A 217,262-nucleotide genomic window follows, 5' to 3' on the forward strand; every position below is an offset into this window, starting at 1 on the left:
TTTCGAAGAGGCCACGCAACGCAATCCCCAGGGCCCGGCGTTGTTGTGCGGCGACATTTCATTGAGTTATGCACAGGTCAACGAGCAGGCCAATCGCATCGCCCACTACTGGTTGGCGCAGGGCATCGGCAAGGGCGATTGCATTGCGATCTTTCTTGAAAACCGTCCACACCTGCTGATAACGGTACTGGCGGCGGCAAAGGTCGGGGCGGTCAGCGCGATGCTCAATACCTCGCAAACGGGCGATGCGCTGGTCCATAGCCTGGCGCTGGCTGCGCCGGTCGCGGTGGTGGTGGGGGACGAACGGGTCCCGGCTTTCGAGGAGGTACGCGGTCGGACCGCGCTGTCGAGCGCTCGCACCTGGTGGCTGGCGGACGAGCAAAGCGCCGCTGCCCCCAAGGGGTTCGTCGACCTGCTGGGCAACAGCGACGGCTACCCCAGTGAAAACCCGGCCAGCAGCCGACAGGTGTTCTCCAACGACCCGTGTTTTTACCTCTACACCTCGGGCACCACCGGGTTACCCAAGGCCGGGATATTCCGCCACGGGCGCTGGATGCGCACGTCCGCCCTTTTTGGCCTGATTGCCTTGGACATGCGGCCCGACGACGTCCTCTATTGCCCCTTGCCCCTGTATCACGCCACGGGCCTGTGCGTGTGCTGGGGAGCGGCGATCTGTGGCGCATCGGGTTTTGCGATCCGACGCACGTTCAGCGCTGGCCGGTTCTGGAGCGATGTACGCCGTTATCGGGCGACCACGCTGGGTTATGCGGGGGAGTTGTGCCGTTACCTGATCGATCAGCCCGCCAGCCTTGAAGACCGGCGCCATGAGGTGAAGAAGATGATCGGCAATGGCCTGCGGCCGGGCGCCTGGGCTGCGTTCAAGACCCGCTTTGGCGTCGACCACATCTGTGAGTCGTACGCGGCCAGTGACGGCAATGTCGGCTTCACCAACCTGTTGAATTTCGATAATACCGTCGGGTTCTCCCTCGTGGGTTGGGCGCTGGTGCAGTACGACCATGGCAGTGGGATGCCGTTGCGCAACCTGCAAGGGCGAATGCAGAAAGTGCCGAAGGGCCAGCCAGGCCTGCTGCTGACGCGGATCGATGACAAGGCGCCCCTGGATGGCTACACCGAGCCGGCCCGGACCGAAGAGACTATCTACCGGGATGTCTTCACCCCTGGCGATCGTTACTTCAACACCGGTGACCTGCTGCGTGATCTCGGCTTTGGTCATGGGCAATTCGTCGATCGTCTCGGCGACACCTACCGCTGGAAGGGCGAAAACGTTTCCACGACGCAGGTCGAGAATGTCTTGCTGCAGCATCCGCAAGTGGCCGAGGCGGTGGCCTATGGGGTTGAGATCAACGGCAGCGACGGGCGCGCCGGCATGGCGGCGATCACCCCGTCCGAATCGTTGGCAACCCTGGATTTCGGCGAGCTGCTGCAGTTTCTGCAAGCCAGGCTGCCGGCCTGTGCGGTGCCGCTGTTCCTGCGTATCAAGGTAAAAATGGACATCACCGGGACCTTCAAATACCACAAGACTCGGCTCAGGCGCGAAGCCTTCGACCCCTGCGTCATCGGCGACGAGCCGGTCTACGCCTGGTTGCCCGGCAGCGGGACTTACGTGCGGGTCGACCGCCAGTTGGCGACACAGATCCAGGGCGGGCAGTACGGTTATTGATTCTGGCTATAACGGGTACTGAGAAAAAGGGGATGACAGGCTCTGCGCTGCTCGGGAAACTAGCCGCATTCTCGAAGACTCAAGTGGAGTGCCCCATGTCCGATACAAGCCGCCAGATGACCCCGGAAGAGGCTGCGGAATTTGCCGAACAGGTATTCAACGTGGCGCGCCAGGGCGACGCCGCCATGATGGCAGCCTTGCTGAGCAAAGGCTTGCCGCCCAACCTGCGTAACCACAAGGGCGACACTTTGTTGATGCTGGCCGCTTATCACGGGCACGTGGAAACGGTGAAAGTACTGCTGGAACACAAGGCCGATCCGGAAATCCGCAACGACAACGGCCAGAGTCCGATTGCCGGCGCCGCGTTCAAGGGCGACCTGGCGGTGGTCTCGGCCCTGGTGGACGGTGGCGCACAGGTGGAAGGCGCTTCCTTCGACGGCCGCACGGCGCTGATGATGGCGGCGATGTTCAACCGGGTGGCGATCGTCGACTACCTGATCGGCAAAGGCGCGGATCCGAAGGCCAAGGACGCCAACGGCGCCTCGGCCCTGGACGCGGCCCGGACCATGGGCGCGGCGGATACCACGGCGCAGTTGGAGAAGTTGTCGAGCTGATATCAGACGGTATCTACGTGATGAGAATGACTGTGGGAGCAAAGCTTGCTCGCGATTACGGTAAGTCAGTCAGCAATAATGTCGACTGGCCTGCCGCTATCGCGAGCAAGCTTTGCTCCCACGGCAAGCGCCTTCGTCGCGGATGCCTCGGCTGATGTGATGCGCTATCCTGCGCGCCCTCGAAATTCCCAATTGCCACAGGATCCGCCCATGAAAGCCGCACTCGTCGAACTCATCAGCAAAATCAGCTCCGGCTGCCTGGGCGATGCCGACATTGACAGGATCGCCGACGAAGCGGCCCAGGCCTATGCCGATCCGGCGGCTTTCCTGACGGCCAACCCGGACATCAACTACGACGACACCTTTCCGATCCCCCTGGGCGAATGGGTGGTCGTCGGCAGTTTGCCGGACACCGTGCTGTTCCAGGCTGACACCTATGTGCAGTTGTTCGAGCAGATCGTCGCGTCTTTCGGCCCCGGCGTGGCGTTCAACCTCAAGCCCAAGCAACTGGCGAAAACCGAGGCCCTGACGGCGCTCAACCGCATCCAGATCCAGATGAGCAGCCTGAACAAGGAAAACGGCGGCTACGTGCTGATGAACTTCAGCCAGTTGCTCGACGATGAAATGCAGATGGTGCTGGTGTACGGCAACGACGTGCCGCGGGTGCTGGAGTTGTGCGCGCAAGCCGGCATTGCCGCCGCCCCCGCCCTGGAAGCCCTCAAGGTCGCGATCCACGTCTGAAGCAATAAAACGGAACCCTCGTCGGGGCCGACTATCCTAAGTGTGCATGCCATCACTTGGGAGCGACACCATGGGTTCCACCTTCAACGGCCTGGTTGGCCTGATCATCCTGGCGCTCGATATCTGGGCGATCATCAATGTGCTCAAGAGTGGCGCGGAAACCGGGATGAAAATCCTCTGGGTACTGCTGATCCTGCTGTTGCCAGTATTGGGCCTGATCATCTGGGCGATTGCCGGGCCGCGAGGCAACGTGCGGGTTTGACGACGCTTGCGCTGTACCCGGCAGGCTTTGCCCGCCGGGCCTCTATCGATTACGCCGCCGCCAACGCGTGTTTCTGGGACGTGCCGAGAAAGCGCAGCAGGGCCAGCAGCGGGAAGGCGCTGCCGACGATCACCACCCACAACCAACCGCCATGCTCATACACCGCGCTGGCAATCGATGAGCCGAAGGCGCCGCCGACGAAGATGCTGGTCATGTACAGGGCATTGAGACGGCCGCGGCTTTTGGCATCCAGGGCATAGATGGTGCGCTGGCCCAGCACCATGTTCATCTGCACACAAAAGTCCAATACCACGCCCGTGACCGCCAGACCGATGACGCTGTAGAGCGGATGGATGAACGCCGGCAGGAAACTCAGGCTGGCGAACAGCATCGCCAGCAGCGAGGCGATGCGGGTATGACCGGCGTCGGCCAGTCGCCCGGCAATGGGGGCGGCGATGGCGCCGATAGCACCGACCAGGGCGAACAGGGCAATCTCGGTCTGGGACAGCCCATGGTTACGCGCCAGCTCCAGGGGCACGGCGGTCCAGAACAGGCTGAACGTGGCGAACATGCAGGCCTGGTAGAACGCCCGTTGGCGCAATAGCGGTTGTTGCCGCAGCAAGGTGCCGAGGGAGCCCAGCAGTTGCCCGTAGGTGGCACTGTGGTCAGGCTGGCGCTTGGGCACGGTGAACGCCAGGACGAGGCTGATCGCCGCCATCAATGCCGCCGCGATCATGAACATCGCGCGCCAGCCGAAGTGATCGGCCACCACGCTGGACACCGGCCGTGCCAGCAGGATCCCCAGCAGCAGCCCACCCATGATTCCACCGACCACCCGACCCCGGGATGCTTCCGGCGTGAGATGCGCGGCCAGGGGAATCAGGACTTGTACCGACACCGAACTGAACCCCACCAGCAGCGAAACCAGCAGGAACACATTCGGCTGATCGGTGAACGCCGCGCCCAACAGGCTGGCAATCGCCACGAGGGTGGTGAGGATCATCAACCGGCGGTTTTCCAGCAGGTCGCCCAGCGGCACCAGGAAGAACAGGCCCAGGGCGTAACCGATCTGGGTCAGCGAGACGATCAGGCTGGCCATGGTGCTGGACAGGCCGACGTCGGGGGCGATCAGGTCGATGATGGGTTGGGCGTAATAGATATTCGCAACGATGGCGCCGCAGCAGAAGGCGAACAGCAGGACCATGCCTCGGGTCAGGGCGGGGGAGTTGGCGGTCATGGGATTTCCGTCAATGACTGGTAAGGATTGTGGGCAAGGCTAAAGGCTGTGCCGGCTTCGGGGTAGTCGCCTGGATTGATAACAACCATGTCCGGGATTGATGCGACTGTGGGAGCGAGCCTGCTCGCGATAGCGGTGTGTCAGTTGCCAGTGCTTGTCTGACACTCCGCTATCGCGAGCAGGCTCGCTCCCACAGGGTTTTGGTGCGGCCTGAAAGTGGCGGTTTTATTGCCCGCTGTAGATCTGGTCGAAAACCCCACCGTCATTGAAGTGAGTCTTCTGCACGGTGCGCCAGTCACCGAAGGTTTTCTCCACCGACAGGAAATCCACTTTCGGGAAGCGGTCGGTGTATTTGGCCAGGATGGCTGGGTCCCGCGGACGCAGGTAGTTGGCGGCGGCGATTTCCTGGCCTTCGGGCGACCACAGGTACTTGAGGTACGCCTCGGCGGCGTCGCGGGAGCCTTTTTTATCCACAACCTTGTCCACCACGCTGACCGGAGGCTCGGCTTCGGCGGATACGCTCGGATAGACCACTTCGAACTGGTCGCGACCGAACTCGCGGGCGATCATCTCGGCTTCGTTTTCAAAGGTCACCAGCACGTCGCCGATCTGGTTGGTCATGAACGTGGTGGTCGCGGCACGACCGCCGGTGTCCAGCACAGGCGCCTGCTTGAACAGCTTGCCGACGAAATCCTTGGCCTTGGTTTCATCACCGCCGTTCTTCAGCACATAGCCCCAGGCCGACAGGTAGGTGTAGCGGCCGTTACCGGAAGTCTTCGGGTTGGGCACGATCACCTGCACGCCGTCCTTGAGCAGGTCGGGCCAGTCTTTCAGAGCCTTGGGGTTACCCTTGCGCACGATGAACACCGTGGCCGAGGTGAACGGAGCGCTGTGGTTCGGCAGGCGGGTGACCCAATCCTCGGGCACCAGTTTGCCGTTGTCCGCCAGGGCATTGATGTCGGTGGCCATGTTCATGGTGATGACATCGGCCGGCAACCCGTCGATGACCGAGCGTGCCTGCTTGCTCGAGCCGCCGAAGGACATCTGCACGGTGATGTTCTCGTTGTGCTCGGCCTGCCAGTGCTTCTGGAAGGCGGCGTTGTAATCCTTGTAGAAGTCGCGCATCACGTCGTAGGACACGTTGAGCAGCGTCGGGGCGGCGTGGGCCAGGCTGCCAAAGGTCAGCCCGGCGGCGAGAAGGGTGGCGCCAAAAAAGTTCTTCACTGCGAATTCCTTTTTATCGGGAAGGGAGATGCCGGGCAAACTAGCCGCAAGCTCATAGGTCTTCAAGCATTTAAAAGTACTTTGCTTATTCCAATTTCTTAAACAACGCATTGCCACAACGGGAGCAAAAAGCGGCTGCCTGTTCGTGGCTGTTTTTGCTGCATACCAGGCAATCGTGCTTGAGCTGGTCGCCGCGCATGGCGGTGGCCAGTTCCGCAGTGAAGATACCGGTGGGCACGGCGATGATCGAATAACCGGTGATCATCACCAGGGATGAAACCACCTGGCCCAGGGGCGTCTTGGGCACGATATCGCCGAAGCCCACGGTGGTCAGCGTCACGATCGCCCAATAGATGCCCTTGGGGATGCTGGTGAAGCCATGCTCCGGGCCTTCGATGACGTACATCAGCGTGCCGAACACCGTCACCAGGGTGGAGACGCTGACCAGGAACACGATGATTTTCTGCTTGCTGCCCCGCAGCGCCGCCATCAGGTAATTGGCTTGCTTGAGGTAAGGGCTGAGCTTGAGCACCCGGAAGATCCGCAGCATGCGGATGATCCGAATGATCAGCAGGTATTGGGCATCGCTGTAATACAGCGCCAGGATACCCGGCACGATCGCCAGCAGGTCCACCAGGCCATAGAAACTGAACGCATAGCGCAGGGGCTTGGGCGAGCAGTACAGGCGCAGGCCATACTCGACGATGAAAACGAAGGTGAAACCCCATTCGATCCCGGCCAGCACGGCCGCGTAGTTCTTGTGCACGCTGTCGATGCTGTCGAGCATCACGATCACCAGGCTGGCGAGGATGATCAACAGCAGCGCACTGTCGAAGCGTCGACCGGCCACGGTGTCGGTCTGGAAAATCATGATGTAGAGGCGTTCACGCCAGTTGTCGGTGCTGTCCATAACCTTCGCCTGATTCAAGTCAGCGAAGCCTAGGGCGATTGCCCCGCAGAGCGCAAGGCGCGGTGTCGAGTCTGGCCTGTTGCCACGCCCGAACCGTGGCGCGGACCAGCCAGCCGGCGAGGATGAAAGGGGCGGTCAGCGGCGCCAGGCCGAGGGCGGCGAACCCCGGCGTGAGCAGGATTGCCAAGAGGATACCCACGAGCGGCAGCCAGGGTGAGCGTCGCGCCTGGCTGAGCGCCAGCGCCACCAGGGCCGGGTTGTAGCCAGCCAGCCCTGACAGGGCGGCCGCGTTTTCATGATGCAACAAGGCGAAGGCCAGGCCGGCGGCCGAACCGAACAATGCCCAGCTGGCGGCGCGCGGGTTGGCCAGCAGTAGGCCTGTCGCGATCAGCGCTCCGGCCAACGGCTGGTCGAGAAACATCACTTGGCCCAATCCGTCCAACCAGCCGGTCAGCAGGTTGGGCGCTGTCACTTCGACTGCCGGGGTAGACGGCTGCAGCGGGGCGAACCCCAGCAGCAACCAGCCCAACCCCACGAAGGGCGCAGTGTAGGCGGGCAGGCAGCGCGGGCCACGGGTACGCCTGAGCCATTGCTGGGTCAGCATCGCACTGAGACCGCCGCCCGCGATGATCAACGGCGGCAGCAAGACGGACCAGGGCAAGACCAGACCCGCCAGCAACCCCAGCAGGATGCCGTTGTAGCTGAACAGCCCGGCCTGGCGATCCGCCTTGGGGTAATCGCGCCGCTGGGCCGTGAGCAACCCGGCCACGCCACCCAGCAACGCCCACCCGAACAAGGCCGGCGCGCTGAACAGGATTGCCAGCAGGCACAACAGGCCGCACAGCGGATGACGCTGGAGGAAGATCTGGCTGAAGCCGTTGAGCAGGGCGGTGGCCCAGTCGGGGCAGTGGGTGTTGGGCATGGTTGGGTGGCATGTCTGATGGATCGAGTCGAGCTCATCGCGAGCAGGTTCGCTCCCACAGGGATTGCGTCGTACCTTGTGGGAGCGAGCCTGCTCGCGATGGGGCCAGTACAGGCGCTAGATCAGCGTCTCGATGCGCAACGAATTGGTCGACCCCGGCTGCCCGAATGGCACGCCGGCGGTGATCAGCAGCGTATCGCCGCGCTGCGCCATGCCTTGGGCCTGGGCGATTTCCAGGGCGGTGGAACACACTTCGTCCACCTGCCGCAGCCGATCGTTGACCACGGAGTGCACGCCCCAGGCCACGGTCAAGCGGCGGGCGGCCTGAAGGTTCGGCGTGAGGTTGAGAATCGGCACCGTTGGCCGTTCCCGCGCGGCTCGCAGGCTGGAGCTGCCCGATTCGCTGTAGTTCACCAGCACCGCCACCGGCAGGACGTTGCTGATGCGACGGATCGCGCAACTGATGGCGTCCGACACCGTGGCCTCGGCTTTCGGGCGGCTGACGTCCAGTTGGGTTTGGTAATCCGGGCCGTTTTCGACCTGGCGGATGATCTTGCTCATCATCTGCACGGCTTCGAGGGGGTAGTCGCCCGAGGCGGTTTCCGCCGACAGCATCACCGCGTCGGCACCTTCGGCCACGGCGTTGGCGACGTCGGTGACCTCGGCCCGGGTGGGGGCCGGGGAGAAGCGCATCGACTCCAGCATCTGGGTCGCCACCACCACCGGTTTGCCGAGGGCACGGCAGGTGCCGATGATGTTCTTCTGGATCTGCGGCACGCTCTCGGCCGGCACTTCAACGCCCAGATCGCCACGGGCGACCATGATCGCGTCGCTCAACTCGGCGATTTCCCGCAGTTGGGTCACCGCCGACGGTTTCTCGATCTTGGCCATCAGGAACGCCTTGTCGCCAATCAGTGCACGGGCTTCGCGGATGTCTTCGGGACGTTGGACGAACGACAGCGCCACCCAGTCCACGCCCAATTCCAGGCCGAAGCTCAAGTCGCGACGGTCCTTGGCGGTCAGCGGGCTCAGGTCGAGCACGGCCTGGGGCACGTTCACGCCTTTGCGGTCCGACAGTTCGCCACCGTTGAGCACTTCGGTGTCGATGGCGGCGCTGTGCCGGGCGACCACCCGCAGGCGCAGCTTGCCGTCATCCAGCAGCAAGTCCATACCTGGCTCCAGGGCCGCGATGATTTCCGGGTGGGGCAGGTTGACCCGGCGTTGATCGCCGGGTGTCGGGTCCAGGTCCAGGCGCAGGGCCTGGCCGCGTTGCAGCAGGACCTTGCCGTCGGCGAATCGGCCGACCCGCAGTTTCGGGCCTTGCAGGTCCATCAGGATACCCAGCGGGTAGTTGAGTCGCTGTTCCACTTCGCGAATCCACTGGTAGCGCTGGGCATGGTCGGCGTGATCGCCGTGGCTGAAGTTCAGGCGGAAGATGTTCACCCCGGCCCGCACCAGCTCATGGATGTCGTCGATCCCGCGGGTGGCGGGGCCGAGGGTGGCGAGGATCTTGACCTTTTTGTCAGGCGTCATGGGCGGGGTTCTCGAGGATCAGGATGGCGCGGAAGTCGTTGACGTTGGTGCGGGTCGGCTCGGTAACGATCAACCCATCCAGCGCGGCGAAATAGCCGTAACCGTTGTTGTTGTCCAGCTCGTCGCTGGCGCTCAGGCCCAGCTCGGCGGCGCGGCGGTAGCTGCCTGGGGTCATGATGGCGCCGGCGTTGTCTTCGGAACCGTCGATGCCGTCGGTGTCGCCGGCCAGTGCATAAATACCGGGGTGACCCTTGAGATTGTCGGTCAGGCTCAGCAGGAATTCGGCGTTGCGACCGCCTCGGCCGTGGCCGCGCACAGTCACCGTGGTTTCGCCGCCGGAGAGGATCACGCAGGGCGCTGCCAGGGGCTGGCCGTACCGGGCGATTTGTCGGGCGATGCCGGCGTGGACTTTCGCCACTTCCCGGGACTCGCCCTCCAGGTCGCCAAGGATCAGTGGGCTGAAACCGGCCTGGCGGGCTTTCACCGCTGCCGCTTCCAGGGATTGCTGGGGGCGGGCGATCAGTTGGAAATGACTGCGGGCCAGGCTTGGGTCGCCGGGCTTGACGGTTTCCGACTCCGCGCTGTGCAGCCAAGTGTGTACCGACGCCGGGACCTCGATGCTGTAGCGCTTGAGGATCGCCAGGGCTTCGGCCGATGTGCTGGGGTCGGCCACAGTAGGGCCGGACGCGATGACCGTGGCGAGGTCGCCCGGCACATCGGAAATCGCATAGGTGTAGACCGTCGCCGGCCAGCAGGCCTTGCCCAGGCGTCCGCCCTTGATCGCCGAAAGGTGCTTGCGCACGCAGTTCATCTCGCCGATGGTGGCGCCGGATTTGAGCAAGGCTTTGTTGATTGCCTGCTTGTCGGCCAGGGTGATGCCGGCCGCCGGCAGTGCCAGTAACGCCGAGCCACCGCCGGACAACAGAAAGATCACCCGGTCGTCCTCCGTCAGGTTGCTGACTAACGCCAGCACCCGTTCGGCCACCGCCAGGCCGGCCGCGTCGGGTACGGGGTGGGCGGCTTCCACCACCTCGATTTTCTGGCAAGGCGCGCCATGGCCATAGCGGGTCACGACCAGGCCGCTGACCTCGCCCTGCCAGCAACGCTCAACCACCTGCGCCATCGCGGCGGCGGCCTTGCCGGCGCCGATGACAATCACCCGACCACTGCGGTCGGCTGGCAGATACTGTTCAAGGACGTGCTGCGGATGGGCCGCGTCGATGGCTGCGGCAAACAGCTCGCGGAGCAATTGTTGCGGATCGACCGACATGGCGGGCTCCCGATTCTTATTATTGGATTGATGCGATCTCTTGTGGGAGCGAGCCTGCTCGCGATAGCGGTGGTTCAGTCACAGCATTATCGACTGTGAAACAGCCATCGCGAGCAGGCTCGCTCCCACAGGGTTTGGGGCAGGAGTCAGTTATCGCGAATCGAGAAATTCGCCATGTGCTCCAGCCCCTTGATCAGCGCCGAGTGGTCCCAGTTGCTGCCGCCGATGGCCGCGCAGGTGCTGAACACTTGCTGGGCGTTGGCGGTGTTGGGCAGGTTGATGTTCAGTTCCCGTGCACCTTGCAGGGCCAGGTTCAGGTCCTTCTGGTGCAGGCTGATGCGGAAGCCCGGGTCGAAGGTGCCCTTGATCATGCGCTCGCCGTGCACTTCCAGGATTTTCGATGAAGCAAACCCGCCCATCAGCGCTTCGCGGACCTTGGCCGGATCGGCGCCGTTCTTCGAAGCGAACAGCAGGGCTTCGGCCACGGCCTGGATGTTCAGTGCGACGATGATCTGGTTGGCGACCTTGGCGGTCTGGCCGTCGCCGTTGCCGCCCACCAGGGTGATGTTCTTGCCCATGGCCTGGAACAGCGGCAAGGCGCGTTCAAATGCGCTGCTGTCGCCACCGACCATGATGCTCAGGGTCGCGGCCTTGGCGCCGACTTCGCCACCGGACACCGGGGCATCGAGATACTGCGCGCCTTTTTCATTGATCTTCGCCGCGAACGCCTTGGTGGCGGTGGGGGAGATCGAACTCATGTCGATCACCACCTTGTTCGCGCCCACGCCCGCCGCGACGCCATCGGCGCGGAACAGCACGTCATCGACCTGGGGCGTGTCCGGGACCATGACGATGATGAACTCGGCTTCCTGGGCAACTTCCTTCGGGTTGGCCAGGGCCACCGCGCCACCGGCCAGCAGATCGGCGGGAGCCGGGTCGTGATGTTGGGACAGGAACAGGCTGTGCCCGGCCTTTTGCAGGTTCAGTGCCATGGGGTGACCCATGATGCCGGTGCCAATGAATCCGATTTTAGCCATGGGGGAAATCCTCTTGTTTTTGAGCCAATGGAGGCTGCTTTTTTGTGGGAGCGAGCCTGCTCGCGATAGCGGTTTCGCATTCGCCGATGAGGTTGGCTGGACTGCCGCTTCGCGAGCAGGCTCGCTCCCACAGGGGGAGTCGTTTCAGATAGCGTTATGGGTTTTCAGCCAGTTCAGGCCGGCTTCGGTGGTGGTCAACGGCTTGTATTCGCAGCCGACCCAACCGGAGTAGCCGATGCGGTCCAGGTGTTCGAACAGGAAGCGATAGTTGATCTCGCCGGTGCCCGGCTCGTTGCGTCCCGGGTTGTCCGCCAATTGCACATGGTTGATCTCGCCCAGGTGCGCCGACAGGGTCCGGGCCAGGTCACCTTCCATGATCTGCATGTGGTAGATGTCGTACTGCAGGAACAGGTTGGCGCTGCCCACCTGCTCGCGGATCGACAGGGCCTGGGCGGTGTTGTTGAGGTAGAAGCCGGGGATGTCGCGGGTATTGATGGCTTCCATCACCAACTTGATGCCCTTGGCTTGCAACTTCTCGGCGGCGTACTTCAGGTTGGCGACGAAGGTCTTGCGCACCAGGGCTTCGTCGCAATTCTGCGGGCAGATCCCGGCCAGGCAGTTGACCTGGGTGTTGCCCAACACCTGCGCGTAGGCAATCGCCAGGTCGACGCCGGCGCGGAACTCCTCGACCCGGTCCGGCAGGCAGGCAATGCCACGTTCGCCCTTGGCCCAGTCACCGGCCGGCAGGTTGAACAGCACCTGGGTCAGGCCGTTGGCGTCGAGCAGGGCCTTGAGTTCGGCGGAGCTGTAGTCGTAAGGGAACAGGTATTCGACACCCGTGAAACCGGCCTTGGCGGCCGCTTCGAAACGGGCTAGGAAATCCTGTTCGGTGAACAGCATGGACAGGTTGGCGGCGAAACGCGGCATGGCAGTCTCCTATGAATATTCTGAAGCCGTTGTGGGAGTGGGCCTCTGTGGGAGCAAGGCTTGCCCGCGATAACATCGCCTCGGTATCAAGATGAACCGAGGCGCCTACATCGCGGGCAAGCCTTGCTCCCACAAGGGCTCGCTCCCGCAGGGGTCAATCAAGCAACGAAATGGCCGTCGGCGCGTCGTTGCCCACCAGTGCCAGGTCTTCGAATTCGTTGACGGAATTGATCTCGGTGCCCATGGAAATATTGGTCACTCGCTCGAGGATGACCTCGACGATCACCGGCACCTTGAACTCCTCGATCATTTCCTGGGCCTTGCGCAATGCCGGCTGGATGGCGGACGGTTCGAACACCCGCAGCGCCTTGCAACCCAGGCCCTCGGCGACGGCGATGTGGTCTACCCCATAGCCGTTGAGTTCCGGCGCGTTGAGGTTGTCGAAGGACAACTGGACGCAGTAGTCCATGTCGAACCCGCGTTGTGCCTGGCGAATCAGGCCCAGGTAGGAGTTGTTCACCACGACATGGATGTACGGCAGCTTGAACTGCGCGCCCACCGCCAATTCTTCGATCATGAACTGGAAGTCGTAGTCCCCCGACAAGGCCACGACCTTGCGGCTCGGATCGGCCTTGACCACCCCCAGCGCGGCCGGAATGGTCCAGCCCAACGGACCGGCCTGGCCGCAGTTGATCCAGTGGCGTGGCTTGTAGACGTGCAGGAACTGCGCCCCGGCGATCTGCGACAGGCCGATGGTGCTGACGTAGCAGGTGTCCTTGCCGAACACCTGGTTCATTTCTTCGTACACGCGCTGGGGCTTGACCGGCACGTTGTCGAAGTGTGTCTTGCGTTGCAGGCTGGCCTTGCGCTGCTGGCAGTCCTGCAGCCACGCACTGCGGTTCTTCAGTTTGCCGGCGGCCTGCCATTCACGGGCGACTTCGATGAACACCGTCAGTGCCGAGGCGGCGTCGGAGACGATGCCCAGGTCCGGGGTGAACACGCGGCCGATCTGGGTCGGTTCGATGTCGACGTGAATGAACCGACGACCTTCGGTGTAGACATCCACCGAACCGGTGTGGCGGTTGGCCCAGCGGTTGCCGACACCGAGCACCAGGTCCGACTTGAGCAGCGTCGCGTTGCCATAGCGGTGGGACGTCTGCAGGCCGACCATGCCGACCATCAGCGGGTGGTCGTCCGCAATCGTGCCCCAACCCATCAGCGTGGGGATCACCGGGATACCGGTCAGCTCGGCGAACTCCACCAGCAGCTCGCTGGCATCGGCATTGATGATGCCACCACCGGCCACGAGCAAGGGTCGTTCAGCCTGATCGAGCATCGCCAGGGCTTTTTCGACCTGCGCACGGTTGGCCGCAGGCTTGGCCAACGGCAATGGCTGGTAAGTGTCGATGTCGAACTCGATCTCGGCCATCTGCACATCGAAGGGCAGGTCGATCAATACCGGGCCGGGGCGGCCGGAGCGCATCTCAAAGAACGCTTTCTGGAATGCGTAAGGCACCTGGCCCGGTTCCAGGACGGTGGTCGCCCACTTGGTTACCGGTTTGACGATGCTGGTGATGTCCACCGCCTGGAAGTCTTCCTTGTGTAGACGAGCGCGGGGTGCTTGCCCGGTGATGCACAGGATCGGGATCGAATCGGCCGAGGCACTGTAGAGCCCTGTGACCATGTCGGTGCCGGCCGGGCCCGACGTGCCGATGCAGACGCCGATGTTGCCGGCCTTGGCGCGGGTATAGCCCTCAGCCATGTGCGAGGCACCTTCAACGTGGCGTGCGAGGACATGATCGATGCCACCCACCTTCTGCAGGGCGGAGTACAGCGGATTGATCGCGGCACCCGGAATACCGAAGGCGGTGTCCACGCCTTCACGGCGCATCACCAGAACGGCGGCTTCGATTGCTCTCATTTTGCTCATGGTTTTGTGCCTCTTACGTTTTGTAATTGTATACAAGTGGCTTTTCGGCGAGTTTATTCACGGCGAACGTTGCAGGTCAATCCTTTTCCTCAAGTGCCTGCTTCATTCGTCGGAAGGCCGATAACCCTGTGGCTTTTCGTCGCGCGTGGCGATTTTCGAGAATTATTGTATACAAAAATATATTTAATTGTGCTCTATTTGTTGTGTGAGGGTTTGCCGAAGGTGAAACCCAAAAGGCTTTCCAACAACAAAAGAGGGACAGCATCCATGAGCGCTCTAACCTTGAACGTCGCCGTCAACCTGGCGGGGCAAGCCCTTGTCGCGGGTCGTGAAATCAACGCTGCACCCCTGACCGTCGCCGTCCTCGACAGCGGCGGGCACCTGATTGCCCTGCAGCGCGAAGACGGCGCCAGCCTGCTCCGCCCGCAGATCGCCATTGGCAAGGCCTGGGGCGCCGTCGCCCTGGGTAAAGGCTCACGCCTGCTGGCCCAGGACGCCCAACAGCGCCCAGCGTTCATCGCTGCGTTGAACAGCCTGGGGCAGGGCAGCGTCGTGCCGGTTCCGGGTGGGGTGTTGATCAGGGATCAGGCGGGGCAGGTGTTGGGCGCGATTGGCATCAGCGGCGACCTGTCGGATGTCGATGAGCAGGTGGCTGTCAGGGCTGTGGAAGCGGTGGGGTTGCGGGCGGATGCGGGGGTGGTTGTTTGATTCTGTATTGACTGATCTATCGCTATCGCGAGCAGGCTCGCTCCCACAGGTTTCGATGGGTGGACACAAAATGTACGAACACCGCAAATCCCTTGTGGGAGCGAGCCTGCTCGCGATGAAGGCGACTCGATGCTAAGCCTGGCGATCCAACTCACACCCCTTCAACACCAACCGGATAATCGTCTGCGCCGCTGCTTCATAATCGGCTTCATCCAGCTTCGCCTTGCCGGTGATGGCAGTTATCTGCCAGTCGAAATCGGCATAGGTCTGGGTGGCGGCCCAGATGCTGAACATCAGGTGGTTGGGGTCGATGGGGGCGATCTGGCCGCGGTCGATCCAGGTCTGGATACAGTCGATGTTGTGTCGGGCCTGGGCGTTGAGTTGTTCCACCAGATCGGGGCTCAGGTGGGGGGCGCCGTGCATGATCTCGCTGGCGAAGACCTTCGAGGCGAAGGGCAGGTCGCGGGAAATACGGATCTTGGAGCGGATGTAATGGCTCAGCACTTCGCCGGGCACACCGTCGGCGTTGAACGGGGTCGAGGCCTGGAGGATCGGCTCGATGATGCTTTCCAATACCTCGCGGTAGAGGTTTTCCTTGGATTTGAAATAGTAGTAGACGTTGGGTTTGGGCAGGCCCGCCTTGGCCGCGATGTCGCTGGTCTTGGTCGCCGCGAAGCCCTTGTCGGCAAATTCCTCGCTGGCGGCACGCAGGATGAGTTCTTTGTTGCGCTCGCGGATAGTGCTCATAAACCCAGGGGTTCCTTGCCTGTTCTGGCGGTGGCGCATGGTAGCACCGGGCTCGCGCGACGCTCAAGAATGCCCCGTGGTACGGCGGCTCGCGGTATGCTGCGCGGCATTATCATTCAAGGAGCCCCTCCATGGCTGGAAGCAGTTTGCTGGTATTGATCGACGACATCGCCACCGTGCTCGACGATGTTGCGCTCATGACCAAGATGGCCGCGAAGAAAACCGCCGGCGTGCTCGGTGATGATCTGGCGCTCAATGCCCAGCAGGTGTCCGGCGTGCGAGCCGAGCGAGAGCTGCCGGTGGTTTGGGCCGTGGCGAAGGGCTCATTCATCAACAAGCTGATTCTCGTGCCGTCGGCCCTGGCGATCAGTGCCTTTGTGCCCTGGTTGGTGACGCCGCTGTTGATGGTGGGTGGTGCCTACCTGTGTTTCGAGGGGTTCGAAAAACTTGCCCACAAGTTCCTCCACAGCCCGGCCGAAGACCAGGCCGAGCATGCGCAACTGGTCGAGGCCGTGGCCGATCCGGCGGTGGACCTGGTGGCGTTTGAGAAGGACAAGATCAAGGGCGCGGTGCGTACCGATTTCATCCTGTCGGCGGAGATCATCGCCATCACCCTCGGCACCGTCGCCGACGCACCGCTGACCCAACAGGTGATCGTGCTGTCGGGCATCGCTGTTGTCATGACTGTCGGCGTCTATGGCCTGGTGGCCGGGATCGTCAAGCTCGATGACCTGGGGCTGTGGCTGACACAGAAGCCGGGGCAGGTTGCCAGAAGCATCGGTGACGCCATCCTGCGCGCCGCGCCGTACATGATGAAAAGCCTGTCGGTGATCGGCACGGCGGCGATGTTCCTGGTGGGCGGCGGCATCCTCACCCATGGCGTGCCGGTGGTGCATCACTGGATCGAAGCCGCGGCAGCAAGTGCCGGCGGGGCCGGGTTTGTCGTGCCGATGTTGCTCAATGCGGTGGCGGGGATTGTCGCGGGGGCGGTGGTGCTGGCGGGGGTGATGGTGGTGGGCAAGCTCTGGAAGGCGCTGAAAGGCTGAGCCTGACAACCCAAAACAACTGTGGGAGCGAGCCTGCTCGCGATTGCGGCGTGTCATCCAATACAGATGTTGGCTGGTACACCGCAATCGCGAGCAGGCTCGCTCCCACAGGGGTGGCCGACTGTTACTCCGCAATCTGCAACTTGCGCGACTCCGTGTACACGTAGCGCACCTTTTCATACTCGAACGGCGAGTTCAGCTGGCCATAGCGGAAGCTGGTCTGATAGCGCTTGTCCACGCCGCGCAGGAGCAGCAGTTCCGGGTGGTCGGCACTGACTTGCGCGACGTTCAGGAAGTTGATCGCCGACTCGGCCGTGTAGTCCACCAGCAACCCCGAAGTATCCCGCAGGTTGGACGGACCGAAGATCGGCAACACGAAGTAGGCGCCGGCGGGCACGCCGTAGAAGCCCAGGGTCTGGCCGAAGTCTTCGCTCTGGCGCGGCAGGCCCATGGCGGTGGCGGGATCCCACAGGCCGGCGACGCCTACCGTGGTGTTGAGCAACAGCCGCGCCGTGGTTTCCATCGAACGCTTGCCCTTGAATTGCAGCAGGCTGTTCACCAGGTTCGGCACGTCCCCCAGGTTATTGAAGAAGTTGCTGACGCCGGTGCGCACGAAACTCGGGGTGACGTAGCGGTAGCCATCGACCACGGGGAGGAATACCCATTGGTCGAAACGGTAGTTGAAGTGATAGACGCGACGGTTCCAGGACTCGAGCGGGTCATAGACGTTCAAGGCGTTGAGGGTTGAGCGCTCGAATTCGCGCTGGTCCAGGCCCGGGTTGAATTTGAGCTTGGTCAGCGGTTCCTTGAAGCCGTCGGCATCCACCGTGGGCTTGTCATCGGCGTGAACCACGCCCGCACCCATTAACGCAGCGATAAGCAGGAGGTATTTAGCCACGGAAGAACTCCAGCATGGCGTCGCTGTTGACGCGGTAATTGAGGTTGCCGCAGTGGCCGCCCAGTGGATACACCGTCAGGCGGTCGCCAAAGGTCTTGCGCAGGAAGCCCAGGTCGCCGGGGCCGAGGATGACGTCGTCGGCGTTGTGCATCACGGCGATCTTCGAGCTTTCATGCAGGTAATCCTTCAGGGCGTAGAGGCTGACCTGGTCGACCAGTTGCAGCAGGCTGCCGCCGTCGGTCCGCGCCCGCCACATCGGGATTACTTGTTCGGTGAGGTAGCAGTCGAAATCGCACTGCAGCGCACGCTTGAGAAACGGTGTCAGGCTGGTGCTTTCGGTGATCGGGAACTTGGGTGGGGTGATCAGGCCGCGACGGTTGATCAGGTCCGAAGTGAAAGCGATATCGGCTGCCGAGAAACGGAACGAGGTGCCGATCAGCATCGCCATCTGTTCGTTGCTCAGGTGTTGCTTGGACTGCTGGAAGTCATAAAGGAGGGCATCGTTGAGGTCGATGTAGCCTTTTTGCTGGAAGTAACGGGTCAGCTTGTTCAGCACCACTTCATAGAACGTCGTGGTGCTGTTGATGCCCTTGACCTGGGTCTGGACCAGTTTGTCCAGGTTGGTGACCGAGGTGTAGAGGTTCACCGGCGGGTTCAGCAACAGCACTTTCTTGAAGTTGAAGCTGCGCCGGGTTTCGTCCAGGTGTGCGACGAAGGCTGCGTCCAGCGCGCCGAGGCTGTAGCCGGTGAGGTAGTACTCGGTCACCGGCACCTTGGGGTGCTGCGCGCGCACGGCTTGCATGACCCGGTACATGTCTTCGGCATCTTCCTTGGTGATGCCCGGGGTGGCGAAGCGCGAGGCGGAACTCATGAAGTCGAAACTGGTGGGCGATGACAACTGCACCACGTGGTAGCCGGCCTTATAGTAGAGGCGCTTGAGGTATTCGTTGAGGGTGCTGTCGTACCGTGCACCGGTGCCGGCGATCAGGAAGATCAGCGGGGCCGGCTTGTCCTGGGTGGCCATGCGGTAGGTCAGGCTTTTCACCGGCCAGAAGTTGTCCGGCAGGATGAACTCGCGTTCCGGGCGCAGGGTGACGCTGTAGTCCGCCTGGTTGATGTCCTCGATCAAGGGCAGCTCGGGGCGCAGGTCAGGCGGGGTGGTCGCGATGGTCGCCTCGAACGGGTTGGTCAAGGGGTAGCCATAACTGGCGGCGTCGATATCCACCGCCAGCGCGGACGCACTCAGGATAAGGCCGCCGATGAGGGCAGCGAAGCGCAAGGAACGGAGCATGACTGGATCCCTTAGAGGATGGTGCCGAATGAGGTTCGCAGGCTATGACCACTGAAGCGAAACCAAGTGCCATGATCGGCACGAAACAGGTTTTGAGTGGGGGTCGATAGCAACGGGACGATACACGGAGTGGTGGTTGGTGGCTAGTTGCCTACACTTGTCGTGGATGGCGTTCTGATGTCGCTCCTCGCTGTTTCGATGTCGCTAACAGATCAGGTTCCAGATCGGCGCAGGTTGATGATCGTTGCATCAGTACTCCACTGATGTTCGAACTGGTTTGGCAGGCGAGCGTGATGGGGGCGCTGAGCACCATAACAACACGTTGACGTCGCTCGGCATTCGTCGGGCGCAGCACTTTCGGGGAAGTACACGATGAAGATGCGACGACTCATGGGCGCAGGTGCCGCACTGGTACTGGCGATCAGCTCTACACTGGCCAGCGCCGAAACCAAAACCCTGAGCATCGGCTATGTTGACGGCTGGTCCGACAGCGTTGCGACGACTCACGTGGCGGCGGAAGTCATTCAGCAGAAGCTCGGTTATGACGTGAAGCTGCAAGCGGTGGCGACGGGGATCATGTGGCAAGGCGTGGCCACCGGCAAGCTCGATGCCATGCTCTCGGCCTGGTTGCCAGTGACTCACGGCGACTACTGGGCGAAGAACAAGGACCAAGTGGTCGATTACGGCCCCAACTTCAAAGACGCGAAGATTGGCCTGATCGTGCCTGAGTACGTCAAGGCTCAGTCCGTTGCCGATCTCAAGACCGATGAAAGCTTCAAGAACCGCATTGTTGGCATCGACGCCGGCTCAGGCGTGATGCTCAAGACCGAACAGGCAATCAAGGATTACGACCTGACCGGGTATCAACTCAAGGCCAGTTCCGGCGCCGGCATGATTGCCGAGCTGACCCGTGCCGAGAAAAAGAACGAATCCATCGCCGTCACCGGTTGGGTGCCACACTGGATGTTCGCCAAGTGGAAACTGCGCTTCCTGGAAGACCCGAAAGGCGTCTATGGCGCGGCTGAAACCGTGAACAGCATCGGCAGCAAGGAATTGGCGACCAAAGCGCCAGAAGTGGCTGAGTTCCTGAAGAAGTTCCAATGGTCCTCGAAAGACGAAATCGGCGAAGTCATGCTGGCTATCCAGGAAGGCGCCAAGCCTGAAGCCGCTGCCAAGGACTGGGTCGCCAAGCACCCGGACCGCGTGAAGGAGTGGACTGGCAAGTAATCTGCCTGATCTATCAATCCCCAGAAACCGCATGACGTCCTGTCATGCGGTTTTTTTTTGCGATACGCAATACTCGAATCCTGCACACATACCTGTGGGAGCAAGGCTTGCCCGCGATGCCGGCGCCTCGGTTGATCTTGATACCGGAGCGATACTGTCGCGGGCAAGCCTTGCTCCCACAGAGGCTCGCTCCCACAAGAGAGAGGCGGTGGCGGTAGTTTTTGCTGAAAACTGGCAAAACTGTCATGTCGTTCTAATACTAAGGTCGTCTGGAACCTGGCCTTGAGCCGCATAGAGTAGAGTCGTTCCAACTTAAATTGTGCTGCGAGGATAAAAACAATGAACGACAGCATTTACCTCTCGATTCAAAACAGCCCGCGCTTCAAGGAGCTGGTGAGAAAAAGGGAAAGGTTCGCCTGGATTCTTTCGGCGATCATGCTAGGGCTGTACTCCGGATTCATTCTTCTGATCGCCTACGGGCCACACGTTCTCGGGGCCAAGATCACGCCCGAGTCGACGATTACCTGGGGTATTCCCATCGGTGTCGGCCTGATTGTCTCGGCGTTCATCCTGACCGCCATCTACGTGCGACGCGCCAACGGCGAGTTCGATGAGCTGAACAATGCGATTCTCAAGGAGGCTCAACAATGATCCGGCGTCTACTGGCTCTATTGAGCATCGCAGCGTTCGCCCCGGGTGCCTGGGCGGCTGAAGCCCTGACCGGGGCCGTGCAGAAACAACCCCTCAACGTCTCCGCCATCATCATGTTCGTGGCGTTTGTCGGCTTGACCCTGGGCATCACCTACTGGGCGTCCAAGCGTAGCAAGTCGGCCAGTGACTACTATGCGGCTGGCGGGCGGATCACTGGTTTCCAGAACGGCCTGGCCATTGCCGGTGACTACATGTCGGCGGCGTCCTTCCTGGGGATTTCCGCGCTGGTGTTCGCTTCCGGTTATGACGGTCTGATCTACTCCATCGGCTTCCTCGTGGGCTGGCCGATCATTCTGTTCCTGATCGCCGAGCGCCTGCGTAACCTGGGTAAATACACCTTTGCCGACGTGGCGTCCTATCGCCTGGGGCAAAAACAGATCCGTACCTTGTCCGCCAGCGGTTCGCTGGTGGTGGTGGCGTTCTACCTGATCGCGCAGATGGTTGGCGCCGGCAAGCTGATCCAGCTGCTGTTCGGCCTGGATTACCACGTTGCGGTGGTGCTGGTGGGTATCCTGATGTGCCTCTATGTGCTGTTCGGTGGCATGCTGGCAACCACCTGGGTACAGATCATCAAGGCCGTGCTGTTGCTGTCCGGTGCTTCGTTCATGGCGTTGATGGTCATGAAGCACGTCAACTTCGACTTCAACATGCTGTTTGCCGAAGCGGTCAAGGTTCACCCTAAAGGCGAGGCGATCATGAGCCCTGGCGGCTTGGTGAAGGATCCGGTCTCGGCCTTCTCCCTGGGCCTGGCACTGATGTTCGGTACCGCTGGCCTGCCACACATCCTGATGCGCTTCTTCACCGTGAGTGACGCCAAGGAAGCGCGCAAGAGCGTGCTGTATGCCACTGGCTTCATCGGTTACTTCTACATCCTGACCTTCATCATCGGCTTCGGCGCGATCCTGTTGGTCAGCACCAACCCGGCCTTCAAGGACGCGGCAGGTGCCTTGCTGGGCGGTAACAACATGGCGGCGGTGCATCTGGCCAACGCCGTAGGCGGCAGTGTGTTCCTGGGCTTCATCTCGGCTGTGGCGTTCGCCACTATCCTGGCGGTTGTGGCAGGCCTGACCCTGGCCGGTGCCTCGGCGGTGTCCCACGACCTGTATGCCAGTGTGATCAAGAAAGGCAAGGCCAACGAGAAGGACGAGATCCGTGTCTCGAAGATCACCACCATCGCCCTGGCGGTGCTGGCGATCGGCCTGGGCATCCTGTTCGAGAAGCAGAACATCGCGTTCATGGTGGGCCTGGCGTTCTCCATCGCGGCGAGCTGCAACTTCCCGGTGCTGCTGCTTTCGATGTACTGGAAGAAACTGACCACCCGCGGCGCCATGATTGGCGGCTGGCTGGGCCTGGTCAGCGCCGTGGGCCTGATGATCCTGGGCCCAACCATCTGGGTACAGATCATGGGTCACGAGAAGCCGATCTACCCGTATGAGTACCCTGCGCTGTTCTCGATGGCGATTGCCTTCGTCGGCATCTGGTTCTTCTCCATCACCGACAAGTCGGCTGAAGCCGAGAACGAGCGGGCGCTGTTCTTCCCGCAGTTCGTGCGTTCGCAGACTGGTCTGGGGGCGAGTGGGGCGGTTAATCACTGATACCGTGTGAAGCTTGAAGCGTCATGTATACAGAAATACCCCGGTCGAGAGGCTGGGGTGTTTTTTTGTGCCCGGATTAAGGGGGGGGCAGGTCTGGCGCCATCGCGAGCGGGCTCGCTCCCACAGGTGAGCGCATTCCAATGTGGGAGCGAGCCTGCTCGCGAAGGCGCCAGTCCTGTCACTACAGATCAAAGCGGCCACAAACAAAACGGCCCCCGCTCTTATATAAGAAGCGGGGGCCGTTCCGGTGCAACTGGAGGCGTTATGGCAAGGACTTACTTGCGATCTTCCAGCTTGGTGATGTCACGCGACTCGTAGCCGGTGTACAGCTGGCGCGGACGGCCTATCTTGTACGGGCTGGAGAGCATTTCCTTCCAGTGGGAGATCCAGCCGACGGTCCGCGCCAGGGCGAAGATCACGGTGAACATGCTGGTTGGAATACCGATCGCCTTGAGGATGATCCCCGAGTAGAAGTCGACGTTCGGGTACAGCGAGCGTTCGATGAAGTACGGATCGGTCAGGGCGATCTCTTCCAGGCGCATGGCCAGTTCGAGTTGCGGATCGTTCTTGATCCCCAGTTCCTTGAGCACTTCGTCGCAGGTCTGCTTCATGACGGTGGCGCGTGGGTCGCGGTTCTTGTAGACCCGGTGACCGAAGCCCATCAGCTTGAACGGATCGTTCTTGTCCTTGGCCTTGGCGATGAACTTGTCGATGTTCGAGACATCGCCGATTTCATCGAGCATGGTCAGTACCGCTTCGTTGGCACCGCCGTGGGCCGGGCCCCAGAGTGCCGCGATACCGGCGGCGATACAGGCGAACGGGTTGGCACCCGACGAGCCGGCCAGGCGCACGGTGGACGTGGAGGCGTTCTGCTCGTGGTCGGCATGGAGGATGAAGATCCGGTCCATGGCCTTGGCGAGCACCGGGCTGATCGGTTTGATCTCGCACGGGGTGTTGAACATCATGTGCAGGAAGTTTTCCGCATACGACAGGTCGTTGCGCGGGTACATCATGGGTTGGCCCATGGAGTACTTGTAGACCATCGCCGCCAGGGTCGGCATCTTCGCCACCAGGCGGACCGCGGAGATTTCGCGATGCTGGGGGTTATTGATGTCCAGGGAGTCGTGGTAGAAGGCCGAGAGGGCGCCGACAACGCCGCACATGACGGCCATCGGGTGGGCATCGCGACGGAAGCCGTTGAAGAAGGACTTCAACTGCTCGTGAACCATGGTGTGGTTTTTCACGGTGCTGACGAACTGGGCCTTTTGTTCTGCGGTCGGGAGCTCGCCGTTGAGCAGCAGGTAGCAGGTTTCCAGGTAGTCCGATTTTTCAGCCAGTTGCTCGATCGGGTAGCCGCGGTGCAGCAGGATGCCGTTATCGCCGTCGATATAGGTGATCTTCGACTCGCACGAAGCGGTCGACATGAACCCTGGGTCGAAGGTGAAGCGGCCCGTGGCCGTCAGGCCGCGAACGTCGATTACATCGGGACCAACGGTGCCGGTTAAAATGGGCAGCTCGACGGGGGCTGCGCCCTCGATGATCAACTGCGCTTTTTTGTCAGCCATGTGGCCTCCTATTAATGCTTGGAATCATCAGACAGACCCCCCACGCAGGGCCCGCACCACTATAGTGAGATAAATCCGAATGTCAATTTGCCTAAAGTCTTGCTCCAGAAGGCTTTAACCGGACTTTTTCCTCGAAATTGCCTGCCGTTTACGCCTTTTGCCGCTGTTGTGCAATGCGCCATCAGTGGAAGGTGAACGCGTTGTCATTAGTAACCTAACTGTCTATACTCGGCAGCCGACCGCCAGGGGCTTTTGGGCCAGCTTTGCTGGGGGTCGTCACTCCCTGGGTGGTGAGTACCTGACCAGTGCGCGCCGCAACAACTTTGCCCTGATTCTTAGGGGCTCTTCAGTGTGAAAAAAGCCGTGAAAAGCCAACGACCTGTAAACCTAGACCTAAGGACCATCAAACTCCCAGTCACTGCTTACACGTCCATTCTTCACCGTATCTCCGGTGTCATTCTCTTTGTCAGCCTGGCCATCATGCTCTACGCATTGGACAAGTCGCTCGACTCGGAAGAAGGCTTCGGTCAGGTGAAGGCGTGTCTGACCAGTCCGCTAGCCAAGCTAGTGATTTGGGGCATCCTGTCCGCCTTGCTGTATCACCTGGTTGCCGGTGTGCGCCACTTGATCATGGACATGGGCATCGGTGAGACGCTGGAAGGCGGCAAACTGGGCTCGAAAATCGTTATCGCCGTTTCCGTGGTGGTAATCGTTCTGGCAGGAGTCTGGATATGGTAACCAACGTCACGAACCTCTCGCGTTCGGGCCTCTATGACTGGATGGCGCAGCGTGTGTCTGCGGTCGTTCTCGCGGCTTATTTCATTTTCCTGATCGGATATGTCGTCGCCAACCCAGGCCTTGGCTATGCCCAATGGCATGAACTGTTCGCAAGCAACTGGATGCGTATCTTCAGTCTGCTGGCCCTCGTCGCACTGGGCGCTCACGCCTGGGTCGGCATGTGGACCATCGCTACCGACTACCTGACGCCGATGGCGTTCGGCAAGTCGGCGACTGCCGTACGTTTCCTCTTCCAGGCAGTATGCGGCGTTGCGATGTTCGCTTACTTCGTCTGGGGCGTGCAGATTCTCTGGGGTATCTGATCCATGGCTAACATTCCAACGATTTCTTTCGACGCCATCATCATTGGCGGCGGCGGTGCCGGCATGCGCGCAGCGCTGCAACTGGCCCAGGGCGGTCACAAGACTGCCGTGATCACCAAGGTCTTCCCGACCCGTTCGCACACTGTTTCCGCCCAGGGCGGCATCACCTGCGCCATCGCTTCGGCCGACCCGAACGACGACTGGCGCTGGCACATGTACGATACCGTCAAGGGTTCCGACTACATCGGTGACCAGGACGCTATCGAATACATGTGTCAGGAAGGCCCGGCTGCAGTGTTCGAGCTGGACCACATGGGCCTGCCGTTCTCCCGTACCGAAACCGGCCGTATCTACCAGCGTCCATTCGGTGGCCAGTCCAAGGACTACGGCAAGGGCGGTCAGGCTGCACGTACCTGCGCGGCCTCCGACCGTACCGGTCACGCGCTGCTGCACACCCTGTATCAGGGCAACCTGAAGGCGGGTACCACGTTCCTGAACGAGTACTACGCCGTAGACCTGGTGAAGAACCAGGACGGCGCCTTCGTCGGCGTGATCGCGATCTGCATCGAAACCGGCGAAACCACCTACATCCGCTCGAAAGCCACCGTACTGGCGACCGGCGGCGCAGGCCGTATCTATGCATCCACCACCAACGCCCTGATCAACACCGGTGACGGCGTCGGCATGGCCCTGCGTGCTGGCGTGCCGGTACAAGACATCGAAATGTGGCAGTTCCACCCGACCGGCATCGCCGGCGCCGGTGTACTGGTCACCGAAGGTTGCCGTGGTGAAGGCGGTTACCTGATCAACAAGCACGGCGAGCGTTTCATGGAGCGTTATGCTCCGAACGCCAAGGACCTTGCCGGTCGTGACGTCGTGGCGCGTTCGATGGTTAAAGAGATCATCGCCGGCAACGGCTGTGGCCCGAATGGCGACCACGTGATGCTCAAGCTCGACCACCTGGGCGAGGAAGTGCTGCACAGCCGCCTGCCAGGTATCTGCGAACTGTCGAAAACCTTCGCTCACGTCGACCCGGTCGTCGCGCCGGTTCCAGTGGTTCCAACCTGCCACTATATGATGGGCGGCGTTCCGACCAACATCCATGGCCAGGCAATCACCCAGAACGCCGAAGGCGTGGACGAAATCATCCCTGGCCTGTTCGCAGTGGGTGAAGTGGCGTGCGTATCGGTTCACGGTGCCAACCGTCTGGGCGGCAACTCGCTGCTCGACCTGGTGGTCTTCGGTCGCGCTGCCGGCCTGCACCTGGAAAAGGCGCTGACCGACGGTATCGAGTACGACGACGCAACCGAAGCCGACATCAATGCGGCCTTGGCGCGCCTGAACGCCCTGAACAGCCGTACCGATGGCGAAGACGTGGCGACCCTGCGTCGCGAGCTGCAAAGCTGCATGCAGAACTACTTCGGTGTATTCCGTACCGGTGAATACATGCAGAAGGGTATTGCCCAGCTGGCAGAACTGCGTGAACGAATTGCCAATGTGAAGATCAACGATAAGTCACAGGCGTTCAACACTGCTCGTATCGAAGCGCTGGAACTGCAGAACCTGCTGGAAGTGGCCGAAGCCACCGCCATCGCCGCAGAAGTGCGTAAAGAGTCCCGTGGTGCCCACGCCCGCGAAGACTATGAAGACCGTGACGACGAAAACTGGCTGTGCCACACCCTGTACTTCCCGGGTGAGAAACGTGTCGCCAAGCGTGCCGTGAACTTCTCGCCGAAAACTGTTCCGACTTTCGAACCTAAAGTCCGGACTTATTAAGGGTGACCGCCATGTTGCAAGTCAGTGTTTATCGCTACAACCCTGATCAGGACGCCGCGCCGTTCATGCAGGATTTCCAGGTCGATACCGGTGGTAAAGACCTGATGGTGCTGGACGTGCTGGCCCTGATCAAAGAGCAGGACGAAGGTTTTTCCTATCGTCGCTCCTGCCGCGAGGGCGTTTGCGGCTCCGACGGCATGAACATCAACGGCAAGAACGGCCTGGCCTGCATCACGCCACTGTCGGCCGTTGTAAAGGGCAACAAGCTGATCGTTCGTCCGCTGCCAGGTTTGCCGGTTATTCGTGACCTGGTCGTCGATATGAGCATCTTCTACAAGCAATACGAGAAGGTGAAGCCATTCCTGCAGAACGACACGCCGGCTCCGGCCATCGAGCGTCTGCAGTCCCCGGAAGAGCGTGAGAAGCTCGACGGTCTGTACGAGTGCATCCTGTGCGCCTGCTGCTCGACCTCGTGCCCATCCTTCTGGTGGAACCCGGACAAATTCCTGGGCCCGGCCGCCCTGCTGCAAGCGTACCGCTTCCTGGCAGACAGCCGTGACACCAAGACGTCCGAGCGTCTGGCCGCACTGGATGACCCGTTCAGCGTATTCCGCTGCCGCGGGATCATGAACTGCGTCAACGTCTGCCCGAAAGGCCTGAACCCGACTAAGGCCATCGGTCACGTACGTAACATGCTGCTGCAAAACGGCGTGTGATTCAGCTGCTGTACCCGTAGAACCGCTGTACCCGTAGAGGCTAAGGCGCGGGCTTCAACCCGCGTCGTAGCATAACCAGAACAGCCGCTTACAAAGCGGTGGTTCTTATTTTGAAGAAATGAGACAAGCAGGGGCATCCGGGCTGGTACCCGGACTATCAGCGTGATCCTAAGTGGCTTGTTTTAGTCGCTGCACTCGGACTTCTGCAAGTTTGCTCGGTGTTTTCGCCGATGGTGTTCCCCTAATCGAGGGTGACCAAGCATGCAAGAAAGCGTGATGCAGCGCATGTGGAACAGTGCCCACCTCTCCGGTGGTAACGCTGCCTATGTGGAAGAGCTCTACGAGCTCTACCTGCACGACCCTAACGCTGTGCCAGAAGAATGGCGCACCTATTTTCAGAAGTTGCCGGCTGACGGTAACTCTGCCACCGATGTTTCGCACTCGACGATTCGCGATCATTTCGTGCTGCTGGCAAAGAACCAGCGCCGCGCTCAACCGGTCTCCGCCGGCAGCGTGAGCAGCGAACACGAGAAGAAGCAAGTTGAAGTACTGCGACTGATCCAGGCCTACAGGATGCGAGGCCACCAGGCAGCCCAGCTGGACCCGCTGGGGCTGTGGCAGCGTCCTGCACCTGCAGACCTGTCGATCACTCATTACGGCTTGACCAATGCCGATCTTGATACGACCTTCCGTGCCGGCGACCTGTTCATCGGCAAAGAGGAAGCGAGCCTACGCGAAATTCACGAAGCGTTGCAGCAGACATATTGCCGCACCATCGGCGCTGAGTTCACGCACATCACCGATTCCGAGCAACGCCAGTGGTTCCAGCAGCGTCTGGAAAGCGTTCGTGGCCGTCCGACGTACTCCGCCGACATCAAGAGCCACCTGCTCGAGCGCGTCACTGCCGGTGAAGGCCTGGAGAAGTACCTGGGCACCAAATACCCGGGCACCAAGCGTTTCGGCCTGGAAGGCGGCGAAAGCCTGATTCCGATGCTGGACGAGCTGATCCAGCGTTCCGGTTCGTATGGCACCAAGGAAGTGGTCATCGGCATGGCCCACCGTGGCCGTCTCAACGTTCTGGTCAATACCTTCGGCAAGAACCCGCGCGAGCTGTTCGACGAGTTCGAAGGCAAGAAGAAGGTCGAGCTGGGTTCCGGTGACGTGAAATACCACCAGGGCTTCTCGTCCAACGTGATGACCACCGGTGGCGAAGTCCACCTGGCGATGGCGTTCAACCCGTCCCACCTGGAAATCGTTTCCCCGGTGGTCGAAGGTTCGGTTCGCGCCCGTCAGGATCGTCGCAACGACCCGACCGGCGAGAAGGTACTGCCGATCTCCATCCACGGTGACGCGGCGTTCGCCGGTCAGGGCGTGGTCATGGAAACCTTCCAGATGTCCCAGACCCGTGGTTTCAAGACCGGCGGTACGGTGCACATCGTCATCAACAACCAGGTTGGTTTCACCATCAGCAACCCGTTGGACTCGCGCTCCACCGAGTACGCGACCGACGTGGCGAAGATGATCCAGGCGCCGATCCTCCATGTGAATGGCGATGATCCGGAAGCCGTGCTGTTCGTGACCCAGCTGGCCATCGACTACCGCATGCAGTACAAGCGTGACGTGGTGATCGACCTGGTCTGCTACCGTCGTCGCGGCCACAACGAAGCCGACGAGCCAAGCGGCACCCAGCCTCTGATGTACCAGCAGATCGCCAAGCAGCGCACCACCCGTGAGCTGTATGCCGAGCGCCTGACCCAGAGCGGCGTGCTGAACGCCGAGCGCGTCCAGGAAAAAGTCGATGAATATCGCAACGCCCTGGACAACGGCTTGCACGTTGTAAAAAGCCTGGTCAAAGAGCCGAACAAAGAGTTGTTCGTGGACTGGCGTCCGTACCTGGGCCATGCCTGGACCGCTCGTCACGACACGCGTTTCGACCTCAAGACCCTTCAGGAACTGTCCGCCAAGCTGCTGGAAATTCCGGAAGGCTTCGTGGTCCAGCGTCAGGTCGCGAAGATCTACGAAGACCGTCAGAAGATGCAAGCCGGCGGCCTGCCGATCAACTGGGGTTACGCCGAAACCATGGCGTACGCGACCCTGGCGTTCGAAGGTCACCCGATCCGCATCACTGGCCAGGACGTAGGCCGCGGCACTTTCTCGCACCGCCACGCGGCGCTGCACAACCAGAAAGACGCCAGCACCTACATCCCGCTGCAACACCTGTACAAAGGCCAGCCACGTTTCGACCTGTACGATTCGCTGCTGTCCGAGGAAGCCGTCCTGGCGTTCGAATATGGCTACTCCACCACCGAGCCGAATGCGCTGGTGATCTGGGAAGCCCAGTTCGGCGACTTCGCCAACGGTGCCCAGGTGGTGGTCGACCAGTTCATCACCAGCGGCGAGCACAAGTGGGGTCGTCTGTGCGGCCTGACCATGTTGCTGCCACACGGTTATGAAGGGCAGGGGCCGGAGCACTCCTCGGCACGTCTGGAGCGTTACCTGCAGCTGTGCGCCGAGCACAACGTCCAGGTCTGCGTACCGACGACCCCGGCTCAGATCTACCACCTGCTGCGTCGTCAGGTCATCCGTCCGCTGCGCAAGCCGCTGATCGTGTTGACGCCGAAGTCGTTGCTGCGCCACAAGCTGGCGATCTCCACGCTCGAAGACCTGGCCGAAGGCTCGTTCCAGACCGTTATTTCCGAGATCGATACGCTGGACGCGGCCAAGGTGACTCGCCTGATCCTGTGCAGCGGCAAGGTCTACTACGACCTGCTGGAAAAACGTCGTGCCGAAGGCCGCGAAGACATCGCCATCGTGCGTATCGAGCAGCTTTACCCGTTCCCGGAAGAAGACCTGATGGAGGCCATCGCGCCTTACACCAACCTCACCGACGTGGTGTGGTGTCAGGAAGAACCGATGAACCAGGGCGCGTGGTACAGCAGTCAGCATCACCTGCGTCGCAGCATCGGCAACCATAACAAGGCCCTGGGCCTGGAGTACGCCGGTCGTGACGCTTCTGCCGCACCTGCTTGTGGTTACGCATCGATGCACGCCGAGCAGCAGGAACAACTGCTGCAAGATGCCTTTACCGTTTAATGCCTTCGCGCACCTGAAACCGAATTTAAGGAACCACAGATAATGGCTATCGAGATTAAAGCCCCCACTTTCCCGGAATCGGTTGCCGATGGCACCATTGCCACCTGGCACAAAAAACCGGGCGATGCGGTCAAGCGCGACGAGCTGATCGTCGACATCGAAACCGACAAAGTCGTACTGGAAGTACTGGCCGAAGCTGATGGCGTCCTGGGCGCTATCATCAAGGGCGAAGGCGACACCGTGCTGTCGGCCGAAGTGCTGGGCTCCATCGAAGAAGGCGGTGCTGCCGCCGCTGCTCCGGCCGCTGCTGCTGCACCTGCCGCTGCCCAGGCTGCCGCTCCGGCCGCCGATGGCGAAGACGATCCAGTCGCCGCACCTGCCGCGCGCAAGATCGCCGAAGAGAACGGCATCAACATCGCTTCCGTTGCCGGCACCGGCAAGGGTGGTCGTGTGACCAAGGAAGACGTGGTTGCCGCCGTGGCCGCCAAGAAAGCCGCTCCAGCCGCCGCACCTGCCAAGCCGGCCGCGCCTGCCGCTTCGGCGCCGGTGTTCGCTGCCGGTGATCGCGTTGAAAAACGCGTTCCGATGACCCGCCTGCGTGCCAAGGTTGCCGAGCGTCTGGTCGAAGCCCAGTCGAACATGGCAATGCTGACCACGTTCAACGAAGTCGACATGACCGAAGTCATGGCGCTGCGTTCGAAGTACAAGGATCTCTTTGAGAAGAGCCACAACGGCGTACGCCTGGGCTTCATGTCGTTCTTCGTCAAGGCTGCCACCGAAGCGCTGAAACGCTTCCCGGCCGTCAACGCGTCGATCGACGGTTCCGACATCGTCTACCACGGCTACGCCGACATCGGTGTTGCGGTTTCCAGCGACCGTGGCCTGGTGGTTCCGGTCCTGCGTAACGCCGAACTGATGAGCCTGGCCGAAATCGAAGGCGGCATCGCTACCTTCGGCAAGAAGGCCCGTGACGGCAAGCTGTCCATCGAAGAGATGACCGGCGGTACGTTCACCATCACCAACGGTGGTACATTCGGTTCGATGATGTCGACGCCGATCGTCAACCCGCCACAAGCGGCGATCCTGGGCATGCACAACATTCTGCAGCGTCCGATGGCGATCAACGGTCAGGTGGTAATCCGTCCGATGATGTACCTGGCCTTGTCCTACGATCACCGCCTGATCGACGGTAAAGAAGCTGTGACGTTCCTGGTGACCATCAAGAACCTGCTGGAAGATCCGGCTCGTCTGCTGCTGGATATCTGATATCGCCGCGAGGGCCGGTCTGTCGATCGGCCCCTTGCTGAAACAACCGGTTTCGTCCCACGGCGGTCTCCACAAGTGACCGTCCGGTTTGATTCGAGAAGGAATGACTCATGACTCAGAAATTCGACGTGGTAGTGATTGGTGCGGGCCCTGGTGGCTACGTAGCGGCCATCAAGGCTGCGCAACTTGGCCTTTCCACTGCCTGCATCGAGAAATACACCGACGCGGAGGGCAAGCAGGCCCTTGGTGGTACCTGCCTGAACGTCGGTTGCATTCCTTCCAAGGCGCTGCTGGACAGCTCCTGGAAATACAAGGAAGCGAAAGAAAGCTTCAACGTTCACGGTATCTCTACCGGTGAAGTGAAGATGGACGTCGCCGCGATGGTTGGCCGCAAGGCCGGCATCGTCAAGAACCTGACCAGTGGTGTTGCCACCCTGTTCAAGGCCAACGGCGTGACCTCGATCCAGGGCCACGGCAAGCTGCTGCTGGGCAAGAAAGTCGAAGTGACCAAACCAGACGGTTCGGTTGAAGTGATCGAAGCCGAAAACGTCATCCTGGCACCGGGCTCGCGCCCGATCGACATTCCGCCAGCCCCTGTCGACCAGAACGTGATCGTCGATTCCACCGGCGCCCTGGAATTCCAGAGCGTACCAAAACGTCTGGGCGTGATCGGCGCCGGCGTCATCGGCCTGGAGCTGGGTTCGGTATGGTCGCGCCTGGGTGCCCAGGTAACCGTGCTCGAAGCCCTCGACACCTTCCTGATGGCTGCCGACACCGCGGTATCCAAGGAAGCGCTGAAAACCCTGACCAAACAGGGCCTGGACATCAAGCTGGGCGCTCGCGTGACCGGTTCGAAAGTCAACGGCGAAGAAGTCGTGGTCAACTACACCGACGCCAATGGCGAACAGACCATCACCTTCGACAAGTTGATCGTTGCGGTCGGCCGTCGTCCGGTGACCACTGACCTGCTGGCTGCCGATAGCGGCGTGGAGCTCGACGAGCGCGGTTTCATCAAGGTTGACGATTTCTGCGCCACCACCGTACCGGGCGTCTTCGCCATCGGTGACGTGGTCCGCGGCATGATGCTGGCGCACAAGGCGTCCGAAGAAGGCATCGTCGTCGTCGAGCGCATCAAGGGTCACAAGGCCCAGATGAACTACGACCTGATCCCATCGGTTATCTACACCCACCCGGAAATCGCATGGGTCGGTAAAACCGAGCAGGCCTTGAAAGCCGAAGGCGTTGAAGTTAACGTCGGCACCTTCCCGTTCGCCGCCAGTGGCCGCGCCATGGCAGCCAACGATACCGGCGGTTTCGTGAAAGTCATCGCCGATGCCAAGACGGATCGCGTATTGGGCGTTCACGTCATCGGCCCAAGCGCTGCCGAGCTGGTACAGCAAGGCGCGATCGGCATGGAATTCGGCACCAGCGCTGAAGATCTGGGCATGATGGTCTTCTCCCATCCGACCCTGTCCGAAGCCTTGCACGAAGCGGCCCTGGCCGTAAATGGCGGCGCCATCCACGTGGCCAACCGCAAGAAGCGTTAATAAATAATAAGAAACCACGGCGGTTCGGCCCGTCGTGAGCCTTGCGCGCAAGACTCACCGCGGAATGTCCGCTGGACGCAGTCTTGCGTAGCTCGACCGGTTGCCCGGAAGGCTACGCAAGCAGCAGTCACAGGTGGTGCGGCACTGAAAACGGTGCAGCACCGAATGCGCAGTACCTAACGAAGACGGTAATAAGCATGAATCTTCACGAGTATCAGGGTAAGCAGCTGTTCGCTGAGTACGGCCTGCCAGTATCCACAGGCTACGCGGTAGACACCCCGGAAGCAGCAGCAGAAGCTTGCGACAAAATCGGCGGCAGCGAATGGGTTGTCAAAGCCCAGGTTCACGCCGGTGGTCGCGGTAAAGCGGGCGGCGTCAAGCTGGTTCGCAGCAAAGAAGACGCCAAGGCCTTCGCACAGCAGTGGCTGGGCAAGCGTCTGGTAACTTACCAGACTGATGCCAATGGTCAGCCAGTCACCAAGATCCTGGTTGAATCGTGCACTGATATCGCTAAAGAGCTGTACCTGGGCGCTGTCGTTGACCGTTCGAGCCGTCGCATCGTGTTCATGGCCTCCACCGAAGGTGGCGTGGACATCGAGAAAATCGCTCACGATACCCCTGAGAAAATCCTCAAGGCCACGATCGATCCACTGGTTGGCGCTCAGCCATTCCAGGGTCGCGAACTGGCATTCCAGCTGGGTCTGGAAGGCAAGCAGGTCACTCAATTCGCCAAGATCTTCGTAGGTCTGGCCAAGCTGTTCCAGGACCATGACCTGGCGCTGCTGGAAGTGAACCCGCTGGTGATCAAGGCCGACGGCGACCTGCACTGCCTCGATGCCAAGATCAACATCGACGCTAACGCCATGTACCGTCAGCCTAAGCTGAAGACTTTCCACGATCCGTCGCAAGACGATCCGCGCGAAGCGCACGCTGCCAAGTTCGAACTGAACTACGTAGCCCTGGAAGGTAACATCGGCTGCATGGTCAACGGTGCCGGCCTGGCCATGGGTACCATGGACATCGTCAACCTGCACGGCGGCAAGCCAGCCAACTTCCTTGACGTGGGCGGTGGTGCTACCAAGGAACGCGTAACCGAAGCGTTCAAGATCATCCTGTCCGACACCAACGTCGCTGCAGTACTGGTCAACATCTTCGGCGGCATCGTTCGTTGCGATATGATTGCCGAAGGCATCATCGGCGCCGTGAAAGAAGTTGGCGTGAAAATCCCGGTTGTTGTTCGCCTCGAAGGCAACAACGCTGAGCTGGGCGCTAAAGTACTGGCAGAAAGCGGTTTGAACATCATCGCTGCTACCAGCCTGACCGACGCTGCTCAACAAGTCGTTAAAGCTGCGGAGGGCAAATAATGAGCGTCCTGATCAATAAAGACACCAAGGTTATCTGCCAGGGTATTACCGGTTCGCAAGGTAGTTTCCACACCCAGCAAGCCATCGAATACGGCACCAAGATGGTTGGCGGCGTAACACCTGGCAAGGGCGGCACCGAGCACCTGGGCCTGCCCGTCTTCAACACCGTCAAGGACGCTGTTGCAGCCACTGGCGCCACCGCCAGCGTGATCTACGTTCCGGCTCCTTTCTGCAAGGATTCCATCCTTGAAGCGGCGTTCGGCGGCATCAAGCTGATCGTGTGCATCACCGAAGGCATCCCGACCATCGACATGCTGGAAGCCAAGGTCAAGTGCGACGAGCTGGGTATCACCCTGATCGGCCCTAACTGCCCAGGCGTGATCACTCCAGGCGAATGCAAGATCGGCATCATGCCAGGTCACATTCACTTGCCAGGCAAGGTCGGTATCGTTTCCCGTTCCGGCACCCTGACCTACGAAGCTGTGAAGCAGACCACTGACGCCGGTTTCGGTCAGTCGACTTGCGTCGGCATCGGCGGTGACCCGATCCCAGGCTCGAACTTCATCGACATCCTGAAGCTGTTCCAGGAAGACCCGAAGACCGAAGCGATCGTCATGATCGGTGAGATCGGCGGTTCGGCTGAAGAAGAAGCGGCTGCCTACATCAAGGCAAACGTGACCAAGCCGGTTGTTTCCTACATCGCAGGTGTGACTGCTCCTCCGGGCAAGCGCATGGGCCATGCTGGCGCAATCATCTCTGGCGGCAAAGGCACTGCAGACGAGAAATTCGCTGCGCTGCAAGACGCAGGCGTGAAAACCGTGCGTTCGCTGGCAGACATCGGCAAGGCCCTGGCCGAGCTGACTGGCTGGGAAATGAAGAAGTAAGCTTCGGCTGACTGATTCGTTCCAGCAACAAAGGCCACCTTCGGGTGGCCTTTGTCGTTTCTGGCATTTGTGTGGAAGCAAGTGTGGGAGCAAGGCTTGCCCGCGATGCAGGCGCCTCGTTTTCGCAGGCACCGAGCCGTCTTCGTCGCGGGCAAGCCTTGCTCCCACAAATAAATCCCCTCGCCACAGGTCATCCGCTGTCCACAGGGAATCGGCATTGGAAAAATAGATATGTAAACGCGACACTGAAACGTCGTGTATCGGATAGTTTGCCCCGTAACAGTGCGTTTGTGCTCCGAATTGGTTAGGCTAGCAGCCATTTTTGCGACCGCTGCCCACAAGGACGCGACGCGCTAAACGGGTCGATCCCATACGGGTCGGCAGCATTTCCCTCACCCATGGGGAAATCCCTCTCTAAATTCCGATTCAGCAGTGTGGTTTCCTTAATGAAAGTGTTGAAAGGCCAGGACATCCTGGCGCTTGGTTTCATGACATTTGCCCTGTTCGTCGGGGCCGGCAACATCATCTTCCCACCTATCGTCGGTTTGCAGTCCGGGCCCCATGTCTGGATGGCGGCGCTGGGCTTTCTGATCACGGCGGTCGGATTGCCGGTGATCACCGTGGTCGCCCTGGCGAAGGTCGGCGGGGCGATGGATGCCTTGAGCAGCCCCATCGGCAAGATTGCCGGCGGTCTGCTGGCAGCGGTCTGCTACCTGGCCGTCGGCCCGCTGTTCGCCACGCCGCGTACCGCCACCGTCTCATTCGAAGTCGGCCTGGCGCCGCTGACCGGCGAAAGCCCGCTGGCATTGTTCCTCTACAGCGCCGTGTATTTCCTGCTGGTGTTCTTCATCTCGCTCTACCCGGGTCGATTGCTGGACACCGTTGGACGTTTCCTCGCGCCGCTGAAGATCATCGCCCTGGCCGTGCTGGGGATCGCCGCGTTTGCCTTGCCCGCCGGCGGCATTGGCGTGGCCACGCCGGAGTATGTCGCGGCACCGTTCTCCCAAGGGTTCATCAATGGCTACCTGACCATGGATACCCTCGGTGCCCTGGTGTTCGGCATCGTCATCGTCAACGCGATCCGCTCCCGGGGCGTCGAATCGCCGGCCTTGATCACCCGCTACGCAATCATTGCCGGGTTGATCGCCGGGCTCGGCCTCGCGCTGGTCTATATCAGCCTGTTCCGCCTGGGTTCGGGCAGCCACGAAGTGGCACTGGGCGCCACCAACGGCGCTGCCGTGCTGCATGCCTACGTGCAACACACCTTCGGCGGCCTGGGCAGCGGTTTCCTCGCCGTGCTGATCTCCCTGGCCTGCCTGGTGACCGCGGTGGGCCTGACCTGCGCCTGTGCCGAATACTTCAGCCGCGTGCTGCCACTGTCCTACAAGACACTGGTGGTGATCCTGGCGGCGTTCTCGTTGCTGGTGTCCAACCTCGGCCTGACCAAGTTGATTGCTTTCTCGATCCCGGTGCTGACCGCCATCTATCCACCGTGCATCGCCCTGGTGGCCCTGAGCTTCTGCAAGGACTTCTGGCTCGAACAGGGGCGCATCGTCGGCCCGGTGATGCTGGTGTCGTTCCTGTTTGGTCTGGTCGACGCGCTCAAGGGCGCGGGGCTGGCGGACTGGATGCCGGCGCAACTGGCTCATCTGCCGCTGAGCGATCAGGGGCTGGCCTGGCTGGTGCCATCGGTCATGACCCTGGTCGTGGCCGTGGTGTGTGATCGCCTGCTGGGCAAGCGCAGCGAAGCATTGGCTTAAACGGCTACAAACCGTTCCCGCTAAACCGAAATGCCCCGTATCAATCGATACGGGGCATTTTTTTATGCAGCGGTGTCTTTTTCCTTGGGCTAACGTCGAAGCAGTGTCCTGCGCAAATGAAGTTCTCCTGTGGGAGCGAGCCTGCTCGCGATAGCGGTAAGTCAACCAATGAATGGATAGCTGATCCACCGCAATCGCGAGCAGGCTCGCTCCCACAGGAGGCGCAGCAACTGCTCCATGTTCTTTTTACACAAGGAATTGCATGTCATTCATCCAAGCCAATCTGATCCATCTCCTGGCCGCTGTCTGGTTCATCGTCTGCTGGGGCGGCTATACCCGTTATGCCACGTGGAAGGCCCGTGATACGGCCTGCCTGGCCAGCGTGATGCACTTGTATCGTGAAGACTGGATGCGCCGGATGCTGCTGCGCGAGAACCGTATCGCCGACGCCAGCGTGATCGGAAACCTGGAGCGTAACGCGTCATTCTTTGCCTCCAGCACGTTGATCATCCTGGCCGGTATCCTGACGGTACTTGGTGCATCCGACCGCGCGGTGTCTTTGCTGGCGGACCTGCCGCTGGTACAGCAGGCTTCTCAAGGCATGGCCGAGGTCAAGCTGCTGTGCCTGGCGTTGGTGTTCGTGTACGCGTTCTTCACGTTCAGCTGGTGCATGCGCCAATACAACTTCGCGGCGGTCCTGGTGGGCTCGGCGCCGATGATCGGTGAGCGCCATGTCTCGGAGCAGGAACGCAAGGCCTTTGCATTGCGGGCCGCGCGGGTTATCTCGATGGCCGCCAACCAGTTCAACTTCGGCCTGCGTTCTTATTACTTCGGCATGACCATGTTGGCGTGGTTCGTCAGCCCTTGGTTATTCATGTTGATGAGTGCCGGCGTGGTGTTTGTGCTCTATCAACGCGAGTTCCATTCCGATGTGCTGGACGTCATGGTCTATACCCCGACGGAAGTACCGGCATCCGATGTCGTCAAGGACACGGCATGACAACGGTCGGCTGAATCGCAGGCAAAAGAAAACCCGCACTTGGCGGGTTTTCTTTTGCCGCTAAAACCGATCAGTTGGTTTTAGGCGCTGTGGCAGGCGCTTGTTCCTGAGCAGCGGCTTTGTTCGCTTCAGCCTGATCTTTGGCGGCTTCAGCGTTTTCTTTCGCCGCGTCGTTCACTTTATCCTGTGCTTTGTTCATGTCCTGCTGAGCTTGCTCAGCATGTTGGTTGGCATCTTGAGCTTTGTCCTCGGATTTCTTATCGCAGGCAGCGAGACCGAGGGAGGCGGCCAACATCAAGGCAATAGCTAAAGTCTTACGCATGGGGTGTTTCTCCTTATGGATATAACTACTGGCCGTTTGAGCAATCCGCCTCGGGTTAAGTTCCTCTTTTGCGACAGATATATAACTTTGCTATGCAATGGAACTTTATGAATAGCGCCTGTTATCAGGTCCCGTTACAGACAAGAGCATTGAACCCATGGCCGAAGACCCCGTTTTTGAGCGCGCGACGCGTTTTCTCTCCGCGCTGAGACATTGCCAGGTGCTGGGCCTGAAGTTGCACAGTGCCAGTCACGAAGGATTGACCCTGATACTGCCTTTCAGCCCCCGGATCGTGGGCAACCCGCTCACCGGCGTCCTTCATGGCGGGGCGCTGACCTCATTGATGGACACCGCCTGCGGCATGTCGACCCTCTGCGTGCTGCCGGAGTTCGAGGTCTGTCCGACCCTGGACCTGCGCATCGACTACATGCACGCCGCCGAGCCGAACAAGGATGTCTATGGTTTCGCGCAATGCTATCGGGTGACGCCAGACGTGATTTTCACCCGTGGTTTCGCCTATCAGGACGACCCCGATCAACCCATCGCCCACGTGGTGGGTACTTTCATGCGCCTGGGCCAGCACGCCAGGGGGATCACGAAGGCTGGTCCGATGGCTGCCAGGGACACACCATGACCAATATCACCCGGGAACAACTGCGCCAGGCCTGCGAGCAGGGCGATCATGCGCGACTGCTGGCCGCGATCCCCTATGCACAGCTCATCGGCGTCGAATGCGTGCGCCAGGGCGATGACCTGCTCTTTCGCCTGCCGGCCAACAAAGACAACATTGGTAACCCTTTACTGCCGGCGATCCATGGCGGCGTCATTGCCGGCTTCATGGAGCTGGCGGCAGCCGTTCATCTGTTGATCGTCACTCGCGCGCCGGGCGTGCCGAAGATCATTGATTTCTCCCTGGATTACCTGCGCGCCGGGCAATTTCGCGACACCTATGCCAAGTGCCAGGTCTGGCGCCAGGGCCGACGGGTGGCCAACGTTGCCATCACTGCCTGGCAAGACGTGGAAGCCGAGCCGATCGCAACCGCGCGGGCACATTTCAAGATCCAGGAGCCGGCAAAGCCGGACCACCCTTGAAATCCCCATCGTTGCCCCCACCTTGAGGACATCCCGCCGCCATCTCAGCGAGGCGGACACCACCATCCACTTGGAGTTTGATGACCATGAGCGTGGAAACTCAAAAGGAAACCCTGGGCTTCCAGACCGAGGTGAAGCAACTGCTGCACCTGATGATTCACTCGCTGTATTCGAATAAGGAAATTTTCCTTCGCGAGCTGATTTCAAACGCCTCCGATGCTGTCGACAAATTGCGTTTCGAAGCCCTGTCCAAGCCAGAACTGCTGGAAGGCGGCGCTGAACTGAAAATCCGTGTGAGCTTCGACAAGGACGCCAAGACCGTCACCCTCGAAGACAACGGTATCGGCATGAGCCGCGAAGAGGTGATCACGCACCTGGGCACCATCGCCAAGTCCGGCACTGCCGACTTCATGAAAAACCTGTCGGGGGATCAGAAGAAGGATTCCCACCTGATCGGTCAGTTCGGCGTCGGCTTCTATTCCGCGTTCATCGTCGCCGAGCAGGTCGAAGTATTCAGCCGCCGTGCCGGCCTCGCTGCAAGCGAAGGCGTGCACTGGTCGTCCAAGGGCGAAGGCGAGTTCGAAGTCGCCACCATCGACAAGGCTGATCGCGGTACCCGCATCGTGCTGCACCTCAAGTCCGGTGAAGACGAATTCGCCGATGGCTGGCGCCTGCGCAACATCATCAAGAAGTACTCCGACCATATCGCGTTGCCGATCGAGCTGCCGAAGGAAGTCACCGCCGCCGAAGGCGAAGAAAAGCCTGAAGTGGAATGGGAAACCGTCAACCGCGCCAGCGCCCTGTGGACTCGCCCACGCACCGAGGTGAAGGACGAGGAATACCAGGAGTTCTACAAGCACATCGCCCACGATTACGAGAACCCGCTGAGCTGGAGCCATAACAAGGTCGAAGGCAAGCTGGAATACAACTCGTTGTTGTACGTACCGGCCCGCGCTCCGTTCGACCTGTACCAGCGTGAAGCACCACGTGGCCTGAAGCTGTACGTGCAGCGGGTGTTCGTGATGGACCAGGCCGAATCGTTCCTGCCGCTGTACCTGCGTTTCATCAAGGGTGTGGTGGATTCCAACGATCTGTCCCTGAACGTTTCGCGGGAAATCCTGCAGAAAGACCCGATCATCGACTCCATGAAGTCGGCGCTGACCAAGCGTGTCCTGGACATGCTGGAAAAACTGGCGAAGAACGAGCCCGAGCAATACAAGAGCTTCTGGAAGAACTTCGGCCAGGTGATGAAAGAAGGTCCGGCCGAGGACTTCGCCAACAAAGAGAAGATCGCCGGCCTGCTGCGCTTTGCCTCGACCCAGGGTGACGATGGCGAGCAGATCGTCGGTCTGGCCGATTACCTGGCCCGCGCCAAGGAAGGTCAGGACAAGATCTACTACCTGACCGGTGAAACTTATGCACAGGTCAAGAACAGCCCGCACCTGGAAGTCTTCCGCAAGAAAGGCATCGAAGTGCTGCTGCTGACCGACCGTATCGATGAGTGGCTGATGAGCTACCTCAACGAGTTCGACGGCAAGAGCTTCGTCGACGTGGCCCGTGGCGACCTGGACCTCGGCAACCTGGATTCGGAAGAAGACAAGAAAGCCGCCGAAGAAGTCGCCAAGAGCAAGGAAGGCCTGGTGGAGCGGATCAAGACAGCCCTGGGCGATGCCGTCAGTGAAGTGCGTGTCTCGCACCGCCTGACCGACTCCCCGGCGATCCTGGCCATCGGTGAACAGGACCTTGGCCTGCAAATGCGCCAGATCCTTGAAGCCAGCGGTCAGAAAGTCCCGGATTCCAAGCCGATTTTCGAGTTCAACCCGGCTCACCCGCTGGTGGAAAAACTCGACAACGAGCAGAGCGAAGAGCGCTTCGGCGACCTGTCGCACATCCTGTTCGACCAGGCGGCCCTGGCGGCGGGCGACAGCCTGAAGGACCCGGCGGCCTATGTGCGTCGCCTGAACAAGCTGCTGGTTGAACTGTCAGCTTGATGAGGTAAGGAAAACCCCGCTTCGGCGGGGTTTTCATTTCTGGTATCCATTAAAAAGGAGACAGTCATGAGTCAGATTACGGTTCGTTCAGTGGTCTATCAGATCGACGGCCAGACCTACGAAAGCCGCCTGGCCTTCGATGCCGCCCAGCAGGGCCCGCGTCCGGGCTTGCTGATGGCGCCGAACTGGATGGGGGTTGGGGCGGGGGCCGAGGACATCGCCAAGTCGGTGGCGGCCAAAGGGTATGTGGTGTTGATCGCCGACCTGTACGGCCAGACCGTGCGCCCGACCAATGCCGATGAGGCGGGGGCCGCGATGATGCCGCTCAAGCAGGACCGGGCCCTGTTGCGCAAGCGCATGCAGGTGGCATTCGAGCAACTGCAAGGGCAGGGTGAGGCGCAGGTCGACGTTGCGAAACTCGCCACGTTCGGCTTCTGCTTCGGCGGTTGCTGTGCCCTGGAGCTGGCCCGCACGGGCGCGCCGCTGAAGGCCGCCATCTCGTTCCATGGCACCCTGGATACGCCGAACCCGGCGGATGCGCAAAACATCAAGGGCTCCGTGCTGGTGATGCACGGCGCTTCAGACCCGCTGGTACCGAAAGAACAACTGCCGGCCTTCGAAGACGAAATGAACGCCGCCGGGGTCGATTGGCAACTGCTGAGCTACGGTGGCGCGGTGCATTCGTTCACCGACCCCCACGCCAATGTGCCAGGCAAGATGATGTACAACCCCAAGGTGGCCCAGCGGGCGTTCCGGTCGATGCATCATTTGCTGGATGAAGTGTTTGCGAACTGAGATGGGCTTGATCTGATTTTGTTGTTGTCTGGCCTGCCGTCATCGCGAGCAGGCTCGCTCCCACAGGAGGGCGTCGTTCCCCAATCCAATGTGGGAGCGAGCCTGCTCGCGATGGCGGACATCCAGACGCTACTGAACTCAGGGCAACTCGATCCGCTCACTTTCCCCCGGCACGGTCGGCCAGTCTCCGGCCGCCCAGCGTCGACGGGCTTCGTCGATCCGGGCCGGATCGCTGGAGACGAAATTCCAGTTCATCCGGCGCGGTCCGTCCAGCGGTGCGCCGCCGAACAGCACGGCATGGCAGTCGCTGCTGGCAAACAGGGTCATCTTTTCGCCGACCGGCAGTATTACCAGCGAGTGCGGCTCCAGCGGCTCACCGTCCAACAGCGCCTCGCCGCTCAATACGTACAGTGCCCGTTCTGCATGCTCGGTGGGAATCAGCAGCGTCGTCGCGGTTTGCAGGTTGAGTTCGGCATAGAGCGTAGGAGACAGCACCGGTACTGGCGATTCCAGGCAGAAGCCCGACCCGGCGATCATGCGGATAACGACGCCCAGGTTGTCGCTGACCGGCAGGGTACGTGCCGGATGATGGCTGTAGTGCCCCGGCCCTTGTTCGTGGGATTGGGGCGAGGCCAGCCAGACTTGCAAGCCGTGCATGACGAAGTCGCTGCCCAGTTGCGCTGCCGGTGTGCGCTCGACATGGGCAATGGCGCTGCCGGCAGTCATCCAACTGACATCCCCGGCCTCGACCACCTGGTCCGAGCCCAGGCTGTCCTTGTGCTGGATTTTTCCCTCGAACAGGTAGGTGAGGGTGGAGAGCCCGATGTGGGGATGCTGGCGGATATTCATCCCTTTGCCGGCCGGGTAGGTGGTCTGCAGCATGTGGTCGAAAAACACGAAAGGTCCGACGCTGCGGCATTTGGCCGACGGCAACGGGCGAAGAATCGGCTGGCCTTCGACATCTTCTGCGCGAGGGCGAACGGTCAGGGGCGCGGTCATGGTGTCTCCCGGATTGAACAACGGATGCGGCGAGCATAACCCGCCGTCGCGGTTAGCGGCACGGGCGACTTGAACCCGGGCGGGAGGGGAGGGGTCTATCCTGCTCATGGCCTTTGGAGATGACCCGTTGACCCGTCTGATCTTCGCCTGGTTGCTGCTCGTGTCGAGCAGCGCCGCCATGGCCCGCGAATATGCCTACAGCGATGCGCACCTGCATTACGTCGACTTCTTTCAGGAAACCGCCGGCATGCCCAAGCTGCTCCAGGCGATGGCCGACAATCATATCGAGCATGTGATGATCTCAGGCATCCCGGTTGCCAAGAAATGGCACGAGGATGAGCCCAAGCGTCCACGTTATTACGCCGGTGACGATGCGGACGCCTATTGGTACAGCGCCACCGATGTGATTGTCGCGACGGCGGTGGGCAAGCTGACCGCCGAACAACGCCGGCATTTTCATCCTTTCCTCTCGGGTTTCAACCCCAATGACAAGAACTCCGCTGCCCATGTCCAGCGCATGCTCGATCTCTACCCGGGGTTGTGGCAAGGCATCGGTGAAGTCTTCACCCGCCACGATGACCTCACGGCGCTGACCTCGGGCGATACCCCGCGCGCCAACAACGAAGCCATGACGATGATCTATCACCTGGCGGCCGAGCACGACCTGCCGGTGATGCTGCATTCCAACATCACCTCCAAGCGTGAGAAGAATCCGCTTTACCTGGCAGAAATCGAAGAGCCGTTGCGTAGGCATCCGCATACCCGCTTCATCTGGGCCCACGCTGGCACCAGCATGGAGATTCATCGGCATCAGACCCGCTTGGATTTCCTGTTGCCAACCCTGACCCGGCTGCTCGAGTCCTATCCGAATCTGTACATAGACCTGTCCTGGAGCCTGCTCACGCCCTATTTGCTCGACGAAGCGGGCACGCCTCGGCCGGAGTGGGTAAAGCTGGTGGAGCGCTTTCCAGAGCGTTTCATGGTGGGGTCGGATGTGGTCGGACGCTTCGGCAAGCTCGGGAAGGAGCTGCACGGCTTCGATCCGTTTCTGGATGCCTTGCCTGAGGACGTGGCGAGGAAGGTGGCGCGGGATAATTTCCTGGCGGTGTTGTGTGGGAGCAAGGCTTGCCCGCGATGAGGTCAACGCGGTCTTGAGCGCTGAGGTGTCTGGATCGCGAGCAGGCTCGCTCCCACAGGGGAAAAATGACAGGCAAAAAAACGCCCCGAACCAGTCGGGGCGTTTTCGTGTGCGGCCTAGCGGCGGGGCTTACTTGCCCTGCCAGCGCTTCAGTACCAGCGTGGCGTTGGTGCCGCCGAAACCGAAGCTGTTGCTCATCACGGTATTGATGGTGGCGTTTTCGCGGGTCTTGGTCAGAATCGGCAGGTCGGCCACTTCCGGGTCCAGCTCGTCGATGTTGGCCGAGCCGGCGATGAAGTTGCCTTCCATCATCAGCATGCAATAGATCGCTTCGTGAACGCCGGCGGCGCCCAGGGAGTGACCCGACAGGCTCTTGGTGGAGCTGATGGCCGGCGCTTTGTCGCCGAACACTTCACGCACACCCTTCATTTCCGCGACGTCGCCGACCGGAGTCGAAGTGCCGTGGGTGTTCAGGTAATCGATCGGGGTGTCGACGGTGGACATGGCCATCTGCATGCAGCGGATAGCACCTTCGCCGCTTGGGGCAACCATATCGTAGCCGTCGGACGTGGCGCCATAGCCAACGACTTCCGCGTAGATTTTTGCACCGCGGGCCAGGGCATGTTCCAGCTCCTCGACCACCACCATGCCACCACCACCGGCAATGACGAAACCGTCACGGTCGGCATCGTAGGCGCGGGAGGCTTTTTCCGGCGTGTCGTTGCGCTTGCTGGACAGGGCGCCCATGGCGTCGAACAGGAACGACTGGCTCCAGTGTTCTTCTTCACCGCCGCCGGCGAACACGACGTCCTGTTTGCCCATCTGGATCTGTTCCATGGCGGTACCGATGCAGTGGGCACTGGTGGCGCAGGCAGAAGCGATGGAGTAGTTCAGGCCCTTGATCTTGAAAGGCGTGGCCAGGCAGGCGGAAACGGTGCTGCTCATGGTCCGAGTGACGCGATACGGACCGACGCGCTTGACGCCTTTCTCGCGCAGGATGTCCAGCGCTTCCATCTGGTTCAAGGTCGAGGCGCCGCCGGAGCCGGCGATCAGACCGGTGCGCGGGTTGGACACCTGCTCTTCGGTCAGGCCGGAGTCGGCGATGGCGTCCTTCATGGCCAGGTAGGCGTAAGCCGCTGCATGGCCGACAAAACGGTAGATCTTGCGATCGATCAGTTCTTCGAGATTGAGGTCAATGGAGCCGGAAACCTGGCTACGCAGACCCATTTCGGCGTATTCCGGGTTGAACCGGATGCCAGGGCGACTTGCACGCAGGTTAGCGGAGACGGTCTCTTTGTCATTGCCCAGGCAAGAAACGATGCCAAGACCAGTGATAACGACGCGGCGCATGCGGATAACCCTTAGAAGTTGTCAGTGGAGGTGAAAACGCCGACCCGAAGGCCCTCGGCGGTATAGATCTCGCGACCGTCGACAGTCACCGAACCATCGGCAATGGCCATGTTCAGCTTGCCCTTGAGGACGCGTTTGATATGAATGTTATAGGTGATTTTCTTCGCGGTCGGGAGGACCTGACCGAAGAACTTCACTTCGCCCGAACCCAGGGCGCGACCGCGGCCCGGCAGACCCTGCCAGCCGAGGAAAAAGCCGACCAGTTGCCACATGGCGTCGAGGCCCAGGCAGCCCGGCATGACCGGATCGCCTTCGAAATGGCAGGCGAAGAACCACAGGTCCGGATTGATATCCAGCTCGGCGACCAATTCACCTTTGCCGTACTTGCCACCCTCTTCGCTGATATGGGTGATGCGATCCACCATCAGCATGTTCGGGGCGGGCAGTTGCGCGTTACCTGGGCCGAACAGCTCACCGCGACTGCAGCGCAGCAGATCTTCCCGGGTAAAGGCGTTTTGTTTGGTCATGCGAGCTCCTCAATAGTCCCATGCGGCAGGGTTGGGCGAATCTTCCCGACCGACCGAAGCGGTCATGCCTCGAATCGACAGCCTACTCATAGACTATTGCGTTGTAGTGAAAGTCACAGCACACGGAAAATGAATGTACACCTGTGCACTGAAATTTTTATTCAAGCCTCAATCGAGGCTCGTTCGGGTGCCTAAGACTGCCGCACTTTCGTCTTTCACGCCAGCTACACAGGCTACTAATGCACCCAACGCTGCAGAATATGCTGCAGATCAACCCTTTTGAACGGCTTTGCAAGGTAATCGTTCATACCCGCCGCCAGGCAGGCTTCGCGATCGCCCTGCAAGGCGTTGGCGGTCAGGGCGACGATGGGTATCTCGCTGCAGCCCGGCAACTGGCGGATCCGCCGCGTGGCTTCATAGCCGTCGACCACGGGCAAGCGGCAATCCATGAGGATCAATTCAAACATCAGACTCTCAGCGCTACGGATGGCCTGGGCGCCGTCGGCGGCGATGCTGACGGTAAAGCCCAGGCTGCGCAACATGGCTTCGATCACGGTCTGGTTCACCGGGTTGTCCTCCACCAGCAGCACCTTGCGGCCTTCGCCACCCTCGCTGCCGTGGGACAGCCGCGGCACCCTCTCCGCCGGGCCCTGGGTGGACAGGGCCAGCGGAATTTCCAAGGTGAACACCGAGCCCTGGCCTTCCTCGCTCTGGGCTCGCAGGGTGCCGCCCATGCGTTCGGCCAGGGTGCGCGCGATCGGCAGGCCCAGGCCGGTGCCACCGTAGCGGCGGGAAATCGAGCTGTCGGCCTGCTGGAAAGCGTCGAACATGCGTTCCAGGCTTTCGGGCGAAATACCGATGCCACTGTCGCGCACCGTGCAGGTGAACCACAGCAGTTCGTGGTCCAGGGCCTGCCATTGGCACTGCACGGTGACACGTCCCTGCTCAGTGAACTTCAGCGCGTTGCCGATCAGGTTCACCAGGATCTGCCGGATCCGCGTTGGATCGCCTTGCACCTGCAAGGCCTTCATGTCATCCGGAATCAGCAGGTCCAGGCCCAATTTGCGTTGGGCGGCGCTGTGCTGGAACGACTGGGCGCAACTGCCCACCAGCTCGGTCAGGTTGAACGGGATATGTTCCAGCTCCAGGGCCGAGCGTTCGATGCGCGAGAAGTCGAGGATATCGTTGATCACCTTCAGCAGGTGTTCGGTGGATTCCGACGCCAGCGCCGTGTACTCGTGCTGCTCATCGGTCATCCGGGTGGTTTCCAGCAGTTGCAGCATGCCCAGCACACCGTTCATGGGCGTGCGCAACTCGTGGCTCATCATGGCCAGGAATTCCGACTTGGCGCTGTTGGCCTTTTCCGCTTCTTCCCGGGTCTTGATCAGTTGCGCCATGGCCTGATGCTGTTCCCGACTGGCTTGTTCCAGGCCGTCGGCCAGGTTGTTGATGTGGCGCGACAAGGCCCCCAGCTCGGCGTCGTCAACGATAGGCAACGGCTTGCTGTAGTCGCCTTGCTGGATGGCCTTGACGGCATTACCGATGTCGCGGATCGGCCGGGACAGGTCAGAGGCCAGGCGACGCGCCACCAGGAAGGTGAACAGCAGGGCGAACAACGCCAGGATCGCGGCCTTGAACAGGATTTCCTGCTGCCGCTGGCTGAAGGCATCACTGGACATGCCGACGATCACCCGGCCCAGGTAATCTTCGCCCGGTGCCTCGATGGGCGTGCTGTTGCCTTGCAGGAAATCGTTGTTAAGGGTGATGCGCTGCAGGCGAACCGGCGCCTGGAACATTTCGATCTGCTGGGAGTGGACACGATTCTGCTCGGGCTGCTCGACGTGCACCAACACCCGGTGCGTGCTGTCCTGTACTTCCAGAAAACGTACGTGGGGCGTGGCCAGGGTAGCGGTGAGCAGGCTTTCCAGCACATCGTTGTTGCCGGAAATCACGCCGTATTCGGTGGCGGGAGCCAGTTGGTTGGCGATCAGTTGCCCGGTGTGATTGAGTTCCTGGCGCAGGTCCTGGATTCGCACGAAGGTGAAGAAGCTGATCAACAGCACGGTCAGCAACAGCGCCGGGCCAAGGGCGATGAGCTGGGTGCGTGTACTGATATCCCAACGGCGACGCAAGGTCATGGGCGGTGTTCTCCTTCAGCCAACTGCGTAGCGACGGAAGCGGCGTCAATCGGTTCCAGCCCCAGGGAGCGGGCGACTTGTCGGTTGTCCAGGACTTTGAAGCGAGCCGGATACAGCGTGCGTGGCCAGGTGGCGACGGGACGGTCGAGCAGATCGTCGAGAATCGCCAGCCAGTCTTCCTGGTCGCTGTAGGTGCTGGCCAGGCTGCCGGCCTTGACGAACGCCGCGCTCGGCCCGATCAGCGCACGTTGCCGGCCGTAACTGCTGAGCAACAGGTTCTTCACGGTCTTGGGGTTGTACAGGTCGGGGTCGTCGAGGCCCAGCAGTACATCGCTCTGGCCCAGCAGGCTTTGCAGCGGGCGGCTGTCGCTGGTGTCTTCCCAGCGCTCGGTGACGATCTCCAGACCCAGCGGTGCGGCGGCCTGGCGGATCTCCTTGAGCAGGAACTCGCTGTGCCCGTCGAACAGCACGCCGACCCTGCGCGCTTGCGGGAAGATCGTGCGAATCAGGCGCAATTGTCGCGCTACCGGCGGATCGCTCCACAGCAGGCTCAAGTGCGCGGGGATTGCCTCGTCCAGGCGGTCCCGGGCTTGCAGGCGGCTGATCCGCAGCACCAGCGTGGCCGGTCCCTGGGACGCTTGCAGGCGCCAGTCGAGGCTGGGCAGGTCCAGCAGGACCAGGCGGATATTGGCCGGCAACTTGTCCGGTGCCGGCAGACTCGCCAATGGGGTGAAGCGCACATCGTCTTCGGGGCGCAGGGCCTTCAGGGCCTGGGTAAAGGACTGCACGCCGGGGCTGTCCTGGGCACCGGTCAACAGGATTTCAGCGGCGCGGGCCTCGAACGTTGCCAGCAGGCCCGCCAGCAACAGGCACAGTATCGGCGGCAGGCGGCCAGGAAATGGCCTCTTGCGCGGTTGGCTCCGGGCCATCTAGAAGGACAACTCCGCGCTGAAGTACATGACATGGCGGGAGTCGTAGCGGTTGTCGATGAAGGTGGTGGGCTGATTGTCGAGGCGTTGTTGCAGGACACCCGCCAGCTCCAGGCTGGCTTTGCCCAGGGGGATGCGCCGGGCGAGGCGGGTATCGATCCGCTCGAACCGGTAGCCGTTGAGGGCGTCCGCGCCGTAATAGAACACCGAGCTGTTCCAGCCCTGGCCCCAGTCCCGCAGCCAGCCGGCCGAACCACTGTTGCGAGCGGTCAGTTGTTCGTCGAGGGGGGCGCTGGCCAGGGCGTCGACGTAGGCATACGTCACGCGCAGGCGGTCGGCGTTGGTCATGCGCCAGTCGAGTTGGGTTTCCGCGCCGGAAAACTGCGATTCGTTGGCGTTGCTGGCGATGTACTGATTGTTGCGCAGCGGTTCGCTGATCATGCCGGTGATTTCGTCATGGAACAGCCTGACGTCAACCGTCAGGCCCAGGTCCATGAAATAACCGTTGTAGCCCAATTCCCGGGAACGCATGTGCTCCTGCTCGAGGTTCCCCGGGCCACGGGTCTGGACAAAGTAACGCGCGCTGCTTCGGCCAAAGGCGGTGGGTTGCAGGTTCGTGACCTGGTAGCTCCAGTTGACGTTGTTTTCGAACATGTCCGGTGAGCGTACCGCTTCGGAGTACACCGCCCGCAGGCCATGCCGTGGCGTGATCAGGTAGTTGACCGCCACCCGCGGCGTCAGCGAACTGCCGGTCAGGCGGGTGTCTTCGAACATCGCGCCGCCCTGCAGCAGCCAGTGTTCGGTGGCCCGCCATTCGAACTGGCCAAACAGCCGCCAGGTGGTGTCATCCAGGGTGCCATTGAAGTACGTCTCGGAGTCGGCCCGGTCATAGCGATAGTTCGCCCCGGTCACCAGTCGCAGGCTGTCGGACAGGCTCAGGGTGTCCTGGATCTCCAGGTCGTAGCGTGACTCCCGGGCGCTCTGGTCGATATCCCCGCACACGGTTCGCGAGGCGCCGTTGCGCCATTGGTCGAGCACCTGGTTGGCCAACGCCTGTTCCTGCGCCGTACCGGCTGGAGCCCCGGTGCTGGTGAAGCCGGGCATGTTGCGCGCCAGCTTCTCGGCGTAGTTGGGATTGAGCAGCCACAGGTCGGTCAGTTGCGGGCTGAAGGACACCTCGGCATCGCAGGCGCGCCAGGTCTGCTGGCGATCCCAGTGCTGGATCGAGTTCTGCACATACAAGCTGTGGTCGGGATTAAGGTCCAGGTTCCAGCGCACCGAACCGGCATAGTCCTTGGCGATGACGTCCGAGTTATCCCCAGCGGCGGTAATCCCGGCAAATACCGGGCGGTAGGTATAAGGCCGCTGGTTGGTCCCGTCCTTGGCGTTCAACTGCCAGTCGATGCTCTGCTGTTCATTCAGCGTCTGGCTGACCGACAGGTTGATGCGGTTCAAGCGGCGGCTGTCGCGGTAGTCGGCGCCATTGCGGTTGCTGTCAAAGCCATCGTCTTCCTGGCCGGACAAGGAAAGCCGCAGATCGCCACCGTCCCAGCCGGTGCCCTGGCTGGCGTACCAGTCGCTGATGCCGCGCTGGCCCTGGGTGAGTTTCACCCGGGTACCGTGGCTGTTGGCCGGCGCCCGCGTGATGATGTTGACTACCGCCATCAGCGCGTTGGCGCCATAGCTGACAGTGTTGGGACCGCGGAAGACTTCGATTCGCTCGATGTCCTCCATGGCCACTGGGATGTCGCTCCAGTCCACGGTGGCGAGGCCGGCGCGGTACACCGAGCGGCCGTCGATCAGCACCTGCATGCGGCGGGCTTCGCTGGCGTTGGTGCCGTGGTAGTTCACCGTGGGCTGATTGCCGCTGAGGTTGCCGACCATCATGCCGGGGACCAGGCGCAGCAGCTCGCTGATGTCCCGGGCGCCGCTGGCCTTGATCAGTTCGCTGTCCAGCACGGTCATGCTGCCCGGCACCGCCGCTGGCGATTGCTTCAGGCGCGTGGCGGTCAGGACCTGAGGCAGGGGTTGGCTGTCGACAAACAAGTCATCGGCCCACACTGGCGGGCTGACGAGCAGCGCCAATAGCAGTGACGAACCTGAGCGGGAGGGGCCAACGGTCACGGCAGAGCCTTTGATAACAGAACGATGGCAGGCATGTTAACTGAGCTGAGAGACTTTTCCAGTTGCGTTGGCAGCATTTTCCGAGCAATTGATGGTCAGCTTCCTACAGTTGGGGGTAATTAATGGCGGGGCTAGTCGCGATCTGGGCGCTCCGTATAATGCCCGGCATCGCCACTTGGTATGGATGAACGGATTGCATATGACTGAACAGCGCCCGATTGCGGTCCTGGGAGGCGGGAGTTTCGGTACCGCCGTGGCTAACCTGCTGGCCGAGAATGGTCACCCGGTGCGCCAATGGATGCGTGACCCGGAGCAGGCCGAGGCCATCCGGGTCAACCGCGAGAACCCGCGTTACCTCAAGGGCATCAAGATCCGTCCGGAAGTGGAACCGGTGACCGACCTGCAGGCCACGCTCCAGGGCAGTGACCTGTTTTTTGTCGCCTTGCCCTCAAGTGCCTTGCGCTCGGTGCTGGCGCCCCATGCCGACTGCCTGAGCGGCAAGTTTCTGGTCAGCCTGACCAAGGGCATCGAAGCCCAGACCTTCAAGCTGATGAGCGAGATTCTTGAAGAGATCGCGCCAAAAGCGCGGATCGGGGTGATTTCCGGGCCGAACCTGGCGCGGGAAATCGCCGAGCACGCCTTGACCGCCACCGTGGTGGCCAGTGAAGACGAAGAACTGTGCCAGCGGGTCCAGGCCGCACTCCATGGTCGCACCTTCCGGGTCTATGCCAGTGCCGACCGTTTCGGCGTGGAGCTGGGTGGGGCGCTGAAGAACGTCTATGCGATCATCTCCGGCATGGCGGTGGCGCTGGGCATGGGCGAGAACACCAAGAGCATGCTGATCACCCGGGCCCTGGCGGAAATGACCCGCTTTGCCGTCAGCCAGGGTGCCAATCCAATGACCTTTCTCGGGTTGGCCGGGGTGGGCGACCTCATCGTCACCTGCTCTTCGCCCAAGAGTCGCAACTACCAGGTCGGTTTCGCCCTCGGCGAGGGCCTGAGCCTGGATGAGGCCGTGTCGCGCCTGGGCGAAGTGGCGGAAGGCGTGAACACCCTCAAGGTGCTCAAGGCCAAGTCCCAGGAGGCCGGGGTCTATATGCCGCTGGTCGCGGGGTTGCACGCGATACTGTTCGAAGGGCGCACGTTGGAACAGGTGATCGAACTGTTGATGCGTGGCGAGCCGAAGACCGATGTCGATTTCATTTCCACCAGTGGCTTCAATTGAGCCGCTGTCGATGACAAGCAGGAGTGAGCTATGAACGATCCGAAAGGGCAGGCCCAATACGAGTCCATCCTGTTGCGGGTGCTGTGGATGGTGGTTTACCTGCTGGTCTGGCAAGTGGCGCAATTCATCCTCGGCGCCGTGGTGCTGGTGCAATTGATCTATCGGCTGATCTACGGCGCACCCAGCGCCAGCCTGATGAATTTCGGCGACAGCTTGAGCCAGTTCCTGGCCCAGATCGGCCGTTTCGGCACCTTCCACAGCGACCAGAAGCCCTGGCCGTTCGCTGACTGGCCGAGCCCGCGCCCACCGGAAGGCGAAGCGCCCCACGTCGTGGCGCCGGCGCCGCATCCTGTCCAGGATGAGGAGCCCAAGCTATGAAGGTGTGGGTACTGCGCCATGGAGAAGCCGAGCCATACGGTGCCCGCCCCGATCCCGAACGGGCCTTGACGGTGCACGGGCGTGAAGAAGCCCTGCGCAGTGCCGCCGAATTGATCGGCCGGCCGTTGACCGCCATTTATGCCAGCCCTTATCTGCGCGCCCAGCAGACTGCGCAACTGGTGCGCGAGGCGTTGGGTTTCGAACCGGAGTTGATCACGGTCGACTGGCTCAAGCCGGAAAGCCGGCCACAAACCGTCCTGAAACACCTCGAGGACCGGGATGATGTGCTGCTGGTCAGCCATAATCCGCTGGTGGGCAGCCTGTTGGGCTTGGCGCAGCACGGTCACCTGCAACAACCCGAGCAGGTGAAAACGGCCGGCCTGGCTGAACTGGAAGGTGACCTGCCGTTGGCCGGTGCGATGCGACTCAAGGGCCTTCGGCATCCATGAGAAAGACCGGGCCTTGCTGCCAGTCAAACCATATGACTTGTGGGAGCGAGCAGGCTCGCTCCCACAGAAATATCGCTTGATCCTTGATTGGCACTGGGGCTTTGTTCCCACATAAACATAAGGAAGGGCAACGATGAGTCTGTGGCGCACCACACCCAACATTGAACAACTGAACGCTGCCGCTAAAAACACCATCAGCGAAGTGCTGGATATTCGTTTCGAGTCGTTCGACGACGAATCCCTGACCGCCAGCATGGTGGTCGATCACCGCACCCATCAGCCATTCGGCCTGTTGCATGGCGGTGCTTCGGTGGTCCTGGCCGAAACGGTCGGTTCCATGGCCGCCTACCTGTGCGTGGACACCAGCAAGTTCTATTGCGTGGGCCTGGAAATCAATGCCAACCACCTGCGCGGTGTGCGCAGCGGACGGGTGACGGCCACGGCCAGGATGGTTCATCTGGGCCGTACCACTCAGGTCTGGGACATCCGCCTGAGCAACGACGAAGGCAAGGTCAACTGCGTGTCGCGCCTGACCATGGCAGTGGTGCCGCTGGGCGAGCAACCGCCGGCGCGCTGAGTCCACAGATCCTTTGTAGCGAAGGGATTTGTGGGAGCAAGGCTTGCCCGCGATGAAGCCAACGCAGTCCTTCAGAAATGGCGGCGTCTGCGTCGCGAGCAAGCGTTGCTCCCACAAGTGCCGTTGCCACAAAGTTTGAGGCTGGCCGGTCATAACGCCATAGCCCAACCCAGACTGTCATCATTCCTGTCAGTTACGGTCATTGCCGCGCCACTGGCTTGTGCGGACAATCTGTATCAGTTTCCCAATGGATCGGCTGTCATGTCGCAACAGGTGTTTTTCACTCACGCCAATGGTTTTCCCTCGGCCACATACGGCAAGCTGTTTGCCGCGCTGGCGCCGCAGTATCAGGTCGCGCATCTGGAGCTGCATGGCCATGACCCGCGTTTTCCGGTGGACGATAACTGGAACAACCTGGTGGACGAGCTGATTCATCACCTGGAACAACAGCCGGAACCGGTGTGGGGTGTCGGTCATTCCCTGGGCGGTGTGTTGCACCTGCACGCGGCGTTGCGCTGCCCTCGGTTGTACCGTGGCGTGGTCATGCTCGATTCGCCGGTCCTGACCCGCACGGACCGCTGGGTGATCCTGGCGGCCAAGCGCCTGGGCTTCATCGACCGCCTGACCCCGGCGGGCCGGACCCTGGGCCGACGCGAGGAGTTCGCCGACCTGGAGGCGGCCCGGCAATATTTTTCCGGCAAGACCCTGTTTCGCGGTTTCGACCCGGATTGCTTCGACGCTTACCTGCAACATGGTCTGCAACAAGTCGGTGATCACTGGCGACTGCGCTTCGATCCGGCCACGGAAATCAGCATCTACCGCGGCGTGCCGCACACCAGCCCCGGTCGCGCCCGCACGCTCAAGGTGCCCCTGGCGGTGGTGCGCGGTCGGCAAAGTCGCGTGGTGATGCGTCATCACACCCGCTCGGTGGGCAGCATGCCCTTGGGCGAGTCCCTGAGCATGCCTGGCGGTCACATGTTTCCCCTGGAGCATCCCCTGGATACGGCGGACCTGCTCAAGGGGCTGTTCCAGCGTTGGCAAGGACTTGGCGCATGAACGGAGTCGAAGAAGTCCGCCTGAGCCTGCCCCACATCGAACTGGCCGCCCACCTGTTCGGACCGGAAGATGGCCGCCCGGTGATCGCCCTGCATGGCTGGCTGGACAATGCCAACAGTTTCGCCCGCCTGGCTCCCCGGCTGGAGGGCTTGCGGATCATTGCCCTGGACATGGCCGGGCATGGTCATTCGGGGCATCGCCCGCCCGGTGCCGGCTACGCCCTGTGGGACTATGCCCATGATGTATTGCAGGTCGCCGAACAACTGGGCCTGCAACGTTTCGCCCTGTTGGGGCATTCCCTGGGTGCCATCGTGTCGCTGGTATTGGCCGGGTCCCTGCCGGAGCGGGTGACGCACCTGGGGCTGATCGACGGCATCATTCCGCCGACCGCCCAGGGCGACAATGCGGCCGAACGCATGGGCATGGCCTTGCAGGCGCAGCTCGATCTGCAGAAAAAGGCCAAACCGGTCTACAAAACCCTCGACCGGGCCATCGAGGCCCGCATGAAAGGACTGGTGGCGGTCAGCCGCGAGGCTGCCGAGCTGCTTGCCCAGCGAGGCCTGATGCCGGTGCCGGGAGGCTATACCTGGCGCACCGACAACCGCCTGACCTTGCCCTCGCCGCTGCGCCTGACCGACGAACAGGCCATGGCCTTCGTGGCGCGGGTCGGTTGCCCGGCCCATCTGATCGTGGCAGCCGAGGGCATGCTGGCCCGGCACGCCGAACTGCTGGAGCGTCTACCCTTCAGTCATGAACAATTGCCCGGCGGCCATCATTTGCACCTGAACGACGAGGCCGGTGCCGTGCTTGTAGCAGACTGTTTCAATCGGTTCTTCAGCGCTTCTTGACTTGCGTCGGGCAACTGTCGAGGCTGGGCGGGTTGAAAGGGAGACCACCATGACAGAGCTCTGTTTACCCGCCTTGTGGCGCAGGGACGACGCCGGTTTCGTCCACGAGCGCCAGGCCAAGTTCATCCGATGAAATCATTCGTTCATTCACTTACCTTATGGGTGCTGGCCATCAGCCCGGCGTCATTCGCCGCCGATGTGCCCGGCAGCCGGGACCTGGAGCGCGTGCCGCGCCTGCCCGACGCGCAGATTGTCGATTACCGGCAAACCAGCGACGTCGAGCGTATCTACCCCCTGGGCTCGATTCGCAAGATCAGTGGCCAGTTGCGTTTCGACGGGCAGGTCGATGGCCGTGGCGCCGTCACCTCGGTGACCTATGAGCTGCCGCCGGAACATTCCGCCACCCAGGCCTTCACCGACGCTCGCGAAGCCTTGCAGCAGCAGGGCGCCGAGCTGTTGTACTGGTGCCAGGCCCGTGATTGCGGGGAAAGCAGCCTCTGGGCCAACGAAGTGTTCGGCAACGCCAAGCTCTACGGTGCCGACAACGGTCAGGCCTATCTGTTGCTGCGCCTGGCGCCACCGACGGACAACACCTTGATTGCGCTGTACGGCATCACCCGCGGCAATCGCAAGGTCTACCTGCATGTCGAGCAGTTCGAGGCGAGCAATCCCCTGGGGGACTTGCTGCCGACCTCCGCCACGCTGCTGCGCCAGCTCAAGGACACCGGCGTGCTGGATCTGCCACGCCTTGCCGGCGAGCCGGACGAGACCTGGCTGCGCCTGCTGGCCCGGGCGCTGAATCTGGACACGGGCCTGCGGGTCAGCCTCGCCGGTCCCAAGGCCGAGGTCTGGCGCCAGGCGCTGGCGGAGCAGGGGGTTCGCGAGGCGCGGATGGAGGCGGCCGGTGGCGGCAATACGGCGGGCCTTCACCTTGAGTTGCTGCGCTAAGCTGTGCCGGGCGGTGGACGTTGCGCCGCTGCCCCGGTCCTGTTCATTCTTCGAGACTTTTCATGCTCAATAACGATCGGCTGTTGGTGCAGATCCTGCTCCTGGTGTTGTTCGGCGCAAGCCTGTGGGTCATGGCGCCGTTCTGGTCGGCGCTGTTCTGGGGCGCGGTGCTGGCCTTCGCCAGCTGGCCGCTGATGCGTCTGCTGACCCGCTGGGTCAATGGCCGCGAATCCCTCGCGGCGGCCGTGCTGACCGTGGGTTGGATGCTGTTGGTGGCGGTGCCTCTGGTGTGGTTGGGTTTCAACCTTGCCGATCATGTACGCGATGCCACGGCGTTCATCAGGGACGTGCAGGTCGATGGCCTGCCCGATGCCCCGGCCTGGCTGGGCGGCTTGCCGCTGGTGGGTGGGCGGTTGGTCGCTATCTGGAACAGCGTCGACCAGCAGGGGGCGGCGATGATGGTGTCCATCAAGCCGTATCTGGGGCAGGTCGGCAACTGGCTGCTGGCCCGCAGCAAGCAGATTGGCGGGGGCATGCTCGAGCTGACCCTGAGCATCGTGTTCGTGTTCTTTTTCTATCGCGACGGTCCGCGCCTGGCGGCGTTTGTCCACGGCCTGCTCGAGCGCCTGATCGGCGACCGTGCCGGTTATTACATCGAGCTGGTGGCCGGTACGGTGCAACGGGTGGTCAACGGCGTGATCGGTACCGCCGCCGCCCAGGCCTTGCTCGCTCTGATCGGCTTCCTGATCGCTGGAGTACCGGGTGCGCTGGTGCTGGGCATCGCCACCTTCCTGCTCAGCCTGATTCCCATGGGGCCGCCGCTGGTGTGGATCCCCGCAACGGCCTGGCTGGTGTGGAAGGGCGAATATGGTATGGCGATATTCCTCGGCATCTGGGGCACGTTCATCATCAGCGGCGTGGACAACGTGCTCAAACCCTACTTGATCAGCCGTGGTGGAAACCTGCCATTGGTCATTGTGTTGCTAGGGGTGTTCGGTGGCTTGATCGCCTTTGGTTTCATCGGCCTGTTCATTGGCCCGACGCTGCTGGCGGTGGCGTATAGCCTGCTGACGGATTGGAGCAAGAGCCAGGCGCGGTAAGACGAAGGGCAACGCACTGTAGGAGCTGCCGAAGGCTGCGATCTTTTGATCTGAATTTTTGCTCAGGCTGACCAGAATACCGTCGTCGCTTTTCTGCTACAGGGCCGTGCTCAGTTCGTCCTGGTCGACCGAGTCATTGCCGTTACTGTCGAGTTTGCCGAGCCATTCCTTCTGGAACTGTTGGCTGCGGGCACTTTGTGGGAGCGGGCTTGCTCGCGAATACGGTGTATCAGCTGATACAAGGCTGCATGACACTCCGCATTCGCGGGCAAGCCCGCTCCCACTGAGAAAGCAGGGAAGCGCTCAGGCGCGCGGCAGGCGGATGACGGCGGTCAACCCGCCGCCCGGCGTTTCTTCCAGGCTCAATTGCCCGCCCAGGCGCTCCGCGGCTTCCCGGGCGATGGTCATGCCCAGACCGACGCCGCCGGAGTTGCGGTTGCGTGAACCTTCCAGGCGATAGAACGGTTCGAATACCGCCTCGCGTTTGTCTTCGGCGATACCTGGGCCATGGTCGATGACCCGGATGAGCACCTGGGAGTCCTGGTCCTCAAGAGTAATCGAAGCATGCCCGGCGTAGCGCAAGGCATTGTCCATGAGGTTGTTGATGCACGAGCGCAGCGCCATCGGTTGCACCTGCAAGGGCGCGCAGGAACCGCTGGACTGCACGTCGGCGCCCTGGTCCTGGGCATTTTCACTCAGTGACTCCACCAAGGCCTGCACGTCCATCCATTGCAGCGCTTCGCTGGTACGCTGTTCGTGCAGGTAGGTGAGGGTCGCGTCGAGCATGCCGATCATGTCGTCCAGGTCCTGGCGCATCTGGCCCTGCAGCTTGACGTCGTCGATCTGTTCCAGGCGCAGCTTCAGCCGTGACAGCGGGGTGCGCAAGTCGTGGGACACCGCCCCGAGCATGCGTGAGCGTTGCTGAACCTGTTCGCGAATGCGCTTTTGCATCAGGTTGAATGTATGGGCGGCCTGTCGGGCTTCCCGGGGGCCGGTTTCGTCCAGCGGTGGGCTGTCGAGGTCCTCGCTCAGGCGTTCGGCGGCATCGCTCAGGCGCTGGATCGGCCGGGTCAGGAGTTTCGCGCCATACCAGGCCGCGATGATCAGGCATATGAACTGGAACGTCAGCGGCACCACCGGGCCACCGAACCAGGGGCGAGGCCGGGGCTCGGGCAGCGGAGCGTAAGGGGAGGAAGCGAAGGGCGGTGGTCGGTCACCGTGTCGGGAAAACTCTGGGGGCGGGCCGGGAGGTGGCGGCTGGTCGTAGTGGATGAACCAGGCAAAGGCCAACAGATGGGCCAGGATGATCGCCAACAGCAGCACGCCAAACAGGCGGCCGAACAGGGAGTCGAGGCGCAATCGCATCAGCCGATATCCCGCGCGTCGAACAGGTAGCCTTCACCACGCACGGTCTTGATCAGTTGCGGGGCCTTGGGGTCGTCGCCCAGTTTCTGGCGCAGGCGCGAGACCAGCAGGTCGATGCTGCGGTCGAACGCCTCGATGGAGCGTCCACGGGCGGCGTCCAGCAGTTGCTCACGGCTGAGCACTCGACGCGGTCGTTCGATGAAGACCCACAGTAGCCGGAACTCGGCATTGGACAATGGCACGACCAGCCCGTCAGCGGAGATCAACTGGCGCAGCACACTGTTGAGCCGCCAGTTATCGAAGCGGAGGTTGGCGCGCTGCTCGCTGCGGTCGTCGCGCACCCGGCGCAGGATCGTCTGGATCCGTGCCACCAGTTCCCTGGGCTCGAATGGCTTGGCCATGTAATCGTCGGCACCCAATTCCAGGCCGATGATACGGTCGGTGGGTTCGCAGCGGGCGGTGAGCATCAGGATCGGAATATCCGATTCGGCGCGCAACCAGCGACATAACTGCAAGCCGTCTTCGCCCGGCAGCATCAGGTCCAGCACGACCACGTCGAAATGCTCGGCCTGCATGGCCTGGCGCATGCCCGCACCATCGGTTACGCCGCTGGCGCGAATGTTGAAACGAGCCAGGTAATCGATCAGCAGCTCGCGGATCGGCACATCATCATCGACGATCAGCGCGCGAGTGCTCCAGCGCTTGTCATCGTCTGCGGCCAGTTGGCCGCCAGCCTTTGCAACAGGGGTGTTCTGCATGGGTGCATCATCTGCCAGGTAAGCTGCCAACCGCAAAGAAGGCGCGAGGTTGTGGCTCCAGCATAGGCTTCGGGCCGCAGGGCGTGAAGGGCTGGAAGGAGGGGGCTACGGCGGACGATAACTGGCTGGCGTGTTGCCCGGATGTCCTGAATGTATCGACTTGGACACAAAAGGCACTGTTGTCGGGGCGTAGTGATGATTTACCGATCATCGGGTCCCGCACGGGCGCTGGTTCCGCTACAATGCGCGCCGATTTCGACTTGCCTGAGAGCCCGCTCATGTCCGCCTGCCAGACGCCTATCATCGTCGCCCTGGATTTCCCCACCCGTGACGCCGCCCTGAAGCTGGCCGACCAGTTGGACCCCAAGCTCTGCCGGGTCAAAGTCGGCAAGGAACTGTTCACCAGCTGCGCGTCGGAAATCGTCGGCACCCTTCGTGACAAGGGGTTCGAGGTGTTCCTCGACCTGAAATTCCACGATATCCCCAACACCACCGCCATGGCCGTCAAGGCTGCTGCGGAGATGGGCGTATGGATGGTCAATGTGCACTGTTCCGGCGGCCTGCGCATGATGGCGGCTTGCCGTGAAGTGCTGGATCAACGCAGCGGCCCGAAACCGTTGCTGATCGGCGTGACCGTGCTGACCAGCATGGAACGTGAGGACCTGGCGGGGATCGGCCTGGACATCGAGCCTCAGGAGCAGGTGTTGCGCCTGGCGGCACTGGCCGAGAAGGCCGGTATGGACGGCCTGGTCTGCTCGGCCCTGGAAGCCAGTGCCTTGAAAACGGCGCACCCTTCGCTGCAATTGGTCACCCCGGGTATCCGTCCGGCGGGCAGTGCCCAGGACGATCAACGCCGTATCCTGACCCCGCGTCAGGCACTGGATGCCGGTTCCGATTATCTGGTGATCGGCCGTCCCATCAGCCAGGCGGCGGATCCGGCCAAGGCCCTGGCGGCGGTCGTGGCCGAACTGGCCTGATCCCGCACCGAAAACCAATGTGGGAGCGAGCCTGCTCGCGATGAGGCCGTGTCAGTCGACATCTCTGTCAACTGACAGACCGCTATCGCGAGCAGGCTCGCTCCCACAGGTTTTTGGATCGTGACCGGTCAGACCTTGAGGACGAGTTTTCCGAAGTTCTCCCCGCTGAACAATTTGGTCAGCGTCTCGGGAAATGTTTCCAGCCCTTCAACGATGTCTTCCTTGCTCTTGAGCTGCCCCTTGGCCATCCAGCCGGCCATTTCCTGGCCGGCGGCGGCGAACTGGGCGGCGTAGTCCATGACCACGAAGCCTTCCATGCGCGCTCGGTTCACCAGCAGAGACAGGTAGTTGGCGGGGCCTTTCACCGCTTCCTTGTTGTTGTACTGGCTGATGGCGCCACAAATCACCACGCGGGCCTTGAGGTTCAGGCGGCTGAGCACGGCATCCAGGATGTCGCCGCCAACGTTGTCGAAATACACATCGACGCCTTTGGGGCATTCGCGTTTGAGGCCGGCCTGGACGTCTTCGCTCTTGTAATCGATGGCACCGTCGAAGCCCAGCTCATCGATCAGGAACTTGCATTTGTCGGCGCCACCGGCGATGCCCACCACGCGACAGCCTTTGATCTTGGCAATCTGCCCGGCGATGCTGCCCACCGCACCGGCGGCACCCGACAGCACCACGGTCTCACCAGCCTTGGGGGCGCCGACGTCCAGCAGCGCAAAGTAAGCGGTCATGCCCGTCATGCCCAAGGCGGACAAGTAACGGGGCAACGGCGCCAGTTTCGGATCGACCTTGTAGAAACCTCTTGGCTCGCCAACGAAATAATCCTGCACGCCCAGTGCGCCATTGACGTAGTCCCCGATCGCAAAGCCTGGGTTGTTCGAGGCAATCACCTGGCCCACGCCCAACGCACGCATCACTTCACCGATGCCCACCGGCGGGATATAGGACTTGCCCTCGTTCATCCAGCCACGCATGGCCGGGTCCAGGGACAGGTATTCGTTTTTCACCAGGATCTGACCGGCCGCCGGTTCGCCGACCGGTACTTGCTGATAAGTGAAGGTCTCGCGGGTCGCGGCGCCCACCGGGCGTTTGGCGAGCAGGAACTGGCGATTGGTCTGGGCAGTCATGGTGGGTACTCGAGATGAAATGAAGCTTTGTTGATAGCCCTTCGAAGCGCTTGCCGCAAGGTTTGCCGGGGTAGCGAATGCAGGCCGATACAACCCGGTGATAATGCCGCCGGGGCTGTTATCACTGGTGTCCATGCATGCCCAACCGGCATCTGGATAGTGCTGCTGCGCGGTGCTTGGCTGTGGCTACACTGGCGCCACCCTGCATCCTTCAAGGAATTGACCATGAGCATGACGTTTTCCGGACAAGTCGCCGTAGTTACCGGTGCCGCCGCGGGTATCGGTCGCGCCACCGCCCGCGCGTTCGCCACAGAAGGCCTGAAAGTCGTGGTGGCCGACCTGGATGTGGCGGGTGGCGAGGGCACGGTGCAGTTGATTCGCGAAGCAGGCGGCGAGGCGGTATTCGTGCGCTGCGACGTGACATTGGAAAGCGACGTGCAGAACCTGATGAACGAAGTGATCAGCACCTACGGTCGTCTCGATTACGCCTTCAACAACGCCGGGATCGAGATCGAGAAGGGCAAGTTGGCCGATGGTAGCCTCGATGAGTTCGACGCGATCATGGGTGTCAATGTGAAGGGCGTCTGGCTGTGCATGAAATACCAATTACCGCTGCTGCTGGCCCAGGGCGGCGGTGCCATCGTCAATACCGCCTCGGTAGCCGGCCTGGGCGCCGCGCCGAAAATGAGCATCTACGCGGCCTCCAAGCATGCCGTGATCGGCCTGACCAAATCGGCCGCCATCGAATACGCCAAGAAGAAGATCCGCGTCAACGCGGTCTGCCCGGCCGTGATCGACACCGACATGTTCCGCCGTGCCTATGAGGCTGACCCGAAGAAGGGCGAGTTCGCCAACGCCATGCACCCGGTAGGACGTATCGGCAAGGTCGAGGAAATCGCCAGCGCCGTGCTGTACTTGTGCAGCGATGGCGCAGCCTTCACCACTGGCCATTCGCTGGCGGTCGATGGTGGTGTCACGGCCTTCTGAGGGCGGTGGGTTGTAGGAAAAAGCCCGCGCTTGCTGCGGGCTTTTTCTTGGGTGGCTGGAAATTCCCTGGATCGGCCCCGTCAATGTGTTTCAAGGCGTGAGAATCGGCCTTTTTGGCGACGTTGTCGTACATCGTCCGGCGGCACCCTGTGCTTAACTGCCATCGGGAACCGACTGTTTCTGGAAATAAAACAATCGCTTAGGAGCTTGGTTACTCATGGAGTTGAGAATCGACCGGCAGGCCCTGGTGCCTGTCGTGCAGCAAATTGTCGACGCGCTGGCCGGCTGGATTCGACAGGCTGGGGTGCAACCGGGGACTCGTCTGCCCTCCATCCGCCAATTGGCGAGGGAAAATCTGCTCAGCCAGTCCAGCGTCAATGAAGCGTGTGAACGCCTGGTTGCCCAAGGGATATTGGCCTCGCGCCATGGCTCGGGGTTTTTCGTCGCATCGCCTTCTTCGATCAGGCCTGGATCCTACGGCAAGGGCGTGCTGGATGAGGTGCAGTGTCCCCGGGCCGATTCAGCCGACAATGTGCAGTGGGAACTGAGGTTGGGCAGTGGCGGATTGCCCGAACGTTGGCGTGAAAGCGATGACCTGGCCTACGCGATCCGCCAGGTCTCCCGCACCGACATGGCGGGGCTGTTCAACTACAGTACGCCGCTGGGGTTGCCCGCCTTGCGTGAACAACTGTCCAGGCGGCTGAAGCAGCTCAATATCAACGTGGATGAAAACCTCATCCTGACGACGACGGGGGCGACCCATGGCCTGGACCTGATCGTGCGGACACTGCTGCGGCCGGGGTGTTGCGTGGTGGTGGAAAGTCCCGGCTATTCGAATCTGTTCGAGCTGCTCAGGCTCCATGGGATCGACATGATCGAGTTGCCCAGGACACCCCGGGGCCCGGATGTCGATGCGTTGCAAGCGTTGTTGGCGACTCATCGGCCCAGCGCCTTGTTCATCAACAGCGCGTGTCACAACCCGACCGGCAGTTGCCTGGCGCCGGCCGTGGCCCAGCGGTTACTGCAACTGACCCGAAAGCACGCCGTGCTGGTCATCGAAGACGACGTCTATGCCGACTTCCAGAGCACGACGCGGACCCGCTTGGCCGCGTTGGATGCCGACGTTCTTTACGTGGGCAGCTTCTCGAAAACCCTGACCAGCTCCTTGAGAGTCGGGTTCGTGGTGGCCGGGGCTGCAATCATCGAGCGTCTGAGCAAGGTCAAGGAGGTCACCAGCATGGGCGGGTCGCGGTTCTGCGAAACGGTTGTCGCCAGCCTGTTGGCCAACGGCGCCTATCGCAAGCTGGTCCAGCGCCAGCGGCAACGCCTGGCTACCGATATGGCGGCGGTGCTCCAGGTACTGGAAGACGCCGATTGGACCGTCTTCGGCAAGCCGGCCGGCGGGCTGTTTATCTGGGCGCGTCCGCCCATGTGCGACTACGCTGGATTACAGCGCCTGGCCAGGCGGTTCGGCGTGCTGCTGTCTTCGCGTACCGCGTTCAGCCCTTCGGGGGTCGACAGTGACTGGCTACGGATCAACGTGGCCTATGCCCGGGACTCCAGGGCGTTGGCGTTCTTCCGAGCCACGGGTCCGGATCGACCTCAAGCGTTCTGAAAACGACGAAGCCGTAGCTTTTTGCCATTATTCCGACGTCAGCATCTTGTGCGATGGGGCGTCTCGTTGCGAATCTGCGATTACACACACTGGCAGAGGACTGAGCGCAATGATTTCGGCCGTGCAAAGACGTTTTGCCAACCTGGGTATGGCAAAGAAGCTGGGGATCGGTTTTGTCATGGTGCTGCTGCTCACGGCTGTCGTGGCGGCCATCGGCGTCTGGTCCTTGCAAACCATCAGTCAACGCTTCGATGGCTTGAAGCAGATGTCCTCGTTCAGTAGTGAGCTGCTCAAGGTCCGGCTGCTCGAACAGGACTATGCATTGCGCTCCGATCCCAAGACGGTCGATGCCCTGCACCAGGGCGTCGACAGCTTGATCGCCAAGGCAAACGAGCTCAAGGCGCAGTCGGCTGCCAACGTGCCGGTGATGAACGATGTGGAGCAGGCCCTGGTGGCGTATCGCAAGGCGTTCGACGAGTTCGTCGGATTGAGCCAGAGCAAGGACCTGGCCCTGGAGATGGCCAGTTGGTCGGTGTCCAGCGTCGCCAATAACCTCGATGTGCTGCGGGCGGGGTTGGCGGACGATGGCACTTACACGTTGAAGGACACCCAGGGCAAGGAGGGTGCCGAGTTTGTCGAACAGGCCAACCAGGTCAGCGACGTGTCGCGGTTGATGCTGGTGGCCATGAATGAGGCGCGGGTGCGTCTCGACCAGACCCGCAAAGGCAGTGCGGAAGTCGGGCAAGGCCAGATCGAGCAGGCCGAACAGGCCATGAAGCAGGCCGAAATCCTCAAGACCGCGATCAAGGATCCGGGCTACCAGACCGTCATCAACGAAGTGGCCGGGCACATCGCCGGGTTCAGCGAGAAACTCACCGAATATACCGGCCTGCTGGCTCAGGAGAAGGTCATCTCCGGGCAGTTGCACGAACGGGCTGCCCAGGTGGTGGAGCGGGTTGACCAGGCCTATGCGGCCGAAGATCAGGCCATGCAGGCCGAGTTGAAAAAGAATTCGTTGTTGATCATCGGTTCGTCGGCCCTGGCCTTGCTGGTGGGGCTGATTGCGGCCTGGGTCATTACCCGACTGATCGTGGCCCCGTTGCGCAGCGTCATTCGTGTCGCCCAGCAAATTGCCGGAGGGGATTTGAGTGCAACGGTCGAAGTGACGCGCCGGGATGAAATCGGGCAGTTGATGCTGGCCATGCAGCAGATGGGGGCCGGACTGAGCAGTATCGTCAGTGGGTTGCAGTCCGGGATCGAGCAACTGGCCAACTCCGCTCAATCCTTGTCGGCCGTGACCGAACAGACCAACCTGGAAGTCAGCAGCCAGAAAGAGGAAACCGAGCAGGTTGCCACGGCCATGAACCAGATGACCGCTACCGTGCACGATGTGGCGCGCAATGCCGAAGAAGCGGCCCAGGCGGCCCAGACCGCCGACGACAAAGTCGAAAGCGGTCAACAGGTGGTGCGCCAGAGCATGGTGCGTATCGAGCAACTGGCGGACTCGGCCACGTCGGCCAGTTCCAGCATCGAAAGCCTCAGCGCCGAGATCCAGAACATTGGCACGGTATTGAGCGTGATCAAGAGCGTCGCCGAGCAAACCAACCTGCTGGCGCTCAATGCCGCGATCGAGGCGGCTCGCGCCGGTGAGCAGGGCAGGGGGTTTGCGGTGGTGGCCGATGAAGTGCGGGCCCTGGCCAAGCGCACACAGCAATCGACCGAGGAGATCGAGCGGTTGGTGAGCGCCTTGCGTTCAGCCGCCCAGACGTCCGTGCAGCAGATCCAGAGCAGCGGCGAGCTGGTGAAGATGGCGGTCAGCGATGCCCTGCAGACTGAAAGTGCCTTGGGCAGCATTGCGGCAGCCGTATCGTTGATCCAGCAGATGAACCAGCAGATCGCCGCCGCAGCCGAACAGCAGAGCTCGGTCGCCGAAGAAATCAACCGCAGCGTCACCAGCATCCGCGCCAGTGCCGATCAGTCCTCCCTGGCGATGCAAGGCAACGCCGCGTCCAGCATTGAACTAGCGCAGTTGGGCGTCGAGCTGAAGGGGATGGTGGGGCATTTCAGGTTGTGACGTAGGCAGCTTGAGACCAGAACCTGTGGCGAGGGGATAAATCCCCTCGCCACAACAAGGTTCGACTAGGCCTCAGTCGTAAACCTTCTTCTTCTTCCATTCATCGTTTATTTCGTCTTCCTTCAAGCCTTCGGTCAACTGGTTGACTTCACCTTCGGCCGCCTTGGTGCTGGCCAGGACCATGGCATTGACGCGGGCCAGGAGCTTCTCGAGGTAAGCCAGCTGTTCGGCGTAGACCTGTGGTTCCTGCTGTTTACGCAGGTATTGCACGCCACGTTCGAACGCCAGGCGAGCCTGCCCCGGTTGTTCCTGTTGCAAGGCCTGTTGGCCGAGGTTGTTGAAGAACTCGATGTGCAGCAGCACCAGGATGTGCCGTACTTCGCGGATCCAGCGCTTGGCTTCGTTGGGCGGCAGGAAACCGTCCTGGGCGGCACGGGTGATCTGGCCATGGAAGGCTTCGAGCAGGAACCGCACATCCTTGGCCTTGGCTTCGGTCTGGATCGGTGCCGGGGGATTGTTGACCGGGATCGATTCGCCCTGGGCCGCCAGGGCGCTCAGTTCGTCCAGGCGTGCCTTCACCGCTGCATTGGTCTTTTCCATGCCCAGCAAACGCTGGCAGACGTTGATCTCAAGGCGGGTGATCAGCAGCTTCAGGGCCGGGGTCATAAACTGGCCGGGGAAGGTTTCGGTGAGCTCGCCGCAACGACGCAGGCGGTCGTTGAGTTCGACCTTGGTACGGGCCTTTTCCAGCTTGTTGTTTTCTGCCACATGGTTCATATAGCCAATGGCGATCAACAATGCGATCCCGGCTACGACGAGCAGGGTGATCATGAGTGGTGTCACCGGTAAGACCTCTTTAATAGGGTTCGCATAGATCAGTGTAGTGGCTAGCCTTTTAAGCGCATAGGCCCGAACGACGAGATTAGACGGGCGTGCTGCTAACTGGACACACAGTAGCGTAGATGCACATTGCCACTATTTGCCGGGCGCGACTATAGCGTCTTGGCGGGCGACAGAATATAGGCGTCAGAGACTGGACAGGCAAAATCTGCGAATCGCTCCTCAAACCGGTCGAAGTCATTGATTTAAATAAATTTATATCTGGGGGTTGACGACCCCTCAATCCATCCATAGAATGCGCGCCACTTACAGCGTAAAGCACTTAGCCAAGCGCCATAAGCAGTGAATGTTGTACGTGTGTCCCCTTCGTCTAGTGGCCTAGGACACCGCCCTTTCACGGCGGTAACAGGGGTTCGAGTCCCCTAGGGGACGCCAATGCGGGAATAGCTCAGTTGGTAGAGCACGACCTTGCCAAGGTCGGGGTCGCGAGTTCGAGTCTCGTTTCCCGCTCCAATTTTAAACAATCTTGCTTTCGAGCAGGGTTGAGTGAAACCAGAAACGGTACCTTCGGGTTCGGGTCTGGGCACTGGAACACACACCATGTGTTCCGGGCAGCGTGTCCCCTTCGTCTAGTGGCCTAGGACACCGCCCTTTCACGGCGGTAACAGGGGTTCGAGTCCCCTAGGGGACGCCATTTGCGGGAATAGCTCAGTTGGTAGAGCACGACCTTGCCAAGGTCGGGGTCGCGAGTTCGAGTCTCGTTTCCCGCTCCAATTTCAAAAAAACGCCGCTCATTGAGCGGCGTTTTTTTATGCCTGTAAAAAAGTCATTTCATTCGGGTTATACCGGCCCAAGTGCTGTTAACGAACAATTTGCATGTGTTTCAGGGGGTGGGGGCTGATCACCTTAATAATGAAGGGAAGGTGAGTGAACAACATGCAAAATTGCCGTAAAAGCGCTTGTGAAAATTAATAATTAATTTCTAAAAAATTGCCGTTCTCCTAACCTTCCAGTACCCATTCTGGAGGTGCATCTATGTTGATTTTCGTTAAATCAATGGTCATTGGGCTTTGCATTGCGGCCCCTGTGGGGCCCATTGGGCTGTTGTGTATACAAAGGAGTCTCATGCTGGGCTGGAGAGCCGGTTTTGCGACAGGATTGGGGGCGGCCACCGCCGATTCAATCTATGGATTCATAGGGGCGTTGGGAATCACCGCCATCATCGCGACGCTCATCAGCTTCAAACCCTGGTTATGTATTCTGGGAGGGTTGTTCCTCGCCTACATTGGTTATCAGACAATACGATCAAAGGGTAATGCAACCGCCATGGGGGGCGAGCGCGCCAACATGTTCAAGGCGTACTCGACCACGCTGTTCCTGACCTTGTCGAACCCCATGACCATTTTGTCGTTTATCGCGATATTTGCCGCGCTGAGTGATGGCATGGCCGGTGAACAAGGCAGTCAGCACTCAGTGCTGCCCATGGTGACCGGCATATTCCTCGGCTCGGCTGTCTGGTGGCTGGGATTGAGCGGGTTCTCCTCCATTTTCAAGGCCAGGATCGCCCAGTCGAAGATTAAATTGATCAACTACTTTTCCGGGGCAACCATCAGTCTGTTAGGGGCCTACCAAGTGGCAACCGGCGTCATGCTGGCCACGGGAGCCTGAGAAAGTTTCCCCTTCAGAGTCAGAAGGGGATTTACCCATCCTGGACTCAACATAGGCCTTGAAACGGCCTATCGCCTGTGTAGTTTGTGCAGCTGTCACATTACTGAACGATAACCTGACCTGATTGACCGCTTCGTTTGTCAGTGAGAACAAGGACGTGGGGAATACGATGACCCTGAAGTGCCTGGCGCACTCGTTCATTTCAGTCTGTCCGAAGACAAAAGGCAGGTGCACATTGATGAAGAAGCCGCCCGCCGGATGATTCCAGGTGACGGTTCGTTGGGAATCGCCTTCGGATGGGAATGCATGTTCAAGGCATTCAAGCATGTGGTTCCTTTTCTGCGTGTAAGACAACACTCTGGGTTGGTTCAGGCCCTTCAGCGAGTAGTTGTTTTCGATCAGCAAACCGCCGACGACCGCCTGGCACAGGGCTGGGGTGTTGACCGTGATCAAGCTTTTGGCCTTGCACAACCGGGCGCTGAAGGGCGTGATCCCTGCGCCTTCCGGAGCGACTACGTAGCCCATGCGCAAGCCTGGGAAAATCGATTTGGCAAACGAGCCGAGCAGGAACACTCGACGGCTGTCCATCGACCTCATCGACACAATCTCATCGCCCTCGTATCGGAAGTAACGGTAGGCAGTGTCTTCCAGGATGAAAAAATCCAGGTCATTGGCCAGGCGAAGCATTGCCTTCCTGGCGGGATAGGACAGGCTGTCGGCCGTAGGATTGCTAAAGTCTGGAATCGCATACAGCGCGCGTATTTTTTTCCCTCTGGATTCAAGCTCTTCAGCCAATTTGCGCAGGGCGGCTGGGTCGAGAAAGGTCGCCATGGGAACGGGGAGCATCTTTATGCCCAGCAGTTTTGCAATACCTGTGACCCCGGAAAACACAGGATCGGGCACCAGTAAAATCCCGCCTCCCTCAAAGAGCGATAAGAGCGTCAAGGTGCAAGCTTCCTGGAAGCCCATGCACACCACGATATGTTCGGGACTGGAAACTTTTATCGCTTCATCTACGTACAGGTAGTCGGCGATTATTTCATTGATGATTCCCGAGGTTTTTCCATATTGGCAAAGCAGTGTCGCCAGTGAGAGCTCGGTACCGGCGACGTGTTGCCGGTAGCGGGCCAATCCCTTGTCGATGAGCGCGGGGTCGCAGTACTGGTCGTCAGGTCGCCCGGAAGCCAGTGATATAGCCGCTGGGTTTTCCTGGGCAATCGTATTCAGAAGATGGATAACGTTGAGGACAGGGTGTTCGAATAGCGTATTTTCGACGGCGTTGGACACGCTCGCTTCTCCATAAAAAAAGCAACGAACGCTTTGGGCGCCCGTTGCTCATGACTGGCAGCCGCTACGCAGGATTGAGTGAGGTTGCCTGGTCAACCTTGTTTTCCATGGCTTCGAATGCTTGCAGCAGGTCCTCTTTAAGATCCTCGAGGTCCTCCAAGCCAAAGCACAATCGAACCAGACCCTTTTCAATGCCCATGTCGGCTTTTTCCTGTTCCGTCATCGAGGCATGGCTGCCACTGAACGGCTGCGCAACCATCGAGGTCACGCAAGCCATTCCCGTGCCGGTGCCAAACCATTTGAGGGCGCTGGTGAAGGTTTTGTAGAAGGGAACCAGGTCAGGCCGGATATCGACAAACACGATGCCGCCATAACCTGTCAGCTGCTTGCCATCGATGCGCGGATAATAGACGTGCTCGATAAATGGCAGTTCTCGCAGGTAATTGAGCATGCTCAAGGTCGTATGGCTGTGTTTCTCCATGCGCAGGTTGAACGTCTGCATGCTTCGGCGAAGCAACCATGCGCTATTGGGAGTCAATATCGAGCCTGAATAGAAGCGACCTTCGAGCAGGCGGTTATAGATCGCCTGATCGTTGACGAGCACCAGGCCACCCATGACATCGCTATGCCCGGAGAAGTATTTGGTCGCGCTGTACAGCGAGATATCGGCGCCAAAGTTCAGCGGCTTCTGATAGATCGGCGTGGCCCAGGTGTTGTCGACGATCACCAGGGCGCTTGGATTGTTTTGTTTGACTGCTTTGCTGACCGCATGAATATCAATGTCTTTCAGGAACGGATTGGTAGGTGTTTCGAAAATGACCATATCGACGTTTGCTGGCAGCGCTTTCAACCCAGCCTCTGTAGTGAGATCCAGGATCGTCAGCTGCGCGCCGATGCGTGCGGCGTAGCGCTGGAACAGCTTATAGGAGCAGCCGTAGATATATTTGTTGATCACCAGCGACCCACCGGGTTTCAACAGCTCCAGCACCATGTAGATGGCGCTCATCCCGGTGCTATAGGCCAAGGCGTATTCGCTCCCCTCCAGGGACGCGACCACCTGTTCCAACTCCGTCACATTGGGGTTGGCCTTTCTCGAATAGAAGAATGCCGAGTCAGCACTGAAGGCGCTGCATTGATAGATCGGTGTGACCGAGGGGTGAGCCTCTCGATCATCGACTTTGATATGAAGTATTTCGGTGGAGACGTTCATGCCTGGGTCACCATTTTGATGACCTGTTCGTACATGTTCTGCTTGCCCTCATAGCCTATGGTCGGCGTAATGTCGTTTTGCGAGATACCAATCTCTTCGATCGATTCGGTTGGGAAGTGAGCCCTGTCGAATACTTCATGAAGGTTTGAATTCACCCCGTTGGGTAGCCAGACCTCAGGCCCCGACTCATCGATTCGGGCTTTGGCGATAATGAATCGATAGCTTTCATGCGGACGCAATGTCAGTGATTTCCAATCGCTGTTGAGCCCGTCGGTATAGTTACGCCGCAGGTAGACGGTCTGTTCAAAGTCTTCGGTATTCAGCACCTGGGCGTGCAGCGATACGATATCCCCGTGCCATTCGAATTTTCGCTTCTCGTAAGCAGACAGTGCATCCTCTTGCATCCCGACCGGGGTATTGGCTTTGTATTCGCCCAGCAATTTGAAATGCGCATCATGGCCGCACTGAGAGCAGCAGCCTTTGCTGTCCAGTCCGATGATTTCGGCGTTCAGGCCGTAGCGGGTAACGAGTAGGGCGTTACAGTTGTTGCAACTGGTATTGGTGCCTTCGACATCATTCACGTTCCCTAGGTAGACATGCTCGACGCCCATGCTCCGGGCAACATCCCGAGCCTTCAAGAGCCTGTCCACGGGCGTTCGCACGCTATTGCTCATTTTGTAATCGGGGTGGAATCTCACGAAGTGCAGGGGCACGTTCGGCCCCAGTTCATCCAATACCCACTGGCTGATTTTTCTGGCCGTGTCTTCATCGTCGCTGATGTCGGTCACCATCAAGGTGCTGACTTCAACATATTTGCCGGCGTCGTAGACTTTCTTGATACCGGCCAGGACCGGCTCAACCCAGCCCGTGGTGACCTTCCGGTAGTATTCGGGGGAAATCGATTTGAGTGAAATCGAGAAAATATCAATGACCGGCAACAACTCATCAATGGCTTCTTCACTGATGAAAAAAGCTGATTTATACAGGTTGATCAGGCCTGCTTCCTTGGCCAGCTTTGCCGTGTCGAGGATGAATTCATGCCAGACCACCGGGTCGTTGTACGTCCAGGAGAGAACGCGTATTCCATGCTTGAGCGCGGTTTCCACAACCTGCTCCGGAGTGTAGTAATACACATCCTTGTCAGTTACATACTTGGCCTGCGAAGTTTTCCAGTTATGGCAGTAACCGCAGTTGAGCATGCAACCAATGTTGCCCAGGGAAAGGATCCGCTCGCCGGGGGCAAAGTGGAAGACCGCCTCGGTTTCGATCGTCTCTTCAGTGCTGTGAACGCCTTTCCCGTAATTCAATGTAACGAGGCGGCCGCCTCGATTTCCGCGAACCTTGCAAAAACCTAACTTGCCCTCCTGGATGACACAGTTGCGTGGCGAAAGATGACACTTTACGGCTCCCCCAGGGAGTATTTCCTCCAGTTTTGCCGGGGTGCTTTCCAAGGTCCAGTTTTTATTTTTTGTAGTGTCCATCTCTCATTTCCTCATTGCGAAAGTTGCCAACAACATCATCGGTTAAAAAAGTCGAGGCGAAACAATCCAGCCGCCATAAGTGGCAGTCATTTTGTTGTAGTCAGTAGGCGGACGAAGTGCGGATCAATCCGTGGTTCTTGAGTGAGAAACGCCGGGTATTCATGTTCATGAAAGGTTGAATAAGTGGCCCAATCACCAATAAGAAGGCAATTGTTCCCACACCGAAAGGCCCCCCCAGCAGCCAACCACTTGAAAAGATACCGATTTCAATGATCATTTTGGCTTTGGTGAATGACCAGCCCCATTTGGAGACCATGGTCAATACCACCAGGTCCATGATCCTGATACCAATACCGCTCATGATGATCAGCGCAGACGAGTAGGCACACAGGATCAGTCCTATCGCCAACAAGGTGTACTCATTGACTCGGACAATGAGGTACTCGCCCATTCCCAGCACCGACCACAAGTCAATCAGCAGACCTGTCAGTGTGGTGGTAATGAATGGACTGATCGGCGGGTATTTTCTGTTCCAGAGCATCCACCATATTAGAAAGAACAGCGAGACGATAGCCGAACACGCGCCCATGCCAAGGGCAAGTAGCTTATCTATCGAAATGATCAGGACATCTAAAGGATCGGTTCCCAGTTGGCTGATAATGAAGCACTTGGCACCCACCGAAAAGAAGCCGACGCCCATCAGGTACATCAGGATCTGATCTCTCTTGAAGTTACGCAGATCTAGGACTTGCGTTCCAATATACCGAGCGAGCGGATGTGACTTTTTCCCACACTTTATTTTTTCATCTTCCATACGAACACCATCCCTGGAGAGAAATATTTTATTATGCAGTGCGTCATGCTAAAGAGGAGGGCTATTGATTGCCCGGATTCTTTTTAGGCTTTTCAGGCAGGAAATAGGCTAGCACTCTGCTTTATTTTGGTGCATGATTTTTTTAATGAAAAACGCGGGCTTTTCATTAAATTTTACAGTTCTTACTGAGAGAAACGCACATGGATCGTATAGACATAAAAATCCTGGGGAAGGTACAGGATTGTGGCCGCATTTCCATCACGGAACTTTCCAAGCATGCGGGTCTTTCTATTCCTGCCACCACTGACAGGTTACGCAAGCTGGAAGACTCCGGGGTCATCAAGGGCTATAGCGCTCAGTTGGATCCCACCAAGCTGGGGTACGGCATCTCGGCTGTCGTCGGCATCACCACCCTCAAGCCGGCTAAAGCCAAATTGATAGCGACGCTGCAGGACATTCCCGAGGTCGTCGAGTGCCTGCATATCACCGGTAACGATTCCTATCTGATCAGGATCTATGCCAAATCCATGGCTGAAATCGAGGCGATCATTGCCAATATCAACGCGTATGGAGAGACGCGTACCAGCATTGTCTTGTCAGTCCCTATCGAGAGAAGAAAGCTCGCCCCTTGAGTCACCTGAACGCCAGCCACCGCATCAAGATGCCCGTCAGCCCTCCAGGCTGTGCACCAGGCTCTCAAGTGTTGCCGTGGTTGCTTCTTCCTCAGGCATCGATGGTGTGGCAACCGTCGTGCGCATCTGCCGCGCCAGGCGGTATTCGCTGGGCGTGCAGTTGGCGTACTGCTTGAAGGCGCGGGCAAAGTAGGAGGGGTCCTTGAAACCGGCTTCGTAGCCGATGCTGGTGATGGGCATCTCGCTGTTATCGAGCAGTTCCTTGGCAAAACTCATGCGCTTGTTCAGCACGTAGTCGGTAAAGCCCAGCCCGTTGGCCTCCTTGAACAGGCGACTGAAGCGAAACGTGGTCATGCCGCAACGTTTGGCCAGGTCACGCTGATCGATGCTGTCGCGAAAATGCTGGTCGATGTACAACTGGATGTGATTGAGGGCCTGGTGTTTCTGATGGCCGGAGGTCAGGCGGATGCTATCCGGCAGGGTGGGGGAATGGTCGATCAGCGAGGTCTTGCCCCGGCTGCCGGTATGACGCCGCAACTCGCACAGCTGCACCACTGCTGTCAGGTAGCGCTTTCTCTCGGTGGCAGAAAGGGGCAGGACCATGTATTCCCAGACATTGGAGCGCATGGCCCAGACCGCCAGTTCTTCAGAGTGCTGCACGGTGAACATGGTGATGGGAATGGTGGGCACGGTCCGCTTGATTTCCAGCAACCGTCTCAGGCCCGCAGTGTCCGGCCGGTCGAAATGAATGCAGATCATGTCGACCTGCTCCCCGCCCGGCAATGTGGCGTTGGTGCCTAGCGTGCAATGGCAGGCTTGATCGAACTGGAGGGCGAGTTCCTTCGTGGACCGATCATGAGTCAGATCGAACCACAACAACCTTGGCTTTCCAGTCAGATTCGACGTCATGTGCCTGCTCAGTGGTTCTTCCTGCCCTTTAGCCGGAAGTATCGTCAATGTGCTATCACCGCGCCGAATAAATTCTTATCAAAAACCACGCTTTTATCGCCATTCCGTTGCGACGGCTCCCACGGCCCCAGCGGATGACCTCGCGCAAAATAATCCTAGCGATGTGCAAAATCCTCCTAACGGCTAGGCCGGCCTCCTGACTAGGGTTGCATCAGGCAGTTCGCGATGTACTGCCCTTGAAAAACAACCCCGATGAGGTGTGCGAAATGACTCTTCAAACTATCAAGGCTTCGGTACTGAAGTTCGCCAAAGATGAAGATGGCCTGACCATTGTGGAATACGCCGTGGCCGGTGGGTTGATCACGGTGTTGGTGGCCGCCGCCTTCGTTCTTCTGGGCGGCGCCGTGAATACCAAGATCCGTGCCCTGTGCCAGGCCGTCAACGGCAACGTTGCCTGCTGATCGCAACCACTTGCGATAGGGGGACACGGCAACTTTTACGGAATAACGCTTGCGACTCTTTTGCAGTGAGTACAACGAATCCCTCAAATGGACTTGGCGCTGTCCCCAACAACTAAGTTCATTGCCGTATTACTTCTGAATATGAGGTAAATAAAATGACTCTGCACACAATCCGAACTTCGATCCATCAATTCGCCAAAGATGAAGAAGGCCTGACCATCGTGGAATACGCGGTGGCGGGTGGCTTGATCACGGTGCTGGTGGCGGCAGCGTTCGTCCTTTTGGGCGGCGCAGTGGATACCAGGATCCGGGCGCTCTGCCAGGTCGTCAACAGCAACGTTGCCTGCTAACGATAACTGCAACCAGGAGACGCGCCATGTCCATGGAATTGCTGGTGTCGACATTCATTCTGCTGGGACTGCTGGGTGTGGCGGTGGTAAGCGATCTGCTCCGCCACCGCATCCCCAACTCACTGGTCCTTCTGGGGCTCGCCCTGGGGCTGGCCGGTCAGGTCTACACGGGCGGGATCAGCGGCTTGGGCGACAGCCTGCTGGGCCTGCTGATCTGCTTCGCGCTGTTCCTGCCGATGTACGCAGTGGGTGGCATGGCGGCCGGAGACGTCAAATTGATGACCATGGTCGGCAGCTTCCTGCCATTCCATTACGCCTTATGGGCTGCATTGTTCAGCCTGATCGCCGGCGGTGTGTGCGGATTCCTGATTGTTCTGGTCCGCGGCCAGTTGCTGCAAACCCTCGGGCGTTACTGGCTGATCGTTCGGGCCCAGTCCTACCTGGCGCCCACTTCGGACGAAGTGGCCGGCAAGCCCTTTCCTTATTCGATTGCAATCCTGATCGGCACGTTGAACAGCGTCTACTGGCAGCTGGTTGCCGGCGGCTGGGGAGGCTAGTCATGCACGTCATCAACGATAGTGATGCCTACCCCAGCGAACGGGAAGCGGTACAACGCTTGGCACCCCAGCCTTGCACGATTCGCGACACCGGCCTGAGCGACAGTTTTCTCGGCGAACTGGTGTGCAAGCATCTGCATGACGCCGGTGTGCTGGACATGCCGCGGTTGGTCGAGCGCCTGGCGCTGACCGGCGCAGTGCTGGAAGAAGTCCTGGCGTTTTTGCGCAAGGATGGTCGTGTCGAGGTGCTGGGCCAGATCGGCCAGGCGAGTGTGCAGGCGTTGCGTTATGGCCTGACCGAACGCGGCCGCAGCTCTGCCCGGGACGCCTTGGCCCGCAGCGGTTATATCGGCGCGGCACCGTTCCCGGTGAGCACCTATCGCTCGCTGATCAAGATCCAGACCATTCACCACGGTCGTATCACCGCCAACGACATGCAGCAGGCCCTGTCGGGCATGGTGCTGGGCCAGGGCATGCTCGACCAGTTGGGCGTGGCCTTGAACTCCGGGCGGGCGATCATGATTTATGGTCCGGCGGGCACCGGCAAGACCTACGTCAGCAGCCGCTTGATCCGCCTGTTCGCCGAGGCCATCTGGGTGCCCCACGCCATTGTCATCAACGAGTCGGTGATCGAGATCTACGACCCGCAGGTGCATCAGCGCCTGGATGACAACAGCCAACCGAACAATCTGATGCTCAACGAAGGCATCGACCGCCGGCTGCTGTGCTGCAAGCGCCCCATCGTCATCACCGGCGGCGAGTTGAGCATGGAGCAGTTGGATGTCCGCTACGATCCGTTCACCCGTCAATACCAGGCCGCCTTGCAACTCAAGGCCAGCAATGGCCTGTTCATCATCGACGACATGGGCCGCCAGCGCATGGCCCCGGCCGAGTTGCTCAATCGCTGGATCGTGCCCATGGAAGAGAAGCGTGACTTCATCAACCTGGGCGGCGGTCGGCATTGCGAACTGCCGTTCGACCTCGTTCTGGTGTTCTCTACCAACCTCAACCCTTTGGAGCTGGCCGACGAGGCGTTCCTGCGGCGCATTGGCTACAAGGTCCAGTTCGGTTACCTCAAGCCCGACGAATACGAACGCATCTGGCGCCAGGAATGCGAGCGCCTGGGTGTCCCTTACGACCCGCTGTTGGTGCGTTATGTACTGCAGCGGCTGTATGCCGGCGAAGGCATGCCCCTGGTGCCTTGCCATCCGCGCGATCTGTTGAACATGGCGCTCGACCGCCAGCGTTACCTGGGCGGTTCCGGACCCCTGATGCCGCAAGAGCTGGAATGGGCCTGGCACAACTACTTCGTTCAGCTCGACTTCCTTTGATTCGGAGATACCGACATGAGCTCTCGTACGCTTCCGCTGATTGGCGTTTCCCTGGTAATGGGCCTTGGCGCTGCATGGATGGCCGACGCCTGGTTGAGTGCGCGACTCAATGCGACCCCCGATGATCACCTGCGCAGCGTGGTGGTCGCCACCGTGGAAATCCCCTTCGGGCAAATGGTCGAGGCCCAGCAGGTCACCACTGTGCGCATGCCGATGGATACGATCCCGGACGATGCCTTTGACTCCAGTGAAAAGGCCGTGGGCAAGATCGCCACGTTCGACATCCTGCGCGGCGACATCGTGCGCGGTGCGCGTCTGAGCGAGCACCTGGGTGGCAGCACCCTGGCCTCGTTGATCGCGCCCGACAAGCGTGCCATCTCGGTCCGGGTGGACGATGTCGTCGGCGTCGGCGGATTCCTGCTGCCGGGCAACCGGGTCGATGTGCTGGCGACCAAGACCACCAGCGCCGGCAGCAACAGCGCCACGTCCCGGACCATCCTGGAAAACCTGCGGGTGCTGGCGGTGGACCAGACGGCGGGCACCGACAAGACCCAACCGGTGGTGGTGCGGGCTGTGACGCTGGAAATGACAGCGGTCGAAGCGGAGGCGCTGGTCACCGCGCAGACCGAAGGCAAGCTGCAACTGGCCCTGCGCAACCCCCTGAACCTGGAGAAAAAAGCCGTGGCTGTCGCGCCGCCAGCGCCACCGGTCATGGCGGTCGCCGCCGCTCCGGTGCCACGGCCCGTCGTGCAACGCATCGCCAAGGTGCAGGGCAGCGCAGAGGTGACGGTGATCCGGGGCATTGAAAGCAAGGTGATCAACCTTCGCTGAGCGGCGCGAAAACAGCCTGGTTTTCAGGCGATGGCGATCCTCAATGCAGTCAACGAGGGCGTGATGATGAATTCCGATATCGGAGGACGCCAGGGAGGGGCAGTGAGTGTATTGATGGTGATCGCGTTGGTGGCGATCTCCATGATGGCAGCGTTGGCCCTGGACGGCGGCCACATGCTGCTCAACAAGACGCGTTTGCAGAGCGCGGTGGATGCCGCAGCCTTGAGCGGGGCCAAGACCCTGAGCCAGGTCATCGGCGGCCTCAATATGGCCAGCACGACTCGCGCGGCAGCCCTGGACACGCTGAACAAAAACGCCCAGGCATCGGGCAACACCGAACTGGCCACCGCCGTGGCCGGCAACCCGGGGGCGTTTGCTGTGGTAGAGCTGGCCAGCAGCGTCTATGGCCCGTTCTCTTACCCTGGTCCTGCCGATGCCAAGTACGTGCGGGTGTCGGTATCGAGTTATCAACTGAACGGTTTTTTCTGGAGTTTCGTCCAGACCATGGGCACCGCCGGCCTGGGCAGCAAGAGAGTGGCAGCCATTGCCACTGCCGGCCCCAGCCCGACCTCGCCTTGTGATCTGGCGCCCTTGATGGTGTGCGGTGATCCCGGCCAATACAACCCGGCTGCCGGCAATTTCTGGGGGTACCGGTTTGGTGACCTGGAAGTCTTGAAGACAGCGGCGGGCAATTCATCGCCCATCGGGCCTGGCAACTTCCAACTGCTCGATTTCGGCTCCGGCGGCAGTTCAGTCCGGGAAGACCTGGCAGGTGGCGGTTCGGTCTGTCGCAGTGTCGGCGATAACGTCCAGACCGCACCCGGCAACAAGGCCGGCCCGACCTCCCAGGGCTTGAACACCCGCTTCGGCATCTACAACGGCCCGATCAGTTCCTCCGATTACCCACCGGACCTGGTGACCTCATCGAGCACACCGGCGATGACTTACGACAGTGCGCTTGACCAGGCGAAGTACAAGGGCAAGACGGTCACTTCGAGCAACGGCGATCTCTCGGCGGGCGGCGAGGCGATCAAGGACTACAACGACTGGCGCACCCAGGTCGCCGCCTGTGTAGGCGGGAGTGGCAGCGGTTGCCAGAGCAACGGGGTTTTCGAACGTCGGATGCTCAAGATCGTGGTCGGCAACTGCACCGGCAAGCAGGGCGGCTCAACCTCGATTCCGGTGCTGGGGTTCGGCTGTTATTTCGTCGTGCAGCCGGTGGATGGCGGTGGTTCGGACTCCCTGGTCTTCGGCCAGTTCGTCAAGGAATGCGAAGGCGATGGCGTACCGGGCCCCACACCGTCCACCGATGCCGGCCCGCAGATCATCCAGCTCTACAAAACCTACCTCAACGGCAGTGGCAATCCGAGCACTGACTCGTAGGAGGCGTCATGGGACGTGTTCAATTCAAACCCCCGCAGGCCCAGCAGGGCGTGGCGCTGGTGGAGTTCACCCTGGTGCTGCCCCTGGTGCTGATGCTGTTGCTGGCCTTCGGCGAGTTCGGCCGCATGCTCTACCAGTACAACGTGTTGTTGCAGGCCAGCCGTGACGCCGATCGGTTCGTCGCCAGCCAGGCCTGGAATTCCACGTTGGGCGGTATCGCCCTGACCGCCACGCTACAGACCCAGACGAAAAACGTCGCGGTGTATGGCGTGCCCGCCCAGGTCGGTAGCCCGGTCGTGTCCGGGTTGACCACGGCCAACGTGGCGGTCGCCGCAGTGGGCACGGACCATGTGCGCGTCACCATCACCTACACGTTCTGCCCGGTAATTGGCGCGGGCAATTGCGCCGGGTCGCTGCCGGGTTTTTTCGGTGCCGCCATGCCGCTGGGCATTCCGCTGGTCGCAACCACTGTGATGAGGGCGCTGTGATGAAGCCGATGAACCACAAACACATGCGCGGCACCTACATCGTCGAGTTTTCCTTCGTGGGCCTGCTGGTGTTCATCCTGCTGTTCGGCGTGGTGGAGATGGGCCGGCTGTACTTTACCGCCAATGCCCTGGATGAAGCCGCGCGGCGCGGTGCGCGCCTGGCGGCGGTGTGCAACATCAGCGATCCGGTGGTGTTGCGCCGGGCCATCTTCAACGCCGCGACCGACGCCGGCACCAGCCAACTGATCACCAGCCTGGCCACCACGAACCTGGCGCTGACCTACCTGGACGTCAACGGCGCTGTGGTGGCGAACCCCGCCGACACGGTCAGTGCCAACGGCTTCCGGGCCATCCGCTATGTCCAGTTGAGCGTACAGAACTACGTGTTCAACCTGTTCATTCCCGGCTTGGGCGTGTCCATTACCTTGCCCGCCTTCAGGGCAACCTTGCCACGCGAAAGCCTTGGGCGTCATTCCGATTCCGGGGAGATCACACCATGCTGAATACCAGAGAAACGCCGGTTCCGACCGCCACGGGCAAAGCCGGGCTGCGACTGCTGATCAGCAGTCGTGACGCCGCGTCCCTGCGCGACCTGCAATGTGTCTGCCAGCGCATGCCCTGCCTGGAAGTCAGCACGCGATTGGTAAGCAATGGGCATGTCGATCCCCTTTACGGCCTGGAGCGCATGCCCGATCTGTTGCTGTTGCGGGTCAGCCACCTGTGGCGCGAAGAGCTGGCGGCGTTGCTGCAACGTCCACCTCATGAACGTCCACCGATGCTGGTGTGCGGCCTGTTGGGCGATCAGGAGGCCATGCGCCTGGCCATGCAGGCCGGTGCCCGTGACGTGCTGCCCGAGCCTATCGCCGATACCGAATTGGTCGCGGCATTGAATCGCCTGGTGGCCGAGGTTCGCCTGGGCAACGGCGCCGAGGGCAAGCTGGTCGCCGTGATCGGCGCCAAGGGTGGCTCCGGCGGTACCCTGGTGGCCTGCAACTTGGCCCAACAACTGAGCGCCCGGGCGGGGAATACCCTGTTGCTGGATATGGACCTGCAGTTCGGCAGCGTGACCCATTACCTCGACGTCGCGCAGTCCCACAGCCACCTGGAAGTGCTGCAGCAGATCGACGACCTGGACAGCATCGCGCTGCGGGGTTTCTGCAGCCATTTCAGCCCGACCCTGCATGTGCTGGGCGGGCGCGCCGGCGAGTTGTGCCTGCCCCAGGACGCCCAACCGGAACAGCTCGACACCCTCCTGCAACTGGCCCGCGCCAGCTACGACTGGGTGGTGGTGGACCTGCCGCGGCAGATCGACCATCTCACCGGCTCCGTGCTGGAACAGGTGGACCGGGTGTACGTGGTGGTGCAACAGAGCGTCAGCCACCTGCGCGATGCCAGTGCCCTGGTGCGGATCCTGCGCGAAGACCTGGGTGTGCGCGGGGACCAGTTGCAGATCGTGGTCAACCGCTATGACAAGGCGGCCGCAATCAGTCTCAAGGACATCGGCGAGGCCCTGCGCTGCACGAACCTGTCCAGATTACCCAATGACTTCAACCTGGTCAGCCAGAGTCAGAACACTGGTGTGCCGTTGGGGCTGCACGCGCCGAGGGCGGCCATCACCGTCGCCCTGCGCGATTTGACCGAAGACCTGGTCGGTCACCAGATGAGCACAGACAAAGGCCTGTTCAAACGCGCCTTCAACCGTTTTTTCGGGGGATGACCCATGATCAGCGATTTCCGCAACCGCTTGCGCAAACAGTCCGGTAAACCCGGCGCTTCAGTGGCCTCCCTGCAGGGCGATGGCCTGCCGGATTCGACCGAGGAACTGATGGCCTGGGAACAGGCCGTCCCGGACGTGCTCTACGAAACCCGCAGCCAGGTCACGCCGGTGGAAGCCGAGTGGCGGGAAAAGATCTACCAGCAGTTGCTCAAGGTCATGGACCTGTCCTTGCTCGACGCCCTCGAACAGGTGGAGGCCTCGCGGCAGATTCGCGATATCTGTCAGCGCCTGCTCGAAGAACACTCGGCGCCGGTGAGCACCGCCAGTCGTCAGTTGATCATCAAGCAGATCACCGATGAGGTGCTGGGCCTCGGCCCGCTGGAACCGCTGCTGGCCGACCACAGCGTGTCCGACATCCTGGTCAACGGGTTTGCCTCGGTCTACGTCGAGCGTTTCGGCAAGCTGCAACGCACCGACGTGCGCTTCCGTGACGACCAGCACCTGTTGAACATTATCGACCGCATCGTTTCCAGCCTGGGGCGGCGCATCGACGAGTCCTCGCCACTGGTGGACGCCAGGCTCAAGGATGGCTCTCGGGTCAACGCGATCATCCCGCCGCTGGCCATCGACGGCCCGAGCATGTCGATCCGGCGTTTCGCGGTGGACCTGCTCAACACCGACAGCCTGATCCAGGTGGGCACCATGACCCCGGCCATTGCCCTGTTGCTCAAGGCCATCGTGCGCGGGCGCCTGAACGTGCTGATTTCCGGCGGGACCGGCAGCGGCAAGACCACCATGCTCAATGTGCTGTCCAGTTTCATTCCGCACAACGAGCGCATCGTCACCATCGAGGATTCGGCCGAGCTGCAACTGCAGCAACCCCATGTGGTGCGCCTGGAAACCCGACCTTCGAACATTGAGGGGCGCGGCGAAGTGAGCCAGCGGGAACTGGTGCGCAACAGCCTGCGGATGCGTCCGGACCGGATTGTCATTGGCGAGGTGCGCGGTGCCGAGGCATTGGACATGCTCACGGCGATGAACACCGGTCACGACGGTTCCCTGACCACCATCCACGCCAACACCGCACGGGATGCATTGGGGCGAATCGAGAACATGGTGTCGATGACCGGGGCGACTTTTCCGATCAAGGCCATGCGTCAACAAATTGCCTCGGCCATCGATGTGGTGATCCAACTCGAGCGTCAAGAAGATGGCAAGCGCCGGGTGGTGAGCATCCAGGAGATTAACGGCATGGAAGGGGAGGTCATCACCATGACCGAAATCTTCTGCTTTGCACGCCAGGGCATCGGCGAGCACGGCGAGGTGCTCGGTGAGTATCGGCCCAGCGGCATGATCCCGGCCTTTCGCGATGTGTTGGCCAAACGTGGCATCGAGTTGCCGCTGACCCTGTTCCGCCCTGAGTGGATGGAGGCCCGGTCGTCATGAACAATATCCCTGCCGAATTCATCCTGATTTTCCTGGGCATGGTGTTCATCGCCGTTTTCCTCCTGTCCCAGGGCGTGGTGGTCCCGGTGTTCGGCGAGGCCGGCAAGATGCGCAAGCGCATTCGCGGCCGTTTGCATGTACTGGAGAAAGCCAACCATCTGCCCAATATGCAGACCGTATTGCGGCAGAAATACCTGACGCGCCTGTCGCCCCTGGAGGCCCGGCTCGAGCAGTTGCCCTTCATGGCCAACCTGACGCAACTGATCGAGCAGGCCGGCCATGAATACCGCGCCTATCGGGTGATGGTGCTCGGTCTGGTCCTGGGCGTGGCGGCCGCCGTCTTGGTGCTGATGGTTTCGCCGATCTGGTGGATGGCATTGCTGGCGGCCTTTGTGCTGTTCTGGGTGCCGGTGTTGAAAATCATGCGCGACCGCAGCAAGCGTTTCGCGGCGTTCGAGGAAGGTTTACCGGATGCGCTGGACGCCATGTGCCGGGCCCTGCGCGCCGGTCACCCGTTCAACGAAACCCTGCGGTTGGTGGCCGATGAGCACAAGGGGCCCGTGGCCCAGGAGTTCGGGCTGACCTTCGCCGACATCAACTATGGCAACGATGTGCGCCGGGCCATGCTCGGCCTGTTGGAGCGCATGCCCAGCATGACGGTGATGATGCTCGTGACCTCGATCCTCATCCACCGCGAAACCGGCGGCAACCTGACCGAGGTGCTTGAGCGCCTGAGCCGCTTGATCCGCGGGCGCTTCCGCTTCCAGCGCAAGATCAGGACCCTGTCGGCGGAAGGGCGCATGTCGGCCTGGGTGCTGGTGGCGATTCCTTTCGTGCTGGCGATTGCCATCGTGCTCACGAGCCCCAGCTACATGCCTGTGCTGATCAACGATCCCATAGGCCACAAGCTGATCATCGGTGCGTTCTGCGCCATGTTGATCGGGATTTTTTGGATACGGAAGATCATCCGGATCCAGGTTTGAACGCTGTCTTGCCGCGGAGTATCAGTCATGGATTTTTTGCTCGGGTTATTCAGTCGGTTTACCGGGAGCGAGGAGTTGGCGCGCCTGCTGTTCGTCACTGCGATTGGGCTCAGTACGGTGCTGACGATGGCCGCCTTGCTGTTGTTGATGCTGGGGTTGCAGGACCCGGTCCAGCGGCGCCTGGCGCTGATCAAGCGCGGTTATTCGGGCAGCGCGGCGGGGCGTGAGGCGCCCGGTAACCTGCAATTGCTGCTCGAACGGATCGGCCAGCGCTTTGCCTCGGCCGATCCGACCCAGACGTCCGCCACCCAGATCCTGCTGACGCACGCCGGTTACCGCTCCGCATCGGCGGTGCAGATGTACTGGGCCGTGCGCCTGATGCTGCCGCTGTTGATGCTCGGCCTGGCGCTCTTGCTGTTGCCGCTGATCAAGGTGCCGATGATCATCGGCCTGCTGGGGGTGATCCTGATGGTGGGCATCGGCTGGCTGCTGCCGGCGCTCTACGTCGGCAAGCGCAAGCAGGCGCGCCAGGCCCGGCTGCGGGCCGCCTTTCCGGATGCACTGGATTTGATGGTGGTGTGCGTCGAGTCGGGCCTGGCCCTGCCCACGACTATCGAGCGGGTGGCCGAGGAAATGGCGGTCAGCCAGGTTGAACTGGCCGAAGAGCTGGCCCTGGTCAATGCGCAGATCCGCGCAGGCATCACCAGTACCGAGGCACTCCGGCAACTGGCCCTGCGCACTGGCCTGGAGGACATCCAGGGGCTGGTCAGCCTGTTGGCGCAGAGCATTCGCTTCGGTACCAGCGTGGCCGATACCTTGCGTATCTACGCTGATGAGTTCCGTGACCGGCGTACCCAGGCTGCCGAGGAAATGGGGGCGAAGATCGGTACCAAGTTGATCTTTCCGCTGATCTTCTGTTTGTGGCCGAGTTTCTTCCTGGTTGCGATTGGGCCGGCCATGATTGGGGTGTTCAGGGCGTTTGGGAATATGTAGCTGCGTGGGGCCGTTGTGGATCGAGTACATATCCATTTCTGCGGTAACGGCTGCTGGCGGTTCCGCTTTTACAGCGGGTCACTTTTGGAAGAGCGCCAAAAGTAACCAAAAACGCTTTGCCCCACCACTCGGCACCTCGCCTAGGCTCGGTGTGCCCTCACTCCGGCATTGCTCCGTGGGCCCGCCGTGAAGGGCCATCCATGGCCCAGCGCGGCTAACCCGGCATCCATGCCGGGTTGCCCACTACGCAATACCTGCGTTCGGCCATCGTGGTTTAACGGGGCGCCCAAGATCAAAAGCAAAAGCAAAAGCGAGGCGGCCTCACAGCCGACCTATCTCTCTGGCGGAATCCCAATCCAATTGTGGGAGCGAGCCTGCTCGCGATAGCGGAGCGTCTGTCACGCAAGTGGTGAATGTGCCGACGCGATCGCGAGCGGGCTCGCTCCCACAGGGTTTGGTGGTGGATGCAAAGGCTGCGTACACCCCGAATCCAGTGTGGGAGCGGGCTTGCTCGCGAAGGCGGCCTTACAGCCGACCTGTCTCCCCGGCCATACCCCAATCCAATGGTGGGAGCGAGCCTGCTCGCGATAGCGGAGCGTCTGTCACGCAAGTGTTGAATGTGCCGACGCCATCGCGAGCGGGCTCGCTCCCACAGCTACGGTGGCGTAAAAAAATCGTCCGAAAGCAGCAAAGCCTTCGGACGATCTTTTGTTTCCTGGGTGACTCATTTGCTGCTGGTGATTTCTCCCCCCGACTTCTGTTCAAAAAACTCCGGAATCGGATAGTTGAAACTATTGAGCCAGCGCTGCATGGCCATTTCACGCTCGGCGGCGGAGGCGGTCTGCAGGTTGGTGGACGCGACCACACCGCGAATCTGCAACTGCATCCAGCTTTCGGTGCCTTGTTGCGCGGCCGAAGAGGGGCCCGGCTCGATTGCCCAGGCGGAGGTGGACAGGCATGCGATGCAGACGATCAACAGCTGTTTCGTTTTCATCTCTTGAACTCCTCGTAACGCTCTACTTGGCCGCGCTGGATGAGGCATCGACGACCTCATTCGAACGGTCTGCCTGTGTCGTTCCCGTTTTGGTGGCCGAGCCCCTGATCCTCTCAGCGCGGGCTTGAGCATCCGCCACTTGTGCGGGGCTCAGCTTGGCCATGCTCGCGAGTTCGGCGGCTTGCTTCCAGTTGTCCTGGTAGATCAGCAGCGTCACCATGTTGAGGGCAGCCAGGGAGTCCGCTTGCCGGAGTTCCATGGCGGTCATGAACTCGAAGCGCGCTTCAGTGATCCGGCGTTGGTTGAGGTAGACGACACCCAGGTCGTTGCGGATCTTTCCTTCGGTAGGAGCCATCTTCGCCGCGCGTTCAAGGTGCTCGGCGGCGCTGGCATTATCATTCTTGGCGGCGGCCAGTTGGCCGAGGCCATGTTCTCCGTCAGCGGCCAGGCAGGTCCCGAGCAGGCTCTTGTACAACGGCTCTGCCTCGTTGCGGCCCATCAAGCGCAGCACCCGGGCCTTGCGCAGACGGACCTGGACGAGGTCTTCGGGCAGACCTTCGAGGTTCGCCAGGCTGGCGTACAAACGCCCATCGTTGGCCATGTCATCCGCCAGGTTCAGGGCCAGTTCCTGATCGGATCCGGGCCTGGTGCAACTGGACGGACGAGAAGCTACCACGCCGTTACTGGCACACCCGGCGAGTATCAAGGTCGCCGTTATCGCAATCACTGCTTTCATGGAATGTCCTCCGACACCAGGCTGAACCCCCGACCCCTTGCACATCAGGCGCCGGCTCATTGGGAAAGCCCGCTGCGGTTGTCGAACTCGCCGTGTTCGAGGAAGTACATGCGATAGAAGTTCGGGTCATAGTTGCGCAGTTGTTCACCCGGCAGCGTCGGCAGTTGCGCGTCGACGGCCAACGGTTGGACCAGGTGCGGGGTGACAATCATCAGCAGTTCCCGTTCTTCACGGTCGATGGAGTGGTTACGGAAGAACGCGCCGAGAATCGGAATGTCACCCAGGCCGGGAAACTTGTTCACCTGCGAGGCGTTGCGCGTACTGATCAGGCCGCTGATGACGAAGCTTTCGCCGTCGGCCAGGGCAATGCTGGTATCGGTACGACGCACGGTGAGCGCTGGAACCAGCGTGCCGGCGATGTTCACGGCGTTGGTGAAGTCCAGCTCGCTGACTTCCGGCGCGACCTTCAACGCGATGCGGCTTTTGCCGATGACGGTCGGTGTCAGGGTCAGGCGAATGCCGAACTCCTTGTACTCGATGGACACGTTGTCGCTGCCGGCACTGGGCACTGGAATCGGCACTTCGCCGCCGGCCAGGAAGCTTGCGCTCTGCCCACTGAGGGCCACCAGGCTCGGCCGCGCCAGGGTATAGGCGAAGCCGCTGCCTTCCAGCGCGTTGATCATCAGCAAGGTTTGTCCGGTGGCGAAAGACAGGTTGAACATGTCGTTATTGACCGGCAGTGAAGGCCGGACCACACCCCCGATGGTGGGCAGGGTCCTCGGCGAACCGAACTGGAAGTTGCCACGGCTGCCGAAGATCGAGGTCGAGGCTTCTTTGAGTTTGGTCCGGCTGACCTCGACGAAACGGATGTCGGTCTGCACCTGGGCGAGCAGCATCGGATCTTCGGAAGGCACGGTCGCTGCAGTGGTCAGTGCTTCAGTGGCCCTGCCTTTGACGAAGATCATGCTCTGGCGGGGCATCTTCGAACACGCTGTCCAGACCATCAGGCTGGTAGCGCCCGGCGCTACGCCTGTGAGAATGAAGGCGTCGCTGCCACTGGGCTGCACGTCGGCGATTTTCGGGTCGCCTACCGCCAGCTTGGTCACGGGGGCCAGGATGCGTAGCTCGCTCTGGAGTCCCTGGCCGACCTCGAAGGTCGCTGGCAAGTTGTCCAGCTGCGAACAATTGCTGGCTGCGGCGTGCGCCGCATCCAGGCCAAGGCCCATCAGGAACAGGCCATGAATGAAGTGTTTTAACGCGGGCGCGGTACGATAGCTCATAGAATGCTCCTCGACAGACAGGTCGTCCCTAGACTTAACCAGTTGCCTCGGATCATTTATGGGGCCCGGGCTACCCCCCTATCTCAACACCCGGAAATAAACCCAGGTTATCGAGTGGTGACTGGCGCGAACAGCTCGCCTGAGGGGCGATTTGCCGGTCACCTTGCTCGCTTCTGATTGACGGTAGTTCACCCATGGCAAAGCGCCACGCCGAAAGTGAAAAAAACGTCTGAAAAGTGGCGTGGGTGAAAAATGTTATGTGGGGTGCGTCAATAAAACGTCTTTTTCGGTTTTTGTGAGGGCCTCCCTGGACAACATCCTTTGGCTGGAGCACAAAAAAAGCCCGCAGGGTTAACCGTGCGGGCCTTTGCATGACTGATCGCAATCAGTGCTTGCTGTCCTGTTCCGACATCGCCAGCAATTGCTTCTCCTGGTTCCAGTCGAAAGGTTCGTCGTTCTGTTCGGCTTCGAAACGACGTTCCTCGAGAGCCTGGTACAGATCGATTTCCTCGTCGGGCATGTAGTGCAGGCAGTCACCACCGAAGTACCACAGCAGGTCGCGCGGTACCAGGTGGGCGATCTGTGGATAACGGACGATCACCTGGCAGAGGAGGTCCTGGCCCAGGTACTGGCTTTCGATAGGATCGACGGGTAGTTGCGCGCGCAATTCATCGAAGCGCTCCAGGAACAGCGCATGGCTTTCTTCGGGAACCTGTTCGGCCTCACCTACGGCGACCAGGATGCTGCGCAAGTGGTCAAGCAAGACAAGGTGATCGGCAACGACATTGGACACGAGATAAGTCCTCAAGAGCAAAACGGGCGCGGGAGTATAAAGCCCCTGCGCCGGTTTTTACATGGCCGTGGGTCAGTGTGGGGCCAGTCCTGTGTGGCGAGGGGATTTATCCCCTCGTCACACAATCAACGAACCTTGCCCTCGGCCAGCGTCAGCGCCTCCTTGTCGAAATCATCCACGTCGATCACCTTGCGCCGCGCCGTTTCGGCTGCGCGCAGGGCCTCGGCTTCGCCGGCCTGCAGCACACCGGCTTCGAGGGCCGCGTCGATAAGGGGCTCGCCGGGAACCGGCTTGAGCTGACCGTGCTTGAGCGCCGCATGCAATTTTTTCTGCAACGGCTGGGCCGCCGTCAGCAGGTCGGCAGCGTGTTGCAGGGCGCCGACCGGATCGTCGACCGAGTGCGGGCGATAGCAGCCCTGCAGCAATTCTTCGAGGGTCGGGTCGCCCTTGGCCCGCCCGATCACCGCCGCGACTTCTGCGTCCAGCCTGTCGCTCGGCCCTTTGTGACGACGGCCGAAGGGGAACACCACGCAGCGCAGCAGGCCACCCAGCAGCCGATTAGGGAAGTTGGCCAGCAGTTCGTCCAGCGCTCGCTCCGACTGGCCGAGACTTTCCTCCATGGCCCAGGTGAACAGCGGCGTCATGTGGTCCGGTGAATCCAGGTCGTGATAGCGCTTGAGCGCCGCCGAAGCCAGGTAAAGGTTGCTCAATACATCGCCCAGGCGCGCCGACAGGCGTTCGCGACGTTTGAGCTCACCGCCCAGCAGCATCATGCTCAGGTCCGCCAGCAGGGCAAATGCCGCTGCCTGTCGATTGAGCGCGCGGAAATACCCTTGGCTCAGGGTGTTGCCGGGAGCCCGGTCGAAATGCCCCAGGCCCAGGTTCAGCACCAGGGTACTGGCCGCGTTGCTGATGGCGAAGCCGATGTGCTTGAGCAACAAACCGTCGAACTCGATCAGCGCCTGGTCCTTGTCTTCGCGGGTCGCCAAGGCCATCTCCTTGAGCACGAACGGATGGCAGCGGATCGCCCCCTGGCCGAAGATCATCAGGTTGCGCGACAGGATGTTCGCGCCTTCCACGGTGATGAAAATCGGCGCGCCTTGCCAACTGCGCCCCAGGTAGTTGTTCGGGCCCATGATGATGCCTTTGCCGCCATGCACATCCATGGCGTGGCCGATGCACTCGCGGCCGCGTTCAGTCAGGTGGTACTTGAGGATCGCCGACAGCACCGAGGGCTTTTCCCCCAGGTCCACCGCGTTGGCGGTCAGCATGCGGGCGGCATCCATCATCCAGGCATTGCCACCGATACGCGCCATGGCTTCCTGGATGCCTTCGAAGGCTGACAACGGTACGTTGAACTGTTCCCGTACCTGGGCGTACTGGCCGGTCACCAGGCTGGTGAACTTCGCCGCCCCGGTGCCCACGGCCGGCAGGGAAATCGAACGGCCGACCGACAGGCAGTTCATCAGCATCATCCAGCCTTTGCCGAGCATGGGCTGGCCGCCAATGAGGAAGTCCAGCGGGATAAACACGTCCTTGCCCCAGTTCGGCCCGTTCATGAACGCCGCGCCGAGGGGCAGGTGACGCCGGCCTATGTGCACGCCGGGGGTGTCGGTGGGGATCAGGGCAAGGCTGATGCCCAGGTCTTCTTCGTCCCCCAACAGATGGTCGGGGTCGTAGGCCTTGAAGGCCAGGCCGAGGAGGGTGGCCACGGGCCCCAGGGTGATGTACCGCTTTTCCCAGTTCAGGCGCAGGCCCAGGGTTTCCTGGCCTTGCCAGTCACCTTTGCAGATGATGCCGGTGTCGGGCATCGCCCCGGCGTCGGAACCGGCCAGGGGACCGGTCAGGGCGAAGCACGGAATGTCGTCGCCACGGGCCAGTCGCGGCAGGTAATGGTCACGCTGTTCCTCGGTACCGTAGTGCAGCAGCAACTCCGCCGGACCGAGGGAGTTGGGGACCATCACCGTGGAGGCCAGGTCGCCGCTGCGGGTGGCCAGTTTCATCGCTACCTGGGAGTGGGCGTAGGCGGAGAAGCCCTTGCCCCCGTATTCTTTTGGAATGATCAGCGCAAAGAACCCATATTCCTTGATGTGCGCCCAGGCTTCGGGCGGCAGGTCCATGGCCTGGCCGATCTGCCAGTCGCTGACCATGGCACAGAGTGCTTCGGTGGGACCGTCGAGGAACGCCTGCTCCTCCTCGGTCAGTTGCACCTTGGGATAGGCCAGCAGCAGGTTCCAATCCGGCCGGCCACTGAACAGCTCGCCATCCCACCACACCGTACCGGCGTCGATGGCATCGCGCTCGGTCTCCGACATGGGCGGCAGGGTCTTCTGGAACCAGTCGAACATCGGCGCGCTGAAATACTTGCGGCGCAGGTCCGGCAGCAGCAAAGGCGCCGCGATGGCGCCGAGCACGACCCAGAGGATCAGCATCAGCGTGCCTGGCGCGTGGCTGAATATGCCCATCGCCAGCAGGTAGACCGCGACGATCCCCAGCGTGGGCAGCGGGGCGGTGCGCCGATGCGCCAGCCAGGCTATCCCGACGACCAGAACCAGTATCCACAACAACAGCATAGGTAGTCCTCCGTGAACCAGGGCAAAACCGACCCACAGAGCTTAGACGGCATCTGTAAAAGCGGCGGTCAGCGCGATGTGATTGATTTCGTGGGAAACCCCGGATGCATTGCGCCAGTCTGGTTGGCAACAAACGTGGGAAATGGTTCGTTGGAAAAGTGAGAAAGCGCCGTTGTTTGGCTGAAATGCCATTAACTGTGGACAGATACGGGACGCTAAATCATGCAAGTGAATGCAAGACCTGTGGCGAGGGGATTTATCCCCGTTGGGGCGCGCAGCGGCCCTATACAATGACGCCCCGCGAAGACAGATCTTGGGGTTGCTGCGCAACCCAGCGGGGATAAATCCCCTCGCCACAGGGATCAGTTCGGCTCTGGATCGTGGTGACGATTTGAGTCGCGACTGATCCGGCGTATGCTGCTGCGGCACTTATCCACCGAGGGAAACCGTGATGCTGAAGATCTGGGGCCGGAAGAATTCATCGAATGTCCGCAAGGCACTGTGGTGCGCCGAAGAGCTGGGACTGGCCTTCGAGGCCATTGATGCGGGCGGTGCGTTCGGGGTGGTAGACACGCCGGAGTACCGGGCGAAGAACCCCAACGGCCGCGTTCCAATGATCGAAGACGACGGTTTCGTGTTGTGGGAATCCAATACCATCGTGCGTTATCTGCTGGCTCGCCATGCGCCCGGTTCAGCCTGGTACCCGAGCGATCTCCAGGCGCGAGCCTCGGCTGACAAATGGATGGACTGGACCACGTCGTCCTTTGCCGGGCCGTTTCGCACTGTGTTCTGGGGTGTCCTGCGCACGCCAGCCGAGCAGCAGGACTGGCCGGCCATCCATGCGGCGATCAAGGAGTGCGATGGCTTGCTGGCAATGGCAGACCAGGCCTTGAGCGAACAGCCCTACCTCTCGGGTGAGGCGATCGGCATGGGCGACATTCCCCTGGGCAGTTTCATCTATGCCTGGTTCGAAATGCCCATCGAGCGGGCGGCGCAGCCTCATCTCGAAGCCTGGTACCGGCGGTTGCAGCAGCGTCCGGCCTACCGCAAGGCCGTCATGACCGCGTTGACTTAATACTTACTATCGACACGCGTGACTGTACTTGTGCGGCGACGCCAAGCACCATGGCCTTCGTGCGTCGTGGTTGTATTGCTCGCCGCGCGCCCTCATGTATTCCTTTCCTCCCTTCTTGGTGCGTAGATCCGATATGAGTTCCGCTCTGTCCATCCGGCAGCTAACCAAAACCTACGGCAACGGTTTCCAGGCCCTGAGTGGTATCGATCTGGACGTTGCCGAAGGTGATTTTTTCGCCTTGCTCGGCCCCAACGGTGCCGGCAAATCCACCACCATCGGCATTCTTTCCACCCTGGTGAACAAGACCAGTGGCTCGGTGAATGTCTTCGGCCATGACCTGGACCGCGAGCCCGCCGCGCTCAAGCGTTGCATCGGCGTGGTGCCCCAGGAATTCAATTTCAACCAGTTCGAAAAGACCTTCGACATCGTTGTGACCCAGGCGGGTTACTACGGCATCCCACCGAAGATCGCCAACGAGCGCGCCGAGCAGTACCTGACCCAGCTGGGGTTGTGGGACAAGCGTGACGTGCCGTCCCGTTCGTTGTCCGGCGGCATGAAGCGCCGGCTGATGATTGCCCGTGCGCTGGTGCATGAGCCGCGCCTGCTGATCCTCGACGAGCCGACCGCCGGCGTGGACATCGAGTTGCGTCGTTCGATGTGGACCTTCCTGACCGAGTTGAACCAGAAAGGCATCACCATCATTCTCACCACTCATTACCTGGAAGAGGCCGAACAGCTGTGCCGCAACATCGGCATCATCGACCACGGCACCATCGTCGAGAACACCAGCATGCGGCAATTGCTCAGCCAACTGCACGTGGAGACGTTCCTGCTGGATCTGAAGGGCGATCTGAAGGCTGCCCCTCAATTGATCGGCTATCCGGCCCGGCTGATGGACCCTCACACCCTGGAAGTCCAGGTGGATAAAACCGTCGGCATCACCGGGTTGTTCACTCAACTGGCCCTGCAGAACATCGAAGTGCAGAGCCTGCGCAACAAAACCAATCGCCTCGAGGAGCTGTTCGTGTCCCTGGTGGAGAAAAACCTGGCAAAGGTGGCGGTATGAGTTCCGAATTGCGACCCAACCTCATCGCCCTCAATACCATCGTTTACCGCGAAGTCCGGCGTTTCATGCGGATCTGGCCGCAGACCCTGCTGCCGCCGGCCATCACCATGGTTTTGTACTTCGTGATTTTCGGCAACCTGATCGGCCGGCAGATTGGTGACATGGGCGGCTTCACGTACATGGACTACATCGTGCCGGGGCTGATCATGATGTCGGTGATTACCAACTCCTACGGCAACGTGGTGTCGAGCTTCTTCGGCAGCAAGTTCCAGCGCTCGATCGAAGAGTTGATGGTGTCGCCGGTTTCACCCCACACGATCCTGATCGGCTACACCCTGGGCGGTGTGTTGCGCGGCTTGGCGGTGGGTCTGATCGTGACGTTGCTGTCGCTGTTCTTTACCCATTTGCAGGTGCATCATCTGGGCGTGACGGTACTGGTGGTGGTGCTCACAGCGACGATTTTTTCGCTGTTGGGTTTCATCAACGCCGTGTTTGCGCGCAACTTCGATGACATTTCCATCATCCCGACGTTCGTGCTCACGCCGCTGACCTACCTGGGCGGGGTGTTCTACTCCATTTCGCTGTTGCCACCGTTCTGGCAGACCGTATCCCTGGCCAACCCGGTGCTGCACATGGTCAACGCCTTCCGTTTCGGCATCCTCGGGGTTTCGGATATCCGCATCAGCGTGGCGATCACCTTCATGCTGGTGGCGACCGTAGTGCTCTATATCGGTTGTGCCCGGTTGCTGGTCAGTGGCCGTGGGATGCGCACCTGATCACTGTGGGAGCGAGCCTGCTCGCGATGGCGTCGGATCTGACCCACCGCATCGCGAGAGGCTCGCTCCCACACTTGATCTGTTTTAGTCGCAGATACGCCGCAAAAAAAGGCCTCCAACAATGGGGGCCTTCTCGTCTCTCACATCCGGCTTTTCTTGCGCCGGTTCCATTGCCGGGTCACCCACCAGCGCCAATAACTCATGGTGACAAAATAGGCCAGCACGCCCAGCACCAGGCCGGTTACCACCGAGCCCAGCAGAAATGGCTGCCACAAGGTGGACAGTTGTTCGGTGATCCACGCCCAGGTCAGCTCATCCGGCAAGGTTCGGGCGGGCACGTCCATCAGCCAGGCGCCGGTCTGGTAGGTGCAGAAGAATACTGCCGGCATGGTGATGGGGTTGGTCAGCCAGACCAGGCTCACCGCAATCGGAATATTGCCTCGTACCGCGATGGCCAGCGCCGCGGCCAGGAGCATTTGCAAGGGAATAGGCAGAAAAGCGGCAAACAGGCCGACCGCCATCGCCCGGGCCACGGAGTGACGATTGAGGTGCCAGAGGTTGGGATCATGCAAGAGGGTGCCGAGAAAACGTAAGGATTTGTGTTCCCGAATGCTCGCTGGGTCTGGCATGTAACGTTTGAATAGGCGCCGGGGCATAAGGCTTCTCGGTCGGTTCAAAGCAATGAAGCGGCAAGTATGTCCGGATTCTAAGTCCGGCAGATTCAGACTTTGTGACAATTGATAACGTCCACGGTGCCGCAGAACGGCTAAGCCTGGAGAGGGGACTCTCAAGGATGGGTTATGCGCACAGGGTTGGTCGCGCTTGCACTGGGGCTGGTGGCCCCGGTTTTCTTTCCGGCGTTGCCGCCGTTGTGGCTGATCGCAGCAATGCCGATGCTGGCGCTGATGGTGCTGCCGTTTCGAGCATATCCGCTGGGTTTTTTCCTGTTGGGGTTGGCCTGGGCCTGCCTGTCGGCGCAATTCGCGTTGGACGAACGCCTGCCTGCCGCACTGGATGGAGAAACCCGTTGGGTCGAAGGGCGTGTGATCGGTTTGCCGCAATACAGTGAAGGCGTGGTGCGTTTCGACCTGGTCGAGGCCCGATCGCGGCGCACCCGGCTGCCGACGTCACTGCGTCTGGCCTGGTTCGGGGGGCCACCGGTGAGCAGTGGCGAGCGTTGGCGGTTGGCGGTGAAGCTCAAGCGGCCTGCCGGGCTGCTGAACCCGCACGGTTTCGACCATGAAGCCTGGCTGTTGAGTCGGGGCATTGGGGCGACGGGTACGATCAAGGATGGCCGTCGCTTGCAACCGGCCCAGGGGGCTTGGCGCGACGGAGTGCGCCAGGCGCTTGCGCAGGTCGATGCCCAGGGCCGCTCCGGTGCGCTGATGGCATTGGTCCTGGGCGACGGCGGCGGGTTGAGCCGTGAGGACTGGCAGGTGTTGCAAGACACCGGCACTGTTCATCTGCTGGTGATTTCCGGGCAGCACATCGGGCTGCTCGCCGGCCTGGTGTACCTGCTGGTGACTGGCGCGGCGCGTTATGGCCTGTGGCCGGGAAGCCTGCCGTGGTTACCTTGGGCCTGTGGGCTGGCCTTCCTCGCGGCCTTGGGTTATGGCTTGCTTGCCGGGTTCGAGGTGCCGGTGCGGCGGGCCTGCGCGATGATCGGCCTGGTGCTGCTGTGGCGCTTGCGCTTCAAGCATCCCGATCCCTGGTGGGCGTGGTTGCTGGCCTTCGATGGCGTGCTGCTGTTCGATCCTTTGGCCTGCCTGCGGCCGGGGTTCTGGCTGTCGTTTGCCGCGGTCGCGGTACTGATGTTTACCTTCGGCGGCCGCCTGGGGCCCTGGCGCTGGTGGCAAACCTGGACCCGTGCCCAATGGCTGATGGCGCTCGGGTTGTGCCCTTTGTTGTTGATATTGGGTCTGCCGGTGAGTCTCAGCGGGCCGCTGGTGAATCTGTTGGCGGTACCCTGGATCAGCCTGCTGGTATTGCCGTCGGCGTTGCTCGGCACGGTGTTGCTGCCGGTGCCGTTCATCGGTGAAGCGCTGCTATGGATCGCCGGGGGCTTGCTCGATCTGCTGTTCAAGGGGCTCGGGCTGGTGGCCGGGCGGCTGCCGGCCTGGGACCCCGTTCCGGTCCCTCTGTGGGCGTGGTGCATCGCTGCGCTCGGCGCTTTCATGCTGTTGCTGCCCAAGGGCGTTCCGCTGCGTGTGCTGGGGTGGCCGATGTTGTTGCTGATGGTGTTTGCGCCACGGGAAGAGGTGCCGCCAGGACGAGCGCAGGTCTGGCAACTGGACGTTGGCCAGGGGCTGGCGGTACTGGTGCGTACCCGCCACCACAGCCTGCTCTATGATGCAGGGCCTCGTTTCGGCGATGCCGATGTGGGCGAGCGTGTCGTGCTGCCGACCTTGCGCAAGCTGGGTGTGCGGGGGCTGGACCTGATGTTGCTCAGCCATGCCGATGCCGATCACGCCGGCGGTGCCCAGGCCGTGCGCAACGGGCTGGCAACGTTGCGGGTGATCAGCGGCGATCCGGCCGCGTTGCCCGTCGCCCTTGAAGCTGGAGCTTGCGACAGCGGCGAACAGTGGGAATGGGACGGCGTCCGCTTCGAAGTGTGGAAATGGTCATCGGCCCTTGAAAGCAACCAGAAGTCCTGCGTCTTGCTGGTCGAGGCCAACGGCGAGCGGTTGCTGTTGACCGGCGACATCGATACCCATGCCGAGCGTGCGTTGCTCGATGGCCCCCTGGCGGTCCCGACCCAGTGGCTGGCCGCGCCCCATCATGGCGGTCCCGACCCAGTGGCTGGCCGCGCCCCATCATGGCAGTCGCAGTTCATCGTCGATGGCGTTGCTGTCGCGCCTCAAGCCGCATTCGGTATTGATCTCCCGAGGCCAAGGCAACGCATTCGGCCATCCGCATCCACAGGTGATGGCCCGGTATCGACGCTTGGGCATGGCGATCTACGACAGTGCCGAACAGGGCGCCATTCGTCTGCAACTGGGGGCCTTCGAGCCGCCGGATACCCAGGCCGGACATCGGCGCTATTGGCGCGACCCGCCGTCTGCGGGGCCATGAGCCGGACATTGACCCAGGTCGCTTTCTGGCGGAGTTATCGGCGGGGCGGGGCCTCCATGGCGAGTCTCTATGATAAAGTGGCGCACTTTTTCGAGGGGGCAGTCACTGTGTGGGAATTGGTCAAATCCGGCGGCTGGATGATGTTGCCGATCATTCTGAGTTCCATCGCGGCACTGGGTATCGTTGCCGAACGCCTGTGGACCCTGCGGGCCAGCCGCGTGACGCCGGAGCATTTGCTCGGGCAGGTCTGGGTCTGGATCAAGGACAAGCAACTGAACAAGGACAAGCTCAAGGAACTGCGGGCCAGTTCGCCGTTGGGCGAGATCCTGGCGGCAGGCCTGGCTAACTCCAAGCATGGTCGCGAGATCATGAAAGAGTGCATTGAAGAAGCCGCGGCCCGGGTCATCCATGAGCTGGAGCGCTACATCAATGCCCTGGGTACCATTGCCGCCATGGCCCCGCTGCTGGGTCTGCTGGGTACGGTGTTGGGCATGATCGACATTTTCAGCGCTTTTACCGGGTCCGGCATGAGCACTAATGCCTCGGTGCTGGCCGGCGGTATCTCCAAAGCCTTGATCACCACCGCCGCGGGCCTGATGGTGGGTATCCCGTCGGTGTTCTTCCATCGCTTCCTGCAGCGCCGCGTCGACGAGCTGGTGGTGGGCATGGAACAGGAAGCCATCAAGCTGGTCGAGGTGGTGCAGGGCGATCGCGATGTGGACCTGGCCGGGAGCAAGAAGTGAAATTCCGCCGCAAACCACGGGAAAACATCGAGATCAACCTCGCGTCGCTGATCGACGTGGTGTTCATCCTGCTGCTGTTTTTCGTCGTGACCACCACCTTCACTCGGGAAACCCAGCTCAAAGTCGAGTTGCCGCAGGCGGTCAGTGGTTCGCCAGCCGAAGACCAGCAGTTGAAGAATCTGGAAATCACCATCAGTGCAGAAGGGTCGATTTCGGTGAACAACCAGTTGTTGCCCAAGAGCGACCTGGCGACCCTGATCGAGGTGTTGCAGAAAGAGTCCGGGGGCGATACCAACCTGCCACTGTCCATCAGTGCTGATGGCAAGACGCCCCATCAATCGGTCATCACCGCCATGGACGCGGCTGGCAAGCTCGGCTTCAGCCACCTGCGCATGACCACGGTCGAGGCGGCGCCCGCACCCTGATGGCCATGTCCGATCGATTGCTCGCCGCGTGGTATGACGGTCACCCGGCCTTGGTGCTGCTGCGGCCACTGGAGTGGCTGTACCGGCGCGTGGTGGTCGGCAAGCGCGAGCGTTTTCTGGCGGGTGAGGGCGATATCTATCAACCCTCGGTGCCGCTGGTGGTAGTGGGCAACATTACCGTGGGCGGCACTGGCAAGACGCCGATGATCCTGTGGATGATCCAGCACTGCCAGCGCTGTGGCCTGCGGGTCGGCGTGGTCAGCCGCGGCTATGGCGCCAAGCCGCCACAATTGCCGTGGCGAGTCGAGCCCGACCAGGGCGCCGAGATCGCTGGCGACGAACCTTTGCTGATCGTCCAGCGCACCGGTGTGCCGCTGATGATCGACCCGGACCGCAGCCGCGCGGTCCAGGCGCTGCTGGCAGCGGAACCGCTGGACCTGATCCTGTCCGATGATGGCATGCAACATTACCGGCTGGCTCGCGACCTGGAGCTGGTGTTGATCGACAATGCCCGCGGCCTGGGCAATCGGCGTTGTCTGCCTGCCGGTCCGTTGCGCGAACCGGTCGAGCGCCTGCAATCGGTGGATGCGGTGCTGTACAACGGCGCCGGTGCCGACCGTGAAGACGGCTTCGCCTTCGAGCTACGGCCCACCGCCCTGGTGAATCTGGCCAGTGGTGAACGACGCCCGCTCGACCATTTTCCGTCCGGCCAAGCCTTGCACGCCGTGGCCGGTATCGGCAATCCGCAACGTTTCTTCAAAACCCTCGAAACGCTACACTGGCGGCCTGTACCGCACGGGTTTGCCGATCATGCCGAATACAGCGTCGAGGCCTTGAATTTCACGCCGCCATTGCCGGTGGTCATGACGGAAAAGGACGCAGTGAAATGCCGTGCCTTTGCCGCGCCCGACTGGTGGTACCTGGCGGTGGACGCCGCGCCTTCACCGGCCTTCGAGGCCTGGTTCGATACGCAGTTGATGCGCCTGTTGCCGGATCGGCTATTACCTTAAGAATCTTATCCAGGGGAAATTCCATGGACACCAAACTGCTCGACATCCTGGCCTGCCCGGTTTGCAAAGGCCCGCTCAAGCTCAGCGCCGACAAGACCGAGCTGATCAGCAAGGGCGCCGGCCTGGCGTACCCGATTCGCGACGGCATCCCGGTGATGCTCGAAAGCGAAGCCCGGACCCTGACCACCGATGAGCGCCTGGATAAATGAGCGTCGCCTTCACCGTTGTAATCCCGTCGCGCTTCGCTTCGACGCGCTTGCCCGGCAAACCGTTGTTGTCGATCGCCGGCAAGCCGATGATCCAGCACGTGTGGGAGCAGGCCTGCAAGAGCAGCGCCCAGCGTGTGGTGGTGGCGACGGACGACCTGCGCATCATCGAGGCCTGCGAGGGCTTTGGCGCCGAGGTGGTCATGACCCGCGAGGATCACAACTCCGGCACTGATCGCCTGGCGGAAGTCGCGGCGAAACTGGGCCTGGAACCTGACGCCATCGTGGTCAACGTGCAGGGCGACGAACCGCTGATCCCGCCCAGCGTGATCGATCAGGTCGCGGCCAATCTGGCGGCCCATCCCGAAGCGCGCATGGCCACGCTGGCCGAGCCGATCAAGGACGTGCAGACCCTGTTCAACCCGAACGTGGTCAAGGTGATCAGTGACCTGAACGGCCTGGCGCTGACCTTCAGTCGCGCTACGTTGCCCTGGGCCCGGGATGCATTCGCTCAAACCCGTGACGTCATGCCTGAAGGCGTGCCGTACCGTCGTCACATCGGCATCTATGCCTATCGTGCCGGTTTTCTCCAGGACTTCGTGGCCTGGGGCCCATGCTGGCTGGAAAACACCGAAGCCCTGGAGCAGCTGCGCGCGCTCTGGCACGGTGTGCGGATCCATGTTGCCGATGCGCTGATCGCTCCGCCAACCGGCGTCGACACGGTCGAAGACCTTGAACGCGTTCGTCGTCTGCTGGAGGCCTGATGCGGGTTCTGTTCGTCTGCCTCGGCAACATCTGCCGCTCGCCCACCGCCGAAGGCATCCTGCGACACAAGCTGCGCGAGGCCGGGCTGACCGGGCAAGTGGAGGTGGCCTCCGCCGGTACCGGTGACTGGCACGTGGGCAAGCCGCCGGACAAGCGCAGCCAGGCCGCGGCCCTGCGGCGTGGTTATGATTTGTCGGCCCAGCGTGCCCGGCAAGTCAGCCGCGCCGATTTCGCCGCCTATGACCTGATCCTGGCGATGGACAGCAGCAACCTGCGCAATCTCAAGGCCCTGCAACCGGCCAACGGCCGGGCTGAACTGGATCTGTTCCTGCGGCGCTACGAAGCCGGCGTCGATGACGTACCGGATCCGTACTACGACGGCGAGCAGGGTTTCGAGCAGGTCCTGGACCTGATCGAATGCGCCACGGATCGCCTGGTGATCGAATTGAAGGGGCGGCTATGAGTTTGCAGGTACAGACCGGCGTCAGCCTCAAGCCTTTCAACAGTTTCGGCGTGGACGTCAAGGCCCGGCTGTTCGCCGAGGCCCACGGCGATGCGGATGTGCGCGAGGCGCTGGCGTATGCCGCCGGGCATGAGGTACCGCTGCTGGTGATTGGTGGTGGCAGCAACTTGCTGCTGACCGGCGACATCGATGCGCTGGTGCTGCGCATGGCCAGCCGCGGCATCCGCCTGCTGCGCGATGAGGGGGAGCGGGTGGTGATCGAGGCCGAGGCCGGAGAGCCCTGGCATCCTTTCGTCCAGCACACGTTGGCGCAAGGCTGGGCGGGGCTGGAGAACCTCAGCCTGATCCCCGGGACGGTGGGCGCCGCGCCGATGCAGAACATCGGCGCCTATGGCGTGGAGATCAAGGACGTCTTTGCCGGGCTCACCGCCCTGGATCGCCATACCGGCGAGTTGCGGGATTTCACCCTCGAAGAATGCTGTTTTGCCTACCGCGACAGCCTGTTCAAACAACAATCGGGTCGTTGGTTGATCCTGCGGGTGCGTTTCGCCCTCAGTCGTGCCGCCCATCTGCACCTGGAATATGGCCCGGTTCGTCAGCGGTTGAGCGAACAAGGCATCGACCAGGCGACGCCCCTCGATGTCAGCCGCGCCATTTGCAGCATACGCAGCGAAAAACTGCCGGACCCGGCCGTGCTGGGCAATGCTGGCAGTTTCTTCAAGAATCCGCTGGTGCCGGCCGCGCACGTTACGCACCTCAAGCTGCAATACCCCGACCTGGTGGCTTATCCACAGCCCGAGGGCCAGATGAAAATCGCCGCGGGTTGGCTGATCGAGCGTGCCGGCTGGAAGGGGTTCCGTGAAGGCGACGCCGGGGTGCATAAGTTGCAGGCGCTGGTGCTGGTCAACTATGGCGAGGCTACTGGCCTCGAACTGCTGGAACTGGCCCAGCGTATCCAGAAAGATGTTGCCGAACGTTTCCAGGTTGACCTGGAAATGGAGCCCAATCGCTACTGAGTCAAGGTTCGCCATGAACCGAGGACGCCCTGCACAACCTCGCACACGCGTCATTTGTGCAGGATTGTGCAGGGCGTTTTGCTTGAACCTGGGTTAATTTAATCCGCTGACAATGCGACCCTAGAGGCCCAGTGCAGACCCTTGCGTGTCTGTATAAGAGAGCCCGATCAGCCTGAGCCAGTCTGCGACACCGAACCGTCACCCAAGCGGCAGATTGCTCGACCTCATAACTCGATAACTATGCGGGCGTGCCCATGATTACCCTGAAACTCAATGGACAAGACCATCAACTGGATGTGACCGAGGACATGCCGCTGCTGTGGGCTATCCGGGATGTCGCTGGGTACAACGGCACCAAATTCGGCTGTGGCATGGGCCTGTGCGGCGCATGCACCATCCACATCGACGGCGCTCCGGCGCGCAGTTGCATCACGCCGATCGGCTCGGTGCAGGGGCAGAACGTCAGTACCATCGACGCACTGCATGCCGACCCGGTTGGCCAGGTCGTGCAAAAGGCCTGGCTCGATACCGCCGTGGCCCAGTGTGGCTACTGCCAGGGCGGGCAAATCATGTCCGCCACCGCCTTGCTCAAGAGCAATCCCAATCCCAGCGATGAGCAGATCGAGGAAGCCATGGTTGGCAATATCTGCCGTTGTGGCACGTATAACCGGATCAAGACCGCGATCCGCCAGGCTTCCACCCACCTGAAGGAGGCCAAGGCATGAGCCGTTTGCCCAATGATTTCGTGCTGAGCAATCTCAGCCGACGTGGCTTCCTCAAGGGCGCGAGCGCCACCGGCGCGCTGGTCTTGGCCGCCAGTTGGGGCCTGCCGGATGCCTTTGCCGAAGAAAAGAAGTTCGGTGCCGAGGGCATGCCCCATGGTGCGGTCGACGATCCGAAGGTGTACGTCAGCATTGCCGCCGACGGCAGCGTGACGGTGATCTGCAACCGTTCGGAAATGGGCCAGGGTGTGCGCACCAGCCTCAGCATGGTCGTGGCCGATGAACTGGACGCCGACTGGGCATTGGTGAAGGTGCAGCAGGCGCCGGCCGATGAGGCGCGTTTCGGCAACCAGGACACCGACGGTTCGCGCAGCATGCGCCACTGGTACGAACCGATGCGCCGTTGCGGTGCCGCCGCCCGGACCATGCTGGAGCAGGCCGCCGCAGCCCAATGGAACGTTCCGGTGGGCGAGTGCCACGCCCAGTTGCACAACGTGGTGCACCAGCCTTCCGGTCGGAAACTGGGTTATGGCGCCTTGGCCGCTGCCGCCAGCGCCTTGCCGGTGCCGGCCCGTGACACCTTGCGCCTCAAGCAGCCTGCCGAATTTCGCTACATCGGCAAGGAAGCGAGCAGGGCCATCGACGGTGCCGACGTCGTCAACGGTCGCGCCGTTTTCGGTGCCGATGTGCATTTCGACGGCATGCTTTACGCCGTCGTGGCGCGCCCACCGGTCTATGGCGGCAAGGTCAAGACCGTGGATGACAGTGCGGCGCTGAAAGTACCGGGCGTGGTCAAGGTCGTGCAGATCGAAGGGCGTCCGCTGCCTTCGGAATTCCAGCCCCTGGGTGGCGTGGCGGTGGTGGCGAAGAACACCTGGGCCGCGATCAAGGGGCGCGATGCGCTGAAAATCGAGTGGGATGACGGCCCGAATGCCGGTTATGACTCGGTCGCCTATCGCAAGGAGCTCGAGGCCGCTGCTCTCAAGCCCGGAAAAGTCCTGCGCAGCACCGGCGATCTCGACGATGCGCTGGCGAAGGCCGATTCGACCCTGGAAGCCTCGTATTACCTGCCGCACCTGTCCCAGTCGCCAATGGAGCCGATGGTGGCCGTTGCCCGGTTCAAGGACGGTCAGTGTGAAGCCTGGGCACCGAGCCAGGCACCCCAGGTGACCCGCGAGCGCGTCGCTGAGCGATTGGGTATTCCTTTCGACAAGGTCACGATCAATATCACGCTGCTGGGTGGTGGGTTTGGCCGTAAATCCAAGCCCGACTTCGTCGTCGAGGCGGCGGTGCTGGCCAAGGAGTTTGCGGGGCAGGCGGTCCGGGTGCAATGGACCCGCGAGGATGACATCCATCACTCGTATTTCCACACCGTATCGGCCGAGTATCTCAAGGCCGGCTTGAACCGGGACGGCATGCCGTCCGGCTGGCTGCATCGCACCGTGGCCCCGAGCATCACCGCGCTGTTCGCGCCGAATATGGTTCATGAAGCGCCGTTCGAAGTCGGCATGGGCGTGACCAACATGGCCTACGCCATTCCCAACCTGCGCCTGGAGAACCCCGAAGCGGTAGCCCACACGCGAGTGGGCTGGTACCGCTCGGTGTCGAACATTCCCCACGGTTTCGCCATCCAGAGTTTTATCGACGAATTGGCCCACAAGGCCGGTCAGGACCCGCTGAAGTACCACCTCAAGTTGCTTGGCCCGGATCGCAAGATCGACCCGCGTACCTTGAACGAAGAGTGGAACTACGGTGAATCCCCCGAGCGCTATCCCATCGATACGGCGCGGATCCGCACCGTGTTGGAAACCGCTGCCAAGGCTGCCGGTTGGGGGCAGAAGTTGCCCAAAGGCCGTGGCCTCGGGCTCGCGGTGCATTACAGCTTCGTCACCTACGTGGCGGCGGCCATCGAAGTGGAGGTCAAGGAGGACGGCACGGTGATCGTGCACAAGGCGAACATTGCCGTCGACTGCGGTCCGCAGATCAACCCCGAACGTATCCGCTCCCAGTTCGAAGGCGCCTGCGTCATGGGCTTGGGCAATGCGATGGTGGGGGAGATCAGCTTCAAGGATGGCAAGGTCCAGCAGGATAACTTCCACATGTACGAAGTGGCGCGCATGTCCCTGGCGCCCAGGGAAGTGGCAGTGCACCTGGTCACGCCACCGGGCGAGGTGCCATTGGGCGGTGTCGGTGAGCCGGGGGTACCGCCGATTGCGCCGGCGCTGTGCAATGCGATTTTCGCGGCGACCGGCCAGCGTATCCGCAACCTGCCGGTGCGCTATCAGTTGCAAGGCTGGCAGCAGGCCAAGGCCTGATGGACAGCGTTGACCTGAATGTCCTGCGCAGCGTGCTCCAATGGCGCCGCGCCGGACAGCGCGTGGTGTTGTTCACGGTGGTCCAGACGTGGGGCACCGCGCCGAGGCCTCCGGGGGCGATGCTCGCCTTGCGCGAAGACGGCGTGGTGATCGGCTCGGTGTCGGGCGGTTGTGTCGAGGATGACCTGATCGCCCGACTGCACGATGGCCGCATTCCGGCGGACGGTCCGCCGGTGCAGATGGTCACCTACGGTGTTACCCGCGAGGAGGCGGCGCGCTTCGGTTTGCCGTGCGGCGGGACCCTGCGCCTGACGGAAGAGCGGGTCGGCGATCCACAATGGGTAGCCGAACTGCTGGAGCGCTGCGAAGCCCATCAGATTGTCGCCCGTGAGTTGAGCATCGCCACAGGCCATGTGGCGTTGACGCCCGCCAGCAAGAGCGACGTGCTGGTGTTCAACGGCCAGACCCTGCGTGCCATCTACGGGCCGCGGTGGCGGTTGCTGTTGATCGGCGCTGGGCAATTGTCGCGCTATGTTGCGGAAATGGCCCGGTTGCTGGACTTCGAAGTGCTGATCTGCGATCCGCGCAAGGAGTTCGTCTACGGGTGGGAAGAACAGCACGGCCGCTTCGTCTCGGGGATGCCCGACGAGGCGGTGTTGAACATCCAGACCGACGAGCGCACGGCGATCGTTGCCCTGACCCATGATCCGCGCCTGGACGACATGGCCTTGCTGACCGCCCTGGATTCACCGGCTTTTTATGTGGGGGCCCTGGGGTCGCGGGTCAACAGCCAGAAGCGCCGGGACAATCTGCTTCAGCTAGGCTTGTCAGCACAGGCCATCGAGCGGCTGCATGGTCCGATCGGCCTGCACATCGGCAGCCACACCCCGGCGGAAATCGCCTTGTCGCTGCTGGCCGAAATCGTGGCCATCAAGAATGGCGTCGAGTTGCGGCAGAAAAAGCCGTTGTAAGCCGCCGTTAGGGGCAAGGAGGGCGCATGAGCGGATCTATTGGCGTGATCATTGTCGCAGCCGGACAGGGCAGCCGTTTTCGTCAGGTTGCCGGACCCGACAAGGATAAGTTATTGGCTGACTGCACTGGGCGCGACGGCGCCGTCCGTTCGGTGATCGAGCAGGTGCTGGTGAATTTGCCAGCTTCCCTGGAAAAGCGCGTGCTGGTGACCCGTGAGGGGCGTCCACAGGCCATTCGCATGGCCCAGGCCTATGGATGCGATGTCGTCGAACTGGACTCCCCCGGCCTGGGCGACAGCATCGCGGCCGGCGTCCAGACATGCCCGGGCCTCGATGGTTGGTTGATGGTGCTGGCAGACATGCCATTTATCCTGCCGTCCAGCATTGAGCGGGTGGCGGCGGGCATTCGCGAGGATGGCATCTGTGTGCCGGTGCTCGCGGGGGAATATGGGCATCCCGTCGGGTTTGGTCGTGAGTTCGGATCGAAGTTGATGGCGCTGACCGGAGATCGCGGTGCCAAGGCACTGTTTGCCGGGGCGCGAGTGGTCGAGATCGCCCTGGACGATCCTGGGGTGGTTTGGGATGTGGATGTGCCTGAGGCCCTGAGTTTCCAGTCACAACATTGATGGCGACTGAACCACCGTTATCGCGAGCAGGCTCGCTCCCACAGGATTCTTTGATGGGTTGAGAATTGGTGATCGCCGCAAATTCCCTGTGGGAGCGAGCCTGCTCGCGATGGCGATCTGATAGTCGACACGAAATAAAAAGCCCCGCCTGGCATCACCAGGCGGGGCTTTTTATTGGGCGATGGAATCAGGCGTGAGGTTTAGGCTCGTGCTCTTTTTCCATTGGGGCGCGATGCGGTGTGACTTCTTCAGCTTCAGCGGAAGGCTGCGCTTCATCGGTCACCGGCGCCGATTCAACCGGGGCTGGTTCGGCTGCGGTTTCAGTCACCGGGGCAGGGGATGCCTCGACCACTTCCACTGCTGGGGCCGGCTCAGCCGCACGGGCCTGGGCGGCAGCCTCTTCAGCTTCCTTCTGCAGACGCTCGGCTTCACGCTTGCGACGACGCACTTCGCGCGGATCGTTTGGCGCGCGACCGTTCGCTGTCAAGGCGCTGGCAGGTGCAGGCTCCTCGACTGGCGCCGGTGCTTCGGCAACCACGGGGGCTTCGATTACGGGTGCTGGCTCGACCACTGCTGGCTCGGCTGCCTTGACAGGCTCTGGCGTCGGCTCTGGCTCGACCACCGGCGCCGGTGCGGCAGGTTCCGGGTTCCAGTTGAACGCGGTCTGCTCTTCGCGCACAGGTGCCGCTGCTTTTTCCTCGGTGTCCGCTTCAACAGCCGTTTCAACGGCAGGTTCTGCAGCTACTACCGGCTGTTCGACAACCGGTGCAGGCTCGACGGCGGCTTCGGCTTCAGGCTGGGCCTCACGCGTCGGCGCCACTTCCACTTCTGGCGAAGCAGTCACTTCTACCGGGGTAGTGGCTTCGACCACTGGCGTTTCAACCGGCGCATTTTCCACCGCAGCGGTAGCGCGTTCGGCCTGTTCATTGGCCTGGGCTTCGGCTGGGGCGCTGATGGTGCTGCTGGCAACGGCCGCAGTCACGGCCAGGCCGGCGGCCAGGTCTGCTGCGCTAGGCGCCTCGGTGGATTCGGACTCTTCCGAGCCTTCGATCACATTACCGTTGGCATCACGCTGACGCTCACGACGGTTGCTGCGACGACGCTGGCCACGGGAACGGCGGCGTGGACGATCACCTTCGGCGTTGTCCTGGCCGTCTTCCTGCAGTTGCTCTTCGGCGTTCAGCACTTCTTCTTCGCTGGCAGCGGCGGCTTGCTCGGCGCGTGGTTGACGCTCTTCACGCGGAGGACGTGGTGCGCGCTCTTCGCGAGGCTGGCGGGCTGGACGCTCTTCAGCGGTGGCGGCAGCGGCCGGGGCGGCATCCAGAGGCTCGCGCAATTCGCGAACACGCTCTTCACGTTCGCCACGAGGCTTACGATCCTCACGCGGGGCGCGGGGTTGACGCTCTTCACGCGGCGGACGTGGAGCACGCTCTTCGCGGGCTACGGCCGGCACTTCCTCACGGGCTTCGCGAGGTTGGCGTTCTTCACGAGGTTCACGTGGTGCGCGCTCTTCACGCGGGGCACGTTCTTCGCGCGGCTTGCGCTCTTCGTCACGACGGCCGTTGCGGTTACGGGTCTGCTGACGACCGTTACGGCGTTCTTCGTTGCGGGCAGGACGCTCGGTGGCGGCAGGCTTGGCAACCACGGCCGGTGCGGCAGGCTCTTCCTTGGTCGCGAACAGGCTGACCAGCGACTTCACCAGGCCCTTGAACAGGCTTGGCTCAGGCGCAGCAACCGGAGCCGGCGCCGGCGCGACGACTTCGGTCGGAACCGGAGCATTGGCACGGGCAGGAGCTGTCTTCACGGCGGCTTCCTGGCGAACCAGGGTGCGGGTGGCGGCAGCCGGCTGGACTTCTTCCACTTCGGCAGCGGCAGCGGCGATTTCGTAGCTGGACTGGTTGTTGTGGGCTTCCGGGCTGTCGTCGCGCAAGCGCTGGACTTCGAAGTGCGGCGTCTCGAGGTGATCGTTCGGCAGGATCACGATGCGTGCGCGGGTGCGCAGTTCGATCTTGGTGATCGAGTTGCGTTTTTCGTTGAGCAGGAACGCCGCCACCGGAATCGGCACCTGGGCGCGGACTTCAGCGGTGCGGTCTTTCAGGGCTTCTTCTTCGATCAGGCGCAGGATCGCCAGGGACAGCGACTCGACGTCACGGATGATGCCGGTGCCGTTGCAGCGTGGGCAGACGATGCCGCTGCTTTCGCCCAGGGACGGACGCAGGCGCTGACGGGACATTTCCAGCAGGCCGAAGCGCGAGATGCGACCGACCTGTACACGGGCGCGGTCGGCTTCCAGGCACTCACGGACCTTTTCTTCCACGGCGCGCTGGTTCTTGGCCGGGGTCATGTCGATGAAGTCGATGACGATCAGGCCGCCGATGTCGCGCAGACGCAGCTGACGGGCGATTTCCTCGGCCGCTTCAAGGTTGGTCTGCAGGGCGGTTTCTTCGATGTCGCTGCCTTTGGTGGCGCGCGCCGAGTTGATGTCGATGGACACCAGGGCTTCGGTCGGATCGATGACGATGGAACCGCCGGACGGCAGCTCGACGACGCGCTGGAAAGCGGTCTCGATCTGGCTTTCGATCTGGAAGCGGTTGAACAGCGGAACGCTGTCTTCGTAGAGCTTGATCTTGCTGGCGTACTGCGGCATCACCTGGCGAATGAAGGTCAGGGCTTCGTCCTGGGCTTCGACGCTGTCGATCAGCACTTCGCCGATGTCCTGGCGCAGGTAATCGCGGATGGCGCGGATGATGACGTTGCTTTCCTGGTAGATCAGGAACGGCGCGGAACGATCCAGCGAGGCTTCCTTGATGGCGGTCCACAGTTGCAGCAGGTAGTCGAGGTCCCACTGCATCTCTTCGCTGCTGCGGCCCAGGCCGGCAGTGCGCACGATCAGACCCATGTCGGCTGGGGCAACCAGGCCGTTGAGGGCTTCGCGCAGTTCATTGCGCTCTTCGCCTTCGATGCGGCGGGAGATGCCGCCGGCACGCGGGTTGTTCGGCATCAGGACCAGGTAACGGCCGGCCAGGCTGATGAAAGTGGTCAGGGCGGCGCCCTTGTTGCCACGTTCTTCTTTTTCGACCTGGACGATGACTTCCTGGCCTTCGCTCAGGACGTCCTTGATGTTGACGCGGCCTTCAGGGGCTTTCTTGAAGTATTCGCGGGAGATTTCTTTGAGGGGCAGGAAGCCGTGGCGCTCAGAGCCGAAATCGACAAAGGCAGCCTCAAGGCTTGGTTCGATGCGAGTAATCCGGCCTTTATAGATGTTGGCCTTCTTCTGCTCGCGTGCACCGGATTCGATATCCAGGTCGTAGAGGCGCTGGCCGTCTACCAGTGCAACACGCAACTCTTCGGGTTGAGTTGCGTTAATCAGCATTCTTTTCATGTAGTACCGTCGGTTTCCGGGCTGCCGGAAACGGCGTTCGGCACACACGACTTCTCACGGTCGGTGTCAGGTGCGTCATGGAAGTGGCTGACCACTCCAGTGTCCAGCGAGTTCGGCCCAATGATGGCGAAGTCGCGACGGACGCGTCCTGCTTGCTGGTACTCAAGCACTCAGTCAGGAGGAGGAATCAACCGGCGTCTGTGGACGAGATGAAGCGTCTGAAACAAGCCTAGTGCTACACAGTCCGACGGTTGTACATCTCCACCCTACACGTATCCCTGATAATTCGGGTGCTGCCGCGCGCAGAATCCGCAGCGGGTTGGCATTTACCGTGAGCTCCGGAAAGGGGAGGTCACGCATCATGGCTAATTAGGCGTTGTTTCCGAAGCTTTCGCCCGGGGTCGTTCGCAACTGACTGCACTTTGTGAACTGGCCGTGAATGTGGCGCGCAAGGCGAGTGAAAACTCTGCTTTGCTGCGTATTTCAGGCCTCATGTCACCTGCGCTCGTTACACCTGCAAACTCTACCGAATCGTGGCAAAAGCCCCGTAGGACGGCCTCTCGTCCTCGTGAATTGCGTTGGTCAGGGCCGGTTTTTGACCGTTAGTCCGCTGTCCAGCCACTTTTGGCGGCGTTCGCGACTATAGCAGCAATGATTAAGTGCTTCAATTCCATAAAAAATTGTTATGATCGCCGCCATGACGACTACTGCCCCTTCGACCCCGAGCGTTCAACTGCTCGAGGTCTCGCCGGAATATGCCGGCCAACGAATCGATAACTTCCTTCTCGCCCGGCTCAAGGGTGTGCCCAAGACCTTGATTTATCGCATTTTGCGCAAGGGCGAGGTGCGGGTGAACAAAGGCCGGATCAAGCCGGAGTACAAGCTCCAGGCTGGCGATATCGTGCGCGTGCCGCCGGTTCGCGTGCCCGAGCGCGATGAGCCGGTGCCTGTTGCCCAAGGGCTGCTGCAGCGTCTGGAAGACTCGATTATCTACGAAGACAAAGCGCTGATTGTGATCAACAAGCCCGCAGGCATCGCGGTTCACGGCGGCAGCGGCCTGGATTTCGGCGTGATCGAAGCCTTTCGTCAGTTGCGTCCGGACGCCAAGGAGCTGGAGTTGGTCCATCGCCTGGATCGCGACACCTCCGGGCTGCTGATGATCGCCAAGAAACGCAGCATGTTGCGCCATTTGCACGAGCAATTGCGCGGTGACGGCATCGACAAGCGCTACATGGCGCTGGTACGAGGTCATTGGGCGACGTCGATCAAGCAGGTCCGCGCACCGTTGCTCAAGAGCAACCTGCGCTCCGGCGAGCGCATGGTCGAGGTCAACGACGAGGGCAAGGACGCGCTCACCGTGTTCAAGGTGCTGCGGCGTTTCGGCGACTTCGCCACCATGGTCGAGGCCAAGCCGGTGACCGGTCGTACCCATCAGATTCGAGTCCATACGTTGCATGCTGGCCATTGCATCGCCGGTGACCCCAAATACGGGGACGACGATTTCACTCGGGAGATCCGGGAATTGGGCGGAAAACGCCTGTTTCTGCATGCCTATATGCTCACGGTGCCGCTGCCTGATGGGGGTGAGCTGAAGTTGCAGGCACCCGTGGACGCCATGTGGGCCAAGACTGTGGAGCGATTGAGTGCATCCTGACTACAAGCTCCTGATCTTCGATTGGGACGGCACTCTGGCCAATTCAATCGGTCGGATCGTGGAGTCGATGCATGTCGCGTCCGATCTTACGGGTTTTGCCAGGCGCGATGACTTCGCGGTAAAAGGCATCATCGGTCTCGGATTGCCGGAAGCGATTCGCAGCCTGTATCCAGAGATCGATGACGAAGCGCTGGTGGTTTTTCGCCAGCATTATGCTGACCACTACATTGCCCTGGAGGCGGAGCCGTCGCCCTTGTTCGAGGGCGTGGCAGATACGCTCGGGGCGTTGCGGGCGGAGGGCTATCATCTCGCTGTTGCCACCGGGAAGGCCCGTCGCGGACTGGATCGGGTGCTGAAGGCTCATGGTTGGGATGATTATTTTGATATCACCCGCGCCGCCGACGAGACCGCCAGCAAGCCGCACCCGCTGATGCTCGAGCAGATCCTGGCGCATTGCGAGGTGCGCCCGGAGCAGGCGCTGATGGTGGGGGATTCGTCGTTCGATCTGCAGATGGCCCGCAATGCCGGCATGGGCTCGGTGGCTGTCAGCTACGGCGCGCAGACAATCGAGGCCCTGAAGGCATTCGAGCCGCGACTGGCGATTGATCATTTTCCTGAGTTGCACGCCTGGCTGAGCCGGCACACCGATTAATTTTGTTGAAGGATGCAAGTATGACCGATGAATGGAAGGCACCGGCCAAGGCAAGCGCTGACAACGGTGACGACAAGAGCTGGAAGTTGCTGGAAAAGACCCTGCTGGCCGGGGTGGAGGAACAGCGTCGCGCGCGCCGCTGGGGCATCTTCTTCAAGTGCCTGGTCTTTATTTATCTTTTCGTCGGGCTGGGGGTCATTATCCAGGCGATCGATATGAAGAAGAATCCCGGTAGCGGTTCGGCCTACACGGCGGTGATCGATATCGAAGGCATGATCGCGGACAAGGAGGCGGCCAGCGCGGATAACATTATCGGCAGTTTGCGGGCCGCATTCGAGGATTCGAAAGTCAAAGGGGTGGTGCTGCGCATCAATAGTCCGGGCGGCAGCCCGGTGCAGGCGGGCTACGTCTATGACGAGATCGTTCGCTTGCGTGCGGCGCATCCGGACATCAAGGTCTATGCAGTGATCGCCGACCTTGGCGCTTCCGGTGCCTATTACATTGCCAGTGCGGCGGATCAGGTCTATGCCGACAAGGCCAGCCTGGTGGGGTCCATTGGTGTGACCGCCGCCGGTTATGGCTTCGTCGAGACTCTGGACAAGCTCGGCATCGAGCGTCGGGTCTACACCGCCGGTGAGCATAAGTCCTTTCTCGATCCTTTCCAGCCGCAGAAGCCAGAAGAAACCGCTTTCTGGCAAGGCGTGCTCGATACGACCCACAAACAGTTCATCGCCAGCGTCAAGAAAGGCCGGGGTGACCGGCTCAAGGACAAGGAGCACCCGGAGCTATTCTCCGGTCTGGTCTGGTCTGGAGAGCAGGCGTTGTCCCTGGGCTTGATCGATGGCTTGGGCAGTGCCAGTTCGGTGGCACGGGACGTGATCGGTGAGAAGGAGTTGGTGGACTTCACCGTCGAGGAGTCGCCGCTCGATCGTTTCTCGAAGAAGCTGGGGGCGAGCATTGCCGAGCGCCTGGCGATGTGGATGGGGTTCCAGGGCCCGGCATTGCGCTAGTCCGATCAGGGTATCTGCACGCCCTCTGCCAGCAACATATCCACAAGGCGGATCAGGGGCAGGCCGATCAGGCTGGTGGCGTCGGGGCCTTCGGTGCTCTGGAACAGGCTTACGCCCAGGCCCTCGGCCTTGAAACTGCCGGCGCAATCATAAGGCTGCTCGGTCCGCAGGTAGCGTTCGACCCGTTCCGGGTCGAGCGTGCGCATGTTGACGGTAAAAGGCACGCAATCGACCTGGCAGGCGCCGGTCTGGCTGTTGAGCAATGCCAGGCCGGTGAGAAATGTGACTTGGGCCCCGCTGGCGGCCAGCAGTTGTTCGCGGGCATTTTCGAAGGTGTGGGGTTTGCCGAGGATGCGCTCGCCGAGCACGGCGACCTGGTCCGAGCCGATGATCAGGTGTTCCGGGTGGCTCCCGGCCAATGCCAGGGCTTTTTCCCGGGCCAGGCGTTTTACCAGTTCCTGGGCGGGTTCGCCGGGGCGTTGGCTTTCGTCGATATCCGGCGAGCTGCAGACGAATGGTAGCCCTAGGCGGGTGAGCAATTCCCGGCGGTAGACCGAGCTGGAGGCAAGTAATAAAGGCAGCATGGGCATCTCCAAAAGTCAGGGCTGAATTCTAGCGTCCTGTCTCGGAAATAAGCTGTTCATTTTTGGCGGCGTCTTGGGTGCCCGGCCGGCGTTGCCATTCCTCGCCATAGCCCTGCTATGACTCGTCGCGGCGCCTTGGCCGAACACCCAAGCCACTCGCCAAACGAGAACGTATTTCCGAGACAGGACGCTAGCGAGGTGCGCAAGTGACGGGCAGGGCTGAATTTCCTTTGACATGGGCGGGGGCATCCCTATAATGCTGCGCCTATGTTGAATGACCCGATTCCACCTCACGTTGACCCGCGCAAATTGGCTGATCGTGGCACCACCCTTCAAGGTGAACTGCTGCTGGCCGATTTGAAGAGACTCTGCGACCCGCTTTCCGATGATGTCGGTACGGTCCAGGCCAAATTCGTTTTTGAACGAGATGAACGTAAATCTGTGGTGATCCACAGCTTTATCGACACTGAAGTCAAAATGGTTTGCCAGCGTTGTCTTGAGCTGGTCACCCTGCCGATCCACAGCGAATGCAGTTACGCCGTGGTGAAGGAGGGTGCGAATACCCAGTCGTTGCCGAAAGGTTATGACGTGCTGGAACTGGGCGAAGATCCATTGGATCTGCAGTCACTGATCGAGGAGGAGCTTCTGCTCGCCTTGCCCATTGTGCCTGCTCATCATCCGGAAGAATGCCAGCAGCCGGCGGGAGCAGATGAGCCCGAACCGAGCGAGGACGAGGTAACGCGGTCCAACCCGTTCAGTGTATTGGCGCAGTTAAAGCGTGACCCAAACGTTTAGGAGTTAATCAATTATGGCTGTTCAGCAGAACAAAAAATCCCGCTCTGCCCGTGACATGCGCCGTTCGCACGACGCTCTCGAGGCTAGCACCCTGTCTGTAGAAAAAACCACAGGTGAAGTTCACCTGCGTCACCACGTATCGCCAGAAGGCGTATACCGTGGTCGTAAAGTGATCGACAAGGGCGCTGACGAGTAATCCTTGTCCGCTCAAGTCATCGCAATTGACGCAATGGGCGGGGACTTCGGTCCCCGCAGCATTGTTCAGGCCAGTCTTGCTTGCCTGAATGCAACGCCCTCGCTCCATCTGACCCTCGTCGGTCAACCCTCCCTTCTTGAAGAAATGCTCGGCAGCCAAGCGGCTGCGGATCGCGCGCGCCTGACGATTGCCCCGGCGTCCGAAGTCATCACCATGGACGAAAAACCGGCCCAGGCGTTGCGCAGCAAGCCTGACGCGTCGATGCGGGTGGCCCTTGAGCTGCTGCGCGACGGCAAGGTCCAGGCCTGTGTCAGTGCCGGGAATACCGGGGCGCTGATGGCGCTGTCGCGCTACGTGCTCAAAACTCTGCCAGGCATCGATCGGCCGGCGATGGTCGCGGCAATTCCGACCCGCAGGGGTTTTTGCCAATTGCTTGACCTGGGGGCCAATGTCGATTGCAGCGCCGAGCACCTGCTGCAATTTGCGGTGATGGGCTCGGTGGCGGCCGAAACCCTGGGTATCGCGCGGCCTCGCGTGGCGCTGCTGAACATCGGAACCGAAGACATCAAGGGTAACCAGCAAGTCAAGCTGGCCGCCACGTTGCTGCAGGGCGCGCGCGGAATCAACTACGTCGGTTTCGTCGAGGGTGACGGTGTGTACCGGGGCGAGGCGGACGTGGTGGTGTGTGACGGCTTCGTCGGCAACATCCTGCTCAAGTCCAGCGAAGGCCTGGCAACCATGATCGGCGAGCGGATCGAGAGCCTGTTCCGGCAGAGCCTGGCCTCGCGGGTGGTGGGGGCCCTGGCGTTGCCCTTGATGCGTCGCCTGCAGGCTGACCTGGCGCCGGCGCGGCATAACGGGGCCAGTTTTCTCGGGCTGCAGGGTATCGTGATCAAGAGTCATGGTTCGGCAGGGGTGCAAGGCTTTCAAAGCGCTATCAACCGGGCCGTGATCGAAGTCCAGGAAAACCTGCCCGAGCGCCTTCATGGTCGCCTCGAGGATTTGTTAACTTAGGCGTTTTCGTCCGACAATGCTTAAATGTGACCGGTCGGTTCAACCCGCCATCCAACTGTCAGTTTCCTAGCGCCCCACGGGGCGTCAATTTTTGACGACAAGATCATTAGGGGCTTTGTTTTCATGTCTGCTTCCCTCGCATTCGTCTTTCCAGGACAGGGTTCGCAGTCCCTCGGCATGCTGGCCGAGCTGGGCGCGCAATACCCGCTGATCCTCGAAACATTCAAAGAAGCGTCCGATGCGCTCGGCTATGACTTGTGGGCACTGACCCAGCAAGGGCCAGAAGAGCAACTCAACCAAACCGATAAAACCCAACCGGCCATCCTGACCGCCTCCGTCGCCCTCTGGCGCCTGTGGCTGGCTGAAGGTGGCGAGCGTCCGGCCTTCGTTGCCGGTCATAGCCTGGGGGAATACAGCGCCCTTGTCGCTGCAGGCAGCCTGAGCCTGGGCGACGCGGTGAAACTGGTGGAGCGCCGTGGCCAGTTGATGCAGGAGGCCGTTCCGGCCGGGCAGGGCGGCATGGCCGCGATTCTCGGCCTGGAAGACGCCGATGTACTGGCAGCCTGTGCCGAGGCGGCGCAGGGCGATGTGGTCAGTGCGGTGAATTTCAACTCCCCGGGCCAGGTCGTGATCGCCGGTGCCAAGGCTGCGGTCGAGCGCGCCATCGAAGGCTGCAAGGCCCGTGGTGCCAAGCGCGCCATGCCGTTGCCGGTCAGCGTGCCGTCGCACTGTGAATTGATGCGTCCTGCTGCCGAGCGCTTCGCCGAATCCATTGCCGCCATTGATTGGCAGGCACCGCAGATTCCCGTGGTGCAAAACGTCAGCGCTGACGTGGCGCCGGACCTCGAGACCCTCAAGCGTGACCTGCTGGAACAGCTCTACAAGCCGGTTCGTTGGGTCGAATCGGTGCAGACCCTGGCGGCCAGGGGCGCGACCGAACTGGTCGAGTGTGGTCCTGGCAAGGTGCTGGCCGGTCTGAACAAACGCTGCGCCGAAGGCGTGTCGACTTCCAATCTCAACACCCCAGACGCTTTCGCTGCCGCCCGTGCAGCGCAGGCCTGAACAGGAGAAGCTTGCATGAGTCTGCAAGGTAAAGTTGCACTGGTGACCGGTGCAAGCCGCGGCATCGGCCAGGCCATTGCCCTGGAACTGGGTCGCCAAGGCGCCATCGTTGTCGGCACCGCGACTTCCGCTTCGGGCGCCGAGCGTATCGCCGCGACCCTGAAGGAAAACGGTATTCAAGGCACGGGTCTTGAGCTGAACGTTACCAGCGACGAATCCGTCGCGGCGGTACTGGCCAGTATCCAGGAGCAGTTTGGTGTCCCGGCTATCCTGGTCAATAATGCCGGTATCACTCGTGATAACCTCATGATGCGCATGAAAGATGACGAGTGGTTCGACGTGATCGATACCAACCTGAACAGTCTGTACCGGCTGTCCAAGGGCGTTCTGCGTGGCATGACCAAGGCCCGTTGGGGTCGGATCATCAGTATCGGTTCGGTTGTGGGTGCCATGGGCAACGCCGGCCAAGTAAACTATGCTGCGGCCAAGGCCGGTCTGGAAGGTTTCAGCCGTGCGCTGGCCCGTGAAGTGGGTTCGCGGTCGATTACGGTAAACTCGGTCGCACCGGGTTTCATCGACACCGACATGACCCGTGAACTGCCGGAAGCACAGCGTGAAGCCTTGTTGACACAGATTCCGCTGGGGCGCCTGGGGCAAGCCGAAGAGATCGCGTCCGTGGTCGCTTTTCTTGCATCCGACGCTGCGGCATACGTGACTGGGGCTACAATCCCGGTGAACGGCGGGATGTACATGAGTTAAATGTGACGGATTGCTTCAAAAAAATGTCATACGAGCTGTCTAAAATCCGTTATAAAGCTGCAACTTAATTTATAGGCGGAGGGCCGTCAGGGTTTGGGAGGAAGCTTTCGGTTGAAAAACCGAAAAGGCTTTCTATACACTTACTCTCCCGGCCAGCCGACTGAATTTATCCATTAGGAGTTGAAAAAGGTATGAGCGACATCGAATCGCGCGTCAAGAAAATCGTTGCCGAGCAACTGGGCGTTAAGGAAGATGAAGTCAAGAATGAAGCATCTTTCGTTGAGGACCTGGGTGCCGACTCCCTTGACACCGTTGAGCTGGTGATGGCTCTGGAAGAGGAATTCGAGACCGAGATTCCTGACGAAGAAGCTGAGAAGATCACTACTGTACAAGCTGCTATCGACTACGTTGCCAAACACCAGGGCTAATCGTTTTTAGTCGTTGCTCGCTGTCATGGAAAAACCGCACTGCCATCATGGCGTGCGGTTTTTTCTTTAGGCCCGATGAAAAGTCGTCATTAGAAAAAGGAGAGTGCTGTGTCGCGTAGACGCGTCGTAGTCACCGGTATGGGTATGTTGTCGCCACTGGGCACGGATGTGCCGAGCAGCTGGCAGGGCATTCTGGCTGGCCGTAGTGGCATTGGTCTGATCGAACACACCGACCTTTCTGCCTATTCCACCCGTTTTGGCGGCTCGGTAAAGGGCTTCAATGTCGAGGAATACCTGTCGGTCAAAGAAGCCCGCAAGCTTGATCTGTTCATCCAGTACGGCCTGGCTGCCGGTTTTCAGGCGGTGCGCAATGCCGGCCTGGAAGTCACCGATGCCAATCGTGAACGCATCGGCGTGGCCATGGGGTCCGGTATTGGTGGCTTGACCAATATCGAAGAAACCAGCCGCACGCTGCACGATTCTGGGCCGCGACGGATTTCTCCGTTCTTCGTGCCGGGCTCGATCATCAATATGATTTCCGGTTTCCTGTCCATCCACCTGGGTGCACAGGGCCCCAACTACGCCATTGCCACGGCCTGTACCACGGGCACCCACTGCATTGGCATGGCCGCGCGCAACATCATGTACGACGAAGCTGACGTAATGATCGCTGGCGGCGCCGAGATGGCGGCTTGTGGTCTCGGTATGGGCGGCTTTGGCGCCTCCCGTGCACTGTCGACCCGCAACGACGAGCCGACCCGTGCCAGCCGCCCTTGGGACAAGGGCCGCGATGGCTTCGTGCTGTCCGACGGCGCCGGTGCGCTGGTGCTCGAGGAGCTGGAGCACGCCAAGGCGCGTGGCGCGACCATCTATGCCGAACTGATCGGCTTCGGTACCAGCGGTGATGCGTACCACATGACATCGCCGCCGGCCGATGGCGCCGGTGCTGCCCGATGCATCGCCAATGCCTTGCGTGACGCGAAGGTCAACAGCGAGCAGGTGCAATACATCAACGCCCATGGCACGTCGACCCCGGCGGGCGACCTTGCTGAAGCCCAGGCGATCAAGACCGTGTTCGGTGAGCATGCCTACAAACTGGCGGTCAGCTCGACCAAGTCGATGACCGGTCACCTGCTGGGTGCCGCCGGCGCGGTGGAAGCGATCTTCAGCGTGCTGGCGATCAACAGCCAGGTTGCGCCGCCGACCATCAACCTCGACGAGCCGGACGAAGGGTGTGACCTGGACTTCGTTCCGCACACCGCACGGGGCATGGACATCGACGTGGTGCTGTCCAACTCCTTCGGCTTTGGCGGCACCAACGGTTCGCTGGTATTCCGCCGGTTTGCCGGCTGATGGACAGCTGGGTCGACGGTCAGCCGGCTGACGTTCTGTCGCTGAAGGATCGCGGCCTGGCTTACGGCGATGGGTTGTTCGAAACCATTGCCGTGCGCAATGGCGGGCCGGTGCTGCTGGAGCGTCACCTGCAGCGGCTCGAGCTGGGCTGCCGGCGGTTGGCGCTCAATGTCGACAAAGCTGCATTGGGCGCTGAGCTGAGTGCCTACGCACAACGCCTGGGTGAAGGCGTGCTGAAACTGATCGTGACCCGTGGCGACAGCCTGCGCGGTTATGCCGCCGTCCCCTCGGCCCAGGTTCGGCGCATCCTGCAAGGGAGTCCGCCGGCCGCTTACCCTGCTGCCCATGCCGAGCGGGGCATTGCCCTGTTTCCTTGTGCGACTCGCTTGTCCGAGCAGCCTTTGCTTGCCGGCCTCAAACACCTCAATCGTCTTGAACAGGTCATGGCTCGCGCCGAATGGACCGATTCGGAGCACGCCGAAGGCCTGATGCTGGATATGTCCGGGCGGGTGATCGAAGGGGTCTTCAGCAACCTGTTTATCGTGCGCGATGGTGTGTTGATGACGGCTGACCTGAGCCGATGCGGCGTGGCTGGTGTAATGCGTGCCGAATTATTGTTTCAAGCCGAGTCGCAGGGTATCGCCACGCAAGTGACCGATATCCGCCTCGAGCAGCTGCAGCAGGCTGATGAGGTCTTTGTCTGCAACAGCGTGTATGGCGTGTGGCCGGTACTCGCATGTGGTTCGACGCGCTGGTCGGCCGGGCCGCTCACCCGTAAACTGCAGACCCTTGCCCGCGCGTTATTGGATGTTTGATTCGTGAGACGTAAATTCTTGCTGTTGCTGGAAACCGGCCTGGTTCTGGCAGGGCTGCTGTGGGGCGCTTCGGCCTGGAAGATCCATTCGGCGTTGCAACAGCCGCTGAACATCACCCAGGAGGAACTGCTGGAGATCTCCAACGGGACCACCCCGACCAAGACCCTCTATCGCCTCGAGGCCGACGGCCTGATCAGGGACGCGTTCTGGCTGAGGGTGTATTGGCGCTTCAATCTCACTGGTCAGCCCCTGCACTCCGGCGAATACCGGATGGTGCCGGGCATGACCATGGAAAACCTGATCGGCGTATGGAAGCGCGGCGAGGTGGTGCAGTACAGCGTGACGCTGGTGGAGGGCTGGAATTTCCGCCAGGTCCGTGCAGCCTTGGCCAAGGATGAAAAACTCCAGCAGACCCTCACCGGGCTGAGTGACAGCGAGGTAATGGATCGGCTGGGCCATTCCGGTGTATTCCCCGAAGGGCGGTTCTTCCCGGATACCTATCGCTTCGTGCGCGGGACGTCGGACGTTGACCTGCTGAACAAGGCCTATGCCCGGCTGGAAGACGTCCTGGCCAGGGAATGGGCCGAGCGCGCTGCCGATGTGCCTTACACCCAGCCCTACCAGGCGCTGATCATGGCGTCCCTGGTGGAAAAGGAAACCGGCGTACCGCAGGAGCGCAGCCAGATCGCCGGTGTATTCGTGCGTCGTCTGCGCATGGGCATGCTGCTGCAGACCGACCCCACGGTGATCTATGGCCTGGGCGAGCGCTACACCGGCAAACTCACCCGTGCCCATTTGAAAGAAGAGAATCCGTACAACACCTACATGGTTCCGGGGTTGCCGCCGACGCCGATTGCGATGGTGGGGCGCGAGGCGATTCATGCCGCGTTGAATCCGGCATCGGGCGACAGCCTGTACTTCGTCGCGCGCGGGGATGGCAGCCACGTGTTTTCCGACAATCTGGATGAGCACAACAACGCGGTGCGCGAATACCAGCTCAAGCGTCGCGCGGACTATCGCTCCAGCCCGGCTCCGGCTACGCTGGACGACTCGGCGCCGATTCCCGCTGCCTCGCCCGATACGGCCCCCGAAGCCCTGCCCCAGGTGCAACCCGAGAAGCCTGCTCCCGAACCGAATGCTGACGAGCTTCCGAGCCCGCAATGACTCTGACTAAGGACTGCCCGTGACTGGCTTGTTTATAACGCTGGAGGGCCCGGAGGGCGCCGGCAAGAGCACCAACCGCGAATTCCTGGCCGAACGCCTCCGGGCTGCGGGGGTCGAGGTGGTGTTGACCCGCGAGCCGGGCGGTACGCCGTTGGCGGAGCGGATCCGTGAGGTGCTGCTGGCGCCGGCCGAAGAGGTGATGAACCCCGACACCGAACTGTTGCTGGTGTTCGCCGCCCGGGCACAACACCTGGCGGAGGTGATTCGTCCGGCCCTCGCCCGTGGCGCAGTGGTGCTCTGTGATCGCTTTACCGATTCGACCTACGCCTATCAAGGTGGTGGCCGGGGATTGTCCCTGGAGCGCATCGCGGCACTGGAAACCTTTGTCCAGGGCGACCTGCGACCGGACCTGACACTGGTGTTCGACCTGCCGGTGGAAATCGGCCTGGCCCGTGCCAGCGCCCGTGGTCGGCTGGATCGTTTCGAGCTTGAAGGCGAGGCGTTCTTCAATGCGGTGCGTAACGCCTTCCTGAGCCGTGCCAAGGCCGATCCGGCGCGTTACCTGTTGATCGATGCCGCCTTGCCGCTGACGCAGGTCCAGCAATCCCTGGACCGCCTGTTGCCCGGTTTGCTGGAGCGTGTCCGTGGCTGAAGCCTATCCCTGGCAGGACGGTCTCTGGCAGCAACTGGCCGGTCGTGCCCAGCATGCCCATGCGTACCTGCTGCATGGTCCGGTCGGGATCGGCAAGCGAGCACTGGCCGAACGCCTGATGGCGAGCTTGCTATGCCAGCGTCCGGGCACGTCGAACGCGTGCGGTGAGTGCAAGTCCTGCCTGCTGCTCAAGGCTGGCAGCCATCCCGATAATTACGTGCTGGAGCCTGAGGAGGCGGACAAGGCGATCAAGGTCGACCAGGTCCGTGACCTGGTCAGCTTCGTGGTCCAGACCTCACAGCTGGGCGGGCGCAAGGTCGTGCTGATCGAGCCGGTGGAGTCGATGAACATCAACGCCGCCAATGCCTTGCTCAAGAGCCTCGAGGAGCCTTCCGGCGATACTGTGCTGTTGTTGGTCAGTCATCAGCCGAGCCGCTTGCTGCCGACCATCAAGAGCCGTTGCGTGCAACAGGCCTGCCCGCTGCCGAGCGAGGCGGTGAGTTTGCAATGGCTGGCCCAGGCCTTGCCCGACAGCACCGATGACGAACGTGTCGAATTGCTGACCCTCGCCGCCGGTTCGCCCCTGGCGGCCGTCAGCCTCCAGGCCCAGGGGGTGCGTGAGCAGCGGGCGCTGGTGGTGGACGGCGTGAAGAAACTGCTCAAGCAGCAGCAATCGCCGACGCAACTGGCCGAGGGTTGGAATGCCATCCCGCTGCTGTTGCTGTTCGACTGGTTCTGCGACTGGTCGAGCCTGATCCTGCGCTACCAGCTCACCGAAGATGAGGCCGGCCTGGGGCTGGCGGACATGCGCAAGGTGATTCAGTACCTGGCGCAAAAAAGCAGCCAGGACAAAATCTTGAACATTCAGGACTGGTTGCTTGCCCAACGTCAGAAGGTGCTGAGCAAGGCGAATCTCAACCGGGTGTTGTTGCTCGAGGCGCTGTTGGTGCAATGGGCAAGTTTGCCGGGTCGCCACTGACAGATATCGCCAGGGCTCCTAGACTCAGCTCAATTCGCAGCGGAGATCAGCATGAACGAACTTGTCAGTCCCGGACCGCGCAATGGCATCCTGTCCCTGGCCATCAAGGACAAGTCGGTGCTCTACGCCGCCTACATGCCTTTCATCAGGAATGGCGGCCTGTTCATCCCCACCAACAAGCATTATCGACTGGGTGACGAGGTGTTCATGCTGTTGAGCCTGATGGATGAGCCGGAGAAGATCCCGGTCGCCGGCAAGGTGATCTGGATGACGCCAAAAGGTGCCCAGGGCAACCGCGCGGCTGGCGTCGGCGTGCAGTTCAACGACGGCGACAACTCGGCGCGCAATCAGATCGAAACCCACCTGGCCGGAACCCTGAAATCCGACCGTCCCACCCATACGATGTAGCCCGATCCTTTATGCTTGTAGATTCCCATTGTCATCTCGACCGTCTCGACCTTGCCGCCCATGGCGGTTCCCTGGATGCTGCGCTGGACGCGGCGCGTCAGCGGGGCGTCGGACACTTCCTGTGCATCGGTGTCAGCGCCGACAACGCCGCCGACGTCAAGGTCCTGGCCGACCGTTATGAGGATGTCGATTGTTCGGTCGGCGTCCATCCGCTGGATGTCCAGCCCGACGCTACGCCGGCACTGGACTGGCTGTTGCGTGAGCTCGACCATCCGCGAGTCGTCGCCATCGGTGAGACCGGCCTGGACTATCACTATGAGCCGGAAGCCGCCGAGGTGCAGCAGGCCTCGTTCCGTCTGCACCTGGAAGCCGCGAAGCAGACCGGCAAGCCGGTGATCATCCACACCCGGGGCGCCCGGGCCGACACCCTGGCCTTGCTGCGCGACGCCGCGCTGCCCCAGGCCGGCGTGCTGCACTGTTTTACCGAAGATTGGGACATGGCCAAGGCAGCGCTGGACATGGGCTATTACATCTCCCTGTCCGGGATTGTCACGTTCCGCAACGCCGATGCCTTGCGCGACGTCGCCAGTAGGGTGCCGGCCGACCGGCTGCTGGTGGAAACCGACTCGCCGTACCTGGCCCCGATCCCCTATCGAGGCAAGCCGAATCTTCCGCAATATGTGCGGGAGGTGGCGGAATTCCTGGCAATGCTGCGTGGCGAATCCTACGAGCGGTTCGCTGACCAGACCACGGAGAATTTCAAGCGATTGTTCCCGCTGGCTCATGTCCGGTCGGCACGGGCTTGAATTCCGCACAAAAAAAACCCGGGTTCTGGGGGGTGAATCCGGGTTAAGACCATTAGGAGTAAAACAAAGGCACACGGTCCTTTGGTACCTTTACCGGCGCGTCACTTGGGGGAGATGTCGCGCCGACAGTTCAAGTATTGATCAGGATACCCGCGCGTCCAGTTTGCCCGGGGTGGTTTTTAAACAAATTTGGAATACGCTCGCTTCGGATAAGTTCTCACTGTCGTCACTGGTTGTCGGGACGACGCGATGGCGCAAGCCGCGGTGAGCCAATGTTGTACGATTTTGTGAAGAACTATGGCCGGGAACGGATGATCCGTGCATTTTTGCGTAAGTTAGGCATAATACCCGGCTTCGAATTTTGACCTTCAGACCTTTTTCTTATGCACAAAGAACCTCGTAAGGTCCGTGAGTTTCGCCGCCGCGAGCAGGAAATTCTCGACACCGCGCTCAAGTTGTTTCTCGACCAGGGCGAAGACAGCGTCACCGTCGAGATGATTGCGGATGCCGTGGGTATCGGCAAAGGCACGATCTATAAACACTTTAAATCCAAGGCGGAGATCTACCTGCGCCTGATGCTCGATTACGAGCGCGATTTGAACGAGTTGCTGCATTCGGCGGATGTGGACAAGGACAAGGAGGCGCTGTCCCGGGCCTACTTCGAATTCCGCATGCGTGATCCCCAGCGCTACCGTTTGTTCGACCGCCTGGAAGAGAAGGTGGTCAAGGGCAACCAGGTGCCGGAGATGGTCGAGGAGCTTCATAAGATCCGGGCTTCGAACTTCGAGCGCCTGACCTTGCTGATCAAGGGGCGGATCAGCGAAGGCAAGCTCGAAGACGTGCCACCTTACTTCCACTACTGCGCTGCCTGGGCGTTGGTGCATGGTGCTGTGGCGTTGTACCACTCGCCATTCTGGAGCAACGTGCTGGAGGATCAGGAAGGTTTCTTCCAGTTCCTGATGGACATCGGTGTGCGCATGGGCAACAAGCGCAAACGTGATACCGACGTACCGAGCAGTTAAGTCATTCAGATACCTGATTGCGCCATGTCCGCTTACATGGCGCAGTGCCCCAGTAATATACTCAGGCTTGGGTCTTGCGAAAACCTGAATTCTAGGTCAAGTTTCGTAGGTCCGATTTTTCTTTCGCCGGAGTGATCCATGATCGTTGACCGTCAGGGCAGGCGTTTTCGCAATTTGCGGATCAGCCTGACTTCCGCCTGCAACTACGCCTGCACCTATTGCGTGCCCGACGGCAAGCGCCTGGTGGCTGCGCAGGACGAGTTGTCGGCCGACGCGATGGCGCGAGGTGTGGCTTACCTGATCGAAGCGGCCGGCATCGAGCGACTGCGCATCACCGGGGGCGAGCCGTTGGTCAGCCCCAAGCTGGAACGCTTCATGGCGGCGGTGGGGCAGATGGGGCTGGAGGACATCAGCCTGACCACCAACGGCCAATTGCTGGCGAAGAAGCTGCCTTTGCTGGTGGAGGCGGGCATCCGTCGCATCAACGTTTCCCTCGACACCCTGGACCCCACTGCGTTTCGCAGCATCGCCCGTGGCGGCGACCTGGCGACAGTGCTCGACGGCATGGACCAGGCCCACGCGGCGGGGATGAAGATCAAGGTCAACATGGTGCCGTTGCGCGGGCAGAACCTGGATCAGGTGATGCCACTACTCGAATACTGCCTGGGGCGTGGCTATGAGCTGCGCTTCATCGAGTTGATGCGCATGGGGCACCTGGCCAGCGATTCCAATGCGTTCTTGCAGCAGTTTGTCAGCCTGCAACAACTGTTGAGCCTGATCGGCGATCAGTACGAATACCTGCAAGCCGACGCGCCGGTGGATGCGACCGCAGTGCGCTATGAGATCCCAGGGATGGGTTATTTCGGTGTGATCGCCAACGAAAGCGTGCCGTTCTGCCGCACTTGCTCGCGGTTGCGGTTGTCCTCTACGGGCTGGTTGCATGGTTGCCTGTCCTCGAGCAATCGACACTTTGTCGGCGATCTTCTGGACAAGCCCCGTCACGAGGCGTTGCCGGCCCTTCAGCGGCTGCTGGTCAAGGCCTTGGGGGACAAGCAGGAGGTGGCGTTTTCCGGCGGCGCAACCATCATGAAGATCATCGGCGGCTGATCCTACGCTATCGCGGGCAAGCCTTGCTCCCACAGGTACGGTGTTTACCCTGTGGGAGCAAGGCTTGCCCGCGATTACATTGTTCCAGTCAATCCATTTTCATTAAGCTGGCGCAAAAGCTGCATTCAACGGCCATTCGCCGGTTTTCCGACACCGGTTTCTGGAGGGTAGGATGCGTAGCCTGGTTTTGCTGCTGGCCGTTTTGGCGCTGGCTGGCTGTATGAATGTCAGCGACATGGGGGAGGGCGTTCGTTATCACATGAGCGACGCCGGTCTGCTGGATCACAGCGACAGTCGCCGTGTGAACAACCTGCGTATTCAGCCCGACTCGTTCATCTACATCGCCCAAGGCGCTTTCGCACCGCCGGGCGGCGCCTATCCGCGTCCCAATGTCGTGGCCGAGGAAGCCTTCAACGGGTTCATCGAATATTTCCCGATGGTTCGTCGCGCCCGTGTTCCCGAAGGGCTTGACCAGGCCATGGGCGAAGCCCGTGCTGCCGGTGCTCATTACTTGCTGTACACCCGGTTCGCCAAGGCCGACAACCGCATCGGCAATTCTGACGAATGGCTGGACGAGGAAGCCGTGGATCGCCTGGGGGTCGATACCAGCGTGATCCAGATCATGTTGATCGAGACCAGCACCCAGTATTTGATTGATACTGCACGGATCAAGAGTCGTGGCGGTTTACTGACGTTGCACGACAAGCAGCCACAAGACCTCATCGCCACGCCGTTGCGTGAATATGCCCGCAGCCTGTTGGGGATGAGCGACGAGTAAATACAAGGAGTCACCATGAGCGGACCGCAAAAAGCCAATGACCTGCTGGGGCAGATCCCCAAGACCAAAGGCCTGCCGCCGGTCCACTTATGGAACCCCGACTTCTGCGGCGACATCGACATGCGCATCGCCCGCGATGGCACCTGGTACTACCTGGGTACGCCCATCGGGCGCAAGCCGATGGTCAAGCTGTTCTCCACCATCATCCGCCGCGACGGCGATGACTACTTCCTGATTACCCCCGTGGAAAAAGTCGGCATCCAGGTCGACGATGCGCCGTTCGTGGCTGTGACCCTGGAGGTCGAAGGCCACGGAGAAGGGCAGTTGTTGCGCTTCACGACCCAGGTCGATGAAACCACCGAGGCCGGTCCCGATCATCCGATGCGGGTGGTGATCGATCCGCACACCCAGGAGCCGGCGCCCTACGTCCATGTGCGCAGCAACCTCGAAGCGTTGATTCACCGAAATGTGTTCTACCAGTTGGTGGAGCTGGCGGTGAGCCGTGAGATCGATGGGCAGCGCTGGTTGGGGGTGTGGAGTGGCGGGGTGTTCTTCCCCATTGGTCTGGAACCGTAACCCTTCCTGTGGGAGTGAGCCTGTGGGAGCAAAGCTTGCTCGCGATAACACTGCCAGCGTGGATGTTGATTGACACTAGACCTTCGCGAGCAAGCTTTGCTCCCACATTTGTGCCCAGAACGAATTCAATTGACAGCCAATCATATGATGATTAGCGTGAGCCACCAATAAGAGTGGCCCGCGGGGTTTTCATGTCCAGCAGTTTTCACGCATCGACCGTCGATTGGCTCGGCGGTTGGATTGCCGCCGGCCAGGTCAAGGCTGGGCAGACCATCAAGGTCGAGGCGGACCTGGGCGAGCAGTTGGGGGTCAGTCGCACGGTGATTCGTGAGGCGATCAAGACCCTGGTGGCCAAAGGCATGCTCGAGGTCGGGCCGAAAGTGGGGACGCGGGTGTTGCCGGTGCGGCGCTGGAACCTGTTCGACCCACAGGTGGTCGGCTGGCTGTCACGCAGCGGTTTGCCAGAGAATTTTGTCGATGACCTGTTGGATCTGCGCCGCACCATCGAGCCGATGGCGGTGCGCTGGGCCTGCGAGCGGGCGACGGTTGAGCAGGTGCAGGCGATTCGCCTGGCCTACCATGCGCTGGAGCGGGCCGTGGACAGTGGCGCCGACTACAACCGGGCCGACCAGTTTTTCCACGAGTGCATCCTTGCCGCCAGCCACAATCAATTCATAGAACAAATGGTCCCGGCCCTGGGGGCGTTGCTGGCGGTGTCGTTCGAGGTGTCGGCCGCCGATCCGGATGAACTGCGCCGCACCTTGCCCATCCACAAGGATATCGCCGAAGCCATCGCGTCCCGCGACGCGACGCGTGGCGTCTGGGCCTGCATGACCCTGATCGACAACGCTGACCTGGCCATCAAGCGTTTTTACCCTAATGTGATGGCGGGTCGTACGGATACAGCCGGGCAAGACGGAAACGGGAGGTTTCAATGATGTGGAAGGCGGTAACGGAGCACCGGGCGAAACTGGGCGAAGGGCCCTTCTGGGACGAGCCGACCCAAGCGCTGTATTGGGTCGACATCGCCGGCAAACAGGCGCTGCGGTTGATCGGCGCCAATGTACAGATCTGGCAGATGCCCGAGCATGTGTCCGCCTTCATCCCGACGCAGAGGGGGGATGCACTGGTGACACTGAGCAGCGGCGTCTACCGGTTGGATCTGGATTCGCCGGGCCTGGAGCCGCGCCTGACGCTGCTGTGCATGGCCGATCCCCAACCCGGCAACCGCCCCAACGAAGCCCGTTGCGATGTCCTGGGCCAGCTGTGGCTCGGGACCATGCAGAACAACATCGGCGAAAACGGTGAGGATCTGCCCCTGGAACATCGATCCGGTGGTTTGTTTCGCGTGGGCGCCGATGGCCGGGTCATGCCGTTGCTGCGCGGACGGGGCATTCCCAACACGTTGTTGTGGAGTCCCGACGGTACCACGGTGTATTTCGGTGAAAGCCTCGACGGCACGTTGTACCGGCATTTCATCCATCCCGATGGCAGCCTGGCGCCCGCCGAAGTCTGGTTCGGCCCGCATTCGCGGGGCGGGCCGGACGGATCGGCGATGGACGCCCGGGGTTATGTCTGGAACGCCCGCTGGGATGGCAGTTGCCTGCTGCGAATCAGCCCCGATGGGCAGGTCGACCGGGTGATCGAGCTGCCGGTGAGTCGTCCCACCAGTTGCGTGTTCGGGGGAGAGGATCTCAAGACCCTTTACATCACCAGTGCGGCCAGTCCGTTGGCGCATCCGCTGGATGGCGCGGTGCTGTCCATGCGAGTCGATGTGCCGGGTGTGAGCTGTACACGGTTTGCTGGGTAAATCCCAAAATATGGGATGTAAATATATATATTGAGATTGTTTGGCGGCCGGGTTTATAGTCGGCTCCATCAGCAACATGCATTCACACTAAAAAAACAACACAGGTGAAGCGATGCAACGATCCATCCCCGTACGCCCCGGTGGCGTACGTGACCCTCTGTCCTCCCAGCGCCTTCGGCCGGTCATCCCTGGATGCCCGGTTTTTGTCGTGGCTGCGGATAGCGGAGTCGTGAGTCATGGCTGAAGCGCTTTCCTTGCCGCCGGTGCCCGAGCCACCGAAGGGCGAGCGGCTGAAGAACAAGGTGGCGCTGTTGACCGGTGCCGCCCAAGGTATTGGCGAGGCCATCGTCGCCGCGTTCGCTTCACAACAGGCGCGGCTGGTGATCGGCGACATCCAGGCCGGCAAGGTCGAACAGGTTGCCGCTGACTGGCGTGAACGCGGGGCGGACGTGCAAGCCTTGCAAGCCGATGTGTCGAACCCGCAGGACCTGCAGGCCATGGCCCGCCGGGCTGTTGAATTGCACGGTCGCATTGATGTGCTGGTGAATTGTGCCGGCGTCAATGTGTTCCGCGACCCGTTGGAAATGACTGAGGAAGACTGGCGCCGCTGCTTCGCCATCGACCTGGACGGTGCTTGGTACGGCTGCAAGGCTGTGTTGCCGCAGATGATCGAGCAGGGCGTGGGCAGCATCATCAACATTGCGTCGACCCATTCGTCCCACATCATTCCCGGCTGTTTTCCTTACCCGGTGGCCAAGCATGGCTTGCTCGGCCTGACGCGCGCCCTGGGCATCGAATACGCACCCAAGGGCGTCCGCGTCAACGCCATTGCACCGGGCTACATCGAAACCCAACTGAACGTCGACTACTGGAACGGCTTTGCCGATCCTCATGCCGAACGCCAGCGTGCGCTGGATCTGCACCCGCCACGCCGTATCGGGCAACCGATTGAAGTGGCAATGACGGCCGTGTTCCTGGCCAGTGATGAAGCTCCTTTCATCAACGCTTCATGCATCACCATTGATGGTGGACGTTCGGTCATGTACCACGACTGAACATTCCGGGATTGCAGTCGGAAACTTCGCCTGTAATCCAATCATCATACGATATGACTATTTAGATCTATGCTGTAGCAACTTGCTGTGACCGCCCAGCCTGCGCTTTACCACCGATGGTGGAGCAGACCCTGGACGTTTGGCTTTCAATAAAAAAAACAAGGAGTCAACTATGAATCATCGTCGTGGGATCCGTTCCCTGTGCCGCGTTGCCCTGGCAGTTGCCGCGGTTGGTCTCAGCAGTAGCTTGCTGGCGGCTGAAGAAGTGAAGATCGGTTTTCTGGTCAAGCAGGCCGAGGAGCCTTGGTTCCAGACCGAATGGGCGTTCGCCGAGAAGGCGGGCAAGGACAAGGGCTTCAAGGTCATCAAGATTGCCGTGCCCGATGGCGAGAAGACCCTCTCGGCCATCGACAGCCTCGCGGCCAACGGCGCCAAGGGCTTCGTGATCTGCCCGCCGGACGTGTCCCTGGGCCCGGCCATCATGGCCAAGGCCAAACTCAACGACATGAAAGTCATCGCTGTCGATGACCGTTTCGTCGATGCCAACGGCAAGTTCATGGAAGACGTGCCGTACCTTGGCATGGCCGCGTTCGAAGTGGGCCAGAAGCAGGGCACCGCCATGGCCGCTGAAGCCAAAAAACGTGGTTGGGACTGGAAAGAAACCTACGCGGTGATCAACACCTTCAACGAGTTGGACACCGGCAAGAAACGCACCGACGGTTCGATTGACGCCCTGAAGAAAGCCGGTATGCCGGACGATCACATCCTCACCACTGCGCTTAAGACCCTCGACGTACCGGGGAGTATGGACTCCACCAACTCCGCGCTGGTGAAACTGCCCAGCGGTGCGAAGAACCTGATCATCGGCGGCATGAACGACAACACTGTGCTGGGTGGCGTGCGCGCGACTGAAAGCGCCGGGTTCAAGGCAGACAACGTGATCGGGATCGGCATCAACGGCACCGACGCCATCGGCGAGCTGAAGAAGCCCCACAGCGGTTTCTTCGGTTCGATGCTGCCTAGCCCGCACATCGAAGGCTACAAGACTGCCGAGATGATGTTCGAGTGGGTTACCACCGGCAAGGAGCCACCGAAATACACCGCCATGGACGAAGTGACGCTGATCACTCGGGAGAACTTCAAGCAGGAGCTGGAAAAGATCGGCCTGTGGAATTGACGGCCGGTTGATTCAAAAGCGGCCCTGGTGTCTTGGGGCCGCTTGATCTCTGTGAGTTCGAGGTGGTTATGCAAGCGCAAACAGCGACACAGCAACACAACATCGGCGCCAGCTTGCGGTTCAATGGAATCGGCAAGGCCTTTCCTGGCGTGCAGGCGTTGGCCAATATCAGTTTTGTTGCCCATCCAGGCCAGGTTCATGCCTTGATGGGGGAAAACGGCGCGGGCAAGTCCACGTTGCTGAAGATTCTGGGTGGGGCCTATATCCCGAGCAGCGGCGAGCTGCAGATCGGCGAGCAGACGATGGCCTTCAAATGCACGGCCGACAGCATCGCCAGCGGCGTAGCGGTGATTCACCAGGAGCTGCATCTGGTGCCGGAAATGACGGTGGCCGAGAACCTGTTCCTGGGCCATCTGCCGGCCCGCTTCGGCCTGGTCAATCGCGGCGTGTTGCGCCAGCAGGCGTTGGCGCTGCTCAAGGGCCTGGCCGACGAAATCGATCCCCAGGAAAAAGTCGGGCGTCTGTCCCTCGGTCAGCGCCAACTGGTGGAAATCGCCAAGGCCCTGTCCCGGGGCGCCCATGTGATTGCTTTCGATGAACCCACCAGCAGCCTTTCTGCACGGGAAATCGACCGCTTGATGGCGATCATCGCCCGCCTGCGGGACGAGGGCAAAGTGGTGCTGTATGTGAGCCACCGCATGGAAGAAGTGTTCCGCATCTGTAACGCGGTGACGGTGTTCAAGGACGGCCGCTACGTGCGCACCTTCGACAATATGAGCGAGTTGACCCACGATCAGTTGGTCACCTGCATGGTCGGGCGCGATATCCAGGACATCTATGATTATCGCGCCCGTGAGCGCGGTGAAGTGGCGCTGCAGGTCGACCGCCTGCTCGGTCCAGGGCTGCGTGAACCGGTGAGTTTCCAGGTGCACAAAGGTGAAATCCTCGGCTTGTTCGGGCTGGTGGGAGCTGGACGCACCGAATTGCTGCGATTGCTCAGCGGCCTGGAACGCCAGACCGAAGGGAGCCTGGTCCTGCACGGCGAGGCGTTGAAACTGCGTTCGCCCCGGGATGCCATCGCCGCTGGCGTACTGCTCTGCCCGGAAGACCGCAAGAAGGAAGGCATCATGCCCCTGGCCAGCGTCGGCGAGAACATCAACATCAGCGCCCGCAGTGCCCATTCCACCCTCGGCTGCCTGTTGCGCGGCGATTGGGAAAAGGGCAATGCCGACAAGCAGATCAAGGCGTTGAAAGTGAAGACGCCGACGGCGGGGCAGAAAATCATGTTCCTGTCCGGCGGCAACCAGCAGAAGGCGATCCTCGGTCGCTGGCTGTCGATGCCGATGAAAGTCCTGTTGCTGGACGAGCCCACCCGCGGCATCGATATCGGTGCGAAGGCTGAGATCTACCAGATCATCCACAACCTGGCGGCCGAGGGCATCGCGGTGATTGTGGTATCCAGCGACCTGATGGAAGTGATGGGCATTTCCGACCGGATCCTGGTGCTGTGCGAAGGGGCCATGCGCGGCGAGCTGCCGCGTGCCGAGGCCAACGAATCCAACCTGCTGCAACTGGCGCTGCCACGCCAACGCGTTGCCGACGCGGCGAACTGAGAGGTAAATCATGACCATTCAAAACAATGCACTGCCAACGGCACGCAAACCCCTGGACATGCGTCGGTTCCTCGACGACTGGGTCATGCTGCTGGCGGCCATCGGCATCTTCGTGCTCTGCACGCTGTTGATCGACAACTTCCTGTCGCCGCTGAACATGCGAGGTCTGGGGCTGGCGATTTCCACCACCGGCATTGCCGCCTGCACCATGTTGTATTGCCTGGCATCCGGGCACTTCGACTTGTCGGTCGGCTCGGTGATCGCCTGCGCCGGCGTGGTCGCGGCAGTGGTGATGCGCGATACCAACAGCGTGTTCCTGGGTGTCAGCGCGGCACTGGTGATGGGGCTGATCGTGGGGCTGATCAACGGCATCGTCATTGCCAAGCTACGGGTCAATGCCTTGATCACCACGCTGGCGACCATGCAGATCGTTCGCGGCCTGGCCTATATCTTTGCCAATGGCAAGGCGGTGGGCGTGTCCCAGGAATCGTTCTTCGTGTACGGCAACGGCCAGTTGTTCGGCGTGCCGGTACCGATCCTGATCACCATCGTCTGCTTCCTGTTTTTCGGCTGGTTGCTGAACTACACCACCTATGGGCGCAACACCATGGCCATCGGTGGTAATCAGGAAGCCGCATTGCTGGCAGGGGTGAACGTCGACCGCACCAAGATCATCATCTTCGCCGTGCACGGCGTGATCGGCGCGTTGGCAGGTGTGATCCTGGCCTCGCGCATGACCTCCGGCCAACCGATGATCGGCCAGGGCTTCGAACTGACAGTGATCTCGGCCTGCGTGCTGGGCGGGGTATCGTTGAGCGGTGGTATCGGCATGATCCGTCACGTGATTGCCGGCGTGCTGATTCTGGCGATCATCGAAAACGCGATGAACCTGAAGAACATCGACACCTTCTACCAATACGTCATCCGTGGCTCGATCCTGCTGCTCGCGGTGGTCATCGACCGCATGAAACAGCGCTGAAACCTGCTTCGACCGGGCGGGTCCCATCGCGGGCAAGCCCGGCTCCCACAGGATTTTGTGTCTGTCGCGGAGCGCGTAGACGCCGCAGATTTCCTGTGGGAGCGAGCCTGCTCGCGATGGCGTCCGCCCTGACGCCGCCAATCAAGCAGCCTTGCGCAACGCCTCGATCAACTCCTGCTTGCGCATTTTCGAACGCCCGGGAATGTTTTTCGCCCGGGCTTCCTTCATCAGGCTGTCGACCGTCTGGGCTTCATGGGAAGCCTTGCTGCCACGGGGATGGCCTTCCCGGGTCTTGGCTGCACGACGGGCCGATTCCTTGCGGTCGGTTTTCTTTTCCGCGGCCGGTTTATGTTTCCCCGAACCGCCGGAGCGCTCGCCGCCGCCGGACTGTTTGTTCACCGTCGCCCAAGCGCGTTCCTCGGCCGTATCCTCGGACAGGCCTTTCTTCTCGTAGCTTTTTTCGATGTGTTCGGCCTTGCGCTTTTGCTCGGCGGTGTATTTGTCTTTGCTTCCACGAGGCATGGGATTTCCTCCTCAAGTGTGTGAGCAGAGGCTACTGGCTGGCGCCGCCTTCGGAGCCCGAACCACCGGTGGTGGTTTTCGAGCCCACGCCGGTTCCGGCGTTATCGGGCGCTGTAGAGTCCGGTGTGTTCATGCCGCCCTGACGGCCCATGTCATTACCCTGCACACGCGGATCGGTGCCAGTGGCGGGTGGCTGGCCATTGTTCAGGGTGCCGGCGCCGGTGCCGTCGGTGTTCAACTTGGGCATGCCCTGGGTGGCAGGCGAGTTGGGGGCCTCCACCGGGTCGGTCGGTCCGGTGCCCGAGGTGGACGCCGCGAAGGCCACCGAGGACAGCAGTGCGGCAAATGTGAACGCAGTCAGCCTTGAAGTGATCATGGTGTCGCCTCCATTTTTCAGATGCTTGCCTGATCTTGGGCCGCGCTGGATCGGCGTTGGTGCCTCGGGGGCGACGAATGGCGCTTTTGCCGGTGGATCATCATTTTGGATTGGCATGTGACGAGCGCTGCGTAGCGGCTTAGTATGAGGCTTTCCATTGGCTACAAGGCCTGTTCATGACGATCGAGATCCGTCCTGCGCAACCCAGCGATGCGCCTCAAATCCTTGCCTTCATCACCGAGCTGGCCGACTACGAGAAGGCCCGTCACGAAGTCATCGCCAGTGTGGCCGACATCGAGCGCAGCCTGTTCAGCGAAGGCGCGACCGCCCACGGGCTGATCTGCTTGCGCGATGGCGTGCCGATTGGTTTCGCGGTGTTTTTCTTCAGTTACTCCACCTGGTTGGGCAGCAATTGCCTGTATCTGGAAGACCTGTACATCACGCCCGAGCAGCGTGGTGGCGGGGCGGGCAAGACGTTGTTGCGTCATCTGGCCAAGGTTGCCTGCGACAACGATTGCGGTCGTTTCGAATGGAGCGTCCTGGACTGGAACACGCCGGCGATCGAGTTCTACAAATCCCTCGGCGCGCAACCCCAGGAAGAATGGGTGCGCTACCGGATGGACGGTAAGGTGCTACGGGATTTCGCCCAAGGCAACTGAATGGCTCAGGCGTGGTCGGCGGAGGCCCATTCGGCAAATCCGGGCCGCTGTTCCAGACGCTTGCAATACGCCGCCACGGCCGGATAGTCCGGCCGTTCCATCGGCGTCTGGCGCCAGCGGTGCACAGACAGGCCGATGAGCACGTCTGCCAGGGAGAAATCCGCACCGGCAACGTAAGCGCCGGTGCGATTCAACTGCTGCTCCAGCAACCCCATCTTCTCGTTCCAGCCTTTGATGCCGGCGGCGATGGATTGGGGGTCCTGCATACTCGGATTCTTGCGCACCAGCGCGTGAAACGCGTAACCCCATGACGGGTTGAGTTCCGTCGCCTGCCAATCCATCCACTGCTCGATCCGGGCCCTGGCCGCCGGCTCGACCGGCAGCAGGTCGCTGGCGCCATGCTTGCCCACCAAATAACGGCAGATGGTATTCGACTCCCAGAGCACACCGTTCTCATCGATGATCACCGGTACCTGGGCATTGGGGTTAAGCGCCAGGAACGCAGGATCGTGGGTTGAGTTGAAGCCGATGCCCCAATCTTCGCGCTCGTAGGGAATGTCCAATTCCCGGCAAGTCCAAAGCACTTTCCTGACGTTGATCGAGGAAGTGCGACCGAGGATTTTCAGCAGTTGTGCCATGTCGTTGTCCCTGAGAGTTAAGGCATCCGGACAGGAAACGTAGCAGGGTCGTGGGTGGTTGGCGATGGTTTCAAATGGTTTTGCGGTAATCCCAATATATGGGAGTGATATTTATATATTGAGATTTTGTCCCGCCCAGGTTTATAGTCCGTGCCACTCACTGCCAAAAAACAGAACAGGTGAAGCGGATGCAGGCGCAATTGATCGCGCTCGATTGGGGGACAACCTCACTACGGGCTTACAAACTCGCCGCGGGAGGCGAGGTGCTCGAACAGCGCTCGCTGTCGTCGGGGATCATGCAGTTGCCCTCCGGGCCGCGGACCGTGGCCGGTCGGGAATGCACCGACGGTTTCGAGCTGGCGTTCGACGAGGCCTGCGGTGATTGGCTGGATGCGCAGCCGGACCTGCCCGTCATTGCCTGCGGCATGGTCGGCAGCGCCCAGGGTTGGTGCGAAGCGCCTTACTGCGACACACCGGCGAACGTCGCCAATCTCGGACATTCCCTACAAACCGTTCGGAGCCTTCGCGGTGTCGATGTGCACATCGTGCCAGGGGTGATCCAGCGCTCGCGGTTGCCCAATGTGATGCGCGGCGAAGAAACCCAGGTACTCGGCGCCTTGCACAGCTTGCCGAACGAAGCGGTGCTGATCGGCTTGCCCGGCAGCCACTCGAAATGGGTGGAAGTGGCCGACGGCTGCATCGTGCATTTCGACACCTTCATGACCGGCGAAATCTTCGCCGTGCTCAGCGACCACAGCATTCTCGGCCGAACCCAACAGCGCGGTACCGCGTTCGACGGCGTGGCCTTCGACCGGGGTGTGCAGGTGGCGCTGTCGACGGACGGACAGGTCGGCCCGCTGTCCACCGTGTTCAGCGCTCGCAGCCTGGGGCTGACCGGTGAACTCGGCGCGAGCGCCCAAGCCGACTATCTCTCTGGCTTGTTGATTGGCCACGAGCTGACGGCACTGGCCGCCGCACAACGCCATCGGCGCAACAGCGTGCACTTGCCGGCGGTGGTCTTGATCGGCAATTCCCAACTCTGCGCCCGTTATCAACGGGCCCTCGACGCCTGCGGCTTTGCCCGGGTGACCCTGGCCGAACAGGCCACCGAACGAGGTTTGTGGCAACTGGCTGTGGCGGCCGGGCTGCTCGAATCCAGCGCATCGCGTTAAACCTGACTGGAGGTCTGACATGCTCACACAAGCACTGGCGCACAACGGGCTGATCGCGATCCTGCGCGGTCTGCGTCCCGAAGAGGCGGCAGCCATCGGCGAAGTCCTGTACAGCGCCGGATTTCGCGTCATCGAGGTACCGCTCAATTCCCCAGAGCCGTACGAAAGTATCCGTATCCTGCGCGATACCTTGCCCGCCGACTGCCTGATCGGCGCCGGCACCGTGCTGACGCCGGAGCAGGTGGAGCAGGTCAAAGCCGCCGGCGGCCAGGTGATCGTCATGCCCCACAGCGATCCGAAGGTGTTGCGGGCGGCGAAAGCAGCGGGACTCTACCTCTCGCCCGGCGTCGCCACGCCGACCGAGGCATTTGCCGCGCTGGCCGAAGGCGCCCATGTGTTGAAACTGTTTCCTGCCGAGCAAATGGGCCCGGCGGTGGTCAAGGCCTGGCTCGCGGTGTTGCCGGCCGGGACCGTGCTGGTGCCGGTGGGTGGGATCACGCCGGACAACATGGCGGTGTTCCTCGAAGCGGGCGTCAAGGGGTTCGGCCTGGGCTCCGGGCTGTTCAAGCCAGGCCTGACGGCTGACGAAGTCGCGGTGCGCGCCAAGGCTTACGTGGCCGCGTGGAATGCCTTGAACTGAAGACTTTTCCAGCGCCCGTGCGCTGCATCTGACAAGAGAGACAACAAGATGAAAATCACCAAACTGACCACCTTCATCGTTCCGCCGCGCTGGTGCTTCCTCAAGGTCGAAACCGACGAGGGCGTGACGGGCTGGGGCGAGCCGGTGGTCGAGGGCCGTGCCCATACGGTGGCGGCCGCCGTCGAGGAATTGTCCGACTACCTGATCGGCAAAGACCCACGCAACATCGAAGACATCTGGACCGTGCTGTATCGCGGCGGCTTCTATCGCGGTGGCGCTGTGCACATGAGCGCCCTGGCCGGTATCGACCAGGCGCTGTGGGACATCAAGGGCAAGGCCCTGGGCGTATCGGTCAGTGACCTGCTGGGCGGTCAGGTGCGCGACAAGATTCGTGTCTACTCCTGGATCGGCGGCGACCGGCCGGCGGACACCGCTCGCGCAGCGAAAGAAGCCGTAGGGCGGGGCTTCACGGCAGTGAAAATGAACGGCACTGAAGAGCTGCAGTTTCTCGATACTTTCGAAAAAGTCGACCTGGCCCTCGCCAATGTGGCAGCGGTGCGGGATGCGGTGGGGCCGAACGTCGGCATCGGCGTGGACTTCCACGGCCGGGTCCACAAGCCAATGGCCAAGGTCCTGATGAAGGAACTCGACCCGTACAAACTGATGTTCATCGAAGAACCGGTGCTCAGCGAAAACTACGAAGCCCTCAAGGAACTGGCGCCGCTGACCAGCACCCCGATTGCGCTGGGTGAGCGGCTGTTCTCCCGCTGGGATTTCAAGCGGGTGCTCAGCGAAGGCTACGTGGACATCATCCAGCCGGATGCGTCCCACGCCGGAGGCATCACCGAAACCCGCAAGATCGCCAACATGGCCGAGGCCTACGACGTGGCGCTGGCGCTGCACTGCCCGCTGGGCCCGATCGCCCTGGCGGCGTGCCTGCAACTGGATGCGGCTTGCTACAACGCGTTCATCCAGGAGCAGAGCCTGGGCATCCACTACAACGAGAGCAACGACCTGTTGGATTACGTCAAGGATGCGCGGGTGTTCGACTACGACCAAGGCTTCGTGAAGATCCCCAACGGCCCGGGCCTGGGCATCGAGATCAACGAGGAGTACGTCATCGAACGCGCCGCCGTCGGCCACCGCTGGCGCAACCCGATCTGGCGCCATGCCGATGGCAGTTTTGCCGAGTGGTGATTGAGGCCTGATCGCACTGTGCAAGCCATGGAATGCTGTGGGAGCAAGGCTTGCCCGCGATGAACGATGACGCGGTCCGACTGCAAAACGCATCGTCTGCGTCGCGGGCAAGCCTTGCTCCCACAGGGGCTTCCTTCACCTTTGCCACATTCGACAAATATAAAAAGAGGCACCTCACATGCAAGCGCACACCCTGAGCGCGCAGGCGTCGTCGGTGACGCCCAGCCGCAAGCGTTTTTTCATCATGGTTTTGCTGTTCATCACCGTGGTCATCAACTACCTGGACCGCAGCAACCTGTCGATTGCCGCCCCCGCGCTGACCAGTGAGCTGGGCATCGATCCGATCCATGTCGGGCTGATCTTCTCGGCGTTCGGCTGGACCTACGCGGCCATGCAGATCCCCGGCGGCTGGCTGGTGGACCGCGTGCCGCCGCGGATTCTGTACAGCGTCGCATTGCTGTTGTGGTCGCTGGCCACGGTGATGCTCGGTTTCGCCGCCAGCTTCATCGCCCTGTTCGTGCTGCGCATGGCGGTTGGGGCCCTGGAGGCGCCGGCCTATCCCATCAACAGCCGCGTGGTCACCACCTGGTTCCCCGAGCGCGAGCGGGCCACGGCCATTGGGTTCTACACCTCCGGACAGTTCGTTGGCCTGGCTTTCCTGACGCCGGTGCTGGCCTGGCTGCAGCACACGTTCGGCTGGCACATGGTGTTCGTGGTGACCGGTGCGGTGGGCATTATCTGGGCGGCGATCTGGTACGCGGTGTATCGCGAACCGCGGGATTTCAAGGGCGCCAACGCTGCAGAAATCGACTTGATTCGCGAGGGCGGCGCCCTGGTGGACATCCAGGCCGAGACGGCCAAGGCCAAGGTGAAGTTCAGCTGGACCGACCTGGGCATCGTCCTGACCCGTCGCAAGCTGTGGGGCATCTACCTGGGCCAGTTCTGCCTGAACTCCACGCTGTGGTTTTTCCTGACATGGTTCCCGACCTACCTGGTGAAATATCGCGGCATGGACTTCATCAAGTCTGGCCTGCTGGCGTCGTTGCCCTTTCTTGCGGCGTTTGTCGGCGTGTTGTGTTCCGGTTTCTTTTCCGACTGGCTGATCCGTCGCGGCGCCACGGTCGGGTTCGCCCGCAAGTTGCCGATCATTGGCGGGTTGTTGATCTCGACCTCGATCATTGGCGCCAACTTCGTTGAGTCGACACCGCTGGTGATCGCGTTTCTGGCGTTGGCGTTCTTCGGCAATGGCCTGGCGTCGATCACCTGGTCGCTGGTGTCGACCCTGGCGCCGGCGCGACTGCTCGGGCTGACGGGTGGGGTGTTCAACTTCATCGGCAACCTGGCGGCCATTGCCACGCCGATTGTCATTGGTTTCCTCGCCAGCGGCGATTCGTTTGCCCCGGCCATTACCTATATCGCCGTGCTGGCGCTGGTGGGCGCGTTGTCCTACATCCTGCTGGTCGGGAAGGTCGAGCGCATCGAGTTGTAGTCCGACGGGGCGGGCGACCATAATGCCGCCCGTTCCCCGCTCACTGTTGAAGGCCGGCTATGCAGCAAGACGATCCAAAAATCACCAAGGACGCAGCGCCTACAGGCACCCAGACATTGCTGCGCGGCCTGGGTGTGGTTCAGGCGGTCGCCAGCGGTGCCCGTGATCTGAAGGAAATCGCCCGGCTGATCGGCACGACCCGCAGCACCACCCATCGCCTGGCCAGTTGCCTGGTGGACGAGCGCTACCTGCGCGTGGTGCCCCAGGTGGGTTACCTGTTGGGGCCGAAGTTGATCGAACTGGGTTTCCAGGCCAGGGAAGAGCTGCCGCTGGTGAGCCTGGCGGGACCGTACCTGGATGAGTTGTCGGCGTTGACCGGCGACACCGTTCACCTGGCGATTCGCGAGGGGGACGAGGTTCTGTACCTGCTGAAGAATCCGGGGCGCAATGGCCCGGAAATGCGTTCGCGGGTGGGCCATCGCATGCCGTTGGCGCGCACGGGGATTGGCAAGGCGCTGATGCTCGATGATCCCGAGGACAATTGGCGGCGGTTGTACGAAATCAGTCTGCCGGCCGCTGGGAAAAATCAATTCTGGCCGCAGCACCAGGAGCAATCCTGGGAACAGTTCCAGCAGCGGATGGTGGAGTATGTGGCGGGAGGCTATGCCTTCGACCTGGAGGACAACGAACCGTCGATCCGTTGCGTGGCGGCGCCGATCCGGGACGCTGGCAAGCGGATTGTCGCCGGTATCAGCATCGCCAGCACCGTACCGTATATGCCGTTGGAAAAAATGGCCGAGCTGATTCCCCTGGTCAAAGGGGTCACGGCCCGGCTGTCGGCGGAGCTGGGTGCCAAGGTCTGATGAGTGGCCTGTGTGGCTAATTCATGCACTCAACTTCGAGTGCCCGAATTAACCATACAGGCCACTGCGTCAGGCCTTGAGCGTCGCCATGTCGATGACAAAGCGGTATTTCACGTCTCCGGCGATCATGCGGCTGTAGGCCTCGTTGATCTGACGGATGTCGAGCATTTCAACGTCGCAGCTGATGTTGTGCTCGGCGCAGAAATCCAGCACCTCCTGGGTCTCGGCAATGCCACCGATCAACGAGCCGGCCAATACGCGACGACCCATGATCAAGTTGGCGGCATGGACCGGCGGGTCGATCGGTTCGACCAGGCCCACCAGGATGTGTACGCCGTCGAAACGCAATGTCCCCAGGTAAGGATTGAGGTCGTGCTGTACCGGAATCGTGTCCAACAGGAAGTGGAAGCGTCCGGCGGCAGCGGCCATCTGCTCGGCGTCGGTGGACACGATCACATGATCGGCACCCTGGCGACGGGCTTCTTCCGCCTTGCTCGCCGAGCGGGTGAACAACGTCACTTCGGCACCCATGGCCTTGGCGAACTTGATGCCCATGTGGCCGAGACCACCCATGCCGAGCACGCCGACCCTGTCGCCGGCCTTCACGCCATAGTGCTTGAGGGGGGAGTAGGTGGTGATGCCGGCGCAGAGAATCGGTGCAGCGCTGGCCGGGTCGAGTGCGGCGGGGATACGCAACACGAAATGCTCGTTGACCACGATGCTGTCGGAGTAGCCCCCCATGGTATGGCCGCCGCTGATACGGTCCGGGCTGGCATAGGTCTGGGTCATGCCCTGGTAGCAGTATTGCTCCAGGTCAGCATGGCAGGCTTCGCACTCGCGGCAGGAGTCGACCATGCAGCCGACACCCACCAAGTCGCCGATCTTATAGCGGGTGACATTTGCACCGACGGCGGTCACCTTGCCTACGATCTCGTGGCCGGGCATCAGCGGGTAGACAGCGATGCCCCATTCGTTGCGAGCCTGGTGGATATCGGAGTGGCAGACGCCACAGTAGAGGATGTCGATTGCCACGTCGTCGGCCTGCGGGCTGCGCCGCTCGAACTTCATGGGGGCGAGGGGCGCGGTGGGCGATTGAGCGGCGTATCCGATGGCAGTGTACATAGTGAACCTCGCTAAGCAATGAACAGTCAGGCGATCTATTCTGGGAGCCATGGCGGCATCCCGCGATGGCGATTCCTACGGGTGTCATGCCTAATCCTCCGACCTTGGCCGTAGATTGATCCTATGGAGCGCCAGACCTGCGATGATGTTCCCATCCCTTTTTCCGTGAAGTTTTCCCATGTTGCTGACCCGCTATCTCGATGCCAACGCGGCGCTGGTTTCGCTGATCGAACCCCTGGCGACCCGTGACGGCTTTATCCCTACACAGTTGCCTGGCGTGCAAGTGCTGCGATGCAGCCAAGACATCGCCCGTGGCCCGCAGCTCTACGAGCCGAGCCTGGTGATCATCGCCCAGGGCAGCAAACTGGCTTACCTGGGACCGCGCACGCTGGAATACGGCGCCGGGCACTACCTGATCCAGGCGCTGCCGGTGCCGTTCGAGTGCGAAACCTACGCCATGCCCGATGCTCCGCTGCTCGGGATTTCCGTTGCGATCGATCGAGCGCTGTTGGGCGAGCTGGTGTTGGCCATGGGGTTGATGCCGGGGCGAAGCCTCGCGGCCCAGACGCCGGAGTCCATGACCAGCGCCGTGCTCGATGGCGCCATGCGCGGATGCGTCGAGCGTCTGTTGCAATGCTTGCACGACCCACTGGAATGCCAGGTCATGGGCCAGGCGCGGTTGCGGGAGTTGCTCTTCGCGGCGTTGCGCGGGCCCCAGGCCGATGTGTTGCGGGCGTTGGTGGAGCAGCAAGGGCAGTTCGCCCGGATCGCTGCCGCATTGAGCCATTTGCACGCGCACTTCACCGAGCCGCTGAACGTCGAGACGCTGGCCAACTGCGCGAACATGAGCGCCTCGACTTTTCATGAACATTTCAAGCGCAGCACCTTGCTGTCGCCGGTGCAGTACCTCAAGCGATTGCGCCTGCTCAAGGCGCAGCGGTTGTTGCTCAGCGAGGGCATGGGCGTGGCCCAGGTCGCACATCAGGTCGGCTACCAGAGCTCGTCGCAGTTCAGCCGGGAGTACAAGCGTTACTTCGAGCGCAATCCTGGAGAGGAACGCGCCGCCTGAACCGCAGCAGATCCCTGTCGGAGCGAGCCTGCTCGCGATAGCGGTGTGTCAGCCAGTAAAAATGCGACAGGTGAACCGCTATCGCGAGCAGGCTCGCTCCCACAGGGTATCGGCGCTCCATTAATCGCAGGCAACAAAAAGGCCCCCATTGCGGGAGCCTTGATGTTCAGCGAATCGGCTTACATGTTCGGGTAAGTCGGCCCGCCGGCGCCTTCCGGCGAGACCCAGGTGATGTTCTGGGCGGGATCCTTGATGTCGCAGGTCTTGCAGTGCACGCAGTTCTGGGCGTTGATCTGGAAGCGCTTCTCGCCGTCTTCCTTGGTCACCACCTCATACACACCGGCCGGGCAGTAACGTTGGGCCGGTTCGTCGTACAGCGGCAGGTTCTTGCTGATCGGGATGCTCGGGTCGGTCAGCTTCAGGTGGCAGGGTTGTTCTTCTTCATGGTTGGTTCCGGAGATGAACACCGAGCTGAGTTTGTCGAAGCTGATCTTGCCGTCCGGTTTCGGGTAGTCGATCTTCTTGCAATCGGCCGCCAGCTTCAGGCAAGCGTAGTCGGGCTTGTTGTCGTGCAGGGTGAACGGCAGCTTGCCGCCGAAGATGTTCTGGTCGAGCCAGTTGAAGCCGCCACCGACGATTGCGCCGTATTTATGGATCGCTGCGCCGAAATTGCGGCTGGCGAACAGCTCTTCGTACAGCCAGCTGTTCTTGAAGCTGTCAACGTAAGCGGTCAGTTCATCACCGCCTTCGGATTCGGCGAACAGGCGATCGGCCACGGCATCGGCGGCGAGCATGCCGGATTTCATGGCAGTGTGGCTGCCCTTGATCTTGGCGAAGTTCAGCGTACCGAGGTCGCAACCGATCAGCGCGCCGCCCTTGAAGACCATTTTCGGCAGCGAGTTCAAGCCGCCCTTGCAGATGGCTCGGGCGCCATAGCTGACGCGCTTGCCGCCTTCCAGGTACTGCTTGAGCACCGGGTGATGCTTGAGGCGCTGGAACTCGTCGAATGGCGACAGGTAGGTGTTGCTGTAGGACAGGTCGACGATCAGACCTACCACCACCTGGTTGTTTTCCAGGTGGTAGAGGAAGGAACCACCGGTGTTCTCGGTGCCCATGATATCCAGCGGCCAGCCGGCGGTGTGCACCACCAGGCCAGGCTGATGTTTGGCCGGGTCGATTTCCCAGATTTCCTTCAAGCCGATGCCGTAGTGCTGGGCGTCGGCGTCGCTGTCCAGGTTGAAGCGCTTGATCAGTTGCTTGCCGATATGGCCACGGCAGCCTTCGGCGAACAGCGTGTACTTGCCGCGCAGTTCCATGCCCGGTGTGTAAAGGCCTTCTTTCGGGTGGCCTTCACGGTCGACACCCAGATCGCCGGTGATGATCCCGCGAACCACGCCGTTTTCGTCGAACAGCGCTTCCTGGGCGGCGAAGCCCGGATAGATTTCCACGCCCAGGTTCTCGGCCTGCTGGGCCAGCCAGCGGCAAAGATTGCCGAGGGAAATAATATAGTTGCCTTCGTTGTGCATGGTCTTGGGCACGAAGAAGTCAGGGATTTTGTTCGCAGTCTCGGCGTTTCTCAGGACATAAATGTCATCGCGCTTGACTGGCGTGTTCAGCGGGGCGCCGAGTTCTTTCCAGTCCGGGAACAGTTCATTCAGGGCGCGGGGTTCGAACACCGCGCCGGAAAGGATGTGCGCACCCACTTCGGAGCCTTTTTCCACCACGCAGACGCTGATTTCCTTACCGGCTTCGGCGGCCTTCTGCTTCAGGCGGCAGGCGGCAGACAGGCCAGCGGGGCCGGCACCGACGATGACGACGTCGAATTCCATGTATTCGCGTTCCACAGGCTATCTCCTACTCTCAAGGCTCACGGTTTTTCTAATTGGAGGTTGGGCGTTGCATCCATTGTTTCCTTTGGGAAAACGATAAAAGCGACAATGGATGACTCGCGGTTCTCTCTTGGCGGCGCATTATATCTACACCACTCTCAGGGTCCAATACAAACGTTTGTTTGAAATAGCCGCAGCCCAGATAAATCACCGACGTGCGGCTTATGACTGGCCATTTTGCCGTATTGACCGGAATAGGCGTTCCGGTCAAGATACGGGCGGTTTTGCGCTCGCCGTAGGCTGACTGTTGGTTTCAAGAGCACCTCTAAAGACAGGGCGAAGGCAGCACAAAGTGACATATTGCGTGTTCGGACGCGCAGTTTACACGCCGCGATATTGAATGACTCATCGGTCACCCTCGACGAATGGTCTTCACTCCCGTGAGCAAGGTCATGTGTGGTTCATGCCGGCGTTTTTAGAGGTGCCCTTGCGCCCATGAGCATCAACCGCCAGGTTCGCCTAGGCGACTTTCTTTTCACCGGAGAGTAACGAGGAATCCATGAAGGTTCTTGTAGCTGTCAAACGAGTGGTCGACTATAACGTCAAGGTTCGCGTCAAGGCGGACAACTCCGGCGTCGACCTCGCCAACGTCAAGATGTCGATGAACCCTTTCTGCGAAATCGCCGTGGAAGAAGCCGTACGCCTGAAAGAAAAAGGCGTGGCGACTGAGATCGTCGTCGTCTCTATCGGCCCGACCACCGCCCAGGAGCAACTGCGCACTGCGCTGGCGCTGGGTGCCGATCGCGCCATTCTCGTCGAATCCGCCGAAGAGCTGACTTCCCTGGCCGTGGCCAAGCTGCTCAAGGCCGTTGTCGACAAGGAGCAGCCACAGCTGGTGATCCTTGGCAAACAAGCCATCGACAGCGACAACAACCAGACCGGCCAGATGCTTGCCGCATTGAGCGGCTACGGTCAGGGCACCTTCGCGTCGAAAGTCGAAGTGTCCGGCGACAGCGTTGCCGTGACCCGGGAAATCGACGGCGGCGCGCAGACCGTTTCCCTGAAACTGCCGGCCATCGTCACCACCGACCTGCGTTTGAACGAGCCGCGCTATGCGTCTCTGCCAAACATCATGAAAGCCAAGAAGAAGCCGCTTGAAGTGCTGACTCCTGACGCTTTGGGCGTTTCCACCGCCTCCACCAACAAGACCCTGAAAGTCGAAGCGCCGGCTGCACGCAGCGCGGGCATCAAGGTCAAGTCGGTGGCTGAACTGGTCGAGAAACTGAAAAACGAAGCGAAGGTAATCTGAACATGACTATCTTGGTAATCGCCGAACACGACAACAAGGCGCTGGCTCCGGCCACGCTGAACACCGTTGCTGCCGCTGCCAAAATTGGCGGCGATATCCACGTTCTGGTTGCAGGCCAGGGCGCTGGCGCCGTGGCTGAAGCCGCCGCGAAAATCGCCGGCGTGGCAAAAGTGCTGTCGGCCGACAACGCCGCCTATGCGCACCAGTTGCCGGAAAACGTTGCGCCACTGGTCGCCGAGCTGGGCAAGGGCTACAGCCACATCCTGGCCGCCGCCACGTCCAACGGCAAGAACATCCTGCCGCGCGTTGCCGCTGCCCTGGATGTCGACCAGATCTCCGAGATCATCTCGGTGGAAAGTGCCGACACCTTCCAGCGTCCGATCTATGCCGGTAACGCCATTGCCACCGTGCAGTCGAGCGCTTCGGTCAAGGTCATCACCGTGCGCGCCACCGGTTTCGACCCGGTTGCGGCCGAAGGTGGCTCGGCCGCCGTCGAAGCCGTAGGCGCTGCCCACGACGCCGGCATTTCCAGCTTCGTCAACGAAGAACTGGCCAAGTCCGATCGTCCTGAACTGACTGCTGCCAAGATCGTCGTTTCCGGCGGCCGCGGCATGCAGAACGGTGACAACTTCAAGCACCTGTACGCCCTGGCCGACAAGCTGGGCGCCGCCGTCGGCGCTTCCCGCGCAGCGGTCGACGCAGGTTTCGTACCCAACGACATGCAGGTCGGCCAGACCGGCAAGATCGTTGCGCCACAGCTGTACATCGCCGTCGGTATCTCCGGCGCGATCCAGCACTTGGCGGGTATGAAGGACTCCAAGGTGATCGTTGCGATCAACAAGGACGAAGAAGCACCGATCTTCCAGGTGGCCGATTACGGCCTGGTGGCGGATCTGTTCGAAGCGGTCCCTGAGTTGGAGAAGCTGGTCTAATCCGGCCTCTTCACTTATAAAGAGCCCGGCTTTGACCGTAGTGCTGTTCATTTAAGGTGGATCTGAATCCTTGAATGAGCGCAATACGGTCCTGGCCGGGCTTTTTATTGTCTGCATTTTCAAGGGGAGCGTAACGCCATGGATCTTCGCCATTGGGCAGGCTGGTCGTTGCTGTGGGCGCTGGCGGGGGTGCCGGGCCTGTCTGTCGCGGCCGGCAAGTGCGAGCGGCTGATCGCCACCGGCAGCCCGGATGCGCCGCCTTATCTCTGGCAAGACCCTCAGGATCCCAAGCACTTGATTGGTGCCAGTGCCGACCTGCTGACCCAGGTGGCGGGAGAGTTGGGCATCAAGGTCGACGTGCTCTATGCCGGCAAGCGCGCCCAGGCTCTGGACGAGGTGCGCAGCGGGCGCATGGATCTGCTCGCCGATGCCCCGCTGACGCCGACCGGGCTTGATTTCCTGGACTACGTTCATCCTCCCGTGCTGGAAAACGATTATCTGGTCTGGACCCGCAAGGACTCTCCACTGGTCGTCAATCGGCCCGAGGATCTACAGGGTCATCCCGGTGCCTTGTCGGAAAAGGCCCGTATGACCCAGGCATTTGGCCTCTTTGCCGAGCAGAAATTAACCCTGGTCCGCACCTCCAACCTGACCCAGGCCTTTCAGAAATTGCTGCTGGGGGAGGTGGAATATGTCCTCGCCGGGCGCTATTCGGGCCTGGCAATGGCGCAGACACTGGGCATGGCGAATGATCTGCAAGCGGCTGCGCAACCGGTGGATAAGCCGGGGCTGTTCCTCGCGGTTTCCCATGACTCTGCCTGCAACGACCCATGGTTGCGCGGACAGCTGGCGCAAAAGATGACAGAATTGGCCGCGTCCGGCCTGACGGAGGCTGTGTTGCAGCGCAATCTCGAACGTTGGAACACACAGTTGCAGCCACCTGTCGGTGCCCCAAAACAGTAGGGAACATTAGTGACTATTCGACCTCTTTTCGCTGCCCTGGCCGTTCTGGCTCTGGCGGGCTGCGCAGCCGATCCGGCGCCGAATGAACAGATCCGCCTGACTGAACAGGCACTGGAGCAAGCCCGGGCGGTGGGTGCCACTGCCGATGAAGTGCCGGAACTGAAACTCGCCGAAGACAAGTTCGCCCGGGCCAAATCCAACATGGCCGACGCGTCGTACAAGAAGGCGCGCATGCGTGCCGAGCAGGCCGAGCTGGACGCACGTCTGGCCGAAGCGAAGGTGCTGACCCTCAAGAGCCAGGAGCAACTGAACGTGCTCGACACCCGCATCAAGCGCCTGCGCAAACAACTGAGGGAGGATGCCCAATGAAGCACTCCCATGTGTTTGGTGGTTTGATCCTGGCGGGCCTGGCCAGCTTGTACGGCTGCGCGGGTCAACGCAGTGAAGCGGCATTGGAAAAAGCCAGCACTGATTTCCAGAAGGTGAAGGAAGACGCCAACGTCTTGCGCGCAGCACCCAGGGACGTGATTCGCGCCGGTGAGTCGCTGGCTCGGGCCGATCGCCTGTCCAGTTACTGGGGCAGCGGTGAGGATGTATTGCATTACGCCTACCTCAGCCAGCGCTACAGTGAAATCGCCCGGGAACACAGTAACCAGGTGCTCAACGAAGAGCGTGCGGCGAAGCTCGAACTGGAGCGCCAGCGTCTGCAGTTGGCCCTGCGCGAATCCAAGTTGCTCAGTGTCCAGCAGCAGGGCAAATGGCTAGAAGAGCAGATCATGGAGATGACCACCACCCAGACCGATCGGGGCCTGGTGATGACCCTCGGTGATGTGCTGTTCGACACCGGCGAGGCTGAATTGAAGAACTCGGCTAACCGGGTCGTGCTCAAGATCGTGCAGTTCCTGCAGCTCAATCCCAAGCGAGTGGTGCGCATCGAAGGCTATACCGACAGCACCGGTGGCAAGCAGGAAAACCTCAAGCTGTCCCGGGACCGCGCACAGGCGGTAGCGGACGTGCTGGTGGACCTGGGGATTGATGACAAGCGCATCCAGGTTGAAGGCTATGGCGACGAGTTCCCGGTGGACGTCAACGCCACCGAGCGTGGCCGGGCGCAAAACCGTCGGGTTGAAATCGTGTTCTCCGACGAGAAGGGCCAGCTGGGCGCTGCTCGTTAAGAACTGCGTCACTGGAAAACCCGGCCTCTCAGGAGCGCCGGGTTTTTTTGTCCTTGTGGTTCATACAATCGCGCACAGTTTGGGCTGTCACTGCACTGTACGGTCGAGTAATCTGGCAACTGTCCCCGTACACTTCTAAACTGTTCCGGTATCGTTTCCTACAAGAACAACATGCCCGTGAAATCGAGTGCTGCGTCATGACCAACCTCCTGCTCTACCAACGTATTGCTCAGCAACTGGCCGAAGACATCCGCCGGGGTGTGTATCAGCCCGGTGAACGCGTGCCGTCGGTGCGCAAGATGAGTTCGCAGCTCAACGTCAGCCACGCGACGGTGTTGCAGGCCTATGCCAACCTTGAGGACCAGGGGCTGATTCGTGCGCGGCCGCAATCGGGTTACTACGTGCACCAGACGCCGGCGCTTACGGCGCCCACCCCGGATATCGCCCGGGTAGAGCGTCCGGGGTTGGTGACGCGCAGCAGTATCATCCAGCAGGTATTGGTGGAGTCGCGCCGCGAAGGGGTATTTCCGCTGGGCGCGGCGGTGCCGAGTGTGGATTACCTGCCTGTACGGGCATTGCATCAGCAATTGGCCAAGGTCACGCGCTTTCACAGCCCGCGGGCATTCAGCTACATGTTCAGCCCGGGCTTCGAACCCTTGCGTCGTCAGGTGGCGATTCGCATGCGTGATGCCGGTGTCGTGGTGGACCCTTCCGAAGTGGTGATTACCCATGGTTGTGTCGATGCACTGCAAATGTCCCTGCGGGTACTGACCCGGCCGGGGGATCTGATCGCCGCCGAATCGCCTACTTACTATGGTTTGCTGCAACTGGCGGATCTGTTGGGCCTCAAGGTCATCGAGATCCCCAGCGACCCGGTAACCGGCATGAGCTTGGAGGCGCTGCAACTGGCGGCCAACCAGTGGTCGATCAAGGCGCTGGTGCTGACCACGCGGTTGAGCAACCCCCTCGGCGGTACCATGCCCGAGGAGCGGCAGAAGCAACTGTTGCGCCTGGCTTCGGACTTCGACATTCAGATTGTCGAGGATGATATCTACGGCGAGTTGATGTTCGAGCAGGGGCGCACCAAGGCGCTCAAGGCCTATGACCGGCTGGATCGGGTCATCTACTGTTCGAGCTTTTCCAAGACGTTGTCGCCGGGTGTACGCATCGGCTGGATGATCGCCGGTAAGTTCCAGCAGGAAATCCAGCGGCTGCAGACGTTCAGTACCCACTCAGCGTGCAGCGTCACGCAGATGGGTATCGCGGCCTATCTGGAAAATGGCGGCTACGACCGCCATCTGCGCTATATCCGCCAGGAGTACCGCAAGAACCTCAGCGCCTTCCAGCTGGCGGTGCAACAATATTTCCCCGAAGGCACGCAAATGAGTCGTCCCACCGGTGGCTTCATCCTGTGGGTCAGCTTGCCGGGGCGGGTCAATACCCAGGAGCTGCACGTCCGGGCGTTGCAACAGGGGATCAGTATCGCGCCGGGGTTGATCTTCAGTAATACCGAGCAGTTCAACCACTGTATTCGCCTGAACTGCGGCATACCCTGGAACCGCGAGGCGGAGCGGGCGTTGATGACACTGGGGCTGTTGGCCACGCAATTGTGCCAAGAGACCGCCAACGGTTTCCTGTAGGTATCAGCGGGCTTGTCAGCGCCGGATTATCAGGCGAGCATGTACGTCTCTGCCGTAAGTGCCGTTGTATCTATGAAAGCCATTGCTCCTGCCACCTGGGTTTTGATCGGCCTGCTGACTGCCTTCCACGCAGGAAGTGTCGTGGCGGCTTCGGTGCAAGAAAAGCCGGCCGCCAGTGCCGCGAAAAATACCTCGAAAAAGCTACCGGTCGTGAAAAAGACGCCGGCCAAGAAAACGGCTCCCTCGCAGAAGAAACGCGCCCCCATCGCCTCGAAGAGCAAATCTGCCCATGAGGTTGCCAAGACTCCATTACCGCCAGCCAACCTGGATCTGAGCCTGCCCCATGACATGGTTCAGCAGTTGCAACCACCCGGGACGGTGCCGCTCCCCAAGCGTGAGTCGCTGTTACCGTCGATGTTCGGGCAGAAGCCGGACCCGTTCCAGCTCAATGGCCGTCTGCTGAATAACGAAATGCAGCTGCCACTGCGTAATTCGGAGCGCCGGGAAGTGGAGGGTGCGGCACTGGATTTCGAATTCAAGCGTTAAGTCTTTGGAGTGCTGTTCGTCGCTGACTGTCCGGTCATCTTCCATTGGGCGAAAAAACACGCAGACGGTAATTTAAAACGAGTGTTTAAGCCGCTACTCTGTGTTCCGTTATTGGGCCATTACCCGTGAGGACGTTGTCGTCATGAAATGCCGTGAAGGTTGTGGCGCGTGCTGCATTGCCCCTTCCATCAGTTCGTCGATCCCTGGCATGCCCCACGGCAAGCCGGCGGGAGAACGTTGCGTGCAATTGTCGGTCGATAACTTGTGCCGGATCTTCGGCCAGCCGGAACGTCCGGCGGTGTGCTCGGGTTTCGCCGCCGACATTGAGGTCTGCGGCAACAGCAGTGAAGAGGCTATCCGGCTGATCGGGTGGTGGGAGCAGGCTACCGCGGTGTAACGGGTCAATGGACTGGGCTGAAGGGTGAAACCCAATGACGAAACTCAAATGACCGGACTTCGACAATAAGGAAAAAAACTATGGGTTCGCTGCATCGTATGGCTGTGTTGTGTGGCTTGAGCGCATTTTTGGCAACCGCGACTGCGCAGGCGGAAGACTGGCAGGTGGCCAAGGAGCAGGACGGTATCAAGGTTTCGCTCAGTGAAGTGACCGGCTCCAAATACAAGGCCTACCGCGGCGTGACCGTCATGAAAACCACCATGACGAAGTTGCGGGCCCTGCAGGAAGATGTCTCGGGTGCCTGTGCCTGGATCCATGAGTGCAAAACCCAGAAGCTGCTCAAGCACGAAGGCAACCAGAGCTGGACCTATACCCAGTTCAATACGCCGTGGCCGGTCACGTCCCGGGATTCGGTGTTGCAAGTCACCACCGTCGAAGGCGCCGATGGCAGCCTGACCCGTAACCTCAAGGGCGTGCCGACCTACCTGCCGGAAGAGCAGGGGTTTGTGCGAGTGGCCCAGGTCGACGGTTTCTGGAAATTCACGCCCAAAGGCGCGGACCAGATCGAGGTGACCTATCAGGTCCATACCGAACCCGGTGGCGATGTACCGTCCTGGCTGGCCAACAAATTCGTGGTGGATGCGCCGTTCAACACCTTGAAAGCCTTGAGGGAGCGTGCCGAGAAGTAATTGGCAGGCCAGATGGATGCCCACACCGAGACCGCCCGCGAGGCGGTCTTTTCATAGGTGCCGTCCAGGTAATCAGTGGAACGATTATTCACACCCAAATGTCGAGATAGAGGTAAGCCCGGCCATGATTTGATCGAGGAGACACTAATGCACAAGTGGGAAATCACGTTCGTTGATGACCACGGCGAAGCGATCGCCGAGCAGTTCGACTATGACCAGGAGCCCACCATGGAGCAGGCGGCACAGTTGATTCGCGAAAGACTGCTCCCGGTGCCCGCCCAGTTGGACCTCAATGACCTGGAAGGGCGAACCGCCGAGCCAACGGTCAAGAATCTCAAATCCCAGCACAGTATTGAAATCATCAGCATTACACCGATTTCATGAAGTTCGTGGCCTGGCCCCGCTTGGCAGTGGCTATCACTTGAGGCTACTCTGCAATGGAGATCAGCGAAAGGATCGCCAAGGTCCGGTCTTGTCAGCTACATGCTTGTGTCCCGACGGTCATTTGATGCCGTATCGCTTGCAATCCACGGGTTGCCCGCACGGGAAGACGGAAAGTCTATCCATCGATCTGAGGAGGACGTTTCATGAGCACAGCCTATCAAGAAGACATCAGCACCAGTGTATTGCGCCGCATGAAAGAAGGCGGGTTCGATTTCTCACGATTCCATCCTATCGAGTTCTACGCCATTTTCCCGGACGAGGAGCGGGCGCGCAGGGCGGCGGGTCATTTTCGGGGTGAGTCATTGAACGCACAGATCAGCGCACGGGACGACGGTGCCTGGTCATTGGAACTGAGCCGGGTGATGTATGCCACCTACGATGACATTGGAGATTTCGAGCAGGACTTCGAAGCGGTGGTGGAGCCCTTGGGCGGCATCATCGAAGGTTGGGGGGTGAAGCAGGAGATCCGGCGTCTCCAGGCCTGATATCCATGCCCTGCCACAGCACAACGGCTGACCTTCGGGTTGGCCGTTTTCGTCGGACTTGTGCTGGAGGTCGCATTACCGGAGCAGGTGGAAAATCCGGGTATCGACGAAATCCTCAACGGTGGCCTGCAACCCTGGCTCACCGAATTCATCCCGCTGGTTCGGGAACTGGGCATCGCCAGCCACAGCTCCTACATGGAGGTCATATGAGACTCTCGATCAGCCACGAAACGGCCTACCACTACGAACAACAGGTTCGCGCCAGTATCCAGTACCTGCGCCTGACGCCCCACGACAGCGAACGCCAGCATGTACTGAGCTGGCAGCTCGATTTGCCGACGCCGGTGCGCGCGCAGTTGGACCCGTATGGCAACATTCTCCACGTCCTTACCCTGGACGAGCCTCACGAAACGATCATCATCGGCGCACGGGGGCAGGTGGACATCGACCCGTTGCGCGAGGCCGAACATGAGGAGCAATCCGCCTTGCCGTTCCTGCGCTTCACCCGGTTGACCGAAGCGGACGAAGCGCTTCGCGCCTTCGCTCGGGAGCAATGCAAGCAACGTCGCGACCGCACGGCGCTGATCGACCTGATGCACGGGGTGAACCAGCACATGGTCTACGCCCCCGGCTCCACTGAAGTGGAAACCAGCGCGGCCCAGGCATTCGCCGGCCGTACCGGTGTGTGCCAGGACCATGCCCACGTATTCCTGGCCTGCGCCCGCAGCCTGGGCATACCGGCACGCTATGTGTCGGGCTACGTGTACAGCGGGGACAGTGAACACCTGGCCAGCCACGCCTGGGCCGAGGCCTGGCTCGAGGACGCCTGGTACAGCTTCGACGTGACCCACCAGCTGTCACGTCCGGAGCGACACTTGAAACTGGCCGTTGGTCTGGATTACCTGGATGCTTGCCCGGTACGGGGCTTGCGTCGTGGCGGCGGTGAGCAGATGCGGGCCAGGATGGCCGTGACGCCGGCACCGGTGATCACGGTGCAGCAGCAATGACATGGAAACCTGCCTGAAACTTACTGTGGCGAAGGGAGCAAGCTCCCTCGCCACATGGATGGTCTTACTGGCTCAACGGCTGTTTACGCCCGGCCATATGCTTCAGATAGCCCACCAACAGATCCAGCTCCGAATCCGGCAGCACGGCCGCTGAAAACGCCGGCATCTTGCCTTGGGGCCAGTGACGCAGGCCCTGCGGATTCCGGATATAGCGCTTGAGGAAATCTCCCGAGAAATACTCCGTGGGATTGAAGGGGATATTCAGGTCCGGGCCAAACTGTGCGTCGCCTGCCCCGTTGAGTCGATGGCATGCCAGGCAATTCTTCTGGAACAGCTCGAAGCCCTTGTTGACCGGATCGTCCTTGGCCAGGGTGGGCGCCGGCAGCAGGGCGGGGAAGCGCTCGGCCACGGCTGACATGCGCTTGATGCTCGCCACCGCATAGGGCCATTGTTCCGGGCTGATATGACCTGCCTGAGGATCGGTCCAGACCAGATAGAAAGGGCCTGCACTAGGCTTGCCTTCTTCCAGGGATGGCCAAGGGGCGGCCGGATCTTCAATGGCCAGCCAGGCGCGTGCGCCGTTCTTGTTGAGTAATGGCGCGGCGGACATTTCGGCGGCGAAACCGTCCAGGGCCACGGCCTGCAGATGATCATCCGGCCGGACACCGGTCAGCAGCGACGTCAGTGGTATGGCGCGATAGCTCATTGGTTTCTTGTAGGAAACGTCGTCGGGTATCTGGATCGTCCGAGCGTCAGGATGCTTGAGCAGTTCTTCGGTTTGCCAGGTGCGCGCGGTCGCGCCCAGCTCCAGCACCAGTTGAGCGGCATACAGGGGCGTGCTGAGCAGCAACGCCCCGAACAGGATGAGAGCTTTCAATGGATCGCCTTCCATGTCGAGAGAGTGGCGCAAAGGTTGGCACAGCCAACGCCGCTCGAACAACGAGCCCGTCACATTTTTTGGCGACACAATGGATAGCGATACCGCTCATTGTTGATGCAAGCACCCGCGCGCAGTGTTCAGCCGATCACCTTGGGAATATTCGGCAGAATCAACAGCAGCGTCGTGGCGAAGAGAATGAGTCCGGCTTGACGAACTTTCGAATGTTTGAACATGGCTGATCCGCCTTTTTTGTTATTTCCTGAGGCCAGCCTGCATAACTCCATGACGGCTGGCGTTGCACTTCCTGTCTGACAAGCGCCTCGGCAAAACCCGACGACTCTCTTGTACAAGGATTACATTAGGGGTCACAGCCGCTTTGTCTTAGATCCAATTCGTATCAGGTCTAAAACTCCTGCTATAAAAAAGGAATGAGGCCTATTGCCACCTTCTTGCGGGTCCTCTAGCTAGACAGCTTGCGTTCCTGAATCGGTTAACCCGATAGCACGCTACCGTTCGTCTGACCGTGGTCGTCAATGCGGTTGAGCACTCGGGTCATTGAATCCGGCACCGCTGGGCTTATGGTTGGAGGCATTGAGTTATCCGTCGTGGTTCGAGGATGTCATGACCCAAGCGTTGATTTTCGATGCCTTGCGCACCCCCCGTGGCAAGGGCAAGGCCGATGGCGCCCTGTACAGCGTCAAGCCGGTGAACCTGGTGGGAGGATTGCTTCAAGCCTTGCAGCAGCGCATGGATTTGGACACCAGCCAGGTTGATGACGTCGTGCTCGGTTGCGTGACGCCGGTAGGCGAGCAGGGGGCCGACATCGCCAAGACCGCCGCCCTGATGGCCGACTGGGATACCAGCGTTCCGGGTGTCCAGCTCAATCGGTTCTGTGCCTCGGGCCTTGAAGCGGTGAATCTGGCCGCCATGAAAGTGCGCTCCGGGTTCGAGGACCTGGTGGTGGCCGGTGGTGTCGAGTCGATGTCCCGGGTGCCGATGGGCAGCGACGGCGGTGCCTGGGCACTGGATCCGCAATCCAACCTGCAGGGGCACTTCGTCCCTCAAGGCATTGGTGCCGACCTGATTGCCACATTGGAAGGCTTCAGTCGCGAAGACGTCGATACCTATGCGCTGAACTCCCAGAAAAAAGCCGGGCGGGCCCGGGCTGATGGCTCTTTCGAAAAGTCCCTGGTGGCGGTACGGGATCAGAACGGCATTGTGCTGCTGGACCATGACGAATTCATCCGGGCCGACTCCACCCTTGAAGGCCTGGGCAGGCTCAAGCCGAGTTTCGAAGCTATGGGCCGGATGGGCTTCGACGCCACGGCGCTGAGGGTCTACAGCCATGTCGAGCGGATCGATCATGTGCACACACCCGGCAACAGTTCCGGGATCGTCGATGGTGCGGCACTGATGCTGATCGGTTCTGAAGCCAAAGGACGCGCCTTGGGCCTGCAGCCTCGGGCGCGGATCATCGCCACGGCGGTTACCAGTACCGATCCAACCATCATGCTCACCGGTCCGGCGCCGGCCACCCGCAAGGCCTTGGCCAAGGCCGGGTTGCGGGTGGAGGACATCGACCTGTTCGAGGTCAACGAAGCCTTCGCCTCGGTGGTGCTCAAGTTCATCAAGGACATGGCCATCGACCCCGCCAGGGTCAACGTCAACGGTGGCTCCATCGCCATGGGACACCCCCTGGGGGCAACGGGCTGCGCCATTCTCGGCACCCTGCTCGATGAGTTGGAGGTGCGTCGCCTGCGCTACGGGCTGGCGACCTTGTGTGTGGGCGGCGGGATGGGCATTGCCACTGTTATCGAACGCCTCTGAAGGACATTCTCAATGACCGCTACCATTCGTTATGAAACCGGCCAGGACCGGATCGTCGTCCTGACAATGGACCTGCCTGGCCAGAGCGCCAATACCATGAACGCTGTGTACCGTGAGGCCATGGCCGCCTGCGTTGCCCGCCTGGTGGCGGAAAGAGACTCTATCGCCGGCGTGATCATCACCTCGGCCAAGAAGACGTTCTTCGCCGGCGGCGATCTCAACGAGCTGGTCGCAGTCGGCAAGTCCGAGGCCAAGGCCTTCTACGAAATGATCCTGGGACTCAAGGCGCAATTGCGCGCTCTCGAGACGTTGGGCAAACCGGTGGTGGCCGCTATCAACGGTGCGGCGCTGGGCGGCGGCTGGGAAATCTGCCTGGCTTGCCATCATCGCGTGGCGCTGGATCATCCGTCGGTGCAGATCGGCCTGCCGGAAGTCACCCTGGGCCTGTTGCCGGGCGGCGGCGGGGTGGTGCGGATGGTGCGCCTGCTCGGCCTGGAGAAAGCCTTGCCGTATCTGCTCGAAGGCAAGCGGGTCCGCCCTCGACAAGCGCTACAGGCCGGGTTGATCGATGAACTGGCGGTCGATCGTGAGGAGCTGCTGGCCAAGGCGCGGGCCTGGATTCTCGCCAACCCGGACGCGGTCCAGACCTGGGACGTAAAGGGCTATCGGATTCCCGGGGGCACGCCGTCCGACCCGAACGTCATGCAGACGCTGGCGATTGCCCCTTCGATCCTGCGCAACAGGACCCAGGGTTGCTTGCCGGCGCCGGAGAAAATCCTCTGTGCCGCGGTGGAGGGCGCCCAGGTGGGTTTTGACGCGGCGCACCTGATCGAAACCCGCTATTTCACTGAATTGACCACGGGTCAGGTCGCCAAGAACCTGATCGGCACCTTCTGGTTCCAGCTCAACGAGATCAAGGCCGGAGGCTCGCGTCCACAAGGGGTTGCGCCTTATCTGACAAGAAAAGTCGGCGTGCTCGGCGCTGGCATGATGGGGGCCGGCATTGCCTGTGTCAGCGCCCTGGCCGAGATCGAGGTGGTCCTCAAGGATATCGACCTGGCCGCCGCTGAGAAAGGCAAGTCCCGTTTGGCCGCGTTGCTGGACAAGCAAGTCGCCCGCGAGCAGATCACCGTGCAGCAACGGGAAATCTTGCTGGCGCGGGTTCACGCCACTGACAACGATGCGGACTTGGCCGGTTGCGATCTGATCATCGAAGCGGTGTTCGAGGATCGCGCCCTGAAAGCCAGGGTGTCGGCGGCCGCCCAAGCGGTGGTGGGGGCGGACGCGGTGATCGCCTCCAACACCTCGACGTTACCCATCACCGGCCTGGCTACTGCGATTGCGGACCCGACGAAGTTCATCGGCCTGCATTTCTTCAGCCCGGTAGAAAAAATGCCCTTGGTGGAAATCGTCAAGGGTGCCCATACCAGCGAGGCAACCCTGGCGCGTGGTTTCGATTTCGTCCTGCAGATCAACAAGACGCCGATTGTGGTCAATGACGGTCGCGGTTTCTTCACGTCGCGGGTATTCGGCACCTTTGTCCATGAGGGCATCGCCATGCTCGGTGAAGGGGTGAGTGCGCCGATGATCGAGACCGAGGCCCGCAAGGCCGGGATGCCGGTCGGGCCTCTGGCGGTGTCTGACGAAGTTTCCCTCAGCTTGATCAGCCATATCCGTGACGAGACCGCGAAGGACCTTCAAGCAGAAGGGAAAGCGCCGATTGAGCACCCGGCGTTCGCCGTGATTGACTTGTTGCTCAAGGAATACCAGCGACCGGGCAAAGCGGCCGGGGCCGGCTTCTATGAATACCCAGCCGGCGGACAAAAACATTTGTGGCCGGAGCTCAAACGTCGTTTCGAAGATGCCGACAGACAGATTCCGCCCCAGGACATCCGCGATCGCTTGCTGTTTATCCAGGCCCTGGAAACCGTGCGTTGTGTGGAGGAGGGCGTGCTCATGTCGACGGCCGATGCCAACGTTGGCTCGATCTTCGGGATCGGTTTCGCAAGCTGGACCGGCGGTGCGTTGCAATTCATCAACCAGTATGGCCTGCGGGACTTTGTCGCCCGGGCCCAGTACCTGTCCGAGCAGTATGGCGAACGTTTCTCACCGCCAGCCCTGTTGCTGGAAAAAGCCGCCAGGCAGGCTTTGTTCTGATAGCGGGGGGGGGGCTTGCCTTGAGGGGTGTTTCAGGGCAGGCTCTGGGGTGTGCAATATTCCCATCACCGTGTCAGGTATTTTTTATGTCCCTACGCATCTGCATTCTCGAAACCGATATCCTGCGTCCGGAGCTGGTCGATCAATATCAGGGTTACGGGCAGATGTTCCAGCGGCTGTTTTCACAACAGCCGGTCGCGGCCGATTTCGTCGTGTACAACGTCATGGAAGGCCAGTACCCGAGCGATGATGAGGTGTTCGACGCCTACCTGGTGACCGGCAGCAAGGCCGATTCCTTTGGTACCGATCCCTGGATTCAAACCCTCAAGCAGTATCTGCTGGACCGCTACCAGCGTGGCGACAAACTATTGGGCGTTTGCTTCGGCCACCAGTTGTTGGCGCTGTTACTGGGCGGCAAGACCGAACGCGCGACCCAGGGCTGGGGTGTCGGCACGCACCGTTACAAGCTTGCGGCCAAAGCCCCGTGGATGAGTCCGGTGATGGAGGAACTGACCCTGCTGATCAGTCATCAGGACCAGGTCACTCAGTTGCCCGAAAACGCTACGGTCATCGCCTCCAGCGATTTCTGCCCTTACGCCGCCTACCATATCAATGATCAGGTGCTGTGCTTCCAGGGCCATCCCGAGTTCATCCACGATTACTCCCGCGCGTTGCTGGAGCTCCGTCAGCAACACCTTGGCGAGCAGGTCTACAACCAGGGTGTGGCAAGCCTGGAACACGACCATCACGGCACGACGGTGGCAGAGTGGATGATGCGTTTTGTCGCTCATAAACCACAGGCCGAAACGACCCAGGGCTGAAGACCTTCATGTGGGAGCGAGCCTGCTCGCGATAGCGGAGGGTCAGTCGACAACAGTGGCGACTGATAAACCGCTATCGCGAGCAGGCTCGCTCCCACAGGGTTATGTGTACGTGGGGCAAATGGGGAGCAGTCCTGCCTACAACCATCCCGACCGCTTGAAACTGGCCCATAACGCGGTGCACCCCACGGTAATCACCCCCAGTACCGTGAAATAGCCGTAGTGCCAACTCAGCTCCGGCATGTCCTGGAAGTTCATCCCGTAGATTCCGGCCACCGCCGTCGGAAACGCCAGGATCGCCGCCCATGCCGCGAACTTGCGCTGCACCACGCTCTGGCGTGACGCTTCGAGCAGCACGCCGACTTCGATGGTCTGGCTGGCAATGTCCGCCAGGGTCGTCAGGTCTTCCATCTGCCGCGTGACATGGATCTGCACATCGCGGAAATACGGACGCATGTTCTTGTCGATAAAAGGGAAGTTCAGCTTCTGCAATTCCTCGCTGATTTCCACCATCGGCGCTGCGTAGCGACGCAGGCGCAGCACGTCGCGACGCAAGCTGTGCAGGTTCTGGATATCCCGTTCGTTCAAGGCGCTGCACAGCACATGGTGCTCCAGCTCATCGATCTCGTTATGAATGGCTTCGCCCATGGGCTGATAGTTTTCAATCACGAAATCGAGGATGGCATAGAGTACGAAATCTTCCCCATGCTCCAGCAGGAGTGGACGCGCCTCACAGCGTTGCCGGACATGGGCGTAGGAGGCCGAGTGCCCATTACGGGCGGTGATAATGTAGCCCTTGCCGGCGAAGATATGGGTTTCGATGAACTGCAGCTTGCCGTCCTTGCGTATCGGCGAATACGTGACGATGAACAGCGCATCGCCGAAAGTCTCAAGCTTGGGGCGGCTGTGCTTCTCCATGGCATCTTCAATCGCCAGCTCGTGCAGGTTGAATTGACGCTGCAGATTGGTCAGCTCCTGGACACTGGGTTCTTCGAGACCGATCCATACAAAATGCCCTGGTTTTGCAGCCCAGGCGCTGCCTTCGTCGAGCGTGATGTTGGTGACTTTCTTACCGGCGCTGTAGACCGCAGCAGCAACGACTCTACCCATGATGGTGGTTCACTTCTTATTGGAAAATGGCAGTAGCAGGCACTGTGCAGCTTAACGCGCCCTGTCGCTTGAGAGTCAGCAAAATCCGCTGAGTTCTCCAACAGAAAAGAACCGTCGTGGGGAGAGGTTGTGCTCACCCCACCTGTAATTGCCGGTCCATCGCTGCGATGCACTCGCGCATTTGCTCGTGGCATTGTGCGATGAGCCGAGGCATGTCATCCAGGGTCAGCCCCTGCGTAGGTATCGCCGGCAGTGAACGTATAAGAATGTCACCGCTGCGCCAGCGGTTGAGGTGCATGTGCTTGATGTAGCGGCTGACGCATACCGGAACAATCGGCACCCCGGCGGCGATTGCCATCTGAAAGGCGCCCTTCTTGAATGGCTGTAGATCCCCGCCAAGATTGCGGGTGCCCTCCGGGAAGACCCAGATGGACGTCTGTTCATGCTGCAGCGTGTGGGTCGTGGTCTGCATGGCGCGGCGCGCCTTGATCGCATTGCCTCGGTCGATCAACACGTTGCCCGCCAGCCAGAACAACTGTCCGAACAGCGGTACCCACTTCAGGCTCTTTTTGCCAATGCACACGGTGCGATAGGGCACCACGTTGCCGAAGACGAACAGGTCGTAGTTGGATTGGTGGTTGGCGACGATCACGCAACTCTGGGGTTTATCCACCAACGTCTCGACATCAGCCTTGACCCGTAAACCCATAATCCACATGGCAGGCCGGGCATACAACCTTGCGCATAAACGGCTGTTGTCCGGGTTGAACGGGCGGCATAGGCCCAGGATCACACCCAATACACCCGCCACAAGAAAATGCAGACCCATCAGCGACATACGCAATACGAACAACATCTACACGCCCACCGGGACAAAAAGGTGGCGCAGTGTACGAGTGTGCACTGTTTTCGGCAATTGCCCCTATAGAAGGAGGAGATAGGCGATGTTCGAGCGCAGGTTTTCAGCGGAGGGAGAGCCGCTGGCTAGAGCGGCCTCAGCTTTTGTGGGAGCGAGCCTGCTCACGATGGCGGAGGTACATTCAATAGATAATGTTGCTGATGTACCGCTATCGCGAGCAGGCTCGCTCCCACAAGAGTGTCCTGGATAAACAGGGATTAGCCTTGGTATTCCTGGTCCAGCAGGATTGCGGTGTCCAGGGCTTCCAGCAGTGCCTTGCGCACTTTCAGCTTGGTGTTCTTGTGCGCTTTCATGTTGATTTTCTGCAGTTGGCGCGCCGCTTCCAGCGCCGCATTCTGCAACTCCTGCGCCGACACCACTTTATCGAGGAAGCCCGCATCCACGGCGCTCTGCGGGTTGAACATCTCGCCATTGATGACCGAGCGATGAAACGCGGATTTGCGCAAGCGATCACGGGCCAGCTCGATGCCGGCGTGATGCATGGTCATGCCGATCTGTACTTCGTTCAGGCCAATGCTGAACGGCCCGTCCACGCCGATGCGGTAGTCTGCCGAGAGCAGCAGGAATGCGCCTTTCGCCACGGCGTGGCCAGGGCAAGCGACAACGACGGGGAAGGGATGCGACAACAGGCGACGGGCCAGGGTCGAGCCGGCGGTGACCAGGCCTACCGCCTCCTTGGGGCCGGCGGTCATCACCTTCAAATCATAACCACCCGACAAGATCCCCGGTTGCCCGGTGATGATCACGACCGCCCGGTCCTCCGTCGCCTGATCCAGTGCAGCGTTGAACGCGGCAATGACGTCCGGTGAGATGGCATTGACCTTGCCGTTGTTCAAGGTCAGGGTCGCGATACCGTCTTCGAGATGGTAGGCAATCAGGTCGCTCATGACGCATTCCTTGTAAGAGAAGTGAAGCAGACGTTACCCACCGTCGCGGATCAGGTAAAGCGCCGTGACTGACTCACCGGTCAGCCCCGGGTCGTCATAACAGTCTGTCCCGCCCAGTCGGCCGTGTCTGCATCCATGGAGCGGTGTACATGCCAACCCGGAGATTGGCCGGTTTGCCCTGTTCCGTCGCGTTTGAAATGCCGGAACACCTTAACCGCATGAAAATTCTCAAAAAAACCTTTGCCATCGGAAAGGCTTTCGACTACATTAGCGCGCCTCGACAGACTGAACAGTTTGCCGAGACACGGTGAAGTGTCCGAGTGGCTTAAGGAGCACGCCTGGAAAGTGTGTATACAGGAAACTGTATCGAGAGTTCGAATCTCTCCTTCACCGCCACATTCATACGAAAAAGCCCTGATTATTCAGGGCTTTTTCGTATCTGCGTTTCAGCAAAAAACTCCTGCCATGCTTTGTTCCCTAGCTGGAAAACAGCTAATCAAAACCCAGATTTACCAATCGATGCGCCGCCATCGACAAACAGGGTCTGCCCGGTAATAAAACCGCTGTGCTCCGACAACAGAAATGCCATGGCCGCGGCAATTTCCTGGGGCTGGCCCAAGCGGCCCATGGGGATGCCGGCCAGATACGTCGCTTCTCCGTCACTCCCCGGTGGATTGTTGGCGCGAAACAGTTCGGTTTCCGTCGGCCCGGGAGCGATGGCGTTCACGGTAACGCCGGTGCGCGCCAACTCCAGGGCCCAAGTGCGGGTAAAACTCACCAGTGCGGCCTTGGCGGCAGCATAGGCAGTACGCTGGGCTATACCGAGAATGGTCAGGCTGGAAACATTGACGATCCGCCCCCAGCCATTGGCCTTCATCTGTGGTAACAGTGCCTGGGTGGCCTGCAGGGCAGGGCGCAGGTTGAGGTCCATCACTGCGTCGTAATCGTTCAGATCGACGCTACCCAAGGCCTGGGGCTTGACCAGCCCGACGTTGTTGACCAAACCATCGAAAACATACTCTTCGGTCAAGCGTCGCAGGGTCATCGCGGTGCTTTCCCGGTCGGCCAGGTCCAGCTGCACCAGGTGACCGGGAAAGTCCTCGGTGTCGCCACTGCGGGCAATCCCCACCACCCGGTGACCCTCCGCGCCGAGGTGTTCGGCCAGCGCCCGACCAATGCCCTTGCTGGCGCCTGTAATAAGAAAGGTACGAGCAGTCATCGACAATCCTCCATGGGAAACTCTTCATCTGATTTTTCGAACGGTTGATGCGGCGGGCCGGCGCCAGGCCGGCCCGCACTATTATTCATCAAGCGATGGTTTGTACCGTGCCGCCTTCGGCGCGAATCGCGGCACCGTTGATCAATGCGGCCTGTTCACTGGCCAGGAACGTCACAACGTTGGCCACTTCTGCAGGTTTGGCCAGCCTGTGGATCAATGACAAAGGACGGTTCTCTGCCATGAATTTCTGCTCTGCCTGCGCATAGGAAAGATCTGGATTAACCGACTCGATAAACGCCTTCAGACTTTCAGTTTCCGTTGGGCCAGGCAGCACCGAATTGACGGTTACCGCGGTGCCCTTGGTCAGTTCTGCCAGGCTGCGGGAGATAGACAGTTGCGTAGCCTTGCTCGCACTGTAATGGGCCATGGAGGCCATTGGCGTCAAGGCCACCTCACTGGAGAGGAAAATGACTCGCCCGTGGCCACGCTCAAGCATTGCCTGCATGTACGTCCGCGCCAGGCGCACGCCACTCCACACGTTGGTGTCGAACATCTGTTGCCAGTCGGCATCAGTGGTGGCGAAGAAGTCGCTCAACTGATAAGTCCCCAGGTTATTCACCAGAATGTCGATGTCCGGGTAAGCGTTCTTTGCCACTAGCTCGCCGCCAGCCACGCTCATGTCGGCCACCAGCGGCAGGGCTCGACCCGCACCGAAACGCTGATTGAAAGCGGCCACAACGGTGCCGACGACTTCGCTATTGCGGCCATTGATGATGACCTTGGCACCCTCTTGCAAAAGCTGTGTGGCAATCGCGTGGCCGATACCTGAAGTCGAAGCGCTGACCAGGGCAAGTTTACCGTTGAGTTTGAGATCCATGATTTTCCTTACGCGTTGTTCAATGAATGCCCAGATGGGCAGGTAAGGCAAAGTATGAGACGGCTCCTGACCTTTGATAATTTAGTGTAATGGAATAGGATTGGTGAACTGAATTCACAAGTTGGCGGGGCATGGACAGTCGAAGCGGCGAAATGCAGGTGTTTGCCAAAGTGGTCGAGACGGGCAGTTTTTCCAATGCGGCGAAACTGCTCAACCTCACACCCTCGGCGGTGAGCAAGTTGATTACCCGGATTGAAGAGCGCCTCGGCGTGTTGTTGATTCAGCGTTCCACGCGACAGATGCTGATCACCGCCGAGGGCAAGCAGTTCTACGACAGTTGTGTGCGGATTCTGGATGACATTGAAGAGGCCGAGCAGTCCCTGGCCCAGGGTTTGGAAGTGCCCCATGGTGTGGTGCGGGTGAATGTGTCCTTACCCTTCGGAACACATCAGATTTTGCCGATTCTTGCCGAGTTCAATGCCCGTTACCCGCAGATTGTTCTCGACCTGTCACTGACCGACGCCATGGTCGACATGCACCGCGAACGCATCGATGTGGCGGTGCGCATGGGCCGTTGGCGGACGCCTCGTTCCGCGCCCGCAGCCTCGGTGAAAGCCGGCGCGCGGTGGTGGCGTCGCCCAATTACCTGGCCGCGTTTGGTCGTCCAGAAAAACCAGGAGAGTTGAATCAACACCGCTGTTTGAATTTCAACTTCCGTCGATCATTGGATGAATGGCCTTTTCGGGTAGAGGGTCAGGTTATTCACCTGCCTGTAGACGGCGGCATGCTCACCAACAACGGTGAAACCATGCGCCAGCTAACGATCGCCGGCATGGGGATCAGCCGTTTGGGCATGTTTCATGTGGCCGAAGATCTTCGTGCGGGTCGTCTGGAAGAAGTGCTCGGTGAGTTCAACCCAGGCGACACGGAAGAGATTCACGCCATCTTCAGTAACCAACGCTATATGCCCCCGCGGGTGCGGGTGTTCATTGATTTTCTGGTAGAACGTGTGAGCCCTTCGCTACGCTTTTATGCGGCCAACGATCCGGGTAAAGCGAATTGAAAAAGGCCGCTGCAACGCATCGCTGCAGAGGCGCCTTATACGGATGCGAACGGCAGAAGACGTGTCCGGCAGATGCATTCAAACTATAAGAGGGGGAGAAAGGAACAAAAATTAGTGAACGTCATTCACGTCAGTGGGGTTGACTGGGTTGAGCAGTCAGCAGATCGATCAATGCGCGCGCTGCGGCGGACTGGCGCCGATGCGGCACATAGATGACCGAGAAAGGGCGGGTGCGGCCGCGCAACTGTGGCAACAGTTCAACCAGTTGACCTCGTTCGACGGGGTCACGAACGATGAAATCGTAGCTTTGACAGATCCCCATACCCTGGTTGGCCAGGGATACCACGCCGAGCACATCGTCGGATATCTCGATGGTGGATGTAGGCAGCCAATCAATGTCGTTCTCACCCTCTTTGAATACCCATGGCGCGATGCGGCCGGTGCTGGGCATGACGAAGGGCAGGCAGACATGATTTCGCAGGTCTTCAAGTGTCTGCGGTGTGCCGGCGTGCTCCAGGTAGCGGGGCGAGGCGACCAGGCATAGGGGCGCGTCTTCCAGCTTGCGCGCCACCAGCCCGCTGTCGGGGAAGTGCCCGAGACGAATCGCCAGATCGAAGCCCTCGGCCACCAGATCCACATTTCGGTTCGTGATGCTCAGCTCGACTTGAACATCTGGATACTGCCGAGCGAAGCGTGCCAGCAACGGCGGCAAGCGGTAATGGCCATACGTGGTCGGCACACTCAACCGCACGCGTCCTTTCAGTTCACCCTCTTGCCCCTGGATCTCGCGCTCAGCGTCGTCGAGCAGCGTGAAGGCTACGCGCGCCTGCTCCAGATAAAGCCGGCCAGCCTCGGTCAGGCTGACCTGGCGCGTGGTCCGGCGCAAAAGCTGGTTGCCGAGCCGCGCCTCCAGACGCATGACGGCGCGGCTCAGAACCGAGGGGGTGGTCGACAGGACCACGGCCCCCGCCGTGAAAGAACCGTTCTCAGCCACAGCCAGGAAAGCTTCGACGTCACCCAGATAATCGAATCGACGGCTCATCTTGTCGCCTTGGGAATAAATGAATGTCTTCTTGGATAGTTTATCTCTCCTGAAGTGATCAATACAGTTCGGTACACGACCAGAGGCCAAGAGACGCCCGTGAAACCGACGCATGCACTGCCAGCGCTTTTGTTGTTTGCCATCGCCGCATGCGCCCATGGGAAGGCCCCTGATACCCCTCTCCAAAAAGGTACCGACACCATGAATACCGCGACGCCCCGTTCCGATATCAAACCTGTGCTGTTCGTCCTGACCAGTCATGGCAGCAAGGGTGACACTGGCCAGCCTACCGGCTATTACCTGGGAGAAGTCACGCACCCATTGGCCGAGCTGGAGGAAGCAGGCATCCACGTCGTGTTCGCGTCGATCCAGGGCGGCGAGCCGCCAGTGGACGGGCTGGAACTCAACGACGCGGTCAACGCCCGTTACTGGAACAACCCACAATTCCGCGAGGCCGTGGGTCATACGCAGCGCCTGGGGGATGCCGATCCCGCGAAGTATTCGGCGATCTTCTTCGCCGGCGGCCATGGTGCGATGTGGGACTTTCCCCAGAGCCCCGACGTACCGCGTATGACCCGTGCCATCTACGAAGCCGGTGGCCTGGTCGGCGCGGTGTGTCACGGCCCGGCCGCGTTGGTCAACGTCACGCTCTCCGACGGCACCTATCTCGTTTCCGGCAAAAACGTCAGTGCTTTCACCGACGATGAAGAGCGCGCGGTCCAACTCGACCGTGTGGTGCCATTCCTGCTCGCCAGCACGCTGACGCAGCGGGGCGCAAAGCACCATCCTGCGCCGGAGTGGACGGCCAAGGTGGTGGTGGACGGACGCCTCGTCACCGGGCAGAACCCACAGTCCGCGGCTGGCGTGGGTGCGGCGATGCGTGACCTGTTGCTCGGCAAATTCTCCCCGACCCTCTGACAACGGCGGCTTTTCCTTTCATTTCCACCTCTCTGTTGCAGGTCCACCATGAACCGTTACCTTTCCACCTTGAACGCCGTCGTGCTGGCGGCCGCAGGTATTTCCTCCGCCATGGCGGCCCAGCCGGCCAGTAGCACATCGCTTGAACGCTGGCGCAGCTACACGGGCGTCACCTGGGCTCAGCCCCAGGGCGATGGAACCCTCGTGGCCTATGCCCAATCGGTCAATGCGCCGATCGCGGGTATCCATTTCGATCCCCAGGGTCGGGCATTCGTGAGCACGCCGCGCCTGGTGTCCGCCGCTGCACCCGCAACGCTGAGTATCCTGGACACGAGCGCAGCGTCCGGGCCGGCACGTTTGACGGCTTTCCCATCAGTTGAGGGCAACGCCGTGGCTGGCGCGCCGGACCAGCACTTGCGCAATGTGCTGGGCTTCTACATCGACCATCGCAATGGTTGGCTATGGGCGCTGGACCAGGGCTTTGTTGCAGGCGAAAGCGAGGCGCCGGAGGGCGCGCAGAAGGTCATGGTGTACGACTTGAAGAGCGGCCGGTTGGTCAAGCGCATTGGGCTGGACCCGGTGGCTGACCGCAAGGGCAGCTTCCTCAACGACATCGTGGTCGACGAGCGGCGCAAGGTCGCTTACATCTCCGACAGTGGCCTGCGCAGCGCGCCGGCCAACCAGGTCGGCCTGATCGTTGTGGATTACGCCTCGGGGCAGGCGCGCCGCGTGTTGGATAATCACCCCGGCTTGCAGGTGGAGGCAGAGGTGAAAGTGGTTTCACACGGCATGGAAGTCTGGCCCGGCAAGCCGCTTTTGCTGGGCATCAACGGCATTGCCTTGTCTCCCGACGGGCGCACCCTGTATTGGACGGTGACCACGGGCAAACATGCCCACGCGATCGCCACCCGTGGGTTACGTAAGCCACGTGCCAGCGCGGCAACGTTGGCAGCCGCCGTGCGCGATCTTGGCGATGTGGGCGGCAACACGGACGGCATCGTCACCGGCGCAAACGGCAGGCTCTTTATCACCGATGTCACCCATAACGGCATCGTCCAGTTCGACCCTTCCACGAAGAAGATGTCGTTGATCGCTTTCGACGAAGGTGTGCACTGGCCGGATACACCGGCGATCACACCCGACGGCGCCCTGGTATTCACGGCGAGCAACCTGAGCCAGCACTTCGCTGGGGCGGTCAAGCCCGGTGAGGAGCGCTACGAACTGTGGCGCTTGCCGCTCAAGGAGACGGAATCCCGTACCCCGTGACGACTCCCCAAACCCGCAGAGGATGAGACAAGGGTGCATTCCACCCTCCTCATGCCTCATTCGGTGCACGTTCGTGCCCTCATTCGATGCACGATAGGCCCCTGATTTCTCAATGAAATCAGGGGCCTTTTGCCATCTGGTGAGGCAAAAAAACCGACCGTACGGTGCCTCCGCGGTGGCATGGCTTGAGGGATGAAACTACCCTGAAATCCATTGCTATCCGATGGGGGATGGGAAATGAAAAGGATTTCGTCGACAGTTGTCGCATTGACACTGCTCGTCGCATGCTCGACCACCGTTCAAGCTGATGCTGCTTCGCTTAATGAGGCGCGGGCACTTGTTGCCCGGACAGGGTTGGGCAAAAAGCTCCCTTCCCTGGCGCTGTTGACGGCGAAGCGCACGACAACCTACGCGACGATCGCCGATAAGCTTGGAAACGCCAGTGCGAACAGTGCGTTATCCGACGAGATCAATGCGCTGCTGCCGCGATACCAGCCCAAATGGGATGAGAGCCTGGCCGTCGCCTATGAGAAGACCTTCAGCGAGGAAGAGTTGTCGTCGCTCGTCGCGCAAGGCCGCGCTTCAAAGTACGCGTCGCAAGTGCAAGAACGGCAAGCCGGGATAGGTCGCTACATGCAAGCCAATGCCCAGCCTATCCTGGTTGCGCTCGCTTCCGATGCGCTTAAGGCGACCTTGTCCAAATACGCTCGGCAATAGGCGGCGAAGCGGAACTTGATCCGGACGTGTTCATCTTGGGCTCCCTTCGGGTTTGCCAAATAGCATCGGGCAAATTCGCAGCAGCATCGAGCAAAAGCTTCCGGGCGCGTGCCATTAAGGTTCTCCTGAAATCCATCCACAGCAGGAGAACATCATGGGCCCATGGGTGAGTTTGGCGTTGCGTCTTCAGATGGCTGCACTATGCCTGGTCCTGTCGATCAGTACTGTTTCGGCTGCGCAGACAGCGACCCAGCGTGCCAATGTGCATTTGGTACGCCAGGCGTTCACGAACTGGCAACAAGGCAAAGGCACGGTGTTCGATCTGCTGGCGCCTGATGCCAAATGGACCGTTGCAGGATCCAGTCCGGTTTCAGCGGTGTACAACAACAAGGCGGAGTTGATGGAGCAGGCCGTACGCCCCATCAGCGCTCGACTGGCGACGCCTATTTCTCCCGTTGTCCAAAGCATTATTGCCGAGGACGATGTGGTGGTCGTGCTCTGGAAAGGGAAGGCCATCGCTCGGGATCGCAAACCCTATGACAATACTTACCTATGGCATATGACGTTCAAGGAAGGACAGGTCGTTGAGGTCAAAGCGTTTCTGGATACCTATGTGCTGAACGACCTCATGGTGCGTGTGCAACCTGCCCCTTTGCATCGCACCAATCGGCTACGCTCGACTCAGAACCAAAGAACTGATGAGTGGTCTGTTGAGTGGCCGAAGTTCAACCCACCTGAGGTAGCGCAATGAGCCTGATCGATTGTCCAGAATGCTCTTCCCGTATTTCCGACAAGGCATACGCTTGCCCTCAATGCGGCAACCCCTTTCGCGAGCCGAGTTTTCGCCTGACGGAGAAAAACCTCGGGCAGATTGCCGGGGTGACAGGGGTCTGGCTGACAGCGCCGTGGATTGCACGCATGGTGTTCGGCGTGGTGTTGGTGATAGCGGTAGCGGCGGTATTGATTCTGCGCTGATGCATATTGGGGACGATTCGGCATTCTCGTGAAAACGGCTCGTTGAATCACGAGCCGTTAAAAGATCGACTGGAGGACGGTGGATTTATCACTCCACGTTGCCGCTGGTCACCACCGTGAACTTGCGGCTGAACTCCAATACTTCACACACGCCGGTATGACCTGCCGGAACAGATACCGCATCACCTGCCTTCATCTCGAAGCGTTCGCCGGTGTCCAGGGTAATGGCGATGCGGCCTTCGATCAGCACGAAGGCTTCATCGTTGTCGAAGCGCCAGTCGAATGTCGAAGGTTGTGAGGTGAAAAACGCCACGGCTTTGTACGGGGTTTTCACGCCAACAGTCCGTAGAAGTTTCAATTGCTTCCATCGAGGGCTCGGTGGCCCTGTGCCGTGCCGCGCGCAGCTCGACACCGCTGGACCTCATCTGGCAGGAACTGAAGCAGAGCTTCGAGCGGGAACTCTAGGCTTTGACGCTGGCGAGCTCCAACTGACGCAAACCACGCTCGGTCACGGCATCGATATAACTCGGATCACCGTAGATCCGGGCCAGCAGGATCGCGCCCTCGAAATCGGCCACCAATTGTCGCGCCAGGCTCTGCGCTTCGGCCTGGCTATAGGCCGCGCGGCCAGGAACTGGGTCGTGCCATCGAATACGCCGAGCGCATTGCCAAGGCGGCTCCTTTGGCGATCAAGGCCACTCTGCAATCGGCTTTCCAGGCCCGAGACGAGGGTGACGATGCGGCGCTCTCCAAGCTCAACGAGCTGCTGTTCACGCTGATGAAGAGCGAAGACGTGCGTGAAGGCGTCATGGCAATGATGCAGAAGCGTGAACCGGTGTTTAAGGCCGTTAATTCAAGGGCGGCTTTTGGAGGGCATGCCTTGGGATTGCGGACTGGCGGCGCTGGTGTGTCTATCCCCATTACTTCTTCGATGATCCTTCCATGACGGATGTCGCCGCGCTTTACGCACAGGTACGCACGCCCTGCGTATTCGCCAATGCGGTGGATGATCCTTGGGCGCCGCCTGTCTCGCGGGACGCGTTTATCAAGGGTTATCGCAACGTTCCGTTTCGGGTACGGGACCTCCATCCCGAGACGAAAAAGCAGCCAATCGGCCACATGGGGTATTTCCGGCCGTCGGCAGAACCGCTCTGGGATGAAGTGCTCAAGTGGCTCGTGACCCAGAAGCAGTGGGCCGTGGGCTGAACCGATGCCCTTGGCAAGGTCACGTATTCAACGCCAACTGCGGTCTGTCCGGATCCAGCTGCATCCGCCTGAACTGCCCCGGCGGCAGTCCATGGATCTGGCGGAAGCGCCGTGAAAAATAAGCCTCGTCGGCGAACCCGCACAGTCGCGCCACTTCGCCCACGGGGCGGGTGCCGTTGAGCAGGTAGTTGCGTGCCGCGTGCATCCTGCGCTCGAGCACCAGTTCGGTGAATGTCTTGCCGATTTCCTTGCGCAGCCAGTGGGTCAGGTAGGTCGGCGACAGGTAGGTGGCAGCGGCTACCTTGATCAGGTTGAGGTCGGGGTCGGCAATATTCCTGCGCAGGTATTCGGACATCCTGCCCAATGCATCGCGTCGGCTGATTTCAGCAGCGTTCTCTTCGGCCAACTGCTTGAGCGGCTCGGCATATAGGGCACAGACGCTACCGATCAACTGCAGCAACAACCCCTTGAGGATTTCCCGGGTGCCGAACTGGCGGTTCCTGTCCAGGACACGCATCTGCTCGATCAGTCCACAGACTTTGGCGAAATCCTCATGGCCCAGAATGAAATCCAGATGTTCCTGGAAACGGAACGGCGATAACTCGGGTGCCAGCAGAATCGAGACTTCCTCCAGATCCATCGGGTCGCACTGCAGATGGGGCAGCAGGAAGGTCTGGGAGAAGTTGATCACCATGAAATTGCTGTCTGCCGGGTGCGGAATCACATGCACGCGATGGGGCAGGATGAACGCCAGGGTGTTTCGCGGGAACGGACGCTCGACATGACCGATGTGCTGCACGGTGTCGCCACCGAGGTTGATCTGGATCTGGAAGTACTCGTGGCGATGGGGGCTGGTTTCGGCGCGCCGGCCCTTTTTGTCGCGGATGTAAAAGTCCGTCAATTCGCTGCGTTGCTGCATGAAATAGGTAGGGACTTGGCTTGGTGATGACATCTCCTGGGAATCCTCTACAACGGCTTGGGCGTTGTGATTGTGCGGGTGTCGTCCATTGAATTTCAATAAGTCATACGATGACAAGCTGTCCAGCATGGAATTTATCGTCTGATAGAAAGACGAGGCCTGTCCAAAAAACGATATGTGCCAGTTTTTAATATTCTTCTTTAAAAACAGTCAGTTGGTGGGATTTTAAGAAAAATAACACTGTTTTTTAAGCGCCGATTTTTTTGGACAGCCCCATCAATCGCTGTTTTCCAAGGAAAAAACGATCTAACGCCTCAATTGATTTCGCATGGTTGTACGACCACATTGGCGGCCATGCAGCCACCGCCTATCAAGGCCAGTCAAGGTGTGCTGCTGGCAAGTATTTCGATACGTCTAACAATAATGAAGGGTCATCCATGTCGAATTCCCACACTTCCCAGACCACCGCGCCGCCGATGGCAGCCAGCGTCCTGGACGCCGCTGCGCCTGTCCGGCTGCCGTCCCGCCGGCGTTGGTTCATGCTGTCGTTGCTGTTGATTGCAACAATCATCAACTACATCGATCGGGTGAACATCTCGATTGCGGCCCCTTTCCTGGCCAAGGACCTGGGCTTGGACAAGATCGAAATGGGCCTGATCTTTTCCGCCTTTGCCTGGACTTATGCCATCGCATTGGTGCCCGCGGGGTTCATCGCCGATCGGTTCGGTTCTCGATTCACTTACGGGATGTCGCTGATCAGTTGGTCGACGGTCACCGTCTGTCAGGGGCTTGCCACGGGGTTCGCTTCGCTGTTTGGCCTGCGCCTGGCCGTCGGTGCGATGGAAGCGCCGGCGTTTCCGGCTAATAGCCGGGCGGTCACGGTGTGGTTTCCGGCGCGGGAACGGGGCCTGGCGAGCAGCATCTATGTCTGCGGCCAGTACCTGGGCACGGCGTTGTTTACCGGTGCGCTGCTATGGCTGGCAACCACCTACGACTGGCGGCATGTGTTCTACAGCACCGGCGCATTGGGCATTGTGTTCGGTGTGCTCTGGCTGTACCTGTACCGCGATCCCATGAACTGCAAGAAAGTCAGCAAGGAAGAGCTCACGTACATCGAGGCGGGGGGCGGGCTGGTCAAGAGCAGCCAGGAGCGTACCCGCTTCAACTGGCGGCAGATTGCCGAGCTGTTCAGCTATCGGCAGGTCTGGGCGATCTGCATCGGCAAGTTCGCCAGCACGTCGGCGCTGTACTTCTTTCTCACCTGGTTCCCGACGTACCTGATCGAAGAGCGTCAACTGACCATGATCAAGGCGGGGATCTTCGCCGTTCTGCCGTTCGTGGGGGCGACGGTGGGTATTCTGCTGGCGGGGATCATTTCCGACTTGCTGATTCGCCGTGGCTATTCGTTGTCCTTTGCCCGCAAGTTGCCGCTGGTGGTGGGCTCGATGTTGGGCATGTCCATCGTCCTGGTGAACTTCACCGACTCGAACGTCATCTGCATTGCCATCCTGACCATCGCCTTCTTCGCCCAGGGCATTGCTTCGTCCTCCTGGGCTGCGGTGTCGGAGGTCGCGCCCAAGGAACTCATCGGACTCACCGGTGGGATCACCAGCCTGGCCGCCAACATCGGCGGCATCGTCACCCCGATCGTGATCGGCGCGATTGTCCACAAGACCGGCTCGTTTGCCTTGGCCTTCTGGTTCATTGGCGGCGTGGCGCTGGTGGGCACCTTGTCCTACTCGTTTCTGCTTGGGCGGTTGTATCGCATAGAACTCAAGACCCGAGCCTGAAACCCGTTTTTCTCCAAGACGAGGCGGCTTTTCTCCAACTTTGCCAAAGATTGCCGCCGTACGCTGACGCTTCTATCAGGACTTTTATCAGGATGAACATGACCGAGTATGTCTTTACTCCGGACCTGCCAGTGACTCTGCCGGTTGTCGGTACCCCACAGCGTTTTCCCGTCGGCCGGGTGTTTTGTGTCGGTCGCAATTACCCATGGCCCGATGCCCAGGGGCAGAACCGCCAGCCGCCAGTGTTCTTCATGAAGCCGGCCAGCAGCGTGGTGGATGCGGTTGGTGTCGTGCCGTTTCCGTCGGTGACTGAAGAGTTCGTTCATGAAATCGAATTGGTGGTGGCCATCGGTGAGGGCGGCGCGAATATTCCCGAGAGCCAGGCATTGGCGTATGTGTGGGGCTACGCCGCCGGTCTTGACCTGACGCGCCGTGATGTCCAGCGTCAGGCCAAACGCGACGGTTTGCCCTGGGAAGGCGCCAAGGTGTTCGACGGTGCTGCGCCGATGACCGCCATCGTGCCGGTCGCGAAGGCGGGGCATCTCGGGGGTGAGTTGTGGCTGAGCGTGAACGGCCAGGAGCGCCAGCGCGACAGCCTCGACAGCCAGATCTGGTCGGTCAGTGAAGTGATCAGCCGAATCTCGCAGTCGGTGTCGCTCAGGGCCGGGGATCTGATCATGACCGGCAGCCCGGCGGGTGTAGACGAGTTGCGCCCCGGCGACATCATCAGCGCCGGCATCGACGGCATCGGCCAACTGGAAATGCGTGTCGGCCAACGGCCTTGAGCGCGGCACGCGTCCCATGGATTTGAAAAGGAAATGACAGCATGTCCAACCCATTGAAAGTGGCCCTGGTTACCGGCGCCGGCAGCGGCATCGGCCGCGCCGTGGCCTTGGGCCTGATGGAAGACGGGTACACGTTGGTATTGGCCGGACGCCGTCCCGAGCCGTTGCAGGCCTTGGTCGAGCTGGCCGCCAGTGAGGGGCGGGAAGCGTTGGCGGTGCCTACCGATGTACGCGATCAGGCCAGCGTCGAGGCGCTGTTCGCAACCATTACCGTGACGTTCGGACGCCTGGACGTCGTGTTCAACAACGCCGGGGTCAACGCTCCGGCCGTGCCGCTGGACGAGCTGACGTTCGAGCAATGGCGCAACGTGATCGACACCAACCTCAACGGGGTTTTCCTGTGTGCCCGTGGGGCCTTCGGGCTGATGCGCCGGCAACAGCCGCAGGGCGGGCGCATCATCAATAACGGTTCGATTTCCGCCCATACCCCACGGCCGTTCAGCAGCGCCTACACCGCCAGCAAGCATGCGGTGTTGGGGCTGACCAAATCCCTGGCCCTGGATGGCCGGGAATTCAACATCGCCTGCAGCCAGATCGACATCGGCAATGCCTTGACGGAGATGTCGGTGCGCATGACCAAGGGTGTGCGCCAGGCCAACGGCAGCATCGCGGTAGAGCCGATGGTGGACGTCAAGCATGTGGCCGACGCCGTGCGCTACATCGCCGGCCTGCCGTTGTCGGCCAACGTCCTGAACATGACCGTCATGGCCACGGCCATGCCTTTTGCCGGTCGCGGTTGAGCCTGAACACCGGCATCCGCCAAGCCGTCAGCGGGCAGCAATACGCTTGAATCGATCTACTCTTTCGCTCCATGAGGTCCACATGAAACCAGAAGTCTTGCAACTCAGTCCGATCCTGATTCCTGAAATCAACACCCGGCTCAATGAGTTGTTTACTGTCCGGCGCTATTTCGAACAGGCCGACAAACCGGCCTACCTGCAGGAACATGGCGCTCACATTCGCGGCGTGATCACCGGTGGGCATACCGGTATCAGCCAGGCGCTCATGGCACAGCTGCCTAAATTGGAAGTGGTGGCGGTCAACGGTGTGGGCACCGATGCGGTGGACCTGGCCTACGCCCGGGATCGCGGGATTCGCGTGACCGCTACCATCGGCGCGCTGACCGAAGACGTCGCCGATCTGGCCGTCGGCCTATTGATTGCCGTATGCCGTGGCCTGTGCACCGGCGATCGCTACGTGCGTTCGGGCCAATGGCCTCACAGCGCGACGCCGTTGGCACCGTTGCCGCTGGCCCGCCAGGTGTCCGGCATGCGCGTCGGCATCGTCGGCATGGGCCGTGTCGGTCGGGCCGTGGCAACGCGACTGGCGGCGTTCGGTTGCACCATCAGCTACACCGACCTGCAACCGATGAACGATGTGGCTCACACGTTCATCGCCGATCTCAAGCAACTGGCCAGCGCCAGCGATGCCTTGATCCTGGCGGCCGCCGCCGACCAGGCCGAAGCCATCATCAATGCCCAGGTACTGAACGCCTTGGGCAAGGGCGGTTACCTGATCAACGTGGCCCGGGGCAAATTGGTCAACGAAGCCGATCTGGTCGCGGCGCTGGCCGCTGGTGACATTGCGGGGGCGGGCCTGGATGTGTTCGTCGATGAACCGAATGTTCCCGAGGCCCTGTATGGCAACGAGCACGTGGTCCTGCAACCCCACCGCGCCAGCGCAACCCTGCAGACCCGCACGCGAATGGGAGAAATGGTCGTAGCGAGCCTGCTGGACAGTTTTGCCGGAAAAGTGCCGCACGGGTGTGTGACTGGGTGAGACTGTCACGCAGATATTGAATGTACCGCCGCCATCGCCGGCAAGCCCGGCTCCCACAGGTCCGGTGGCGTATGCAGATGCTGCGCACACCCCGAATCCCTTGTGGGAGCGAGCCTGCTCGCGATAGCGGAATGTGTGGCGACTTAGTGGCCCGGCGCTGGCGCAGTACCCCGCTGACGTTGGTGGTGGGGATGGTGGCGTTGAGGGTTGTGAAGCTCATCGGATCTGGCCACACAGCTCTACTGGAACGTGGCAACGCCGGGCACTTCCATGTTTATCCGGCGCCAGAACGCTTCGGCAAAGCTGTAGACCGAGAAGGCGATCAATCCCAGGGCCATCAACATCAGAACAATACTGCCGGCGGGCAGGTTCTGGAGGGCATCGAGCGCTTCCCTCATTCCCGGTGGATCCATGGCCTTATAGCTTGAACCACTGATCAGCAACAGGAAGGCGATTTCGATGAAGACCACGCCACGGGCGATAAGACCGAATCGCGACACCGGACGGACGTAGCGCATCACGTCTTCGTCCGCTTCGAAGTACTTCTCGAACGAAGCTTTCCAGCCCTTGATGATGTGAGCCAGGCCTGTGCCCAGCGGGACCAGCGCAACGAGATAGATCAATACATTGGAGTGTTCCCAGGACAGCAGATGGGCCAGCAAGTCCCGGGTTTGTCCACCTCCTGAGCCGCTGGAACTTCTAAGGCCGCTGATCAGCAGGCCCAACGCAAAAAAGGCCAGCGCACCGTTGACGGCGCCTCCCGCCAACAGACCCGCACGTATCACTAGGCCTTTCAAGTCTTTGCCATGATGGTCCACGTCTTGCGTCGCTTGCAGGATGCGCCAGCCGGCGAAGGCGAGCAGGCCCGCTACCACCAGCCCGACCAATACGTGCCCGAATGGCTGGCTCAGCAATGCCTCCAGGCTTTTGTGGCTGTCCTTGGGTTTGCTCGAGTCCTGGGCCGCCAGCAAAGCGAAAATGCCGATGATCAAATAGATGATGCCTCGGGCGGCGTAACCGCCCCGAGCGAGTACAACAAGGCCCTTTTGTGCGGACATGGTCTGATTCCAGAAGCGTGATAAGGAGAAGACCCGTCGAGGTGGAAGGCGTTCGATCGAAGTGAAAGGCAGCGTAGCGGTGGCGTTGATGGCTGCAGGAGCCGTTACAGAGTCTTGTAGCGCTGGCGGGTTCGTTTCGCGTTATTCAGTCGGTGTGTCGACGCTTCGAGGGGCCCGAACAACCTCGTCGGTTCTGGAACGCCATCCCCCTGAGCGACTGATCTACAATGGCCTCTCTTCAGCAGAGGCCGGTCTTTCGTGGATGTGTTTTCCCTGATCTACAAACGGCTGATCGAGTGGGTCATCACACCCATTACCGAACAGTTCTACAGCATTTTCAGCTTCAATGGCCGTCTCGGGGTTGTGTTCCTCTGCGCGTCCTATGGCGTGGCTTATGGCCTGTTCCGCTTCAGGAAACAGCACGGGCTGACCGACGCTCCTTCGTTCTGGCAGTTCATCGGCGGCAGTCGGGTGTATTTCCATCGCTCTGCGTGGCTGGATTGCCGGTACTACCTACTGCGCAAGCTCCTCAAGCTCGCACTGGTATTGCCCATCGTTCATCTGGTCGATCCGTACATCCTGCGATCCGGAGACTACCTGGCATTCTTCAACAACCTCTGGGGCGCGCGGCCGCGTCCGGGGGACGGGTTATCACTGGCTTTGCTCTATGGTCTGGGGGTGTTCCTGGTGAAAGACTTCACCCACTACTGGGTGCATCGGGCGTTTCACTCGCGCTGGCTGTGGGCTTTTCACAAGGTCCATCATTCAGCACCGGTGCTGGTACCGGCGACGGCGAGCCGGATTCATTTTGTGGAGAGGATTGTCGGAACCCTGAGCATTACCGCCTGCCTTGGCCTCTACGTCGGTACTTTCTGGTACCTGAGTGGCGGTGAGATCAGCCACTATAGGCTGTTCGGTGTGACCTACGTGGTGTTCATCTTCAATAGCCTGGCGGCCAATCTGCGTCATACCCAAGTCTGGCTGTCATTTGGCCCTGTGCTCGAACACGTGCTGAACAGTCCCGCCCAGCACCAGATCCACCACAGCGATGCGCCACGTCACTTCAACCGTAACTTCGGCACGAACCTGTCGCTCTGGGATTGGATGTTCGGCACGCTCTATGTCACTAACGCCCGACCCGAGCCTCTGCGCTTTGGCACCGGGGAACAGGATCACCAGCGATACCTGACGGTGTACAGCCTGATCGTCACGCCCTTTGTCGACATTGCCGGCAAGTTGCCGGGGAAACGCTTGCGAGGAATCAAGACGCAGACGCCGTATTCATAGCGCCTGTCGTTGCAGCGTCAGCGGATACAAGAAAATACGAAACCTCCTACTTTCCATACAGAAACGTCCAAAGCCGAGAAGAGTTATCGTGCAATCTCAACGTTTAAGGCCTTGAAATGAGGTCGCATCCTTGGGAGGTTGGGAATGGAATCGCGTGTCGTGAAGCTTGAGACCCATGTCGAATATATCCGGCATGAACTGAACGGAATGGGCGTGGACCTGCGGGAACATCGCACCGAAACCAGGCTGGACTTCAGGGTTCTGTTCGCGGCCTTGATCGTGGCCTCACTGGGACTGGCCGGGATGATGGCCAAGGGATTTGGCTGGTTATAAATGAAAGCCCCTGATTCGAGTTGAGTCGGGGGCTTCGGTTTCCGGCATGTCCACGCCTTACAGAGCGGACCCGGCGGGTGCTGCATCCAGGCGTCGTGCAATCACATCCATCACATCACAGCCATCGCGCAGGGATATACAGCAAAGCTGCGCCAGGTCCTGAAGCGTCGTGGGATCGATAGGGCGTTCGTCACGCATCGCAATATTTTCCAGGAACTGGGTGACGGCGCGGATTCGGTAGCCTGCTGCGTCAAGGAGTACGTGGAGGGGGGCAGTGGTGTCGACGTATAAGGGTTGGTCGTCGGCGTTGCTGGTAAGGCTCATGTAGCGGTTCATATCAATTCCTTGTGTCATGAATGAACTGTCACGCTTCGTCGCCAAACGAAGGGTGACAGCTGTACGCAGGTTGGCGAACCGGAGACACAAGGAGCCGGCAGACCCGAAGGCCTCCCGCGCACAGCTGCCATAAAACAGTTCTGTGAGCACAAGGGTGCTACTGCCACAGCAGAAAGCACCGTTGCACTTGTGTCAATCGGGTCGCCAAACCCGGTCGCCATCTGGACGACGCCAAAACTATAGTCGCCACGGCAAAAATGACACAAGGGGTTGATTAGGCAGACGATTCCCAATGTTATGTAGGAGATCTCCATAGTTTGTACGAAGCTTTTTGGTCGCCATTTTAGGATGCGCCGAACCCCGATTCCTCCAGATATGTAGGACATCACCGTAGGCAAACCAGCCTTCCCCGCCATCTACCCACGATTTAATGCGCTCCATCCTTCAGAATCCGTCGCACATTCCCACACCGGGCGGGATAATACACATCGGTCTGAAGCCGGAGAGCTTCGTATCTCGATTGAATGGGCGGCAGAAGGATCTAACGCAATGACAGACTGGCTGCAAAGCTATGGGGAAATGGCCGAACGGGTGCGGCGTCATGATTGGGCGAGCACGCCCCTTGGGTTGCCGAAGCATTGGCCCGATGTATTGAAGACCACCGTGGCGCTCAGTCTCGCCTCTCATTTTCCCCAGGCCATTGTGTGGGGGCCTGACCTGATCATGTTGTACAACGATGCTTTTGTACCCATTCTCGGCAATAAACCCGATGCGCTGGGACGGCGGTTCGATGAGGTCTGGCGGGAAGCCTGGAGCGACATCGGCCCTATCGTGCAGGGGGCATTCGATGGGCAGGCGACCTATATCGAAAACTTCCCCCTCGTCATCGAGCGTGGTGAAGGTCCCGAGCAAGCCTATTTCACGTTCTGCTACAGCCCCATTCGTGATCAGTTCGGCAAGGTCGTGGGCATGCTGGATACCGTCACCGAGACCACCTCGACGGTGTTCATGAACCAGCGCCTGGCGGTGTTGGATGCCATCGGCACCGCCGTGGCGAACGTCACCGATCCGCAGGACATCATGGCGGCCACCACGCGAATCCTGGCGGCGCACCTGAACCTGTCCAATTGCGCTTATGCCGACATGGATGAGGACGAAGACGGCTTCACGATTCGTGGCGACTGGGCCAGGGCGGGCTCGCCCAGTATTGTCGGGCATTACCGGTTGGCGGACTTCGGTCGATTGGCGGTCACCCATCTTCGGGCGGGCAAGGCCTTGGTGGTCAACGACAACCTGGCTGAGCTGGCACCGCAGGAGGCGGCGACGTTCCGGGCCTTGGGCATTGCGGCGACCATTTGCGTCCCGCTGATCAAGGGCGGGCGGTTGACGGCGCTGATGGCGATCCATGACAAAACGCCCCGGTGCTGGTCCTCATACGATCTGGCGCTGCTCAAGGAAGTCACCGAGCGATCCTGGGCCCATATCGAGCGCGCCCGTGCGGATGCCGCCGTGCGTGAAGGCCTGGCGGCCCTGGCCGAGTTGAATGCAACGCTTGAGCAGCGGGTCGAGGAACGCAGCACGCGCCTGAAACAGACTGAAGCAGCGCTGCGCCAGTCGCAAAAACTCGAGGCTATCGGCCAACTCACCGGCGGCGTGGCCCATGATTTCAACAACCTGCTGACGATCATCCGTTCTTCCGTGGATTTCCTGCGCATGCCCGGTCTTTCCAATGAGCGTCGCCAGCGCTACATGACAGCGGTGTCCGAAACGGTGGATCGTGCCGCCAAGCTGACCAGCCAACTGTTGGCGTTTGCCCGACGTCAGCCGTTGAAACCGGAAGTCATCAATGTCGGCAAGCAGGTGCAGAACCTGGGGGACATGCTGGAAACCATCACGGGCGCGCGGATGCAGGTCAAGGTCGAGTTGTGCGATCGACCTTGTTATATCCGCGCGGACCTGAGCCAGTTCGAAACGGCCCTGATCAACGTGGCCTTGAATGCCCGGGATGCCATGAGCGGCCAGGGCACGTTGTGGCTTCGGCTCAAATGCGGTGAGGGCATGCCGCCGATTCGTGGGCATGCCGGTTCCGGCCAGCCTTTTGTCGCGGTGACCCTGGCGGACACCGGTACTGGCATTGCCTCGGAAGACCTCGAGCACATTTTCGAACCTTTCTTCACCACCAAGGAGGTGGGCAAGGGCACGGGGCTGGGGTTGTCCCAGGTGTTCGGCTTTGCCAAGCAATCCGGTGGCAACGTCGACGTCTCGACCGTTGTCGGGGAGGGCACCGTGTTTACCTTGTTCCTCCCTGAAGTCGAAGCCGAAAAGCTGCATGAACCCAGCGGGGAGGAAACCACGCACCTGATACTGGAGAACGGCAGGCGCCGGGTGTTGATCGTGGAAGACAACCTGGCAGTGGGGCGTTTTGCCAACCAGATCCTGCAGGACCTGGGGTACGAAACCGCCTGGGCAACCAACGCCGAGGAGGCGTTGGAGATGGCCGGCCCGGATGCTGCCGCATTCGATGCGATATTTTCCGATGTGGTCATGCCAGGCATCGGCGGTATCGCCCTGGCCCGGGAGTTGCGTCGGCGCCGCAAGGACTTGCCCGTGGTCCTGACGTCTGGCTACAGCGAGGAACTGGCCCACAGCGGTCATGAAGGCTTCGAGTTCTTGTCCAAACCTTATTCGGCTGACCAGGTTTCCCGGATTTTAAGCCGGACGATGCGTGCTGCCGATTGAGTGTTTCCCTTTTGAAACAGTGAGTTCCATTCGTCGGGCAGTGTTTGAATGGTCGTGCGGTCTGTTGATGACCGGCTAGTCTCAAGGTCGGGAAGGTCGATATTGTCCAGGTAATCGGTTGATGCCGGTATCGATCTCGATGAAAAGGGGAAAGGCGATGGGAGCACCTTACAGCGAGGAAAACGCAGCCGCATATCCGATCAATGAAGGGCTGCAGTGTGGTCAATCGGCGTATCGGTCGGACTTTGGCGACGAGCCGATCAAGTCCATCCGGACGAAGGTTGCAAAAGTGCAGCGCGGGGAAAAAGCCAATTTCCTGCCCAGGGTACCTGCCCGCAAATAGCTCAAGCACAGCCCCGCCACTGAAGACACACGTTGTTCATTCAGATTGGATGAGCCGGTGGCGAGGGTGTTTGCTCCGTCTGAGTCCAAGCACTCGCAAGACGGTCTGCCATCCACCTGGCTGGGGCGAGCTCCCCCTTCAGACTATTCCTGTCTTTAATGTCGATATGTTTATTCTTTTTTCCTACGAGCGATTTCTTTCACGTTTCTTTCACACTCGGATACGTAGGCTGAACTCATCCGTTAGAAAGCAGTACCTGCCCGTTTCCCCAGCGGGCTTTTTTTTGCCTGTCATAAAACTCCCCTTGTGGTCGTTGTCCAAGCAGCATGGTTGATGCTGTTTGGCGTAAACTCGCGCCCGCGCGCACCGGCCATCTTTCCCGATGCGGCATTCTTGAGGTTTTTATCATGCGTTTGACTTTGTCCACCCTGGTACTTGGGCTTGTGGTCGCCCAAGGTGCGATGGCGGCTGGCGATGGTACCGCTGCAATCGGCGGTGGCCTTGGCGGTGTATTGGGTAACGTGGTCGGCCAGCAGATGGGCGGCAGCACAGGCGCTGCGATTGGTGCCGGTGTCGGCGGCGCGGCTGGCAGTGCGGTAGGGGCTCGCAAGGGCAGCCGTACGGAAGCCGCCATTGGCGGCGGCCTGGGTTCGGCCGGTGGTTCGATTGTCGGCAATCGCCTGGGTGGCTCCACCGGTTCGACCATCGGCGCGGGCATTGGTGGCGCCGCGGGTGGTGCGTTGGGCAGCAACCTGTCCAACGACAACGACCGTCATTCCGGCAAGAAGTACAAGCATAAAAGAAAGCATCGTTGAGTCGATGCCTGGCTGAAAAAGTCCGGCCTTGTGCCTAATGCCAGTCAGTTAAGGATCAAGCGTTGCAACCCTGTGGGAGCAAAGCTTGCTCGCGATAGCGGCAGTTCGGTCAACATTATTGCTGACTGACTTACCGCTATCGCGAGCAAGCTTTGCTCCCACGGTTTGTGGGCCTTGTGCCGGGTTTTCCTTTCCTGGTATTTGTCGGAACGTTTACTGTCCCTCCGCCTCGAATTGATACATCCATGTGTAAATGCGAGGTGTGCCATGACGCCGGTAACCGAAGGCAAGGAAGAAAAAGGCTCGTCGGGCCTGCCTTCCGTCAATGATCCGGGCAATGAAGACCCCGGTTCGCTGATGGATGACGCCCTGGTTCCCTTGATCGAAACCGAGGACGAAACCCCGGAGTACCCACTGCCCTCGCCAACCAATTCCCTGGGCCGCGACCAGCGGCCGCCGGATGACGAAACCGGCGCCGAGCCGGTACCGAGCGAGGACGATGATGTCGAGGCGAGCCCGGATGATCCGGATATCGCCGGTGATGATGCTTCCGGCAAGCCGAGCTGACGGCCCGGGCCGCCTGTCGATTTCCTGGCACCATCTACATGCCCCAGTTGCCACATCAGGTAGGTACTTCGAAAAGGAGACTCACCATGATGAAGTCAAACATGACGGCACTGACCCTCGCCGGAATTCTTGCAACCAGTTCACTGGTGGCTGTCGCCCAGTCTTCGGGAGACAATGCTCCAGTGGATAAAGGCGGCATGCCACCTTCCACCCAAATGGATGCCGGCCGTACCTCAGACGCCAATGGCAACGCCCTGCCTCCCGGTTCCGTGAGCGGCGGCAATGGTGGTGACGCCAACGGCAGCAGTACGAGCCCCGGCACTGGTAGTGGTTCCACCAGCGGCGGTAGCACCATGGGCGGCGATTCCTCCAGCAGCGGCACCGGGGCCGGTAGCAGCAGCGGCGGTAGCTCGGGCGGCTCCAACGGTTCGAGTCAATAACCCGCGATCACGACCAGGTTTTCACCTGATCTGACGGTGCCCCCCGTGGCGAGCGAGCTTGCTCGCGTTCGAGCGCGTAGCGCTCGCCCCGGGGACTTCTCGACAGAATGCAGTTTTCTCGTTGCCTCATCCGGGCCCCCCTCGCTATTCTGCTGAATCCTTTAAGGCAAACACGTTGCTCCGGTCGCACCTGAGCCATCCCTGGAATGTTGTGTTGATAACGGATCAGATGCGATGAATGCACCGCTGAAAGAGTTTGGCCCGATCAAAGCCGTGATTTTCGACATGGATGGGCTGTTGCTGGACACCGAGGGCATCTATACCGAGGTCACGTCCATCATCGCCGAGCGCTACGGACGCACGTTCGACTGGAGCGTCAAGCAGAACATCATCGGTCGCGGCGCCGGGGATCTGGCCCGCTATGTGGTCCAGGCACTGGAGCTACCGATCACCCCGGAGGAATTCCTGGTGATCCGCGAGCCGCTGATGCGCGAGCGTTTTCCCCATGCCCTGGCGATGCCGGGGGCCGAGGAGCTGGTGCGTCACCTCAAGGCCAGTGGCGTGCCCATCGCGGTGGGCACCAGTTCATCGCGCCATACCTTTGCTTTGAAAACCACTTTGCATCGGGACTGGTTCGCGCTATTCGACTTCATCGTCACAGCGGACGATCCGGAGGTGGGCGCGGCAAAACCGGCGCCGGATATCTTCCTGGTGGCGGCCCGCCGCCTGGGCGTTGATCCTCGTGATTGCCTGGTGTTCGAGGATTCGCCGTTCGGCGTCACGGCAGCGAAGGCGGCGGGCATGACGGCCATCGCCATCCCGGATCCGGCCATGGCCGACGAAAAATATGCTCACGCCGACGGGATCATCCGCTCGCTGAAAATGTTCCAGCCAGGCCTTTGTGGTCTGCCGGAGCTGGAGCGGGCCTGACGATCCGCAACGACATAACGAAACGCCGGTCATGGTTGTAGCCATGACCGGCGTTTTTTCATGCCCGGATCAGGCGCCGAAACCACCGTCGATGGTCAGGCTGGCCCCGGTGATATAGGCCGCTTCCGGACCCGCCAGGTAGGCGACGAAGCCGGCGATTTCGTCGGCCTTGCCGTAGCGCCCGATGGCCATCAGCGACATCAGGCTGGACGCGAAGTCGCTGTCGGCCGGGTTCATGTCAGTGTCGACCGGGCCTGGCTGTACGTTGTTGACCGTGATGCCCCGCGGGCCAAGGTCGCGGGCCAGGCCTTTGGTCAGGCCCACCAGTGCGGCTTTGCTCATGGCGTAAGGAGCTGCGCCGGCAAACGGCACGCGGTCGGCGTTGGTGCTGCCGATATTGATCACCCGACCACCTTCGGTCATGTGGCGCGCGGCGGCCTGGGTGGCAATGAATACACTGCGTACGTTGATGGCCAGGGTCTGGTCGAAGTCCTCGAGCTTGAACTCGTCCAGCGGTGCCATCGCCAGGACGCCAGCATTGTTGACCAGAATGTCCAGCCCGCCGAAGGCCTCGGCAGTCGCTTCGACGGCATTGCGGATGGCATCGGCATCGGCGCTGTCGGCTTTGATCGCCAGGGCCTTGCCGCCCGCTGCCGTGATGCTGTTCTGCAGTTCTTCAGCCTTGGCGGCTGAGCTGACGTAGGTGAAAGCTACGGCTGCGCCTTCTGCGGCCAGGCGCTTGACGATGGCGGCGCCGATGCCGCGGGAACCGCCCTGGATCAAGGCGACTTTACCGTTCAGTGTTTGAGTGCTCATGATGTTCTCCAAAATGTACCGGGGCGAGATGCCGCGGCGATGGGGTGAGTATCAGGATGCGGCGCCAGCTTGTGTAGACGGTCTTTGCTACAGTCTGTATCAACCAAAAGTTTAGAGTGGCGCTAATGGAGACTTTCAGCAGTATCGAATGCTTTGTGCGTAGCGCGGAAGTCGGCAGCTTTGCCGAAGCCGCACGCCGCCTGAGCGTGACCCCGGCGGCGGTGGGTAAAAGCGTTGCCAAGCTTGAGGCCCGTCTGGGGGTACGGCTGTTCCAGCGTAGCACCCGTAGCCTGACACTGACTGAAGCCGGCCAATTGTTCCTGGGTGAAGTGAGCGGCAGCCTCAATACCATCCAGAATGCCGTCGCCAACCTCGCCAGCGCCGGTGGACAACCGGCAGGTACGCTGAAGGTGAGCATGGGCACCGCGTTCGGTCGATTGTATGTGGTGCCGTTGCTGGGGAATTTTCTGCAGCGGTATCCGGCGATCAGTCCGGACTGGCATTTCGATAACCGCCAGGTCGACTTGATCGGCCAAGGCTTCGATGCGGCTATTGGCGGTGGGTTTGAACTGCCTCCGGGAGTGGTGGCACGCAAGCTGACGGTGGCTCACCGGGTACTGGTCGCCGCGCCGTCCTATTTGCAGCAACAGGCTCCGGTGGTCGAGCCGGAAGACCTGGCGCAGCACCAGGGCATCTTGATCCGCTCACCGCAAACCGGTCGCATCCGTTCGTGGCAACTGACCAGCCGTAGCCGGCAACACAGTCCGCTGACACTCAAAGTGCGCATGACCATGAGCGATTCGGAAGCCGCCTGCGCCACCGCGAGCCAAGGGCTGGGGATTGCCTTGGTGAGCATGCCGTTCGCCGTACCCTATCTGGAGAACGGCACTTTGCAGCGGGTCTTGCCGGACTGGTACGTCGACGATGGCAATATTTCCATCTATTACGCCGAGCACAAACTGCTGCCGGGCAAGACCCGGGCGTTTGTGGACTTCATCATCGAGCAGTTCGCCGCGCAGGGGTTGGGTGAACGGTTCAGTGCGGTGTGAGCCTGGCTTCAGACCGGGCTGTCCTCATCGCGAGCAGGCTCGCTCCCACAGGGGATTTGTGGCGGGCTTCAATTTTATGTTCACCACAACTCAAATGTGGGAGCGAGCCTGCTCGCGATAGGATCGGCGGGTCTACAACTTTGAACTCACCGCCCAAACCGCCCCGGCCAGCCAATGATGGTCTTGGGCCGAGGCGTCGCGTAGGTGCGCACTTTCGACGTCGACAGGCCCAACCGCACCAGGGATTCGGCGATGGTCACCGCCGCCGTCACCCCATCGACCACCGGCACTCCGGTGCGTTGACGGATCTGTTCATCGAGCCCGGCCATGCCGCCACAGCCCAGGCAGATGACTTCGGCCTTGTCCTGGCTCACCGCCAGCTCGGCCTGACGGACGATGGCTTCGACGGCTCGCTGCGGGTCTTCCTCCAGCTCCAGCACCGCCAAGCCACTGGCCCGGACCGAGGCGCAGCGGTCGTACAGGCCGGAGAGCTTGAGGCGATCTTCGATCAGCGGCACGGTGCGGTCCAGGGTGGTGACCACCGAATAGGCATGGCCGAGGAACATGGCGGTGCTGGCGCCCGCGTCGGTGATGTCCACCACCGGGACGTCGAGCAGTTCCTGCAGGCCTTCGCGGCCGTGCTCGCCATAGCCGGCCTGGATCACCGCGTCGAACGGTTGGTCGTAGGACATCACCCGATCCATCACGGCGATGGCGGCCAGGTAACTTTCGAAATTGCCTTCAACGGAGTCGGCGCCGAAATGCGGTGTGAGCCCGACGATTTCGGTGCCGGGGGCGGCCACGGCCTGGGCTTGCCGGGCGATGGCCTCGGTGATGGATTCGGTGGTGTTGACGTTGACCACAAGAATTCGCATGAGCAGTTTCCTTTAATGCAGAAAAGACGGCGGGCCCGCACCGACGGGCCGCCTTGAACGATCAATGGGCGACGTTATCCACAGCGATGGATTCACCGCTGACGTCCTCGTAATACGCCTGGCGCTTGGCGATGATCAGGTACAGCAGGCCGGCAATCGAAGCACCTATCAGCCAGGAGAACGGTGAAACGCTGTCGAAACCGGGCACCAGCGCCAGGACGATCGCGATCAGCGCCGCCGGAATGAATGCCGCCACGGCCCGCAGGTTGACTCCGTTGCTGTAGAAGTACGCACCGTTCGGGTCCTCGCTATACAGCTGCGGCACGTTGATACGACCTTTCCGCAGCAGCCAGTAGTCGACCATGATCACGCCGTACAGCGGGCCGAGCAGGGCACCGAGGCCAGACAGGAAGTACACGATCACCAGCGGGCTGTTGTAGAGGTTCCACGGCAGGATCAATACGGCGATGGCGGCGCTGATCAGCCCGGCGCGGCGGAAGTTCAGGTACTTGGGCGCCAGGTTGCTGAGCACGAAGGCCGGGGCGACGAAGTTGGCCATGATATTCACCGCCACGGTGACGATCAGGAACGCCAGGCAGCCGAGCACCAGGAAAAAGGTGTTGGGGATCGAGGCGATCACTTGGGTCGGGCTCTCGATGATCTGTCCGTTGATCTGGAACTGCGCACCGCACAACAGGACCGTGATGGCGGCGAACACCAGGATATTCACCGGCAGGCCCCAGAAGTTGCCGACGATGATGGTCCGACGGCACGGCGAAGAACGGGCGAAGTCACAGAAGTTGAGCACCAGCGTGCCGTAGATCGCCAGCCATAGTGCACCGCCGGCGAAGATGTTGCGCCACATCTCGCCGCCGGTCAGCGGTTCGCGGATCGACCAGGCAATGGTGGCGTCGGCCTGGGTGTACATCCACCCGGCCAGAGCCGCGACGGTCACGAGGATCACCGGCCCGGCGAAGCCTTCGTAACGGCGTACCGTTTCCATGCCGTAGGCCAGGATCAGCAGTTGTACGAACCAGATCGCCACGAAACACACCCAGCCCAGGCTCGACAGGCCGAGGATCGAGTTGTGGTCGTAGTCGGCAAAACCCGGATGAATCGCCGTCAACAACACCCGGAAAACCACCGACGCGAGGTAGGTCTGTATGCCAAACCAGGCGATGGCGATGACGGCCCTGATCAATGCGGGAATCTGCGCGCCGTGGATGCCGAAGCTGATCCGGCTGATGACCGGGAACGGCACCCCGGTCTTCTGGCCCATGTAGCCGGACAGGTTCATGAAGCCGTACACCAGCGCCGCGCCGATTCCCAGGGACAGCAGGATCTGCCAGCCACCCAGGCCCAGCGCATAGAGGCCGATGGCGAAGGAGTAGTTGGCGATGTTGTGTACGTCGTTGGTCCACAGGGCAAAGATGCTGTAGCGACCCCAACGTCGACCTTCGGCCTTGGTTGGCGCCAGGTCCTTGTTGTGCAGCCTCGGACTCAAGGTGAGGGTGGCTGCGGTTTTGTCATCGAAGGCAGTGGTGGAAGAGGGTAGATCCAGCGCGATGTTATTGGAGAGGCTTGTACGCATTCCGGCAGGCTCCTGATTCTCGGCGCAGCGATGACTGTGCATGAGCGCGGGGCTCGGCAATCTTCGTCGCGGCACGGCGAGCATCATTGGTTATGGGGCATCTGCAGCCTGTACGGGATAGGGCGCTTCAGGCTTGCGGATCTAAAGTGTGTGTATGTTTTATTTGCTTTGTATACAAAACACTTGTCGACTCAAGCCAGATTTATGCCAGCCAACGATCTAACCGAGGCAGCCTTGATTTCGTTTAGTTATCGATAACAGATAAGTCACTGAAATTCAGTGCTTATAAATTGACCATTTGAACAGGTATTTATTTTCCGAGGAGCGGGAGGAGAGAAGCGAAGGCCTGCGGGAGAAACGCAAAGATGTAACTTTTCGGTGCATAACTGAGTTGAGTGCACACAAAAAATGCCACTTGAAGTGACATTTTTGTGTACAGAAAACGCGACTATCTATCAGGCCTTGGATTTGCTGATGATGTTACCGGCGTGCAGGCCGCATTCCTTCTGCGTGGCTTCCTCCCACCACCAGCGGCCTTCGCGTTCGTGCTGGTTCGGCAGCACCGGGCGGGTGCAGGGCTCACAGCCGATGCTGATGAAGCCGCGCTCATGCAGGCTGTTGTAGGGCAGCTCCAGCATGCGGATGTAGCCCCAGACTTCCTCGCTGGTCATCTGCGACAGCGGGTTGAATTTGTACAGGGTACGCTCCGGCGTGGAGAACGCCGTGTCGATTTCCAGCACGGCCACCTGGCTGCGAGTGCCAGGACTCTGATCACGGCGCTGGCCGGTGGCCCATGCGCGGACGTCGGACAGCTTGCGGCGCAGCGGCTCGATCTTGCGGATGCCGCAGCACTCGCCATGGCCGTCCTTGTAGAAACTGAACAGACCCTTTTCCTTCACGAAAGGCTCCAGCTTCGTATGGTCCGGCGAGATCAGTTCGATGTCGATCTTGTAGTGCTCGCGTACCTGATCGATGAACCGATAGGTTTCCGGGTGCAGGCGACCGGTGTCGAGGCTGAATACCTTGACGTTCTTGTTCAGCTTCCAGGCCATGTCCACCAGCACCACATCCTCGGCGCCGCTGAAAGATATCCACAGGTCATCGCCGAATTCGGCGAAGGCCAGCTTGAGGATGTCTTGTGGAGACTTGTTGGCATAGGTCGTGGCGAGTTCCACGACATCAAACGTTGGGCTCATCAGGCGGTTTCCTACAGGTCGGTGGCGCTGCGCGCTCTATAGGAGGCTGATGGTAACAAAACCGGCTGGGGCTGGCGCGTTCCTGTGCGTTGCGGCTAGAGTCGGCAGGCCTTTTGTTCACTCAACCGATAAACATCAGAAAATGGAGTGTCTTGTGGAAATTGCCTGTCTCGACCTGGAAGGTGTGCTGGTTCCGGAAATCTGGATCGCCTTTGCCGAAAAAACCGGGATTGAATCCCTCAGGGCAACCACTCGGGACATTCCCGACTACGACGTGCTGATGAAGCAGCGGTTGCGCATCCTCGACGAGCATGGCCTCAAGCTCTCCGACATACAGGAGGTCATTGCCACGCTCAAGCCGCTGGACGGCGCCATCGAGTTCGTCGACTGGCTGCGCGAGCGCTTCCAGGTAGTGATTCTTTCCGACACGTTCTATGAATTTTCCCAACCCCTGATGCGCCAGTTGGGTTTCCCGACGTTGCTTTGCCATCGCTTGATCACGGATGAAGGCGGGCGGGTGACGGGCTATCAGCTGCGCCAGAAAGATCCCAAGAGGCAGTCGGTCCTGGCTTTCAAGAGCCTGTATTACCGGGTGATTGCGGCGGGGGATTCCTACAACGACACCACCATGCTCGGCGAAGCCGACGCCGGTATCCTGTTCCATGCGCCGGACAATGTGATCCGGGAATTCCCGCAGTTCCCGGCGGTGCACAGCTTTGCCGAGTTGAAACAGGAATTCCTCAAGGCCTCGAACCGCAATCTGAGCCTGTAACCCCATACGCTGTTGATCGATCGTTCCCACGCTCCGCGTGGGAATGCATCTAGTGACGCTCTGCGTCACAAGCGGACGCTGAGCGTCCAGGGGCGGCATTCCCACGCGGAGCGTGGGAACGATCAAAACAAGGAGGGGGCTGTGTGGTGGTTAGAGGCTCTGCAAGGTATCGAGCAGCACTTTGACCTTGGTGATCGACTCCTGGTACTCCGCCTGCCAGTCCGAATCCGCGACAATCCCGCCGCCACCCCAGCAACACACCTGTCCATCCTTGACCAGCAGGCTGCGAATGGCGATGGAACTGTCCATTTCCCCACGCACGTCCAAGTACAGCAACGAGCCGCAATACAGCCCGCGCCGGGTCGGTTCGAGTTCGTCGATGATCTGCATGGCGCGGATCTTCGGGGCGCCGGTGATGGAGCCGCCGGGGAAGCTGCCGGCGATCAGGTCCAGGGCGTCTTTGCCGTCGGCCAGTTCGCCGGTCACGCTGCTGACCAGGTGGTGCACGTTCGGGTAGCTTTCCAGGCTGAACAGCTCCGGCACGCGCACCGAGCCGATCCGGCAGGTGCGGCCCAGGTCGTTGCGCAGCAGGTCGACGATCATCAGGTTTTCCGCCCGGTCCTTGGGGCTGGCCAGCAGTTCGGCGGCGTGGGCCGCGTCTTCGGCGGATGATGCGCCACGCGGCCGGGTGCCCTTGATCGGACGGGTTTCCACATGGCCGTCGCTGACTTTGACGAAACGTTCGGGCGACAGGCTCAACACCGCGCCGCCGTCGGGCAGGCTCTGGAAGCCGGAAAACGGCGTCGGGCACGCCGCGCGCAGGGCCTGGTAGGCGACCCAGGCATCCCCTTGGCAGGGCGCCCGGAAGCGCTGGGCAAAGTTGACCTGGTAACAATCGCCGGCCTGGATATAACCGTGGATGCGTTCGATTGCCTGCCGATATTCATCGGCGCTGAGGTCGGGGGCCATTGGGCTTTCAAGTCTGAAGCCGGCCTCTGTCGCCGGGACCGACTGGCTGAACAGCGCGATCAGGCGCTGGCGTTCGCTGTCGCGGCAATGCGGGTGGAACACCAGTTGGCTGGTGCCGGCCTGGTGGTCGCTGACCAGTGCCCAGTCGTACACGCCGAAACGGGCATCGGGCAGTTGCAGGTCGTCTATGGCATGGGAGGGCAGGGCTTCGAGGTGGCGACCGAAGTCGTAGCTCAGGTAGCCGATCAGGCCACCGGCGAAAGGCAATTGCAGCGCGCCTGGTAATACAGCGTGCCCCAACTGCGTCAGTTGAGTGCGCAAACGTTGCAGGAAATCGGCACCGCTCTCTTCCGGCAGCACCGCCAGTTGTTCCAGCGGCCAGGCACTGAGCACATCATAGCGCCCACGTTCGGCGCTTGGCCGGCCGCTGTCGAGCAGCACGCTACCCGGGGCGTGGCGGATGACCGCGAAATACTCGGCGGGGTTGGCGCGGTAAGGTAATGAGTGTACGGAACAGGTCGGCATGGGCGGGGCGGATCGGCCATTGAGGCGGGGAGGCGATTGTAATCCCTGTGTAGGATTTGCTCCTAGAGGGATGTCGGAGATGAGCAAGTCCAGGGTTATCGGGACACCTGCGGCATGAACCTTTGTGGCGAGGGGATTTATCCCCGCTGGGGCGCGAAGCGGCCCCCCTCATAACAGCTGAACGCGACCAATCTGATGTACAGAGGTGACTGGTTTTGGGGCTGCTGCGCAACCCAGCGGGGATAAATCCCCTCGCCACAAGGGGGCACCTCAGCTTCTCAGCCTTCAACCGGCGGAATATGCCCGAACAACGCCTGGGCAAACGCCACCCGTTCCTCGACGGTTTCAACGACGCCCCGGGCCTTGAGTTCTTCCAGGTGTGCTTCCACCGCGTGGGTGCGCAAGGTCAGGCCGCAGTCGTTGGCGATCTGGATATTCAGCCCCGGCCGGGCGTTCAACTCCAGGATCAACGGGCCTTTTTCCTGGTCCAGCACCATGTCCACGCCGATGTAGCCCAGCCCGCAGAGTTCATAACAGCCAGCGGCCAGCTTCATGAAGCCGTCCCAGTAGGGCAGTTGCACACCGTCCACCGCGTTGGTGGTGTCGGGGTGTTTGGCGATGATGTTGTTCAGCCAGGTGCCGCGCAGCGTCAGACCGGTGGCGAGATCCACACCCACACCGATGGCGCCTTGGTGCAGGTTGGCCTTGCCGCCGGACTGGCGGGTCGGCAGGCGCAGCATGGCCATCACCGGATACCCCATCAGCACGATGATGCGGATGTCCGGCACGCCTTCATAACTGATGCTCTTGAAGATCTGGTCCGGGACCACGCGATATTCGATCAGCGCCCGGTCACGGTGCCCACCCAGGGAATACAAACCGGTGAGGATGCTGGAAATATGGTGTTCGAGTTCCTCATGACTCAGGATCTTGCCGGAGACGGTGCGATAACGCCCCTCGAAGCGGTCGGCGATCACGATGATGCCGTCGCCGCCGGCGCCCTGGGCCGGCTTGATCACGAAGTCGGTGCGCCCGCCGATGATTCCGTCGAGTTTGTCGATTTCCTTCTCGGTGGAAATGATCCCGTACAGTTCCGGCACGTGGATGCCGGCGGCGATGGCCCGTTCCTTGGTGATGATCTTGTCATCGACGATGGGGTACAGGCTGCGCTTGTTGTACTTGAGCACGTAGTCGGCATTGCGCCGGTTGATGCCCATGATGCCCCGGGCCTCCAGGGCCTTCCAGGTTTTCCAGAAACCGAACATTACGAGTCAGCCTTGAGGAAGGCCTTGAACCGCACCAGCTCGGTCAGGCGGTAGCCGCGATAACGACCCATGGCCAGCATGAAGCCCACCAGGATCAGCAGGATCGCGGGGAAGGTGAAGACGAAGTACACCAGCTCCGGCACGCTCATGATCAGGTGCGCCAGGGACGCGGCGAATAGGGTGCCGATGGCGACCTTCATGGCGTGACCGCCGCCGCGCTCTTCCCAGGTGATGGACAGGCGCTCGATGGTCATGGTCAGGATCACCATCGGGAACAGCGCCACCGACAGGCCACGCTCCAGGCCCAGCTTATGGCTGAACAGGCTGATGGCGGCGATCAGCACCACCACGAACGTCAGCACCACCGAAAGCCTCGGCAGCATCTGCAGCTTGAGGTGTTCCAGGTAGGAGCGCAGTGACAGGCCCAGCGCCGTGATCACCGTGAACAGGACAATGCCGAAGCCTAGCTGGGTTTCGCGGAAAGCCAGGGCAATCAGCACCGGGGTAAAGGTCCCCAGGGTCTGCAGGCCGATCAGGTTGCGCAGGACCAGGATCACCAGCACGCCGATGGGGATCATCACCATGATCATGAACGTCTGCTGGGTCTGCAGGGGCAGGCCGTAGAGCGAATATTCGAGGAAATTGGCGTCGGTGTTCTCGTCCGTCAGCTTGGCCAGGCGAATGGCGTTCATTTCGCTGTTGTTCATGCTGAAGGTGACGGTGGCCTTCTTGCCGCCATCGACGGTGATCAGGTTTTCATCGCCGGTCCACCACAGCAGGCGGTCGGTGGGCAGGCCCTGTTCGCCGGTGTCCGGATTGAAGTACAGCCAATCGTTGCCGTTGAAGCTGCGCAGCCACAATTCCGGCGTTTGCGGCTGATCGGCCACCAGGCGGATGGTGTGGACCTTTTCCACCGGCACGTGGGCGATGGACAGCACCAGCTCGACGATTCTCGCTTTGTTGCTCGAAGACGGGTCGCCGGCCAGCAGCAGCTTGACGTTGTCGTCGTTGAGGTTATTGACCCGCTTGATGGCTTCGCTGATGAAGGTCTCGACGTCCGCCGAGTGCTGGCGGATCGGCGCGAGCAGGGCTTCGGCGGCGATCTTCTCCGGGCCTTCGATGGCGATGCTGTCGCGGAAGGTCGGTCCCTTGACCTTGGTTTTTTCGGCGCTGTAGCGCTTGGTCAGCACCAGGCGGTAATAGAGGGTCTGGTTGCCCTTGGCCCGGCGAGCCGACCACGTCACCTTGCGGTTGCCGTCGATCCGGTTCACCGCTACGCCGTAATTGTTGGAAATGAAACTCTCGTTGAGGCTGACGTAGTCGCGGCTCAGCGGGGGCACGAACATCTGGATCTTCACCGGGTCCTTGGCGTTGGGCACGAATTCGACCTTGGCATCGATGTTCCACAGGTCGTCCGTGGCGTCTTCGGTCACCGGGATGCCGAGCACGAAAATCTGATAGGCCGTCACCGACAGGCCAAGCACCACCAGGATGGCGATCAGCATTTTCAAATGGAGGGTAAGGGAGCGCATTGGAATTACTCTGCGGTAAGAGCGGCATTGGTGCAGGCGGGTTTGCCGGCAGCGTATTTGAGACTGGGGTCGACCAGTGCGTCGAAGCGCTTGAGCGCCTCGGAACCGATCAGCAACGGGTATTGGAAGGCGCTGCGGTCGGTCAGGTTCACTTCGATGCTGCGCAGGGCCGAGCCCATGCAGATATCCAGCTCGATGACCGGCCGGGCCGTGTATTTCTTGCCTTCTTCCGGGTCGTAGTCACCGGCGCGGCGTTTGATCTTGCTGACCCGGGCCAGCGGGCGTTCGATGGGGTGCGAATGGGCTGCGTCGATGGCGAGGTAAAACCGCACCCAGGATTCGCCGTTGCGCTTGAAGCGCTTGATGTCCCGGGCACTGAGGGAGGCGGTCTTGGCGCCGGTGTCCAGCTTGGCGGCGACCTCCAGGTCGATGCCCTGCAGCGCTGCATATTCGTTGAGGCCGTACACGGTTTTTTCACCCGCCGCGGCAAGCCCCGGCAGGCATATGAAGCAGAGGACAGCGGATAAGGGCTTGAATGTCATAGATCCTGGTGCACGGCGTTCCGTTTATCGGTTCAGGCCCTGGCATTACTGCACAAGCTCCTTCGGTAGCCTTCTCTCTATATAGAAGAACAGGAGAGTGGCCAACAGCGGCGGCATTCTAGCACGGTGGTTTTCTGACGCCACCGCCGGCCGGTCGCTACGACCCCTGCGAAAAGACAGTTATGGCGGACGGTCCTGTTAGACGATTGTCGACAATGTTGTTTTTTGTTTTGACGTATACGCTTTGATTGGGTAGTTTTTGTCGTATTGATTTTCAAGGTGTCGACAATATGCTCGATCAGCTCGAAACGCCGGTGCTGGCCCAGGACGACTCGGAAACCCTTTCCGAAAACGTCTTCCGGCGTATCCAGGCCGCCATCGTCAAAGGTGAGATCGCTCCCGGCAGCAAGATTTCCGAGCCCGAGCTGGCCCGTACCTACGGCATCAGCCGCGGACCGCTGCGCGAAGCGATCCATCGCCTGGAAGGCCAGCGCCTGCTGGTGCGAGTGCCCCATGTCGGCGCCCGGGTGGTTTCCCTGAGCCATGCCGAGCTGCTGGAACTCTACGAAATCCGCGAGTCCCTGGAGGGCATGGCTTGTCGCCTCGCGGCCGAGCGCATGACCCTGGCGGAAATCGACGAACTGCGCGGAGTCCTGGAAACCCATGAGCGCGACGCGGCATTCCAGGCCGGCGTCGGCTATTACCAACAGGAAGGCGATTTCGACTTTCATTATCGGATCATCCAGGGCAGCGGCAACCGCACACTGACGCAAATGCTCTGCGGCGAGCTGTATCAGCTGGTGCGCATGTATCGCATCCAGTTTTCCACCACGCCCAACCGTCCGCGCCAGGCCTTTGCCGAGCATCACCGGATTCTCGATGCCATCGCCGACCGTGACGGCGAGTTGGCTGAATTATTGATGCGCCGGCACATCGGCGCCTCCAAACGCAACATCGCGCGTCATTACCAGGACAGCGCCGCCACTGAACGAGGTGAGTCATGAGTTCCAGCAAGAGCACGCCAGGCCAGCGATTCCGCGATGCGGTCGCTTCCGAGCACCCGTTGCAGGTGGTCGGCACGATCAACGCCAACCACGCGCTGCTAGCCAAACGCGCCGGTTTCAAGGCGATCTACCTGTCGGGCGGTGGCGTGGCAGCCGGTTCCCTCGGCGTACCGGACCTGGGCATCACCGGCCTGGATGACGTGCTGACCGACGTGCGCCGGATCACCGACGTGTGCGATTTGCCGCTGCTGGTGGACGTGGACACCGGTTTCGGTTCCTCGGCGTTCAACGTGGCCCGCACCGTCAAATCAATGAGCAAGTTCGGCGCGGCGGCGATCCACATCGAAGACCAGGTCGGTGCCAAGCGCTGCGGCCATCGGCCGAACAAGGAAATCGTCTCGCAGCAGGAAATGGTCGACCGCATCAAGGCTGCCGTTGATGCCCGCACCGACGACAGCTTCGTGATCATGGCTCGCACCGATGCCTTGGCAGTGGAGGGCCTGGAGTCCGCGCTGGACCGTGCGGCCGCTTGCATCGAGGCCGGTGCCGACATGATCTTCCCCGAAGCGATTACCGAACTCGAGATGTACAAGCTGTTCGCCAGTCGCGTGAAGGCGCCGATCCTGGCCAACATCACCGAGTTCGGCGCGACGCCGCTCTACACCACCCAACAGCTGGCCGGTGCCGACGTGTCGCTGGTGCTGTATCCGTTGTCGGCGTTCCGCGCCATGAACAAGGCTGCCGAAAACGTCTACACCGCAATTCGTCGCGACGGCACGCAACAGAATGTCATCGACACCATGCAGACCCGCATGGAGCTTTACGATCGCATCGACTACCACACCTTCGAGCAGAAGCTCGATGCGTTGTTCGCTGCGAAAAAATAACGGGCCGATTCCCTACAAATTCAAGAACTGGAGATAGCAAATGGCCGAAGCAAAAGTACTCAGTGGCGCCGGGCTCCGTGGCCAGGTAGCCGGGCAAACCGCCTTGTCCACCGTGGGCCAGTCCGGTGCGGGCCTGACCTATCGTGGCTACGACGTTCGCGACCTGGCGGCTGATGCGCAATTCGAAGAAGTGGCCTACCTGTTGCTGTACGGCGAGCTGCCGACCCAGGCACAACTGGATGGCTATGTCCGCAAACTGCGTCAATTGCGGGACCTGCCCCAGGCCCTGAAAGAAGTGTTGGAACGCATTCCCGCCGACGCCCATCCGATGGATGTGATGCGCACCGGTTGCTCGTTCCTGGGCAACCTGGAACCCGAGACAAGCTTTTCAGAGCAGCACGACAAGACCGACCGCCTGTTGGCCGCGTTCCCGGCGATCATGTGCTACTGGTATCGCTTCAGCCACCAGGGCCAACGCATCGAATGCGTGACCGACGAAGCGTCCATCGGCGGCCATTTCCTGCACCTGCTGCACGGCAAGAAACCGAGCGAGCTGCACGTCAAGGTGATGAACGTGTCGCTGATCCTCTACGCCGAGCATGAATTCAACGCTTCGACCTTCACTGCCCGGGTCTGCGCCTCGACCCTGTCGGACCTGTTTTCCTGCATCACCGCGGCGATTGGCTCGCTGCGTGGCCCGTTGCATGGCGGCGCCAACGAAGCGGCCATGGAAATGATCGAGCGCTTCGACTCGCCGGAAGCGGCAATCAAGGGCACCCTGGCGATGCTGGAGCGCAAGGACAAGATCATGGGCTTCGGCCACGCGATCTATAAGGACAACGATCCGCGCAACGAGGTGATCAAGGGTTGGTCGAAAAAACTCGCCGATGAAGTGGGCGACACCGTGCTGTTCCCGGTTTCCGAAGCCATCGACAAGACCATGTGGGAACAGAAGAAGCTGTTCCCCAACGCCGATTTCTATCATGCCTCGGCGTACCACTTCATGGGCATTCCGACCAAGCTGTTCACGCCGATCTTTGTCTGCTCGCGCCTGACCGGCTGGGCCGCCCACGTGTTCGAACAGCGTGCCAACAACCGCATCATCCGCCCGAGCGCCGAATACACCGGCGTCGAACAGCGCAAGTTCGTGCCAATCGAACAACGCTGAGCTGGAGGGGGTTAACCGCAGATACTGGAGAAACCCGGAACCCTGTGGGAGCGAGCCTGCTCGCGATAGCGTCGGGTCAGCGACATCATTGTTGGCTGACCCACCACAATCGCGAGCGGGCTCGCTCCCACAGGGGAACAGGTTCACTTCAGTGCTGCGCCAGCCCTCCTGAACCCACCGTGAGCCGAGTCCTGACGATGAACACAGAATTTCGCAAACCGCTGTCCGGCACTTCGCTGGATTACTTCGACGTTCGCGCGGCCGTGGATGCCATCCGCCCCGGCGCCTACGACGGCCTGCCGTACACCTCGCGCGTGCTGGCGGAAAACCTGGTGCGTCGCTGCGACCCGGCCACCCTGGGCGAGTCGCTGCTGCAACTGATCGAGCGCAAGCGCGACCTGGACTTCCCATGGTTCCCGGCCCGGGTGGTCTGCCATGACATTCTCGGCCAGACCGCCCTGGTGGACCTGGCCGGCCTGCGCGACGCCATCGCCCAACAAGGTGGCGACCCGGCCCAGGTCAACCCGGTGGTGCCGACCCAACTGATCGTCGACCACTCCCTGGCAGTGGAAAGCGCCGGCTCCGACCCTCAGGCATTTGCCAAGAATCGTGCGATTGAAGACCGCCGCAACGAAGACCGCTTCCACTTCATCAACTGGACCAAGAAGGCCTTCAAGAACGTCGACGTGATCCCGCCGGGTAACGGGATCATGCACCAGATCAACCTGGAAAAAATGTCCCCGGTGATCCAGCAACGGGACGGCGTGGCCTTCCCCGACACCTGCGTGGGCACCGACAGTCATACGCCCCATGTCGACGCCTTGGGCGTGATCGCCATCGGTGTCGGTGGGCTGGAAGCCGAGAGCGTCATGCTTGGCCGCGCGTCGTGGATGCGCCTGCCGGAAATCGTCGGCGTCGAGCTGACCGGCAGGTTGCAACCGGGCATCACGGCCACCGACATGGTGCTGGCGCTGACCGAGTTCCTGCGCAAGCAAAAGGTCGTTGGCGCCTGGCTGGAGTTTTTCGGTGAAGGCGCGCAGGCGTTGACCCTGGGCGACCGTGCCACCATTTCCAATATGGCCCCGGAATATGGCGCCACGGCGGCGATGTTCTACATCGACCAGCAGACCATCGACTACCTGAAACTCACCGGCCGCGAAGATGCGCAGGTGCAATTGGTGGAAACCTACGCCCGGCAAGTGGGCCTGTGGGCCGACAGCCTCAAGGGGGCGCAATACGAGCGAGGCCTGACCTTCGATCTGTCCTCGGTGGTGCGCAACATGGCAGGGCCGAGCAACCCCCATGCCCGCGTCGCGACCGCCGATCTGGCGGCCAACGGCATCGCCGGGCAATGGACCGAAGTGCCGGGGCAGATGCCCGACGGCGCAGTGATCATCGCCGCCATCACCAGTTGCACCAACACCAGCAACCCGCGCAACGTCATTGCCGCTGGCCTGTTGGCACGCAATGCCAATCGCCTGGGGCTGGTTCGCAAGCCGTGGGTCAAGTCATCCCTGGCACCGGGGTCGAAAACCGTGGCGCTGTACCTGGATGAAGCCGGCCTGACCAAGGAACTGGAGCAGTTGGGCTTTGGCGTGGTGGCCTTCGCCTGCACCACCTGCAACGGCATGTCCGGCGCACTGGACCCAGCGATCCAGCAGGAAATCATTGACCGCGACCTGTACGCCACCGCCGTGCTGTCGGGTAACCGCAACTTCGATGGACGTATCCATCCATACGCCAAGCAGGCGTTCCTCGCTTCGCCGCCGCTGGTGGTGGCCTACGCCATTGCCGGGACCATCCGTTTCGACATCGAAAAGGATGTGCTCGGCGTGGTGGACGGTCGGGAAATCCGTCTCAAGGACATCTGGCCGAGTGATGAGGAAATCGAAGCGGTGGTCAAGGCCTCGGTGAAGCCGGAGCAGTTCCGCCAGGTATACATCCCGATGTTCGCCATCCAAGAGGACACCGGGCCGAAAGTCACGCCGCTGTACGACTGGCGTCCGCAAAGTACCTACATCCGCCGTCCGCCGTATTGGGAAGGGGCACTGGCGGGCGCGCGGCCGCTCAAGGGCATGCGCCCGTTGGCGGTGTTGCCGGACAACATCACCACCGACCACCTGTCGCCGTCCAACGCGATCATGCTGGACAGCGCCGCCGGCGAATACCTGGCGAAGATGGGCCTGCCGGAAGAAGACTTCAATTCCTACGCCACGCACCGTGGCGACCATCTGACCGCCCAGCGCGCCACCTTCGCCAACCCGAAACTGTTCAACGAAATGGTCCAGGAAAACGGCAAGGTCAAGCAGGGTTCCCTGGCGCGGGTCGAGCCTGAAGGCAAGGTCATGCGCATGTGGGAAGCCATCGAAACCTACATGGAACGCAAGCAGCCGCTGATCATCATCGCCGGCGCCGACTACGGCCAGGGTTCGTCCCGGGACTGGGCGGCCAAGGGCGTGCGCCTGGCCGGTGTCGAGGCGATTGCCGCCGAAGGCTTCGAGCGTATCCATCGCACCAACCTGGTGGGCATGGGCGTGTTGCCGCTGGAGTTCAAGCCCGGCACCGATCGCAAGACCCTGGGCATCGATGGCAGCGAGATCTATGACGTGATTGGCGAGCGCACCCCACGTGCGACGCTGACCCTGGTCATCACCCGCAAGAACGGCGAGCGCGTTGAAGTGCCGGTGACCTGCCGTCTCGATACGGCTGAAGAGGTGTCGATTTATGAAGCGGGTGGCGTATTGCAGCGCTTTGCCCAGGACTTTCTTGAATCGGCGGTCGCCGTTTAAATCTCACGATAGGGAGTAGGTGCTTCATGGCTCACGCACCAGGCTTTTCACCACAGATCAGAATCCCCGCCACCTACATGCGCGGGGGCACCAGCAAAGGCGTGTTCTTCAAATTGACGGACCTGCCCGAAGCCGCCCGTGTCCCCGGCGCGGCGCGCGATGCCTTGCTGCTGCGGGTCATCGGCAGCCCAGACCCGTACGAGAAACAGATCGACGGCATGGGCGGGGCGACGTCCAGCACCAGCAAGACGGTGATCCTGTCCAAGAGCGACCGGGCCGACCACGACGTCGATTACCTGTTCGGCCAGGTCTCCATCGACAAGCCGTTCGTGGACTGGAGCGGTAACTGCGGCAACCTGTCGGCGGCGGTGGGGTCGTTTGCCATCAGCAGTGGCTTGGTGGAGTCCAGCCGCCTTCCGCAAAACGGCGTGGCCGTGGTGCGGATCTGGCAGGCCAACATCGGCAAGACTATCATTGCCCACGTGCCGATGACCGATGGTGCGGTGCAGGAAACCGGTGATTTCGAACTCGACGGGGTGACTTTCCCGGCGGCAGAAGTGCAGCTGGAGTTCATGGACCCGGCTGCCGAGGAAGAAGGCGGGGGCGGTTCGATGTTTCCCACCGGCAACCTGGTGGATGACTTGGAGGTGCCCGGCGTCGGTACGCTCAAGGCGACCCTGATCAACGCCGGGATCCCGACGATTTTCATCAATGCCCGGGACGTCGGCTATACCGGCACCGAGCTGCAGGGCGCCATCAATGGCGACCCCAAGGCCCTGGCGATGTTCGAGACCATCCGCGCCCACGGCGCCCTGCGTATGGGCTTGATCAAGCAACTGGACGAAGCCGCCCAACGCCAGCACACACCGAAGGTGGCGTTTGTCGCGCCGCCGGCGGACTACGTTTCATCGAGTGGAAAAGCCGTTTCGGCGGGGGACGTCGACTTGCTGGTGCGGGCGCTGTCCATGGGCAAGCTGCACCACGCCATGATGGGCACCGCCGCCGTTGCCATCGGCACCGCCGCCGCCATTTCCGGCACCCTGGTGAACCTGGCCGCCGGCGGTACCGAGCGCAACGCCGTGCGCTTCGGACACCCGTCCGGCACCTTGCGCGTCGGCGCCGAGGCCAGCCAGGCCAATGGCGAATGGACCGTAACCAAAGCCATCATGAGTCGCAGCGCGCGGGTGTTGATGGAAGGGTTCGTGCGGGTGCCGGCAGACACGTTCTGATCCGCCGCAAGGATCTGGATTGAATCATTGTGGGAGCGGGCCTGCTCGCGATAGCGTCGGGTCAGCAACATCATTGTTGGCTGACACACTGATATCGCGAGCAGACTCGCTCCCACAAGGTTGTGGTTTGACTGACCGGCCCGGTTCAGCCCTGTTGAAACATCTCCCTGGCCCGTTGCTCGATCTGTTCCTGAGTCAGATCCTCCTTGTGGGTCGCCAGGAACCACACATGTCCATAGGGATCCTTCAAGCTGCCGGAGCGATCACCATAGAACTGATCCTTGACCTCGGCGATCACCGTGCCACCGGCGGCAATCGCCTGGGCATACACGCGGTCCACGTCCTCGACGTATAAATGCAGGCCCACCGACGGCGATTGGTCCGGATTGCTCAGGGGCCCCTGATCGCAGGGCGTGCCGAGCATGATCGGGCTGCCGCCGATCCGCAGTTCGGCATGACCGATGCCTCCGTCGGGCATTGCCAGACGCATGACTTCGGTGGCATTGAAGGCTTTTTTGTAGAACTCGATGGCTTCGGCGGCTTTATGAATGCCCAGGTAGGGCGTAATGCTGTGGAAACCTTCGGGAATGGCTTTGACGCCCATGACGTTTCTCCTTTTTGTATCGGGCGAAGAGAGGCTTCGTCGATTTGCGCCCATTCACTATAGGCCAGTGATTTCGAGGCGGCCCAAGTCCCGACGAACGCCTTACGACTCCTCCAGCAGATGCGCCCCCGGCCCACGCTCACCCAGCACATCGCCCTGGTTGCGCAGCGGGCAGGCCTCCATCGACAGGCAACCGCAGCCGATACAACCGTTCAACCGGTCACGCAACGCGATCAATTGGTTGATGCGTTCATCCAGATCCCGGCTCCACTGTGCCGACAGGATCTGCCAATCGGCGGCCGTGGGCGCGCGGTTGTCCGGCAGGGTTTTCAATGCCTCGCCAATCTCTGCCAGGGGAATACCCAGGCGCTGGGCGACTTTGATCAGGGCCACGCGCCGCAACACCCCCCGGGGGTAGCGGCGCTGGTTGCCCTGGTTGCGGGTACTTTTGATCAGCCCCTTGGCTTCATAGAAATGCAGGGCGGTGACGGCCACGCCGCTACGGGCGGCCACTTGGCCCACGGTGAGTTCTTTATGGATATCTATCTGTGCCATAGCGGATTCATTACTTGACCTTGACTTAAGTAGAGGTTTTACGCTGCACGCCTCCGGATCGCAAGATTCACCCTACGTGTATCGAGGACCTTTCATGCAATCGCCAAGGAACAATCGCAGCTTCACCCAACTGATCGAATTCGACATCGAGCCTCACTGGCAACAGGCGCTGATCACCGCCCTGTCGGAACAGACCGAGCGCCTGGCGCTGGATCATCAGGGCTTCTTGAGTGCCAGCATCCAGGTCAGCGATGACGGCAGGCGCGTACTCAATTATCTGCAATGGCAAACCCGGGAAGCGGGGGAGGCGGCGTTTCGACGGTTTGAAAGCGGCGAGCAGGATTTCTGGCGGCTGATTCGGGCTCACCGGGCCAAGGCCGTGACGTTTGGCTCGTTCCAGGTGATCCGCAGCATTGAACGCAGCCCGGATAATGCGCTGCAGTGTCAGTTGGTTGATTGAGCGTAATGAGGGATCCGGAGGGGCGATACCCACTATCAAGAGGGTTGATTTCTGCCGTGAAGGACCGGCGGGTAGCCTTTGTTCATCGCCCCATAACACCGGACACTCGTCATGAATCGCATCCTTGCCGTTTCGCTGCTGTTAGTCGCCACCGTGTTGAGTGGTTGCGCCGCCTCGACGCCTGAACTGCGCCCCTACACCGCTGAAGAAACCCGCGAACTGGCCCTTGAAGCCTTGAATCGCCGGGGTCTTTCGTTCGATGAATACCACGCGAAAAAAGCCGAACTGCTCGGTCCGTCGCAGAAAAACAGTGGTTTCGACGATCGCGGTGAAATGAGCGCCGAACAGCCGGTGCAGTTGTCCGGAAAGCCAAGCTGAGAGACTGTACTGCCGGAAGTTTTACCCAACTGTCCATGGGTTTGCGACAGGACCAAGAGTAGGGTCATCACCTGACCACACGACGGGCTGACCGCCATGACCCTTTCGCTGGACCTGCTGCTGGGCTTCGCCCTGTTTGCCCTTGTCACCTCGATCACACCGGGCCCCAACAACACCATGTTGCTGGCTTCGGGGGTGAATTTCGGCTTCAACCGCACCATCCCTCATATGCTGGGCATCAGCTGTGGATTCTTTGTCCTGGTGCTGGCGGTGGGCTTTGGCCTGGGCGCGGTGTTCCAGGCATATCCGCTGCTTTACACCGTACTGCGCTACGTTGGCGCGGCATACCTGTTGTATCTGGCATGGAAAATTGCCCACTCCGGCCCGGTCTCGGAGCACGAATCGGGGGCGCGCACGCCGATCAGCTACTGGGGCGCCGCAGCATTTCAATGGGTCAATCCCAAGGCCTGGATCATGGCCATCGGCGCCATCAGCACCTACACGCCGCTTCAAGGTTACTTCTTCAACGTGGTGGTAATCGCGGCCGTATTCGCCCTGATCAACCTGCCCAGTGTCAGCTTGTGGGTGGTCTGCGGCAGCCTGTTGCGCAACCTGCTGCGTGACCGTCGCTGGCTGCGTCTGTTCAACTGGGGAATGGCGCTGTTGCTGGTGGCCTCGCTGTATCCGTTATTGCTCGAAAGCATAAGATGAGGGGCTGAGCTTCGACTGGATGCCTGCTAAGCTCGCTGTTCAGGAGCGTTCCTACGCACTTTTAAACGAAGTCTCACTTCTTTAAGGTTGATCGGGTAGTAACCTCGAACCCAACGAGAGCGCCCGATCCCGGAACAGGCTCTGCGAGTTTTCCATGAATAAACGTCCTTTATATTTCGATTACGCGGCCACTACGCCAGTGGATGAGCGGGTTATCCAGGTCATGGTCGAATGCCTGGGTTTCGACGGTAACTTCGGCAACCCGGCCTCCAGCTCCCATGCCTTCGGGCAGGAAGCCCGGCGGTCGGTGGAGCGGGCACGTCAGCAGGTGGCGCAGTTGGTGGGGGCGCAGGCGCAGCAGATCGTCTGGACTTCCGGCGCCACCGAGTCCAACAACTTGGCCCTCAAGGGGGTGACCCAGGCGCGCGGGGCATCCGGTGGGCATGTCATCACCAGCCTGATCGAACACAAGGCGATTCTCGATACCGCCCGGCAGCTCGAGGAGAGTGGCGTCGCGGTAACCTGGCTGGCTCCGGATGCCGATGGGCTGATCAATCCGCAAGCTGTCCGCGAGGCCCTGCGTGAGGACACCTTCCTGGTGTCGCTCATGCTGGTGAACAACGAGCTGGGTACTGTCAATGACGTGGTAGCCATCGGCGAGCTTGTCCGTGGGCACGGCGCGCTGTTCCATGTGGATGCCGCCCAGGGCGCAGGCAAGGTCAGGATTGATCTGGCCCACTGGCCGGTGGACCTGATGTCCTTTTCCGCGCACAAGATCTACGGTCCCAAAGGCATCGGTGCGCTCTACATCGGCGAGCGTGCCCGACCGCGTCTGTCGGCGCAGATCCATGGGGGTGGGCATGAAGGCGGTTTTCGCTCGGGAACCCTGGCGACTCATCAGATCGCGGCCATGGGCGCGGCATTCGAGTTGGCGGCCCAGTCGTTCGACGACGAACTCGACAAGATTGTCCATTTGCGCAATCGTTTGCTTGAGCCGCTGCTGGCGCTGCCCGGTGTGTGTATCAATGGCAGTGCGACCCAGCGCATTCCCCACACGTTGAGCCTGACGTTCCATGAAGGTGAATTCAATCCAGCGGTATTGGGCGCTTCCCTTGCATTTTCCGCGACGTCAGCCTGCAATTCGGCGAACAACACACCGTCCCATGTGCTGCTGGCGTTGGGGCACGATGCTCGGGCGGCGGGGCGAACCATTCGCCTGAGTCTGGGGCGCTTCACCCGTGAACAGGATATCGACGAGGCCGTGCGGCTGATCAAGGCCGCCTGCGTCGCGGCGCCGGCATTCTGGGCCAGTACCCCCTGAGCCGGATGCTTTAGCCTTGAACAATAATATTGATAAACAGGAGACACGATGAGTACCGAGCCTTTGACCCATGGACTGGTTCCCCAGCGCCTGGCCCGAATTCGCCAACTGATGAGCCGGGAGGGCGTCCACGCGCTGCTGGTGCCGTCGGCTGATCCGCATCTGTCGGAATACCTGCCGGGCTATTGGCAGGGGCGGCAATGGTTGTCGGGCTTCCATGGTTCGGTCGGGACCTTGATCGTGACGAAGGACTTCGCCGGGGTCTGGGCCGACAGTCGTTATTGGGAACAGGCCACCCAGGAACTGAAGGGCAGCGGTATCGAACTGGTCAAGCTCATCCCGGGACAACCCGGCCCCTTGGACTGGCTGGCCGAACAGACACCCGAAGGCGGGGTGGTCGCGGTCGACGGTGCGGTAATGGCCGTGGCGTCGGCCCGAACCCTGGGCAGCAAGCTCGCGGAGCGAGGCGCGCGCTTGCGCACTGACATCGATCTGCTCAATGAAGCGTGGTCCGACCGTCCAAGCCTGCCCGCGCAGCCGGTGTACGCACACCTTCCACCCCAGGCGACCGTCAGCCGGGTCGAGAAACTCGCCAAGCTGCGTGAAACCCTCAAGGCGCGTAGCGCCGACTGGCACTTCATCGCCACGCTGGACGACATCGCCTGGTTGTTCAACCTGCGCGGCGCAGACGTGTCGTTCAATCCCGTGTTCGTCTCTTTTGCCTTGATCAGCCAGCAGCAGGCAACCCTGTTCGTGGCCCTGGACAAGGTCGACGGCGCGTTGCGTGCGATCCTCGAGCAAGACGGCGTAACCCTGCGCGATTACAGCGAAGCAGCGAGCGCATTACGTGAAGTGCCTGGTGGCGCGAGCCTGCTGGTCGATCCGGCCCGGGTCACCGTCGGTTTGCTGGATAACCTGGCCAGCGGCGTGAAGCTGGTGGAAGGGCTCAATCCCACGACGCTGGCCAAATCTTGCAAGAGCCTGGCCGACGCCGAGCATATCCGTCGTGCGATGGAGCAGGATGGCGCAGCGCTTTGTGAGTTCTTCGCCTGGTTGGAAAGTGCCTGGGGGCGTGAGCGCATCACCGAACTGACCATCGATGAACACCTGACCGCGGCTCGCAGACGCCGGCCGGATTTTGTCTCCCTGAGCTTCAACACCATTGCAGCTTTCAATGCCAACGGAGCCATGCCCCATTACCACGCCACGGCAGAAGCCCACGCGGTCATCGAGGGTGATGGGCTGTTATTGATCGATTCGGGTGGCCAATACCTGGGTGGCACCACCGACATCACCCGCATGGTGCCGGTTGGAACGCCCAACACTGAGCAGAAGCGCGACTGCACGCGTGTGCTCAAGGGCGTCATTGCCTTGTCCAGGGCTCGATTCCCGCGTGGCATTCTGTCGCCGCTGCTGGATGCCATTGCAAGGGCGCCGATCTGGGCCGAACAGGTGGATTACGGACATGGTACCGGTCATGGCGTCGGCTATTTTCTGAATGTCCACGAGGGGCCGCAGGTCATCGCCTACCAGGCGGCCCCCACGCCGCAGACGGCCATGCAGCCAGGCATGATCACCTCCATCGAGCCGGGGACTTATCGTCCGGGACGCTGGGGTGTACGCATCGAGAACCTGGCCTTGAACCGCGAGGCGGGGAGTAGCGAGTTCGGTGAATTCCTTGAGTTTGAAACCCTGACCTTGTGTCCGATCGACACGCGCTGCCTGGAACCGTCGTTGCTGACCCAGGATGAAAAGGCCTGGCTCAATGCCTATCATGCCGAGGTTCAGCGTCGCCTGAGCCCGTTGCTGGAAGGCAGCGCGCTGCAATGGCTGCAGACGCGAACGTTGGCTATCTGACTTTGGGATCAGCGAGGGCTTCACGGACGAAGTCCAGCCGGTCCTGGCCAAAGAACAACTCATCGCCGACGAACATGCTGGGGGCACCGAACACGCCCCGGGCAATGGCTTCTTCGGTGGTGGCCTTGAGGGCTTCCTTGACCTGCTCGTCAGTTGTCAGCGCCAGTACATAGCCGGGGTCGAAACCGCCTTCCTCCAGCACCGCTGCTACGGTCTGCGGATGGCTGAGATCGCGGGCGTCGACCCATAAGGCGCGGAACAGGCAGTCGATGAACGCTGTGAAACGTTCAGGATGACGCAGTTGCATACCGGTTATGGCGCGCATCAAGGACAGCGTGTTGATCGGAAAGTACGGATTGAGCTTGAACGCCACGCCGTAACGCTTGGCGAAGCGATCCAGGTCCTTGGCCATATGCGCGCCTTTGGCTGGAACGGTAATCGGCGATGCATTGCCCGTCGCCTTGAAGACACCCCCCAGTAACATGGGCCGGTAGACCAGTTCGCTGCCGGTGTGTGCGCAAAGCTGCGGGAGTTGGGTATAGGCCAGGTAGGTCGCCGGGCTGCCAAGGTCAAAGAAAAACTCCACCGATTTGCTCATGGTCACAGCTCTCTTGTTGTTATGGGGAGGGGCTTACCAGCGTTCGCTCCAGGGACGCAGGTCCAGCTCGAAGGTCCAGGCGTCGCGTGGTTGGGTATGCAGGTACCAATAGTTTTCGGCGATGTGTTCGGGATCGAGGATGCCGTCTTCATCCCTGGTCGCATATTTTTCTGGAAAGTTGCTGCGGATGAAGTCAGTGTCGATGGCGCCGTCCACCACCACATGCGCCACATGGATATTCAACGGGCCCAACTCGCGGGCCATGCTCTGGGCCAGCGCGCGGATGCCGTGTTTGGCTCCCGCGAATGCGGCGAACCCCGAGGCGCCCCGTAAACCCGCCGTGGCGCCGGTAAACAGGATGGTTCCGCGCTGACGCTTGACCATGCGTTTAGCCACTTCCCGGGCGTTGAGGAAACCGGAGAAACAGGCCATCTCCCATATCTTGAAGTATTTACGGGCGGTCTCTTCGAGAATGCTGCAGGGCACGTTGGCGCCGATATTGAAGACAAAAGCCTCGATGTGACCGATCTGACTCTCGATTTGTTCGATGAGCGCGATCACCTCGTCTTCCTTGCGCGCATCACAGGCAAAGCCGTGGGCTTCGCCGCCCTGAGCGCGTATTGCCTCCACCAACGGAGCGAGTTTGTCAGCGCTACGGCGGGTTACGCAGGCTACAAATCCTTCCTGCGCGAAACGTTTGGCTATTGCGCCACCCGTGGCGTCCCCCGCGCCAACAACCAGTACGACCTTCTTGTTATCCATGATCTGCCTCATTGGTAAACGATCGTTAGCTGAACGAACGTTATGCTACGCTCCGGTGTACGTCAAGTTGAGCGATCAGAGGCAGGACTCATGCGTTACTCAGCCAATCACAAAATGGAAACCCGGGAAAAGCTGCTCGCCAGCAGCGCCGTATCCGCCAAGAAATCCGGCTTTTCAACGGTGGGTGTGGATGGCCTGATGAAGGCGATCGGGTTGAGCGGCGGGGCGTTCTATAGCCATTTTTCTTCCAAGGACGAGCTTTTCAAGGCCATCGTCGAGCGGGAGTTGACCCAGAGCCTGGAGCGCCTGAGCGGTGACCATGTCTTGGACTCGGCCAGGTTGGAGCGTTGTCTCAAGCAGTACCTAAGCATGAGTCACGTCGAGCAGCCTGAGGTCGGTTGCGCCTTGCCAGTGCTTGGTGCTGAAATCGCACGCTCGGACGTGCAGGTGCGGGAGACTGCGCAAACGTGGATCTGTCGTTTGCATGAGAGCTGGGCGCGGATACTGGAAAACGACAGTCTGGCCTGGGCCATCCTGTCGCAATGCGTTGGGGCGCTGGTTGTTGCGCGCATGCTGGTCGCGCCGGAGATCCAGCGTAATGTCCTCAAGTCCAGCCAGGAGGAGATCGGCCGTCGAATGGCCGAGCAGCGGGTTGGTTGAGGACCGTTCGCTACTTGCAGATGACGATCATGCTGCGGCTGGTATAGCCGGCGGGGTTGAGACCGAAAGGATAATCCCCCGGCTCTTCGACTGCGTCCCCGGACTTGGCGATGACCTTGTAACTCTTGGGGGCGCATGAGTTGGCGGCACTGGCTGCGCACTGGTCCCAGGACGACGTCAGGCCGGAGCAGTTGATGTGCAGCGCTTTCTTACCGCGTTTGACTTCAGTTTTCGTCGTCGCCGCACAGCCCGCAACCGCGAGTACGGCGATCAATATCAAGATTCGTTTCATTCCCGTCCTTAACGCCGCCGTGAATCTCTGTCCACGTATGACTATATTCGCTTGCGCTTGAAGCGTTCATGACGTCCTGTATGAAAAATTCCATGTCTGACATTGGGTTACGGACCTAAACATGGCCTAAATGCGCGGCAAATGCCAGAGCTTCGTGAAATCCTGCTTCAATCCGCTGCAATAGCAGGCTTTACGGCATTATTCAGGGTCAGGGTTGCGCCGATTGACGCAAGAATGATGCAGGCAATCGCCATCCATTGGGCCAATGACAGGTACTCCTGGAGGAATACGAACCCTGATAGGGCTGCGACGGCGGGCTCGACGCTCATCAGGGTGCCGAAGGTGCGGGCAGGCAGGCGGGTCAAGGCGATCATCTCGAGGGTATAGGGCAGGGCCGTGGACAGGATGGCGACACCAATGGCGACTGGAATCAGGCTCGGTGTCAGCAGCGAGGCCCCGGCATGGACGATGCCGATAGGCGCTACGAACAGGGCTGCGATCACTACTCCCAGCGCAGCAGTCTGTACGCCATTGTCTGCGCCGGCTTTCTGGCCAAACAGGATATAGAGCGCCCAACAGACGCCCGCTCCCAATGCATAGCTGGCGCCGATTGGGTCGATGCCGGCCGTGGTGCTTCCTGTTGGTATTAGCAGAAGCAGGCCGATCACTGCCAGGGCAATCCAGAGAAAGTCGATTGCCCGGCGCGAATTATAAATAGCCACCGCCAGGGGGCCGGTAAATTCCAACGCCACGGCGATTCCCAGCGGCGTCGTGCGAACTGACATATAGAAGAGGAAGTTCATGCCGCCCAGCGCCATTCCATAGACAACCACGGTACGTAGGGATTGAGCTGTCAGCTTGGCGCGCCAAGGCCGCAGCAATATCAGCATGATGATGCTGGCAAAAATGAGCCGTAGCGTCGTAGTGCCCTGGGCGCCTATTACCGGGAACATACTTTTGGCCAGGGAGGCTCCTGACTGAATGGACGCCATGGCGATTAAAAGCAGAGCAACCGGGTACAAAGCGGAGGCCAGGCTGCGATGTGGGGGATTCATTAAGAGGGTTCGTCCAGAGTAAGGGCGGGCAGGTGGCTGATTTGAGCAATATACTGCGCATTTCGAGCGTCAACGTCTATATATAAGGCGGATTTCATTTGCCTGATGTCGTGGATAGATAGAAAAGCGTAATTAAGGGTTGACGGCAGATTCTGAGTCTCTATAATTCGCCCCACTTCCGGCGCAGTCGAAACGGAAAACTCCTTGAGTTTCAATGAGTTAGACGTTTAAAGGCAGCGCAGGGACTTCAGTTCATC

The 217,262-nt window shown here is 60.8% G+C and carries 212 protein-coding genes, 5 tRNA genes and 6 pseudogenes (1 of these 223 only partly in view); 154 read left to right on the top strand and 69 right to left on the bottom strand.

Annotation, left to right across the window (positions count from 1 at the left end; translation table 11 throughout):
• From CGA22_RS20540 to CGA22_RS20555, 4 genes are all read left to right on the top strand, one after another.
• Positions 1-1,681: the 3' portion of a long-chain-acyl-CoA synthetase gene (locus CGA22_RS20540; protein WP_041021540.1), read on the top strand. The gene continues 146 nt to the left of window position 1, outside the view; only the last 1,681 of its 1,827 coding nucleotides appear in the window; the start codon falls outside the window, past its left edge; the stop codon is at positions 1,679-1,681.
• Positions 1,682-1,776: 95 nt separating this feature from the next.
• Positions 1,777-2,295 carry an ankyrin repeat domain-containing protein gene (locus CGA22_RS20545; protein WP_041021539.1) on the top strand — a complete coding sequence of 173 codons (519 nt, stop codon included), beginning with the start codon at positions 1,777-1,779 and terminating at the stop codon, positions 2,293-2,295.
• Between the two features lie 210 nt (positions 2,296-2,505).
• Positions 2,506-3,036 (top strand): hypothetical protein, encoded by a 531-nt coding sequence (locus tag CGA22_RS20550; RefSeq protein WP_041021538.1) that lies wholly within the window; start codon positions 2,506-2,508, stop codon positions 3,034-3,036.
• Between the two features lie 70 nt (positions 3,037-3,106).
• A complete protein-coding gene (locus tag CGA22_RS20555; protein ID WP_041021537.1) occupies positions 3,107-3,298 on the top strand; it encodes a PLDc N-terminal domain-containing protein in 192 nt (63 codons plus the stop codon).
• 49 nt (positions 3,299-3,347) lie between these two features.
• Here the strand turns inward: CGA22_RS20555 and CGA22_RS20560 are convergent, their stop codons facing one another.
• From CGA22_RS20560 to gcl, 9 genes are all read right to left on the bottom strand, one after another.
• Entirely contained in the window at positions 3,348-4,535 is a 1,188-nt protein-coding gene (locus tag CGA22_RS20560) for an MFS transporter (RefSeq protein WP_041021536.1), read from the bottom strand.
• A 225-nt stretch (positions 4,536-4,760) separates the two neighbouring features.
• A complete protein-coding gene (locus CGA22_RS20565; RefSeq protein ID WP_041021535.1) occupies positions 4,761-5,759 on the bottom strand; it encodes a sulfate ABC transporter substrate-binding protein in 999 nt (332 codons plus the stop codon).
• 85 nt (positions 5,760-5,844) lie between these two features.
• The gene (locus CGA22_RS20570) at positions 5,845-6,669 is read right to left on the bottom strand and encodes an ion transporter (RefSeq protein WP_041021534.1); all 825 of its coding nucleotides are present in this window, start codon (positions 6,667-6,669) and stop codon (positions 5,845-5,847) included.
• 19 nt (positions 6,670-6,688) lie between these two features.
• The gene (locus tag CGA22_RS20575; protein WP_041021533.1) at positions 6,689-7,591 is read right to left on the bottom strand and encodes an urea transporter; all 903 of its coding nucleotides are present in this window, start codon (positions 7,589-7,591) and stop codon (positions 6,689-6,691) included.
• A gap of 117 nt (positions 7,592-7,708) precedes the next feature.
• Positions 7,709-9,124: a pyruvate kinase gene (gene pyk / locus CGA22_RS20580; protein ID WP_188258689.1), complete on the bottom strand. Its 1,416-nt coding sequence runs from the start codon at positions 9,122-9,124 to the stop codon at positions 7,709-7,711.
• Positions 9,114-10,394: a glycerate kinase gene (locus tag CGA22_RS20585; RefSeq protein WP_041021532.1), complete on the bottom strand. Its 1,281-nt coding sequence runs from the start codon at positions 10,392-10,394 to the stop codon at positions 9,114-9,116. The genes pyk and CGA22_RS20585 overlap by 11 nt, the downstream gene beginning before the upstream one ends.
• A gap of 146 nt (positions 10,395-10,540) precedes the next feature.
• Positions 10,541-11,431, bottom strand: a complete 891-nt coding sequence (locus tag CGA22_RS20590) for a 2-hydroxy-3-oxopropionate reductase (protein WP_041021531.1) — start codon at positions 11,429-11,431, stop codon at positions 10,541-10,543.
• A gap of 144 nt (positions 11,432-11,575) precedes the next feature.
• On the bottom strand, positions 11,576-12,358 hold the full coding sequence (gene hyi, locus CGA22_RS20595; RefSeq protein ID WP_188258690.1) for a hydroxypyruvate isomerase: 783 nt from the start codon (positions 12,356-12,358) through the stop codon (positions 11,576-11,578).
• A 154-nt stretch (positions 12,359-12,512) separates the two neighbouring features.
• Positions 12,513-14,288, bottom strand: coding sequence for a glyoxylate carboligase (gcl, locus tag CGA22_RS20600; protein ID WP_041024961.1), 1,776 nt, complete (start codon positions 14,286-14,288; stop codon positions 12,513-12,515).
• Between the two features lie 267 nt (positions 14,289-14,555).
• Here gcl and CGA22_RS20605 point away from each other — a divergent pair, with 267 nt between their 5' ends.
• Positions 14,556-14,996: a GlcG/HbpS family heme-binding protein gene (locus CGA22_RS20605; RefSeq protein ID WP_041024960.1), complete on the top strand. Its 441-nt coding sequence runs from the start codon at positions 14,556-14,558 to the stop codon at positions 14,994-14,996.
• A 132-nt stretch (positions 14,997-15,128) separates the two neighbouring features.
• Here the strand turns inward: CGA22_RS20605 and CGA22_RS20610 are convergent, their stop codons facing one another.
• A complete protein-coding gene (locus CGA22_RS20610) occupies positions 15,129-15,743 on the bottom strand; it encodes a TetR/AcrR family transcriptional regulator (RefSeq protein ID WP_041024959.1) in 615 nt (204 codons plus the stop codon).
• Positions 15,744-15,874: 131 nt separating this feature from the next.
• On the opposite strand from CGA22_RS20610, the gene CGA22_RS20615 reads away from it, so the two are divergent.
• Entirely contained in the window at positions 15,875-16,789 is a 915-nt protein-coding gene (locus CGA22_RS20615; protein ID WP_041024958.1) for a DUF808 domain-containing protein, read from the top strand.
• 124 nt (positions 16,790-16,913) lie between these two features.
• On the opposite strand, the gene CGA22_RS20620 is transcribed toward CGA22_RS20615, so the two are convergent.
• Together CGA22_RS20620 and CGA22_RS20625 are read right to left on the bottom strand one after the other, a co-directional pair.
• Positions 16,914-17,654, bottom strand: coding sequence for a VacJ family lipoprotein (locus tag CGA22_RS20620; protein WP_223194876.1), 741 nt, complete (start codon positions 17,652-17,654; stop codon positions 16,914-16,916).
• A 25-nt stretch (positions 17,655-17,679) separates the two neighbouring features.
• Positions 17,680-18,978, bottom strand: a complete 1,299-nt coding sequence (locus tag CGA22_RS20625) for a serine/threonine protein kinase (protein WP_041024956.1) — start codon at positions 18,976-18,978, stop codon at positions 17,680-17,682.
• 372 nt (positions 18,979-19,350) lie between these two features.
• Between CGA22_RS20625 and CGA22_RS20630 the strand changes: the two genes are divergently transcribed.
• The 3 genes from CGA22_RS20630 (at position 19,351) to CGA22_RS20640 (ending at position 22,511) form a co-directional block, all read left to right on the top strand.
• Complete coding sequence (locus tag CGA22_RS20630; RefSeq protein ID WP_041024955.1) at positions 19,351-20,205, top strand: glycine betaine ABC transporter substrate-binding protein; 855 nt, start codon at positions 19,351-19,353, stop codon at positions 20,203-20,205.
• Positions 20,206-20,544: 339 nt separating this feature from the next.
• Entirely contained in the window at positions 20,545-20,856 is a 312-nt protein-coding gene (locus CGA22_RS20635; RefSeq protein ID WP_041024954.1) for a DUF485 domain-containing protein, read from the top strand.
• Positions 20,853-22,511: a cation acetate symporter gene (locus CGA22_RS20640; protein ID WP_041024953.1), complete on the top strand. Its 1,659-nt coding sequence runs from the start codon at positions 20,853-20,855 to the stop codon at positions 22,509-22,511. Before CGA22_RS20635 ends, CGA22_RS20640 begins: the two co-directional genes overlap by 4 nt.
• A 275-nt stretch (positions 22,512-22,786) precedes the next feature.
• Here CGA22_RS20640 and gltA read toward each other — a convergent pair whose 3' ends face one another.
• Entirely contained in the window at positions 22,787-24,076 is a 1,290-nt protein-coding gene (gene gltA, locus CGA22_RS20645; RefSeq protein ID WP_041024952.1) for a citrate synthase, read from the bottom strand.
• A gap of 351 nt (positions 24,077-24,427) precedes the next feature.
• Here gltA and sdhC point away from each other — a divergent pair, with 351 nt between their 5' ends.
• The 11 genes from sdhC (at position 24,428) to CGA22_RS20700 (ending at position 38,582) form a co-directional block, all read left to right on the top strand.
• Positions 24,428-24,814: a succinate dehydrogenase, cytochrome b556 subunit gene (gene sdhC / locus CGA22_RS20650; RefSeq protein WP_172679607.1), complete on the top strand. Its 387-nt coding sequence runs from the start codon at positions 24,428-24,430 to the stop codon at positions 24,812-24,814.
• Entirely contained in the window at positions 24,808-25,176 is a 369-nt protein-coding gene (gene sdhD, locus CGA22_RS20655) for a succinate dehydrogenase, hydrophobic membrane anchor protein (protein WP_041024951.1), read from the top strand. The genes sdhC and sdhD overlap by 7 nt, the downstream gene beginning before the upstream one ends.
• Before the next feature lie 3 nt (positions 25,177-25,179).
• Entirely contained in the window at positions 25,180-26,952 is a 1,773-nt protein-coding gene (gene sdhA / locus CGA22_RS20660) for a succinate dehydrogenase flavoprotein subunit (protein ID WP_041024950.1), read from the top strand.
• 11 nt (positions 26,953-26,963) lie between these two features.
• Positions 26,964-27,668, top strand: a complete 705-nt coding sequence (locus CGA22_RS20665; protein ID WP_039594133.1) for a succinate dehydrogenase iron-sulfur subunit — start codon at positions 26,964-26,966, stop codon at positions 27,666-27,668.
• Between the two features lie 261 nt (positions 27,669-27,929).
• Complete coding sequence (locus CGA22_RS20670; protein ID WP_041024949.1) at positions 27,930-30,761, top strand: 2-oxoglutarate dehydrogenase E1 component; 2,832 nt, start codon at positions 27,930-27,932, stop codon at positions 30,759-30,761.
• Between the two features lie 42 nt (positions 30,762-30,803).
• Complete coding sequence (gene odhB / locus CGA22_RS20675; protein WP_041024948.1) at positions 30,804-32,027, top strand: 2-oxoglutarate dehydrogenase complex dihydrolipoyllysine-residue succinyltransferase; 1,224 nt, start codon at positions 30,804-30,806, stop codon at positions 32,025-32,027.
• Positions 32,028-32,137: 110 nt separating this feature from the next.
• Positions 32,138-33,574, top strand: coding sequence for a dihydrolipoyl dehydrogenase (gene lpdA / locus CGA22_RS20680; RefSeq protein WP_041024947.1), 1,437 nt, complete (start codon positions 32,138-32,140; stop codon positions 33,572-33,574).
• 197 nt (positions 33,575-33,771) lie between these two features.
• The gene (sucC, locus tag CGA22_RS20685; protein WP_003179235.1) at positions 33,772-34,938 is read left to right on the top strand and encodes an ADP-forming succinate--CoA ligase subunit beta; all 1,167 of its coding nucleotides are present in this window, start codon (positions 33,772-33,774) and stop codon (positions 34,936-34,938) included.
• Positions 34,938-35,822 (top strand): succinate--CoA ligase subunit alpha, encoded by an 885-nt coding sequence (sucD, locus tag CGA22_RS20690; protein WP_003179236.1) that lies wholly within the window; start codon positions 34,938-34,940, stop codon positions 35,820-35,822. Before sucC ends, sucD begins: the two co-directional genes overlap by 1 nt.
• A 446-nt stretch (positions 35,823-36,268) precedes the next feature.
• Entirely contained in the window at positions 36,269-37,582 is a 1,314-nt protein-coding gene (brnQ, locus tag CGA22_RS20695) for a branched-chain amino acid transport system II carrier protein (protein ID WP_041024946.1), read from the top strand.
• A gap of 262 nt (positions 37,583-37,844) precedes the next feature.
• The gene (locus tag CGA22_RS20700) at positions 37,845-38,582 is read left to right on the top strand and encodes a DUF599 domain-containing protein (RefSeq protein ID WP_041024945.1); all 738 of its coding nucleotides are present in this window, start codon (positions 37,845-37,847) and stop codon (positions 38,580-38,582) included.
• A gap of 70 nt (positions 38,583-38,652) precedes the next feature.
• On the opposite strand, the gene CGA22_RS20705 is transcribed toward CGA22_RS20700, so the two are convergent.
• Positions 38,653-38,904 (bottom strand): hypothetical protein, encoded by a 252-nt coding sequence (locus tag CGA22_RS20705; protein ID WP_041024944.1) that lies wholly within the window; start codon positions 38,902-38,904, stop codon positions 38,653-38,655.
• Positions 38,905-39,061: 157 nt separating this feature from the next.
• Here CGA22_RS20705 and CGA22_RS20710 point away from each other — a divergent pair, with 157 nt between their 5' ends.
• The 4 genes from CGA22_RS20710 to CGA22_RS20725 all read left to right on the top strand — a co-directional run bounded on the left by CGA22_RS20710 (position 39,062) and on the right by CGA22_RS20725 (position 42,782).
• Positions 39,062-39,538, top strand: a complete 477-nt coding sequence (locus CGA22_RS20710; RefSeq protein WP_041024943.1) for a PaaI family thioesterase — start codon at positions 39,062-39,064, stop codon at positions 39,536-39,538.
• On the top strand, positions 39,535-39,996 hold the full coding sequence (locus tag CGA22_RS20715; protein ID WP_041024942.1) for a PaaI family thioesterase: 462 nt from the start codon (positions 39,535-39,537) through the stop codon (positions 39,994-39,996). Before CGA22_RS20710 ends, CGA22_RS20715 begins: the two co-directional genes overlap by 4 nt.
• Positions 39,997-40,082: 86 nt before the next feature.
• Positions 40,083-41,987: a molecular chaperone HtpG gene (gene htpG / locus CGA22_RS20720; RefSeq protein WP_024780608.1), complete on the top strand. Its 1,905-nt coding sequence runs from the start codon at positions 40,083-40,085 to the stop codon at positions 41,985-41,987.
• A 66-nt stretch (positions 41,988-42,053) separates the two neighbouring features.
• Positions 42,054-42,782: a dienelactone hydrolase family protein gene (locus CGA22_RS20725; RefSeq protein ID WP_041024941.1), complete on the top strand. Its 729-nt coding sequence runs from the start codon at positions 42,054-42,056 to the stop codon at positions 42,780-42,782.
• 138 nt (positions 42,783-42,920) lie between these two features.
• Here CGA22_RS20725 and CGA22_RS20730 read toward each other — a convergent pair whose 3' ends face one another.
• Entirely contained in the window at positions 42,921-43,781 is an 861-nt protein-coding gene (locus CGA22_RS20730; RefSeq protein ID WP_041024940.1) for a pirin family protein, read from the bottom strand.
• A 106-nt stretch (positions 43,782-43,887) separates the two neighbouring features.
• On the opposite strand from CGA22_RS20730, the gene CGA22_RS20735 reads away from it, so the two are divergent.
• On the top strand, positions 43,888-44,919 hold the full coding sequence (locus CGA22_RS20735; RefSeq protein ID WP_041024939.1) for an amidohydrolase family protein: 1,032 nt from the start codon (positions 43,888-43,890) through the stop codon (positions 44,917-44,919).
• Between the two features lie 129 nt (positions 44,920-45,048).
• Here CGA22_RS20735 and fabB read toward each other — a convergent pair whose 3' ends face one another.
• From fabB to CGA22_RS20760, 5 genes are all read right to left on the bottom strand, one after another.
• The gene (gene fabB / locus CGA22_RS20740) at positions 45,049-46,269 is read right to left on the bottom strand and encodes a beta-ketoacyl-ACP synthase I (RefSeq protein ID WP_041024938.1); all 1,221 of its coding nucleotides are present in this window, start codon (positions 46,267-46,269) and stop codon (positions 45,049-45,051) included.
• 11 nt (positions 46,270-46,280) lie between these two features.
• The gene (fabA, locus tag CGA22_RS20745; RefSeq protein ID WP_024780603.1) at positions 46,281-46,796 is read right to left on the bottom strand and encodes a 3-hydroxyacyl-[acyl-carrier-protein] dehydratase FabA; all 516 of its coding nucleotides are present in this window, start codon (positions 46,794-46,796) and stop codon (positions 46,281-46,283) included.
• A gap of 236 nt (positions 46,797-47,032) precedes the next feature.
• Positions 47,033-48,934 carry an ATP-binding protein gene (locus tag CGA22_RS20750; RefSeq protein WP_041024937.1) on the bottom strand — a complete coding sequence of 634 codons (1,902 nt, stop codon included), beginning with the start codon at positions 48,932-48,934 and terminating at the stop codon, positions 47,033-47,035.
• A complete protein-coding gene (locus CGA22_RS20755) occupies positions 48,931-49,863 on the bottom strand; it encodes an ABC transporter substrate-binding protein (RefSeq protein ID WP_041024936.1) in 933 nt (310 codons plus the stop codon). Before CGA22_RS20755 ends, CGA22_RS20750 begins: the two co-directional genes overlap by 4 nt.
• Positions 49,864-51,987 (bottom strand): TonB-dependent receptor plug domain-containing protein, encoded by a 2,124-nt coding sequence (locus CGA22_RS20760; RefSeq protein WP_041024935.1) that lies wholly within the window; start codon positions 51,985-51,987, stop codon positions 49,864-49,866. It lies immediately after the preceding gene.
• A gap of 199 nt (positions 51,988-52,186) precedes the next feature.
• On the opposite strand from CGA22_RS20760, the gene CGA22_RS20765 reads away from it, so the two are divergent.
• The 8 genes from CGA22_RS20765 (at position 52,187) to CGA22_RS20800 (ending at position 58,568) form a co-directional block, all read left to right on the top strand.
• Entirely contained in the window at positions 52,187-53,212 is a 1,026-nt protein-coding gene (locus tag CGA22_RS20765) for an NAD(P)H-dependent glycerol-3-phosphate dehydrogenase (protein WP_041024934.1), read from the top strand.
• A gap of 30 nt (positions 53,213-53,242) precedes the next feature.
• Positions 53,243-53,590 carry a DUF4389 domain-containing protein gene (locus tag CGA22_RS20770; RefSeq protein ID WP_041024933.1) on the top strand — a complete coding sequence of 116 codons (348 nt, stop codon included), beginning with the start codon at positions 53,243-53,245 and terminating at the stop codon, positions 53,588-53,590.
• Positions 53,587-54,039 carry a phosphohistidine phosphatase SixA gene (sixA, locus tag CGA22_RS20775; protein WP_041024932.1) on the top strand — a complete coding sequence of 151 codons (453 nt, stop codon included), beginning with the start codon at positions 53,587-53,589 and terminating at the stop codon, positions 54,037-54,039. The genes CGA22_RS20770 and sixA overlap by 4 nt, the downstream gene beginning before the upstream one ends.
• Positions 54,040-54,172: 133 nt before the next feature.
• Positions 54,173-54,616 carry a hotdog fold thioesterase gene (locus tag CGA22_RS20780; protein WP_041024931.1) on the top strand — a complete coding sequence of 148 codons (444 nt, stop codon included), beginning with the start codon at positions 54,173-54,175 and terminating at the stop codon, positions 54,614-54,616.
• A 261-nt stretch (positions 54,617-54,877) separates the two neighbouring features.
• Complete coding sequence (locus CGA22_RS20785) at positions 54,878-55,672, top strand: alpha/beta fold hydrolase (RefSeq protein ID WP_041024930.1); 795 nt, start codon at positions 54,878-54,880, stop codon at positions 55,670-55,672.
• Entirely contained in the window at positions 55,669-56,520 is an 852-nt protein-coding gene (locus tag CGA22_RS20790; RefSeq protein ID WP_041024929.1) for an alpha/beta hydrolase, read from the top strand. Before CGA22_RS20785 ends, CGA22_RS20790 begins: the two co-directional genes overlap by 4 nt.
• Before the next feature lie 129 nt (positions 56,521-56,649).
• Positions 56,650-57,468, top strand: coding sequence for a DUF4892 domain-containing protein (locus CGA22_RS20795; protein WP_041024928.1), 819 nt, complete (start codon positions 56,650-56,652; stop codon positions 57,466-57,468).
• Positions 57,469-57,530: 62 nt separating this feature from the next.
• Positions 57,531-58,568 (top strand): AI-2E family transporter, encoded by a 1,038-nt coding sequence (locus tag CGA22_RS20800; RefSeq protein WP_041024927.1) that lies wholly within the window; start codon positions 57,531-57,533, stop codon positions 58,566-58,568.
• A 99-nt stretch (positions 58,569-58,667) separates the two neighbouring features.
• On the opposite strand, the pseudogene CGA22_RS27315 reads toward CGA22_RS20800, so the two are convergent.
• The 3 genes and pseudogenes from CGA22_RS27315 to CGA22_RS20810 all read right to left on the bottom strand — a co-directional run.
• A pseudogene (locus CGA22_RS27315) lies at positions 58,668-58,823 on the bottom strand (histidine kinase); the annotation flags it as partial.
• Positions 58,824-58,871: 48 nt separating this feature from the next.
• On the bottom strand, positions 58,872-59,933 hold the full coding sequence (locus CGA22_RS20805) for a sensor histidine kinase (RefSeq protein WP_041024926.1): 1,062 nt from the start codon (positions 59,931-59,933) through the stop codon (positions 58,872-58,874).
• Complete coding sequence (locus CGA22_RS20810) at positions 59,933-60,691, bottom strand: response regulator (RefSeq protein ID WP_041024925.1); 759 nt, start codon at positions 60,689-60,691, stop codon at positions 59,933-59,935. The genes CGA22_RS20805 and CGA22_RS20810 overlap by 1 nt, the downstream gene beginning before the upstream one ends.
• A 278-nt stretch (positions 60,692-60,969) precedes the next feature.
• Here CGA22_RS20810 and pyrF point away from each other — a divergent pair, with 278 nt between their 5' ends.
• Entirely contained in the window at positions 60,970-61,668 is a 699-nt protein-coding gene (gene pyrF, locus CGA22_RS20815; RefSeq protein ID WP_175363785.1) for an orotidine-5'-phosphate decarboxylase, read from the top strand.
• 128 nt (positions 61,669-61,796) lie between these two features.
• Here the strand turns inward: pyrF and CGA22_RS20820 are convergent, their stop codons facing one another.
• Positions 61,797-62,801 (bottom strand): NADP-dependent oxidoreductase, encoded by a 1,005-nt coding sequence (locus tag CGA22_RS20820; protein WP_041022753.1) that lies wholly within the window; start codon positions 62,799-62,801, stop codon positions 61,797-61,799.
• A gap of 225 nt (positions 62,802-63,026) precedes the next feature.
• Between CGA22_RS20820 and CGA22_RS20825 the strand changes: the two genes are divergently transcribed.
• From CGA22_RS20825 to CGA22_RS27570, 4 genes and pseudogenes are all read left to right on the top strand, one after another.
• Positions 63,027-63,788 carry an SDR family oxidoreductase gene (locus CGA22_RS20825; protein WP_041022752.1) on the top strand — a complete coding sequence of 254 codons (762 nt, stop codon included), beginning with the start codon at positions 63,027-63,029 and terminating at the stop codon, positions 63,786-63,788.
• Positions 63,789-64,005: 217 nt separating this feature from the next.
• On the top strand, positions 64,006-65,403 hold the full coding sequence (locus tag CGA22_RS20830; protein WP_041022751.1) for a PLP-dependent aminotransferase family protein: 1,398 nt from the start codon (positions 64,006-64,008) through the stop codon (positions 65,401-65,403).
• Positions 65,404-66,391: 988 nt separating this feature from the next.
• Positions 66,392-66,568: pseudogene (locus CGA22_RS27565) on the top strand (HAMP domain-containing protein); the annotation flags it as partial.
• Positions 66,569-66,772: 204 nt separating this feature from the next.
• Positions 66,773-67,477 (top strand): methyl-accepting chemotaxis protein, encoded by a 705-nt coding sequence (locus CGA22_RS27570; protein ID WP_411157122.1) that lies wholly within the window; start codon positions 66,773-66,775, stop codon positions 67,475-67,477.
• Positions 67,478-67,549: 72 nt separating this feature from the next.
• On the opposite strand, the gene CGA22_RS20840 is transcribed toward CGA22_RS27570, so the two are convergent.
• Complete coding sequence (locus CGA22_RS20840; RefSeq protein WP_084213767.1) at positions 67,550-68,320, bottom strand: hypothetical protein; 771 nt, start codon at positions 68,318-68,320, stop codon at positions 67,550-67,552.
• A 356-nt stretch (positions 68,321-68,676) separates the two neighbouring features.
• Here CGA22_RS20840 and CGA22_RS20845 point away from each other — a divergent pair.
• The 5 genes from CGA22_RS20845 to CGA22_RS20865 all read left to right on the top strand — a co-directional run bounded on the left by CGA22_RS20845 (position 68,677) and on the right by CGA22_RS20865 (position 69,985).
• Positions 68,677-68,752 (top strand) — tRNA-Glu (locus CGA22_RS20845).
• 2 nt (positions 68,753-68,754) lie between these two features.
• Positions 68,755-68,830, top strand: a tRNA-Gly gene (locus tag CGA22_RS20850).
• Positions 68,831-68,935: 105 nt separating this feature from the next.
• Positions 68,936-69,011 (top strand) — tRNA-Glu (locus CGA22_RS20855).
• Between the two features lie 3 nt (positions 69,012-69,014).
• Positions 69,015-69,090: transfer RNA gene (locus tag CGA22_RS20860), tRNA-Gly, on the top strand.
• A gap of 262 nt (positions 69,091-69,352) precedes the next feature.
• Entirely contained in the window at positions 69,353-69,985 is a 633-nt protein-coding gene (locus tag CGA22_RS20865) for a LysE family translocator (RefSeq protein WP_041021684.1), read from the top strand.
• Here CGA22_RS20865 and CGA22_RS20870 read toward each other — a convergent pair.
• The 4 genes from CGA22_RS20870 to CGA22_RS20885 form a co-directional block, all read right to left on the bottom strand.
• The gene (locus CGA22_RS20870; protein WP_084213730.1) at positions 69,935-71,272 is read right to left on the bottom strand and encodes a PLP-dependent aminotransferase family protein; all 1,338 of its coding nucleotides are present in this window, start codon (positions 71,270-71,272) and stop codon (positions 69,935-69,937) included. The two genes, CGA22_RS20865 and CGA22_RS20870, sit on opposite strands and share 51 nt — an antisense overlap.
• Positions 71,273-71,336: 64 nt before the next feature.
• On the bottom strand, positions 71,337-72,482 hold the full coding sequence (locus tag CGA22_RS20875) for a trans-sulfuration enzyme family protein (protein WP_041021683.1): 1,146 nt from the start codon (positions 72,480-72,482) through the stop codon (positions 71,337-71,339).
• Positions 72,479-73,963: an AmmeMemoRadiSam system radical SAM enzyme gene (gene amrS / locus CGA22_RS20880; protein ID WP_041021682.1), complete on the bottom strand. Its 1,485-nt coding sequence runs from the start codon at positions 73,961-73,963 to the stop codon at positions 72,479-72,481. The genes CGA22_RS20875 and amrS overlap by 4 nt, the downstream gene beginning before the upstream one ends.
• A 100-nt stretch (positions 73,964-74,063) precedes the next feature.
• The gene (locus CGA22_RS20885; RefSeq protein ID WP_041021681.1) at positions 74,064-74,777 is read right to left on the bottom strand and encodes a YczE/YyaS/YitT family protein; all 714 of its coding nucleotides are present in this window, start codon (positions 74,775-74,777) and stop codon (positions 74,064-74,066) included.
• Positions 74,778-74,977: 200 nt separating this feature from the next.
• Between CGA22_RS20885 and CGA22_RS20890 the strand changes: the two genes are divergently transcribed.
• Positions 74,978-75,409: an Lrp/AsnC family transcriptional regulator gene (locus CGA22_RS20890; RefSeq protein WP_041021680.1), complete on the top strand. Its 432-nt coding sequence runs from the start codon at positions 74,978-74,980 to the stop codon at positions 75,407-75,409.
• Positions 75,410-75,445: 36 nt separating this feature from the next.
• On the opposite strand, the gene CGA22_RS20895 is transcribed toward CGA22_RS20890, so the two are convergent.
• Positions 75,446-76,318 carry a DNA-binding response regulator gene (locus CGA22_RS20895; RefSeq protein WP_041021679.1) on the bottom strand — a complete coding sequence of 291 codons (873 nt, stop codon included), beginning with the start codon at positions 76,316-76,318 and terminating at the stop codon, positions 75,446-75,448.
• A 266-nt stretch (positions 76,319-76,584) separates the two neighbouring features.
• Between CGA22_RS20895 and CGA22_RS20900 the strand changes: the two genes are divergently transcribed.
• The 12 genes from CGA22_RS20900 (at position 76,585) to CGA22_RS20955 (ending at position 86,858) form a co-directional block, all read left to right on the top strand.
• The gene (locus tag CGA22_RS20900) at positions 76,585-76,779 is read left to right on the top strand and encodes a Flp family type IVb pilin (RefSeq protein ID WP_008070254.1); all 195 of its coding nucleotides are present in this window, start codon (positions 76,585-76,587) and stop codon (positions 76,777-76,779) included.
• A gap of 155 nt (positions 76,780-76,934) precedes the next feature.
• The gene (locus tag CGA22_RS20905; protein ID WP_041021678.1) at positions 76,935-77,129 is read left to right on the top strand and encodes a Flp family type IVb pilin; all 195 of its coding nucleotides are present in this window, start codon (positions 76,935-76,937) and stop codon (positions 77,127-77,129) included.
• A gap of 26 nt (positions 77,130-77,155) precedes the next feature.
• The gene (locus CGA22_RS20910; protein ID WP_041021677.1) at positions 77,156-77,686 is read left to right on the top strand and encodes a prepilin peptidase; all 531 of its coding nucleotides are present in this window, start codon (positions 77,156-77,158) and stop codon (positions 77,684-77,686) included.
• 2 nt (positions 77,687-77,688) lie between these two features.
• On the top strand, positions 77,689-79,017 hold the full coding sequence (locus CGA22_RS20915; RefSeq protein ID WP_041021676.1) for an ATPase AAA: 1,329 nt from the start codon (positions 77,689-77,691) through the stop codon (positions 79,015-79,017).
• 15 nt (positions 79,018-79,032) lie between these two features.
• Complete coding sequence (gene cpaB / locus CGA22_RS20920; RefSeq protein ID WP_188258693.1) at positions 79,033-79,848, top strand: Flp pilus assembly protein CpaB; 816 nt, start codon at positions 79,033-79,035, stop codon at positions 79,846-79,848.
• 63 nt (positions 79,849-79,911) lie between these two features.
• Entirely contained in the window at positions 79,912-81,231 is a 1,320-nt protein-coding gene (locus CGA22_RS20925) for a TadE/TadG family type IV pilus assembly protein (RefSeq protein WP_041020992.1), read from the top strand.
• Positions 81,232-81,239: 8 nt separating this feature from the next.
• Positions 81,240-81,719 carry a TadE/TadG family type IV pilus assembly protein gene (locus CGA22_RS20930; protein ID WP_041020990.1) on the top strand — a complete coding sequence of 160 codons (480 nt, stop codon included), beginning with the start codon at positions 81,240-81,242 and terminating at the stop codon, positions 81,717-81,719.
• Between the two features lie 8 nt (positions 81,720-81,727).
• The gene (locus CGA22_RS20935; protein ID WP_041020991.1) at positions 81,728-82,222 is read left to right on the top strand and encodes a TadE family protein; all 495 of its coding nucleotides are present in this window, start codon (positions 81,728-81,730) and stop codon (positions 82,220-82,222) included.
• Entirely contained in the window at positions 82,216-83,436 is a 1,221-nt protein-coding gene (locus CGA22_RS20940) for an AAA family ATPase (protein WP_041020989.1), read from the top strand. The genes CGA22_RS20935 and CGA22_RS20940 overlap by 7 nt, the downstream gene beginning before the upstream one ends.
• 3 nt (positions 83,437-83,439) lie before the next feature.
• Positions 83,440-84,882 (top strand): CpaF family protein, encoded by a 1,443-nt coding sequence (locus CGA22_RS20945; protein WP_188258694.1) that lies wholly within the window; start codon positions 83,440-83,442, stop codon positions 84,880-84,882.
• Positions 84,879-85,865 carry a type II secretion system F family protein gene (locus tag CGA22_RS20950; protein WP_041020987.1) on the top strand — a complete coding sequence of 329 codons (987 nt, stop codon included), beginning with the start codon at positions 84,879-84,881 and terminating at the stop codon, positions 85,863-85,865. Before CGA22_RS20945 ends, CGA22_RS20950 begins: the two co-directional genes overlap by 4 nt.
• Positions 85,866-85,892: 27 nt before the next feature.
• On the top strand, positions 85,893-86,858 hold the full coding sequence (locus tag CGA22_RS20955; RefSeq protein WP_041020986.1) for a type II secretion system F family protein: 966 nt from the start codon (positions 85,893-85,895) through the stop codon (positions 86,856-86,858).
• Between the two features lie 724 nt (positions 86,859-87,582).
• On the opposite strand, the gene CGA22_RS20960 is transcribed toward CGA22_RS20955, so the two are convergent.
• The 5 genes from CGA22_RS20960 to CGA22_RS20980 form a co-directional block, all read right to left on the bottom strand.
• The gene (locus CGA22_RS20960; protein ID WP_041024639.1) at positions 87,583-87,852 is read right to left on the bottom strand and encodes a DUF3613 domain-containing protein; all 270 of its coding nucleotides are present in this window, start codon (positions 87,850-87,852) and stop codon (positions 87,583-87,585) included.
• A gap of 22 nt (positions 87,853-87,874) precedes the next feature.
• Positions 87,875-88,588: a tetratricopeptide repeat protein gene (locus CGA22_RS20965; protein WP_041024638.1), complete on the bottom strand. Its 714-nt coding sequence runs from the start codon at positions 88,586-88,588 to the stop codon at positions 87,875-87,877.
• A 56-nt stretch (positions 88,589-88,644) separates the two neighbouring features.
• Entirely contained in the window at positions 88,645-89,868 is a 1,224-nt protein-coding gene (locus CGA22_RS20970; RefSeq protein WP_041024637.1) for a type II and III secretion system protein family protein, read from the bottom strand.
• 385 nt (positions 89,869-90,253) lie between these two features.
• On the bottom strand, positions 90,254-90,661 hold the full coding sequence (locus tag CGA22_RS20975; protein WP_041024636.1) for a PA2817 family protein: 408 nt from the start codon (positions 90,659-90,661) through the stop codon (positions 90,254-90,256).
• 125 nt (positions 90,662-90,786) lie between these two features.
• The gene (locus tag CGA22_RS20980) at positions 90,787-93,234 is read right to left on the bottom strand and encodes an acyl-CoA dehydrogenase (RefSeq protein WP_041024635.1); all 2,448 of its coding nucleotides are present in this window, start codon (positions 93,232-93,234) and stop codon (positions 90,787-90,789) included.
• A 451-nt stretch (positions 93,235-93,685) separates the two neighbouring features.
• Here CGA22_RS20980 and CGA22_RS20985 point away from each other — a divergent pair, with 451 nt between their 5' ends.
• The 3 genes from CGA22_RS20985 to CGA22_RS20995 all read left to right on the top strand — a co-directional run bounded on the left by CGA22_RS20985 (position 93,686) and on the right by CGA22_RS20995 (position 96,151).
• Positions 93,686-94,309 carry a glutathione S-transferase family protein gene (locus tag CGA22_RS20985; protein WP_041024634.1) on the top strand — a complete coding sequence of 208 codons (624 nt, stop codon included), beginning with the start codon at positions 93,686-93,688 and terminating at the stop codon, positions 94,307-94,309.
• Between the two features lie 133 nt (positions 94,310-94,442).
• Positions 94,443-95,375, top strand: a complete 933-nt coding sequence (locus CGA22_RS20990) for an ABC transporter ATP-binding protein (protein WP_041024633.1) — start codon at positions 94,443-94,445, stop codon at positions 95,373-95,375.
• Positions 95,372-96,151: an ABC transporter permease gene (locus CGA22_RS20995; protein WP_041024632.1), complete on the top strand. Its 780-nt coding sequence runs from the start codon at positions 95,372-95,374 to the stop codon at positions 96,149-96,151. Before CGA22_RS20990 ends, CGA22_RS20995 begins: the two co-directional genes overlap by 4 nt.
• Before the next feature lie 140 nt (positions 96,152-96,291).
• On the opposite strand, the gene CGA22_RS21000 is transcribed toward CGA22_RS20995, so the two are convergent.
• The gene (locus CGA22_RS21000) at positions 96,292-96,807 is read right to left on the bottom strand and encodes a DUF2062 domain-containing protein (RefSeq protein ID WP_041024631.1); all 516 of its coding nucleotides are present in this window, start codon (positions 96,805-96,807) and stop codon (positions 96,292-96,294) included.
• A gap of 144 nt (positions 96,808-96,951) precedes the next feature.
• Between CGA22_RS21000 and CGA22_RS21005 the strand changes: the two are divergent.
• The 12 genes and pseudogenes from CGA22_RS21005 (at position 96,952) to CGA22_RS21060 (ending at position 108,485) form a co-directional block, all read left to right on the top strand.
• Positions 96,952-99,223 (top strand): annotated as a pseudogene (locus CGA22_RS21005) (DNA internalization-related competence protein ComEC/Rec2).
• Between the two features lie 107 nt (positions 99,224-99,330).
• Complete coding sequence (locus tag CGA22_RS21010) at positions 99,331-99,966, top strand: MotA/TolQ/ExbB proton channel family protein (protein WP_053150108.1); 636 nt, start codon at positions 99,331-99,333, stop codon at positions 99,964-99,966.
• On the top strand, positions 99,963-100,391 hold the full coding sequence (locus CGA22_RS21015) for an ExbD/TolR family protein (RefSeq protein ID WP_024776922.1): 429 nt from the start codon (positions 99,963-99,965) through the stop codon (positions 100,389-100,391). The genes CGA22_RS21010 and CGA22_RS21015 overlap by 4 nt, the downstream gene beginning before the upstream one ends.
• Positions 100,391-101,401, top strand: coding sequence for a tetraacyldisaccharide 4'-kinase (gene lpxK / locus CGA22_RS21020; protein ID WP_041024629.1), 1,011 nt, complete (start codon positions 100,391-100,393; stop codon positions 101,399-101,401). Before CGA22_RS21015 ends, lpxK begins: the two co-directional genes overlap by 1 nt.
• Before the next feature lie 23 nt (positions 101,402-101,424).
• Positions 101,425-101,610, top strand: coding sequence for a Trm112 family protein (locus CGA22_RS21025; RefSeq protein ID WP_003179363.1), 186 nt, complete (start codon positions 101,425-101,427; stop codon positions 101,608-101,610).
• Entirely contained in the window at positions 101,607-102,371 is a 765-nt protein-coding gene (gene kdsB, locus CGA22_RS21030; protein WP_041024628.1) for a 3-deoxy-manno-octulosonate cytidylyltransferase, read from the top strand. The genes CGA22_RS21025 and kdsB overlap by 4 nt, the downstream gene beginning before the upstream one ends.
• A complete protein-coding gene (locus CGA22_RS21035; protein WP_041024627.1) occupies positions 102,371-102,835 on the top strand; it encodes a low molecular weight protein-tyrosine-phosphatase in 465 nt (154 codons plus the stop codon). The genes kdsB and CGA22_RS21035 overlap by 1 nt, the downstream gene beginning before the upstream one ends.
• The gene (gene murB / locus CGA22_RS21040) at positions 102,832-103,851 is read left to right on the top strand and encodes a UDP-N-acetylmuramate dehydrogenase (protein ID WP_041024626.1); all 1,020 of its coding nucleotides are present in this window, start codon (positions 102,832-102,834) and stop codon (positions 103,849-103,851) included. Before CGA22_RS21035 ends, murB begins: the two co-directional genes overlap by 4 nt.
• Positions 103,852-104,105: 254 nt before the next feature.
• On the top strand, positions 104,106-104,576 hold the full coding sequence (locus tag CGA22_RS21045; protein ID WP_024776917.1) for a (2Fe-2S)-binding protein: 471 nt from the start codon (positions 104,106-104,108) through the stop codon (positions 104,574-104,576).
• Entirely contained in the window at positions 104,573-106,888 is a 2,316-nt protein-coding gene (locus tag CGA22_RS21050) for a xanthine dehydrogenase family protein molybdopterin-binding subunit (RefSeq protein WP_041024625.1), read from the top strand. Before CGA22_RS21045 ends, CGA22_RS21050 begins: the two co-directional genes overlap by 4 nt.
• The gene (locus tag CGA22_RS21055; RefSeq protein WP_041024624.1) at positions 106,888-107,859 is read left to right on the top strand and encodes an XdhC family protein; all 972 of its coding nucleotides are present in this window, start codon (positions 106,888-106,890) and stop codon (positions 107,857-107,859) included. Before CGA22_RS21050 ends, CGA22_RS21055 begins: the two co-directional genes overlap by 1 nt.
• Positions 107,860-107,885: 26 nt before the next feature.
• Positions 107,886-108,485, top strand: a complete 600-nt coding sequence (locus tag CGA22_RS21060; protein WP_041024623.1) for an NTP transferase domain-containing protein — start codon at positions 107,886-107,888, stop codon at positions 108,483-108,485.
• 187 nt (positions 108,486-108,672) lie between these two features.
• Here the strand turns inward: CGA22_RS21060 and rne are convergent, their stop codons facing one another.
• A complete protein-coding gene (rne, locus tag CGA22_RS21065; protein WP_188258695.1) occupies positions 108,673-111,867 on the bottom strand; it encodes a ribonuclease E in 3,195 nt (1,064 codons plus the stop codon).
• A gap of 697 nt (positions 111,868-112,564) precedes the next feature.
• Between rne and rluC the strand changes: the two genes are divergently transcribed.
• From rluC to CGA22_RS21080, 3 genes are read left to right on the top strand one after another with little or no spacing between them, the layout of a single operon-like run.
• A complete protein-coding gene (gene rluC / locus CGA22_RS21070) occupies positions 112,565-113,521 on the top strand; it encodes a 23S rRNA pseudouridine(955/2504/2580) synthase RluC (RefSeq protein ID WP_041024287.1) in 957 nt (318 codons plus the stop codon).
• The gene (locus CGA22_RS21075) at positions 113,511-114,173 is read left to right on the top strand and encodes an HAD-IA family hydrolase (protein ID WP_041024285.1); all 663 of its coding nucleotides are present in this window, start codon (positions 113,511-113,513) and stop codon (positions 114,171-114,173) included. The genes rluC and CGA22_RS21075 overlap by 11 nt, the downstream gene beginning before the upstream one ends.
• Before the next feature lie 20 nt (positions 114,174-114,193).
• Positions 114,194-115,183, top strand: a complete 990-nt coding sequence (locus CGA22_RS21080; protein WP_041024284.1) for a S49 family peptidase — start codon at positions 114,194-114,196, stop codon at positions 115,181-115,183.
• A 5-nt stretch (positions 115,184-115,188) separates the two neighbouring features.
• Here the strand turns inward: CGA22_RS21080 and CGA22_RS21085 are convergent, their stop codons facing one another.
• Positions 115,189-115,767 (bottom strand): Maf family protein, encoded by a 579-nt coding sequence (locus CGA22_RS21085; RefSeq protein ID WP_041024283.1) that lies wholly within the window; start codon positions 115,765-115,767, stop codon positions 115,189-115,191.
• A 267-nt stretch (positions 115,768-116,034) separates the two neighbouring features.
• Here CGA22_RS21085 and CGA22_RS21090 point away from each other — a divergent pair, with 267 nt between their 5' ends.
• The 23 genes from CGA22_RS21090 (at position 116,035) to araH (ending at position 136,315) form a co-directional block, all read left to right on the top strand.
• Entirely contained in the window at positions 116,035-116,562 is a 528-nt protein-coding gene (locus CGA22_RS21090; RefSeq protein WP_003204262.1) for a YceD family protein, read from the top strand.
• A gap of 13 nt (positions 116,563-116,575) precedes the next feature.
• Positions 116,576-116,758 (top strand): 50S ribosomal protein L32, encoded by a 183-nt coding sequence (rpmF, locus tag CGA22_RS21095; RefSeq protein WP_003179396.1) that lies wholly within the window; start codon positions 116,576-116,578, stop codon positions 116,756-116,758.
• Positions 116,759-116,761: 3 nt separating this feature from the next.
• Positions 116,762-117,772: a phosphate acyltransferase PlsX gene (gene plsX / locus CGA22_RS21100; RefSeq protein ID WP_084213695.1), complete on the top strand. Its 1,011-nt coding sequence runs from the start codon at positions 116,762-116,764 to the stop codon at positions 117,770-117,772.
• A gap of 123 nt (positions 117,773-117,895) precedes the next feature.
• A complete protein-coding gene (gene fabD, locus CGA22_RS21105; protein WP_041020471.1) occupies positions 117,896-118,834 on the top strand; it encodes an ACP S-malonyltransferase in 939 nt (312 codons plus the stop codon).
• Between the two features lie 15 nt (positions 118,835-118,849).
• Entirely contained in the window at positions 118,850-119,593 is a 744-nt protein-coding gene (fabG, locus tag CGA22_RS21110) for a 3-oxoacyl-ACP reductase FabG (protein WP_024776906.1), read from the top strand.
• Between the two features lie 191 nt (positions 119,594-119,784).
• Positions 119,785-120,021: an acyl carrier protein gene (gene acpP, locus CGA22_RS21115; protein ID WP_041020470.1), complete on the top strand. Its 237-nt coding sequence runs from the start codon at positions 119,785-119,787 to the stop codon at positions 120,019-120,021.
• A 108-nt stretch (positions 120,022-120,129) separates the two neighbouring features.
• Positions 120,130-121,374 carry a beta-ketoacyl-ACP synthase II gene (gene fabF / locus CGA22_RS21120; RefSeq protein ID WP_041020469.1) on the top strand — a complete coding sequence of 415 codons (1,245 nt, stop codon included), beginning with the start codon at positions 120,130-120,132 and terminating at the stop codon, positions 121,372-121,374.
• Positions 121,374-122,189: an aminodeoxychorismate lyase gene (pabC, locus tag CGA22_RS21125; protein ID WP_041020468.1), complete on the top strand. Its 816-nt coding sequence runs from the start codon at positions 121,374-121,376 to the stop codon at positions 122,187-122,189. Before fabF ends, pabC begins: the two co-directional genes overlap by 1 nt.
• Before the next feature lie 3 nt (positions 122,190-122,192).
• The gene (gene mltG, locus CGA22_RS21130) at positions 122,193-123,353 is read left to right on the top strand and encodes an endolytic transglycosylase MltG (RefSeq protein WP_041020467.1); all 1,161 of its coding nucleotides are present in this window, start codon (positions 122,193-122,195) and stop codon (positions 123,351-123,353) included.
• A 19-nt stretch (positions 123,354-123,372) separates the two neighbouring features.
• Positions 123,373-124,005: a dTMP kinase gene (gene tmk / locus CGA22_RS21135; protein ID WP_041020466.1), complete on the top strand. Its 633-nt coding sequence runs from the start codon at positions 123,373-123,375 to the stop codon at positions 124,003-124,005.
• A complete protein-coding gene (locus CGA22_RS21140; RefSeq protein ID WP_041020465.1) occupies positions 123,998-124,984 on the top strand; it encodes a DNA polymerase III subunit delta' in 987 nt (328 codons plus the stop codon). The genes tmk and CGA22_RS21140 overlap by 8 nt, the downstream gene beginning before the upstream one ends.
• 51 nt (positions 124,985-125,035) lie before the next feature.
• Positions 125,036-125,392: a PilZ domain-containing protein gene (locus CGA22_RS21145; RefSeq protein WP_041020464.1), complete on the top strand. Its 357-nt coding sequence runs from the start codon at positions 125,036-125,038 to the stop codon at positions 125,390-125,392.
• Between the two features lie 11 nt (positions 125,393-125,403).
• A complete protein-coding gene (locus CGA22_RS21150) occupies positions 125,404-126,198 on the top strand; it encodes a TatD family hydrolase (RefSeq protein WP_041020463.1) in 795 nt (264 codons plus the stop codon).
• A 383-nt stretch (positions 126,199-126,581) separates the two neighbouring features.
• The gene (locus CGA22_RS21155; RefSeq protein WP_003204240.1) at positions 126,582-127,220 is read left to right on the top strand and encodes a TetR/AcrR family transcriptional regulator; all 639 of its coding nucleotides are present in this window, start codon (positions 126,582-126,584) and stop codon (positions 127,218-127,220) included.
• 138 nt (positions 127,221-127,358) lie between these two features.
• Positions 127,359-128,327 (top strand): GTP 3',8-cyclase MoaA, encoded by a 969-nt coding sequence (locus CGA22_RS21160; RefSeq protein ID WP_041020462.1) that lies wholly within the window; start codon positions 127,359-127,361, stop codon positions 128,325-128,327.
• A gap of 172 nt (positions 128,328-128,499) precedes the next feature.
• Positions 128,500-129,105: a DUF4823 domain-containing protein gene (locus CGA22_RS21165; protein WP_041020461.1), complete on the top strand. Its 606-nt coding sequence runs from the start codon at positions 128,500-128,502 to the stop codon at positions 129,103-129,105.
• 15 nt (positions 129,106-129,120) lie between these two features.
• Positions 129,121-129,681, top strand: coding sequence for a DUF1285 domain-containing protein (locus CGA22_RS21170; RefSeq protein WP_041020460.1), 561 nt, complete (start codon positions 129,121-129,123; stop codon positions 129,679-129,681).
• A gap of 191 nt (positions 129,682-129,872) precedes the next feature.
• A complete protein-coding gene (locus tag CGA22_RS21175) occupies positions 129,873-130,619 on the top strand; it encodes a FadR/GntR family transcriptional regulator (RefSeq protein ID WP_041020459.1) in 747 nt (248 codons plus the stop codon).
• A complete protein-coding gene (locus CGA22_RS21180; RefSeq protein WP_041020458.1) occupies positions 130,616-131,491 on the top strand; it encodes an SMP-30/gluconolactonase/LRE family protein in 876 nt (291 codons plus the stop codon). Before CGA22_RS21175 ends, CGA22_RS21180 begins: the two co-directional genes overlap by 4 nt.
• A 236-nt stretch (positions 131,492-131,727) precedes the next feature.
• A complete protein-coding gene (locus CGA22_RS21185) occupies positions 131,728-132,546 on the top strand; it encodes an SDR family oxidoreductase (RefSeq protein ID WP_041020457.1) in 819 nt (272 codons plus the stop codon).
• Positions 132,547-132,718: 172 nt separating this feature from the next.
• A complete protein-coding gene (locus CGA22_RS21190; protein ID WP_041020456.1) occupies positions 132,719-133,723 on the top strand; it encodes a substrate-binding domain-containing protein in 1,005 nt (334 codons plus the stop codon).
• A 68-nt stretch (positions 133,724-133,791) separates the two neighbouring features.
• On the top strand, positions 133,792-135,336 hold the full coding sequence (araG, locus tag CGA22_RS21195; RefSeq protein ID WP_041020455.1) for an L-arabinose ABC transporter ATP-binding protein AraG: 1,545 nt from the start codon (positions 133,792-133,794) through the stop codon (positions 135,334-135,336).
• A 10-nt stretch (positions 135,337-135,346) separates the two neighbouring features.
• On the top strand, positions 135,347-136,315 hold the full coding sequence (araH, locus tag CGA22_RS21200; protein ID WP_041020454.1) for an L-arabinose ABC transporter permease AraH: 969 nt from the start codon (positions 135,347-135,349) through the stop codon (positions 136,313-136,315).
• A 141-nt stretch (positions 136,316-136,456) separates the two neighbouring features.
• On the opposite strand, the gene CGA22_RS21205 is transcribed toward araH, so the two are convergent.
• Positions 136,457-136,837, bottom strand: coding sequence for a Rho termination factor N-terminal domain-containing protein (locus CGA22_RS21205; RefSeq protein ID WP_041020453.1), 381 nt, complete (start codon positions 136,835-136,837; stop codon positions 136,457-136,459).
• 31 nt (positions 136,838-136,868) lie between these two features.
• The gene (locus CGA22_RS21210) at positions 136,869-137,213 is read right to left on the bottom strand and encodes a hypothetical protein (RefSeq protein WP_041020452.1); all 345 of its coding nucleotides are present in this window, start codon (positions 137,211-137,213) and stop codon (positions 136,869-136,871) included.
• A 176-nt stretch (positions 137,214-137,389) separates the two neighbouring features.
• Here CGA22_RS21210 and CGA22_RS21215 point away from each other — a divergent pair, with 176 nt between their 5' ends.
• Positions 137,390-137,872 (top strand): GNAT family N-acetyltransferase, encoded by a 483-nt coding sequence (locus tag CGA22_RS21215; protein WP_041020451.1) that lies wholly within the window; start codon positions 137,390-137,392, stop codon positions 137,870-137,872.
• Positions 137,873-137,877: 5 nt separating this feature from the next.
• Here CGA22_RS21215 and CGA22_RS21220 read toward each other — a convergent pair whose 3' ends face one another.
• On the bottom strand, positions 137,878-138,510 hold the full coding sequence (locus CGA22_RS21220) for a glutathione S-transferase family protein (protein ID WP_041020450.1): 633 nt from the start codon (positions 138,508-138,510) through the stop codon (positions 137,878-137,880).
• Between the two features lie 188 nt (positions 138,511-138,698).
• Between CGA22_RS21220 and CGA22_RS21225 the strand changes: the two genes are divergently transcribed.
• The 5 genes from CGA22_RS21225 (at position 138,699) to CGA22_RS21245 (ending at position 143,871) form a co-directional block, all read left to right on the top strand.
• Positions 138,699-139,682: a 2-dehydro-3-deoxygalactonokinase gene (locus tag CGA22_RS21225; RefSeq protein ID WP_041020449.1), complete on the top strand. Its 984-nt coding sequence runs from the start codon at positions 138,699-138,701 to the stop codon at positions 139,680-139,682.
• A gap of 19 nt (positions 139,683-139,701) precedes the next feature.
• The gene (locus CGA22_RS21230) at positions 139,702-140,322 is read left to right on the top strand and encodes a 2-dehydro-3-deoxy-6-phosphogalactonate aldolase (RefSeq protein ID WP_041020448.1); all 621 of its coding nucleotides are present in this window, start codon (positions 139,702-139,704) and stop codon (positions 140,320-140,322) included.
• Between the two features lie 48 nt (positions 140,323-140,370).
• Positions 140,371-141,519 carry a galactonate dehydratase gene (gene dgoD, locus CGA22_RS21235; RefSeq protein ID WP_041020447.1) on the top strand — a complete coding sequence of 383 codons (1,149 nt, stop codon included), beginning with the start codon at positions 140,371-140,373 and terminating at the stop codon, positions 141,517-141,519.
• A gap of 178 nt (positions 141,520-141,697) precedes the next feature.
• The gene (locus tag CGA22_RS21240) at positions 141,698-143,008 is read left to right on the top strand and encodes an MFS transporter (RefSeq protein ID WP_188258696.1); all 1,311 of its coding nucleotides are present in this window, start codon (positions 141,698-141,700) and stop codon (positions 143,006-143,008) included.
• 59 nt (positions 143,009-143,067) lie between these two features.
• A complete protein-coding gene (locus CGA22_RS21245; protein ID WP_041023886.1) occupies positions 143,068-143,871 on the top strand; it encodes an IclR family transcriptional regulator in 804 nt (267 codons plus the stop codon).
• Positions 143,872-143,940: 69 nt separating this feature from the next.
• Here the strand turns inward: CGA22_RS21245 and CGA22_RS21250 are convergent, their stop codons facing one another.
• Positions 143,941-144,993 carry an NAD(P)-dependent alcohol dehydrogenase gene (locus tag CGA22_RS21250; protein ID WP_041023885.1) on the bottom strand — a complete coding sequence of 351 codons (1,053 nt, stop codon included), beginning with the start codon at positions 144,991-144,993 and terminating at the stop codon, positions 143,941-143,943.
• Between the two features lie 178 nt (positions 144,994-145,171).
• On the opposite strand from CGA22_RS21250, the gene CGA22_RS21255 reads away from it, so the two are divergent.
• Entirely contained in the window at positions 145,172-146,062 is an 891-nt protein-coding gene (locus tag CGA22_RS21255) for an AraC family transcriptional regulator (protein ID WP_041023884.1), read from the top strand.
• A 179-nt stretch (positions 146,063-146,241) separates the two neighbouring features.
• On the opposite strand, the gene CGA22_RS21260 is transcribed toward CGA22_RS21255, so the two are convergent.
• On the bottom strand, positions 146,242-147,906 hold the full coding sequence (locus CGA22_RS21260; RefSeq protein ID WP_041021841.1) for an electron transfer flavoprotein-ubiquinone oxidoreductase: 1,665 nt from the start codon (positions 147,904-147,906) through the stop codon (positions 146,242-146,244).
• A gap of 544 nt (positions 147,907-148,450) precedes the next feature.
• On the opposite strand from CGA22_RS21260, the gene CGA22_RS21265 reads away from it, so the two are divergent.
• From CGA22_RS21265 to CGA22_RS21325, 13 genes are all read left to right on the top strand, one after another.
• Complete coding sequence (locus CGA22_RS21265; protein ID WP_024776877.1) at positions 148,451-149,200, top strand: electron transfer flavoprotein subunit beta/FixA family protein; 750 nt, start codon at positions 148,451-148,453, stop codon at positions 149,198-149,200.
• Positions 149,201-149,202: 2 nt separating this feature from the next.
• Positions 149,203-150,132 carry an electron transfer flavoprotein subunit alpha/FixB family protein gene (locus tag CGA22_RS21270; protein WP_041021840.1) on the top strand — a complete coding sequence of 310 codons (930 nt, stop codon included), beginning with the start codon at positions 149,203-149,205 and terminating at the stop codon, positions 150,130-150,132.
• A 138-nt stretch (positions 150,133-150,270) separates the two neighbouring features.
• Positions 150,271-151,095 (top strand): substrate-binding periplasmic protein, encoded by an 825-nt coding sequence (locus CGA22_RS21275; protein WP_041021839.1) that lies wholly within the window; start codon positions 150,271-150,273, stop codon positions 151,093-151,095.
• 9 nt (positions 151,096-151,104) lie between these two features.
• Entirely contained in the window at positions 151,105-151,464 is a 360-nt protein-coding gene (locus tag CGA22_RS21280) for a DUF4398 domain-containing protein (protein ID WP_041021838.1), read from the top strand.
• Positions 151,461-152,270 carry an OmpA family protein gene (locus tag CGA22_RS21285; RefSeq protein ID WP_041021837.1) on the top strand — a complete coding sequence of 270 codons (810 nt, stop codon included), beginning with the start codon at positions 151,461-151,463 and terminating at the stop codon, positions 152,268-152,270. Before CGA22_RS21280 ends, CGA22_RS21285 begins: the two co-directional genes overlap by 4 nt.
• A gap of 197 nt (positions 152,271-152,467) precedes the next feature.
• Positions 152,468-153,910 (top strand): PLP-dependent aminotransferase family protein, encoded by a 1,443-nt coding sequence (locus tag CGA22_RS21290; protein ID WP_041021836.1) that lies wholly within the window; start codon positions 152,468-152,470, stop codon positions 153,908-153,910.
• Positions 153,911-153,982: 72 nt separating this feature from the next.
• Positions 153,983-154,456, top strand: a complete 474-nt coding sequence (locus CGA22_RS21295; protein WP_041021835.1) for a hypothetical protein — start codon at positions 153,983-153,985, stop codon at positions 154,454-154,456.
• A 142-nt stretch (positions 154,457-154,598) separates the two neighbouring features.
• Positions 154,599-154,853, top strand: a complete 255-nt coding sequence (locus CGA22_RS21300) for a YkgJ family cysteine cluster protein (RefSeq protein WP_041021834.1) — start codon at positions 154,599-154,601, stop codon at positions 154,851-154,853.
• A gap of 80 nt (positions 154,854-154,933) precedes the next feature.
• A complete protein-coding gene (locus CGA22_RS21305; protein ID WP_188258697.1) occupies positions 154,934-155,542 on the top strand; it encodes an START domain-containing protein in 609 nt (202 codons plus the stop codon).
• Positions 155,543-155,689: 147 nt separating this feature from the next.
• Positions 155,690-155,926: a hypothetical protein gene (locus tag CGA22_RS21310; RefSeq protein ID WP_041021832.1), complete on the top strand. Its 237-nt coding sequence runs from the start codon at positions 155,690-155,692 to the stop codon at positions 155,924-155,926.
• 203 nt (positions 155,927-156,129) lie between these two features.
• The gene (locus tag CGA22_RS21315; RefSeq protein WP_041021831.1) at positions 156,130-156,471 is read left to right on the top strand and encodes a ribonuclease E inhibitor RraB; all 342 of its coding nucleotides are present in this window, start codon (positions 156,130-156,132) and stop codon (positions 156,469-156,471) included.
• A gap of 39 nt (positions 156,472-156,510) precedes the next feature.
• Entirely contained in the window at positions 156,511-156,681 is a 171-nt protein-coding gene (locus CGA22_RS21320) for a hypothetical protein (RefSeq protein ID WP_156996884.1), read from the top strand.
• Complete coding sequence (locus CGA22_RS21325) at positions 156,678-157,478, top strand: transglutaminase domain-containing protein (protein WP_041021830.1); 801 nt, start codon at positions 156,678-156,680, stop codon at positions 157,476-157,478. The genes CGA22_RS21320 and CGA22_RS21325 overlap by 4 nt, the downstream gene beginning before the upstream one ends.
• Positions 157,479-157,542: 64 nt before the next feature.
• Here the strand turns inward: CGA22_RS21325 and CGA22_RS21330 are convergent, their stop codons facing one another.
• Positions 157,543-158,370 carry a c-type cytochrome gene (locus CGA22_RS21330; protein WP_041021842.1) on the bottom strand — a complete coding sequence of 276 codons (828 nt, stop codon included), beginning with the start codon at positions 158,368-158,370 and terminating at the stop codon, positions 157,543-157,545.
• A 609-nt stretch (positions 158,371-158,979) separates the two neighbouring features.
• Here CGA22_RS21330 and CGA22_RS21335 point away from each other — a divergent pair.
• The 3 genes from CGA22_RS21335 (at position 158,980) to CGA22_RS21345 (ending at position 163,163) form a co-directional block, all read left to right on the top strand.
• Positions 158,980-160,185 (top strand): acetyl-CoA C-acetyltransferase, encoded by a 1,206-nt coding sequence (locus tag CGA22_RS21335; protein WP_188258698.1) that lies wholly within the window; start codon positions 158,980-158,982, stop codon positions 160,183-160,185.
• 12 nt (positions 160,186-160,197) lie between these two features.
• The gene (locus tag CGA22_RS21340) at positions 160,198-162,342 is read left to right on the top strand and encodes a 3-hydroxyacyl-CoA dehydrogenase NAD-binding domain-containing protein (protein ID WP_041021828.1); all 2,145 of its coding nucleotides are present in this window, start codon (positions 160,198-160,200) and stop codon (positions 162,340-162,342) included.
• 86 nt (positions 162,343-162,428) lie between these two features.
• Entirely contained in the window at positions 162,429-163,163 is a 735-nt protein-coding gene (locus CGA22_RS21345; RefSeq protein ID WP_175363433.1) for an amidotransferase, read from the top strand.
• Positions 163,164-163,301: 138 nt separating this feature from the next.
• Here CGA22_RS21345 and CGA22_RS21350 read toward each other — a convergent pair whose 3' ends face one another.
• The 3 genes from CGA22_RS21350 to CGA22_RS21360 all read right to left on the bottom strand — a co-directional run bounded on the left by CGA22_RS21350 (position 163,302) and on the right by CGA22_RS21360 (position 166,079).
• The gene (locus CGA22_RS21350; RefSeq protein WP_041020886.1) at positions 163,302-164,273 is read right to left on the bottom strand and encodes a magnesium and cobalt transport protein CorA; all 972 of its coding nucleotides are present in this window, start codon (positions 164,271-164,273) and stop codon (positions 163,302-163,304) included.
• A gap of 133 nt (positions 164,274-164,406) precedes the next feature.
• Positions 164,407-165,129, bottom strand: a complete 723-nt coding sequence (locus tag CGA22_RS21355) for a lysophospholipid acyltransferase family protein (RefSeq protein ID WP_041020885.1) — start codon at positions 165,127-165,129, stop codon at positions 164,407-164,409.
• Between the two features lie 260 nt (positions 165,130-165,389).
• Positions 165,390-166,079, bottom strand: coding sequence for a crotonase/enoyl-CoA hydratase family protein (locus CGA22_RS21360; RefSeq protein ID WP_041020884.1), 690 nt, complete (start codon positions 166,077-166,079; stop codon positions 165,390-165,392).
• Positions 166,080-166,385: 306 nt separating this feature from the next.
• On the opposite strand from CGA22_RS21360, the gene CGA22_RS21365 reads away from it, so the two are divergent.
• Positions 166,386-166,475 (top strand) — tRNA-Ser (locus tag CGA22_RS21365).
• 100 nt (positions 166,476-166,575) lie between these two features.
• Here the strand turns inward: CGA22_RS21365 and CGA22_RS21370 are convergent.
• Both CGA22_RS21370 and CGA22_RS21375 read right to left on the bottom strand, forming a co-directional pair.
• Positions 166,576-167,298, bottom strand: coding sequence for an SDR family oxidoreductase (locus tag CGA22_RS21370; protein WP_041020883.1), 723 nt, complete (start codon positions 167,296-167,298; stop codon positions 166,576-166,578).
• A gap of 88 nt (positions 167,299-167,386) precedes the next feature.
• The gene (locus CGA22_RS21375; RefSeq protein WP_041020882.1) at positions 167,387-168,175 is read right to left on the bottom strand and encodes an SDR family NAD(P)-dependent oxidoreductase; all 789 of its coding nucleotides are present in this window, start codon (positions 168,173-168,175) and stop codon (positions 167,387-167,389) included.
• Between the two features lie 152 nt (positions 168,176-168,327).
• On the opposite strand from CGA22_RS21375, the pseudogene CGA22_RS21380 reads away from it, so the two are divergent.
• Positions 168,328-169,238, top strand: a pseudogene (locus CGA22_RS21380) (LysR family transcriptional regulator).
• Between the two features lie 130 nt (positions 169,239-169,368).
• Here the strand turns inward: CGA22_RS21380 and CGA22_RS21385 are convergent.
• The gene (locus tag CGA22_RS21385; protein WP_041020881.1) at positions 169,369-170,280 is read right to left on the bottom strand and encodes a LysR family transcriptional regulator; all 912 of its coding nucleotides are present in this window, start codon (positions 170,278-170,280) and stop codon (positions 169,369-169,371) included.
• Positions 170,281-170,481: 201 nt separating this feature from the next.
• Here CGA22_RS21385 and CGA22_RS21390 point away from each other — a divergent pair, with 201 nt between their 5' ends.
• From CGA22_RS21390 to CGA22_RS21410, 5 genes are all read left to right on the top strand, one after another.
• The gene (locus CGA22_RS21390; RefSeq protein ID WP_041020889.1) at positions 170,482-171,198 is read left to right on the top strand and encodes a type 1 glutamine amidotransferase domain-containing protein; all 717 of its coding nucleotides are present in this window, start codon (positions 170,482-170,484) and stop codon (positions 171,196-171,198) included.
• A gap of 48 nt (positions 171,199-171,246) precedes the next feature.
• Positions 171,247-172,464, top strand: a complete 1,218-nt coding sequence (locus CGA22_RS21395; RefSeq protein ID WP_041020880.1) for an L-dopachrome tautomerase-related protein — start codon at positions 171,247-171,249, stop codon at positions 172,462-172,464.
• A 237-nt stretch (positions 172,465-172,701) separates the two neighbouring features.
• Positions 172,702-173,181 carry a hypothetical protein gene (locus CGA22_RS21400; protein ID WP_052435079.1) on the top strand — a complete coding sequence of 160 codons (480 nt, stop codon included), beginning with the start codon at positions 172,702-172,704 and terminating at the stop codon, positions 173,179-173,181.
• Positions 173,182-173,335: 154 nt separating this feature from the next.
• Complete coding sequence (locus tag CGA22_RS21405; protein ID WP_223194866.1) at positions 173,336-173,932, top strand: nuclear transport factor 2 family protein; 597 nt, start codon at positions 173,336-173,338, stop codon at positions 173,930-173,932.
• On the top strand, positions 173,929-174,156 hold the full coding sequence (locus CGA22_RS21410; protein WP_041020879.1) for a hypothetical protein: 228 nt from the start codon (positions 173,929-173,931) through the stop codon (positions 174,154-174,156). The genes CGA22_RS21405 and CGA22_RS21410 overlap by 4 nt, the downstream gene beginning before the upstream one ends.
• Before the next feature lie 88 nt (positions 174,157-174,244).
• Here the strand turns inward: CGA22_RS21410 and CGA22_RS21415 are convergent, their stop codons facing one another.
• The gene (locus CGA22_RS21415; RefSeq protein ID WP_317451659.1) at positions 174,245-174,490 is read right to left on the bottom strand and encodes a cupin domain-containing protein; all 246 of its coding nucleotides are present in this window, start codon (positions 174,488-174,490) and stop codon (positions 174,245-174,247) included.
• A gap of 127 nt (positions 174,491-174,617) precedes the next feature.
• Positions 174,618-174,749 (bottom strand): annotated as a pseudogene (locus CGA22_RS27320) (TetR/AcrR family transcriptional regulator); the annotation flags it as partial.
• A gap of 89 nt (positions 174,750-174,838) precedes the next feature.
• On the opposite strand from CGA22_RS27320, the gene CGA22_RS27185 reads away from it, so the two are divergent.
• Together CGA22_RS27185 and CGA22_RS21430 are read left to right on the top strand one after the other, a co-directional pair.
• Positions 174,839-175,102, top strand: a complete 264-nt coding sequence (locus CGA22_RS27185; RefSeq protein WP_041024581.1) for a hypothetical protein — start codon at positions 174,839-174,841, stop codon at positions 175,100-175,102.
• Positions 175,048-175,362 (top strand): annotated as a pseudogene (locus tag CGA22_RS21430) (alpha/beta hydrolase); the annotation flags it as partial. The gene CGA22_RS27185 and the pseudogene CGA22_RS21430, both read left to right, overlap by 55 nt.
• A 19-nt stretch (positions 175,363-175,381) precedes the next feature.
• Here CGA22_RS21430 and CGA22_RS21435 read toward each other — a convergent pair.
• Positions 175,382-176,314: a helix-turn-helix transcriptional regulator gene (locus CGA22_RS21435; protein ID WP_041024580.1), complete on the bottom strand. Its 933-nt coding sequence runs from the start codon at positions 176,312-176,314 to the stop codon at positions 175,382-175,384.
• 404 nt (positions 176,315-176,718) lie between these two features.
• On the opposite strand from CGA22_RS21435, the gene CGA22_RS21440 reads away from it, so the two are divergent.
• The 4 genes from CGA22_RS21440 to CGA22_RS21455 all read left to right on the top strand — a co-directional run bounded on the left by CGA22_RS21440 (position 176,719) and on the right by CGA22_RS21455 (position 180,695).
• Positions 176,719-178,071 carry an MFS transporter gene (locus tag CGA22_RS21440; protein ID WP_041024579.1) on the top strand — a complete coding sequence of 451 codons (1,353 nt, stop codon included), beginning with the start codon at positions 176,719-176,721 and terminating at the stop codon, positions 178,069-178,071.
• Positions 178,072-178,163: 92 nt separating this feature from the next.
• Positions 178,164-178,856 carry a fumarylacetoacetate hydrolase family protein gene (locus tag CGA22_RS21445; protein WP_041024578.1) on the top strand — a complete coding sequence of 231 codons (693 nt, stop codon included), beginning with the start codon at positions 178,164-178,166 and terminating at the stop codon, positions 178,854-178,856.
• Positions 178,857-178,897: 41 nt separating this feature from the next.
• Positions 178,898-179,656 (top strand): SDR family oxidoreductase, encoded by a 759-nt coding sequence (locus CGA22_RS21450; protein WP_041024577.1) that lies wholly within the window; start codon positions 178,898-178,900, stop codon positions 179,654-179,656.
• Between the two features lie 82 nt (positions 179,657-179,738).
• Positions 179,739-180,695: a 2-hydroxyacid dehydrogenase gene (locus tag CGA22_RS21455; RefSeq protein WP_041024576.1), complete on the top strand. Its 957-nt coding sequence runs from the start codon at positions 179,739-179,741 to the stop codon at positions 180,693-180,695.
• A gap of 239 nt (positions 180,696-180,934) precedes the next feature.
• Here CGA22_RS21455 and CGA22_RS21460 read toward each other — a convergent pair whose 3' ends face one another.
• Positions 180,935-181,753 (bottom strand): DUF1206 domain-containing protein, encoded by an 819-nt coding sequence (locus CGA22_RS21460; RefSeq protein ID WP_041024575.1) that lies wholly within the window; start codon positions 181,751-181,753, stop codon positions 180,935-180,937.
• A gap of 258 nt (positions 181,754-182,011) precedes the next feature.
• Between CGA22_RS21460 and CGA22_RS21465 the strand changes: the two genes are divergently transcribed.
• Complete coding sequence (locus CGA22_RS21465; protein ID WP_041024574.1) at positions 182,012-183,040, top strand: sterol desaturase family protein; 1,029 nt, start codon at positions 182,012-182,014, stop codon at positions 183,038-183,040.
• A gap of 144 nt (positions 183,041-183,184) precedes the next feature.
• Positions 183,185-183,373: a hypothetical protein gene (locus CGA22_RS21470; RefSeq protein ID WP_041024573.1), complete on the top strand. Its 189-nt coding sequence runs from the start codon at positions 183,185-183,187 to the stop codon at positions 183,371-183,373.
• A gap of 57 nt (positions 183,374-183,430) precedes the next feature.
• On the opposite strand, the gene CGA22_RS21475 is transcribed toward CGA22_RS21470, so the two are convergent.
• Entirely contained in the window at positions 183,431-183,709 is a 279-nt protein-coding gene (locus CGA22_RS21475) for a hypothetical protein (protein WP_041024572.1), read from the bottom strand.
• Positions 183,710-184,258: 549 nt separating this feature from the next.
• On the opposite strand from CGA22_RS21475, the gene CGA22_RS21480 reads away from it, so the two are divergent.
• The 6 genes from CGA22_RS21480 to CGA22_RS21505 all read left to right on the top strand — a co-directional run bounded on the left by CGA22_RS21480 (position 184,259) and on the right by CGA22_RS21505 (position 189,543).
• Positions 184,259-186,448, top strand: coding sequence for a response regulator (locus tag CGA22_RS21480; protein WP_041024571.1), 2,190 nt, complete (start codon positions 184,259-184,261; stop codon positions 186,446-186,448).
• A 121-nt stretch (positions 186,449-186,569) separates the two neighbouring features.
• The gene (locus CGA22_RS21485; RefSeq protein ID WP_223194868.1) at positions 186,570-186,791 is read left to right on the top strand and encodes a hypothetical protein; all 222 of its coding nucleotides are present in this window, start codon (positions 186,570-186,572) and stop codon (positions 186,789-186,791) included.
• Between the two features lie 407 nt (positions 186,792-187,198).
• Entirely contained in the window at positions 187,199-187,606 is a 408-nt protein-coding gene (locus tag CGA22_RS21490; protein ID WP_188258699.1) for a glycine zipper domain-containing protein, read from the top strand.
• 267 nt (positions 187,607-187,873) lie between these two features.
• A complete protein-coding gene (locus CGA22_RS27575; RefSeq protein ID WP_041021380.1) occupies positions 187,874-188,173 on the top strand; it encodes a hypothetical protein in 300 nt (99 codons plus the stop codon).
• Between the two features lie 86 nt (positions 188,174-188,259).
• Positions 188,260-188,613: a hypothetical protein gene (locus CGA22_RS21500; RefSeq protein WP_041021379.1), complete on the top strand. Its 354-nt coding sequence runs from the start codon at positions 188,260-188,262 to the stop codon at positions 188,611-188,613.
• Positions 188,614-188,847: 234 nt separating this feature from the next.
• On the top strand, positions 188,848-189,543 hold the full coding sequence (locus tag CGA22_RS21505; RefSeq protein WP_041021378.1) for an HAD-IA family hydrolase: 696 nt from the start codon (positions 188,848-188,850) through the stop codon (positions 189,541-189,543).
• Positions 189,544-189,612: 69 nt separating this feature from the next.
• Here the strand turns inward: CGA22_RS21505 and CGA22_RS21510 are convergent, their stop codons facing one another.
• The gene (locus CGA22_RS21510; protein WP_041021377.1) at positions 189,613-190,359 is read right to left on the bottom strand and encodes a 3-oxoacyl-ACP reductase family protein; all 747 of its coding nucleotides are present in this window, start codon (positions 190,357-190,359) and stop codon (positions 189,613-189,615) included.
• A gap of 125 nt (positions 190,360-190,484) precedes the next feature.
• Between CGA22_RS21510 and CGA22_RS21515 the strand changes: the two genes are divergently transcribed.
• Positions 190,485-191,408: a LysR family transcriptional regulator gene (locus CGA22_RS21515; protein ID WP_041021376.1), complete on the top strand. Its 924-nt coding sequence runs from the start codon at positions 190,485-190,487 to the stop codon at positions 191,406-191,408.
• Between the two features lie 146 nt (positions 191,409-191,554).
• On the opposite strand, the gene CGA22_RS21520 is transcribed toward CGA22_RS21515, so the two are convergent.
• From CGA22_RS21520 to CGA22_RS21530, 3 genes are all read right to left on the bottom strand, one after another.
• Positions 191,555-192,283 (bottom strand): aspartate/glutamate racemase family protein, encoded by a 729-nt coding sequence (locus CGA22_RS21520; RefSeq protein ID WP_041021375.1) that lies wholly within the window; start codon positions 192,281-192,283, stop codon positions 191,555-191,557.
• Positions 192,284-192,344: 61 nt separating this feature from the next.
• Positions 192,345-193,874, bottom strand: a complete 1,530-nt coding sequence (locus CGA22_RS21525; RefSeq protein WP_041021374.1) for an NCS1 family nucleobase:cation symporter-1 — start codon at positions 193,872-193,874, stop codon at positions 192,345-192,347.
• Positions 193,875-194,329: 455 nt separating this feature from the next.
• The gene (locus CGA22_RS21530; protein ID WP_041021373.1) at positions 194,330-195,070 is read right to left on the bottom strand and encodes a phosphoadenylyl-sulfate reductase; all 741 of its coding nucleotides are present in this window, start codon (positions 195,068-195,070) and stop codon (positions 194,330-194,332) included.
• 154 nt (positions 195,071-195,224) lie between these two features.
• Here CGA22_RS21530 and thrH point away from each other — a divergent pair, with 154 nt between their 5' ends.
• Complete coding sequence (gene thrH, locus CGA22_RS21535; protein ID WP_041021372.1) at positions 195,225-195,842, top strand: bifunctional phosphoserine phosphatase/homoserine phosphotransferase ThrH; 618 nt, start codon at positions 195,225-195,227, stop codon at positions 195,840-195,842.
• A 150-nt stretch (positions 195,843-195,992) separates the two neighbouring features.
• On the opposite strand, the gene pabB is transcribed toward thrH, so the two are convergent.
• The 4 genes from pabB to CGA22_RS21555 all read right to left on the bottom strand — a co-directional run bounded on the left by pabB (position 195,993) and on the right by CGA22_RS21555 (position 200,675).
• The gene (pabB, locus tag CGA22_RS21540) at positions 195,993-197,336 is read right to left on the bottom strand and encodes an aminodeoxychorismate synthase component I (protein ID WP_041021371.1); all 1,344 of its coding nucleotides are present in this window, start codon (positions 197,334-197,336) and stop codon (positions 195,993-195,995) included.
• A 278-nt stretch (positions 197,337-197,614) separates the two neighbouring features.
• A complete protein-coding gene (locus tag CGA22_RS21545) occupies positions 197,615-198,601 on the bottom strand; it encodes an alpha-L-glutamate ligase-like protein (RefSeq protein ID WP_041021370.1) in 987 nt (328 codons plus the stop codon).
• On the bottom strand, positions 198,601-200,133 hold the full coding sequence (locus CGA22_RS21550) for an inactive transglutaminase family protein (RefSeq protein WP_041021369.1): 1,533 nt from the start codon (positions 200,131-200,133) through the stop codon (positions 198,601-198,603). Before CGA22_RS21550 ends, CGA22_RS21545 begins: the two co-directional genes overlap by 1 nt.
• Positions 200,134-200,138: 5 nt before the next feature.
• Positions 200,139-200,675 (bottom strand): ATP-dependent zinc protease, encoded by a 537-nt coding sequence (locus tag CGA22_RS21555; RefSeq protein ID WP_188258700.1) that lies wholly within the window; start codon positions 200,673-200,675, stop codon positions 200,139-200,141.
• 290 nt (positions 200,676-200,965) lie between these two features.
• Between CGA22_RS21555 and CGA22_RS21560 the strand changes: the two genes are divergently transcribed.
• The 5 genes from CGA22_RS21560 to prpF all read left to right on the top strand — a co-directional run bounded on the left by CGA22_RS21560 (position 200,966) and on the right by prpF (position 207,752).
• Positions 200,966-201,679: a GntR family transcriptional regulator gene (locus CGA22_RS21560; protein ID WP_041021367.1), complete on the top strand. Its 714-nt coding sequence runs from the start codon at positions 200,966-200,968 to the stop codon at positions 201,677-201,679.
• Positions 201,676-202,566 carry a methylisocitrate lyase gene (gene prpB / locus CGA22_RS21565; RefSeq protein ID WP_041021366.1) on the top strand — a complete coding sequence of 297 codons (891 nt, stop codon included), beginning with the start codon at positions 201,676-201,678 and terminating at the stop codon, positions 202,564-202,566. The genes CGA22_RS21560 and prpB overlap by 4 nt, the downstream gene beginning before the upstream one ends.
• Positions 202,567-202,606: 40 nt before the next feature.
• Entirely contained in the window at positions 202,607-203,734 is a 1,128-nt protein-coding gene (gene prpC, locus CGA22_RS21570) for a 2-methylcitrate synthase (protein WP_041021365.1), read from the top strand.
• Positions 203,735-203,931: 197 nt separating this feature from the next.
• On the top strand, positions 203,932-206,523 hold the full coding sequence (gene acnD, locus CGA22_RS21575; protein ID WP_041021364.1) for a Fe/S-dependent 2-methylisocitrate dehydratase AcnD: 2,592 nt from the start codon (positions 203,932-203,934) through the stop codon (positions 206,521-206,523).
• A gap of 26 nt (positions 206,524-206,549) precedes the next feature.
• On the top strand, positions 206,550-207,752 hold the full coding sequence (prpF, locus tag CGA22_RS21580) for a 2-methylaconitate cis-trans isomerase PrpF (RefSeq protein WP_041021363.1): 1,203 nt from the start codon (positions 206,550-206,552) through the stop codon (positions 207,750-207,752).
• 145 nt (positions 207,753-207,897) lie between these two features.
• Here the strand turns inward: prpF and CGA22_RS21585 are convergent, their stop codons facing one another.
• Both CGA22_RS21585 and soxR read right to left on the bottom strand, forming a co-directional pair.
• Positions 207,898-208,356: a VOC family protein gene (locus CGA22_RS21585; RefSeq protein WP_041021362.1), complete on the bottom strand. Its 459-nt coding sequence runs from the start codon at positions 208,354-208,356 to the stop codon at positions 207,898-207,900.
• Positions 208,357-208,458: 102 nt separating this feature from the next.
• Positions 208,459-208,911 (bottom strand): redox-sensitive transcriptional activator SoxR, encoded by a 453-nt coding sequence (gene soxR / locus CGA22_RS21590; RefSeq protein WP_041021361.1) that lies wholly within the window; start codon positions 208,909-208,911, stop codon positions 208,459-208,461.
• A gap of 94 nt (positions 208,912-209,005) precedes the next feature.
• Here soxR and CGA22_RS21595 point away from each other — a divergent pair, with 94 nt between their 5' ends.
• The 5 genes from CGA22_RS21595 to CGA22_RS21615 all read left to right on the top strand — a co-directional run bounded on the left by CGA22_RS21595 (position 209,006) and on the right by CGA22_RS21615 (position 213,638).
• Positions 209,006-209,371 (top strand): antibiotic biosynthesis monooxygenase, encoded by a 366-nt coding sequence (locus CGA22_RS21595; protein WP_041021360.1) that lies wholly within the window; start codon positions 209,006-209,008, stop codon positions 209,369-209,371.
• A gap of 111 nt (positions 209,372-209,482) precedes the next feature.
• A complete protein-coding gene (locus tag CGA22_RS21600; protein ID WP_041021359.1) occupies positions 209,483-209,749 on the top strand; it encodes a lipoprotein in 267 nt (88 codons plus the stop codon).
• Positions 209,750-209,845: 96 nt separating this feature from the next.
• The gene (locus tag CGA22_RS21605) at positions 209,846-210,460 is read left to right on the top strand and encodes a LysE family translocator (RefSeq protein ID WP_041021358.1); all 615 of its coding nucleotides are present in this window, start codon (positions 209,846-209,848) and stop codon (positions 210,458-210,460) included.
• Positions 210,461-210,614: 154 nt separating this feature from the next.
• Entirely contained in the window at positions 210,615-211,781 is a 1,167-nt protein-coding gene (locus CGA22_RS21610) for a cysteine desulfurase family protein (RefSeq protein ID WP_041021357.1), read from the top strand.
• Positions 211,782-211,829: 48 nt separating this feature from the next.
• Positions 211,830-213,638: an aminopeptidase P family protein gene (locus CGA22_RS21615; RefSeq protein WP_041021356.1), complete on the top strand. Its 1,809-nt coding sequence runs from the start codon at positions 211,830-211,832 to the stop codon at positions 213,636-213,638.
• Here CGA22_RS21615 and CGA22_RS21620 read toward each other — a convergent pair.
• Together CGA22_RS21620 and CGA22_RS21625 are read right to left on the bottom strand one after the other, a co-directional pair.
• Positions 213,631-214,236, bottom strand: coding sequence for a 2-hydroxychromene-2-carboxylate isomerase (locus CGA22_RS21620; protein WP_041021355.1), 606 nt, complete (start codon positions 214,234-214,236; stop codon positions 213,631-213,633). The genes CGA22_RS21615 and CGA22_RS21620 overlap by 8 nt on opposite strands.
• Before the next feature lie 33 nt (positions 214,237-214,269).
• Positions 214,270-214,998 carry an SDR family oxidoreductase gene (locus CGA22_RS21625; protein ID WP_041021354.1) on the bottom strand — a complete coding sequence of 243 codons (729 nt, stop codon included), beginning with the start codon at positions 214,996-214,998 and terminating at the stop codon, positions 214,270-214,272.
• 90 nt (positions 214,999-215,088) lie between these two features.
• On the opposite strand from CGA22_RS21625, the gene CGA22_RS21630 reads away from it, so the two are divergent.
• On the top strand, positions 215,089-215,658 hold the full coding sequence (locus tag CGA22_RS21630) for a TetR/AcrR family transcriptional regulator (RefSeq protein WP_041021353.1): 570 nt from the start codon (positions 215,089-215,091) through the stop codon (positions 215,656-215,658).
• 10 nt (positions 215,659-215,668) lie between these two features.
• Here the strand turns inward: CGA22_RS21630 and CGA22_RS21635 are convergent, their stop codons facing one another.
• Both CGA22_RS21635 and rhtA read right to left on the bottom strand, forming a co-directional pair.
• Positions 215,669-215,950, bottom strand: a complete 282-nt coding sequence (locus tag CGA22_RS21635) for a hypothetical protein (protein WP_041021352.1) — start codon at positions 215,948-215,950, stop codon at positions 215,669-215,671.
• A gap of 167 nt (positions 215,951-216,117) precedes the next feature.
• A complete protein-coding gene (gene rhtA / locus CGA22_RS21640) occupies positions 216,118-217,005 on the bottom strand; it encodes a threonine/homoserine exporter RhtA (RefSeq protein WP_041021351.1) in 888 nt (295 codons plus the stop codon).
• Between the last annotated feature and the right edge of the window lie 257 nt (positions 217,006-217,262).

It is taken from the genome of Pseudomonas sp. PSB18 (assembly GCF_014596565.1).
Lineage (GTDB): Bacteria > Pseudomonadota > Gammaproteobacteria > Pseudomonadales > Pseudomonadaceae > Aquipseudomonas.

Bases quoted from the DNA above. Each gene is read 5' to 3' on its own strand.
- CGA22_RS21290 (WP_041021836.1), top strand. From the start codon at position 152,468: ATGACCAACCTCCTGCTCTACCAACGTATTGCTCAGCAACTGGCCGAA.
- CGA22_RS21265 (WP_024776877.1), top strand. From the start codon at position 148,451: ATGAAGGTTCTTGTAGCTGTCAAACGAGTGGTCGACTATAACGTCAAG.
- CGA22_RS21190 (WP_041020456.1), top strand. From the start codon at position 132,719: ATGAATCATCGTCGTGGGATCCGTTCCCTGTGCCGCGTTGCCCTGGCA.
- CGA22_RS20995 (WP_041024632.1), top strand. From the start codon at position 95,372: ATGAGTTCCGAATTGCGACCCAACCTCATCGCCCTCAATACCATCGTT.
- CGA22_RS21620 (WP_041021355.1), bottom strand. From the start codon at position 214,236: ATGAGCAAATCGGTGGAGTTTTTCTTTGACCTTGGCAGCCCGGCGACC.
- CGA22_RS21630 (WP_041021353.1), top strand. From the start codon at position 215,089: ATGCGTTACTCAGCCAATCACAAAATGGAAACCCGGGAAAAGCTGCTC.
- CGA22_RS20970 (WP_041024637.1), bottom strand. From the start codon at position 89,868: ATGAGCTATCGTACCGCGCCCGCGTTAAAACACTTCATTCATGGCCTG.
- CGA22_RS20770 (WP_041024933.1), top strand. From the start codon at position 53,243: ATGAACGATCCGAAAGGGCAGGCCCAATACGAGTCCATCCTGTTGCGG.
- CGA22_RS21050 (WP_041024625.1), top strand. From the start codon at position 104,573: ATGAGCCGTTTGCCCAATGATTTCGTGCTGAGCAATCTCAGCCGACGT.
- rne (WP_188258695.1), bottom strand. From the start codon at position 111,867: ATGAAAAGAATGCTGATTAACGCAACTCAACCCGAAGAGTTGCGTGTT.
- CGA22_RS21360 (WP_041020884.1), bottom strand. From the start codon at position 166,079: ATGAGCGACCTGATTGCCTACCATCTCGAAGACGGTATCGCGACCCTG.
- CGA22_RS21175 (WP_041020459.1), top strand. From the start codon at position 129,873: ATGTCCAGCAGTTTTCACGCATCGACCGTCGATTGGCTCGGCGGTTGG.
- htpG (WP_024780608.1), top strand. From the start codon at position 40,083: ATGAGCGTGGAAACTCAAAAGGAAACCCTGGGCTTCCAGACCGAGGTG.
- CGA22_RS21270 (WP_041021840.1), top strand. From the start codon at position 149,203: ATGACTATCTTGGTAATCGCCGAACACGACAACAAGGCGCTGGCTCCG.
- CGA22_RS20560 (WP_041021536.1), bottom strand. From the start codon at position 4,535: ATGACCGCCAACTCCCCCGCCCTGACCCGAGGCATGGTCCTGCTGTTC.
- CGA22_RS20610 (WP_041024959.1), bottom strand. From the start codon at position 15,743: ATGAGCACTATCCGCGAGCGCAACAAAGAACTCATCCTGCGTGCCGCC.
- CGA22_RS20780 (WP_041024931.1), top strand. From the start codon at position 54,173: ATGAGTCTGTGGCGCACCACACCCAACATTGAACAACTGAACGCTGCC.
- CGA22_RS21045 (WP_024776917.1), top strand. From the start codon at position 104,106: ATGATTACCCTGAAACTCAATGGACAAGACCATCAACTGGATGTGACC.
- CGA22_RS21350 (WP_041020886.1), bottom strand. From the start codon at position 164,273: ATGGGTAGAGTCGTTGCTGCTGCGGTCTACAGCGCCGGTAAGAAAGTC.
- CGA22_RS20930 (WP_041020990.1), top strand. From the start codon at position 81,240: ATGGGACGTGTTCAATTCAAACCCCCGCAGGCCCAGCAGGGCGTGGCG.
- lpdA (WP_041024947.1), top strand. From the start codon at position 32,138: ATGACTCAGAAATTCGACGTGGTAGTGATTGGTGCGGGCCCTGGTGGC.
- CGA22_RS21225 (WP_041020449.1), top strand. From the start codon at position 138,699: ATGCAGGCGCAATTGATCGCGCTCGATTGGGGGACAACCTCACTACGG.
- CGA22_RS21460 (WP_041024575.1), bottom strand. From the start codon at position 181,753: ATGTCCGCACAAAAGGGCCTTGTTGTACTCGCTCGGGGCGGTTACGCC.
- CGA22_RS21310 (WP_041021832.1), top strand. From the start codon at position 155,690: ATGCACAAGTGGGAAATCACGTTCGTTGATGACCACGGCGAAGCGATC.
- CGA22_RS21390 (WP_041020889.1), top strand. From the start codon at position 170,482: ATGAATACCGCGACGCCCCGTTCCGATATCAAACCTGTGCTGTTCGTC.
- CGA22_RS21150 (WP_041020463.1), top strand. From the start codon at position 125,404: ATGCTTGTAGATTCCCATTGTCATCTCGACCGTCTCGACCTTGCCGCC.
- fabD (WP_041020471.1), top strand. From the start codon at position 117,896: ATGTCTGCTTCCCTCGCATTCGTCTTTCCAGGACAGGGTTCGCAGTCC.
- sdhA (WP_041024950.1), top strand. From the start codon at position 25,180: ATGGCTAACATTCCAACGATTTCTTTCGACGCCATCATCATTGGCGGC.
- CGA22_RS20790 (WP_041024929.1), top strand. From the start codon at position 55,669: ATGAACGGAGTCGAAGAAGTCCGCCTGAGCCTGCCCCACATCGAACTG.
- CGA22_RS21245 (WP_041023886.1), top strand. From the start codon at position 143,068: ATGCAGCAAGACGATCCAAAAATCACCAAGGACGCAGCGCCTACAGGC.
- fabB (WP_041024938.1), bottom strand. From the start codon at position 46,269: ATGCGCCGCGTCGTTATCACTGGTCTTGGCATCGTTTCTTGCCTGGGC.
- CGA22_RS21230 (WP_041020448.1), top strand. From the start codon at position 139,702: ATGCTCACACAAGCACTGGCGCACAACGGGCTGATCGCGATCCTGCGC.
- prpC (WP_041021365.1), top strand. From the start codon at position 202,607: ATGGCCGAAGCAAAAGTACTCAGTGGCGCCGGGCTCCGTGGCCAGGTA.
- CGA22_RS20755 (WP_041024936.1), bottom strand. From the start codon at position 49,863: ATGGCCCGGAGCCAACCGCGCAAGAGGCCATTTCCTGGCCGCCTGCCG.
- araH (WP_041020454.1), top strand. From the start codon at position 135,347: ATGACCATTCAAAACAATGCACTGCCAACGGCACGCAAACCCCTGGAC.
- CGA22_RS21160 (WP_041020462.1), top strand. From the start codon at position 127,359: ATGATCGTTGACCGTCAGGGCAGGCGTTTTCGCAATTTGCGGATCAGC.
- CGA22_RS21625 (WP_041021354.1), bottom strand. From the start codon at position 214,998: ATGGATAACAAGAAGGTCGTACTGGTTGTTGGCGCGGGGGACGCCACG.
- CGA22_RS21060 (WP_041024623.1), top strand. From the start codon at position 107,886: ATGAGCGGATCTATTGGCGTGATCATTGTCGCAGCCGGACAGGGCAGC.
- CGA22_RS20885 (WP_041021681.1), bottom strand. From the start codon at position 74,777: ATGGAAGATGAAAAAATAAAGTGTGGGAAAAAGTCACATCCGCTCGCT.
- CGA22_RS21605 (WP_041021358.1), top strand. From the start codon at position 209,846: ATGACCCTTTCGCTGGACCTGCTGCTGGGCTTCGCCCTGTTTGCCCTT.
- CGA22_RS21305 (WP_188258697.1), top strand. From the start codon at position 154,934: ATGGGTTCGCTGCATCGTATGGCTGTGTTGTGTGGCTTGAGCGCATTT.
- CGA22_RS20980 (WP_041024635.1), bottom strand. From the start codon at position 93,234: ATGCTGTTGTTGTGGATACTGGTTCTGGTCGTCGGGATAGCCTGGCTG.
- CGA22_RS20990 (WP_041024633.1), top strand. From the start codon at position 94,443: ATGAGTTCCGCTCTGTCCATCCGGCAGCTAACCAAAACCTACGGCAAC.
- CGA22_RS21180 (WP_041020458.1), top strand. From the start codon at position 130,616: ATGATGTGGAAGGCGGTAACGGAGCACCGGGCGAAACTGGGCGAAGGG.
- CGA22_RS21550 (WP_041021369.1), bottom strand. From the start codon at position 200,133: ATGCGCTCCCTTACCCTCCATTTGAAAATGCTGATCGCCATCCTGGTG.
- rhtA (WP_041021351.1), bottom strand. From the start codon at position 217,005: ATGAATCCCCCACATCGCAGCCTGGCCTCCGCTTTGTACCCGGTTGCT.
- CGA22_RS21615 (WP_041021356.1), top strand. From the start codon at position 211,830: ATGAGTACCGAGCCTTTGACCCATGGACTGGTTCCCCAGCGCCTGGCC.
- CGA22_RS20590 (WP_041021531.1), bottom strand. From the start codon at position 11,431: ATGGCTAAAATCGGATTCATTGGCACCGGCATCATGGGTCACCCCATG.
- CGA22_RS20625 (WP_041024956.1), bottom strand. From the start codon at position 18,978: ATGCTCCGTTCCTTGCGCTTCGCTGCCCTCATCGGCGGCCTTATCCTG.
- CGA22_RS20955 (WP_041020986.1), top strand. From the start codon at position 85,893: ATGGATTTTTTGCTCGGGTTATTCAGTCGGTTTACCGGGAGCGAGGAG.
- CGA22_RS20890 (WP_041021680.1), top strand. From the start codon at position 74,978: ATGGATCGTATAGACATAAAAATCCTGGGGAAGGTACAGGATTGTGGC.
- CGA22_RS21285 (WP_041021837.1), top strand. From the start codon at position 151,461: ATGAAGCACTCCCATGTGTTTGGTGGTTTGATCCTGGCGGGCCTGGCC.
- CGA22_RS21400 (WP_052435079.1), top strand. From the start codon at position 172,702: ATGAAAAGGATTTCGTCGACAGTTGTCGCATTGACACTGCTCGTCGCA.
- CGA22_RS21505 (WP_041021378.1), top strand. From the start codon at position 188,848: ATGAATGCACCGCTGAAAGAGTTTGGCCCGATCAAAGCCGTGATTTTC.
- CGA22_RS21205 (WP_041020453.1), bottom strand. From the start codon at position 136,837: ATGCCTCGTGGAAGCAAAGACAAATACACCGCCGAGCAAAAGCGCAAG.
- CGA22_RS21000 (WP_041024631.1), bottom strand. From the start codon at position 96,807: ATGCCCCGGCGCCTATTCAAACGTTACATGCCAGACCCAGCGAGCATT.
- CGA22_RS21250 (WP_041023885.1), bottom strand. From the start codon at position 144,993: ATGTACACTGCCATCGGATACGCCGCTCAATCGCCCACCGCGCCCCTC.
- CGA22_RS20750 (WP_041024937.1), bottom strand. From the start codon at position 48,934: ATGACCTTGCGTCGCCGTTGGGATATCAGTACACGCACCCAGCTCATC.
- CGA22_RS21210 (WP_041020452.1), bottom strand. From the start codon at position 137,213: ATGATCACTTCAAGGCTGACTGCGTTCACATTTGCCGCACTGCTGTCC.
- CGA22_RS20795 (WP_041024928.1), top strand. From the start codon at position 56,650: ATGAAATCATTCGTTCATTCACTTACCTTATGGGTGCTGGCCATCAGC.
- CGA22_RS21395 (WP_041020880.1), top strand. From the start codon at position 171,247: ATGAACCGTTACCTTTCCACCTTGAACGCCGTCGTGCTGGCGGCCGCA.
- CGA22_RS21530 (WP_041021373.1), bottom strand. From the start codon at position 195,070: ATGAGCCCAACGTTTGATGTCGTGGAACTCGCCACGACCTATGCCAAC.
- CGA22_RS20805 (WP_041024926.1), bottom strand. From the start codon at position 59,933: ATGCGATTGCGCCTCGACTCCCTGTTCGGCCGCCTGTTTGGCGTGCTG.
- CGA22_RS21450 (WP_041024577.1), top strand. From the start codon at position 178,898: ATGTCCAACCCATTGAAAGTGGCCCTGGTTACCGGCGCCGGCAGCGGC.
- CGA22_RS20900 (WP_008070254.1), top strand. From the start codon at position 76,585: ATGACTCTTCAAACTATCAAGGCTTCGGTACTGAAGTTCGCCAAAGAT.
- amrS (WP_041021682.1), bottom strand. From the start codon at position 73,963: ATGGACACTACAAAAAATAAAAACTGGACCTTGGAAAGCACCCCGGCA.
- CGA22_RS20630 (WP_041024955.1), top strand. From the start codon at position 19,351: ATGAAGATGCGACGACTCATGGGCGCAGGTGCCGCACTGGTACTGGCG.
- CGA22_RS21145 (WP_041020464.1), top strand. From the start codon at position 125,036: ATGAACGAACTTGTCAGTCCCGGACCGCGCAATGGCATCCTGTCCCTG.
- CGA22_RS21345 (WP_175363433.1), top strand. From the start codon at position 162,429: ATGTCCCTACGCATCTGCATTCTCGAAACCGATATCCTGCGTCCGGAG.
- CGA22_RS21595 (WP_041021360.1), top strand. From the start codon at position 209,006: ATGCAATCGCCAAGGAACAATCGCAGCTTCACCCAACTGATCGAATTC.
- CGA22_RS20785 (WP_041024930.1), top strand. From the start codon at position 54,878: ATGTCGCAACAGGTGTTTTTCACTCACGCCAATGGTTTTCCCTCGGCC.
- CGA22_RS20765 (WP_041024934.1), top strand. From the start codon at position 52,187: ATGACTGAACAGCGCCCGATTGCGGTCCTGGGAGGCGGGAGTTTCGGT.
- CGA22_RS21085 (WP_041024283.1), bottom strand. From the start codon at position 115,767: ATGCTGCCTTTATTACTTGCCTCCAGCTCGGTCTACCGCCGGGAATTG.
- CGA22_RS20635 (WP_041024954.1), top strand. From the start codon at position 20,545: ATGAACGACAGCATTTACCTCTCGATTCAAAACAGCCCGCGCTTCAAG.
- CGA22_RS21165 (WP_041020461.1), top strand. From the start codon at position 128,500: ATGCGTAGCCTGGTTTTGCTGCTGGCCGTTTTGGCGCTGGCTGGCTGT.
- CGA22_RS20935 (WP_041020991.1), top strand. From the start codon at position 81,728: ATGAACCACAAACACATGCGCGGCACCTACATCGTCGAGTTTTCCTTC.
- sucD (WP_003179236.1), top strand. From the start codon at position 34,938: ATGAGCGTCCTGATCAATAAAGACACCAAGGTTATCTGCCAGGGTATT.
- CGA22_RS20585 (WP_041021532.1), bottom strand. From the start codon at position 10,394: ATGTCGGTCGATCCGCAACAATTGCTCCGCGAGCTGTTTGCCGCAGCC.
- CGA22_RS20925 (WP_041020992.1), top strand. From the start codon at position 79,912: ATGATGAATTCCGATATCGGAGGACGCCAGGGAGGGGCAGTGAGTGTA.
- CGA22_RS20730 (WP_041024940.1), bottom strand. From the start codon at position 43,781: ATGACCGCGCCCCTGACCGTTCGCCCTCGCGCAGAAGATGTCGAAGGC.
- prpF (WP_041021363.1), top strand. From the start codon at position 206,550: ATGGCTCACGCACCAGGCTTTTCACCACAGATCAGAATCCCCGCCACC.
- CGA22_RS20820 (WP_041022753.1), bottom strand. From the start codon at position 62,801: ATGACTGCCCAGACCAATCGCCAGTTCCTGCTCGCCAAACGCCCGGTG.
- CGA22_RS21585 (WP_041021362.1), bottom strand. From the start codon at position 208,356: ATGGGCGTCAAAGCCATTCCCGAAGGTTTCCACAGCATTACGCCCTAC.
- CGA22_RS21445 (WP_041024578.1), top strand. From the start codon at position 178,164: ATGAACATGACCGAGTATGTCTTTACTCCGGACCTGCCAGTGACTCTG.
- CGA22_RS21215 (WP_041020451.1), top strand. From the start codon at position 137,390: ATGACGATCGAGATCCGTCCTGCGCAACCCAGCGATGCGCCTCAAATC.
- CGA22_RS21330 (WP_041021842.1), bottom strand. From the start codon at position 158,370: ATGGAAGGCGATCCATTGAAAGCTCTCATCCTGTTCGGGGCGTTGCTG.
- CGA22_RS20700 (WP_041024945.1), top strand. From the start codon at position 37,845: ATGTCATTCATCCAAGCCAATCTGATCCATCTCCTGGCCGCTGTCTGG.
- CGA22_RS21515 (WP_041021376.1), top strand. From the start codon at position 190,485: ATGGAGACTTTCAGCAGTATCGAATGCTTTGTGCGTAGCGCGGAAGTC.
- CGA22_RS20555 (WP_041021537.1), top strand. From the start codon at position 3,107: ATGGGTTCCACCTTCAACGGCCTGGTTGGCCTGATCATCCTGGCGCTC.
- fabG (WP_024776906.1), top strand. From the start codon at position 118,850: ATGAGTCTGCAAGGTAAAGTTGCACTGGTGACCGGTGCAAGCCGCGGC.
- CGA22_RS20825 (WP_041022752.1), top strand. From the start codon at position 63,027: ATGAGCATGACGTTTTCCGGACAAGTCGCCGTAGTTACCGGTGCCGCC.
- lpxK (WP_041024629.1), top strand. From the start codon at position 100,391: ATGGCCATGTCCGATCGATTGCTCGCCGCGTGGTATGACGGTCACCCG.
- CGA22_RS21500 (WP_041021379.1), top strand. From the start codon at position 188,260: ATGATGAAGTCAAACATGACGGCACTGACCCTCGCCGGAATTCTTGCA.
- CGA22_RS20830 (WP_041022751.1), top strand. From the start codon at position 64,006: ATGGAGTTGAGAATCGACCGGCAGGCCCTGGTGCCTGTCGTGCAGCAA.
- CGA22_RS20940 (WP_041020989.1), top strand. From the start codon at position 82,216: ATGCTGAATACCAGAGAAACGCCGGTTCCGACCGCCACGGGCAAAGCC.
- CGA22_RS21490 (WP_188258699.1), top strand. From the start codon at position 187,199: ATGCGTTTGACTTTGTCCACCCTGGTACTTGGGCTTGTGGTCGCCCAA.
- pabB (WP_041021371.1), bottom strand. From the start codon at position 197,336: ATGCCGACCTGTTCCGTACACTCATTACCTTACCGCGCCAACCCCGCC.
- CGA22_RS21025 (WP_003179363.1), top strand. From the start codon at position 101,425: ATGGACACCAAACTGCTCGACATCCTGGCCTGCCCGGTTTGCAAAGGC.
- rluC (WP_041024287.1), top strand. From the start codon at position 112,565: ATGACGACTACTGCCCCTTCGACCCCGAGCGTTCAACTGCTCGAGGTC.
- CGA22_RS21455 (WP_041024576.1), top strand. From the start codon at position 179,739: ATGAAACCAGAAGTCTTGCAACTCAGTCCGATCCTGATTCCTGAAATC.
- CGA22_RS20620 (WP_223194876.1), bottom strand. From the start codon at position 17,654: ATGGGTGCGGGCGTGGTTCACGCCGATGACAAGCCCACGGTGGATGCC.
- kdsB (WP_041024628.1), top strand. From the start codon at position 101,607: ATGAGCGTCGCCTTCACCGTTGTAATCCCGTCGCGCTTCGCTTCGACG.
- CGA22_RS21560 (WP_041021367.1), top strand. From the start codon at position 200,966: ATGCTCGATCAGCTCGAAACGCCGGTGCTGGCCCAGGACGACTCGGAA.
- CGA22_RS27570 (WP_411157122.1), top strand. From the start codon at position 66,773: ATGACCGCTACCGTGCACGATGTGGCGCGCAATGCCGAAGAAGCGGCC.
- CGA22_RS21220 (WP_041020450.1), bottom strand. From the start codon at position 138,510: ATGGCACAACTGCTGAAAATCCTCGGTCGCACTTCCTCGATCAACGTC.
- CGA22_RS21470 (WP_041024573.1), top strand. From the start codon at position 183,185: ATGGAATCGCGTGTCGTGAAGCTTGAGACCCATGTCGAATATATCCGG.
- CGA22_RS21385 (WP_041020881.1), bottom strand. From the start codon at position 170,280: ATGAGCCGTCGATTCGATTATCTGGGTGACGTCGAAGCTTTCCTGGCT.
- CGA22_RS20570 (WP_041021534.1), bottom strand. From the start codon at position 6,669: ATGGACAGCACCGACAACTGGCGTGAACGCCTCTACATCATGATTTTC.
- CGA22_RS20915 (WP_041021676.1), top strand. From the start codon at position 77,689: ATGCACGTCATCAACGATAGTGATGCCTACCCCAGCGAACGGGAAGCG.
- pyrF (WP_175363785.1), top strand. From the start codon at position 60,970: ATGTCCGCCTGCCAGACGCCTATCATCGTCGCCCTGGATTTCCCCACC.
- CGA22_RS21355 (WP_041020885.1), bottom strand. From the start codon at position 165,129: ATGTTGTTCGTATTGCGTATGTCGCTGATGGGTCTGCATTTTCTTGTG.
- CGA22_RS21240 (WP_188258696.1), top strand. From the start codon at position 141,698: ATGCAAGCGCACACCCTGAGCGCGCAGGCGTCGTCGGTGACGCCCAGC.
- sdhD (WP_041024951.1), top strand. From the start codon at position 24,808: ATGGTAACCAACGTCACGAACCTCTCGCGTTCGGGCCTCTATGACTGG.
- CGA22_RS21375 (WP_041020882.1), bottom strand. From the start codon at position 168,175: ATGGATCTCAAACTCAACGGTAAACTTGCCCTGGTCAGCGCTTCGACT.
- CGA22_RS20665 (WP_039594133.1), top strand. From the start codon at position 26,964: ATGTTGCAAGTCAGTGTTTATCGCTACAACCCTGATCAGGACGCCGCG.
- CGA22_RS21275 (WP_041021839.1), top strand. From the start codon at position 150,271: ATGGATCTTCGCCATTGGGCAGGCTGGTCGTTGCTGTGGGCGCTGGCG.
- CGA22_RS20615 (WP_041024958.1), top strand. From the start codon at position 15,875: ATGGCTGGAAGCAGTTTGCTGGTATTGATCGACGACATCGCCACCGTG.
- CGA22_RS21080 (WP_041024284.1), top strand. From the start codon at position 114,194: ATGACCGATGAATGGAAGGCACCGGCCAAGGCAAGCGCTGACAACGGT.
- CGA22_RS21600 (WP_041021359.1), top strand. From the start codon at position 209,483: ATGAATCGCATCCTTGCCGTTTCGCTGCTGTTAGTCGCCACCGTGTTG.
- CGA22_RS21035 (WP_041024627.1), top strand. From the start codon at position 102,371: ATGCGGGTTCTGTTCGTCTGCCTCGGCAACATCTGCCGCTCGCCCACC.
- CGA22_RS20710 (WP_041024943.1), top strand. From the start codon at position 39,062: ATGGCCGAAGACCCCGTTTTTGAGCGCGCGACGCGTTTTCTCTCCGCG.
- CGA22_RS20545 (WP_041021539.1), top strand. From the start codon at position 1,777: ATGTCCGATACAAGCCGCCAGATGACCCCGGAAGAGGCTGCGGAATTT.
- CGA22_RS20945 (WP_188258694.1), top strand. From the start codon at position 83,440: ATGATCAGCGATTTCCGCAACCGCTTGCGCAAACAGTCCGGTAAACCC.
- brnQ (WP_041024946.1), top strand. From the start codon at position 36,269: ATGAAAGTGTTGAAAGGCCAGGACATCCTGGCGCTTGGTTTCATGACA.
- CGA22_RS21610 (WP_041021357.1), top strand. From the start codon at position 210,615: ATGAATAAACGTCCTTTATATTTCGATTACGCGGCCACTACGCCAGTG.
- acnD (WP_041021364.1), top strand. From the start codon at position 203,932: ATGAACACAGAATTTCGCAAACCGCTGTCCGGCACTTCGCTGGATTAC.
- CGA22_RS20550 (WP_041021538.1), top strand. From the start codon at position 2,506: ATGAAAGCCGCACTCGTCGAACTCATCAGCAAAATCAGCTCCGGCTGC.
- CGA22_RS20800 (WP_041024927.1), top strand. From the start codon at position 57,531: ATGCTCAATAACGATCGGCTGTTGGTGCAGATCCTGCTCCTGGTGTTG.
- CGA22_RS20895 (WP_041021679.1), bottom strand. From the start codon at position 76,318: ATGACGTCGAATCTGACTGGAAAGCCAAGGTTGTTGTGGTTCGATCTG.
- CGA22_RS21520 (WP_041021375.1), bottom strand. From the start codon at position 192,283: ATGCGAATTCTTGTGGTCAACGTCAACACCACCGAATCCATCACCGAG.
- CGA22_RS21405 (WP_223194866.1), top strand. From the start codon at position 173,336: ATGGGCCCATGGGTGAGTTTGGCGTTGCGTCTTCAGATGGCTGCACTA.
- CGA22_RS20670 (WP_041024949.1), top strand. From the start codon at position 27,930: ATGCAAGAAAGCGTGATGCAGCGCATGTGGAACAGTGCCCACCTCTCC.
- CGA22_RS21440 (WP_041024579.1), top strand. From the start codon at position 176,719: ATGTCGAATTCCCACACTTCCCAGACCACCGCGCCGCCGATGGCAGCC.
- CGA22_RS20810 (WP_041024925.1), bottom strand. From the start codon at position 60,691: ATGCAGAACACCCCTGTTGCAAAGGCTGGCGGCCAACTGGCCGCAGAC.
- hyi (WP_188258690.1), bottom strand. From the start codon at position 12,358: ATGCCGCGTTTCGCCGCCAACCTGTCCATGCTGTTCACCGAACAGGAT.
- CGA22_RS21315 (WP_041021831.1), top strand. From the start codon at position 156,130: ATGAGCACAGCCTATCAAGAAGACATCAGCACCAGTGTATTGCGCCGC.
- CGA22_RS21295 (WP_041021835.1), top strand. From the start codon at position 153,983: ATGAAAGCCATTGCTCCTGCCACCTGGGTTTTGATCGGCCTGCTGACT.
- CGA22_RS21155 (WP_003204240.1), top strand. From the start codon at position 126,582: ATGCACAAAGAACCTCGTAAGGTCCGTGAGTTTCGCCGCCGCGAGCAG.
- CGA22_RS21545 (WP_041021370.1), bottom strand. From the start codon at position 198,601: ATGTTCGGTTTCTGGAAAACCTGGAAGGCCCTGGAGGCCCGGGGCATC.
- prpB (WP_041021366.1), top strand. From the start codon at position 201,676: ATGAGTTCCAGCAAGAGCACGCCAGGCCAGCGATTCCGCGATGCGGTC.
- sucC (WP_003179235.1), top strand. From the start codon at position 33,772: ATGAATCTTCACGAGTATCAGGGTAAGCAGCTGTTCGCTGAGTACGGC.
- CGA22_RS20965 (WP_041024638.1), bottom strand. From the start codon at position 88,588: ATGAAAGCAGTGATTGCGATAACGGCGACCTTGATACTCGCCGGGTGT.
- CGA22_RS20875 (WP_041021683.1), bottom strand. From the start codon at position 72,482: ATGAACGTCTCCACCGAAATACTTCATATCAAAGTCGATGATCGAGAG.
- CGA22_RS20575 (WP_041021533.1), bottom strand. From the start codon at position 7,591: ATGCCCAACACCCACTGCCCCGACTGGGCCACCGCCCTGCTCAACGGC.
- CGA22_RS21325 (WP_041021830.1), top strand. From the start codon at position 156,678: ATGAGACTCTCGATCAGCCACGAAACGGCCTACCACTACGAACAACAG.
- CGA22_RS21635 (WP_041021352.1), bottom strand. From the start codon at position 215,950: ATGAAACGAATCTTGATATTGATCGCCGTACTCGCGGTTGCGGGCTGT.
- CGA22_RS27575 (WP_041021380.1), top strand. From the start codon at position 187,874: ATGACGCCGGTAACCGAAGGCAAGGAAGAAAAAGGCTCGTCGGGCCTG.
- CGA22_RS21370 (WP_041020883.1), bottom strand. From the start codon at position 167,298: ATGACTGCTCGTACCTTTCTTATTACAGGCGCCAGCAAGGGCATTGGT.
- CGA22_RS21255 (WP_041023884.1), top strand. From the start codon at position 145,172: ATGTTGCTGACCCGCTATCTCGATGCCAACGCGGCGCTGGTTTCGCTG.
- pabC (WP_041020468.1), top strand. From the start codon at position 121,374: ATGGACAGCTGGGTCGACGGTCAGCCGGCTGACGTTCTGTCGCTGAAG.
- CGA22_RS21555 (WP_188258700.1), bottom strand. From the start codon at position 200,675: ATGACATTCAAGCCCTTATCCGCTGTCCTCTGCTTCATATGCCTGCCG.
- CGA22_RS21170 (WP_041020460.1), top strand. From the start codon at position 129,121: ATGAGCGGACCGCAAAAAGCCAATGACCTGCTGGGGCAGATCCCCAAG.
- CGA22_RS21475 (WP_041024572.1), bottom strand. From the start codon at position 183,709: ATGAACCGCTACATGAGCCTTACCAGCAACGCCGACGACCAACCCTTA.
- CGA22_RS21410 (WP_041020879.1), top strand. From the start codon at position 173,929: ATGAGCCTGATCGATTGTCCAGAATGCTCTTCCCGTATTTCCGACAAG.
- acpP (WP_041020470.1), top strand. From the start codon at position 119,785: ATGAGCGACATCGAATCGCGCGTCAAGAAAATCGTTGCCGAGCAACTG.
- gltA (WP_041024952.1), bottom strand. From the start codon at position 24,076: ATGGCTGACAAAAAAGCGCAGTTGATCATCGAGGGCGCAGCCCCCGTC.
- CGA22_RS21525 (WP_041021374.1), bottom strand. From the start codon at position 193,874: ATGCGTACAAGCCTCTCCAATAACATCGCGCTGGATCTACCCTCTTCC.
- soxR (WP_041021361.1), bottom strand. From the start codon at position 208,911: ATGGCACAGATAGATATCCATAAAGAACTCACCGTGGGCCAAGTGGCC.
- CGA22_RS21340 (WP_041021828.1), top strand. From the start codon at position 160,198: ATGACCGCTACCATTCGTTATGAAACCGGCCAGGACCGGATCGTCGTC.
- CGA22_RS21090 (WP_003204262.1), top strand. From the start codon at position 116,035: ATGTTGAATGACCCGATTCCACCTCACGTTGACCCGCGCAAATTGGCT.
- rpmF (WP_003179396.1), top strand. From the start codon at position 116,576: ATGGCTGTTCAGCAGAACAAAAAATCCCGCTCTGCCCGTGACATGCGC.
- CGA22_RS20640 (WP_041024953.1), top strand. From the start codon at position 20,853: ATGATCCGGCGTCTACTGGCTCTATTGAGCATCGCAGCGTTCGCCCCG.
- fabA (WP_024780603.1), bottom strand. From the start codon at position 46,796: ATGACCAAACAAAACGCCTTTACCCGGGAAGATCTGCTGCGCTGCAGT.
- CGA22_RS20725 (WP_041024941.1), top strand. From the start codon at position 42,054: ATGAGTCAGATTACGGTTCGTTCAGTGGTCTATCAGATCGACGGCCAG.
- CGA22_RS21510 (WP_041021377.1), bottom strand. From the start codon at position 190,359: ATGAGCACTCAAACACTGAACGGTAAAGTCGCCTTGATCCAGGGCGGT.
- CGA22_RS20715 (WP_041024942.1), top strand. From the start codon at position 39,535: ATGACCAATATCACCCGGGAACAACTGCGCCAGGCCTGCGAGCAGGGC.
- CGA22_RS21480 (WP_041024571.1), top strand. From the start codon at position 184,259: ATGACAGACTGGCTGCAAAGCTATGGGGAAATGGCCGAACGGGTGCGG.
- dgoD (WP_041020447.1), top strand. From the start codon at position 140,371: ATGAAAATCACCAAACTGACCACCTTCATCGTTCCGCCGCGCTGGTGC.
- CGA22_RS20865 (WP_041021684.1), top strand. From the start codon at position 69,353: ATGTTGATTTTCGTTAAATCAATGGTCATTGGGCTTTGCATTGCGGCC.
- CGA22_RS20605 (WP_041024960.1), top strand. From the start codon at position 14,556: ATGAGCGCTCTAACCTTGAACGTCGCCGTCAACCTGGCGGGGCAAGCC.
- CGA22_RS20960 (WP_041024639.1), bottom strand. From the start codon at position 87,852: ATGAAAACGAAACAGCTGTTGATCGTCTGCATCGCATGCCTGTCCACC.
- CGA22_RS21185 (WP_041020457.1), top strand. From the start codon at position 131,728: ATGGCTGAAGCGCTTTCCTTGCCGCCGGTGCCCGAGCCACCGAAGGGC.
- CGA22_RS21435 (WP_041024580.1), bottom strand. From the start codon at position 176,314: ATGTCATCACCAAGCCAAGTCCCTACCTATTTCATGCAGCAACGCAGC.
- pyk (WP_188258689.1), bottom strand. From the start codon at position 9,124: ATGACGCCTGACAAAAAGGTCAAGATCCTCGCCACCCTCGGCCCCGCC.
- murB (WP_041024626.1), top strand. From the start codon at position 102,832: ATGAGTTTGCAGGTACAGACCGGCGTCAGCCTCAAGCCTTTCAACAGT.
- CGA22_RS21055 (WP_041024624.1), top strand. From the start codon at position 106,888: ATGGACAGCGTTGACCTGAATGTCCTGCGCAGCGTGCTCCAATGGCGC.
- CGA22_RS20905 (WP_041021678.1), top strand. From the start codon at position 76,935: ATGACTCTGCACACAATCCGAACTTCGATCCATCAATTCGCCAAAGAT.
- araG (WP_041020455.1), top strand. From the start codon at position 133,792: ATGCAAGCGCAAACAGCGACACAGCAACACAACATCGGCGCCAGCTTG.
- gcl (WP_041024961.1), bottom strand. From the start codon at position 14,288: ATGAGCAAAATGAGAGCAATCGAAGCCGCCGTTCTGGTGATGCGCCGT.
- CGA22_RS20735 (WP_041024939.1), top strand. From the start codon at position 43,888: ATGGCCTTTGGAGATGACCCGTTGACCCGTCTGATCTTCGCCTGGTTG.
- odhB (WP_041024948.1), top strand. From the start codon at position 30,804: ATGGCTATCGAGATTAAAGCCCCCACTTTCCCGGAATCGGTTGCCGAT.
- sixA (WP_041024932.1), top strand. From the start codon at position 53,587: ATGAAGGTGTGGGTACTGCGCCATGGAGAAGCCGAGCCATACGGTGCC.
- CGA22_RS20910 (WP_041021677.1), top strand. From the start codon at position 77,156: ATGTCCATGGAATTGCTGGTGTCGACATTCATTCTGCTGGGACTGCTG.
- CGA22_RS21335 (WP_188258698.1), top strand. From the start codon at position 158,980: ATGACCCAAGCGTTGATTTTCGATGCCTTGCGCACCCCCCGTGGCAAG.
- CGA22_RS21485 (WP_223194868.1), top strand. From the start codon at position 186,570: ATGCCGGTATCGATCTCGATGAAAAGGGGAAAGGCGATGGGAGCACCT.
- CGA22_RS21300 (WP_041021834.1), top strand. From the start codon at position 154,599: ATGAAATGCCGTGAAGGTTGTGGCGCGTGCTGCATTGCCCCTTCCATC.
- cpaB (WP_188258693.1), top strand. From the start codon at position 79,033: ATGAGCTCTCGTACGCTTCCGCTGATTGGCGTTTCCCTGGTAATGGGC.
- CGA22_RS20950 (WP_041020987.1), top strand. From the start codon at position 84,879: ATGAACAATATCCCTGCCGAATTCATCCTGATTTTCCTGGGCATGGTG.
- CGA22_RS20985 (WP_041024634.1), top strand. From the start codon at position 93,686: ATGCTGAAGATCTGGGGCCGGAAGAATTCATCGAATGTCCGCAAGGCA.
- CGA22_RS20705 (WP_041024944.1), bottom strand. From the start codon at position 38,904: ATGCGTAAGACTTTAGCTATTGCCTTGATGTTGGCCGCCTCCCTCGGT.